Source organism: Micromonospora sp. NPDC005206 (genome assembly GCF_040608175.1).
Lineage (GTDB): Bacteria > Actinomycetota > Actinomycetes > Mycobacteriales > Micromonosporaceae > Micromonospora.
This window is the reverse complement of the sequence record NZ_JBEXHU010000019.1, coordinates 1-182730: the sequence shown is the minus strand read 5'-3', so window position 1 is coordinate 182730 and position 182730 is coordinate 1. Positions and strand designations below refer to the sequence as shown.

Annotated in this window: 177 protein-coding genes, 5 tRNA genes and 3 pseudogenes; 100 read left to right on the top strand and 85 right to left on the bottom strand. The window is 71.3% G+C overall.

Features of this window, described 5'->3' with window-relative positions; genetic code table 11:
• Both ABZU69_RS27595 and ABZU69_RS27590 read left to right on the top strand, forming a co-directional pair.
• Window positions 1-162, top strand: a pseudogene (locus ABZU69_RS27595) (IS701 family transposase); the annotation flags it as partial.
• Window positions 163-662: 500 nt separating this feature from the next.
• Window positions 663-1994, top strand: a complete 1332-nt coding sequence (locus tag ABZU69_RS27590) for an AAA family ATPase (RefSeq protein WP_354967215.1) — start codon at window positions 663-665, stop codon at window positions 1992-1994.
• A gap of 1302 nt (window positions 1995-3296) precedes the next feature.
• On the opposite strand, the gene ABZU69_RS27585 is transcribed toward ABZU69_RS27590, so the two are convergent.
• From ABZU69_RS27585 to ABZU69_RS27575, 3 genes are all read right to left on the bottom strand, one after another.
• Window positions 3297-4199, bottom strand: a complete 903-nt coding sequence (locus tag ABZU69_RS27585) for a tyrosine-type recombinase/integrase (protein WP_354967214.1) — start codon at window positions 4197-4199, stop codon at window positions 3297-3299.
• An 86-nt stretch (window positions 4200-4285) separates the two neighbouring features.
• Window positions 4286-4358: transfer RNA gene (locus ABZU69_RS27580), tRNA-Arg, on the bottom strand.
• 35 nt (window positions 4359-4393) lie between these two features.
• Window positions 4394-4484, bottom strand: a tRNA-Ser gene (locus ABZU69_RS27575).
• Window positions 4485-4736: 252 nt separating this feature from the next.
• On the opposite strand from ABZU69_RS27575, the gene ABZU69_RS27570 reads away from it, so the two are divergent.
• Entirely contained in the window at window positions 4737-6110 is a 1374-nt protein-coding gene (locus ABZU69_RS27570) for a hypothetical protein (RefSeq protein ID WP_354967213.1), read from the top strand.
• Here ABZU69_RS27570 and ABZU69_RS27565 read toward each other — a convergent pair.
• Window positions 6097-6867 (bottom strand): CPBP family intramembrane glutamic endopeptidase, encoded by a 771-nt coding sequence (locus ABZU69_RS27565; RefSeq protein WP_354967212.1) that lies wholly within the window; start codon window positions 6865-6867, stop codon window positions 6097-6099. The two genes, ABZU69_RS27570 and ABZU69_RS27565, sit on opposite strands and share 14 nt — an antisense overlap.
• Before the next feature lie 147 nt (window positions 6868-7014).
• Here ABZU69_RS27565 and ABZU69_RS27560 point away from each other — a divergent pair, with 147 nt between their 5' ends.
• Window positions 7015-8130, top strand: coding sequence for a globin domain-containing protein (locus tag ABZU69_RS27560; RefSeq protein WP_354967211.1), 1116 nt, complete (start codon window positions 7015-7017; stop codon window positions 8128-8130).
• 69 nt (window positions 8131-8199) lie between these two features.
• Here the strand turns inward: ABZU69_RS27560 and ABZU69_RS27555 are convergent, their stop codons facing one another.
• A complete protein-coding gene (locus ABZU69_RS27555) occupies window positions 8200-9729 on the bottom strand; it encodes a peptide deformylase (RefSeq protein ID WP_354967210.1) in 1530 nt (509 codons plus the stop codon).
• 327 nt (window positions 9730-10056) lie between these two features.
• Here ABZU69_RS27555 and ABZU69_RS27550 point away from each other — a divergent pair, with 327 nt between their 5' ends.
• Window positions 10057-10839: an IucA/IucC family C-terminal-domain containing protein gene (locus ABZU69_RS27550; protein WP_354967226.1), complete on the top strand. Its 783-nt coding sequence runs from the start codon at window positions 10057-10059 to the stop codon at window positions 10837-10839.
• Between the two features lie 7 nt (window positions 10840-10846).
• On the opposite strand, the gene ABZU69_RS27545 is transcribed toward ABZU69_RS27550, so the two are convergent.
• Window positions 10847-12676 (bottom strand): hypothetical protein, encoded by a 1830-nt coding sequence (locus ABZU69_RS27545; protein ID WP_354967209.1) that lies wholly within the window; start codon window positions 12674-12676, stop codon window positions 10847-10849.
• A 211-nt stretch (window positions 12677-12887) separates the two neighbouring features.
• On the opposite strand from ABZU69_RS27545, the gene ABZU69_RS27540 reads away from it, so the two are divergent.
• Window positions 12888-13598, top strand: a complete 711-nt coding sequence (locus ABZU69_RS27540; protein WP_074315357.1) for a class I SAM-dependent methyltransferase — start codon at window positions 12888-12890, stop codon at window positions 13596-13598.
• A gap of 149 nt (window positions 13599-13747) precedes the next feature.
• Here ABZU69_RS27540 and ABZU69_RS27535 read toward each other — a convergent pair whose 3' ends face one another.
• On the bottom strand, window positions 13748-14290 hold the full coding sequence (locus tag ABZU69_RS27535) for a YbhB/YbcL family Raf kinase inhibitor-like protein (RefSeq protein ID WP_354967208.1): 543 nt from the start codon (window positions 14288-14290) through the stop codon (window positions 13748-13750).
• Between the two features lie 139 nt (window positions 14291-14429).
• Between ABZU69_RS27535 and ABZU69_RS27530 the strand changes: the two genes are divergently transcribed.
• Both ABZU69_RS27530 and ABZU69_RS27525 read left to right on the top strand, forming a co-directional pair.
• Window positions 14430-14585, top strand: coding sequence for a hypothetical protein (locus ABZU69_RS27530; protein ID WP_354967207.1), 156 nt, complete (start codon window positions 14430-14432; stop codon window positions 14583-14585).
• Window positions 14586-14717: 132 nt separating this feature from the next.
• On the top strand, window positions 14718-15935 hold the full coding sequence (locus tag ABZU69_RS27525; protein ID WP_354967206.1) for a low temperature requirement protein A: 1218 nt from the start codon (window positions 14718-14720) through the stop codon (window positions 15933-15935).
• Here the strand turns inward: ABZU69_RS27525 and ABZU69_RS27520 are convergent.
• Entirely contained in the window at window positions 15922-16821 is a 900-nt protein-coding gene (locus ABZU69_RS27520; protein ID WP_354967205.1) for a 2-hydroxyacid dehydrogenase, read from the bottom strand. The two genes, ABZU69_RS27525 and ABZU69_RS27520, sit on opposite strands and share 14 nt — an antisense overlap.
• 108 nt (window positions 16822-16929) lie before the next feature.
• Window positions 16930-17016: transfer RNA gene (locus ABZU69_RS27515), tRNA-Ser, on the bottom strand.
• A 181-nt stretch (window positions 17017-17197) separates the two neighbouring features.
• Here ABZU69_RS27515 and ABZU69_RS27510 point away from each other — a divergent pair.
• Window positions 17198-18175: an NAD(P)H-quinone oxidoreductase gene (locus tag ABZU69_RS27510; RefSeq protein ID WP_354967204.1), complete on the top strand. Its 978-nt coding sequence runs from the start codon at window positions 17198-17200 to the stop codon at window positions 18173-18175.
• Window positions 18176-18205: 30 nt separating this feature from the next.
• Here the strand turns inward: ABZU69_RS27510 and soxR are convergent, their stop codons facing one another.
• Window positions 18206-18664, bottom strand: coding sequence for a redox-sensitive transcriptional activator SoxR (gene soxR / locus ABZU69_RS27505; protein ID WP_074315362.1), 459 nt, complete (start codon window positions 18662-18664; stop codon window positions 18206-18208).
• A gap of 47 nt (window positions 18665-18711) precedes the next feature.
• On the opposite strand from soxR, the gene ABZU69_RS27500 reads away from it, so the two are divergent.
• Both ABZU69_RS27500 and ABZU69_RS27495 read left to right on the top strand, forming a co-directional pair.
• Window positions 18712-19419, top strand: a complete 708-nt coding sequence (locus ABZU69_RS27500) for a transketolase (RefSeq protein ID WP_354967203.1) — start codon at window positions 18712-18714, stop codon at window positions 19417-19419.
• Window positions 19420-19421: 2 nt separating this feature from the next.
• Window positions 19422-20324 carry a transketolase gene (locus ABZU69_RS27495; RefSeq protein WP_354967202.1) on the top strand — a complete coding sequence of 301 codons (903 nt, stop codon included), beginning with the start codon at window positions 19422-19424 and terminating at the stop codon, window positions 20322-20324.
• 4 nt (window positions 20325-20328) lie between these two features.
• On the opposite strand, the gene ABZU69_RS27490 is transcribed toward ABZU69_RS27495, so the two are convergent.
• On the bottom strand, window positions 20329-21033 hold the full coding sequence (locus ABZU69_RS27490; protein ID WP_354967225.1) for a glycosyltransferase family 2 protein: 705 nt from the start codon (window positions 21031-21033) through the stop codon (window positions 20329-20331).
• Between the two features lie 124 nt (window positions 21034-21157).
• On the opposite strand from ABZU69_RS27490, the gene ABZU69_RS27485 reads away from it, so the two are divergent.
• Window positions 21158-23377 carry a glycosyltransferase family 39 protein gene (locus ABZU69_RS27485; RefSeq protein ID WP_354967201.1) on the top strand — a complete coding sequence of 740 codons (2220 nt, stop codon included), beginning with the start codon at window positions 21158-21160 and terminating at the stop codon, window positions 23375-23377.
• A gap of 189 nt (window positions 23378-23566) precedes the next feature.
• Window positions 23567-25168, top strand: a complete 1602-nt coding sequence (locus ABZU69_RS27480) for a ricin-type beta-trefoil lectin domain protein (RefSeq protein ID WP_354967200.1) — start codon at window positions 23567-23569, stop codon at window positions 25166-25168.
• Between the two features lie 68 nt (window positions 25169-25236).
• Here the strand turns inward: ABZU69_RS27480 and ABZU69_RS27475 are convergent, their stop codons facing one another.
• The 6 genes from ABZU69_RS27475 to ABZU69_RS27450 all read right to left on the bottom strand — a co-directional run bounded on the left by ABZU69_RS27475 (window position 25237) and on the right by ABZU69_RS27450 (window position 31061).
• Window positions 25237-25854 carry a hypothetical protein gene (locus ABZU69_RS27475; protein WP_354967199.1) on the bottom strand — a complete coding sequence of 206 codons (618 nt, stop codon included), beginning with the start codon at window positions 25852-25854 and terminating at the stop codon, window positions 25237-25239.
• A 56-nt stretch (window positions 25855-25910) separates the two neighbouring features.
• Window positions 25911-27341: a HAMP domain-containing sensor histidine kinase gene (locus tag ABZU69_RS27470; RefSeq protein ID WP_354967224.1), complete on the bottom strand. Its 1431-nt coding sequence runs from the start codon at window positions 27339-27341 to the stop codon at window positions 25911-25913.
• Window positions 27342-27387: 46 nt separating this feature from the next.
• Window positions 27388-28080: a response regulator transcription factor gene (locus ABZU69_RS27465; RefSeq protein ID WP_354967198.1), complete on the bottom strand. Its 693-nt coding sequence runs from the start codon at window positions 28078-28080 to the stop codon at window positions 27388-27390.
• Window positions 28081-28183: 103 nt separating this feature from the next.
• Window positions 28184-28696, bottom strand: a complete 513-nt coding sequence (locus tag ABZU69_RS27460; RefSeq protein WP_354967223.1) for a hypothetical protein — start codon at window positions 28694-28696, stop codon at window positions 28184-28186.
• A 123-nt stretch (window positions 28697-28819) separates the two neighbouring features.
• Window positions 28820-29821, bottom strand: a complete 1002-nt coding sequence (locus ABZU69_RS27455; protein ID WP_354967197.1) for an aminoglycoside phosphotransferase family protein — start codon at window positions 29819-29821, stop codon at window positions 28820-28822.
• Window positions 29822-29888: 67 nt separating this feature from the next.
• The gene (locus tag ABZU69_RS27450) at window positions 29889-31061 is read right to left on the bottom strand and encodes an acetyl-CoA C-acyltransferase (protein ID WP_354967196.1); all 1173 of its coding nucleotides are present in this window, start codon (window positions 31059-31061) and stop codon (window positions 29889-29891) included.
• A 129-nt stretch (window positions 31062-31190) separates the two neighbouring features.
• On the opposite strand from ABZU69_RS27450, the gene ABZU69_RS27445 reads away from it, so the two are divergent.
• Entirely contained in the window at window positions 31191-31619 is a 429-nt protein-coding gene (locus ABZU69_RS27445) for a PH domain-containing protein (protein WP_354967195.1), read from the top strand.
• Window positions 31620-31665: 46 nt separating this feature from the next.
• Here the strand turns inward: ABZU69_RS27445 and ABZU69_RS27440 are convergent, their stop codons facing one another.
• Entirely contained in the window at window positions 31666-32580 is a 915-nt protein-coding gene (locus tag ABZU69_RS27440; protein WP_354967194.1) for a rhomboid family intramembrane serine protease, read from the bottom strand.
• Between the two features lie 100 nt (window positions 32581-32680).
• The gene (locus ABZU69_RS27435) at window positions 32681-33211 is read right to left on the bottom strand and encodes a peptidylprolyl isomerase (protein WP_354967193.1); all 531 of its coding nucleotides are present in this window, start codon (window positions 33209-33211) and stop codon (window positions 32681-32683) included.
• A gap of 84 nt (window positions 33212-33295) precedes the next feature.
• Here ABZU69_RS27435 and ABZU69_RS27430 point away from each other — a divergent pair, with 84 nt between their 5' ends.
• On the top strand, window positions 33296-34063 hold the full coding sequence (locus ABZU69_RS27430) for a hypothetical protein (protein WP_354967192.1): 768 nt from the start codon (window positions 33296-33298) through the stop codon (window positions 34061-34063).
• A 69-nt stretch (window positions 34064-34132) separates the two neighbouring features.
• Here the strand turns inward: ABZU69_RS27430 and corA are convergent, their stop codons facing one another.
• The 3 genes from corA to ABZU69_RS27415 form a co-directional block, all read right to left on the bottom strand.
• The gene (gene corA / locus ABZU69_RS27425; protein WP_354967191.1) at window positions 34133-35281 is read right to left on the bottom strand and encodes a magnesium/cobalt transporter CorA; all 1149 of its coding nucleotides are present in this window, start codon (window positions 35279-35281) and stop codon (window positions 34133-34135) included.
• A 320-nt stretch (window positions 35282-35601) separates the two neighbouring features.
• The gene (locus tag ABZU69_RS27420; protein WP_354967190.1) at window positions 35602-36696 is read right to left on the bottom strand and encodes a PLP-dependent aminotransferase family protein; all 1095 of its coding nucleotides are present in this window, start codon (window positions 36694-36696) and stop codon (window positions 35602-35604) included.
• A 194-nt stretch (window positions 36697-36890) separates the two neighbouring features.
• Window positions 36891-37283 (bottom strand): CBS domain-containing protein, encoded by a 393-nt coding sequence (locus ABZU69_RS27415; protein WP_354967189.1) that lies wholly within the window; start codon window positions 37281-37283, stop codon window positions 36891-36893.
• A gap of 114 nt (window positions 37284-37397) precedes the next feature.
• Between ABZU69_RS27415 and ABZU69_RS27410 the strand changes: the two genes are divergently transcribed.
• From ABZU69_RS27410 to ABZU69_RS27390, 5 genes are all read left to right on the top strand, one after another.
• The gene (locus tag ABZU69_RS27410; RefSeq protein ID WP_354967188.1) at window positions 37398-37577 is read left to right on the top strand and encodes a hypothetical protein; all 180 of its coding nucleotides are present in this window, start codon (window positions 37398-37400) and stop codon (window positions 37575-37577) included.
• Window positions 37574-38341 carry a hypothetical protein gene (locus ABZU69_RS27405; protein WP_354967187.1) on the top strand — a complete coding sequence of 256 codons (768 nt, stop codon included), beginning with the start codon at window positions 37574-37576 and terminating at the stop codon, window positions 38339-38341. Before ABZU69_RS27410 ends, ABZU69_RS27405 begins: the two co-directional genes overlap by 4 nt.
• Before the next feature lie 79 nt (window positions 38342-38420).
• Window positions 38421-39152, top strand: a complete 732-nt coding sequence (locus tag ABZU69_RS27400) for a phosphocholine cytidylyltransferase family protein (protein ID WP_354967186.1) — start codon at window positions 38421-38423, stop codon at window positions 39150-39152.
• Window positions 39140-40207, top strand: a complete 1068-nt coding sequence (locus ABZU69_RS27395; RefSeq protein WP_354967185.1) for an iron-containing alcohol dehydrogenase family protein — start codon at window positions 39140-39142, stop codon at window positions 40205-40207. Before ABZU69_RS27400 ends, ABZU69_RS27395 begins: the two co-directional genes overlap by 13 nt.
• Window positions 40182-40904, top strand: coding sequence for a CDP-alcohol phosphatidyltransferase family protein (locus ABZU69_RS27390; protein ID WP_354967184.1), 723 nt, complete (start codon window positions 40182-40184; stop codon window positions 40902-40904). Before ABZU69_RS27395 ends, ABZU69_RS27390 begins: the two co-directional genes overlap by 26 nt.
• 106 nt (window positions 40905-41010) lie before the next feature.
• Here ABZU69_RS27390 and ABZU69_RS27385 read toward each other — a convergent pair whose 3' ends face one another.
• Window positions 41011-42279 carry a glycosyltransferase family 4 protein gene (locus ABZU69_RS27385; RefSeq protein ID WP_354967183.1) on the bottom strand — a complete coding sequence of 423 codons (1269 nt, stop codon included), beginning with the start codon at window positions 42277-42279 and terminating at the stop codon, window positions 41011-41013.
• A 24-nt stretch (window positions 42280-42303) separates the two neighbouring features.
• Between ABZU69_RS27385 and ABZU69_RS27380 the strand changes: the two genes are divergently transcribed.
• The 4 genes from ABZU69_RS27380 to ABZU69_RS27365 all read left to right on the top strand — a co-directional run bounded on the left by ABZU69_RS27380 (window position 42304) and on the right by ABZU69_RS27365 (window position 47023).
• Window positions 42304-43164: a DNA-formamidopyrimidine glycosylase family protein gene (locus tag ABZU69_RS27380; protein WP_354967182.1), complete on the top strand. Its 861-nt coding sequence runs from the start codon at window positions 42304-42306 to the stop codon at window positions 43162-43164.
• Window positions 43165-43428: 264 nt separating this feature from the next.
• On the top strand, window positions 43429-45000 hold the full coding sequence (locus ABZU69_RS27375; RefSeq protein ID WP_354967222.1) for a sugar transferase: 1572 nt from the start codon (window positions 43429-43431) through the stop codon (window positions 44998-45000).
• Between the two features lie 38 nt (window positions 45001-45038).
• Window positions 45039-46265 carry a histidine kinase gene (locus ABZU69_RS27370; protein WP_354967181.1) on the top strand — a complete coding sequence of 409 codons (1227 nt, stop codon included), beginning with the start codon at window positions 45039-45041 and terminating at the stop codon, window positions 46263-46265.
• Window positions 46262-47023, top strand: a complete 762-nt coding sequence (locus tag ABZU69_RS27365; RefSeq protein WP_089018492.1) for a LytTR family DNA-binding domain-containing protein — start codon at window positions 46262-46264, stop codon at window positions 47021-47023. The genes ABZU69_RS27370 and ABZU69_RS27365 overlap by 4 nt, the downstream gene beginning before the upstream one ends.
• A gap of 54 nt (window positions 47024-47077) precedes the next feature.
• On the opposite strand, the gene ABZU69_RS27360 is transcribed toward ABZU69_RS27365, so the two are convergent.
• Window positions 47078-47911 (bottom strand): hypothetical protein, encoded by an 834-nt coding sequence (locus ABZU69_RS27360; protein WP_354967180.1) that lies wholly within the window; start codon window positions 47909-47911, stop codon window positions 47078-47080.
• A gap of 14 nt (window positions 47912-47925) precedes the next feature.
• Window positions 47926-48417, bottom strand: a complete 492-nt coding sequence (locus ABZU69_RS27355; RefSeq protein WP_354967179.1) for a SigE family RNA polymerase sigma factor — start codon at window positions 48415-48417, stop codon at window positions 47926-47928.
• Between the two features lie 139 nt (window positions 48418-48556).
• Here ABZU69_RS27355 and ABZU69_RS27350 point away from each other — a divergent pair, with 139 nt between their 5' ends.
• The 17 genes and pseudogenes from ABZU69_RS27350 to ABZU69_RS27270 all read left to right on the top strand — a co-directional run bounded on the left by ABZU69_RS27350 (window position 48557) and on the right by ABZU69_RS27270 (window position 65938).
• Window positions 48557-49207, top strand: a complete 651-nt coding sequence (locus ABZU69_RS27350) for a DUF5701 family protein (protein WP_354967178.1) — start codon at window positions 48557-48559, stop codon at window positions 49205-49207.
• A 158-nt stretch (window positions 49208-49365) separates the two neighbouring features.
• Window positions 49366-49779, top strand: coding sequence for a hypothetical protein (locus ABZU69_RS27345; protein ID WP_354967177.1), 414 nt, complete (start codon window positions 49366-49368; stop codon window positions 49777-49779).
• Window position 49780: 1 nt separating this feature from the next.
• On the top strand, window positions 49781-51421 hold the full coding sequence (locus ABZU69_RS27340; protein WP_354967176.1) for a cation acetate symporter: 1641 nt from the start codon (window positions 49781-49783) through the stop codon (window positions 51419-51421).
• Between the two features lie 80 nt (window positions 51422-51501).
• Complete coding sequence (locus ABZU69_RS27335; RefSeq protein WP_354967175.1) at window positions 51502-52266, top strand: ABC transporter ATP-binding protein; 765 nt, start codon at window positions 51502-51504, stop codon at window positions 52264-52266.
• Window positions 52251-53951 carry an ABC transporter permease gene (locus tag ABZU69_RS27330; protein WP_354967174.1) on the top strand — a complete coding sequence of 567 codons (1701 nt, stop codon included), beginning with the start codon at window positions 52251-52253 and terminating at the stop codon, window positions 53949-53951. Before ABZU69_RS27335 ends, ABZU69_RS27330 begins: the two co-directional genes overlap by 16 nt.
• A gap of 68 nt (window positions 53952-54019) precedes the next feature.
• Window positions 54020-54553: pseudogene (locus ABZU69_RS27325) on the top strand (flavin reductase family protein); the annotation flags it as partial.
• Between the two features lie 185 nt (window positions 54554-54738).
• On the top strand, window positions 54739-55104 hold the full coding sequence (locus ABZU69_RS27320; RefSeq protein WP_354967173.1) for a DUF485 domain-containing protein: 366 nt from the start codon (window positions 54739-54741) through the stop codon (window positions 55102-55104).
• Window positions 55082-56773: a cation acetate symporter gene (locus ABZU69_RS27315; RefSeq protein ID WP_354967172.1), complete on the top strand. Its 1692-nt coding sequence runs from the start codon at window positions 55082-55084 to the stop codon at window positions 56771-56773. Before ABZU69_RS27320 ends, ABZU69_RS27315 begins: the two co-directional genes overlap by 23 nt.
• A gap of 92 nt (window positions 56774-56865) precedes the next feature.
• A complete protein-coding gene (locus tag ABZU69_RS27310) occupies window positions 56866-57843 on the top strand; it encodes an NAD-dependent epimerase/dehydratase family protein (RefSeq protein WP_354967171.1) in 978 nt (325 codons plus the stop codon).
• 76 nt (window positions 57844-57919) lie between these two features.
• A complete protein-coding gene (locus tag ABZU69_RS27305; RefSeq protein WP_354967170.1) occupies window positions 57920-59155 on the top strand; it encodes an LCP family protein in 1236 nt (411 codons plus the stop codon).
• A 283-nt stretch (window positions 59156-59438) separates the two neighbouring features.
• Window positions 59439-60650: an LCP family protein gene (locus tag ABZU69_RS27300; protein WP_354967169.1), complete on the top strand. Its 1212-nt coding sequence runs from the start codon at window positions 59439-59441 to the stop codon at window positions 60648-60650.
• Between the two features lie 226 nt (window positions 60651-60876).
• Window positions 60877-61812: an LCP family protein gene (locus ABZU69_RS27295; protein ID WP_354967221.1), complete on the top strand. Its 936-nt coding sequence runs from the start codon at window positions 60877-60879 to the stop codon at window positions 61810-61812.
• Between the two features lie 58 nt (window positions 61813-61870).
• A complete protein-coding gene (locus ABZU69_RS27290) occupies window positions 61871-62206 on the top strand; it encodes a rhodanese-like domain-containing protein (protein WP_089018477.1) in 336 nt (111 codons plus the stop codon).
• Window positions 62207-62217: 11 nt separating this feature from the next.
• Complete coding sequence (locus ABZU69_RS27285; RefSeq protein WP_354967168.1) at window positions 62218-63006, top strand: glycerophosphodiester phosphodiesterase family protein; 789 nt, start codon at window positions 62218-62220, stop codon at window positions 63004-63006.
• A 56-nt stretch (window positions 63007-63062) separates the two neighbouring features.
• On the top strand, window positions 63063-64517 hold the full coding sequence (locus tag ABZU69_RS27280; protein ID WP_354967167.1) for a PAS domain-containing sensor histidine kinase: 1455 nt from the start codon (window positions 63063-63065) through the stop codon (window positions 64515-64517).
• Window positions 64518-64572: 55 nt separating this feature from the next.
• The gene (locus ABZU69_RS27275; protein WP_354967220.1) at window positions 64573-64989 is read left to right on the top strand and encodes an ATP-binding protein; all 417 of its coding nucleotides are present in this window, start codon (window positions 64573-64575) and stop codon (window positions 64987-64989) included.
• A 61-nt stretch (window positions 64990-65050) separates the two neighbouring features.
• A complete protein-coding gene (locus ABZU69_RS27270; protein WP_354967166.1) occupies window positions 65051-65938 on the top strand; it encodes a DUF5926 family protein in 888 nt (295 codons plus the stop codon).
• 26 nt (window positions 65939-65964) lie between these two features.
• Here the strand turns inward: ABZU69_RS27270 and ABZU69_RS27265 are convergent, their stop codons facing one another.
• Window positions 65965-67194 carry an arginine deiminase gene (locus ABZU69_RS27265; protein WP_354967165.1) on the bottom strand — a complete coding sequence of 410 codons (1230 nt, stop codon included), beginning with the start codon at window positions 67192-67194 and terminating at the stop codon, window positions 65965-65967.
• Between the two features lie 163 nt (window positions 67195-67357).
• On the opposite strand from ABZU69_RS27265, the gene ABZU69_RS27260 reads away from it, so the two are divergent.
• The 5 genes from ABZU69_RS27260 (at window position 67358) to pheA (ending at window position 70857) form a co-directional block, all read left to right on the top strand.
• Window positions 67358-68098, top strand: a complete 741-nt coding sequence (locus ABZU69_RS27260) for a hypothetical protein (protein ID WP_354967164.1) — start codon at window positions 67358-67360, stop codon at window positions 68096-68098.
• A gap of 166 nt (window positions 68099-68264) precedes the next feature.
• On the top strand, window positions 68265-68723 hold the full coding sequence (locus ABZU69_RS27255; RefSeq protein WP_354967163.1) for a hypothetical protein: 459 nt from the start codon (window positions 68265-68267) through the stop codon (window positions 68721-68723).
• A gap of 75 nt (window positions 68724-68798) precedes the next feature.
• Window positions 68799-69188, top strand: coding sequence for an ACT domain-containing protein (locus tag ABZU69_RS27250; RefSeq protein ID WP_089018469.1), 390 nt, complete (start codon window positions 68799-68801; stop codon window positions 69186-69188).
• A 195-nt stretch (window positions 69189-69383) separates the two neighbouring features.
• Complete coding sequence (locus ABZU69_RS27245) at window positions 69384-69890, top strand: hypothetical protein (RefSeq protein ID WP_354967219.1); 507 nt, start codon at window positions 69384-69386, stop codon at window positions 69888-69890.
• Window positions 69891-69900: 10 nt separating this feature from the next.
• Window positions 69901-70857 carry a prephenate dehydratase gene (gene pheA / locus ABZU69_RS27240; RefSeq protein WP_354967162.1) on the top strand — a complete coding sequence of 319 codons (957 nt, stop codon included), beginning with the start codon at window positions 69901-69903 and terminating at the stop codon, window positions 70855-70857.
• Window positions 70858-70905: 48 nt separating this feature from the next.
• Here pheA and ABZU69_RS27235 read toward each other — a convergent pair whose 3' ends face one another.
• The 3 genes from ABZU69_RS27235 to ABZU69_RS27225 form a co-directional block, all read right to left on the bottom strand.
• Window positions 70906-71628 carry an AIM24 family protein gene (locus tag ABZU69_RS27235; RefSeq protein WP_354967161.1) on the bottom strand — a complete coding sequence of 241 codons (723 nt, stop codon included), beginning with the start codon at window positions 71626-71628 and terminating at the stop codon, window positions 70906-70908.
• A 114-nt stretch (window positions 71629-71742) separates the two neighbouring features.
• Window positions 71743-72090, bottom strand: coding sequence for a metallopeptidase family protein (locus tag ABZU69_RS27230; protein ID WP_172899025.1), 348 nt, complete (start codon window positions 72088-72090; stop codon window positions 71743-71745).
• Between the two features lie 151 nt (window positions 72091-72241).
• Window positions 72242-72673, bottom strand: coding sequence for an OsmC family protein (locus tag ABZU69_RS27225; protein WP_354967160.1), 432 nt, complete (start codon window positions 72671-72673; stop codon window positions 72242-72244).
• A 131-nt stretch (window positions 72674-72804) separates the two neighbouring features.
• On the opposite strand from ABZU69_RS27225, the gene ABZU69_RS27220 reads away from it, so the two are divergent.
• From ABZU69_RS27220 to ABZU69_RS27210, 3 genes are all read left to right on the top strand, one after another.
• Window positions 72805-73548, top strand: coding sequence for a hypothetical protein (locus ABZU69_RS27220; RefSeq protein ID WP_354967159.1), 744 nt, complete (start codon window positions 72805-72807; stop codon window positions 73546-73548).
• 211 nt (window positions 73549-73759) lie between these two features.
• Window positions 73760-74581, top strand: coding sequence for an HAD-IIB family hydrolase (locus ABZU69_RS27215; protein ID WP_354967158.1), 822 nt, complete (start codon window positions 73760-73762; stop codon window positions 74579-74581).
• A complete protein-coding gene (locus ABZU69_RS27210) occupies window positions 74581-75393 on the top strand; it encodes an HAD family hydrolase (RefSeq protein WP_354967157.1) in 813 nt (270 codons plus the stop codon). The genes ABZU69_RS27215 and ABZU69_RS27210 overlap by 1 nt, the downstream gene beginning before the upstream one ends.
• Window positions 75394-75403: 10 nt before the next feature.
• On the opposite strand, the gene ABZU69_RS27205 is transcribed toward ABZU69_RS27210, so the two are convergent.
• Window positions 75404-76006: a bacterial proteasome activator family protein gene (locus tag ABZU69_RS27205; RefSeq protein ID WP_354967156.1), complete on the bottom strand. Its 603-nt coding sequence runs from the start codon at window positions 76004-76006 to the stop codon at window positions 75404-75406.
• Window positions 76007-76090: 84 nt separating this feature from the next.
• Here ABZU69_RS27205 and ABZU69_RS27200 point away from each other — a divergent pair, with 84 nt between their 5' ends.
• Both ABZU69_RS27200 and ABZU69_RS27195 read left to right on the top strand, forming a co-directional pair.
• Window positions 76091-76888 (top strand): prolyl oligopeptidase family serine peptidase, encoded by a 798-nt coding sequence (locus ABZU69_RS27200; protein WP_354967155.1) that lies wholly within the window; start codon window positions 76091-76093, stop codon window positions 76886-76888.
• A gap of 80 nt (window positions 76889-76968) precedes the next feature.
• Window positions 76969-78156 carry an ABC transporter substrate-binding protein gene (locus tag ABZU69_RS27195; RefSeq protein WP_354967154.1) on the top strand — a complete coding sequence of 396 codons (1188 nt, stop codon included), beginning with the start codon at window positions 76969-76971 and terminating at the stop codon, window positions 78154-78156.
• A gap of 76 nt (window positions 78157-78232) precedes the next feature.
• Here ABZU69_RS27195 and ddaH read toward each other — a convergent pair whose 3' ends face one another.
• Window positions 78233-79066, bottom strand: coding sequence for a dimethylargininase (gene ddaH, locus ABZU69_RS27190; RefSeq protein ID WP_354967153.1), 834 nt, complete (start codon window positions 79064-79066; stop codon window positions 78233-78235).
• 59 nt (window positions 79067-79125) lie between these two features.
• On the opposite strand from ddaH, the gene ABZU69_RS27185 reads away from it, so the two are divergent.
• Complete coding sequence (locus tag ABZU69_RS27185; RefSeq protein ID WP_074315467.1) at window positions 79126-79584, top strand: Lrp/AsnC family transcriptional regulator; 459 nt, start codon at window positions 79126-79128, stop codon at window positions 79582-79584.
• Window positions 79585-79715: 131 nt separating this feature from the next.
• The gene (locus ABZU69_RS27180) at window positions 79716-80672 is read left to right on the top strand and encodes a zinc-binding dehydrogenase (protein ID WP_354967152.1); all 957 of its coding nucleotides are present in this window, start codon (window positions 79716-79718) and stop codon (window positions 80670-80672) included.
• Window positions 80673-80680: 8 nt separating this feature from the next.
• Here ABZU69_RS27180 and ABZU69_RS27175 read toward each other — a convergent pair whose 3' ends face one another.
• From ABZU69_RS27175 to ABZU69_RS27165, 3 genes are all read right to left on the bottom strand, one after another.
• Window positions 80681-81787 carry a hypothetical protein gene (locus ABZU69_RS27175; protein WP_354967151.1) on the bottom strand — a complete coding sequence of 369 codons (1107 nt, stop codon included), beginning with the start codon at window positions 81785-81787 and terminating at the stop codon, window positions 80681-80683.
• A 129-nt stretch (window positions 81788-81916) separates the two neighbouring features.
• Window positions 81917-82183, bottom strand: a complete 267-nt coding sequence (locus ABZU69_RS27170) for a DUF6457 domain-containing protein (protein WP_354967150.1) — start codon at window positions 82181-82183, stop codon at window positions 81917-81919.
• Entirely contained in the window at window positions 82180-82821 is a 642-nt protein-coding gene (locus ABZU69_RS27165; protein WP_354967149.1) for an NTP transferase domain-containing protein, read from the bottom strand. Before ABZU69_RS27165 ends, ABZU69_RS27170 begins: the two co-directional genes overlap by 4 nt.
• A 94-nt stretch (window positions 82822-82915) precedes the next feature.
• Here ABZU69_RS27165 and fdhD point away from each other — a divergent pair, with 94 nt between their 5' ends.
• On the top strand, window positions 82916-83770 hold the full coding sequence (gene fdhD, locus ABZU69_RS27160; protein WP_354967148.1) for a formate dehydrogenase accessory sulfurtransferase FdhD: 855 nt from the start codon (window positions 82916-82918) through the stop codon (window positions 83768-83770).
• A gap of 8 nt (window positions 83771-83778) precedes the next feature.
• Here the strand turns inward: fdhD and ABZU69_RS27155 are convergent, their stop codons facing one another.
• The 4 genes from ABZU69_RS27155 to ABZU69_RS27140 form a co-directional block, all read right to left on the bottom strand.
• Entirely contained in the window at window positions 83779-84474 is a 696-nt protein-coding gene (locus ABZU69_RS27155; protein ID WP_354967147.1) for a GAP family protein, read from the bottom strand.
• Between the two features lie 155 nt (window positions 84475-84629).
• Window positions 84630-85007 carry a hypothetical protein gene (locus ABZU69_RS27150; RefSeq protein ID WP_354967146.1) on the bottom strand — a complete coding sequence of 126 codons (378 nt, stop codon included), beginning with the start codon at window positions 85005-85007 and terminating at the stop codon, window positions 84630-84632.
• Between the two features lie 17 nt (window positions 85008-85024).
• On the bottom strand, window positions 85025-85276 hold the full coding sequence (locus ABZU69_RS27145; RefSeq protein WP_354967145.1) for a hypothetical protein: 252 nt from the start codon (window positions 85274-85276) through the stop codon (window positions 85025-85027).
• 61 nt (window positions 85277-85337) lie between these two features.
• Entirely contained in the window at window positions 85338-86384 is a 1047-nt protein-coding gene (locus tag ABZU69_RS27140) for a DUF4192 domain-containing protein (RefSeq protein ID WP_354967144.1), read from the bottom strand.
• Between the two features lie 194 nt (window positions 86385-86578).
• Here ABZU69_RS27140 and ABZU69_RS27135 point away from each other — a divergent pair, with 194 nt between their 5' ends.
• From ABZU69_RS27135 to ABZU69_RS27115, 5 genes are all read left to right on the top strand, one after another.
• Window positions 86579-87493 carry a fructosamine kinase family protein gene (locus tag ABZU69_RS27135; RefSeq protein ID WP_354967143.1) on the top strand — a complete coding sequence of 305 codons (915 nt, stop codon included), beginning with the start codon at window positions 86579-86581 and terminating at the stop codon, window positions 87491-87493.
• Window positions 87490-88503, top strand: a complete 1014-nt coding sequence (gene moaA / locus ABZU69_RS27130; protein WP_354967142.1) for a GTP 3',8-cyclase MoaA — start codon at window positions 87490-87492, stop codon at window positions 88501-88503. Before ABZU69_RS27135 ends, moaA begins: the two co-directional genes overlap by 4 nt.
• A 3-nt stretch (window positions 88504-88506) precedes the next feature.
• Window positions 88507-88761: a MoaD/ThiS family protein gene (locus ABZU69_RS27125; protein WP_354967141.1), complete on the top strand. Its 255-nt coding sequence runs from the start codon at window positions 88507-88509 to the stop codon at window positions 88759-88761.
• 14 nt (window positions 88762-88775) lie between these two features.
• Window positions 88776-90020 carry a metallophosphoesterase gene (locus tag ABZU69_RS27120; RefSeq protein WP_354967140.1) on the top strand — a complete coding sequence of 415 codons (1245 nt, stop codon included), beginning with the start codon at window positions 88776-88778 and terminating at the stop codon, window positions 90018-90020.
• Window positions 90021-90081: 61 nt separating this feature from the next.
• Window positions 90082-93273: a UvrD-helicase domain-containing protein gene (locus ABZU69_RS27115; RefSeq protein ID WP_354967139.1), complete on the top strand. Its 3192-nt coding sequence runs from the start codon at window positions 90082-90084 to the stop codon at window positions 93271-93273.
• 88 nt (window positions 93274-93361) lie between these two features.
• Here ABZU69_RS27115 and ABZU69_RS27110 read toward each other — a convergent pair whose 3' ends face one another.
• Both ABZU69_RS27110 and ABZU69_RS27105 read right to left on the bottom strand, forming a co-directional pair.
• Window positions 93362-94009 carry a prepilin peptidase gene (locus ABZU69_RS27110; protein ID WP_354967138.1) on the bottom strand — a complete coding sequence of 216 codons (648 nt, stop codon included), beginning with the start codon at window positions 94007-94009 and terminating at the stop codon, window positions 93362-93364.
• A gap of 10 nt (window positions 94010-94019) precedes the next feature.
• Window positions 94020-95024 (bottom strand): EamA family transporter, encoded by a 1005-nt coding sequence (locus ABZU69_RS27105; protein ID WP_354967137.1) that lies wholly within the window; start codon window positions 95022-95024, stop codon window positions 94020-94022.
• A 438-nt stretch (window positions 95025-95462) separates the two neighbouring features.
• On the opposite strand from ABZU69_RS27105, the pseudogene ABZU69_RS27100 reads away from it, so the two are divergent.
• From ABZU69_RS27100 to ABZU69_RS27090, 3 genes and pseudogenes are all read left to right on the top strand, one after another.
• A pseudogene (locus ABZU69_RS27100) lies at window positions 95463-95915 on the top strand (flagellar basal body protein FliL); the annotation flags it as partial.
• 358 nt (window positions 95916-96273) lie between these two features.
• Window positions 96274-96681 carry a hypothetical protein gene (locus ABZU69_RS27095; RefSeq protein WP_354967218.1) on the top strand — a complete coding sequence of 136 codons (408 nt, stop codon included), beginning with the start codon at window positions 96274-96276 and terminating at the stop codon, window positions 96679-96681.
• Window positions 96682-96815: 134 nt separating this feature from the next.
• A complete protein-coding gene (locus ABZU69_RS27090) occupies window positions 96816-98057 on the top strand; it encodes an ATP-binding protein (RefSeq protein WP_354967136.1) in 1242 nt (413 codons plus the stop codon).
• Window positions 98058-98083: 26 nt separating this feature from the next.
• On the opposite strand, the gene ABZU69_RS27085 is transcribed toward ABZU69_RS27090, so the two are convergent.
• Window positions 98084-98632: an N-acetyltransferase gene (locus ABZU69_RS27085; protein ID WP_354967135.1), complete on the bottom strand. Its 549-nt coding sequence runs from the start codon at window positions 98630-98632 to the stop codon at window positions 98084-98086.
• A gap of 134 nt (window positions 98633-98766) precedes the next feature.
• Between ABZU69_RS27085 and ABZU69_RS27080 the strand changes: the two genes are divergently transcribed.
• On the top strand, window positions 98767-99312 hold the full coding sequence (locus tag ABZU69_RS27080) for a DoxX family protein (protein ID WP_354967134.1): 546 nt from the start codon (window positions 98767-98769) through the stop codon (window positions 99310-99312).
• A gap of 214 nt (window positions 99313-99526) precedes the next feature.
• Window positions 99527-100972: a glycosyltransferase 87 family protein gene (locus ABZU69_RS27075; protein ID WP_354967133.1), complete on the top strand. Its 1446-nt coding sequence runs from the start codon at window positions 99527-99529 to the stop codon at window positions 100970-100972.
• Window positions 100973-100976: 4 nt separating this feature from the next.
• On the opposite strand, the gene ABZU69_RS27070 is transcribed toward ABZU69_RS27075, so the two are convergent.
• The 5 genes from ABZU69_RS27070 to ABZU69_RS27050 all read right to left on the bottom strand — a co-directional run bounded on the left by ABZU69_RS27070 (window position 100977) and on the right by ABZU69_RS27050 (window position 104188).
• Window positions 100977-101405: a molybdenum cofactor biosynthesis protein MoaE gene (locus ABZU69_RS27070; protein ID WP_089018440.1), complete on the bottom strand. Its 429-nt coding sequence runs from the start codon at window positions 101403-101405 to the stop codon at window positions 100977-100979.
• Entirely contained in the window at window positions 101402-102658 is a 1257-nt protein-coding gene (locus ABZU69_RS27065) for a molybdopterin molybdotransferase MoeA (RefSeq protein ID WP_354967132.1), read from the bottom strand. The genes ABZU69_RS27070 and ABZU69_RS27065 overlap by 4 nt, the downstream gene beginning before the upstream one ends.
• 53 nt (window positions 102659-102711) lie before the next feature.
• Entirely contained in the window at window positions 102712-103182 is a 471-nt protein-coding gene (locus ABZU69_RS27060) for a MogA/MoaB family molybdenum cofactor biosynthesis protein (protein ID WP_354967131.1), read from the bottom strand.
• Window positions 103179-103670 carry a cyclic pyranopterin monophosphate synthase MoaC gene (gene moaC, locus ABZU69_RS27055; protein WP_089018438.1) on the bottom strand — a complete coding sequence of 164 codons (492 nt, stop codon included), beginning with the start codon at window positions 103668-103670 and terminating at the stop codon, window positions 103179-103181. Before moaC ends, ABZU69_RS27060 begins: the two co-directional genes overlap by 4 nt.
• 113 nt (window positions 103671-103783) lie before the next feature.
• Window positions 103784-104188 carry a hypothetical protein gene (locus ABZU69_RS27050; RefSeq protein WP_354967130.1) on the bottom strand — a complete coding sequence of 135 codons (405 nt, stop codon included), beginning with the start codon at window positions 104186-104188 and terminating at the stop codon, window positions 103784-103786.
• Window positions 104189-104652: 464 nt separating this feature from the next.
• Here ABZU69_RS27050 and ABZU69_RS27045 point away from each other — a divergent pair, with 464 nt between their 5' ends.
• The 5 genes from ABZU69_RS27045 to ABZU69_RS27025 all read left to right on the top strand — a co-directional run bounded on the left by ABZU69_RS27045 (window position 104653) and on the right by ABZU69_RS27025 (window position 110421).
• The gene (locus tag ABZU69_RS27045; RefSeq protein ID WP_354967129.1) at window positions 104653-107184 is read left to right on the top strand and encodes a bifunctional diguanylate cyclase/phosphodiesterase; all 2532 of its coding nucleotides are present in this window, start codon (window positions 104653-104655) and stop codon (window positions 107182-107184) included.
• Between the two features lie 47 nt (window positions 107185-107231).
• Complete coding sequence (locus tag ABZU69_RS27040) at window positions 107232-108566, top strand: glycosyltransferase family 87 protein (RefSeq protein WP_354967128.1); 1335 nt, start codon at window positions 107232-107234, stop codon at window positions 108564-108566.
• Between the two features lie 41 nt (window positions 108567-108607).
• Window positions 108608-109240 (top strand): phosphoribosyltransferase family protein, encoded by a 633-nt coding sequence (locus ABZU69_RS27035; RefSeq protein WP_354967127.1) that lies wholly within the window; start codon window positions 108608-108610, stop codon window positions 109238-109240.
• Window positions 109241-109259: 19 nt separating this feature from the next.
• Complete coding sequence (locus tag ABZU69_RS27030) at window positions 109260-109631, top strand: zf-TFIIB domain-containing protein (protein ID WP_354967126.1); 372 nt, start codon at window positions 109260-109262, stop codon at window positions 109629-109631.
• Between the two features lie 112 nt (window positions 109632-109743).
• Window positions 109744-110421, top strand: coding sequence for a maleylpyruvate isomerase N-terminal domain-containing protein (locus ABZU69_RS27025; protein WP_354967125.1), 678 nt, complete (start codon window positions 109744-109746; stop codon window positions 110419-110421).
• A gap of 50 nt (window positions 110422-110471) precedes the next feature.
• On the opposite strand, the gene ABZU69_RS27020 is transcribed toward ABZU69_RS27025, so the two are convergent.
• On the bottom strand, window positions 110472-111227 hold the full coding sequence (locus tag ABZU69_RS27020; RefSeq protein WP_354967124.1) for a hypothetical protein: 756 nt from the start codon (window positions 111225-111227) through the stop codon (window positions 110472-110474).
• A gap of 164 nt (window positions 111228-111391) precedes the next feature.
• Window positions 111392-112792, bottom strand: a complete 1401-nt coding sequence (dnaB, locus tag ABZU69_RS27015; protein ID WP_354967123.1) for a replicative DNA helicase — start codon at window positions 112790-112792, stop codon at window positions 111392-111394.
• 397 nt (window positions 112793-113189) lie between these two features.
• Between dnaB and ABZU69_RS27010 the strand changes: the two genes are divergently transcribed.
• Window positions 113190-114746, top strand: coding sequence for a hypothetical protein (locus ABZU69_RS27010; protein ID WP_354967122.1), 1557 nt, complete (start codon window positions 113190-113192; stop codon window positions 114744-114746).
• An 81-nt stretch (window positions 114747-114827) separates the two neighbouring features.
• On the opposite strand, the gene rplI is transcribed toward ABZU69_RS27010, so the two are convergent.
• The 4 genes from rplI to rpsF form a co-directional block, all read right to left on the bottom strand.
• Window positions 114828-115274, bottom strand: coding sequence for a 50S ribosomal protein L9 (rplI, locus tag ABZU69_RS27005; protein WP_354967121.1), 447 nt, complete (start codon window positions 115272-115274; stop codon window positions 114828-114830).
• 14 nt (window positions 115275-115288) lie between these two features.
• On the bottom strand, window positions 115289-115528 hold the full coding sequence (rpsR, locus tag ABZU69_RS27000; protein ID WP_013289355.1) for a 30S ribosomal protein S18: 240 nt from the start codon (window positions 115526-115528) through the stop codon (window positions 115289-115291).
• A gap of 41 nt (window positions 115529-115569) precedes the next feature.
• Entirely contained in the window at window positions 115570-116109 is a 540-nt protein-coding gene (locus tag ABZU69_RS26995) for a single-stranded DNA-binding protein (protein WP_172899022.1), read from the bottom strand.
• A 78-nt stretch (window positions 116110-116187) separates the two neighbouring features.
• The gene (gene rpsF / locus ABZU69_RS26990; protein ID WP_074315517.1) at window positions 116188-116478 is read right to left on the bottom strand and encodes a 30S ribosomal protein S6; all 291 of its coding nucleotides are present in this window, start codon (window positions 116476-116478) and stop codon (window positions 116188-116190) included.
• A gap of 638 nt (window positions 116479-117116) precedes the next feature.
• Between rpsF and ABZU69_RS26985 the strand changes: the two genes are divergently transcribed.
• Complete coding sequence (locus ABZU69_RS26985) at window positions 117117-117908, top strand: deoxyribonuclease IV (RefSeq protein WP_354967120.1); 792 nt, start codon at window positions 117117-117119, stop codon at window positions 117906-117908.
• Window positions 117905-120214: a hypothetical protein gene (locus ABZU69_RS26980; RefSeq protein WP_354967119.1), complete on the top strand. Its 2310-nt coding sequence runs from the start codon at window positions 117905-117907 to the stop codon at window positions 120212-120214. Before ABZU69_RS26985 ends, ABZU69_RS26980 begins: the two co-directional genes overlap by 4 nt.
• A gap of 65 nt (window positions 120215-120279) precedes the next feature.
• Here ABZU69_RS26980 and ABZU69_RS26975 read toward each other — a convergent pair whose 3' ends face one another.
• From ABZU69_RS26975 to ABZU69_RS26965, 3 genes are all read right to left on the bottom strand, one after another.
• Window positions 120280-121785: a glycosyltransferase 87 family protein gene (locus ABZU69_RS26975; RefSeq protein ID WP_354967118.1), complete on the bottom strand. Its 1506-nt coding sequence runs from the start codon at window positions 121783-121785 to the stop codon at window positions 120280-120282.
• 125 nt (window positions 121786-121910) lie between these two features.
• Window positions 121911-124808 carry a transglycosylase domain-containing protein gene (locus ABZU69_RS26970; protein ID WP_354967117.1) on the bottom strand — a complete coding sequence of 966 codons (2898 nt, stop codon included), beginning with the start codon at window positions 124806-124808 and terminating at the stop codon, window positions 121911-121913.
• Window positions 124809-125005: 197 nt separating this feature from the next.
• Entirely contained in the window at window positions 125006-125455 is a 450-nt protein-coding gene (locus ABZU69_RS26965; RefSeq protein WP_354967116.1) for a DUF5318 domain-containing protein, read from the bottom strand.
• A 175-nt stretch (window positions 125456-125630) separates the two neighbouring features.
• On the opposite strand from ABZU69_RS26965, the gene ABZU69_RS26960 reads away from it, so the two are divergent.
• Window positions 125631-126269 (top strand): PadR family transcriptional regulator, encoded by a 639-nt coding sequence (locus tag ABZU69_RS26960; protein ID WP_354967115.1) that lies wholly within the window; start codon window positions 125631-125633, stop codon window positions 126267-126269.
• A 23-nt stretch (window positions 126270-126292) separates the two neighbouring features.
• Window positions 126293-127372, top strand: coding sequence for an inositol-3-phosphate synthase (locus ABZU69_RS26955; RefSeq protein ID WP_354967114.1), 1080 nt, complete (start codon window positions 126293-126295; stop codon window positions 127370-127372).
• Window positions 127373-127450: 78 nt separating this feature from the next.
• Here the strand turns inward: ABZU69_RS26955 and ABZU69_RS26950 are convergent, their stop codons facing one another.
• Both ABZU69_RS26950 and ABZU69_RS26945 read right to left on the bottom strand, forming a co-directional pair.
• Entirely contained in the window at window positions 127451-127930 is a 480-nt protein-coding gene (locus ABZU69_RS26950; protein ID WP_354967113.1) for a methylated-DNA--[protein]-cysteine S-methyltransferase, read from the bottom strand.
• A gap of 40 nt (window positions 127931-127970) precedes the next feature.
• Window positions 127971-128303, bottom strand: a complete 333-nt coding sequence (locus ABZU69_RS26945; RefSeq protein WP_354967112.1) for a hypothetical protein — start codon at window positions 128301-128303, stop codon at window positions 127971-127973.
• A 146-nt stretch (window positions 128304-128449) separates the two neighbouring features.
• On the opposite strand from ABZU69_RS26945, the gene ABZU69_RS26940 reads away from it, so the two are divergent.
• Both ABZU69_RS26940 and ABZU69_RS26935 read left to right on the top strand, forming a co-directional pair.
• Window positions 128450-128992, top strand: a complete 543-nt coding sequence (locus tag ABZU69_RS26940; RefSeq protein WP_354967111.1) for a hypothetical protein — start codon at window positions 128450-128452, stop codon at window positions 128990-128992.
• A gap of 26 nt (window positions 128993-129018) precedes the next feature.
• Window positions 129019-130554 (top strand): SPFH domain-containing protein, encoded by a 1536-nt coding sequence (locus ABZU69_RS26935; protein WP_354967110.1) that lies wholly within the window; start codon window positions 129019-129021, stop codon window positions 130552-130554.
• A gap of 67 nt (window positions 130555-130621) precedes the next feature.
• On the opposite strand, the gene ABZU69_RS26930 is transcribed toward ABZU69_RS26935, so the two are convergent.
• Entirely contained in the window at window positions 130622-132082 is a 1461-nt protein-coding gene (locus ABZU69_RS26930) for a CCA tRNA nucleotidyltransferase (protein ID WP_354967109.1), read from the bottom strand.
• 127 nt (window positions 132083-132209) lie between these two features.
• On the opposite strand from ABZU69_RS26930, the gene murJ reads away from it, so the two are divergent.
• From murJ to ABZU69_RS26895, 7 genes are all read left to right on the top strand, one after another.
• A complete protein-coding gene (gene murJ, locus ABZU69_RS26925; RefSeq protein ID WP_354967217.1) occupies window positions 132210-133961 on the top strand; it encodes a murein biosynthesis integral membrane protein MurJ in 1752 nt (583 codons plus the stop codon).
• Window positions 133962-134404: 443 nt separating this feature from the next.
• Entirely contained in the window at window positions 134405-136012 is a 1608-nt protein-coding gene (locus ABZU69_RS26920) for a protein kinase family protein (RefSeq protein ID WP_354967108.1), read from the top strand.
• A gap of 43 nt (window positions 136013-136055) precedes the next feature.
• On the top strand, window positions 136056-136775 hold the full coding sequence (gene sigM, locus ABZU69_RS26915; RefSeq protein ID WP_354967107.1) for an RNA polymerase sigma factor SigM: 720 nt from the start codon (window positions 136056-136058) through the stop codon (window positions 136773-136775).
• Window positions 136772-137761 (top strand): hypothetical protein, encoded by a 990-nt coding sequence (locus ABZU69_RS26910; RefSeq protein WP_354967106.1) that lies wholly within the window; start codon window positions 136772-136774, stop codon window positions 137759-137761. Before sigM ends, ABZU69_RS26910 begins: the two co-directional genes overlap by 4 nt.
• Window positions 137762-137942: 181 nt before the next feature.
• Window positions 137943-138893: a thioredoxin-disulfide reductase gene (gene trxB, locus ABZU69_RS26905; protein ID WP_354967105.1), complete on the top strand. Its 951-nt coding sequence runs from the start codon at window positions 137943-137945 to the stop codon at window positions 138891-138893.
• Window positions 138894-138923: 30 nt separating this feature from the next.
• Window positions 138924-139247, top strand: a complete 324-nt coding sequence (trxA, locus tag ABZU69_RS26900; RefSeq protein WP_089018414.1) for a thioredoxin — start codon at window positions 138924-138926, stop codon at window positions 139245-139247.
• Between the two features lie 170 nt (window positions 139248-139417).
• Complete coding sequence (locus ABZU69_RS26895; protein WP_354967104.1) at window positions 139418-140584, top strand: N-acetylmuramoyl-L-alanine amidase; 1167 nt, start codon at window positions 139418-139420, stop codon at window positions 140582-140584.
• Between the two features lie 39 nt (window positions 140585-140623).
• Here the strand turns inward: ABZU69_RS26895 and ABZU69_RS26890 are convergent, their stop codons facing one another.
• Complete coding sequence (locus ABZU69_RS26890; RefSeq protein WP_354967103.1) at window positions 140624-141280, bottom strand: GNAT family N-acetyltransferase; 657 nt, start codon at window positions 141278-141280, stop codon at window positions 140624-140626.
• Between the two features lie 293 nt (window positions 141281-141573).
• On the opposite strand from ABZU69_RS26890, the gene ABZU69_RS26885 reads away from it, so the two are divergent.
• Both ABZU69_RS26885 and ABZU69_RS26880 read left to right on the top strand, forming a co-directional pair.
• The gene (locus ABZU69_RS26885; RefSeq protein ID WP_354967102.1) at window positions 141574-142887 is read left to right on the top strand and encodes a PLP-dependent aminotransferase family protein; all 1314 of its coding nucleotides are present in this window, start codon (window positions 141574-141576) and stop codon (window positions 142885-142887) included.
• Window positions 142888-142894: 7 nt separating this feature from the next.
• On the top strand, window positions 142895-143899 hold the full coding sequence (locus tag ABZU69_RS26880) for a D-alanine--D-alanine ligase (protein WP_354967101.1): 1005 nt from the start codon (window positions 142895-142897) through the stop codon (window positions 143897-143899).
• A 125-nt stretch (window positions 143900-144024) separates the two neighbouring features.
• On the opposite strand, the gene ABZU69_RS26875 is transcribed toward ABZU69_RS26880, so the two are convergent.
• From ABZU69_RS26875 to rpmH, 9 genes are all read right to left on the bottom strand, one after another.
• Window positions 144025-144975, bottom strand: a complete 951-nt coding sequence (locus ABZU69_RS26875) for a hypothetical protein (RefSeq protein ID WP_354967100.1) — start codon at window positions 144973-144975, stop codon at window positions 144025-144027.
• Between the two features lie 1697 nt (window positions 144976-146672).
• Window positions 146673-147686, bottom strand: a complete 1014-nt coding sequence (locus tag ABZU69_RS26870) for a ParB/RepB/Spo0J family partition protein (RefSeq protein WP_354967099.1) — start codon at window positions 147684-147686, stop codon at window positions 146673-146675.
• Window positions 147687-147713: 27 nt separating this feature from the next.
• The gene (locus ABZU69_RS26865; protein WP_354967098.1) at window positions 147714-149003 is read right to left on the bottom strand and encodes a ParA family protein; all 1290 of its coding nucleotides are present in this window, start codon (window positions 149001-149003) and stop codon (window positions 147714-147716) included.
• A gap of 258 nt (window positions 149004-149261) precedes the next feature.
• Entirely contained in the window at window positions 149262-149972 is a 711-nt protein-coding gene (rsmG, locus tag ABZU69_RS26860) for a 16S rRNA (guanine(527)-N(7))-methyltransferase RsmG (protein ID WP_354967216.1), read from the bottom strand.
• A gap of 145 nt (window positions 149973-150117) precedes the next feature.
• The gene (locus ABZU69_RS26855) at window positions 150118-150747 is read right to left on the bottom strand and encodes a R3H domain-containing nucleic acid-binding protein (protein WP_354967097.1); all 630 of its coding nucleotides are present in this window, start codon (window positions 150745-150747) and stop codon (window positions 150118-150120) included.
• A gap of 209 nt (window positions 150748-150956) precedes the next feature.
• Window positions 150957-151946, bottom strand: coding sequence for a membrane protein insertase YidC (gene yidC, locus ABZU69_RS26850; RefSeq protein ID WP_354967096.1), 990 nt, complete (start codon window positions 151944-151946; stop codon window positions 150957-150959).
• Window positions 151943-152233, bottom strand: coding sequence for a membrane protein insertion efficiency factor YidD (gene yidD / locus ABZU69_RS26845; protein WP_354967095.1), 291 nt, complete (start codon window positions 152231-152233; stop codon window positions 151943-151945). The genes yidC and yidD overlap by 4 nt, the downstream gene beginning before the upstream one ends.
• A complete protein-coding gene (gene rnpA, locus ABZU69_RS26840; RefSeq protein WP_354967094.1) occupies window positions 152230-152646 on the bottom strand; it encodes a ribonuclease P protein component in 417 nt (138 codons plus the stop codon). The genes yidD and rnpA overlap by 4 nt, the downstream gene beginning before the upstream one ends.
• A 33-nt stretch (window positions 152647-152679) precedes the next feature.
• Complete coding sequence (gene rpmH / locus ABZU69_RS26835; protein WP_007453904.1) at window positions 152680-152817, bottom strand: 50S ribosomal protein L34; 138 nt, start codon at window positions 152815-152817, stop codon at window positions 152680-152682.
• A 631-nt stretch (window positions 152818-153448) separates the two neighbouring features.
• Here rpmH and dnaA point away from each other — a divergent pair.
• The 5 genes from dnaA (at window position 153449) to ABZU69_RS26810 (ending at window position 159893) form a co-directional block, all read left to right on the top strand.
• The gene (gene dnaA / locus ABZU69_RS26830; protein ID WP_354967093.1) at window positions 153449-155281 is read left to right on the top strand and encodes a chromosomal replication initiator protein DnaA; all 1833 of its coding nucleotides are present in this window, start codon (window positions 153449-153451) and stop codon (window positions 155279-155281) included.
• Window positions 155282-156065: 784 nt separating this feature from the next.
• Window positions 156066-157199, top strand: a complete 1134-nt coding sequence (dnaN, locus tag ABZU69_RS26825; RefSeq protein WP_354967092.1) for a DNA polymerase III subunit beta — start codon at window positions 156066-156068, stop codon at window positions 157197-157199.
• Between the two features lie 40 nt (window positions 157200-157239).
• A complete protein-coding gene (gene gnd / locus ABZU69_RS26820; protein WP_354967091.1) occupies window positions 157240-158112 on the top strand; it encodes a phosphogluconate dehydrogenase (NAD(+)-dependent, decarboxylating) in 873 nt (290 codons plus the stop codon).
• A 16-nt stretch (window positions 158113-158128) separates the two neighbouring features.
• Complete coding sequence (gene recF, locus ABZU69_RS26815) at window positions 158129-159262, top strand: DNA replication/repair protein RecF (protein ID WP_354967090.1); 1134 nt, start codon at window positions 158129-158131, stop codon at window positions 159260-159262.
• On the top strand, window positions 159252-159893 hold the full coding sequence (locus ABZU69_RS26810; RefSeq protein ID WP_354967089.1) for a DciA family protein: 642 nt from the start codon (window positions 159252-159254) through the stop codon (window positions 159891-159893). The genes recF and ABZU69_RS26810 overlap by 11 nt, the downstream gene beginning before the upstream one ends.
• A gap of 9 nt (window positions 159894-159902) precedes the next feature.
• On the opposite strand, the gene ABZU69_RS26805 is transcribed toward ABZU69_RS26810, so the two are convergent.
• Entirely contained in the window at window positions 159903-160130 is a 228-nt protein-coding gene (locus ABZU69_RS26805) for a hypothetical protein (protein ID WP_354967088.1), read from the bottom strand.
• A gap of 122 nt (window positions 160131-160252) precedes the next feature.
• On the opposite strand from ABZU69_RS26805, the gene ABZU69_RS26800 reads away from it, so the two are divergent.
• Window positions 160253-160756, top strand: coding sequence for a MarR family transcriptional regulator (locus ABZU69_RS26800; RefSeq protein ID WP_354967087.1), 504 nt, complete (start codon window positions 160253-160255; stop codon window positions 160754-160756).
• Here ABZU69_RS26800 and ABZU69_RS26795 read toward each other — a convergent pair.
• A complete protein-coding gene (locus tag ABZU69_RS26795) occupies window positions 160741-161295 on the bottom strand; it encodes a hypothetical protein (RefSeq protein ID WP_354967086.1) in 555 nt (184 codons plus the stop codon). The genes ABZU69_RS26800 and ABZU69_RS26795 overlap by 16 nt on opposite strands.
• Window positions 161296-161817: 522 nt before the next feature.
• On the opposite strand from ABZU69_RS26795, the gene gyrB reads away from it, so the two are divergent.
• The 6 genes from gyrB (at window position 161818) to ABZU69_RS26765 (ending at window position 167851) form a co-directional block, all read left to right on the top strand.
• Window positions 161818-163764: a DNA topoisomerase (ATP-hydrolyzing) subunit B gene (gene gyrB / locus ABZU69_RS26790; RefSeq protein WP_354967085.1), complete on the top strand. Its 1947-nt coding sequence runs from the start codon at window positions 161818-161820 to the stop codon at window positions 163762-163764.
• 130 nt (window positions 163765-163894) lie between these two features.
• A complete protein-coding gene (gene gyrA / locus ABZU69_RS26785; protein WP_354967084.1) occupies window positions 163895-166417 on the top strand; it encodes a DNA gyrase subunit A in 2523 nt (840 codons plus the stop codon).
• Between the two features lie 4 nt (window positions 166418-166421).
• On the top strand, window positions 166422-167333 hold the full coding sequence (locus ABZU69_RS26780; protein ID WP_354967083.1) for a DUF3566 domain-containing protein: 912 nt from the start codon (window positions 166422-166424) through the stop codon (window positions 167331-167333).
• A gap of 151 nt (window positions 167334-167484) precedes the next feature.
• Window positions 167485-167558, top strand: a tRNA-Ile gene (locus ABZU69_RS26775).
• A gap of 43 nt (window positions 167559-167601) precedes the next feature.
• A complete protein-coding gene (locus tag ABZU69_RS26770; protein WP_208869723.1) occupies window positions 167602-167730 on the top strand; it encodes a DLW-39 family protein in 129 nt (42 codons plus the stop codon).
• 45 nt (window positions 167731-167775) lie between these two features.
• A tRNA-Ala gene (locus ABZU69_RS26765) sits at window positions 167776-167851 on the top strand.
• Window positions 167852-167945: 94 nt separating this feature from the next.
• Here the strand turns inward: ABZU69_RS26765 and ABZU69_RS26760 are convergent.
• From ABZU69_RS26760 to ABZU69_RS26700, 13 genes are all read right to left on the bottom strand, one after another.
• On the bottom strand, window positions 167946-169154 hold the full coding sequence (locus tag ABZU69_RS26760; protein WP_354967082.1) for a site-specific integrase: 1209 nt from the start codon (window positions 169152-169154) through the stop codon (window positions 167946-167948).
• Window position 169155: 1 nt separating this feature from the next.
• A complete protein-coding gene (locus ABZU69_RS26755; RefSeq protein ID WP_354967081.1) occupies window positions 169156-169353 on the bottom strand; it encodes a helix-turn-helix domain-containing protein in 198 nt (65 codons plus the stop codon).
• A gap of 21 nt (window positions 169354-169374) precedes the next feature.
• Window positions 169375-171165 (bottom strand): replication initiator, encoded by a 1791-nt coding sequence (locus ABZU69_RS26750; RefSeq protein WP_354967080.1) that lies wholly within the window; start codon window positions 171163-171165, stop codon window positions 169375-169377.
• The gene (locus tag ABZU69_RS26745) at window positions 171165-171425 is read right to left on the bottom strand and encodes a hypothetical protein (RefSeq protein ID WP_354967079.1); all 261 of its coding nucleotides are present in this window, start codon (window positions 171423-171425) and stop codon (window positions 171165-171167) included. The genes ABZU69_RS26750 and ABZU69_RS26745 overlap by 1 nt, the downstream gene beginning before the upstream one ends.
• Window positions 171422-172258: a DUF2637 domain-containing protein gene (locus tag ABZU69_RS26740; protein WP_354967078.1), complete on the bottom strand. Its 837-nt coding sequence runs from the start codon at window positions 172256-172258 to the stop codon at window positions 171422-171424. Before ABZU69_RS26740 ends, ABZU69_RS26745 begins: the two co-directional genes overlap by 4 nt.
• A complete protein-coding gene (locus ABZU69_RS26735; RefSeq protein ID WP_354967077.1) occupies window positions 172245-172535 on the bottom strand; it encodes a hypothetical protein in 291 nt (96 codons plus the stop codon). Before ABZU69_RS26735 ends, ABZU69_RS26740 begins: the two co-directional genes overlap by 14 nt.
• Window positions 172532-172942: an RRQRL motif-containing zinc-binding protein gene (locus tag ABZU69_RS26730; protein ID WP_354967076.1), complete on the bottom strand. Its 411-nt coding sequence runs from the start codon at window positions 172940-172942 to the stop codon at window positions 172532-172534. Before ABZU69_RS26730 ends, ABZU69_RS26735 begins: the two co-directional genes overlap by 4 nt.
• Window positions 172939-173238 (bottom strand): hypothetical protein, encoded by a 300-nt coding sequence (locus ABZU69_RS26725; protein ID WP_354967075.1) that lies wholly within the window; start codon window positions 173236-173238, stop codon window positions 172939-172941. The genes ABZU69_RS26730 and ABZU69_RS26725 overlap by 4 nt, the downstream gene beginning before the upstream one ends.
• Window positions 173235-173633 (bottom strand): hypothetical protein, encoded by a 399-nt coding sequence (locus tag ABZU69_RS26720; RefSeq protein WP_354967074.1) that lies wholly within the window; start codon window positions 173631-173633, stop codon window positions 173235-173237. The genes ABZU69_RS26725 and ABZU69_RS26720 overlap by 4 nt, the downstream gene beginning before the upstream one ends.
• A 96-nt stretch (window positions 173634-173729) precedes the next feature.
• Window positions 173730-174173 (bottom strand): hypothetical protein, encoded by a 444-nt coding sequence (locus ABZU69_RS26715; protein WP_354967073.1) that lies wholly within the window; start codon window positions 174171-174173, stop codon window positions 173730-173732.
• On the bottom strand, window positions 174170-175042 hold the full coding sequence (locus ABZU69_RS26710; protein WP_354967072.1) for an FtsK/SpoIIIE domain-containing protein: 873 nt from the start codon (window positions 175040-175042) through the stop codon (window positions 174170-174172). Before ABZU69_RS26710 ends, ABZU69_RS26715 begins: the two co-directional genes overlap by 4 nt.
• 84 nt (window positions 175043-175126) lie before the next feature.
• Window positions 175127-176059, bottom strand: a complete 933-nt coding sequence (locus tag ABZU69_RS26705) for a hypothetical protein (RefSeq protein ID WP_354967071.1) — start codon at window positions 176057-176059, stop codon at window positions 175127-175129.
• 243 nt (window positions 176060-176302) lie between these two features.
• Window positions 176303-176623, bottom strand: a complete 321-nt coding sequence (locus tag ABZU69_RS26700) for a hypothetical protein (RefSeq protein ID WP_203123010.1) — start codon at window positions 176621-176623, stop codon at window positions 176303-176305.
• Window positions 176624-176767: 144 nt separating this feature from the next.
• Between ABZU69_RS26700 and ABZU69_RS26695 the strand changes: the two genes are divergently transcribed.
• The 3 genes from ABZU69_RS26695 (at window position 176768) to ABZU69_RS26685 (ending at window position 179678) form a co-directional block, all read left to right on the top strand.
• Window positions 176768-177634 (top strand): GntR family transcriptional regulator, encoded by an 867-nt coding sequence (locus ABZU69_RS26695; protein ID WP_354967070.1) that lies wholly within the window; start codon window positions 176768-176770, stop codon window positions 177632-177634.
• Window positions 177631-178344, top strand: a complete 714-nt coding sequence (locus tag ABZU69_RS26690; protein WP_354967069.1) for an HAD hydrolase-like protein — start codon at window positions 177631-177633, stop codon at window positions 178342-178344. The genes ABZU69_RS26695 and ABZU69_RS26690 overlap by 4 nt, the downstream gene beginning before the upstream one ends.
• Before the next feature lie 218 nt (window positions 178345-178562).
• A complete protein-coding gene (locus tag ABZU69_RS26685; protein ID WP_354967068.1) occupies window positions 178563-179678 on the top strand; it encodes a MerR family transcriptional regulator in 1116 nt (371 codons plus the stop codon).
• A gap of 1966 nt (window positions 179679-181644) precedes the next feature.
• On the opposite strand, the gene ABZU69_RS26680 is transcribed toward ABZU69_RS26685, so the two are convergent.
• Together ABZU69_RS26680 and ABZU69_RS26675 are read right to left on the bottom strand one after the other, a co-directional pair.
• A complete protein-coding gene (locus ABZU69_RS26680; protein WP_354967067.1) occupies window positions 181645-181800 on the bottom strand; it encodes a hypothetical protein in 156 nt (51 codons plus the stop codon).
• Window positions 181801-182357: 557 nt separating this feature from the next.
• The coding region (locus ABZU69_RS26675) for a transposase family protein (RefSeq protein WP_354967066.1) at window positions 182358-182730 on the bottom strand (373 nt) is incomplete at its 5' end.

Below are 182730 nucleotides of genomic sequence, written 5' to 3'. Positions count from 1 at the left end.
ATCCCGCTGACCGTCAACGAGCTACGCCACCTGTTCCACATCCTGATCATCGAACCCACCCGCCGCCGCACCGACCCGCTGCTCTGGTCCATCCGTCGACGCCGCCACCAAGCCCGCGCCAAGGCCAGCCACTACACCCGACAAGCCCTCATCGAGCCATGATCACGATCCCCGGCTGGAGTACTAGGCTCCACACCCCGCGCTGCTTCTACACCTACTGTCCGGGGGAGTCGTGCCGCGCTCGGGGCTGCCCTAACCGCTGCCGCCACCCGGAGTGCACGGGGCGCTACCCGCGTCGGGTTCTGAAGCCCTCTTTGCCGCCTAGCTTCTGGACCTCCCTTGTGGAGGGAAGCAAATGACCCCGGCCTGCCCAACCGGGGTCACCTACGTCATCTCGCAAGGGAGCCTCTAATGTACCGTCCGCCCCTCTTTGCCAGCTACGTACGGCTTTCTGCCGGCCTCTCGGCCGGGCTTCTCCCGGGTAGCTCCGCTCGGGTAGGGCAGCGCCCCTACGGCCACGAGGGGCGGCGGTAATGCCCGGCCCGGAGAAGGCGGCCCGTCGCGCTGCCCGAGCGGCTACCCCTACCCGTGCCCTCACCCAGGCTGAGGAGTCGGCCAACACCTTCTTTGGATTCGACATGTACTCCCCGGAGGACCCGCCAGTGAGTGACGACTTCAGTTCGGCCGAGGGCGTGCCGGAAGTGGAAGAGCCTGGCGCCTCTGGGGTTATCCCCGTCCGGGAGCGCAAGCCACGCAACCAACCCAAGAGCGGGAAGCCTCAGCCGTCAGTGGCCGGCGACGAGGACGACGAGACCAACGACAGTCGCGGCCGCGAGGCTATCGAGCTGATCATTAAGTACGGCCTGCTCAACCTGCCCGTTTCCGACATGAAGAAGGCGCTCGCCTTCAACCGGGCTAACGCCATTGCCCGGGAGGTCGTGCGGGGCGAGATGGCAGCGTCTACCTCCTGGGCTCCTCCGGAGGACGGCGCGACGCTGTCGGACTGGCTCGACCGGGAGCGGGAGCACCACCGCTACATGGCCGAGGGGCTTATGGGGATGGGGCATAACGTCGTCCTCGCCGGCCGCTACAAGACGGGCAAGACCACCCTCGTCCAGAACCTGGCCGCCGACCTCATCGCCGGTCGTCCGTTCCTCGGGCGGGAGACGTTCCTGCCTGAGGGCTCGATTGCCTGGCTGAATGGGGAGATGGACCCATTTGACTGGACCGACGAGATCCGCCCACTGATAGCGGGTCTGTCTCGCGATGACCAGTCCCGGATCGTGCCGCTACACCTCCGCGGCAAGGCGCTTTCAATCCTCGACGACACCTCCGCAGAGCGGCTGGTGGAATGGCTCCAGAAGCACGACGTACGGCTGATCGTGCTCGACTCCTGGCGGAAGCTGTGCGTGTGGTCCGGGGTCAACGAGAACGAGAACCAGGGTGCCGAACGGCTAACCGACCGCATCGACCAGATCAAGGCAGAGGCCGGGGTGTCGGGCTTCCTGACCCTCGCGCATATGGGCCGGGGCGAGGGCGAGCACGCCCGAGGCGCTACCGCTCTCGATGACTGGGTGGATGCCCGATGGACAATGACCTCGGATAAGGACGACATCCGGCATCTCAGGGTCGAGGGGCGTGGGGTACGCCTCGACAAAACGGCCCTGGCATTCAACCCCTCCCTCAACCGGGTTTCGGTCGGCGAAAGCAACGGGGGTAAGCCCGAGAAGAAGCGCATCGAGGACGATAAGGACAAGCTGAACGAGGCAGTCCTCATTGTGGGCATGGAGCCGGGCATCGTCACAGGCGAGGTCGCTAAGGCTCTCCGGCTCAACCCTAAGAAGTCCGACACTTCGGACCTGCTGCGGAAAGCGGAGCGGCAGGGCGACATCTACCACACCGACCAGAAGGTCAGGCAGGGTCGGAATTGGTATCCGGGGAAGCGTCCCGCCGAGACCGAGCCGTGCTCCTGTAAATGGGCCGACGAGGGCTAGCGGCCCATGCCCCCGGGGCAATGGGTAGGGCAATGGGGGCAATGGGCCTGACCTCGGGTTTTACGCCCATGCCCCCATTGCCCCAAGATCGTTTAGCGGGGCAAAGCCTCCGACCTCTATGCCCCATGCCCCGCCCGCCTTTATAGAAGGCGGGGCAAGGGGGCATGGTCGGGGCATGCCCGGGGCAGGGGGCATGCGGCTTGATAGAAAGCAGACTCGCGCTCCCCGCGTACGTATAGGGAGAGAGCCCGGAGCCTGTCAGGAAACAGCCCTAGGCTGGCCGGTACGGGGCGAGGAGGGCGAGAGGCTAGGGCGGTAGGGGTAGGGGCGGTGGCAGGTTTCTCGGAGACGTTCCCGACGATACGTATGCAGGCTACTGACAGAGTGGGTCCAAGAGGCGTGAAAACCGGGGTCGGGTCAGACCTGTCATGCGTGCCATTGCCACCCATCGACCATCCGCAATGCGCATTCCTAGCCATTGCGAGCCACGAGGCATTGAGCAGTAAACATTGTTTAGCGTGCCATTGTGCTGCCATTCCTGCACTCACTGCATTGTTTACAGTGCGGGCTGCGGACGGGCTGCCGTCGTAACAGGAGCTAACACGACTGTCAGTCGCTGTGCTGCGAAGCATTGTGAAGCGCCTATGCGTTCAGTTAATAAACCAAAGCGTCCCGTTGTGCGCAGGGGTGCGCAGTGAAAAAGGCCCACAATGAATTTGTTGTATGCCGAGTGCGGCACGCACATATATTTATCGAGAGAGATGCCTGGAAACCATCGATGCCCCTTTATCAGTGGCGGGCCCGAGTGCCGGACTGACCCCTCAAAAATGTGCAATTTTTCGGAGCACTAACCTGCTGTACAGTGCTAACCCCCCTTCGACCAGTCCACTATGCGGCGGATCTGGAAGGCGAGCTGTCGGGCCTGCTCGATCGGCAGCCAGAAGTACCGGACCTCTCCGCTCCCCTCCGTTACCTCAACGACAACCATCGGGGCTGCATCCGCCGGGCGGTGGCGCTGCTCTAGCCAGACGCGGATAGGGGCGGTTGCGTCGGGCGAGTTAGCCGGAGAGGGCCGGGAGTGGTGCATCCCGTCCTCGCGGCAGAGAAGCCCCTTGACGCACCACCGAGGGCACGGGGGAACCTCCGGCGGGCTCAGCCAGCGCGCGTGATCCATCGGGCTCATCGGGTCTCCCCTACGCCAGGCACCCCGCTCGGCCGAAGCCGGCGGGGTGCGATCTTGTGAACGTCCATTGTGGATACCTCCCGTGCGGGAGTCTTGTCCAATTTGTCGGGTTTGGCTAGCTACAGCCGGTCTGCCGGGGAGATCCGGCGGGCGGCGGTCTGGGCTCGCTCGACCTCTGCCGAGCGCCCATACCGGCGGGGCATCTCCGGGGAGACCCACCCGAACAGAACCATCGCGTCGCTCTCGCTCCCGCCCGCTACCCGCCAGTTGTGGGCGGACGTGTGGCGGAGCTGGTGCGGGTGGATGTGCCCGATACCGGCCTGCCGGGCTCGACGCTCCAACATCTGGTACAGGCCCGAGGCGGTGAGGGGCTTACCGCGCGCTCCGAGCCACAGCCGGTCCTCGTAGCCGCTCCCCTCAGCGGCGAGCGGATGGGCCTTCCGCGCCCGGAGGTAGCGGTAGAGGGCCTGCCCGGTCTTGGCGCCGTAGGGGATAACCCGAATCCGGGAACCCTTCCCGAGCAGCCGTACGAGGTCGAGCACCTGGTCTACGTCCCCCACCGTCATCCCGGAGACCTCCGAGACCCGAGGCGAACCCGGCTCGCACCACAGGCGGATGATCGCGGTATCCCTACGGCTCTCGAAGTCTGTGCCGGAGCACTCGGCTAGGAGGATCTTCAACGCCTCGTCCGGCACTACCGGGATGGGCTTCTCAACGACCTTCGGCGGGGTCATCTTCGCCATTGGCGAGGAGGGGATGAGGTCTTCCCGGACGGCCCAGTTGTAGAAGGCCCGGAGTGCCCGGTACCGGCCCGAGGCGGAAGCGGCCGAACGGGTCTCCAGGATGTGGAGGATGTAGCCCTCGACCGAGCCACGGCTCAGCTCCAGGAGGTCTGCCTCCTCTACGAAGGCCGAGAGCTGGAGCAGCGTCTCCCTGTAGTTCTGGGCGGTCCGAGGGCTGCGGTTACGGATCTTGAGGTCACGCTCGTAGGCGTTGATGTGGAGAAAGTTGATCTTGGTCATGCACCGAAAGTAAGGTTCTGTACGCGCCTACGCCTAGACAAGAAGAAGCCCCCTAGCGGCTGTTAGGCCTGCTAGGGGGCTGTCTGTGCGCCCGAAGGGACTCGAACCCCTAACCTTCTGATCCGTAGTCAGATGCTCTATCCATTGAGCTACGGGCGCAGGTGCTCAGCCAGTGTACACACCCGGCTTTCGCGCGGAGACTCCGGGATTCGAACCCGGGAGGGGCTTTAAGACCCCAACCGCATTAGCAGTGCGGCGCCATAGACCAGACTAGGCGAAGTCTCCCTGGTGGCCCGTAGACCACCGCGCCCGAGGATACAGGTCGCCACCCACCGGGAGCAAAGCGACTTCCGACGTACGCCCACCGAGGCCGCCGGCCCCGTGTTTCCACGCTGTGCGCCAGCGTGATCGGGACTACGCTCCATCGATATGCAGGAGCAGCCGCCCGCCGAGCCGACCCGCCGAGAGCCTGCTGACCGCGCGCGCCGACGCCCCCCACGGCCGACCTTCACTCCGCCGACGGCCGCCGAGCAGCCCGTGGAGAAGGCAGTGCCGGCGTCCGACCCGGCCGCGGCACCGGCCACCCCCGGCGCCCAGCGCCCTCGACGAGCCAAGCCCGCCCCGGCGGTGCTCTTCCAGCCACCGGAGCCGGACCGCCCCCTGCCCCGCCAGCCGGCCCCTGCCGCCAGCAGGAATGACGAGGAAGCCGAGGCGAGCGGCGGCACGACGGGCGTCGACGAGCCCGGTCCGGCGGCGGGCGCGGACCAGCCGAGCCGCTCGGGCAGTTCCGGGGAGGTCGACCAGCCAACCGACGCCGCGGCAACCGACCCGGGCAGCACAGCGGCTCCGGCGGATGAGCGAGCACCCGAGGGCGGCCCGCAGCAACCGGCCGGTACGCCGACCCGGACGCCGAAGGCCCGGGCCACCCCGGCCCGCAAGGCCGCCCCCCGGAAGGCAGCCGGCACCTCGACCGGGAAGGGGACCGCCACGACATCGCCGGGCGCCGACGTGACCCCGGCCACTCCGGCTGCCGGGCCGACCAGACGCGCCGCGCGCTCTACCGAGGCGGCGGCCACCCCGACCAAACGCACCACGACCCCGACCAAGCGGGCGGCAGGTCCCCGGAAGAACGCGGCCCCGAAGCAGGCCGCCCCCGCACCGCGACAACCAGCGGAGCAGACCCCGGCAGAGCAGCCGCCGTCCGCGGTCGTGGCCGGCGAGACCACCCCGACGGCCCAAGAGACCACCCCCGAATCGGAGCTGCGGGCGGTCACCGCGCACCTGCTCGACCATCCCGGCTTCGCGCCGGAGTTGCTGGCCCTGGCCGCGGTGCGGGCTCTCGGCCCCGGCGCGGCCGACTGGGCCGGGCGGCTGCGGGCCCGGTACCCGGACGCCCAAGCGGACGGCCTGGCCCGCCTGGCCACCCGGCGGTTCGTCCGCGCGGCGGGCGCGGGCGGGGCGGCCGCCGCGCTGGCCGGGCTCTTCGCGCCGCTGGCCGAGCTGGCCTCGGTGCTCTGGACCCACTCGAACCTGGTGCTGCACCTGGCGGCGGCGTACGGCCGGGATCCCGCGCACCCCGACCGGGCGGTCGAGCTGTTGGTGCTCACCCAGGTGCACCCGGATGCGGAGAGCGCGCGTGCCGCGTTGGCCGCGGTCGGGACGGCGGACGACCCGGTCGAGGGCACGTGGCCGCGGGCGGCGGAGGCCGCGTGGCGGCTGGCCGCGCCGCTCACGGCGCAGGCCGGTGGGTGGCTGGCGTTGCGGCTGGCGTCCCGACTGCTGCCGGGTGCGGCGGTGCTCGCCGCGGCGCTGGGCGACTCGGCGGCGGCCGATCGGCTCGCGGCCCGGGCGGTGGCCGCCTACCGGCCGTCGCCGGCCGATGCGGCGGGTCGACCGGTCAGAGCCAGTTGAACCAGTCCCGGGGCAGCAGCGCGTAGCCGACGAAGGCGACCACGTCGAGCAGGGTGTGCGCGATGACCAGCGGCATCACCCGCCGGGTACGCAGGTAGAAGTAGCTGAACACGACGCCCATCACCGCGTTGCCGACGAAGGCGCCGAAGCCCTGGTACAGGTGGTACGAGCCGCGCAGCAGCGCGCTGGCCGCGATGATCGCGCCGAGCTGCCACTGGAACTGACGCAGCCGGGTGACCAGGTAGCCGACCACGATCACCTCCTCCAGCACGGCGTTCTGCACAGCGGCGAGGATCAGCACCGGGACGGCCCACCAGACCTCCGGCAGCGAGGCCGGCACCAGCGTGGCGTTGATGCCGAGCTGCGCCGCCAGCCAGAACAGGGCCAGCCCGGGCAGACCGATCAGCGCCGCCAGGCCGGCGCCACGCGCCAGGTCGTGGCCGGGTCGCCGGGCGTCCAGGCCGAGGGTCCGCGCCGGGTCGCCGGGATCGCGGCTGAGCAGGTGTACGGCGAGCAGCACCGGCAGCAGCGCGAAGACGATGCCGAGCAGTTGGTACGTCAGGTCCAGCCAGGGTCTCGCTGACGCGGAGGTGTTCAGCGAGGCGGTCTGCTTGGAGAGCGGACCGTCGGCGGTCAGCTTCGCGATGATCGAGACCACCGCGTAGACCGCGGACTGGCCGAGGGAGAGACCGAGGACCAGCAGCGTCTCGGTCCCCAGCAGCCGGCGGGACACCGGGCGGGTCAGCTCAACGGTCACCGCACCACTCTGCCCGACGGGCGGCGCCGGTGGCACGGCCGACCGGCCGGCATGAACCGATCGCACATTCTGTGCGACCGGTGAGCACGCTCCGTGGAGATTCTATGGGCGCCCGATCCGCCGCCGTCTGGAGAAGGAGCGCCCCCCGTGGACAACGTCGCGCGGTTGCTGAAAGAGAGCTGGACTCTGGTCGAGGAGGACCGGGACCGGCTGAGCAGCCACTTCTACGCCCGGCTGTTCCTGCTCGACCCCGCCCTGCGGCAGCTCTTCCCGGTGCAGATGACCGGCCAGGGCGACCGCCTGCTGGAAGCGATCATCACGGCGATCCACACCGTCGACGACCCGGAGAGCTTCGACGAGTTCCTCCGGGCGCTGGGCCGCGACCACCGCAAGTACCACGTCGACGAGCAGCACTACAAGACGATGGGCGTCGCGCTGCTGGACGCGCTGCGCAGCACCGCCGGCGACGACTGGAACCTGGAGTACGACCAGGCGTGGACGGACGCGTACGCGGCCATCTCGGCGAAGATGCTCGCCGGGGCGGCGAACGACGAGAACCCGCCGTACTGGCACGCCGAGGTGCTGACCCACGAGCGGTACGGCCCGGACACCGCCGTACTGACCTGCCGGGCGTTGCAGCATCCGCTGCCGTGGCGGGCGGGCCAGTACGTGAGCCTGGAGGTGCCGCGCCACCACCCTCGGGTGTGGCGGACGTACTCGGTGGCGAACGCCCCGAACGACGACAACGTGCTCGAGTTCCACGTGCGGTCGTCCGGGGCCGGCTGGGTGTCCGGTGCGCTGGTCCGCCGGGTGCGGCCGGGTGACCTGCTCCGGTTGGCGGCGCCAATGGGGTCGATGACGCTGGACCGGTCCTCGGAGCGGGACATCCTCTGCGTGGCCGGCGGGGTGGGGCTGGCGCCGATCAAGGCGCTGGTGGAGGAGTTGGCCAGCTACAACCGCACCCGGTGGGTGCACGTCTTCCACGGCATCCGGCAGGCGGCGGACCTGTACGGCCTGGCCGGGTTGCAGGAGCTGGTCGCCGTACACCCGTGGTTGTCGGTCACCGCGGCGTGCAGCGAGGACCCGGACTTCGACGGCGAGCTGGGCGACATCCCGGACGTGGTGGCCCGGTACGGCCCGTGGACCACGCACGACTGCTACGTCTCCGGGTCGGCTCGGATGGTCCGGTCCACGCTGCGGGTGCTGGCCGCGGACGAGGTGCCGCCGCCGCACATCCGCTACGACACCTTCGGTGACCTCTAGGCGTTCCTCCCCCACACCGGGGCGCGTGCCCCTGCCCCCTGGGGCACGCGCCCCGGTCCCGCCCCTGTCTCAATAGCGCCAGGGATGCCCGGTCTCCCGGTACTCCTCCACCGGCACCAGCGGCACGCCGGGCGCCATCCGGTCCACGTAGAGCCGGCCCTCCAGGTGGTCGATCTCGTGCGCGACCAGCCGGGCCATGCCGAACTCGAACGAGGTGATGATCCGGCTGCCGTCCCACTGGGCGTGCTCCACGTCCAGTCGCAGCGGCCGGGGCACCAGGCCACGGTGGTCGAAGAAAGAGAGGCAGCCCTCGTACTGCTCGTCGGTGTCCGGGTCGGCGTCGACCACCCGGGGGTTGAGCAACACGACCGGCTCCGCCGAGCGGTCGGGGGGCCGCACCACGGCCGCCGCCCGACCGATGCCGAGCTGCGGGGCGGCGACGCCGACCCCCTTGCTGAACGGATGCAGCTCGTCGAGCCGGGCCAGGGCCGTGCTGAGCCGGTCGACCACCTCCCGGGCGGCCTGCTCCTCAGCGGGCAGGTCGAACGGGCGGCCGCGCTGGCGGAGCAGGTCGGCGCCGCGCTGGACGATGCCGAGCCCGCGCATCCGGTCGCTGGGCCGGACCCGGGCCCCGCCGGGGCCGACGTCCGGGTCGGTGTCCGGGCGCGCCCGGAATCGCCACTGCATGCGGTAGCGGGCGTTCAGCGGTGGGTCCTCGGTCTGCCAGTCGAAGATCGCCCGGCCGCCCTCATCGCGGCGCTGCGGCGCCGTGCGCAGCGGGCCCTCCTCCGCCGAGAGCGAGGTCTCCACGCCCCAGACCTGCGGGTCGAGCGCCGCCGGCAGGTCCAGGCGGACGGCGAGCTGTCGGGTGGGCAGCCGCACGGCCCGCTGGAACCAGGGACCCCACTTCTCCTGCCCGACGGAGTACGCGTACTCGATGGTGGCCCGGTCACCGGGATAGAGCGGGAAGCGCCGCTCGCTGTTCTCGAAGAGCAGCCAGATTTCCTTGAACGCGTCCCGGTCGTGTTTCGCCCGCCAGTGCATCGGCTCCGGGTCACCGCCGCCGTCGTCCCGACGGGCCTGTAGTTGCAGCTCGGCGAAGGTGAGCGGGTGCTCGCGGTGGTGCCGGTTGGAGCGACCGGGGTCGTTCGGGTAGCGGTCGACGGCGACCCGGACCAGGTAGCGGTTGATCGGCTCGGTGCCGGCGTTGTAGAGCTCGCGGTGGATGACGCACCGGTAGCTGTCGTCGGTGTGGGTGAGGGTGGCGAGTTCCCGCTCCACGACGAGGCCGGTGCCGGGTGGCAGCCACTGGCCGGGCAGGTGCGGCTCGCGGTGCTGTTGACCGGCGCGGGCGTGCCGTAGTTCGTCGTACTCCCGGAAGCGCTGCCAGATCGCACCGCTGGCCTCCAGGACGGCCTCGGCGCGGCGGGCAAAGTCCTCGGTCGGGCGGTGCCGGCGCCCCTCGACGTGGCTGACGTAGGACGGGTCGAACCCCATCAGGACGGCCAACTGCTTCTTGGACAGCCCCCGCCCGGTCCGCTGCCGGGCGAGCTCAGCCGCGAAGGAGTCGGCAGCCCGTTCGAGGGGGGAGGTCGTCATCGGCTTCCTCGTGGCCGGGAGTATCAGTTTCACGTTCCGTGCCCGTACGCACACGCATCTGCCACCTTGCCGACACTTCGCTTGACAATCCACCGACCGACATCGATCCTGCGCCGGTGTTTTCCGAGGCTGCGGCCGGGTAGTACGCCGGGGCGCGGAGCGCTGCTCCCGCTGGGAGGAGAGTGATCCTGACCTCCCGATACGACTCAGGTGAGGCTTCCCTTAAACCTGCCCGTGTGGTTAGGCTAGCCTTAGCTCAGGACGCAGGGTCGTCCGCCGAGGTGCTCCTCGGTCACGCGGACGGGGGATGACACGGTGACAGCGGTGATGCCGAGGCGGGACGTGACCGCCACGCCGCTCGCCCCCGTCACCGCGGCACTGCGTGCCATGTTCGGCACCGACGATCTTCCCGGGCTCGCACCGGGCCTACTGGTCGACGACGAGTTCGGCTGGGCGCCCGCGACCACCCTGATCGACGGGAGCCGGCTGCCCGATCTGCTCCGCGCCGCCACACTGCGCTGGGGCGGCACCCCGCACGCCTGCGCCGCGCTGGCCTGGAAGTCGTACAGCTACTGGACGGCGCTGCCGGTCGTGCTCGGCTGGGCCTCGGCCCGGCGGGTGCCGCTGCTCGACCCGTCCGACGTGCTGATCCACTTCGAGGACCACCGGCCGCTGCTCACCCTGGGTCTGCGCCGCAGCACCACCGTGGCGGTGCTGCCGAACGACCCGCTGGCACTGGCCGGCCACCCGGAGGTGCGGGTCGTCGCCGACGAAGCGGAGCTGCTGGCCGCGCTGCGCGCCTCGCTCCTCGACGCCCACCTGGCCCCGCTCATCGCGGCGATCCAGACGGAGGTTCGGGTCGGCACGCGGACGCTGCTCGGCTCGGTCGCCTCCGGCATCTCGCACGGCATCCTGCGGGCCGCGGACGGGCTGCCCGGCCCGACGGTGCAGACGATCGACACCCTGCTCGGCGCACTCGACCTGGCGGACCTGGTCGAGCTGGTGCCGGGGCCGACCGGTGAGCCGAGCGTGCAGCGACGCACCTGCTGCCTCGCCTTCACCCTGCCCAGCCCGAAGGTCTGCCAGGGCTGCTGCGTCCGCCAGGCCTGAGCGTCGCTCAGTCGGTCAACGGCCGCACGTCCCACACCCACACTCCGCCGGTGAAGACCGGCTGGATCCCGGTCAGCTCGGTCATCCCCCGGCGTAGTGCCGCCTCGTGCTCGTGCGGCCCGAGGACGACCACGCCGGCCCGCCAGTAGCGCAGGTCGTCGACTGCCTTCACCCGGCTCTGCGGCGTGATCGGCGGCACCGCTCCGGTGCGATGGATGGTGCCGAAGAAGTTGCTGGTGGGGCGGGGTGGGGCGGTGAACAGCGCGATCCGCGGCTTCTCGGCGTTCCGACGGGTGTCCGGGCCGAGGAAGTACCCGCGGGCCAATGGCATGTCCAGTCGGGTCGCCGCGGACCAGCGCAGCGGCTCGGCGTAGTTGGTGTCCGGCATCGGCAGGGTCACCACACTGCGCCCGCCGGCCACGTACGGCCGCCAGGCCCCACCGGTGACGAAGGCGGGAACCGGGTCGAGGCGGGCCACGGGCAGCGGGGTGGGCAGGATCGGCAGCAGGGCCATCGTGAGCACGGTGGCCGTGACGAAGCGGATCTGCCGGCCGGCGGCCGGCAGCGAACGGGCCAGCTCGCGCGCCCGCTCGGCGCCGTAGGCGAGCAGCAGCCCGATGATCGGGGTGATCGCCAACGCCCACCGGGTCGGCACCACCGAGTGCAGGATCGGCAGGTTCTCCAGCAGCGCCCAGGGCCCCGGCACGCCGGTGTCCCGGCCGGCGAACCGGATCACCCGGCCCAGTGAGAGCACCGCGAACAGCAGCCCGAGGGCGGCCAGCCCGAGCACGACGACCGAGCGGCGCAGCCACCAGACCAGGGCGATCACCAGCACCAGCAGCGGCCAGCCGAAGAAGCTGTTCTCCTCGGTCGGGTTCTTGGCCAGGCTCGCCGCCGTGCGCGGGCTGCCGGCAAGCGATTCCCGGGAGTACGCGACGAACGAGGCGAGGTCGCTGGAATAGCCGCGGATCAGGCGGGACAGCCCGGAGTACGCCCCCGGCCCGAAGAACTGGACGTAGAGCGGGTACGCCAGCAGCAGCCCCGCCAGCCCGGCGGCGACGGCCAGACCGGCAAGGAAGGGCCGCGCCCGCGACCGCAGGTCCCGGCGGCCGAGGGCGAGCGCACCGACGATCACGCCCAGCCCGATCGCGGTCATCAGCAGGATCTCCAGGTTGAGGAAGGCCTGCCAGACGATCACCAACGCGAGGAGCACGCCGTTGCGCAGCCAGCGGCCCGGCTCGCCCAGACGCAGCGTGCGCCAGATGATCAGTGGGACGACGAACTGCGACACGATGTTCGGGTGCGCATTGGCGTGCGACACCATGGCCGGCGCGAACGCGCAGAAGCCCGCGCCCAGCCACGCCGGCCCGCGGGCGCCGATCAGGACCCGGGAAAGCACGAAGTACCAGGCAGTGGCGGTGGCAATCATTCCGGCGGTGAGAAAGAGCAGGAATGCCGCGCGCGGCCCGAGGAGCACGGTGACCGGTGTCATTGGCAGCGAAATGGATAATACGGACGTATTCGCCATGAGATTGACGCCGTCCGGCACGTTCATCCGGTCCGAATGGAACGGATATGCGAAATGCGTGACGACCCGCGCACCGTGCGCCATCATCCATTCGAACTGCGACTGATCGGAGCGGTTGTCCCGTACGCCGCTGCCCGGCTCCAGCCAGAGCCGCCCGGTGACCCAGAAGCCGAGCACCACGAAGCTCAGTACGGCGGCCAGGTCGACCCACCTGCCGTTGCGTGGCGCGCGGGCGCGATCGCCGGCCCCTTCCACCGGCGACCCGGCGGTCGGGCCGTCTCCGGGCGCGTCCGATTCAGGAGTAGTCATGACAATTCATAGGGTAGTCAGCGTATGGCACTGCCGTGACATGTTTCGGGGTACTGCCGTACTATGTGCCGGGTTCGCCGACCGCCGATCACGTGCCCACCCCCGACCGCAATTCGGCCACCCCGCTGCCCCGATTCTTCTGCCATCCGAGCGGATGATTCACTCTGTCGGTCCAGGCACGGGTCGAGTTCATATCGTGAGGAATCGACGCATGGCAGAAATCACTGGGGATCAGCGCGTCCAGTCCGAGGTGCTGGAAGGCCTGGCGACCGCTGTCAACCACCGTCGCTGGTTCGTCGAACTGGCGGTTCCGTACCTCGGTGACGACCCGATCGAGATCGGCAGCGGTCTCGGTGACTACGCGCTGGAATGGTCGCGGCGGCTCCCCCGGTTCACCGCCACCGAGGCCGATCCGGACCGGCTGGTGCAGCTCAAGGAGCGCCTCGCCGACCAGCCGAGCATCGACGTCCGGCAGATGCTGCTGCCGCACAACGATCGCGGCGACTACAGCGCCGCGGTCTCGTACAACGTGCTGGAGCACATCGAGGATCACGTGGGCGCGCTGCGCAGCATGCGCGACCTGGTCCGACCCGGCGGCGCCGTGATCATCATCGTGCCGGCGTTCCAGTTCGCCATGAGCCCGGCAGACATCGCCACCGGGCACGTTCGCCGCTACACGAAGAGGACGCTCGGAGCGGCGATGACCGAGGCCGGCCTGACCGTGGAGAAGATCCACTACGCCAACGCGCTGGGCCTGCTCGGCTACTTCATGGCCACCAAGGTCTTCCGGCTGATGCCGAAGGAGGGCCCGATGGTGAAGGTGTACGACACGATCGTCCTCCCCGCCACCAAGGCCGCCGAACAGCGCATCCGCCCCCCGTTCGGCCAGTCCGTCTTCGCCGTGGCCCGCGTCCCCGCCTAACCCCCACCCCCGCCCCACCCCGCCCACCCACCCCACCCCGCGATCTTGCACTTTCGGTCGTCGACATGCCCCTCATGCCGGGTATGTCGGGGCAGGAAGTGCAAGATCGCGCGGGTCTGGGGGTGGGGGGAGCGGGGGGAGGGGAGCGGTTAGTCCTTGATTTGGTACGTCGGGCGGATCACCGCTCGGGCGAGGGTGTGGAACGTGAGGTTGAAGCCGACGTAGGCGGGGCTGGCGTCGGGGGTCAGGTCGAGGCGGTCGACGTCCAGGGCGTGCACCGCGAAGACGTAACGGTGCGGGCGGTCACCGGGGGGCGGAGCCACGCCGCCGTAGCCCTGCTCGCCGTAGTCGTTGCGGACCGAGAACGCTCCACCGAGATCCGCGCCCGCCGCGCCACCCGCGCCGCTGGGCAGCTGGGTGACGCCGAGCGGCACGTTCACCAGTACCCAGTGCCAGAAGCCGCTACCGGTCGGCGCGTCGGGGTCGTAGCAGGTCACGGTGAAGCTCTTCGTCTCGGCGGGGAAGTCCGACCAGGTCAGCTGCGGGGAGACGTTGTCACCCCCCGTGCTGCCGTGCGCGTGCCGGGCATCCATCGGCTCGCCGTTCTGCACGTCGTCACTGGTCAGCGTGAACGAGGGCACCGTCGGCAGCAGCTCGTACGGGTCCGGGGCGATCGGTCGTTCCAGGGTCATCGGGACGCGTCCTTCCGGTTTTCGCGGAGATTCCTGCCCCTTCTTACCCCTTCGCGGCCTCTCCGACGACCGGAAAGCGGTAGTGCCGGGTCAACGGCGCTACCGTTGAGTCTGGGCCAACGCTCCACAGGGGGACCTCGTGGCCGGGATCTGGCGGGACTTCGTAGCAGCCGTCTTCACCGCGCTGCGCCGCCGGGACGAGCGGGCCATCGCCGAGGAGCGCCGGCGCGCGATCGAGCGGCTGGCCGACGAGACGATCCGGGAGAGCCTGCGGGCCACGGACCCACCGGAGTGACGGCGGCGAGGGGTACGGAACCAACCGCTGGCGCGTCTCTCCGCGACGAAAAGCCAGCCACCGGACGCCGGCGCGCCGCTCGGGTTGCCTGAATGACGCCAGCGCGGCGTGGCGAGCGATGAAGATGAGGTGATGGGGCGGATCTTCCGGTCACGGCCGGTGGTGACCGCAGAGACGCACCGTACGACCCTTTTCGAGATCTTCTTCGATCTGGTGTTCGTCTTCGGGTTCATCCGGGTCACCGAGTTCATGAGCGCACGGCCCGCGCCGGTGACCCTGGTGCAGGGTTTCCTCGTCCTCCTGCTGTTGTGGAACTCCTGGCTGGTGTACTCCTGGTTGGGAAACCAGGCCCGAATCGATGTCGGGCTGATCCGTGCCGGCGTCACCGTCGGGATGGCAGCCGTCTTCCTCGCCGCTCTCGTCATCCCCGACGTGTGGGAATCCGGACCGTCAGCGTTGGGACCCCGGCTGATCCTGGTACTGGCCTACATCGTGGTGCGAGTGATCCATCTGGTCCTCTACCACTGGGCAGCGGTGGGCAATCCACGGCTGCTCCGGACCATTCGCGTGTACGCCCTCACCACCCCACTGTCCTGGGTCCCACTGGTCCTTGGTGCCGTGTTCGGCGGCACCGCGCAGATCCTGCTCTGGACGGCAGCGCTCGTGATCGACATGGGCGGCGGGGTGGTCGCCTCCGTGCTGAGCGGATGGCCCGTGCGCAGCCCGGGCCACTTCACGGAGCGGCACAGCCTCGTGGTGATCATCGCGCTCGGCGAGTCCCTGATCTCGGTGGGCGCCGGGGTCGGGGCGGAAATGATCCGTGGACCCGTCCTGGTGGCCGCGCTCCTCACGCTCGCCGCCACGGTCTGCCTGTACTGGCTCTACTCCCAGAGCGCGGCGGCCGCACGGAAGGCGCTGACCATGAATTTCGGCCTGCGACGGGATCAGGTGGCCGCCAACGCCTACACCCTTGCCCACTTCCCGCTGATCGCCGGCACCATCTACCTGGCGCTGGGGGTGGAGCAGGTGCTCGCCGGCCTGGCACATGACGAGTCCCACGGGACCGACGCCGTGAACTGGATCCCGGCCGTCGCCCTGTTCGGCGGGACGGCCCTCTACCTCGCGGGCAGGGCGACGTTCCTGAGTTTCAGCGTCCGGTCCGTGCGGCCGGGGCAATTTCTCGCCCCCGGCGTGGCACTGCTGTTACTTCCCGCCGGACGGTATCTGCCCGGCCTGACCGCTCTCGGCCTGCTCACCGCGTTCCTCGTCGTTCTTGTCAGCTACGAGGCGGTGGCCGGACGCGGGAGAGGGCCCGGTGCCCGTTCGGACCCGGAACTCACGGCCCGATAACGACGTTCGCGAGCGGCTCGCCCGCGGCGTACCGCCGGACCTGGTCGACCAGCAGCCGGCGGGCCCGGGGCGCCAACGCGGCGGTCAGGCCACCGACGTGCGGGCTGATCAGGACGTTCGGTGCGGACCACAGCGGGTGGTCGGCGGGCAGCGGCTCGGGTTCGGTGACGTCCAGGGCGGCGTGCAGCCGGCCCGTGCTGAGCTCTGCGAGCAGCGCCTCGGTGTCCACCACCCGCCCCCGTGCCACGTTCACCAGCAGGGCGCCGTCGGCCATGCTGGCGAGGAAATCCTTGTTCACCAGGCCCTCGGTCTCCGGGGTCAGCGGCGTGGCCAGGATGACGACATCCGCTTGCGGCACCATCTCCGGAAGATCGGAAACTGGCCGTACGCCGGGGCGGGGGCTCCGAGCCACCCGGCTGATCTCCACCTCGAACCCAGCGAGCCGGCGCTCGATCGCGGCGCCGATCGAGCCGTACCCGACGATCAGCACCCGGGCGTCAGCCAGCCCGGTCGACCAACTCGAGGCCCAGCGGCCCTCGCCCCCGGCCCGGACGAACTCCGGCAGCCGACGCCGGGCGGCAAGGGTGAGCGCCACGGCCAGCTCGGCGGTGGCCGCGTCGTGCACGCCCCGGCCGTTGGCCAGAGTCAGGCCGGGCCGCAGGTACGGCAGGACATGGTCGTAACCGGCGGTCACGGTCTGCACCACCTTAAGCCGGGGCATCCGGGCGATCGGCTCGCAGAAGCGCGGATCGATGATCCCGTACGGAACCGCGTAGAACTCGACGTCGTCCAGATTCTCGGGCACGGGTCGAGTGCCGTCGTACAGCGCGACGTCCAGATCGCCAAGCTCGGCCAACGCGTCGGGGTGAGAGATCAAGTAGCGCACGCCCACAATCATGCTGGATCGCCCCGAGCGGGACCGCTCGCCGTCCACAGACACGTCCCCTGGCCGGCGTTTGCGCTGGTCAGGGGGCATTTAAGCTGTTCCGGGGGGCGGAGGGTGTGGGATTCGAACCCACGAAGACATCGCTGCCTTACCGGTTTTCAAGACCAGCGCCATCGGCCACTAGGCGAACCCTCCCGGGCCGCCACCCGGGGGTGCGCGGCCGTGCTTAGTCTGCCATGGCACCGGGCGCGCGGCCCGGCGTCCCTCCCCGACGGGGCGGCGCAGCGCCGGAACCACGTCTGATCGTCCACACTGGTCACCGGGACGGGATCGGGTGCGCCTGCGGCCCGCAGTGTCATCGGGTAAGACTGAGCCCATGCGAGCCATCACCATTCCGCAGCCCGGTGGACCCGACGCGCTGATCTGGGCAGAGGTCCCCGATCCCGAGCCCGGCCCAGGCGAGGTGATCGTGGATGTGCGGGCCGCCGGAGTCAACCGCGCGGACCTGCTGCAACGGCAGGGGCAGTACCCTCCGCCGCCCGGCGCACCCGAATACCTGGGGCTGGAGTGCTCCGGGGTGATCAGCGCGATCGGTCCGGAGGTGACCGGGTGGGCGATCGGCCAGCAGGTCTGCGCCCTTCTGGCCGGCGGCGGGTACGCCGAGCGGGTCGCGGTCCCCGCCGGGCAGTTGCTGCCGGTGCCGGCCGGCGTCGACCTGGTCGACGCCGCGGCGCTGCCCGAGGTGGCCTGCACCGTCTGGTCGAACCTGGTCCCGGTGGGCCGCCTGAACTCGGGCGACACGCTGCTGGTGCACGGCGGCGGCAGCGGGATCGGCACCTTCGCGATCCAGTTCGGGGCGGCCCTGGGCGCCACGATCCTGGCGACCGCTCGCGCGACCAAGCATTCCAGGCTGCGCGAACTGGGCGCGGCGCACACGATCGACTACCGGGAGCAGGACTTCGTCGAGGAGGCCCAGCGAGCCACCGACGGCCACGGCGTCGACGTCATCCTCGACATCATGGGTGCGGCCTACCTGGGCCGCAACGTCGCCGCGTTGGCCACCGGTGGCCGGCTGGTGGTGATCGGGCTCCAGGGTGGCCGCAAGGCCGAACTGGATCTCGGCGCTCTGCTGACCAAGCGAGCCAGCGTTCTGGCGACGACCCTGCGCGCCCGGCCGCTCACCGAGAAGGCGGAGATCGTCCGGGGCGTACGGGACGAGGTGTGGCCGTTGATCGAGGCTGGCAGGATCCGGCCGGTGGTGGACCGGCGGCTGCCGATGACCGAGGCGGCCGAGGCGCACCGGCTGGTCGAGTCGAACGATCACGTTGGCAAGGTGCTGCTCACCGTCGGGTGACGCCGGGAACCGGGCGGGGCGGGGTGCGCGTCAGGCGGACGCGTCGGCCGCCGGGCGGGGCAGCATCAGGCGGGCGCCGGGCCCCTCGCCGCCGAGGGCGTCACCGGGGTTGTAGAGCGTGCAGCGCTGCAGGGACAGGCAGCCGCAGCCGATACAGCCGTCCAGGTCATCGCGGAGCTTGGTGAGCAGCCGGATCTTCTCGTCCAGCCGACCCCGCCAGCTGGCGGAGAGCCGCGCCCAGTCCTGCGGGCTGGGCGTACGCGCCTCGGGCAGCGAGTCCAGCGCCGCGCGGATCTCGTCGAGCGAGACGCCGACCTGCTGAGAGATCCGGATGAAGGCGACCCGGCGCAGCTCGGCGCGGGCGTACCGGCGCTGGTTGCCGCCGGTACGGTCGGCGCGGATCAGACCGAGGCGCTCGTAGTAGCGCAGCGCCGACGGCGCCACGCCCGAGCGGACGGACAGCTCCCCGATGGTCAGTGAGTCCTGCATCACCCGGTCCTTGAGTTGAAGTGCCCTTCAACTCACAGGCTATCCAGATGACGATGACGACTGCCAACGCGGCCCTGCCGCCGGTGCCGGGGCCGGTGGCCGGCCCGCTGGAGCGGCTACGCGCCGGCCGGGAGTTCGGCGCCAACGTGTACTCGACCATCGACGTGCTCTGGGTGCTCTACCACCGCGTCCTGCGAATCACCCCGGAGACCGTCGACGATCCCGAGCGGGACCGGTTCCTGCTCTCCAAGGGGCACGCCGTGGTTGGCTACTACGCGGTGCTCGCCGCCAAGGGCTTCCTCCCCGCCGGCTGGCTCGACGACCAGGGCGGTCCGGCGAGCCGCCTCGGCGACCACCCGGATCGGACCCTGGTGCCGGGGGTGGAGATCGGCTCCGGCTCGCTCGGGCACGGCCTCGGCCTTGGTGTGGGCACCGCGCTCGGGCTGCGAGCCCAGGGCCTGCTCACCCCCCGGGTGTACGTGCTGCTCGGCGACGCCGAGCTGGACGAGGGATCGAACCACGAGGCGATCGCGTACGCCGGCGCCACCGGCCTCGGAAGCCTGACCGCCGTGGTTGTCGACAACCACTCGGCCACCCACGGCTGGCCGGGTGGCGTGGCGGCCCGGTTCACGGTGAACGGCTGGACCGCCACCACCGTCGACGGACACGACCACGACGCGCTGCACACCGCCCTCACCAGCCAGCACCGGGACCGGCCGCACGTCGTCGTCGCGGTCGTCAAGACGAAGGAGTGACAATGCGCGACATCTTCACCGCCACCACCACCGAGTTGCTGGCCGAGGATCCGCACACCGCGCTGGTGCTCGCCGACATCTCCGCCGCCGCGTTCGCCCCGGCCGCCGCGCGGCATCCGGACCGGGTGCTCAACGTCGGCATCCGGGAGCAACTGATGGTCGGAGTGGCCGGCGGGCTCGCCCTCACCGGCCTGCGGCCGATCGTGCACAGCTACGCGCCGTTCCTGGTCGAGCGGGCATACGAGCAGCTCAAGTTGGACCTGGACCACCAGGACGCGTCCGCGGTGCTGGTCGGCGTCGGAGGCTCGTACGACCGCGCTGCATCCGGCCGGACGCATCTGTCCCCGGCGGACGTGTCACTGATCGACACCCTGCACGGCTGGACGGTGCACGTCCCCGGCCACCCGGGGGAGGTGCCCGCGCTGCTGCGGAACGCGGTGGCCGGCGACGGCTCGGCGTACCTGCGACTCTCGGTACTGCAGAACGACCGGCCACGCGGCGGCGACGGCTCGCTCGCGGTGGTGCGTGAGGCCGGGCCCGGGGCCCCGCTGCTGGTGGCGGTCGGACCGGTGCTGGACGCGGCGCTGGCCGCCGTCGCCGACCTGCCGGTCACCGTGGCCTACACCCACCGGCCGCGACCGTTCGACACCGCCGGGCTGCGGGCACTGGCGGGAACCGAGGTGATCCTGGTCGAGCCGTACCTGGCCGGCACGTCCAGCCGGGTGGTGTCGGCGGCACTGGTGGACCGGCCACATCGGCTACTGGCCCTAGGGGTGGGGAGGAAGGATCTGCGCCGCTACGGCTCGCCCGAGGACCACACCCGGTGGCACGCGCTCGACAGCGCCGGCCTGCGCCGTTCGGTCGACGCCTTCCTCGCCGGGGCGCTGCTGGCCGCCGGCCGCTGAGCGGTCAGCGAGCCGGCGTGGTGGGACGGCGGCGGGCGCGTTCCCGGCCGAGGATCCAGATCGCCTCGACGCCGTCCTTCCAGGTGATCTTCTTGCCCTCTTCCCGGCCACGCGCCCGGTAGCTGATCGGCACCTCGTACGGCCGGATCCGGCGGCGCAGCAGCTTGCCGGTCACCTCGGCCTCCATGCCGAAGCCGCGCGAGCGCACGTCGAGCGACCGGTAGAGCGCCACCGGCATCAGCTTGAAGCAGGTCTCCAGGTCACCGATGTACGAGTTGAACAGCACGTTCGCCGCCATCGTGACGCCCTTGTTGCCCATCACGTACCAGAAGCTGTAGGCGCTGTGGCTGCCGAAGGTGCGATTGCCGTAGACAACGGTGGCCCGCCCGTCGAGCACCGGGTCGAGGAGCTTGGGGATGTCCTGTGGGTCGTATTCCAGGTCGGCGTCGAGGATGACCATGTAGTCACCCTCGGCGCTGTCCACAGCCGTCTTGATGGCCGCGCCCTTGCCGGCGTTGCGCTGATGGGTGATGACCCGCAGGCGGGCGTCGTCGGCGCAACCCAGGATCTCGCCGGTGCCGTCCCGGCTGCCGTCGTCGACCACGACCAGCTCGATCTCACACGGATAGTCCACCGCCAGTGCCTGCTTGAGGGCATCCGCGATGCGTTCTTCCTCGTTGTAGACCGGCATGAGGATCGAGAGCTTCACGGAAATCTCCACGGTGGCGACAATACGTCGGGCATAGCCTAGCCTGGCTGGTCGGCCGAACGCCGGCCGTCACCACCGGGCAGTCAGCGTGGCGGATTCAGCCGGATGGTGTTTACTCTCCGCCATGTCGGCTGCCGGCTCCCTGCTCGCGGCGGTTCCTGCCGCCGCGGTGCTCCTGCTCACCGTCGCGACGAGACCGCGCGGGGTCGACGCGGTGGCACCGCTGCGGCTCGCGGTGGTGCGCGCCACCCTGCTCACCGGCGCGTACGCGGTGCTCGTCGTCGAGTTGCTCGGCGCGCTGCACGCGCTCACCCGACCGGCGTTCGTCGCCGCCTGGCTGCTCTTCCTGACTGCCGCCGCGACGGCCGCAGGGCTGCGGTGGCGCCAGGTGACCCGGCTCGCGCAGCCGGCCGCCGCGGCACCCCGGCCGGTCGCGGTCGGTGCCACCGTGGCCGCTGGCACCGACCCGGAAACGTCCGCCCCGCCCGCCGACGGCGGTGAAGCCGGGCGTGACCCCGCGCCGCGGCGGGTCGATCGGACTCTCGCCGGCCTGCTCGGCAGGGCGGTCGACACCTGGCATACGGCGGGTCGGGGCGAGCGCCTGCTCGCCGGCACGGTCGGCGGGCTGGTCCTGCTGGAGTTGCTGGTCGCGCTGCTGGCCGAGCCGAACAACTTCGACTCGCAGACGTACCACCTGCCCAAGGTCGAGCACTGGGTGGCCCAAGGCGACCTCGACTTCTGGGCCACGGCCATCCACCGGCAGGTGACCATTCCGCCCGGCGCCGAGTATCTGCTGCTGCACCTGCGCCTGCTCACCGGTGGGGACCAACTGCACAACCTGGTGCAGTGGGCGGCCGGGGTGGCCTGCCTGCTGGTGACCGCGCGGATCACCGCGCAACTCGGCGGCGGCCGGCGGGCCCAGTTGATCACCGCGTTCGTACTGGCCAGCACACCGATGGTGGTGCTGCAGGCGACGAGTACGCAGACCGACCTGGTCTGCGCGGCGTGGGTGGCCTGCGCGGCCACCCTGGTGCTGGACGGGCTGCGCCGCCGTACCGGCTGGGGCACCCTGCTCGCGCTCGGCGCCGCCACCGGCCTGACCGCGGTGACCAAGACCAGCGGCCTGATCGCTGTCGGCCCGCTGCTGGTGCTCTGGGGGTTGGCCCAGCTCCGGCTGGCCCTGACCGGCGACCGGGCACCGGCCGACGCGACGGCGGTCGGTGGGGTGCGTCGGCCGCGGCCGACCGGCGCGGTGGCGCGCACCGTCGGCGGTTCGGCGCTGATCCTCCTGGTCGCGGCCACGGTGGTCGGTCCGTTCCTGGCCCGGGTGACCGTCGAGTTCGGGCATCCGCTGGGGCCACCCCGGCTGCGCGAGTCGATCCCGATGGAACGACACGACCCGCCGTCGATCCTGGTCAACGCGCTACGGATCGGGCACACCGCGTTCGACACGCCGCTGGCGCCGCTGCGCCGGGTGGGCGCCGAGGCGATCATCGGCGGGGCGGACCTGATCGGCGTCGACCCGCAGGACCGGGCGATCACCTTCGGCCGGGAGGTCTTTCCGGAGCCCGCCTGGTACCCGGACGAGGACCGGGTGGCGTACCCGATCGCCGGAGCACTGGCGCTGATCGGCGTGGCGGTCGCGCTCGTCCGGCCGCGCCGGATCGACCCGGGGCAGGCCGGGCCGATGCGTGGGTACGCGGTGGTGGTGCTGGCCACCGTGCTGCTGCACACCGCGATGATCAAGTGGCAACCGTGGGGAAACCGGCTGCTGCTCTACGCCCTGGTGCTCGCCGTGCCGCTGGCCGGGCTGTGGCTGGACGCGCTCTTCCGCCGCCAGTTCGGCGCTGCGGCAGACAGGCCCGGGACCGACCGGGGGCGGCGGTCGGTGGCCACGGTGGCGGCGGTCAGCGTGCTGGCCACCTCGGCGCTGGCCGGGGTGCTCGCGCTGTCGTACGGGTTCCCACGCCGGCTCGTCGGCAGCGGATCGGTCTTCACCACGTCGGACTGGGACACCCGGTTCCTGCGTCGCCCACAGTGGGCCGACGAGTTCCGCTGGGCCGCGGCAGCGGTCCACGGCAGCGGTGCACGCCGGATCGGTCTGGTGGAGCAGAACGACAACTGGGAGTACCCGTGGTGGCTGCTGCTGCGGCAGCCGGACGGACGCTCGCCGGACCTGGTGGCGTTGCAGTCGGTGCTGCCGGAACGCCCGCCGGCCGACCCCACCTCGGTGGACGCGATCGTCTGCACCGGCAGCCAGCCGGCGTGCGCCAAGCTGGTCCCGAACGGCTGGCGACTGGAGTTCCGCGGCTACGTCGGTTACGCGCTGCCGCCCGGCCGCTGACCGCCGGACCGCATCGCCCGCAGCGAGCCCGGACCACCCACCCCGCACCCACGCCGCCCGGATCGTCCGATCCGGGCGGTTCTGCATCCCGCGCGCAAGGATCCGAAGCGTATTCACATCCGTTGATCAGCACGTTACCGTCTGGTAACTCAATCGACGTCCCGCGATTGAGCCGAAAGGAGTGCGTCGATGCCTGCTACCCCCGCCAGGCCCGAACGCGCGACCCGACGACGGGCTCTCACCGTCGCCGTCGCCGTCGCCGCTCTCGTCCTGCCGATGCTCGCCGGACCGGCCGCCCCCGCCACCGCCGCCGACCGGCCGAGCGTCCAACCACTCCCCGCCAACCTGGAGGCCATCCGGGCCGCCGAGGCGACCGCCCTCTACGGCACCCCGGCGATCCGCCCGATCGACCAACGCCGCACCGCGCTGATCACCATGGGTGACAGCGAGATCTCCGGTGAGGGGGTCGGCAACTACGTCCCCGGCACCCACGAACCCGGCAACTGGTGCGACCGCTCGTACGACCAGGCGCTGTTCCGCACCGGCATCCCCTCGGACGCGCAGTACAACCTGGCCTGCTCCGGCGCCACCCCGTGGAACCTGATCGCCGGCGGCCCGACCCAGCACAACGAGCTGAACCAGGGCGACTACCTGGGAATCAAGGCGCGTAACACGCACGTGAAGCTCATCTGGGTCGTCGTCGGCGCGAACGGCGACGGCACCATCCAGTTCGGCCCGGTCGCCACCGACTGCGCGATCAGCCGGGTCTTCTTCCAAGGCCCCTGCTACCCGCGCTACACCGACCAGTGGACGATCCGCACCGACGGCAGTCGGCAGGCCGTGGTCGACGCGCTCAACGACATCCGGCAGACCATGACCAACGCCGGCTACCTGCGCTCGGACTACGAGCTGGTGCTCATGTCGTACCCGAGCCCGGGCAGCCCGGACGTGGAGGACAACCCGAACTTCCCCGGCTGGTACTCCGGCGGCTGCCTGCTCTACCTGGCCGACGCGGCGTTCGCCCGGAACAAGGCCGTACCGATGTTCGAGTCGGCGCTGCGCGCCGCGGCCACCCAGACCGGCACCCGCTACCTGGATGCCAGCCGGCTCTTCCACGGCCACGAGGTGTGCACGGACAACACCTCGGTCCGCGGCCTCTACATCGAGTTGGGAATCTGGGACGAGAACGCCGCCCGACAGTCGTTCCACCCCAACGCCCGCGGACACGGCATGTTCGCCCAGTGCATCACCCAGTTCTGGAACTCGGGGCAGGATCGGGCCAGCTGCGTCGACCCGGCCAGCACCGGCGGCGGCGTGCTCTACCCGGGGTTGCTGGAGTTCAAGCAGCTGCGCAACCTGGCCACCCGCACCTGTGTCGACGGCAAGGGGTACGACTCCCGCAACGGCACCGTCCAGCAGCCGTACGCCTGCCACGGTGGGCGTAACCAGGGCTTCTGGTACGACCCGGGCCGACGGTCGTTGCACTCGGAGCTGTCCCACGACCGATGCCTCGACATCGCGAACGGGTCGCTGACCTCCGGCACCGCGGTCAACATCTACGACTGCAACGGCACCCCCGCCCAGCAGTTCGTCTTCGCCGGCAACCAGATCAAGCCGGCCGGTGCCAGCAACCTCTGCGTGGCGTTCGACAACCCGTGGCTGGGCAGTCCCCGGCTGCGGTTGGCCGGCTGCTCCACCAGCACCCGGCAGCAGTGGTCGTTCGAGCCCCGGACCGCCGCCAACCCGGTCGGCTACGGTCACGACGACTTCATCGGCTCCCGCGTCTACTGACGAAGTGAAAGGAAGGGCCCCTTATTAACGCCTGGCGTTAATAAGGGGCCCTTCCTTTCACTGGGCGCTTACTTGGCGCGGGGGATGAGGATGAGGCGGGCCACGCCCTTGTCGCCGTCCTTCGCGCCGGCGACGCCGAGCGTCGTACCGACCTTCACGTCGCTCGGCTGCACGGTGGCGCGCCGCTCGACGACCCGCAGGTCGTCACCGAAGGTCCACGTCATGGTGAAGCCGTCGGTGGACTTCACGGTCATCGAGTCGCCGTCGATCGCGGTCACCTCGCCGCGCTGCACGGCGACCGTCTTCGTACCGCCGTCCTTCGTCTGCACCACCGCCTCACCGTGCAGGGTGTTCCTGCGCAGCAGCACCCGGGCCTGGCGGCGCTTGCGCCACTCCTCGCCGCGCTTCTGCCGCGCCTTCTCCTGCGCGCTCGGGGAAGCGCCGGGCGTGGCCGACCCGCCGGGTGCCGGGGCGGCCGGCGCGGCGACGGTCTGCACGTCCAGGTCGTTGGCGTCGAAGCCCATGGCGGCCAGTGCCTGGCCCTCCACACCCATCGCCGCGGCGACCTCGACCGCAGCCTCCCGGGCGGGTTGGCTGGCCACCTCGGCCGCGCCGCAGCCGCTGACGCCGAGCGCGACAACCGCGAGCAGTGACGTGGTGACTGCCGCAGATCCCCAACGTGGCATGACTCTCCCTCTCGTCCGTGGAACCCTAAGCCTGCCCGTCGACGACGAGCGGAGCATCAGGCCGATGTTCGGGTCTGGTAAGGATCACCGGGCAGCCGGACCGTGAACGCGGCGCCGCCCTCCGGCGCGTGACCCGCGACGATCTCTCCGCCCAGCCGGCGGACCAGCCCGGCGGCCAGTGCCAGCCCCAGCCCGCTGCCCACCTTGCGCACCCCCCGGTAACGCTGGTGCAGCGCACCCCGCTCGAACGCCACCGCCAGATCGTCGTCGGTGAAGCCGGGCCCGCCGTCGCGGACCTCCAGCACGCCGCCAGCGGCCGGGTCCGCGCCGGCCGCCCGGACCGCGAGCACCACCGGCGCCCCCGGGGGTACGACCCGCAGCGCGTTCTCCAGCAGCCCGTCCACCACCTGCCGGATCCGCCCCGGATCGGTGTACACCGGCACCGGCCCGCCCGGCGTCTCCACCCGGAACGGCACTCCGACCGCCATACACCGGCCGGACCAGGTCGCTTCGGCGTCGACGGCCAGCCGGGCCAGGTCCACCGGCACCGGCTCCAGCGGGAAGTCGGCGGCCTCCAGCCGGGCCAGCGCCAGCAGGTCGCCGATCAACCGGTCCAGGTGCTGGGCCTCGGCCAGCACCGTCCGGCCGGTGCCGGCCGTGCCGTCCGCGTCGATCACCCCGTCGGCCAGCGCCTCGGCGTACCCCCGGATCGCGGTCAACGGGGTCCTCAGCTCGTGCGAGACGGAGAGCAGGAACTCCCGCTGCCGGCCCTCGCTGGTGGCCAGCGCGGCGGCCAACCCGTTCAGCGCCTCGGCCAGGTCTGCGACCTCGTCCGGCGGCTCGACCGGCACCCGTATGGTGCGGTCCCCGGCGCGCAGGCGAGTGGCGGCGGTGGCCGCGGCACGAATCGGCCCGGCCAGCCAGCGGGCCAGCAGCAGCCCGGCCACCACGCCGGCGGCGAGCCCGGCCAGCAGTGGCAACCAGAGGCTGAGCAGCACCTGCCGCCACAGCCCGGTCCCCGAGGCGCGGGAGAGGACCACCCCGTTGCCGCCGGGCAGCGCCCGGCCCTCGACCAGTGCGCGCCTGCCGTTGACCGGGCGACGGACCGACACGTTGCGACCCTGCTCGATCCGCTGCACCACCCGAGGCGGCAGGCCCGGCCGGTCGACCGCCCCCCGCCGGATCAGGTACGCGTCGATGTCCTGGGCGCGCAGTTGCTGGATGAGCCGCTCTTCGTCGGCGGTACGACCCCGGTCCAGCCGGGTCCGCAGCACCTCGGCGGCGAGTCGGGCCTGCGCGGCGAGCGCCTCCTGATCGCGTCGCTCCGCGCCCCGGATCGCCAGCGGGACCGCGACGATCGCGGTGACCAGCACCGACACCAGCGCCACGGCACAGGTGACCAGCACCGCCCGGGCGGTCAGCGTCCGACCGAATCGGCTGCGCCGGGACGCGGCCGGGGGTTGGGCGCCGACCACCGGCAGCGCCATCGTCGGCGACTCCGGTCGCGCCGCGGGCTGCTGCCAACCGGGACGGTCAGGCATCGGCCGCGTACCCCACGCCGCGGTGGGTCCGGATCACGCTGGCCGGGCCAAGCTTCGCCCGCACCTGTGCGACGTGCACGTCGACGGTGCGGGTGCCGGCGTGTGCGGCGTAGCCCCACACGCCGGCCAACAACTCCTCCCGGGTGAAGACCCGCCCGGGCCGGGCCATCAGGTGGGCCAGCAGGTCGAACTCGGTGGAGGTGAGCTGCACCGGCGCGCCGGCGGCTGTGACCGTCCGCCGGGCGGGGTCGAGCGTCACCGGACCGACGACACGGGCCCGGTCCGCACCCTCCGGGCCGCCGGCGGAGCGGCGCAGCACCGCGCGCACCCGGGCCACCAGCTCACGGGGGCTGAACGGCTTGGTGACGTAGTCGTCGGCGCCCAACTCCAGGCCGACGATCCGGTCCACCTCGTCGTCCCGGGCGGTGAGGAAGATGACCGGGGTCCAGTCGCCGCCCTCGCGCAGCCGGCGGCAGATCTCCGTGCCGGGCAGCCCGGGCAGGGCGATGTCCAGGACGCAGGCCACCGGGCGCAGCCGGCGGGCGGCGGTCAGGCCGGCCTCGCCGTCCCGTTCCAGATGGACCCCGAACCCGTCGCGGGTGAGATAGAGCCGGACCAGGTCGGCGATGGCCGGCTCGTCCTCGACCACGAGGACGAGCCCGCGGTGCGGCGGTTCGACGGTCACCGGCCCATGATTGCCGACCCGGTGCGCTCGGTGCGATCAGCGCGTGTTCGAGTTCGGTAAAGGCGGGGCGAAAGGCCGCCGCGAGCGGTGGAGCGGTGGGGCGTCAGCGCGCCACGACGGGTCGCAGCACGCTGGGCCTCGCAGCGACCGGCACCTCGCCGATGGTGGCGACGATCCGCTCCCGGGGGGTACGCAGACGAGTCCGGAAGGCGTGGTTGAGCAGCGCGTCGAGCTGCCACACCCGCTTCGGATGCGTGGTGTGGATCAGGAACCGCTCGCGGATCCCATCGATGGCGGTGGCGGCCAGCTCGACCGAGTGCAGCCGCGGGTCGGGGCTCCAGGTGACGTTGCTCAGCTCGCGCAGCTCGGTGTTGAGATGCAGGCGCAGCCGGTGCAGCAGCCGGGTCTGCTGGGTCACCACCAGCCGACGGTGGGTGAGCAGCAGCAGGTAGTCGCCGGTGACCGGACGGTCCGGACGGCTGCAGCGGGTGACCAGGATGGTGGCGTCACCGGAGCCGACACAGCGCCGGAAGACCGGCATGTGCCGGTTCAGGGTCTGCGCGGCCAGGCCAGCCTCGGCGGCGGCCGGAAGGAACGTACGGGAGAAGACGTCCATGACCTGCCCAACGACCTCCTCAGCGGAGGTGACGTGGGTCACGCCGATTTTTTGGAAGTTCCACGCGGCGCGTCGCACCGCCTGTCCGACTTCCCACCCGTACGGATCGTGGTCAGGAGTGGGTCAGAGCGGGCTGGGCTCGAACAGCTCGCCGAGCCAGCCGGGGACCGCGTCGGCGTACTCGGACCGGGCCGGATCGGCCGTGTCCAGAGCGCGCCGCCAGGAGAGCGACCGGCTGACCGCGCCCAGGTTCATCGCCAGGTCCGCGGCCTCAACCAGGGTCCGACGGTCGTACCGGTCGGTCCACGCCTCCAGGTAACCGTCACGCAGCCGGGCCAGCCGGGCGTCGTCGGCAGCCAGGTCGGTGGCGTACCGGATGGAGCGAAGGGTCACCAACAGCGTGCCGAACGGGTGCGCCACCGAGGCGTCGCCCCAGTCGAAGTAGCGGTACCCGGTCGGGCCGGCGAACACATTGCCGTCATGCAGGTCGTCGTGCTGCACAGTGGCCGGGATGCCGAAGTCGGCGAGCCGGCGGCACCGCTCGGCGTACGCCGGCAACTCGGCCCGCAGCCGCTCGTACGTCTCCGGGCTGAGCCCGCCCTCGTCGCCGATCCGCAGCGACTCGCGATCGTCGAGCAGTTGGGCGAGCAGCCCGGCGAGCACCTCGGGACGGTGGTCCGGCACGCCGAGGGCGATCAGTTCCTCGGCCCGTGACGCGGTGGCCAGTTGGAGCGCGGCGTAACCGGGCAGCGCCCGCTCCCAGTGCGCCAGGTCCGCGTCGCGGCCCAGCACGTCCCGCAGCGACTCTCCGCCGTCGGGCAGCAGCGACCAGCCCCGAGCAGGGTCCACCGCGATCGGTGCGAGCACCCGCTCGGGCGCCAGCCCGGCCAGCGCCGCAATCAGGACGGCCTCGTGCACGGTGCCCGGGTTGTTGGCCTTGAACCAGACCGGCCCACCGTCGGTGGGCACCCGCCACACCAGCGACCACGGCCGCACCCGCGGCTCCACGGGCCCGGTCACCCGCCGGCCGGCCCGGCTCAGCTGCGCATCCACCCAGGAACGGGCCCGCACCTGCCACTGCTCTCCGGACCAGTCGGGGGCGCGCTCACCGGCGATCGTCGTCACAGTGCGCACCCTAGGCGGCCGAGCCGGGCCGGGGCGAGGCCTTTTCCCGTAACGAGCCGGGTGGAGGTCAGAGAAGCTCGACGATGGTGGCGTTGGCCATGCCGCCACCCTCGCACATGGTCTGCAGGCCGTAGCGGATCCCGTTGTCCCGCATGTGCTGGAGCATCGTGGTCATGATCCGGGCACCGGAGCCGCCGAGCGGATGACCGAGGGCGATCGCCCCGCCGCGCGGGTTGAGCCGCTCCGGGTCCGCCTCGGTCTCCGCCAGCCAGGCCAGCGGCACCGGGGCGAACGCCTCGTTCACCTCGTACACACCGATCTCCTCGATGCCCAACCCCGCGCGGCGCAGCGCCTTCGCGGTGGCCGGGATGGGCGCGGTGAGCATGGTGACCGGGTCGTCGGCGGCGACCACGGCGGTGTGGATCCGGGCCAGCGGACGCAGCCCGTGCCGGCTGGCCCACTCGCCGGTGGTGACCGCGAGGGCCGCCGCGCCGTCGGAGATCTGGGACGCGGACCCGGCGGTCACCACCCCGTCGGCGCGGAACGGGGTGGCCAGCTCACCGAGCTTCTCCAGCGAGGTGTCCCGGCGGATGCCCTCGTCGGCGGCGAACTTGCCGCCGTCGGTGAGCGGCACCGACGCGAGCTCCGGGTCGAACGCGCCGGCGTCCTGCGCGGCGGCCGCCTTCTCGTGGCTGGCCAGCGCGAACTCGTCGAGCTGGGTACGCGAGAAGCGCCACCGCCGGGCGATCAGCTCGGCCCCGACCCCCTGGTTGAACGGCAGCGCCGCGTCGTCGGCGAAGCCCTCCACGCCCCGGTAGCGGTCCCGCAGCTGGTCGCTGAACGGCATGCCGCCGGCCACACTGGAGCCCATCGGCACCCGGGTCATCGACTCCACCCCGCCGGCGACCACCAGATCGGCCTGGCCGGAGAGGACCGTCGCGGCGGCGAAGTGCAGCGCCTGCTGGCTGGAGCCGCACTGCCGGTCCAGCGTGGTGCCGGGCACGGACTCGGGCCACCCGGCCGCGAGCACGCCGTTGCGGGCGATGTTCCAGGACTGCTCACCGACCTGGGACACGCAGCCCCAGAAGACGTCGTCGACCAGTGCGGCGTCGAGCCCGGTGCGCTCGGCGAGGGCGCGCAGCACGTGTGCCGAAAGGTCGACCGGGTGGACGCCGGCGAGGCTGCCCTTGCGCCGCCCGACCGGAGTGCGTACCGCGCCGACGATGACCGCGTCACTCATGTTTACTCCCGGGTAACTTGGGCTGTCCCGATCCTACGTCGTCCACGGACCGGTCGTCCGCCCCCGGTCTGGCCCGGCCGCGAACGGGTGCCGGCGCGGTCCCCCGGCGAACGCTGGCATGCTGGCCGGATGGATGCCGAAGCTTTCCCGGACCGGCAGTGGCGGGTACCGGCGGGCGTGCCGCTGGCGAAGCTGGCCGGCGCGGTCGTCCTGGTGGCGCTCGGCCTGCTCCTCGCCGAAGGCGACCCGGTGCAGCTGACGCTGATCGGGCTGGTCGTCGCCGGCCTGCTCGGCTGGGCGCTGCGCGACCTGCTGGCGCCGGTCCGACTCGCGGTCGACCCGGCCGGCGTGGTCGTCGCCCATGGTTACGCCGGCCGCCGGCTGCTGCCCTGGGCCACGGTCGAGCGGATCACCGTGGACCGTCGACCCCGGCTCGGCCTGACCACCGAACTGCTGGAGATCGACGCCGGGGAGTCGCTGCACCTGTTCGGCCGGTACGACCTGGGGGCCGCCCCGGACGAGGTGGCCGAGGCGCTGCGGGCCGCCCGCCCGGCGTGATCGCCCGCTGCCCGGCGTGACCCCCGCCGGACAGTGAGCCGGTCGGTCAGCCGGCGAGCAGCTGCGCGGTGCGGAACAGGACCAGCCCGAGCAGTATCAGCAGGATGATCGCGCCACCGGCGACCTGGACCAGCGTGCGCCGACCGCGCGGCGCGTACGCGAGCACCAGGGCCATCGCCCCGCCGACCACCAGGCCACCCAGGTGCCCCGGGATGGAGATGCCCGGCACGGTCAGCGTGAACACCAGGTTGATCACCAGGATCGGGATCACCTGGGAGATGTCCCGGCCCAACTTGCGTTCGATGATGATGAGCGCTGCGAAGAGGCCGAAGACGGCGGTCGACGCGCCGGCGGTGGCCGAGTTCTGGGCGCTGAACAGGTAGGCCGCGACGTTGCCGCCGAGACCCGCGATCAGATAGAGCGCGCCGAAGCGCAGCGGCCCGAGGTTGGCCTCCAGCGACCGGCCGAGCACCCACAGCGCCCACATGTTGAGCAGCAGGTGGATCACGCCGTAGTGCAGGAACATCGCGGTGACCAGCCGGTACCACTCGCCGTCGGCGATCCCACCGAGCGTGCCGTCGGGGAAGACCGCCAGCCCGAGCACCGAACCCCAGTTGGTCAGCGGCGTGCTTCCGCCCATCAGGCCGCCGAAGCCGGAGCCGCCCACCGCCGCGTCCCCACCACGGTCGGAGGCGATGGAGAGCAGCATGAGCAGCACGTTCAGCGCGATTATCGCCTTGGTGACGTAGCCGTGCCGGCCGGCGGTACCACCACCGAAGGCGGTACGCGCCGGCCGGACACTGCGGCGTCCCTCGTTGACGCACTCCGGGCACTGGTGCCCGACGGACGCCTCCCGCATGCAGTCCGGGCAGATCGGCCGGTCGCAGCGGGTGCACCGGACGTAGGTCTCCCGGCCGGGGTGCCGGTAGCAGACCGGGGTGGTCGGCGGAGACTCGCTCACCGGGCCGACCCTCCGTCCGCCACCGCGCGGTCCACCGACGCCAGCCGGTGCGGTGCTCCGGAGCGCTCAATCATGCGAGCAAAGGTACCTCGCCTGTCGATCAGGCAGCGGACCGCTCGATCTCGACCCGCTCGATGACGACGTCCTGCAGCGGACGGTCGCTCGGGCCGGTCGGGGTGCTCGCGATCGAGTCGACGATCTTCACCGACTGCTCGTCGGCCACCTGGCCGAAGATGGTGTGCCGGTTGTTGAGGTGCGGCGTCGGGGACACGGTGATGAAGAACTGCGAACCGTTGGTGCCCGGTCCGGCGTTCGCCATCGCCAGCAGGTAAGGCCGATCGAAGCGCAGCTCCGGGTGGAACTCGTCGGCGAACTTGTAGCCCGGCCCGCCCCGACCGGTGCCGGTCGGGTCGCCCATCTGGACCATGAAGCCGCTGATCACCCGGTGCGAGATGGTGCCGTCGTAGTACGGCCCGCTGCCCGGCTGACCGGTGCGCGGGTCGGTGTACTCCCGGTTGCCCTCGGCCAGGTCGATGAAGTTGCGAACCGTCTTCGGCGCGTGGTTGGGGAAGAGCTCCAGCCGGATCGGGCCAGCGTTGGTGTGCAAGGTGGCGTAGACAGCCTCGGCCACGGGTACTCCTCACTCGTTGGTCAGTTCCATGCGGATCCTCCCATGTGCCCGATCTGGCATCGCGGAGGCATCCGAAGGTGGAGGATGACGAAGGAACAACTCCCAGGAGGTGGGACCGTGTTTGGAATCGGGCGGCGTAAGTCCGAGGGGCAGCTGGCCAGGGCCGAGCTGAACCAGAGCATCAGCCACCTGATGCAGGCAGCCAGCCACGCCGCCAAGGGCGCGGGCGCGACGGTCGGTCCACGGGTGCAGATGGCCCGCGGCTACGTCGAGCCGGCCGCGGCGAAAGTGCGCGACAGCGCCTCGACCGGCTGGGGGACGACACTCACCACGCTGGCACCGCTGGCCGCGGCCGCCCGTGACGGCGCCGCGCAGGCGGGGCCGCTCACCAGGAAGGCCAGGTCGAACAACATGCGGATCACCGGCAAGAAGAAGCAGCCGCGCCGTCGCGGATCGAAGATGACCGGGCTGCTCGCAGCGGGCGCCATCGTCGGGTTGGCTGGCGCGGTCGCGCTGCGCCGCCGCCGCGAGCAGCAGGAGTGGGCCGAGTACGACCCAACCCGCAACCTGGAGCCGATGCGCGACGAGGTGGATTCGATCGAGGTACGGACCCCGTCCACCACCAAGGGGACCGACGGGTCCAGCATGGCCGGGATGACCGCCGCCGGTAGTTCGGCGGTGGCCGGTGGCGACAGTGCCAGCACCACCGGTGTCGCCAAGCCGGCCGGCGTCCGCCCGACCGACAAGGTCCCCTCGGTCGCCGAGGGCGCCAAGGACACCTCCGGGCGCCCGGCCGACGACCTCACCAAGGCGCTGGGCAAGGACACCACCCGCACCAACGGCCGCCGCTGACCCAGCGGCAGCGCATCGAGCGCCGGCGACGCGGGTTCCCCGCGCCCGCCGGCGCTTTCGCGCGCGGCGTCAGAGCCAGCCGTTGCGGCGGAACCATCGGTAGAGGGCCAGGGAGACGCCGAGCATCAGGGCGAGTACGACGGGATAGCCGTACGTCATGTTCAGCTCGGGCATGTTGTCGAAGTTCATCCCCTCGACGCCCGCGATGGAGGTCCAGACCGCGGCGATGGCCGCCCACGCGGCGATCTTGCGCATGTCGTTGTTCTGGTCGACGGTGACCTGGGCCAGCCGCGCCTGGAGGATCGAGTTCAGCAGGTCGTCGTAGGAGTTCACCTGCTCGACGGTGCGGCTGAGATGGTCCTGCACGTCCCGGAAGTAGCGCCGAATCTCCTTCGGAACCTCCCGGTTGACCTGCGAGGTCAACGTCATCAACGGCCGCTGCAGCGGCACCACGGCCCGCTTGAACTCCACCAGCTCCCGCTTCATCTGGTAGATCCGCTGAATCCGCCCATGGCCGTTGCGGTCGAAGACCTCGGCCTCCAGCACGTCGAGGTCGTCCTCGATCTGCTCGGCGACCTCCAGGTAGAGGTCGACCACCCGGTCGGTGATCGCGTACGCGACCGACCACGGGCCCTGGAGCAGCAGGTCCTGCTTGGTCTCCAGGTCGGCACGGACCGGGGAGAGCCGGCAGGCGTCGCCGTGCCGGACGCTGATCAGGAAGTTCGGGCCGATGAAGAGCATCACCTGGCCGGTCTCGACGACCTCGGAGTTCTCGTTCAGCTCGGCGTGCTCGCAGTACCGGGCGGTGCGCAGCACCAGGAAGCTGACGTCGCCGAACCGCTCCAACTTCGGACGCTGCTGGGCCTTCACCGCGTCCTCGACGGCCAGCTCGTGCAGCCCGTAGGTGTCCGCGATGGCGGTCATCTCGGCCAGTTCGGGCTCATGCAGCCCGAGCCAGACGAAGCCGTGCTCCTCGCGGCGGGCCGCGGCCAGCGCATCGGCGTACGTCCAGTCGCCGGGTTGCCGCTTGCCGTCGACGTAGAGCGCGCAGTCGACGACGCCGCTGCGCCCGGTGCCGGCCGGGGTCGGCACGGGCGGCGAGCCGTCGGCGTTGAGGATCCGGGTCATCGCCCGGACCGGTGACGGCCACGCCCGGGGTCGCAGCACCCGAGCGGCGTGCGACGGTGTGGTCCCGTCCTGACCTGCCCGATCCGTCATCGCGCCACCTCCCCGCTCGGCTGCGGCTTGAGGCTACGCCGATCCCGGCGGAGGGCACGTGTGACGGCGGTCGCGTGGGGCGACGCCGGGCGGGCCGTGCCGCATCGGGGGGTGTGGGGACGACACGGCCCACCCGGCGCCTGTGGGGGCGGGGGTTGTGCTGCACGCGTCACCGGGGCGGGGGTTGGCCCGGGAAAACCGGACGGCGATCTCCACTGCACCTGACGGGTGACGCTCGCAGCATTGTGAGCCGCCGGCCGCCCCGGCGGGAGTCCCGCGACGACCGGCATCGTCGTTCTGTCAGGAAATTGACAGAAAGCTCAGCTGCGGACGGCCTCGACGGCCGCCGCGAGCCGGCGGACACCCTCGTCGATCCGGTCGGCGGTGACCGCCGAGAAGGCCAGCCGCAGGGCGTGCTGCCCGCCGTCCAGCATGAAGTCGCTGCCCTTGACCACGGCGACCCCACGCTCGGCCGCCGCGGAGGCGAGCCGGTCGACCAGCACGTCGTCCGGGAACTCCACCCAGAGGAAGTAGCCGCCGTCCGGCTCCACGAACCGGGCCTGCGGCAGGTGCCGGCGCAGCGACTCGGCGAGCACCCCGGCCCGCTCGCCCAGCGCCGCCCGGACGGTCTCGATCGAGCGGTCGATGTCGCCGGAGACGCAGAACTGGTGCACGATCGCCTGGGACACCATGCCGGGCGAGATGTAGAGGCTGGTCGCGTTCTTGGCGATGTCGGCGATCAGATCCGCCGAGCCGACCAGGTATCCGACCCGCACGCCCGGGCAGACCGTCTTGGTGAAGCTCGACGCGTGCACCACCACGTTGCGGGTGTCCAGCGAGAGCATCGACGGCAGCGCCTCGCCGCGGAACCGGACGTCCGCGTACGGGTCGTCCTCGAAGATCGTGAACTCGTACTCCGCGGCCAGGTCGAGCAGCTCCCGGCGCTTCTCCAGGGAGAGCGTCACGCCGGCCGGGTTCTGGTAGTTCGGGATGACGTGCGCCAGCCGGGGCCGGACCCCGGACTCCAGCAACTTGCGCAGCTCGGCGGTGTCCAAGCCGTCCGGCTGGACCGAGACACCGTGCAGCTCGCTGCCCATCCGCTGGAGGTTGAGCAGCGTCCGGTCGTACGTCGGCCGTTCCACCACCACCGCGTCGCCGGGACGGACCAGGTGGTCGAAGAGGAACGCGTCGGCCTGCAGCGACCCGTTGGTGACCAGCACCTGATTGGCTTCGACCCCGTGCTTCTCGGCGATCCACTTTCGCAGCGGAACGTAGCCGACGGAGGTGCCGTAGGCCGTGACCCCGGCTGGATCGGCGTCGAAGGCGCGGACGGCGGCGGCCTTGAGCCCCTCGACATCGACGATGTCCAGCGAGGGAGCCCCACGGGCGAAGGAGATCAGCTGCTCGGCGGTCATGGATGTTGAGCGTACGGGCGGCGGCGGGGGACGCGCCGACGGCACGGCGATGTCCGCATCCTGAGCCACCGGGTCGGGTGACCCGGCTCCACCGGTCGGCGTCAGATCAGACCGGAAGGCCGAGCGAGTCGTGCTGCGTCGCCCGGGAAAGTCCCTCCAGCGTGCCCGGCATGGGCGCCGGCCAGGCGCAACGGTCAGGTCGCGGCGACCACCTCGCTCTCCGCCCAGACCCGCATGATGTCCCGGACGGAGATCACGCCGGCCACCTCACGGCCGTCCAGCACCACCAGGTGCCGGAATCCGCCCCGGGCCATCGCGGCGGCCGCCTCGGCCACCGTCCAGTCCGGGCCGGCGTAGACCACGTCCCAGGTCAGGTGAGCGCCGGTGCGTTCCACGTCGCAGTCCAGGCCGGCGCCGATGGCCTTCAACACGTCGCGTTCGGTCATGATCCCGATCCCCTCGGAGTCCGGGTCGATCACGACCGCCGACCCGACACCGCGGGCCGACATCATCCGGGCCGCCTGGCGGAGCGTGTGCTCCGGACCGACGACGAGGACCTGGCTGGACATCGCTTCCCGTACCTGCATCACGCATCACCCCTTTGGGACGGTGGCATCCGGTACCGACATGGTGGTCCGTGAATGTTTCTTCGACAAGACCGGGCATCGCCGTCGCGCCGGCACGCTCGCTACTGTCGGACGGTGTCCACCGAGCCCCTGCGCTGCGCCGGCGCGCTGATCGTCGACCACGACGGCCGCATCTTCTTCCAGCGCCGCTCGCCGCACCGACGCCTCTTTCCCAACTGCTGGGACAGCGTCGACGGGCTGGTCCGGCGGATCGCGGAGGAGGGCTTCGCCGTCCTGCGGTCGATCGGTCTGTGAACACCGTCGAGCTGGCGCCGCACCGGTTCGCCGGTCTGCTCGCCCCGGCCGTGGACCGGGCCTTCGTCGCCGGCATGCTGGCCGGTCGGAACGGTGGTGGCGCCGAGCTGAGCCAGCGGTACGGCGGGCCGGCCGCGACCGGCTTCCTGGTGGAGCTGCGCACCCGGCTGGCCGCACCCAGCGGCACGGTGGACGGGCCGGGGTTCGCGGCGATCACCCGGTACCGCGACCCGGTCGTCTGCCACCGGAGCGTGGACAAGCACGTGGCGCACGGCATGATCCACCGCCGCCCGGACGGCGGGCTCTCCGCCACCGACCTCGGTGCCGCGTTCCTCACCGAGCTGTACCAGGTGCACGCCGAGGTCACCGAGGAGCTGTGGGCCGGGCAGGACGAGCGGGTGCCGCGGCTGGTCGCGGCGCTCGGCCGGCTGCTGGCGTACGCCCTGGTGCTGGCCGACGAGGAGGGGGACCGGGACGCGTCGGCGTTCGCCGCGATGGCGCCCCCGTACGAGCCGGACGGCACCCCGCCGGGCGTGCTGCTGCTCAACCGGCTCGGCACGATGCGCTACCACCGGGCCGACGCGCACGCCGCCGCCTGGACCGCCGCCGGGCACACCGCGTCGAGCATCGCCGCCCTGCCGGCCGGCCCGGAGCGGCTCGCCATCGAGCTGGAGACCGACCGGCGGGCGGCCGGCGCGTACGCCGTGCTCAGCGCGGAGGAGCGGTTGACCATGCTCGCCGACCTGGCGGCGCTGCCCGGCTGACCTGGTTGACCGGAGCGGCTCGTCCACGCGGGGCTATCCTCCACCGGTGACGGGGAGCAGGACGAGGGAGGATGTCGGGATGATCGGGATGGTGCTCGCGGCCGGGGCAGGGCGCCGGCTGCGCCCGTACACCGACACGCTGCCCAAGGCGTTGGTGCCGGTGGACGGGGAGACCACGATCCTGGACATCGCGCTGGGCAACCTGGCCGAAGTCGGGCTCACCGACATCGTGATCGTGGTCGGCTACGCGGCGGACGCGGTCCGCGAGCGGCAGGCCGACCTGGAGAAGCGGTACGGGGTCACGCTCACCCTGGTGCAGAACGACAAGGCCGAGGAGTGGAACAACGCCTACTCGCTCTGGCTGGCCCGGGAGTACTTCGCGCGCGGGGTACTGCTGGTCAACGGGGACACCGTGCACCCGGTGAGCGTGGAGAAGACCCTGCTCGCGGAGCGTGGGCCAGGCATCCTGCTCGCCGTGGACACGCTCAAGCCGCTGGCCGAGGAGGAGATGAAGACCATCTTCGACGCCGCCGGCCAGCTCACCCGGATCACCAAGGTGATGGACCCGGGCGAGGCGTACGGGGAGTACATCGGCGCCACGCTGATCGAGCCGCAGGTCGCCGACGCCCTCGCCGACGCGCTGGAGGCCACCTGGCGGCGCGACCCGAACCTGTACTACGAGGACGGCTACCAGGAGTTCGCCGACCGGGGTGGCGAGGTGCGGGCGGCGCCGATCGGCGACGTGCCCTGGGTCGAGGTCGACAACCACGCCGACCTGGCCCGCGCGCGGGAGATCGCGTGCCGCTACTAGCCCGAAGCGTGCTGACCCCGCTCCACATCGACGTGCGGCGGGGCGCGGTGGCCGACCTCGGCGCGATCCTGGCGGACGGGCGAATCTCCGCCGGCGGCGACGTCGCGGTGGTGGTCGGTCCGGGCCAGGGTGCCCAGATCGCCGAGCTGATCCGACCGTCACTGCGGTCGGCCGACGTGTTCACCGTCGCCGGGGCGACTCTGGACGCCGCCGACGACCTGGGCGGCAAGCTGCGCGCCCGCTCGTACGACGCGGTGGTCGGCATCGGCGGCGGCAAGACCATAGACGTGGCGAAGTACGCGGCCACCCGGCGGGGCCTGCCGATGGTCTCGGTGGCCACCAGCCTGGCCAACGATGGCATCGCCTCCCCGGTGGCGAGCCTGATCACCGATGGGATCAAGGGTTCCTACGGGGTGCACATCCCGATCGCGGTGATCGTTGACCTGGACTTCGTGGAAAGCGGTCCTGACCGGCACAACCGAGCCGGCATCGGTGACGTCATCAGTAACATCAGCGCGTTGGCGGACTGGGAGCTCGCCCGCCAGGTACGCGGCGAGCCCGTCGACGGACTGGCCGCGTCACTGGCCCGGGCGGGCGCCGAAGCGGTGCTGAACCATCCGGGCGACATGACCGACGACGCGTTCGTCACCGTGCTGGCCGAGGCGTTGATCTCCAGCGGCCTCGCCATGGCGGTCTGCGGCACCAGTCGCCCGTCCAGCGGCGGCTGCCACGAGATCATGCACGCGGTGGACGCGCTCTTCCCCGGCACCGCCTCGCACGGCGAGCTGGCCGGGCTGGGCGCGCTCTTCTGCACCTGGCTGCGTGGGGATCTCCGCCGCTTCGGGGAGATGTCGGCCTGTCTGTCCCGGCACGCGCTGCCCCGGCTTCCCGCCGAGGTGGGGCTGACCGACGACCAGTTCGTCGAGGCGGTGCAGTTCGCACCGCGCACCCGACCGGACCGGTACACGATCCTCGAGCACCTGGCGTTGTCGCCTACCGAGACGCGGGAGCGGCTGACAGACTACGCCGGTGCAATCCGCGACCAGCTTGGCTGACCCCCGTCCCACCATCGCCGACTTCCACCGGGTGAACCGGGGCGGTGGTCTGTTCAGCGAGTCGATCAGCCAGTGGCTGGGCGCCGCCTTCGCGCTGGTCGCCCAGCGGCTGGGGCTGCGGCCGACCACGCTGACCATCACCAACCTGGTGCTCGGGTTGGCGACCTCGGTCACCGTGGTGGCGCTCGCCGGCCCGGTCGCGGCCGGTGACGTGCCGGCCTGGGTGGTCGGCGTGCTCGCCCTGGTGGGCTGGCAGGTGGCGTACTCCCTGGACTGTGCGGACGGGCAACTGGCCCGGGTGACCGGCCAGGGCAGCGCGGCCGGTGCCCGGGTCGACGTGCTGTGCGACGTGGCCGCGCAGATCGCCCTGGTGGCGGCGCTGGCCGCCACGGCGGTGGCGCAGGAGCCGTCGACCCCGACCTGGCTGGTGGCGACCTTCGCCGGCACCTGGATGGTCAACCTGGTCACCTCGGTGATGCAGGCCGGCCCGAACGCAGCCAGCATGGTCACCTCGACCTCGCTGCCGGTCCGCCTGGTGAAGCTGGTCCGTGACTACGGCGCGGTGATCTTCGTGGCCGCCCTGGTGCTGGCCGTGGCCCCCGCGCTGGTCCTCTGGGTGATCGTCGCGTTCACCATCGTCAACGGCGGCTTCCTGCTGGCGAGCATCGCCTTCTCCGCCCGCGCCTCCATGCGCTGACCCCCACCGGGTCCGCCGGTGCGCCGGCCGCCGGAAGGGGGGACGGCCACCCTGGGAAGCAGCGGGCGGTGGGCGTGGCGGGCGGTGGGCGGAAGCACGGCCGAGGTCAGCGGCGGTGCGCGGTACGGGCCATGCCGGCATAGATGTTGATGAGCTGCTTGGTGACCACGTCGGGGTGGAAGGTCCGCTCGTAGCGGGCGCGGGCGGCCGGGGCCAGCCCGGCGGCACCGGCCCGGGCCACCGGTAGCGCGGCGGCCAGCGCGGCCGGCTCCGGGGCGACCACCCAGCCGGCCTCACCCTGACCGATTCCGGCCGGCATCGGCGACCCGCCGCCCCCGGCGACGGCGGAGGCGACCTCGGCCGGCCCGGTGCCGGCGGGCTCGTGCGGGGCGTCCGCCCCAACCAGGTACGGGATGCCACCCAACGCGGTGCCGAGCACCGGCCGGCCACTGGCCATCGCCTCGATGATCACGGTCGGCAGCACGTCGTGCCACATGGCGGCGGCGATCACCACCGCGCTCGCCTCGACCGCCGCCCGCACTCCGGCCCGGTCGAGCTGACCGAGGTAGACCACGTCGGGTCGCTCGGCGGCGGCGGCCTCCACCAGCGGGCGCAACTCGCCGTCCCCGGCCACGCGCAGCGGGCCCAGTGCGCCCACCGGATGCCGGCGCCAGGCGTCCAGCAGCAGGTCGACGCCCTTCTCGGGGCTCAGCCGGGCCATGAAGAGAAAACCGTCACCGAGCGGCGCGGGCCGGCCCGGATCTGGCACGGCGTTCGGCTTCACCACGATCCGTTCGTCCGGAATGCCGTAGTCGCTCAGGTGGTCGGCGATCGCCGTGGTCAGCGCGATGTACCGGTCCACCGACCGCCAGGTTCCCCGGTGCACGGCCAGGGTGGTCGCCATCAGCGCACTCTGCGCCGCCGAGTCGCGGTAGCAGCGATGCTTGATCGCCGGCACCCCCAATGCCCGGCCCTTGCAGTCCTGACAGATCACGCCGTCGCGGAAGTAGATCCCCGAGGAGCAGACCTGTCGGTAGTTGTGCACCGTCTGCACCACCGGCACGCCGTGCCGGTGCGCGGTCCGCACCACCCAGGGCGAGAGCAGCGGGTACGGGTTGTGCAGGTGCAGCGCGTCCGGCCGATGCTCGGTGAGCAGCCGGCTCAGGTCGTGCTGGGCCCGGGGCGCCCAGATCGGCGAGATCGGCAGCAGCGCCTTCGCCACCTTCGACATCGACGGGATCTCGTCCGAGCTGCGAATGAACGGCAGCACCTCCACGCCGGCGGCGGCGAGCTGAGCGATCTCCGAGTCGACGATCGTGTTCTCGCCGGAGGGCTGGGCTTCCCGGTACCGGTTGTGTGCCACCACGATTCTCACGGGAAAGAAGGCTACCGTTGGCTGGTGCCCGAACTACCGGAGGTTGAGGCGCTCGCGGGTTACCTGCGACAGCGCGCGGTGGGGCGGCGTGTCGACCGGCTCGAGGTCGCCGCGATCAGCGCCCTGAAAACGTACGACCCGGCACCGACCGCGGTCGCCGGGCGGGCGGTGGTCGACGCCCGCCGGCACGGCAAGTTCCTCGACGTGCTCGTCGAGGGCGACCTGCACCTGGTGGTCCACCTGGCCCGGGCGGGTTGGCTGCACTACCGGGAGGCGTTCCCGGCCACCACCCCGCTGCGCCCCGGCAAGGGCCCGATCGCGCTGCGGGTCCGCCTCGACGACGGTTCCGGGTTCGACCTCACCGAGGCCGGCACGCAGAAGAAGCTGGCCGCGTACCTGGTCACGGACCCGTCGGCGGTGCCCGGCGTGGCCAAGCTGGGCCCGGACGCGCTCGCCGCGGACCTGCCCACCTTTGCCGAGCGGCTGCGCAGCCGGCGCGGGCAGGTCAAGGGGGTGCTGACCGATCAGGCGGTGCTGTCCGGGGTGGGCAACGCGTACTCCGACGAGATCCTGCACGCGGCGAAGCTGTCCCCGTTCGCGATCACCGACCGGCTCACCGACGACCAGCTCGCCACTCTGCACGCGGCTACCCGGCAGGTGCTCGGCGACGCGGTCCAGCGGTCCCTCGGGCAGCGTGCCGCGGAGCTGAAGGGCGAGAAGCGCTCCGGGTTGAAGGTGCACGCCCGCACCGGCCTTCCCTGCCCGGTCTGCGGTGACACCGTGCGGGAGGTGTCGTTCGCTGACTCGAGCCTTCAGTACTGCCCGACGTGCCAGACCGGCGGCAAGCCGCTCGCTGACCGACGGTTGTCCCGCCTCGTACGGTGAGTAATCCCACTCGGCGATTACGGAGCGGAATCGACCCGACTGGGCCGAAGCGCCGGTCCACGGTTCCCGCCACACGCGCATCCATCGGTATAGTGGCCCGGTCCCCGGCTTCTGAAATGGTGCGGAGCCGGCCAGATCCCGCCGGCACCATCGGTCGCCAATCCTTTCCGGGGCCGCGACCGGTCGGATCCCGCGTGGGAGACTGGGACGGTGGGCGACCCGGGCCCTCACGGCGAGTGAGCGGCACGTGTCATGCGGGAGGACATGGGTGAGGTGACGGCAAGCCTCCAGCGCCCGGTAACCAACGAAGGCCGGAGCAGACTCGTGCGGCACGTCGACAGCTTCGAAATCCAGCCGCCGACCCCGCCGTCGCACAACGGCGTCCCCCGGTCGGCATGGGCCAGGGCGCGACGCCGTGTCTCCCGCTGGCACCGCCCCTACACGGCGATCCTCCTCGTGCTCGATTTCGGGGCGGCGGCCTTCGCCAGCTGGATCGCGATCCAGCTCTTCGATCAGGCGGCCTCCGGTTTCTCCGGCACCAAGCAGGACCCGACCTGGTTCCACACCATCTCCTATCTCCTGCTCCCACTCGGTTGGGTGATCATCCTCTGGGGCAACCGGGCCTACGACCGGCGTTACCTGGGGCTCGGGCCGGACGAGTTCAAGCGCGTGATCCGGGGCGCGGTGACGGTCGCCGCGAGCGTCTCGTTCCTCGCCTTCGCCACTGTGACCCAGCTCTCCCGGTACACGGTGGGCACCGCGCTGGTGGGCGCCACCGTGCTGATCCTCTGGGGCCGTTTCGTGGCCCGCTGGGCGCTGCACTACATCCGCCGCCGGGCCGGCCAGGCCGCGCACCGGATGGTGCTGGTCGGCACCCTGCCGGAGTGCCTGGAGGTCTACGCGGCGGTCACCCGCAGCCCGAACGCCGGGCTGGTGCCGGTCGCCATCCACATCACCGACGGCTACGCCGCGGCCCGGGGGATGCCGACCCCGGTGCCGGTGCACGCCGGCCGGGACGTGCTGGCCCTGGTCCGGGAGGTCGGCGGGGACACCATCGCGATCTGCGGGTCGGCCAGCGCCGAGCCGGGTGAGCTGCGCCGGCTGGCCTGGCAGTTGGAGGGCTCCGGCGTCGATCTGGTGGTCGCGCCCCAGCTGACCGACATCGCCGGTCCCCGGGTGCACATCCGGCCGATCGAGGGTCTGCCGCTGCTGCACGTCGAGGAGCCGACCCTCTCCGGGCCGGCGCTGCTGGCCAAGAACCTGATGGATCGGGTCGCCGCCGGCCTCGGTCTGCTGCTGCTGGCTCCGCTCTTCCTCTCCATCGCCGTGGCGATCCGGATCTCCGACCCCGGGCCGGTCTACTTCCGCCAGCCGCGGGTGGGGCACGAGGGACGCACGTTCCGGGTGTGGAAGTTCCGGACCATGTACGTCGACGCCGAGGACCGGCTGGCGAGCCTGGTCGACCGGAACGAGACCGACGGCATGCTGTTCAAGATGAAGGAGGACCCGCGGGTCTTCCCCGTGGGCCGCTTCCTGCGGGCCACCTCGCTGGACGAGCTGCCGCAGCTGATCAACGTGCTCTGGGGTGAGATGTCGCTGGTCGGGCCCCGCCCGTTGCCGGCCGACGATGGCGACTTCCTGGGCGACGTGCGCCGCCGGCTGCTGGTCCGCCCCGGCATGACCGGCCTGTGGCAGGTCTCCGGCCGCTCGGACCTGTCCTGGGACGAGTCCGTCCGGCTCGACCTCTACTACGTCGACAACTGGTCGTTGGCGTACGACCTGAGCATCCTGTGGCGCACCGTGGGGGTCGTGCTCGCCCGCAAGGGCGCGTACTAGGGGTTGGCTCGCCGGCCCGGAGGGGCCAGGATCGCTGCGTGGGTGGCAACCTCTCCGCCGTCGTCGGCGTCGTCTCACTGGTCACCGCGCTGACCGCGGCCCTGTTGGCGGTGCTGCGCCTGCGTGCCCGCCGGGGCATCGCCACCGCCACCCAGCGGGCCACCTACGAGGTGCTGCACACCGCCGGGCTGGCCGCCGAACCGCTGCGGGCGGGGCTGAGCGCGGCGGGCGCGGCGAAGGCCGTACGCCATCTGCGGGCTCTGGTGGGGGCGGTCGGGCTGGCGCTCACCGACGCCGACGTGGTGCTCGCCCTCGATGGACGCGGCGCGCACCACGGCGAGCAACTGCTCGCGGCGGCCCGCCGGGCGATGGAGACCGGGCGCTCGACGGTGCTCGGTGAATCCGAGCTGCGCTGTGACCGGGTGGACTGCCCGATCCGGGGAGCGGTGGTCGCACCGCTGCAGGGCGCGGACGGCCGGGTGGTCGGCGCGCTGGTGGCGATCGCCGACAGCCCGCCGGCGCCCGGGCTGGTGCAGGCCACCCTGGAGACCGCGCACTGGGCCGGCAACCAGCTCGCCCTGGCTGAGCTGGACTCGTCGCGGGAGCGGCTCGCGCGGGCCGAGATCCGGGCGCTGCGGGCGCAGATCAGCCCGCACTTCATCTACAACGCGCTGACCGCGATCGGCTCGTTCGTGCGCACCGACCCGGAGCGGGCCCGCGAGCTGATCCTGGAGTTCGCGGAGTTCACCCGGTACTCGTTCCGGGCGCACGGGGAGTTCACCACGCTGGCCGAGGAGCTGCGGTCGATCGACCGCTACCTGACCATCGAGCGGGCCCGGTTCGGCGACCGGTTGCAGGTGCGGTTGCAGATCGCCCCGGAGGTGCTGCCGGTGACGCTGCCGTTTCTCTGCCTGCAGCCGCTCGTGGAGAACGCGGTCCGGCACGGGTTGTCCCGCAAGCCGGGCACAGGCATGGTGAGCATCGAGGCCCGGGACGCGGGCGCCGAATGCCACATCACCGTGGAGGACGACGGGGTGGGAATGGATCCGACCACGCTGACCGCCGGCATCGCCGAGCTGGCCCGCAGCACCGGCGACCCAGGCGACGAGACGGGCCAGCACGTCGGCCTCTCCAACGTCGACGAGCGCCTGCGGTCCGTCTTCGGGGACCGGTTCGGCCTGGTCGTCGAGACCGGACTCGGCTCGGGCACCAGGGTGAGCATGCGGGTGCCGAAGTTCCATCCCGGCGTGCGGGCCGGGTCGTGAGCGCATCCGGTTTCCTCCGGGTGCTGGCGGTGGACGACGAGCCGCCCGCGCTCGACGAGCTGGCGTACCACCTGCGGGCCGACCCCCGGGTGGCCCGTCTGCACACGGCGGGGGACGCCACCGAGGCGCTGCGGCTGCTCCGCGACGGTGACGTGGACGTGGTCTTCCTGGACATCCGGATGCCCGGCCTGGACGGCATGGAGCTGGCCCGGGTGCTGCGCCGGTTCGCCCGGCCACCGGCGATCGTCTTCGTCACCGCGTACGACGACGGCGCGGTGGACGCCTTCGACCTGGGGGCCACCGACTACGTACGCAAACCGGTGCGCGCCGAGCGGCTGGCCGAGTCGTTGCGCCGGGTGATCGGTTCGCGGGTGGTGCCGTCGCATCCGGCGGCGCTGGCCCGGGCCGAGGAGGACCCGACCATCCCGATCGAGTTGGCCGGCACCACCCGGATGCTGCCCCGCTCGGCGGTGCGCTGGGTGGAGGCCCAGGGGGACTACGCCCGACTGCACACGGCGGAGGGGTCACACCTGGTGCGGGTCTCGCTGGCCACGCTCGCCGAGCGGTGGGCCGACGCCGGTTTCGTCCGGGTGCACCGGTCGTACCTGGTCCAGTTGAAGTTGATCGCGGAGCTGCGGCTGGTCAACTCCGGCTACGTGGTGGTGATCGACGGGACGGAACTGCCGGTAAGTCGACGGCACACCCGGGAGCTGAAGGACAAGCTGGTGCGGGCGGCGAAGCAGGACTGGAACCGGTGACCCCGGCTCCCAGCCCCGCTCACCCTCGTCGGATCCTCTCCGCCTCGGCGGTCGTCAGGCCTTGACCTGGTCGGCGATCGCCAGGGCGATGGCCTTCAGCTGCTCCATGGACAGCGGAGCCTGCGCCTGCGCGGGAACGGCCGACTCGTCGACCCCGACCATGTTCAGCACGTCCGCCTGGAGCGCCCGGTTGCCGGGCAACTGGATCGCGACGAGGTACTGCACGCTCTTCTGCCGCTTACCGGTCAGCGTCTCGATCTTCATCTGGGCGCCGCTCGGGGTCGTGCCCGCCTCGCACACCCTGCGGTAACGGCTGTCCTCGTGGATGCCCGGCGGCGGCCGGCACGGCCAGTGATACCCGGCCGGTCCGTCGGACGCGTCCGGATACACGTCCGGGGTGACCGACACGCCCAGGGAACCCTTGCGCCCCTGGTAGGAGATGCCGGAGGAGGTACCGACGAAGTCCGGGGTGCCCCGGTGGGTGAACTCTGGCGGCTGCCCGTCCGGCTTGCGAGGCTCGCCGACGTAGTCCGGCATCCAGGTCCACTTCGCGCCGGGCGCCACCGTCCGCAGCGCCCGGTCCAGCTCCTGGCTGAGGCGCCTGGCGGTGGCGTCGGCCGTCTCGTCGGTGTCGAAGACCAGGCGGAACCGGGTGTCCGCAGCGGGCGAGGAGGCAGCGGCCCGCGGCGTGGCCGGTGCCGCACCGGGCTCCTGATGGCGTACGGCGGCGCTGACGCCGCCGGCCACCGCCAGAGCCAGCACGGCGGCCAACGAGCCGCCGAGCCGCCGGGCGGCCCTGGCCCGCCGCTCCCGCCGGACGATGCCCCTGACATCGACCTTGGGCGGCGGGGGGGTGCCGATCAACTCGTCGAACAGTTGGTGACTCATCTGGTGCCTCCCGCTCAGTACTGACCGTTGACGGCGGTGCGCAGGTTCGCCAGCCCGCGTGCGGACTGGCTCTTGACGGTGCCGGCGGAGATGCCGAGCATCCTGGCGGTCTCCTCGACCGAGTAGTCGAGGTAGAAGCGCAGGACGAGCACCGTCCGTTGCTTCGGGGCGAGCGAGCGCAGCAACGCGGCGAGCCCGTCGCGATCGGTCACCGTCTCCGGCACGGCGCCGGCCACGTCCGGCACCTCCGCCCACGACTGCTCCCGGTTGCTCCAGGGCCGGCGCCGCTCGTCGAGCCAGGAGCGGGTCAGGACCCGCTGCGCGTACGCGTCGCGGTTCTCCGCCCGACGCACCGTGCGCCAGCTCCGGTAGAGCTTCGCCACCGTGACCGAGACGACGTCGTCGGCGGCGTGCCAGTCCTGACAGAGCAGGAACGCGCTCCGTCGCCAGCGGTCCATCCGGTCCGCGACGAAGTCGTGGAAGTCGTCCTCGTCGGCCCGCCTCACCGCGGTCTTCCCTCTTTGCTGACCATCACGGTCGTACGACGGAGCGGTCGCCCACGAGGGTTGCATCATGCAGCGGGAATAACCCATGCTTGTCGTACGTCGTACGGTATCCCGAGCGAACGACGAATGGAGCCCGCCCGTGTTCGACGCCGCCACCGAATTCGACCGCCAGCTCGACCGCCTGGTGGAGCTGGGATACCCGGCGCTCGCCGACCTGACCGAGGACGCCTTCCGTGCCGTGGTCGCCCCACTCCGCGCGGCGGCGATCGCGGGCGCGGCCGGGCTGCCCGCACCGACCGAGGGCCGGGTGCCGTTCCTGCTGGTCATCACCCGCGACCTGGCAACGGTCGAGCAGCGGCTGGCACTCACCACGCTGGCCGGCAAGCGCAAGCCCGGCTTCCTCGACCGGCACTACGGCGAGGACGACCTGCCGAAGTTCGATCCGATCAAGGAACTGGAGGTGCCGCCGGGTCCCGCGTACCTGCTTTTCGATGTGGACCGCGGTGAGGAGACGCTGAACCTGGCCCCCGCGTCTGCGATGGAGGTGATCATCGGCCAGGACCGACTGCCGCTCACCATCGACGAGGGGCTCGCCTTCGTCACCCTGTACCCAGCGGCGCTGGCGAAGAACAAGTGCTTCTCGCTGGTCGGCTCGCGCTGCGGCGACAAGCGGGTGCCAGCGATCTGGATCAGCCAGGGCGCGCCAAAACTGGGCTGGTGCTGGCACGGCAACCCGCACACCTGGCTCGGCTCCGCCTCCGCCCGCCCGGAACGCGTCGGGCTGGAGTGAGGACGACGCCGGTGGGCTGCCAGGCGGGGCCCGCACGGCGATGCCCACCGGGTTATCCACAGGGGTGACCCGTTCTCCACAGGTTATTCACAATGCCACCCACTGCGCTGGTGAACGAGACTGCTTGACATTCCGGCAGGGCGGGTGAGACTGCCGGGGTGGCCGAGCGACTCCCAGACGTGGGGCCCGGCGGTACGGCACCGCCGCCCCGCCGGACCCGGATCGTGCTGGCCGACATCACCCGGCAGGACACCCGCGCCGAGCGGACCCGCGCCGAACTGGCGCAGCAGACGCAGGTCGGCGAGGCGCTGGTCCGCGGCCTGGTCCGGGCCCAGCTCGCGCTGGCGCTGCGGCTCTCGCTCGTGGTGGCCATCGGGCTCGGCGGGCTGCCCTGGCTGTTCGCCATCGCACCGTCGCTCGGCCGGACGACGGTCGCCGGCGTCAACCTGCCCTGGCTGCTGCTTGGGGTGGCGTCCTTCCCGTTCCTGATCGCGGTGGGCTGGGCGTACGTGCGGCTGGCCGAGCGCAACGAGCAGGACTTCACCGACCTGGTGCAGCGGCCGGAGCGCTGAGGTGGGCAACGACTACGTGGTCCCGGCTATCGTCGCGGTCACCCTGGTCACCGTCGGGATCGGCTTCTACGGGCTGCGGCTGGCCCGGACCACCTCCGATTTCCTGGTCGCCTCCCGGGTGATCAGTCCGACCTGGAACGCCGCCGCCATCGGCGGGGAGTACCTGTCGGCGGCTAGCTTCCTCGGCATCGCCGGCCTCGTCCTCAAGTACGGCGTGGACGTGCTCTGGTACCCGGTCGGATTCGCTGCCGGCTACCTCGCCCTGCTGCTCTTCGTGGCCGCACCGCTGCGCCGCTCGGGCGCGTTCACCCTGCCCGACTTCTGCGAGCTGAGGCTGGGATCGCGCCGGCTGCGCATCCTGGCCACCGCCTTCGTGATCTTCATCGGGTGGCTCTACCTGGTGCCACAGCTCCAGGGCGCGGGGCTCACCCTGGCCACGGTGACCGGCTCCCCGTACCCGCTCGGCGCCCTGCTGGTGGCAGCCGTCGTCACCGCGAACGTGGCGCTCGGCGGGATGCGGGCGATCACCTTCGTCCAGGCGTTCCAGTACTGGCTCAAGCTGACCGCGCTCGCCGTACCGGCGATCTTCCTGGCGTTGCAGTGGCAGGCCGATGCCCGGCCGGCGGTGACCCCTCCCGACGGGCCGACGTTCCGGACCGCGACCACCGTCGTGGTCGAGCACCGCGCGACCCTCACCCTGCCCGACGGCGACGTCCGGGAGGTGAGCCCCGGCGATGAGCTGACCTTCGCCGCGGGCGACCCGGTGCCGGAGGTGTCCGGAGTCGCCACCGACGCCGGCGACTGGCTGCTGCCCAGCACCGCCGGCGACGACGACCGGGGCCTGTTCGCCACGTACTCGCTGATTCTGGCCACCTTCCTGGGCACCATGGGTCTGCCGCACGTGCTGGTCCGCTTCTACACCAATCCCGACGGCGCGGCGGCCCGCCGGACCACGCTGGTCGTGCTGGCCCTGGTCGGCGCCTTCTACCTGCTCCCGACCCTGTACGGGGTGCTCGGTCGGATCTACACCCCGCAGTTGCTGGTCAGCGGGCAGACCGACGCGGTGGTGGTGCTGCTGCCCGGCGCGGCCCTCGGCGACGGGCTGGTCGGGCGGCTGCTCGCCGCGCTGGTCGCGGCGGGCGCGTTCGCGGCTTTCCTCTCCACCTCGTCCGGTCTGCTGACCAGCGTCGCCGGGGTGATCTCGACGGACGTGCTCGGCCGAGGCTCGGTGCGCGGCTTCCGGCTGGCCACGGTGATCGCCGGGGGCGTGCCGGCGGTGCTGGCGCTCAACCTCGCCGGGCTGGACGTGTCGCAGGTGGTCGGGCTCGCCTTCGCGGTCGCCGCGTCGAGTTTCTGCCCGCTGCTGGTGCTCGGCATCTGGTGGCGCGGACTGACCGACCTGGGCGCCGCCGCCGGTGTGCTGGTCGGCGGCGGCGCGGCGATCGGCGCGGTGCTGGTCACCGTGCTCGGCCCGCCGCTGTCCGGCTGGCCGGCCACGCTCACCGCGCAGCCGGCCGCCTGGACAGTGCCCCTGGCCTTCACCGTGATGGTCGCGGTGTCGGTGGCGACCCGTCGGCGGGCCCCCGCCGACGTCGCTGCCACCATGCTCCGCCTGCACACCCCCGAGGCCCTCCGCATGTAGGAGACGTCCGTCCTGGGGATGACGACGGGTCCGCCTGCCGCCGGAGCGCGCAAGTGGTAGCCGACGGATAACGTCGGCTCATGACTGGTGAGCATCCCGCGCTGGCGCTGCGTGGCCTGGCGAAGCGGTTCGACGGCACGATCGCAGTGGCTGGCGTCGACCTCGATGTCCCCGCCGGCTCCTTCTACGGCCTGCTCGGCCCGAATGGCGCCGGCAAGACCACCACGCTGTCGATGGCGGTCGGGCTGTTGCGGCCGGATGCCGGTTCGGCCTGGGTGCTCGGGCACGACGTGTGGCGGGACCCGGTCGCGGCCAAGCGGCTGCTCGGCGTGATGCCGGACGGGGTCCGGCTGTTCGACCGGCTGACCGGGGCGGAGCTGCTGGCGTACAACGGGTTGTTGCGCGGGATGGACCCGGCGGTGGTCGACCAGCGGGCCGCGGAGCTGCTGGACGTGCTGGCCCTCGGCGACGCCGGCCGGACGCTGGTGGTGGACTACTCGGCGGGCATGAAGAAGAAGATCGGCCTTGCCTGCGCGCTGCTGCACGGCCCCCGGGTGCTGGTGCTGGACGAGCCGTTCGAGGCGGTCGACCCGGTCTCCGCCGCCCTGATCCGGGACATCCTCACCCGGTACGCGGCCGGCGGCGGCACCGTGGTCTTCTCCAGCCACGTGATGGAGGTCGTCGAGCGGCTCTGCTCGCACGTGGCGATTCTCGCCGGGGGCGTCATCAAGCGGGTCGGCACGATCGGGGAGGTACGCGGCGACCGCTCGTTGGAGCAGGTCTTCGTCGAGGTGGTCGGCGGGCGTACCGCGACCGGTGAGGAGCTGTCGTGGCTCTCCCGGTGAGCACCGCCGGCGCGCCCGCCGGGCCGGTCCGCGCCGTCTCCGCCCGGCACTTCCTGCGGCTGAAACTGCGGGTGATGGGCAACAGCTTCCGCGGCCAGGGCTGGCGGATCGCGATGTTCATCGGCGGCGCGCTGGTCGGGCTCTGGTTCGCCGCCAGCGGCTTCTTCCTCTTCGCCGTGCCGGGCATGACGGGCAACGGCCGGTACGCGATGCTGGTCGCGGCGGGCGGTGGCGGGCTGCTGGTGCTCGGCTGGCTGCTGCTGCCGCTGGTCTTCTTCGGGGTCGACGAGACACTGGACCCGGCCCGGTTCGCGCTGCTGCCCCTGCCCCGCCGCACCCTGGTCGTCGGCCTGTTCTCCGCGGCCCTGGTCAGCGTGTCGGCGCTGGCGATGCTGATCGCGACGTTCGGGTTGGTGCTCACCGCCTGGACGCTGGGTGGTTGGTCCGCCGGAGTGGTGGCCGTCGTCGGTGTGGTCGCCGGGCTGCTGCTCTGTGTGGCCGCCAGCCGGGCGGTGACCAGCGCCTTCGCCAGCATGCTGCGGTCGCGCCGGGTGCGTGACCTGGCGGCTGTCCTGCTGGCGGTGACCGCCGCGCTGCTCGGCCCGCTGCAGATCTTCGGCCTGGCCGCGCTGCGCGAGACGGACTGGGACCGGCTGACCGGGGTGGCGACCGTGATCGGGTGGACGCCGTTCGGCGCACCGTGGACCGCCGGCATCGACATGGCCCAGGGGCGGGTCTGGGCCGCTCCGGTCAAGCTGCTGATCACCGTGGTCGCGCTCGGCGCCCTGCTGGCCTGGTGGTCACGGTCGCTGGAGTCGGCGATGGTGGGAGCGGTCAGCTCCGGCCGGGCCCCGGTCCGGCGAGGCGCCGCCGGTGGCGCGGTCGCCCAGCTGTTTCCCCGGATCACCGGCCGGATGCGTCGGGACCGGTTCGGCGCCCTGGTCGCCCGGGAGGCCCGCTACTGGTGGCGGGACGCCCGCCGCCGGGCCAACCTGATCACGATCGCGGTGGTCGGCATCTTCGTGCCGGTGATGACCAACCTCGGCGGTGCGGGCTTCGTCGAGGGCGAGCAGGGCATGACGATGAGTGCCGCCGACAGCTCACCGGTCCTGGTCACCATCTCCATGCTCTTCGTCGGTGTGCTCGCCTCGGTCACCCTGGCCAACCAGTTCGGCTTCGACGGCAGCTCGTACGCCGCGAACGTGGTGGCCGGGGTGCCTGGCCGGGTCGAGCTGCGTGCGCGGATGACGGCCTTCTCGTTGTACGTGCTGCCGATGCTGACGGTCGTCGCGGTGGCGCTGTCGCTGCTGCTCGGCCACCCGGGCTGGATCGGGCTGACCGCCGGCAGCATGGTCGCCACCTACGGTGCCGGGCTGGCGGTGAGCAGCTTCGTGTCGGTACTCGGGGCGTACTCGCTGCCGGAAACGAGCAACCCGTTCGCGATGAACACCGGTGCGGGCATGGTGAAGGGCCTGCTCACCCTGCTGGCCATGGTCGTCGCGGCGGTCGCCGGGGTGCCGATGGTGGTGGCCGCGGCGCTGCTCGATGACGCCTGGCTCTGGTTGGCGTTCCCGGTGGGCGGGGCGTACGGGCTGGGCGCGGCGCTGCTGGGTGCGTACCTGGCCGGCGACGTGCTGGACCGGCGGCAGCCGGAGCTGCTGGCCACGGTCACCCCGCGCCGCTGAGCACGACCCGCCGACCTCTGATCGGACCTTCGCCGGTCGGGTCCTCGGAGCGGGGCGGTGGGGTCACAATGTTTCACGTGAATCATGAGCCGGGCGCCGAGATCCACCACACCGACCCGTTCGCGGTGCCGGCCGGGCAACGGTCGCCGGTCCGCCGGCTGCGTGGTCGGCTCGCTGCGCCGGTGACCCTCTGGACCGCGCCGGGCCCGGCCGGGCTGACCGTCTCGTCCACCCTGGTCGCCGAGGGGGAGCCAGACCGGCTGCTCGGGTTGATCGACGCGGAGTCCGATCTCTGGGCGGCGATCGAGGAGGCGGGCCGGTTCGCGGTCGCGCCGCTCGGGCCGCCGCACCGGCAGCTCGCCGACCGGTTCGCCGGCCTCTTCCCCGCCCCGGGTGGGCTCTTCGCCAGCGGGGCATGGACCGACACCCCGTACGGGCCGGTCCCGACGGACGCCGGCGGATGGGTCGGCTGCCGACTGGACACCGCCCGGGAATACGGCTGGGCGCTGCTGGTGGAGGCCACGATCGAGGCGGTCGACCTGGCCGAGGAGGCCAGCCCGCTGCTGCACTACCGCGGTCGCTACCACGAGCTGCCCGGCTGAACGCAGGTCCTGACGGCCGTCGCGACGACCGACCGGTCACCGGAGTGACCTGGGTCACTCGGCGCAGCCAGTCAACCGCTCGGCGCACTCGCTGACCGGCGTCGATCTCGGCCTTCCCCGGCGGGGAGCGCGCTCTTTACCGTGCGCGAAACTCCTCCAACGCCTGTGAAGGTGGTGATCCACAGATGTCCACGGACACACCCGCGTCGACCGCTTCCCAGCCGGACAGATACCTGGCCGTACAACGGTCGGACGAGTTCGCCGGGCTGCGGCGCGCGCTGCGCGGCTTCGTCTTCCCGATGACCGTCGCGTTCTTCCTGTGGTATGCGCTCTACGTCATTCTCTCCGCGTACGCCCGGGACTTCATGGGCGCGAAGCTGTTCGGCAGCAACATCAACGTCGCGTTGGTCTTCGGCCTGCTCCAGTTCGTCTCCACGTTCGTGATCGCCTGGCTCTACTCCCGGTACGCGGACCGGAAGATCGACCCGGTCGCCGACCGGATCCGTGCCGAGATCGGGGAGGTGACCCATGAAGACGGTCCTCGCGGCTAACCCGCTCCTCGCGGCCGAGGCGGGCAGCAACACCGCCCGCAACCTGACCATCACGCTCTTCCTGGTCTTCGTGGCCGTGACCCTGGCCATCACCATCTGGGCCAGCCGGCAGACCAAGACCGCGACCGACTTCTACGCGGGCGGCCGGTCCTTCTCCGGCTTCCAGAACGGTATGGCGATCGGTGGCGACTACATGTCGGCCGCCTCGTTCCTCGGCATCGCCGGCATCATCGCGCTCTACGGCTACGACGGCTTCCTCTATTCCATCGGCTTCCTGGTCGCCTGGCTGGTCGCCCTCCTGCTGGTCGCGGAGCTGCTGCGCAACTCCGGCCGGTACACGATGGCCGACGTCCTGGCGTTCCGGATGCGCCAGCGTCCGGTGCGTACGGCGGCGGCGGTCTCGACCATCACGGTGTCGATCTTCTACCTGCTGGCCCAGATGGTGGGCGCCGGCGCGCTGGTGGCACTGCTGCTCGGCATCAAGCCGGGGACCACCTTCCTCGGCATGGACGCGGACGCCGCGAAGATCGCCACCATCATCATGGTCGGCGCCCTGATGATCATCTACGTCACCGTGGGTGGCATGAAGGGCACCACCTACGTGCAGATCGTCAAGGCGTTCCTGCTGATGAGCGGCGCGCTGGTGATGACCCTGCTGGTGCTGGCGAAGTACAAGTTCAACCTCTCCTCGCTGCTCGGCGACGCCGCGGACGCCTCCGGCAAGGGAGCCGCCTTCCTGGAACCCGGACTCCGCTACGGGGTGGAGACACCCGGCGACGCGCTGAAGACCTTCTACAGCAAGATGGACCTGCTCTCGCTCGGCATCGCCCTGGTGCTCGGCACCGCCGGCCTGCCGCACATCCTGATCCGCTTCTACACCGTGCCGACCGCGAAGGCGGCCCGTAAGAGCGTGCTCTGGGCGATCGGCATCATCGGCACGTTCTACCTGCTCACCCTGGCCCTGGGCTTCGGCGCCGCCGCGCTGGTAGGCAGCGAGGCGATCACCGCACAGGACAAGGCGGGCAACACGGCCGCGCCACAGCTGGCCGAGGCGCTCGGCATCGACTTCCTCGGCGGCGACGTGGGTGGGGCCGCTCTGCTAGCGATCATCGCGGCGGTCGCCTTCGCCACGATCCTGGCGGTGGTCGCCGGGTTGACTCTGGCCTCCTCGTCCAGCCTGGCGCACGACTTCTACGCAAACGTCATGCGGAGGGGCGAGGCGTCGGAGCGGCAGGAGGTACGGGTCGCCCGGATCTCCGCCCTGGTGATCGGCGCGGTCTCGATCGCCTTGTCGATCTTCGCGCAGAACCTGAACGTGGCATTCCTGGTGGCGCTGGCGTTCGCCGTGGCCGCCTCGGGCAACCTGCCGGCGATCCTCTACAGCCTGTTCTGGCGGCGGTTCAACACCTCCGGCGCGGTGTGGGCGATCTACGGCGGGCTGATCTCGGCCGTACTGCTGGTGTTCTTCTCGCCGGTGGTCTCCGGGGCGGCGACGTCGATGTTCCCGGAGCACGACTGGCAGTGGTTCCCGCTGTCCAACCCGGGCATCCTCTCCATCCCGTTCGGCTTCCTGTGCGGATGGATCGGCACCCTCGTTTCCAAGGAGCACGACGAGGACAAGTACGCGGAGCTGGAGGTCCGCGCCCTCACCGGCGCCGGCGCCCACTAACCGCGGCACCTTGTTAAGAAGGGCCCCCTGTACAACGCCAGGCGTTAACAGGGGGCCCTTCCTTAATTCCGGGGGTCGGTAGGCTGATCGGCATGAAGGTTGCTGAGCGCTTCGGTTCCGGTCACCGCATTCTCGTCACCGGCGGCGCCGGTTTCGTCCCGTCGCACCTGGTGGACGCCCTGATCGCCCGGGGTTGCACGGTGGTGGCGTTGGACAACTTCGTCACCGGGTCCAAGGAGAACGTCGCCCACCTGCTGGACCGGCCGACCTTCACCCTGGTCGAGGCGGACATCTCCGACGGTCTGCCGACGCACCACCCGGCGCTGGCCGAGCGGTTCGACGCGATCCTGCACATGGCGTCGCCGGCCAGCCCCACCGACTTCGCCCACCTGCCGGTGGAGATCCTGCGGGTCGGCTCGGTGGGCACCCTGCACCTGCTGGACCGCGCGGTCGCCGATGGCGCCCGGTTCCTGATGGCCTCCACCTCCGAGGCGTACGGGGACCCGAAGGAGCACCCGCAGCGCGAGACCTACTGGGGCAACGTCAACCCGATCGGCGTGCGCAGCGTCTACGACGAGGCGAAGCGCTTCTCCGAGGCGGCCACCATGGCGTACCACCGCCACCGCGGGCTCGACGCGGCGATCGTCCGGATCTTCAACACGTACGGCCCGCGGATGCGCCCGGACGACGGCCGGGCCATCCCGACCTTCATCTCCCAGGCGCTACGCGGCGAGCCGCTCACCGTGCACGGCACCGGCAACCAGACCCGGTCCATCTGTTTCGTCGAGGACCTGGTGCGAGGCATCCTGCTGCTGCTCGACTCGACCGAGACCGGTCCGATCAACTGCGGCACCGAGCACGAGCTCACCATGCGGCAACTGGCTGAGTTGATCGTGTCGCTCTCCGACAGCAACTCGGAAGTGACGTACATCACTCGGAGCTCGGATGACCCGGAGATGCGCCGCCCGGACCTGACCCTCGCCCGCGAACTGCTCGGATATGAGCCGACCGTGGCGCCCGAAGACGGCCTGCGACGCACGATCGAGCACTTCCGGGCGCGGCTAGGGTAACCGGCCGGCGACGCACGACAGCTGGCTGAGTGTCGCCTGAGGGCGGTAGTGGCTCGTCCTACGTACCCTGAGTTACATGTCAGCGACCTCGTCTGCCGGCGTTCCGCACCCGTACCTGCACCGCAGCGCCGGGCGTGCCTCCGTGCCCGGCCCCGACCGGGGCGCCTCCGGACGTGCCCGTCCGAGCGAGACGCGCTGGTACCCGTCACCCGATGAGGAGCTGCCCCGGCCGGGCGGCCCGGAGGGACCGCGGGGGCCCGGCGGACCGGGTGGGCCGGGTGGCGCCGCCGGGCCGGGCCGGCGCGGCCCACGGCCGCGCTGGGGTCGGATCGGCCTGGTCGCCGGGATCGCGGTGCTGGTGCTGGCGCTGCTCGGCGGCATCGGCGCCTGGCTGTACGCGCGCAACCTCGACGGCGACCTGGCCCGGACCGATCCGTTCGCGGAGATCACCGGTGGCCGGCCGGCCAAGACCGTCGACGGCGCGCTGAACATCCTGCTGGTCGGCAGCGACTCCCGGGACCCGGACGCGCCGGTCGACACGAAGAGCCAGTGGCGGGCCGACACGATCATCGTGATGCACATTCCGGCCGACCACCAGGAGGCGTACCTGGTCTCCATCCCTCGTGACCTCTACGTGCCGATCCCGCAGAGTGCCGGCGCGGACTGCGGCTCCGGCCAGCGCGCGAAGATCAATGCGGCGTTCGCGTTCGGCGGGCTGCCGCTCGCGGTCCGCACCGTGGAGTGCTTCACCGACGTCCGGATCGATCACGTGATGGCGATCGACTTCGCCGGCTTCAAGCAGGTCACCGACGCCCTCGGCGGAGTCGACCTGAAGGTGGAGCGGACCATCACCTCGATCCACAAGCCGTACCGGACGTTCACCAAGGGCACCAACCACATGGACGGCGCGGAGGCGCTGGACTGGATCCGCCAGCGCAAGCAGTTCCCGGACGGCGACTTCGCCCGGATGCGGCACCAGCAGGAGTTCCTCCGGGCGCTGCTGGACAAGGCGGCGAGCACGGGCACGCTGGCGAACCCGAAGAAGCTCAACGGCTTCCTCCAGTCGGTGACCGCGGCCGCCACCGTCGACGAGGGTTTCTCGGTGACGGACATGGCCCTGCAGTTCCGCAACCTGCGCGGCCAGAACCTCACCTTCGTGACCAGCCCGAACTCGGGCAGCCAGACGATCAACGGCGAGTCGGTGGTGGTCTCCGACCGGGAGAAGGCGCTGGCGATGTACCGGGCCATGTCGGCGGACACCATGGCGGACTGGGTCAAGGCCAACCAGCCCAAGGGCACCGAGGGCGGCTGACCCACGGGACGGCCGACGATGGGTACGACCCGTGGCGACCGGGCCGGCTGCCCGAAAGGCAGCCGCCCGTTCGGGTCATCAGGTGTCGACGATCGACCGACCTCAGCCAAATCGGCGTCCGGATTGACCCGGGATGAACTCGCCAAGTCGAATCGATGTACGTACAGTGGTGCCGCCCCCCTCCTGATCACGAGCTGGAGCACGCATGCCGGTTCAGGCCAGCCGTCGCCCTTCGTCTACCGGGTCCGCCGTCCCCAGCGGCCGGACCGCCTCGTCCATTCCGATGCAGCCGGGCCCCGCGGGCGGCGGCCCGGGTGGTCGCCCGCCCGGCGGCGGTGGCCGCTCCAGCGGCGGTGGCCGCTCCAGCGGCGGTGGCCGCTCGGGCGGCGGGCCGGCGAAGAAGCGCCCGAAGCGCAGGGACCCGCTCTGGGCCCGACTGACGGTGATCTTCGGTGCCGTGCTGATGCTCAGCAGCGGAGTGGGCATCGTCGGCAGCAAGGTGCTGATCAGCCAGGCGACCGGGGACATCGCCCAGCGGAACCTGCTCGGTGACGCCAGCAAGTCCGACGCCGAGGGCGGCGCGAGCCTGGACGGCCCGATCGACATGCTGCTGCTCGGCGTGGACGCGCGGGAGCGCTGGGCCGCGGACGACGTCCGGTCGGACAGCATCATCATCCTGCACATCCCGGCCTCACACGACCAGGCGTACCTGATCTCCATCCCCCGGGACACCGAGGCGCAGATCCCGGCGTTCCCGACGAGCGGGTTCGACGGTGGCACCGACAAGATCAACGCCGCTTTCCAGGCGGGCGCCCGCAACAGCGGCGGCTGGGAGGGTGGCGCCCAGCTGATGGCGCAGACGATCAAGCGGCTCACCGGAGTCAGCTTCGACGGTGCGGCGATCATCAACTTCGGTGGCTTCAAGAACGTCATCGACACCCTCGGCACCGTGAAGATCTGCGTGAGTCACGAGGTCAAGTCGAAGCACATGTCGTTCGTCGACGGCGAGCCGATGTGGAACGCCGACGCCAAGAAGACCGGCAAGCAGATGACCACGGTGGTGCACAAGAAGGGCTGCCAGCAGATGGAGGGCTGGGCCGCCCTGGACTACGCCCGGCAACGCTACGGGCTGCCCGGTGGCGACTACGACCGCCAGCAGAACCAGCAGCAGCTGATCAAGGCGATGGCCCGCAAGGCCACCGACGGCGGCATGCTGACCAACCCGGCGAAGCTCCAGCAGCTGACCAAGGCGGCCGGCAAGGCGTTGGTGCTGGACACCGGCGGTGTGCCGATCGAGAAGTTCATCTTCACCCTGCGCGGGATGGCCGCGAACGACCTGACCATGCTCAAGACCAACAACGGCACGTTCAACGGCAACGCCAACAAGCGCGAGGCGTTGAACGAGGAGACCATGGAGATGTTCCGGGCGATGAAGCAGGACAAGCTGGGCGAATTCGTCTTTGCCCACCCGGAGATGATCTCCAGCCGGAAGTGACGGGTCCTTCCGCAGGCGGCGGCCGACCGAAAGTCCCGGAAAGCCGGCGACCGTCCCGTCACCGCCCGTAGCCTGACGTGAGCAGGTTTCACGTATCGGCTGCGGGGAGGCGGTCACGTCTAGGTCGGGGCGGAACGAGGCGGACCGGGCCGACGAGGCCGGAGCCGCCCGTCGGCGCCGCGCCCGTGGGTCGCGGATCCTGCTCGGCATCGGCCTGGCCCTCGTCCTGCTGGCCGGGCTCGCCGTGGTCGGGCTCAAGACGCTCAGCCACCGGTACGACCGAGCGGTGGCCAAGGAGATCCTGCTCGACCTCGACGCCCGCACCGACCGGACCGATCTGCACGGGCCACTGAACTACCTGCTGGTCGGCTCCGACCGCCGGCCCGGCGGCAGCGGGCCGGACCAACGTTCGGACACCATCCTCATCGTGCACGTACCCGCCGGGCGCAGGGAGGCGTACCTGGTCTCCATCCCGCGTGACCTGCTGGTGGCCATCCCGCCGACGAACGGCTTCCCCGGCGGCCAGGACAAGATCAATGCGGCGTACGAGCACGGCGGAGGCGGGCAGGCCGGCACACGGTTGCTCTCCGCCACCCTGACCCGACTCACCGGGATCCGGTTCGACGGTGCCGCGCTGATCGACTTCTCCGGCTTCCGGAAGGTGATCGACCTGCTCGGTGGGGTACGGATGTGCGTGGACACCGAGGTCCGCTCGATCCACACCAACCGGGTCTTCCCCACCGGCTGTCAGCAGATGGACGGCGCGCAGGCGCTGGACTACGTACGGCAGCGCTACGACCTGCCCGGCGGCGACTACGACCGGCAGCACCACCAGCAGCAACTGCTCAAGGCGATGCTGGACCGGGCCGGCCAGGCGGACCTGCGCAGCAACCCGGTCAAGCTGGACCAGGTGCTCCGGGCGGTCGGCGGCTCGTTGACCGTCGACACCAACGGCGTACCCCTGGAGGACCTGCTCCTCGCGCTGCGCGCGCTGCCGGCCGACGGGTTGCGGGGTGTCCAGGTGCCCTCGTCTCCGCAGACCATCGGCGAGGTCTCGTACGTGATGCTGGACAACGGCGGCAGCGGGCTCTTCGAGGCCGTACGCGGCACCAGGGTGCCGGCCTGGACTCAGGCCAACCCACGGTGGGTGACCCGGTTGTGATGGTGCCGACGGCCGGGTCGATGCCGATCCGGCCGACGAGGATCTAGTGTTGGTACCTGTGTTCGGACCCCAGGTTCCCACCGTGCCCGTGACCGAGATCGCCGACGACACCTACCTGCTCGATGTGCGGGAAGACGACGAGTGGGCGGCCGGCCACGCTCCCGGCGCCCACCACCTGCCGATGATGGAGCTGCCGGCGCGGCTGGCCGAGGTGCCGACCGACCGGGACGTGGCGGTCATCTGCCGCTCCGGCGGGCGCTCCGCCCAGGTCGTCGCCTACCTGGTCAACAACGGCTGGGAGCAGGTGCGCAACGCCGACGGCGGGATGCGCCAGTGGGCCGCCGTCGGCCGCCCGGTGGTCGACGCCAACGGGCAGCCCGGCCAGGTCATCTGAAGGGGGCCGGGATGGGCGGGCCTCTGGTCTTCGCGCACCGCGGCGCCTCATACGACCTTCCGGAACACACCCTCGCCGCCTACCTGCGTGCCCTCGACGAGGGCGCCGACGGTCTGGAGTGCGACGTCCGGCTGACCCGGGACGGGCATCTGGTCTGCGTGCACGACCGCCGACTGGACCGCACCAGCAACGGTCGCGGCCTGGTCAGCGCGCGTACGCTCGCCGAGCTGGATGCGCTGGACTTCGGCTCGTGGCATCCCGGCGGCACGCCGAGCGGTGACGTGCCGCCCGACGAGTCGCACACCCGGCTGCTGACCCTGGCCCGGCTGCTGGACGCGGTGCTGGCCGCCGGCCGTCCGGTCCGGCTGCTGGTGGAGACGAAGCACCCGTCCCGTTACGGCTCGAACGTGGAGCGGCGGCTGGTCGCCCTGCTGCGCCGGTACGGGCTGACCGACCCGGCGCCGGACGACCCGGTCCAGGTCACCGTCATGTCGTTCTCCCCGCTGGCGGTCAGGCGGGTCCACGAGCTGGCACCGACGCTGCCCACGGTGCTGTTGCTGGAGGTGCTGCCGCGCTGGCTCCGCCTGGGGCGGCTGCCGTTCGGCACGCGCATCGCCGGGCCGGGTATCGGCCTGGTCCGGGCTCGCCCGCAACTGCTGCCCGCGCTGCGTGCGGCCGGCAACGAGGTGTACGTCTGGACGGTCAACGACCCGGCGGACCTGGAGCTGGTCCTGGCCGCCGGGGTGGACGGGATCATCACCGACCGGCCCGCGCACGCCCTGGCCCGGCTGGACCGCTGACCGGCGCCCACCCGGCAGGGGTGCCGAAATCCGGGTCGGCGGGGCACACTCGGCACATGCCGGAGCGTATCGACTTCCCCGCTCTCATCGCCGGCCACACCGTCGTGATCGAGATGATCAACTCTGGCGATGCCGGCCTGCCGGTCCTCACCCAGCTGCTACGGGTGGCCCAACCCGCGCTCGGCGCGGCCGGCATGGCGTTCGCCGAGTTCGGCCCGACCGGTGGTCGGGTGATCGCCGCGACGGGGGCGGCGGAGTGGATCCTCGGCCGCCCGCTGGCGGCCGACGACCCGGACACTGTCTGCCTGCTCTCCGGCCCCCGGGTCCGCCAGACCCGGGTCGCCCACCTCAGCGGCAAGCTCGCCGACGAGCTGGCCGGCTGCGGCCTGCGCCGGATGGTGGTGTCCCGGGCCGAGATCGGCGGTCACACCGTCGGCAGCCTGCACGCGCTCTACCCGGGCGACGAGGAGCCGAGCGCCGAGCAGCAGGGGGTCGTCGCCTACCTCGCCTCCTGCATCGCGCACATGTACGGCGACCAGACCGGGCTGCCCGTGCACGGCGACGGGCCGGTGGTGGCCGCGCTCGCCGACGGGCTGGCCGTGGTCGACCGGGACGGGCACGTCCGACTCTGGAACCCGGCCGCCGCCCAGGTCACCGGCCGGACGGCCGAGCAGGCTCTGAGCCGCCCGCTGCCGTTCCCGCTGCCGCCGTCCGGCCAGGTCCGCGACCACCGTCTGCCGGACGGGCGCTGGCTGCGGATCACCTCCGGCGAGCTGCCCGGCCCGGGCACGCTGCGGGTGGTCACCTTCCGCGACATCACCGACCAACAGCGTCGGGACCATGACCGCGAGCTGTTCGTCGCGGTGACCAGCCACGAGCTGCGCACCCCGGTCACCGTGATCAAGGGGTACGCGGACACCCTCACCGACCACTGGGATTCGCTGATCGAGTCGGACCGGCGGCAGGCCGCCCGGGTGATCGGGCAGCGCGCCAACGAGCTGGCCCGGCTGGTCGACCGGCTGCTCTCCTCGGCCGCCGAGGCGGGGCCGGGGGATGACCCGCCCACCCCGTTCGACCTCGGCGAGGCGCTGCGCTCCGCGGTCGTCGACCTGCCGGCGGAGCTGCGCCGCCGACTGGTGCTCCGCCTCCCGGCGGACCTGCCCAAGGCACTCGGCCACCGGCCCAGCCTGGTCACCGTGCTGACCGAGCTGACGACCAACGCCGGCAAGTATTCGGCGCCGCACGCGCCGATCGAGATCACCGCCGCGGTCGACGGTCAGCTGGTGGCCTTCCGGGTCAGCGACCGGGGCATCGGCATCCGCCCGGAGCACGTGGAGCGGGCGTTCGACCGGTTCTGGCAGGGCGAGTCCGGCGACCGGCGCGGCTACCCGGGCGCGGGGCTCGGCCTCTATCTCGTCCGCCGGATCGTTGAACAGCAGAATGGATGGGTATCCCTACGTCCGAGGGCCGGCGGCGGTACGGTCGCAGAGGTGCGGCTGCCGCGTGGTTGACCGGCGGTGGCGCGACGTGGAGGCGACGGTGGCAGCGAAGGAACGGGCATGGTGCGTGGTGGTCCCACACCATCCCACCGGAGCGCGGCTGGCCCGGCACCGGCTTGCCGACGACCTGGCGGAGGTCGTACCCCCGACGCTCCTCGCGGACCTGATCGCGGTGCTCGCCGAGCTGGTGGGCAACGCGGTGCGGCACGCCCGACCGCTGCCCGGCGGCGTGGTCCGGGTGGCCTGGCGGTTGCGGCCCTCGGTCGACGGGCCGCGGATCCAGCTGCGGGTGACCGATGGCGGCGCGGGCACCAGGCCACGGATCCGGACGGCCAACCCCGACGCGGCGGATGGCCGGGGCCTGCACATCGTGGCCGGTCTGGCCACCCGGTGGGGCGTCGAGCGGGACGGTCTGGGCCAGCGCGTCTGGGCGGAGTTCGATCCGGCCCCGGCACCCCGGCCCGACCTGGTGCCGGCGGGCTGACTGACCGCCGGTGGCGGGTCCCGCCCACGACGAGCCGGTCGGGCCTCTAGGCTGTGACGCCGTGAGCAAGCGTCGAAAGAGCCAGCGCGCCGCCGCGGACACCGCCCCCCGTCGGGACAAGGTGCGGGACATCTTCGTGCCCCGACCGTTCGAGGGGCTGGTCGACGAGCCCGAGTGGATCGCGCTGCGCGAGCTGGTGCCCGCCGCATCCGCGCCGCTGCGGCTGTCGCCCGCCCTTGTCGAAGAGTTCGGGGACCGGCCGGTCACGCTGGCCACGGTGCTGCCGATGGCCGCCCCGGCGATCACCAAGCCGGACGGCCGGGTGCTCATCGGTCTGCAACGTCACCAGCAGTCCGGTGACGTCTCCCGGGATCTGGCCGAGGCGCTGCTGTGCGCGTTGCGGACCGAGCCGGGCGGCCAGGTGGCCGTGCCGCCGCTGCCCGGGCCAGGCCCCCGACTGCAGGACGTCCTGGTGGACGGCCCACTGGAGATCACCATGCACGACGGGTTCGAGTTCTGGCTCGACCCGGGCGCCACGGACGACCCGACCGTGCAGGCGTCGCTGGAGCGGGCGAACGCGGCCATCTACCCGACGGTGCGGCTGACCGCGGCGAAGGCCGCGTACTGGTGCCAGGTCCCGGAGAAGGCGCACGTGCGCTGGGTGCTTCCGGACGAGGAGGACGCCGCCCTCGACGCGCTGGCCCGGCTCGGCGCGGCTGGCACGCTGCCGCTGCGCGAGCAGACCCGGTTCGCCGGCATGTTCCGCGCGCACGGTCGGCTGGTGCCGGTCTGGGACCTGCCGGAGGAGACTCCGGCGACCGACTGGGAGGACCCGGTGGCGCAGTTCGCCAAGCGGTACGCCGAGGCCCTCGCCTCCACCGACCCGCTGGATGCCCCCGGCCGCCGGGCCCGCCAGGGGCTGCTCGGTCGCCAGCTCACCCTCCGCTGACGTTAGGAAGGGCCCCTTGTTATGCACTAGGCGTTAACAAGGGGCCCTTCCTTCAACGGGTCGCGGGTGATTGGGCAGGACATGCAGCGCGGCCCACCCCGCCCGGAGCCCAGCTCCGAGCCGGCGATCGGGATCACCTCGATGCCGGCCCGCTCCAACTGGGCGTTGGTTTCGGTGTTGCGCTCGTAGCCGACGCAGAGCCGGGGTGCCAGGGCGAGCGTGTTGTTGCCGTCGTCCCACTGCTCGCGTTCCGCGGTGACCGGGTCGAGCCCGGTGTCGATGACCCGGAGCTGGTCGAGGTCCATCGCGTCGGCGGCGGCCCGCAGGAAGGGCGCGGGGCCGTCCACCCGTGGGTCCTCGCCGTCCGCGCCGGCGATCACGGTGTACGCGGAGAGCGTGCTGGCGACGTTGGGATACATCAGCACGGCGTCCACGTCGACCATCGTGCAGACGGTGTCCAGGTGCATGGTGGCGCGCTCCTGGGCGATCGGCACCACCAGGATGGTGTGGGCCAGCCCGGCGGCGAAGACCTGCCGGCCGAGCCGTTCGGCACCGGCCGGGGTCGTCCGCTCACCCACCCCGACCGCCAGCACCCCGGGTGCGAGCAGCAGCACGTCCCCGCCCTCCAGGTGCTCCAGGTGCGGGCGGTAGACGAACTCGGTGCCGGCGAAGCGCGGGTGGTGGCGGTAGATGGCGTCGGTGAGGGTGGTCTCCCGGCGGCGGGCCGGCATGGCCAGGCTGGTGACTCCGACCCGGTCGCCGATCCACAGCGACGAGTCCCGGGTGAAGAGCAGGTTGGGCAGCGGGTCGATGACGAAGTCGTGCCGGTCCATCAGGGTGTAGACCAGGCCGCCCGGCCGTTCCGAGCTGATCCGCAGTTCCTCGTGGGCCAGCCCGGCGGTGAGCACGTCGGCCAGCGCGACCGGGTCCAGGTAGGAGAGGTGGTCGGCGACCCGGGCGCGCAGGGTGTCGCCGAGCCGGCGCGAGCGGAGCACCTGCTCGGTGAGTTCGGCCCGGGCGTCCGCGACGGCCAACGTCTCGGCCAGCAGCGTGGCCAGGTAGAGCACCTCGACGCCGCGCTCGCGCAGCGCGGCGGCGAACGCGTCGTGCTCCTCCTGGGCCCGACCGACCCAGGGGATCGCGTCGAACAGGAGTGAGTCGTTGTTGCGGGGGGTGAGCCGGGCCAGTTCCGGGCCGGGCCGGTGCAGCAGTACGGTGCCGAGCCGGCCGACTTCGCTGTCGACGTAGTGGGTCACCCCCGCAGCGTAGGGCAGGGTTTGGCGGCATCCGAGAAAAGAACTGTGGATGAATATGGCATTCATCCACAGTCACTCCGGCGTTCCGGCTTGCCCAACACGGGGAGTGTCAACGTAGGGTAGTGGGGACATAACTTCGAGGGACCTTTTGCCGGAGGTCGCGATGACTGTCTTTCCCGCACGACGAGCCGTACCAACCGCCCGGGCACTGCCGCCCGTCGCGGTGCCCCATCCCCGCGTCGAGGCGCCGGGGGTTCTCGCACCGGTCCGTCCGACACCGCTCGAATGGGCCCGCCGTCGTCGGGCCGAGCGGGGCGCCCGGAGGCTGGAGGCGGCCGGAGCACGGGCCCTGGGCCAGCTCGACCATCTCGGGCCGGCCTGGCACGTCATCGAGTGGCCCCGCACCGATGTGGCCGACGTCCTGCTCGACCGTGGTCAGGACGAGCGCGCCGGGTTCCTCGCCATCGGGCCGAGCGGCCTGTTCGCGGTGACCATCGCCGACCACGGCCGGGCCCGTGTGCTCGTCGCGGGGGACGTCGTGCAGATCAACGGCAAGCGCCCGCCGTACGTGGCGGAGGCCCGCCGGGATGCCAAGCGGGCCAGCAAGGCCCTCTCCACCGCGGTGCGGCTGACCGTGCCGGTGACGCCGGTGCTGACCTTCGTCGGCTCCGGCGTGATCAGCGTCTACGGCCTGCCGAAAGACTGTCTGATGGCCACCCACCGGGAGCTTGACCGGCTCCTCGTGGCCGGCGGCAGCCGGATCAGCCCCGCCACGGCCGAGAAGCTGTCCCGGGTCGCGCAGCACCCGGGCACCTGGCTGAACGGCACGTACCGTCACACCGCCGACTACCGGTGGTATGACGAGGGCCGAACGGCCGCTGACAAGCCGGCCAACCGCCGGTAACGTCACCGGCGACGCCACGCGGCTCCGGTCCCCGTCCACCCCACCGGCTCTCGCGCCGTCACCGGCCGCCCCGGCTCAGGCAGTGCGGCCGGTGGCCCGGTGCGCTCGGTGGTTCCGTCGGCGACCCGCTAGCGTGGACAGTCCGTCGGTGTACATAGGAGGCTCGGTGGCCCACGTCGAACTCTCGCTCTCGGAAGTGTTCGTGCCGGCGGCGCGGGCCTCGACAGAGCCGGAGTCCGACAACTTCGGCCAGTGGTCCTCGACGGTCGGCCGGGCCGACGAGCCGTGCCTGCTGATCGACGCCGAAACCCGGGTGATCGCGATCTCCGCGGCCGGCTGCGAGCTGCTCTGCCTGGGCGAGCCGGACGGCCTGATCGGGCGGCCGCTGCTCGACGGCGGCTTGCGCCTACTGGACTTCACCGCCAACCGCGGCGAGCTGACCGAGGCCGAGATCGACAAGATTCCGCCCCTGCTGGCGCTCTCGTCCGGCCGGCTCGCCCGCGGTCTGCTCCGGGTGCAGGCGGCCTCGGCGAACAGCTCCGACGCGACAGTCGACGCGATCTCCACCCCGGTGCTCGCCCACGGTGCCGTGGCCGGCTCGCTCACCTTCTTCTCCGAGGTCTGACCTGCGACGGAGTGTGTCGTTCGCCGCACGCGGCGATGCTGGGGTGGGTCCGCACCGAGGCCGTAAGGTGCCCTCATGCTCGATATCGCTCTGCTGCCGGGGGAGTACGCCGTGTGCCGGTTGGCCGCCGGCTCCACCCTGCCGGACGCGTTGTCGAGCGGGCTGGGTCGCACCGACGTGGTCACCGTGAGCTGGACGGCCGACGGGATCTCGGTGATCTGCCCGACCGAGCGGGCCCCCGCACAGGCCGTGGTGGAGACCGTCTGGCGCTGCCTGCGTGTCGCCGGCCCGGTGGACGTGGCCGGCACCGACACCCTGGCCGCGCTTGTCGACCCGCTCGCCGAGGCCCGGGTCAGCGTGGTCACGTTCTCCACCTTCGATACCGACTACCTGCTGGTGCCGGCCGTGCGGTTGACGGAGGGCACGGCCGCCCTGGAGCGTGCCGGGCACCGCGTCCTCGGCTGAGCTTCACCCGTCCGGCCGCTCCCCCTACGATGGGCTCGGCCACCCCGGCCACGACGAATTCTCCGATGTCCCGAGGATCGGCCAGTGCCGTTCACCCCGTTTTGCCGCGTGTCCACCCCATCGCGGGCGACCACCCACGCCCCACCGGCGACCCACGATCCGGTGGCGACCCGCGCGCTACCCACGACCCGGGTCCTGCGGGCGGCGCTGGCGCTGATCGCCTTCGGAGTGCTGACAGGCTGCGGCGCCCCGCCCGAGCTGCGGGAGCCGCCCAGCACGCCGCCCGGCACCGGCGCCCCGACGGCACCCGGCCCGACCGGCGCCCCGAGCACCGCGCCCGCCACCCCGCCGGTCGGCACCGCGACCGCCACCCCGGACGCGGGACTGGTCGCGACGCTTTGCCAGAACGGGCCAACCGGGCAGCGGATCGTGCAGCTGCTGCGCGGCCGGGGCGGCGTGCTCCCGGACAACGTCCGGGTCCGGGTCCGCACCGGGCCGCTCTGCGCCGCCGACTGGCAGTACACCGTGCTGGAGGTGACCGGGCACGAGGAACTCCAGGTCGTCACCCGCGGTCGGGTCGCCGCGCCGGAGCTGGTCACCGCCGGCACCGACGTGTGCACCATCGAGGTACGCGCCACCGGTCCGGTGGGGATCCGGACGCTCGCCTGCGACGCCGGGCCGGTCCTCGGACCGGGTGCGTAGGCTGGTCCGCATGCCAGGAACACCGCCGACGCGCTTCGTCTACCTGGGCCCGGAGGGCACCTTCGCCGAACAGGCGCTGCGCACCGTCCCCGCCGCCGAACGCGGCAACCGTACGCCCGCCCGCAGCGTGGGTGAGGCGCTGGACAGCGTTCGGGCCGGGGACGCCGACGCCGCGCTGGTGCCGCTGGAGAACTCGATCGGCGGCGCGGTCGGTGTCACCCTCGACGAGATGGCCGAGGGCGAGCCACTGGTGATCACCCGGGAGGTGGTCCTGCCGGTGGAGTTCGTGCTCGGTGCCCGCCCGGGCACCTCGATGACCTCGGTCCGCACCGTGGCGGCCCACCCGCAGGCGTCCACCCAGTGCCGGGGCTGGCTGCGCGACCACCTGCCCGACGCGGTGGTGGTCGACGTGCTCTCCAACGGCGCCGCCGCCGGCGGCGCCGGGGCGGGCGAGTACGACGCCGCGATCTGCGCGCCGATCGGTGCGGCCCGGCACCGCCTCGCGGTGCTCGCCGACAAGATCGCCGACCATCCGGACGCGGTGACCCGGTTCGCGCTCGTCTCCCGCCCCGGGCCGCCCCCGCCGCCGACCGGCGACGACCTCACCTCGCTCGCGGTCTACATCGCCCACGACCGGGTCGGCGCACTGCTGTCGGTGCTGATGGAGCTGGCCGTCCGGGGGGTCAACATGATCCGGATCGAGTCCCGCCCGACCGGCGAGGCGCTGGGCCGGTACGTCTTCTTCCTGGACTGCACGGGGCACGTGGCCGACGCACGGCTGGGCGAGGCGTTGCAGGGCCTGCGCCGGGTCTGCGCCGACGTCCGCTTCCTGGGCTCGTACCCCCGTCACCGGTGGGCCGAGACGGCGGGCGAGCGGCCGGTGCCGGCGCCGGCCGGCCTCTCCGACGCCGACTACGCGGACGCGGCGGCCTGGCTGGCCCGGTTGCGCAGCGGCGAACTGAGCTGAACGCGGGTGCCGGCGCGCCCTGGACCGGGAGCGCCGGCACCGGCGTGATCAGCTCAGCAGACCGCCGAGCAGGCCGCCCTCCTGCTGCTGCGCGCCACTGCCCATGATCGGCGGCTCCTCGGAGGGCTGCACCACAACGAAGCCCTGGCCGGCGAAGCTCATCGTGAAGGACTCGCCGGTGCGTCGCCCGAGGAGCGTGCCGAGGCCGAGCTGCTCGGCCCGGTGGTAGCCGGTCTGGAGGTTGGCCGACCAGCAGACCGCGGCCTGCGGGTCGACGTACGTCGGGGCGTCCACGTTCAACACCACCGGAGTGCCCCTGGTCGTGATGGCGATCCGGCCGTACCCACTGAACACGCAGTTGAACAGGCCGGAAGAGGAGGCCATCCCGGCGCCGCCGACCATCTTGATGTCGTACTGGAGGGTGGAGTCGAAGGCGAGCACACTGGAGCCGTTGATGGAGAGCGCATCGCCCGGCTCAAGGTCGATGATGTGCACGTCCTTGGCCAGCTCGGCGAGGAAGACGTCACCCTGACCGGAGACCTTCATCAGCGGGACGCCCTCGCCGGTGAGCTTCTGCTTGAGGAACTTGCCGAGCCCGCCCGAGCCCAGCGCCTGGAACTGCACCTGCCCCTGGTAGGCGACCATCGACCCGACCCGGGCCATCGCCTCGCCGTTGAGCTCGATCTTCAACATCTTGGAGTTCTGCAGCCGCATGCCGGGCTGTGCGGACTCCTTCTCCAGATTCTCCGTGGAGAACAGCTCGCTGCGCATGAAAGGTGCCTCCTGAAAAGGTCGCGGTCGCTGCACCGACGGTAGGCGACCAGGGCAACCACGGGCCATCGGCCGAGCGGCGCGGCGGATCGGTCAGGCGGCGATCGGTCGCGCTCAGCCCCAGCCCAGCGCGTGCAGCCGCGCGTCGTCGATGCCGAAGTGGTGGGCGATCTCGTGCACCACGGTCACCGCCACCTCGTCGACGACGTCCTCGTCGTTGTCGCAGATCCGCAGGATCGGGCGGCGGTAGATGAAGATCCGGTCCGGCAGCACACCCGAGTAGTCCCAGCCCCGGTCGGTGAGCGCGTGCCCCTCGTAGAGGCCCAGCAGGTCGGGCTCGCCCGGGGGCGGGTCGTCCTCGACCAGGATCACCACGTTGCTCATCAGGCCGAGCAGTTCCTCGGGCACCTCGTCGAGGGCGTCGCCGACCAGCTCCTCGAAGCGTTCGCGAGTCATCTCCACCGGCACCCCACCCATTCTGCCCGACCTCGTGCCAACCGACGGGTCACGATCAGCGGCGCTGGGCCGGGATCCGCGCGTTCACGGAGAGAGCGGCCGCCCGACTGCGGGCGGAGACCCTGTCCGTGAACGTGCGGCGTACGGGTCGACCGGCTCAGGAGGCCAGGCGGGCGGTGAGGGTGATCTCGGCGCCCGGCGAGAGCAGGCGGGAGATCGGGCAGTTGGCCTTGGCGGTCTCGGCGAGCTTCTGGAACTCCGCGTCGTCGATGCCCGGCACCTGGCCGACGGTCTCCAGCTCGATCCGGGTCACGGTCATCCCGGCGTCGGTCTTGTCCAGGTGGACCTTGGCGGTGGTGTCGACCGAGGTGGGCGTCGAGCCGGCGTCGGCGAGGGCCTTCGAGAACGCCATCGAGAAGCAGCCGGAGTGCGCGGCGGCGATCAGCTCCTCGGGATTGGTGCCCTCGCCCTCCTCGAAGCGTGACTTGAAGGAGTAGGTGCCCGACAGGCCGCCCTTACCGGTGCGGACGGTGCCCGAACCCTCGGTGAGATTGCCCTGCCATTGTGCGGAAGCGGTACGGATAGGCATGACCAGAACGCTAGCGGATAGGCGACCACCGGGCGACCGACCGGCACGGACGCCGGCCCTGCGATTCCCGTCACCACCCGTCGGCTGTGCCATGATTCGACGCAGGCCCGTGACCGGCGGAAGGATGGCCGATGTCCGAGGAGCTGCCGATCCCCCGGCAAGGCGAGCGGTCCGACGGCCCCGCCGTGGTCGAGTGGGGTGCCGACGATCCGACGCGGCGGCGCGCGTTGGGCCGAACCCTGGCCGGTTTCGCCCGGGACCCCCGGCTGCCTCTGCTGCTCGCGGGGCTCGGCGCGGTGGCCGGGGTCGCCTCGCTGGTCGGGGAGTGGCTGGTGATGACCATGCCGAACGGCGGCCCGGAGGGGAACACCACGATCGAGGTGCCCGTCGGGGTTTCCGAGGTCGGCGGCCTGGGAGTCGGTTACCTGGTCGGGCTGCTCGGCCTGTTCTGCACCGTCGCGCTGGCGCTGCGGGGCACGGCGACTGTCCGGCCGAACGCCCGGTTGGCCGGGCTCACCCTCGCCGGCGCCCTGCTGGCGCTGCTGGCCGTCGCAACGGGCACGCTCGACGACCCCAGTGAGCGCAGCCTCTACTACTCACCGCAGGACGGTTTCGGGGTCGAGTACGGTCGCGGCCTGGTGATGGCGTTCATCGCGTGCGTGCTGCTCGGTCTCGCGCTGCGGCTGCCAGCGGCCACTGCGATCGGCGCACCGGCGGGGCCTGCGGAGGACGACCGGGCCGGGGACGGTGCGGCGGGACGAGGCTGGCGCCGCCGTCGGGACCGCGGCCCGATCGACGAGGACGGCCCGCCCCCGCCGGCCGACCTGACGGTCACCTCGGCCGCTCCGTTCGCCCGCCCCGAACCCCCGGCCTGAGCCGCGTCAGGGGCGCGGTCCGACGCTCTGCCCGCACCGTCTGACCTGCGATTCGTGGACACCGGCGGTGCGCCGTGCGTTGGCGCCCGATTCGCCTGGAAGCCATGGTTGCGACCTGTTCCGCGAGGTACGGTTGCTGCCCGCCGTAACGCCGGGTCTCGGCACCAGTACCGCACGGCAGGCTGCGACGGCGGCGGGCGAAGGAGGCACGATGACCCGCCCGGGACTGCCCAAGCTGATCGCGACCGACCTTGACGGGACGCTGGTTCGCAGCGACGACACCGTCTCCGCGTACACCCATGGGGTGCTCGACCGGGTGCGGGCCGCCGGCATTCCGGTGGTCGGCGCGACCGGGCGCGGACCGCGGCTGACCGAGCTGAGCCGCAACGACATCCGGGCCGCCGACTTTCTGGTGATGGCTGGCGGCGGGTGGGTGGTCGACCAGAGCGACCCGACCGGCCCGGTGGTGCTCCGCGAGGAGCGACTGGCCGGCGAGGTGCTGGCCCGGCTGCTCGCCGACCTGGAGGCCGAGGTCGGCCCGTTGACCGTCATGGTCGAGGCCTCCGACGAGCACGACGCCCCTCTCTGGGGCGACTATCACGCGAGCTGGCCCTACCAGGACAGGTTCGAGGCGCGTACCCGTGCGGAGTGCCTCTCCTGCGACGTGATCAAGGCCTTCGCCCGGACCGCCGACCACCACGTGGACGAGTTGCTGGCCGTGGCCCGCCGGATCGTCCCGCCGCAGGTCGCCACGCTCACCCAGGCCGGGCTCGGGTTCATCGAGATCTGCCCGCCCGGGGTGGACAAGGCGACGGGGCTGACCGTGGTCGCGCAGACGCTCGGGGTCGACCCCGCCGACGTGCTGGTCTTCGGTGACATGCCCAACGACCTGCCGATGTTCGAATGGGCCGGCTGGTCCCGGGTGGCGGTGGCCAACGCGCACCCCGCCGTCCGTGCCGCCGCCGACGAGGTGACCCTCCGCAACGACGACGACGGGGTGGCGGTGTATCTGGACCGGCTACTGTCCCGGTGATGGGAGAGACGCCCCGACTGATCGCCACCGACATCGACGGCACGCTGATCCGCGACGACCACACCGTCAGCCCGCACACCGCCGACGTGCTCGCCCGGATCTCCGCGCGGGGCACGCCGGTCGTGCTGGTCACCGGCCGTCCCGTCCGCTGGCTGAAGATGGTGTACGACCAGCTGGCCGAGCCGCTGCCTGCGGTCTGCGCCAACGGCGCCGTGGTCTACGACCCGTTCGAGGACGAGGTGCTGCGGGCGGACCCGCTCGCGCCGCAGCACCTGGCCGAGGTGGCCCGACGGCTGCGCGCCGAGGTGCCCGGGATCAGCTTCGCGGTGGAGATCCTCGACAGCCGGCAGATGCGGCACGAGGCGGACTACCCGCTGCGCTGGGACACCGACCCGGAAATGATCCGCCCGGTCGAAACGCCGGAGGAGCTGCTCTCGGCCCCGGCGGTGAAGCTGCTCGCCCGCGCCGGCGAGCAGGACCCGGACGCGTTCGTCGCGCTGGTCGCCGCGGCGGTGGCCGGGCTGGCCGAGGCGACGCACTCGTCGTCCTCGGGGCTGGTGGAGATCTCCGCGGCCGGGGTGACCAAGGCTGCGGGGCTGGACTGGTACTGCGACCGGCTCGGGGTGCGTGCGGCGGATGTGCTGGCCTTCGGCGACATGCCCAACGACGTGCCGATGCTGAGCTGGGCCGGGAGGGGCGTGGCGGTGGCCAACGCACACCGCGCCGTCCTGGCGGTCGCCGACGAGGTGACCGCGGCGAACTCCGAGGACGGCGTGGCGGCGTACCTGGAGAAGATCTTCGGGTTGGACTGAGCCGGCCGGGTCAGAGGTACTGGCCGGTGTTGTGCCCCTCGCCACCGCTCGGCTGGCCGATGCCCGGCATCCCCGGCACCATCCCGCCGGGACCGCTGGGCAGCGCCTGCCGGCCGGAGCGCATCTGCTCCAGCTGCACCCGGGCGGCCATCTGTTGAGCGACCAGGGCCGCCTGGATGCCGTGGAACAGACCCTCCAGCCAGCCGACGAGCTGGGCGTGCGCGATCCGCAGTTCGCTCTCGCTCGGGGCCTTGTCCTCGGTGAACGGCAGCGAGATCCGCTCCAACTCGTCGCGCAGCTCGGGGGCGAGGCCCTCCTTCAGCTCGACGATGGACCGCTCGTGGATCTCACGCATCCGGCTGCGGCTGGCGTCGTCGAGCGGGGCCGCCTTGACCTCCTCCAGCAACTGCTTGATCATGCTGCCGATCCGCATGACCTTGGCCGGCTGCTCGACCAGGCGGGTCGGGTCCTCGCCCTGCCCCTCCTCGGTCTGCACCGTGCCGATCGGCCGACCGTCCGGGCCGACCACCACCACGGTGCCGGAGTGGCCGGAATCGTCGCGGTCGGTCTCGTCGTCTTGTGCGTCGGAGTGCGCTTCGGTCATGGGGTCCATCTTTACCCAGCGGGCGCAACCCATGCCCCCCGGGACCGACTCCCGGGGCCGAACCACCCGGGCGGGGCGCGCTACCGTCGCGCCATGCCTGCCGACCCGCGCGCCGTGCTGACCCGGCCCGCTCCGGAGCCCGACCGGACCGTGGCGTACGGCGACCACCCCGACCAGGTGGCCGACCTGCGGCAACCGGCCGGCGCCGGCCCGGCACGACCACTGGTCGTCGTGGTGCACGGTGGCTTCTGGCGGGCCGAGTACGACCGGCGGCACACCGGGCCGCTGGCCGCCGCGCTCGCCTCGGCCGGCCACCCGGTGGCGCAACTGGAGTACCGGCGCACCGGGCAGCCGGGCGGCGGCTGGCCGGGGACCATGACCGACGTGCTGACCGGGGTCGCCGAACTGCCCGGGCTGGCCGCCGAGGCGCTGCCCGGCCAGGTGTCCCGGGCCGCCCCGATCCTGATCGGCCACTCCGCCGGTGGCCACCTGGCGCTGTACGTGGCGGCCACCGCGCCCGCGACGGTGGGCGGCGTGCTCGCCCTGGCCCCGGTGGCCGACCTGGTTGAGGCGTACCGGCAGGACCTGGACTCGGGCGCGGTGGCGGCGCTGCTCGGCGGCGGCCCGGCGCAGGTCCCGGACCGGTACGCGGCGACTGATCCACGGTCATTGGTGCCGACTCAGACACGCACAGTAGTCATGCATGGTTCGGCCGACCAGCAGGTGCCGGTGACGATGAGCCGGGAGTTCGTGGCGGCGGCGCGTGCCGCGGGATCCGACATCTCCCTTGTCGAACTGCCCGGATGCGAGCATTTCGGGCTGATCGACCCGGAGTCCCCGGCCTGGCCCCGGGTCCTGGTTATGTTGCGGTCCCTGCACGATGATCACTAGCCATTGACGCAGCGTCGCGGAGCAGGTAGAACGCCGGAGGGGCGGTGTTCTGCCCTGCAACGCTTCTGGGAAGGAACTCGGTGTCGCAGATGAATCGCAGGCGGGCGCTCCAGCTGTTGGCCGCGCTCGGTACCACCGGATTCGCCGCCGCGTGCGGCTCCGACACCGACGACCCGTCGACCGCCAGCCGGGGCCCGATCAAGATCGGTCTGATCACGCCGGAGGCCGGCGGTTTCAAGAGCATCGGTGAGGACATCACCAACGGCTTCCAGCTCTTCCTCGACCTGCACGACCAGCGGCTGGGCGGGCACCCGGTGGAGCTGCTGACCGCCGACGAGGGCGACACCGCCAAGACCGGCAAGGCCGCCGTCGAGGACCTGCTCAAGAAGGGCGTGCTGGCGCTCACCGGTGTGGTCAACTCGGCGGTGATGGTCGGCATCCGGGACACCGTCGAGCAGGCCCGGGTCCCGCTGATCGGCTCCAACGCCTCGCCGAGCAGCCTGCAGAGTGTCTTCTACATCTGGCGGACGTCCTACGTGCTGGACGAGGCCGGCCGGGCGCTCGGCCGCTACCTGCGCGACCAGCTGCCGTCGAACGGCCGCATCGCGATGATCATGCCGGAGAACGTCGGCAGCCCGGACGTGGTGCGGGGCTTCCGGCAGGAGTTCGGCGCCAGCGACCCGCGGATCGCCGACCCGGTGACCAACACCAACCCCACCCCGAACCCCGGGAAGAACACGTACGGCGCGGACATCCGCAAGGCGCTGACCAAGAAGCCGACCGCGGTCGTCTGCTTCTACGCCGGCGCGGCGGCGGTGGAGTTCATCAAGCAGCTGCGTGACCAGTTCTCCGGGCCGGTGTACGCACCCGGCTTCCTCACCGAGGGCAGCGTGCTGGAGAGCATGGACAGGGACGCGCTCGGCATCCAGACCGCCCTGAACTACTCGGCCGACCTGAACAACACGTCCAACCGGGTCTTCGCCTCGGCCTACCGCAAGAAGTACCAGGTCACGCCGACCACCTACGCGATGGCCTCGTACGACGCGGCGCAGGTGCTCGACCAGGCGATCCAGCTGACCGGCGGGTCACCCACCCCCCAGCAGGTCAACCTGGCGCTGGGCAAGATCGGCCAGATCGACAGCCCGCGCGGCATCTGGCAGTTCAACCAGCCGCGCACCCCGCAGCAGAAGTGGTACCTGCGGGAGGTGCAGCGCGACGGTCAGGTCATGTCGAACGTGCTGATCAACGAGCTGGCCACGCTGGGCTGACCGCCCACCACGAGCACGGTCCCGGGCCGGCCTCCCCAACGGGAGGCCGGCCCGGACGTACGCGGCGGTGTTCCGGTCAGTGCCGGAGTTCCCCGATGCAGCACTTCACGCTGCCGCCGCCCTTCTTCAGCTCGGCCAGATCGACCGGGACCGGGGTGTAGCCGGCGGCCTTGAGCTTGCCGGCCAGCCGGGTGGCCTCGCTGCTGAGCACCACGTTCGCGCCGTCGCTGACCAGGTTGATCCCGAAGGCCATCGCGTCCTCGTCGTCCGCGATCACGGCGTCCGGGAAGAGCTGGGTGAGCACCCGCTGGCTGGCCGCGGAGAACGCGCCGGGGAAGTAGACGATGTTCGAGTCGTCGATGGCGGCGAGCGCCACGTCCAGGTGGTAGAAGCGCGGGTCGATCAGACGCAGTGACACCACCGGCCGGCCCAGCGCCTCCTGCGCCTCGGCGTGCGCCGGGATCTCGGTGCGGAAGCCGTGCCCGGCCAGGATGAGCCCGCCGTGCGCCTCCGGCACGTACGCGAAGTCACCCTCGCCCTCGTTGGTCTCGCTCGGGGCGATGAACCGCCAGCCCTGCGACTCGTAGAAGGCATGGTGCAGGGCGGCCTCGGCGGCCCGCTGCTCGTGTTTGAACCGCGCGCCGTAGACACTGCCGTCCACCGCGAAGCCGCCGTTGGCGGCGTACACCATGTCGGGCAGGCCCCGCTCGGGCGTGAGCAGGTGTACCTCGTGGCCGAGACCGACCAGCGTCTCGCGCAGCCGGTCCCACTGCTTGACGGCCAGTTCCCGGTCGACGGGAGTGGTCACGTCCATCCACGGATTGATCGCGTATTCCACCGCGAAGTGCTCGGGCGAGCACATGAGATATGTCCGCTTTCGCGGGACTCGCTGCTGGTTCACGGTCACCAAGAGTAGGTACCGTTGAACTTTGGTAACAGCCACAACCATTGCTTCCCAGAGGCGGAACGTTGCAGATAGACGCGGTAGACCAGCGGATCATTGCGTTGCTCGTCGCCGACGCCCGCGCGTCGTACGCCGACATCGGCACCCGGGTGTCACTCTCCGCCCCGGCGGTCAAGCGCCGGGTCGACAGACTGCGCGCCACCGGCGTGATCAGGGGATTCACGGCCGTGGTTGATCCGGCGGCCGTCGGCTGGACCACCGAGGCGTTCGTCGAGCTGTTCTGTGCCGGCCGGACCACCCCGGCGCAGATCGGCGTGGCGGCCCGCCGGCACCCGGAGGTGGTCGGCGCGTACACCGTCTCCGGTGAGGCGGACGCGCTGGTGCACCTGCGCGCCGCCGACATCGCCCACCTGGAGGCGGCGTTGGAGCGGCTACGCGCCGAGTCCTTCGTGACCTCCACCCGCAGCACCATCGTGCTCTCCCGGCTGGTCGAATCCCCCGGCGTCGGCCCCTCCACCCGCTGACCGGATCCGCCCGCCGCACCGGCCGACCTCGGGGTTTCCGGGCCCCACCCGCCCTTGACCTCAAGCCCGGTTCAACAGATGAACTGGCGGCGGAGTGTGGGCAGAACTCCCACCACGGCCGAGGGGGTTCCGTGCGGGCGGTCTGGATACGTGCATTCGGTGGGCCCGAGGTGCTGGTGCCCGGCCCGGCACCCGACCCGGCACCCGGCCCAGGTCAGGTGCTGATCGACGTCGCGCACGCGAACATCACCTTCGTCGAGACGCAGCAGCGCTCCGGTCGCCCCGGGCCGTTCCGGGTCACCCCGCCGCTGATCCCCGGCAACGGCGTCGGCGGGGTGATCGCCGCCGTCGGGCCGGGCGTCGACCCCGGGCTGACCGGGCGGCGGGTGGTCAGCGCCACGGGCGGCTCCGGCGGATACGCCGAACGGGTGGCGGTGCACGCGTCCGCGCCGATCGAGGTCCCGGCCGGGCTGGCGCTGGACGCGGCGGTCGCGCTGCTGGCCGACGGACGTACCGCCACGATGCTGACCGAGGCGGTCGGCGTCCACCCGGGGGACCGGGTGCTGGTGGAGGCCGCGGCGGGCGGGGTGGGCAGTCTGCTGGTGCAGCTCGCGGCCCGGGCCGGTGCCCGGGTGATCGGCGTGGCCGGTGGGCAACGCAAGGTGGACCTGCTACCCGGACTGGGTGCCGAGCTGTCCGTTGACTACCGCGCGCCGGGCTGGGCCGCCCGGATCCGGGACGCGGTGGGCGGGGTCGACGTGGTGTTCGACGGTGTCGGCGGGCCGGTCGCCCAGACGGCCTTCGAGCTGCTGGCCCCGGGCGGCCGCATGGTCAGCTTCGGGCTGGCCAGCGGCGAGTGGTCACCGGTGTCCGTGGAGGCCGCCACCGCACGGCAGGTCACGTTGGTCCGGCCGGACGTGCCGCCCGCGCGCCTGCGGGCGTACACCGGTCGGGCGCTGGCGGAGGCGGCGGCCGGCCGGCTGCGGCCAGTGATCGGGCAGCGTTTCCCGCTGGAGCGCGCCGCCGACGCGCACGCCGCCATCGAGGCCCGCTCGACGGTCGGCAAGACCCTGCTCGACGTCTCCTGAAACCACGCTCAGAGATACATGCCGGTGCGGTGCTCGGACTCGTCACGCCGGACCGGCTTGTCGCCCTCGCCGAAGAACCGCTTGCCGCCGAACTCGCCGTGCAGCCGGTCGTCCAACTCGTCGGCGAGCCCGGTCATCACCTGCACCGCCAGCATCAGGTGGGTGGCCTGGAAGTTGCGGCCGAAGACCGGAATGGACGCCCAGACCGTGTCCTCCGCGCAGTAGAGGCGGCCGATCGGCATCCGGTTGGTCAACTCGGAGAGCTTGACGTAGAGCCGCTCGGTCGGCTCCACCTCGGTGAGCACCGGGGAGAAGACGTCCACCAGGGGCGGATTGTCCCGCACCCGGACGAAGACCATCGCCGAACCGGCGCGGATGTTGATGTCGCCGTCCGAGTCGACCTGCAACCGGTCGGTGTCGGACTTCAGCATGGTGGAGACAACGGTGCGGACCCGATCCGCCAGGTCGAGCACGTCGTCACGCTCGACCTGCGCGGCGGCCGCCTCGGCCAGTGCCTCCTCCAGGTCGGCCTCGACGTCGGCGTCCGGGCCGAACTCGCTACGCGCGGTGCCCAGCGGCTCCACGGTCAGCGGCTCACCCTCGGCGTCCTGCACCAGGTAGACGAGGAACGCCGGGTGCGGGGCGCCGTAGACGTCGCGCAGCGTCCGGGAGAGCAGCGCGGCGATCCGGGTCGCCTCCGCTGTCGTGCCGTCCAACCCGAAGAAACCACCGGAGCCGGCCACCACCCCCGGCGGGGACCAGCCGAGCGCGACCATGTCCGCCACCGCGGCGCGATCCAGGCGGTAGCCCGCCGGCAGGGTGGCGTTGCCGACCGCCCGGGCGGAGAACCGGCCGTCGCCGTCCACGTCGACGCTGATCGAGTAGACGGCGTCCCCGGTGCCGGAGGCGGTGGGGTCCAGGGTCAGTTCGAGGTGCGCGCCAGCGGGCAGCTCCCGCAGCCGGACGGCGAGCGCGCGGGCGAACTCCTGCCACGCCTCCGTCACCTTGGCCCGCAGATCCGTGGTGCTCGGCTCGTCGAGCAGGATCGACTCCGCCGGCTCGGCCGTACCGCCGGGCAGCTCATTGTTCGGCGCCGAGGGGTGGTCAGCCGTCATGATCGCCTCCGTCCGTCACGATCACCCTACCCACGCCGTCCGGGCGTCGAATCAGCCCCGACCGGGATCGGACACCGGCATGGCCCGCCACGGATCCGCGGCGGTTCTCATCGGCGCGGAAGCCGCCGGTCAGACCGCTGACGGACCGGCGGGATCGGAGCCCAACTCGACCGGCCAGGTGGCCGCGAGGGCGCTGAGCCGGGCGGCGGCGTCCGCCGGGTCGGCGCCCCGGCCCACCGCCAGCCCGAGCAGGTACGCCGTGACCGGCGCGCCCGGTCGCAACACCTGGTGGGCGACGTCGCGGGCCAGGTCCAGCACCACCGGCACGGGCACCTGGGCCGGGCCCAGGTCCAGCTCGGTACAGGCCGCCGTCACCCAGTCGTCCATCACCGTCATCGCGCCCACTCCTCCGCCCGGCGTACGTCCTCGTCAGTGTCGCAGTCGAACCAGGGCGGCGGGCCGTCACCGGACCACGGCACCTCGCGGACGACGAGGCCGGCCAGCAGCGCCCGGACCGGAGCCCCGGCGAGGCTGCCGCCCCGCTCGGCCGCCAGCCGGTCCATCCCGGCACGCAGCGCGGTGACCCGCCACACCCCGCAGAGCGACTGCCGCCGCCCATCCGCGTCGACGAAGCACGCCCCGCCGGGTAGCCGCTCCAGCCCGACGGTGCCGCCGCCCACCGGTCCGGTGTGCGACGGGGCCAGGTGGGTCAGCAGCTCGCCGATCGCGGCGCGGGTGAGCAGCGGCAGGTCGGCGGCGAGCAGCGCGACCAGGTTCGCTGCCGGGTCGAGCAGTGCCAGCCCGGCCGCCGCCGCGGCGACCGGTCCCCCGCCGGGCGGATCCTCCCGGGTCACCCGCACGCCGGGCGGAACCGCGCCCGCCGGACCGACCAGCACCCTCGGCGCGGCATCGGCGACGGCGGCCAGCACCCGGTCGCGCATCGACCGGCCGCCGACCGGGAGCGCGGGCTTGTCCACCCCGCCCATCCGTCGGGCCGCCCCACCGGCGAGCACCACCGCGGCGTACGTCCCCATCCGGCCACGGTAGCCGTGCCACCATCCGGCCGGCGGCCGGCGCCGATGCCCGGTGGCCGTGCGGGCGTACCGGCGCGGGGTGCAGGATGGCGGGATGGGACGGGCGACTGACCGACGGGGCGTACTCCGGATCGACCTGGACGCGGCGGCCGACGGGCGTGGACCCGTCCGCCGGCCGGACAGCCTGGCGGTGGAGGAGCCGCTGGAGATCCGGGTGGGCCCGGCCGGCCCCGGCCGGCGACGGCCGCTCGCGGTCACCATGCGCACCCCCGGGGACGACCTGGACCTGGCCATCGGCTTCCTGCTGACCGAGGGGCTGATCCGGTCGACCGACGACGTGCAGACCGCGCAGCTCTGCGCCGGCGCGGAGACGCCGAACACGTACAACGTGGTGGACGTGGTGCTCGCCCCCGGGGTGCCGGAACCGACCACCGACCCGACCCGGAACTTCTACACGACCAGCTCCTGCGGGGTCTGCGGCAAGGCCAGCATCGACGCCGTCCGCACCCGTTCGCTGTTCCCTGTGGCGGCGGACCCGCTCACCGTGCCGGCCGCCCTGCTCGCCGAGCTGCCCGACCGGCTGCGTGCCGGCCAACGCGGCTTCGACCGGACCGGCGGGCTCCACGCGGCGGGGCTTTTCTCGCCCGCCGGAGAGCTGGTGGTGCTCCGGGAGGACGTGGGTCGACACAATGCCGTGGACAAGGTGATCGGCTGGGCGGTGCGGGAACGACGGCTGCCGCTGGCCGGGCACCTGCTGCTGGTTTCCGGCCGTGCCAGCTTCGAGCTGACCCAGAAGGCGTGGATGGCCGGAGTGCCACTGCTGGCCGCGGTGTCCGCGCCGAGCACCCTCGCCGCCGAGCTGGCCGAGGAGGCGGGAATGACGCTGGTCGGCTTCCTGCGTGGCACCACGATGAACGTCTACACCCGTACCGAGCGGGTCACCATCTGATCGGCCAGCTAGTCGAACAGCCCCAGCCGGATGCCGGCGTCACGGGCCAGCAGGAAACCGGCGATGCCGAGGATCCAGCCGAGCATGCCGCCGGAGTGCCGCACGATCCAGGCGTTGAGCCGGACCAGCACCGGCTCGACCAGGCTCGGCCACGCCATCCGCGCCCCCAGCAGCACCACCGCCGGCAGCACCATGACCAGGCAGTAGCCGGCGAGCAGCCCCACGATCTCCGCCGCGCCGAGCCCGGAGGTGGTCAGCAGGCCGACCGCGCCGAGGTACGGCAGCATCGTCGCCACCTCCGCGAGCGCGGCGAGCAGCGCCAGCCCCACCAGCCATCGCGCCGAGGAGTCGCCGGCGGTGACCCGGTCCCGCCAGCGCAGCACACCGCCGCCGCGCGGGCGTCGTTTGCCGTCGTAGCGGAAGCTGAGCGCGAACAGCCCGACCCCGAGGACGAGCTGCGCCCAGAGCACCGGCCGGTTGTCCAGCGCCCCGCCGAGTACGTCGGCCAGCCGGCTGCCGCCCACGGCGAGCAGCAGCCCGACAGCGAAGTAGAAGACGGCGATCGTGCCGAGGTAGACGAGGATCCGCCGGGCGTTGACCGTCCCGGGCGCGAGCAGCAACCAGACCGGGATGAAGAGAGTCCCGATGCTGGTGCTGTCGACCAGGGCCAGGCCTGCGAGCGACAGCAGCAGTCCGACGCTCATCTGGGGCATTCGTTTGGCAGGGGCACCTGATGATTGTCCGGTGGCGTCTGCTCTGCCGAGTCGACCGCTGACAGGAGAAACGCGTACATCGTTCGGACCACACCGAACATGCCGATCGCCTGCCGGCCCTCCTGGCGCCGGAATGCAGCCGCTCGTCAGTCCAGGTCGAGGATGCTCCAGTTGGTCGGTAGCACCTTCGCCGCCAGCCTGGGCTGCGCGGTCGCGTAGTGCGCCTCGTGGGTGAGTGCCGCGCTGGCGGCATGGCCGAGTGAGATGTCTCCATCCGCGGCGCGGGCCAGCGTGCCGGCGTCTCGCACGGCGTCCGCATCGAGCGGCAGCAGGCGTATCACCGGGGCACTCATCATCAGGGCCAGCAGCGCGGCACCAACCTCGTCGCCCGCGCCCGCGAAGGCAACCGCCAGACAGGCGGCCGGGACGGCCACCTGACGTCCCTCATCGGCGACCTGGAGCATCAACTCCCCCACCGATACGTTGCCCTCGATGTAGGCCGTCAACGCCGACGCGTCGAACACGGCCGCGATCCGATCGCTCATCCGGCGTCGCCCAACATCCGGCGCCCCTCGGCCAGGGCGTCCGCCGGAATGGGTGCCGCCAGGCGCTCACGCCACCGCGCCTTGCCCGCCTCGGTCACCTCGATGCCGGCACGCCGCAGCACCTCGTCGAGGTGCGCGCGGGCCATCTGAGCCCGGACCGCCGCGGTGATCGCCGCCGAAACGTTGGGCTGCCGGTCGAGCCACTCTGCCACGTCGTCGGGGAGGCTCACTGAGCGCTTCGCGGTCATGCTCGCCAGCCTACCAAACCTGGTAGCACCCACGGTATTACCAGAGGCTGGAGGGGATCGGTCACCGGCGGCCACGTCGGCTCCGCCTGCGGGGGCGGACCACGCCGGGCAGACCGACCGACGGCCAGCCGTCCAGCTCGGACGGGGGCACGCCGCGCCGGAGCAGGTCGTCCAGGAGCAGGGCGAGCGAGTAGTCGGGGTGCAGGCTCAGCGTCCGCTCCAGCGCGACCGCCGCCAGTGCCCCCTGCCCCGCCCGCCAGGCCGCGAACGCCAGCAGCGCGCCCGGAGCGGCGGTCAGCTCCGACTCGGCCCGGCGCAGCACGTCGGTCCAGAGGGCGATGTCCCGGTCCCGACCGTCGGTGCGTTCCCAGGCGTGGTCGCGGATCGGCAGGTGCGTCAACAGGAGGCTCAGCCAGGCCACCTCGTCGTCGTCGAGCCGTTCGCCGCGCCGTTGCCGGCGTTGCGCCTCGCGGACCGCCGCCACCCCGGCGGAGCGCAGCTCCCGGCCGCCGAGCAGATCGCTCGCGGGCGCCTCCTCGACCAGGTCGGTCAGTCGCCGCTCGGCCCGGGCGGTGGCCTCGCGCAGCGCGTCCCGCGCCGGGCCGTCCACCGGTGCCACCTGCGCCACGAGGGCGGCCCGGTCGGGGAGCGCGACCTGGCCGGCGAAGACCGCCGAGGCGGTCACCTGGTTGGCCGCCGGGTCGTAGGGCCGGCCCTCGGGCGGGCAGCAGTCGACCTCGGCGCAGAGGTAGGACCACCACCGGCCGTCGGTCACCCGCAGCGCGTCCAGCACCTCCAGCCCGGCCCCGGTCAGGGCGGCGCGCGCGGCATCCACGCTCGGCGTCACCCGGTCGGGCGGTCCGTAGCCCACCACGGTCGCGGCCTCGGCGCCCTGGCGGTGGATCACCCCGGCCAGGTGCCGGGCCGGCTCGACCGGATCGGCCGACGGATCGGGCAGGTCGGCGCGGGCGGCGAAGATGATCCGCCGCCCGCGCAGCGCCACCGCGACCACGCTGTCGGCGGGGTGGAAGCCGAGCAGGTACGGCACGGCGGCGAGCAGGTCGGCGGGTGAGCGGACGGCGAGCCGGGGGCGTTCGGTCGAGGTCATGCCGGGAGCCTGCGACGGGCTGGCCCGGCTTCGCCGCCCCTGTGGACGACACGCGGCTTATCCACAGTCACTCTCCGTGTTGCCCCTGGTCAACGCGCATCCTCGGGTGCTGGGACGGAACGGGTGGCACCGGTGGCCGACCTGATGTGTTCGGGCGGTGCCGTTGTGTCGTGGGGAGCGGTTACCGTGCGCTGATGGACCTGGCGTATCTGCGCGCGCACCCGGCACACCTGCCGACGTTCCTGACCCACCAGCGGATCAGGGAGACGCCGGTCGCCGGTGGGGACATCTGCGCCGCCGCCCGACTCACCCTGGACGACGGCCACTCGGTCTTCGCCAAATCCTGGCCCGAGCGGGCAGGCCGGCCGGTGCCGGAGGGCTTCTTCGCCGCCGAGGCCGCCGGGTTGCGCTGGCTGCGGGAGGCCGGCGCGGTCGCCGTACCCGAGGTGATCGTGGCGCTGCCCGACATGCTGGCGCTCGACTGGGTGGAGCCCGGCGAGCCGACGTCGGAGGCGGCCGAGCGCTTCGGCCGGGAGTTGGCCGACCTGCACCGGGCCGGCGCACCGGCCTTCGGTGCGACCTGGCCCGGCTTCATCGGTGCGCTCGAGCAGGACAACAATCCCGACGACGGCTGCTGGTCGACGTGGTTCGCCCAGCGGCGGCTCGCTCCCTACCTGCGGCGATCGGTCGACGCCGGCGCGCTGAGCAGCGACGACGCCAGCCTGGTCGAGCAGGTGATCGGTCGGGTCGGCGAGTTCGGCGGGGAGGAGCCGCCGGCCCGCATCCACGGCGACCTGTGGCCGGGCAACGTGCTCTGGGGCGCCGACGACCGCGCCTGGCTGGTCGACCCGGCGGCGCACGGCGGGCACCGGGAGACGGATCTCGCCCAGCTGGCACTCTTCGGCGGCATCCCGCATCTGGCCCGGGCCCTGGCCGCCTATCGGGAGAGCTGGCCGCTTCCCGACGGCTGGCCCGACCGGGTGCCGCTGCACCAACTACACCTGCTGCTGGTGCACACCGCGCTGTTCGGCGGCGGTTACCGAGATGCCGTCGTCCAGACTGCCCGTGCCGCCCTGGGCCGGCCCGAGCGCGCTACGGTCGACAGGTGAGCGTCGCCCCGCGGACCGACGGCGTCCTCGTCGACCGGTTCGGCCGGGTCGCCCGGGACCTGCGCGTGTCCCTCACCGACAAGTGCAACCTTCGGTGCACCTACTGCATGCCGGCCGAGGGGCTGCCCTGGCTGGCCGGTCCCGAGCTGCTCACCGACGCGGAGATCGTCCGGCTGGTCCGGGTGGCCGTCGAGCGGCTCGGCGTGACCGAGGTGCGGTTCACCGGCGGCGAGCCACTGATCCGACCCGGGCTGGTCGGCATCGTGGCCGCGGTCGCCGCGCTGGAGCCCCGCCCGCGGATCTCGCTCACCACCAACGGCATCGGCCTCGACCGGCTCGCCCCGGCGCTGCACACGGCCGGCCTCGACCGGGTGAACGTCTCGCTGGACACCCTGGACCCGGGCCGGTTCGCCCAGCTCACCCGTCGCGCCCGGCTGGACGCGGTGCTCGCCGGGCTCGCCGGGGCCGCCGCCGCCGGGCTCAACCCCGTCAAGATCAATACTGTATTGATGCGGGGCGTCAACGAGGACGAGGCACCGGCCCTGCTGCGCTTCGCCGTCGACCACGACTACCAGCTGCGGATCATCGAGCAGATGCCACTGGACGCCCAGCACGGCTGGGACCGCAGCACGATGGTCACCGCCGAGGAAATCCTCACCTCCCTGCGTACCCGCTTCGACCTCAGCCCCGACCCGGCCGAACGCGGCGCGGCGCCGGCCGAGACCTGGCTGGTCGACGGCGGTCCGGCCCGGGTCGGCGTGATCGCCAGCGTCACCCGCCCCTTCTGCGGCGACTGCGACCGCACCCGGCTGACCGCCGACGGCCAGGTCCGCGCCTGCCTCTTCGCCACCGAGGAGTCCGACCTCCGCGCCGCCCTGCGCGCCGGCGCGGACGACGACGACCTGGCCCGACGCTGGCGCACCGCGATGTGGGGCAAGCGCGCCGGGCACGGCATCGACGACCCCACCTTCCTCCAGCCGACCCGGCCGATGTCCGCGATCGGAGGCTGAGACGTGGACCCGAGACCGCTGACCATCCGCTACTTCGCCGGCGCACGGGCCGCCGCCGGCCGACCCGAGGAGGCCGTCGCCGCCGGCCGGTCGCTCGACGACCTCACCGTCGAGCTGGCCCAGCGGCACGGTGACCGGCTGGCCGCCGTGCTGCGGGTGGCGAGTTTCCTCGTGGACGGCGTCACCTGTCATGATCGGCAGGCACCCCTGCCAGGCGGGGCCACGATCGATGTCCTGCCACCGTTCGCGGGCGGCTGAGGGAGGCACAGCAGATGTTGGCGGTTCTGGGGTTCGTGGCCGTCCTGGCGCTGGTCATCGGCCTCATCCACCTCTACCTGTGGAAGCGGCTGATCCGGGACACCACCGGGCCGGGCCGCTGGCGGCGCATCGGCGGTGTCGCGGGCCTGGTGCTGGCGCTGCTCGTGCCGGCCACCCTCGTCGGGACCCAGGCCGGGCTCTACTGGCTCGCCTGGCCGGGCTACCTCTGGCTCGCGTTGATGTTCTACCTGCTGGTCCTGCTCGTCGTGCTGGAAGTGCCGATGCTGGTCACCCGGCTGGTGCTGCGCCGCCGGGTCACCGCCGCCGATGCGACGACCGCCGCACCGGAGCCGGTGCTGGTCGGCGCCGCCGGGCCGACCGATCCACCGGCCGCCAGCGCGGTCCGTGCGCCCGACCACGACCCGGCACGCCGGCTGCTGCTGGCCCGCGGGGCAGCCATCTTCGCCGGCCTCACCGCCACCGGCATCACGGGGTACGGGGTACGCACCGCGCTCGGCCCGCCGCAGCTGGACCGGGTGCAGATCCCGCTCGGCAAGCTTCCGCGCAGCATGGACGGCCTGCGCATCGCCACCGTCTCCGACATCCACCTCGGGCCGCTGCGCGGCCGGGCGCACACCGAGCGCATCGTCGCCGCGATCAACCGCCTCGACGCGGACCTGGTCGCGGTCGTCGGTGACCTGGTCGACGGCTCGGTCGCCGAGCTTGGGTCGGCCGCCGCGCCGCTGCGCGACCTGCGCTCCCGCTACGGCAGCTTCTTCGTCACCGGCAACCACGAGTACTACTCGGGCGTGGAGGAGTGGGTCCAGGAGGTGGACCGGCTCGGCCTGCGGGTGCTGCAGAACCAGCGGCAGGAGATCCAGGCCCGGGGCGGCGTACTCGACCTGGCCGGCGTCAACGACCTTTCGGGCACGGGCACCGGCCTCGCCGCCGGGCCGGACTTCGCCGCCGCCCTTGGTGACCGCGACCCGAACCGCCCGGTGGTGCTGCTCGCGCACCAGCCGGTGGCGGCGAAGGAGGCGGCCCGGTACGGCGTCGACCTGCAACTGTCCGGGCACACCCACGGCGGGCAGGTGGTGCCGTTCAACCTGGCCGTCCGGCTCGAACAGCCGGTGGTCAGTGGGCTCGGCGAGGTCGACGGCACCAAGGTCTACGTGACCAACGGCGCCGGTTTCTGGGGTCCGCCGGTCCGGGTCGGGGCCGAACCGCAGATCACCCTGGTCGAGCTGCGCTCGGCATAGCGGACGTCACGTCCGCGCGTGGCGGCGGGCGGCCGGCGCGGCGGGCGTGACAGGATGCGGCGTGCCCCCGTTCAGCGCCGTACCCCCCGGTGGCCTCCCGCCATTCGTCGCGGACCTGCACATCCACTCGAAGTACTCGCGCGCGTGCAGCCGTGACCTCACCACGCCGAACCTCGCGTGGTGGGCCCGGCGTAAGGGCATCGCCCTGCTCGGCACCGGCGACTTCACCCACCCCGCCTGGTACGACCATCTCCGGGAGACGCTGCGTCCGGCCGAACCGGGGCTGTACCGGCTCGACCCGGAGGCGGAGCGGGACGTCGCCCGCCGGCTGCCGCCCCGACTCGCCGGCACGGCGGAGGCAGACCCGGTCCGGTTCATGCTGAGCGTGGAGATCTCCACGATCTACAAGCGGGACGACCGGACCCGCAAGGTGCACCACCTGATCTACCTGCCCGACCTGGACGCGGTGGCCCGGTTCAACGCCGCGCTCGGCCGGATCGGCAACCTCGGCTCCGACGGCCGGCCGATCCTCGGGCTGGACTCCCGCGACCTGCTGGAGATCACCCTGGAGGCGAGCCCGGACGGGTATCTGGTTCCGGCGCACATCTGGACGCCGTGGTTCTCGGCGCTGGGCTCGAAGTCCGGCTTCGACGCGATCGCCGACTGCTACGCCGACCTGGCCGAGCACATCTTCGCCGTGGAGACCGGCCTCTCCTCCGACCCGGCGATGAACTGGCGGGTCGGCAGCCTGGACGGCTACCAGTTGGTGTCCAACTCGGACGCGCACTCCCCGCCGGCGCTGGGCCGGGAGGCGACCGTGCTGACCGCCGAGCGGAACTACTTCGCCGTCCGGGAGGCGCTGCGGACCGGTGATGGCCTGGCCGGCACCGTCGAGTTCTTCCCCGAGGAGGGCAAGTACCACGCGGACGGGCACCGGCTGTGCGGGATCAACTGGACGCCGGAGCGCACCCGTGCCGCAGACGGGCGCTGCCCCGAGTGCGGCAAGCCGCTCACCGTGGGCGTGCTCAGCCGGATCGAGGAGCTGGCGGACCGCCCGGAGGGGCACCGGCCGGCGCACGCCCGGGAGGTCACCCACCTGGTGCCGCTGGCCGAGATCCTCGGCGAGATCAACAGGGTGGGTGCCCGGTCGAAGAAGGTCGAGGGGCGACTCAACGAGCTGCTCGCCGCGCTCGGCCCCGAGCTGGAGATCCTGACCACGACGCCGCTGACCGACATCGCCCGGGCGGGCGGTGAGCTGCTCGCCGAGGGTATCGGACGGCTGCGGCGCGGCGACGTACGCCGGGTGCCGGGCTACGACGGCGAGTATGGAGTGATCACCCTCTTCGACCCGGCGGAGCTGGGCGTCAGCACCGGCGCGGCGCAGGAGACGCTGTTCGACGTACCGGTGCCGGCGCAGCGGAAGCGCGCGGATCCGGCAGCTCAGGCGGCGGCCAAGCGCCCCGCGGCGGCGAAGGCGGAGCCGAAGCGCAAGACCGCTCCGCCGCCGGCCCCCCCGATCGCATCGCCGCCGTCGCCGCACGAGCCGTTCGAGCCGATGCTCGCGGGCATGGAGGAGGTCGGCACCGGCTTGCTGGACCGGCTGGACGCGATGCAACGGGTGGCCGCGTCCGCGCCCGGCGGCCCGCTGCTGATCGTGGCCGGCCCGGGCACCGGCAAGACCCGGACGCTGACGCACCGGATCGCGTACCTCTGCGCGGAGCTGAACGTCTTTCCCGAGCACTGTCTGGCCATCACCTTCACCCGCCGGGCCGCCGAGGAGCTGCGGCACCGCCTCGACGGGCTGCTCGGCCCGGTCGCCGAGGACGTCACCGTGGGCACCTTCCACGCGTTGGGGCTGACCATCCTGCGGGAGAACGCCGACGCGGCGGGCCTGCCGGTGGACTTCCGGATCGCCGACGACGCCGAGCGGGCGGCGGCCCGGTCGGAGGCCGGCGACGACCAGGCCGGCTACACCGCGCTGCTGCGCAAGCAGGATCTGGTCGACCTGGACGAGCTGGTGAGCCTGCCGGTGGAGCTGCTGCGGGCCGACCGGGAGCTGGTCGGACGCTACCGGGACCGCTGGCGGTGGATCTTCGTCGACGAGTACCAGGATGTCGACGCGGTGCAGTACGAGCTGCTGCGGTTGCTCAGCCCGGCCGACGGCAACCTCTGCGCGATCGGCGACCCGGACCAGGCGATCTACTCGTTCCGGGGTGCCGACGTCGGCTACTTCCTGCGCTTCTCCCAGGACTTCACCGACGCCCGGCTGGTCCGGCTCAACCGCAACTACCGCTCCTCGGCTCCTATCCTCGCCGCCGCCGTGCAGGCCATCGCGCCGTCCTCGCTGGTCCGGGGCCGACGGCTGGACCCGGCCCGGCTCGATCCGGAGGCACCGCTGGTCGGCCGCTACCCCGCGGCCTCCGTCGCCGAGGAGGCCGACTTCGTGGTCCGTACCGTGGACGAGCTGGTCGGCGGGCTGTCCCACCGGTCGCTCGACTCCGGTCGGATCGACGGGCGGTCCACCTCGCTGTCGTTCTCCGACATCGCCGTGCTGTACCGCACCGACGCGCAGGCCGCGCCGATCGTGGACGCCCTGACCCGGGCCAACATTCCGGTGCAGAAACGCTCACACGACCGGCTGCGGGACCGACCGGGGGTGGCGGCCATCGCCCGCGAGCTGCGACACGCCGACGGGTTGGCCGGCTCGCTGGCCGCCCGGGTGCGACTGGCCGGCCAGGTGGTCGCGGAGCGCTTCGCCGTGCCCACCCTGGACGGTGCCGGCGTGGGCCGTCCCGAGGACGTCCGCTCGGCGGTGGATCTGCTGACCCCGCTGGCCCGACGCTGCGGTGACGACCTGGAGACGTTCCTGTCGCAGCTGGCCACCGGAGCCGAGGTGGACGCGCTCGACCCGCGGGCGGAGGCGGTCACCCTGCTGACGCTGCACGCCGCGAAGGGCCTCGAGTTCCCGGTGGTCTTCCTGGTCGGCGCCGAGGACGGGCTGCTGCCGCTGCGGTGGCCGGGCTCGACACCCGATGAGGACGCGGTCGCCGAGGAGCGGCGACTCTTCTTCGTCGGCCTGACCCGCGCGCAGGACCGGCTGTACGTCACGCACGCCGCCCGCCGTACCCGTCACGGGGTCGAGCGCGACTGTGCGCCGTCGCCATTCCTCGGCTCGATCGACCCGGGGCTGTTCGAGCGGTTCGGCGAGGCCGAGCCGCGCCGGCCGAAGGACCGCCAGCTCCGCCTCATCTGAGACCCCCGCGGTGACGGCGATGCGCGGCAACGGACGTCCCGCGACGATGCGCCGGGCGCGTTGGTCCGGTGAGCGCTGTCGGGGCGGCTCAGGCGAGGACCACGGCGAGCCAGGTGCCCGCGAGCAGGGCCGGGCCGAGTGGCAGCAGGGCGTCCCGGCGCACCCGCCGCGCGGCGAGCAGGCCGAGCACCACGCCGCCGTGTAACAGGTGCGGCAGGAGCAACCCGGTCAGCAGGGCGTCCCGACCCAGCCAGCCGAGCGGCAGGCCGAGGACCGCGGCGAGCTTCACGTCCCCGAAACCCAGCCGCGAGCCGGGCAGCAGGGCCAGCAGCACGTGCGCCGTGCCGGCGACCGCCGCGCCGGCCAGCGCGCCGAGCAGCCGCATGGGGTCACCGGCGAGCAGTGCCGCACCGGACAGGCCACCCAGGGCGAGCAGCGCGGTGGCCAGGACCAGCGGGTCGGGCAGCCGCAGGCAGGCCAGGTCGACCGCGGCCAGCACCAGCCCCACCGACGCCACCGCGAGGAAGACCGGCAGCGCCGGGTCGTCACGCAGTGCCACGGCGAGCCCGCCGAACACCACGCCCGCCACCGCCGGGCTCAGCCACGCCCACCGGCAGGGCCGGGACGTCGACGGGGAGTGTGCCGGCGACGTGGTGAATCGTCGGGCTAGCGGAGGAACGGCGAGGCCGACCAGCACGCCGAGCGACGCCACCGGCACCAGCGCAGCGGCCCACATGCGCCGGAGGCTACCGCCGGTCGTCCTCGCCCGCGCTCCCCGATCGCGATTCCGTGCGGGGCCGGCGGGGACGTTCCGTGGTCACCACCAGGGCCACCCCGGCCACGATGACCGCTCCGCCGAGCAGCACCTGCGGGGTGACCGGCTCGGCCACCAGCAACGCGCCGAGCGCCACCGCGACCGCCGGGTTGACGTAGGCGTACGTCGAGACCAGCGAGATCGGCGCGTTGTGCAGCAGCCAGACGTACGCGGTGAAGGCCACCAGCGAGCCGGCCACCATGAGGTAGCCCAACGCCAGCCAGGACCGGGTGCTGACCTCGGCCGGGTGGAAGTCGCGCAGCTCGCCCCGCCCGGCGGCGACGACGGCCAGCACCAGCGCTCCGGCCATCATCTCGTACACCGTGGCGACGAACGGGTCGGCGGGCATCCGGATCCGCCCGGACAGGAACGATCCGACCGACCAGGAGGCGGCCCCCGCGACGATGGTCAACGCCCCGACCAGCGGCACGGCGTCCGCGCTGCCGGCGGGCAGCACCAGCAGGACCAGACCGACGAAGCCGAGGCTGACCCCGGCGAACGTCCAGACGGGAGGTCGGTCCCCGGTGGCGGAACGCAGCAGCACCACGAGCAACGGCACGGTCGCCACCAGCAGCGCGGCGATCCCGGACGGCACCGCCACTCCGGACGGCCCGGATTCGGCGAGCACCACCAGGCCGTTGCCGCCGGCGAGCAGGAGCACCCCGACCAGGGCGGCGCCGCCGAGCTGTCGGCGCTCCACCCGCAGCGCGCCCGGCCCTCGGCGCAGGCGCAGCACCACCGCCAGCACCGCGCCGGCGACGGCGAACCGCAGGGCGGCCGACGTCAGCGGGGGCAGCGTCTCCACGGCGATGCGGATGCCCAGATAGGTGGAGCCCCAGAGCAGGTAGACCACGATCAACGCGGTCCAGATCAAGGTCGGCGCGGTGCCGGCGCGGCGGGTGGCCAGGGCCGCGGCACTCGGTGGAGGTGAGCTCATCGGTGGACCACGCTACGGTGACCACGGAGTCGGCGTCGCGCATTGGTGGCCGGCCTCTCACCACTTGTGCAGGAGGGCGGCATGACGAACTACGGACCACCGGGTGGTGGCGTCCCGGGACCGTGGCGTGGGCAACGACCCGACGAGACGCCCGGACGGCCGCCCCAGCAGTCCTACCCGCCCTCGCACGAGCCCTACCCGCCGGTGGTGCAGTCGTACCCGCCGGCGCCCCAGGGGCGACCTGGGCCCTACGGCGACACACCCTACGGCGGCGGGGTCGCCGCGCCCTACGGTGGCGGACCCGAGACGCGCTACGGCGATTCGGAGGGCGCCTATCGTGGCGGGTCGTACAGCCCGGCCCCGGCGTACGGCGGCGGGGAGTCGTACCGGCCCGACGACGGTCCGTACGGCGGAGACCCCGCGCCGGCTCCGGGTGGGCGTGGTCGAGGTCCGCTGATCGCGGTGCTGGCCGTCGTGCTGCTGCTGGTGGTGGCCGGTGGCGGGGCGTTCTGGTTCCTCAGCCGTCCGAGCGATCCCGCCCCGGTGACCGCTCCGACCGGCTCGGCCGTCGCCGAGGATCCCAGCGCGGACGCCGTCGACCCGGCTGGGCCGGCACCGAGCGCCGCAGCGCCCGAGTCGTCGGCCGACCCGCGGTTCGTGAAGGTGGGCCAGTGCGTCCGCAACGACGGCGCGGCCGGCGGCAAGCCCAAGCTGCTGATCAGCGGCTGCGCCCCGAAGTCGTACGAGGTGCTGCGCCGGATCGACGGCGCGACCAGCGGTGAGCGGGACGCCGAAGCCAAGTGCGCCAAGGTCGAGGGCTACACCAACTGGTACTTCTTCGACAGCGAGCTGGACACCCTCGACTTCGTCCTCTGCCTGAAGCAGCGCTGAGGCCACCCACCCTGGGGATGACATGACAACCTACGGACCATCGGGTGCCGGGCAGCCGGACGACCCGTACCAGCGCCCGGCGGCCGGCGCCGACGGCCCGCCACCGGACGACCCGACCCGGCAGCAGTGGGGCCCACCGCCGGAGCCGCCCACCGCGCCCATGTGGGCTCCGCCGCCGACCTCGGGCCCGGGCTACCCGCCGCCCACCCCCGGGGCGGGCTACCCGCCTCCGCCCGGTCCGTTCCCGCCGGCCGGTCCACCGCCCGGGCAGCCTGGCGGGCCGTGGGGCCCGCCGGTGCCGGGCGGGTACGGGATGCCGCCCGCCCCACCGGTGAACAGGACCGGCCGGAAGGTCGCCCTGATCATCGCGCTGGTGGTGCTGCTCCTGCTCTGCCCGTGCCTCGGCCTGGCGGGTTGGGCGGTCTGGAGGGCCGTGGACGACGACAGCAACGCCGCGTCCGGGCCGTCGGTGAGCGCGCCGGTCGTGCCGCCCGTCCTGCCCAGCGACGCGCCGACCTCGGCCGCGCCCAGCCCGAGCGAGGACGAGTTCGCCAAGGGTGACTGCGTGGTCAACGACGGCACCGAGGACGACGCGGAGCTGCGCAAGGTGCCGTGCGGCCCCGACACCTACCAGGTGCTGCTGCGGATTCCGGCGACGAGCGACGGGGACCGGTGCGAGACGCTCGCGCCGCAGGCCACCGCGAACTACGTGCACGACAACTCGATCGACCTGTTCGACTACGTGCTCTGCCTGAAGAAGCGGTAGCCGGTAGCCAAAACTAGGGCTGTCTAGCGTGGATGCTAGACAGCCCTAGTTTGTTGTCGACGGCCCCGACACGCCGGTAGCCCCATCTATCCATGTCTAGCCCCTCAGCTAGAGGGCCCGATACTGTGCGATGCGTGGATCCGGTCCGCAACCCGTACGCACCGGGCGCCGGTCAGCGCCCGCCCGAACTCGCCGGGCGGGGGCGGGAGCTGGACGTCTTCGACATCGTGCTGGAGCGCATCGCCCGAGGTCGCCCCGAACGCAGCCTGATGCTCACCGGGCTGCGCGGTGTCGGCAAGACCGTCCTGCTCAACACCCTCCGATCGCAGGCGATCAACCGGCTCTGGGGCAGCGGCAAGATCGAGGCACGGCCGGATCAGTCCCTGCGCCGCCCGGTCGCCGCCGCGCTGCACATGGCGGTCCGGGAGCTCGCGCCCCGGCACCGCGCGCCCGACCGGATCGACGCCTTCCTCGGAGTCCTCAAGGCGTTCGCCCAACGGTCCGCCCCGACCGGCCGGGGTGGGGCCGCCCCGAAGCTGCGCGACCGGTGGCAGCCCGGAATCGACGTGCCGGCGGCGAGTGGTCGGGCCGACTCCGGTGACATCGAGATCGACCTGGTCGAGCTGCTCACTGACGCCGCCGCCGTGGCCAGCGACGTGGGCACCGGCATCGCTGTCTTCATCGACGAGATGCAGGACCTCGGCCCGGAGGACGTGTCAGCCCTCTGCGCCGCCTGCCACGAGCTGTCCCAGCTCGGCGCGCCGCTGATCGTCGTCGGCGCCGGCCTGCCGCACCTGCCGGCCGTGCTCAGCGCCGCGAAGTCGTACTCCGAGCGGCTGTTCCGTTACCAGCGCATCGACCGGCTCGACCGGATCGCCGCCGACCAGGCGCTGTGCGCGCCGGCCGAGCGCGAGGAGGTGGAGTACGAGCAGAAGGCGCTCGACCTTCTCTACGAGAAGTCCGGCGGCTACCCCTACTTCGTCCAGGCGTACGGGAAGGCGACCTGGGACCATGCTCCGCGCTCGCCGATCACCGCCGCCGACGTCCGGGTCGCCGCGCCCGAGGCGGAGGCCGAGCTGGCGGTCGGCTTCTTCGGCTCCCGGTTCGAGCGGGCGACGCCCGCCGAGCGCGAGTACATGCGGGCGATGGCCACGCTGTCCCTGGTGGAGGGCGAGTCCGGAGGTCCGGTCCGTGACGACATGGACGCCGCGGTGCCAACCGCGGAGATCGCCCGGGCCCTCGGCCGCAAGCCGGCCAGCCTCTCCCCGGCGCGCGACGCGCTCATCAAGAAGGGGCTGATCTACTCCGGTGAGCGGGGCACGGTGGCCTTCACCGTTCCGCACTTCGGCCGGTACCTGCGCACCCAGCCAGCCTGACGGGCACCCGCGTTGACCCGGCCGGGTCAGACCCGGGACCAGGGCACCGGAAACAGCACCTCGCCGGCGGGCGGCGGCCCTTCCTCGCTGGTGGACGGCGGCAGCACCAACGCCTGCCACGGCTCCCCGAGACCGGCCCACGGGCTGGTCAGGCCCAGCTCGCCGGCCGGGCCGAAGCCGAACCGGCGGTAGAAGGCGGGATCGCCCAGGACCACGACCAGCCGCTCGCCCAGCTCGGTGGCGGCGTCCAGAGCGGCCTGCACCACCGCCGTGCCGTGCCCCAGCCGCTGCCGGTGCGGAGCGACCGCCACCGGGCCGAACGCGAGGGCGGACGCGTCGCTGCCCTGCTCCGGTCGTACCCGCACCCGGGTGAGCAGCGCGTATCCGACCACCTCGCCGCCGTACTCGGCGACCATGGCCAGCTCCGGCAACCAGGCGTCGGTGCCGCGCAGCTCCTCGACCAGGCCCACCTCCGGCGGTGTCGCGACGTCGGGCCGGGCGAACGCGCCAGCCAGCACCCGACGCACCGGGCCGGTGTCGGCCGGGTCCTCGGGTCGTAGCCGCAGCGTGGTCACCCGCGCGACGTTACCCGTGACGGCCGTTCCATCAGCGATGGTCGCTCGAATCGGCGTGGCGGATGTGTACGGCCACCGATTCGGATCCGGCGGTTGCCGGGGTAGCAAACGCCGTGACGGGGTATGACTGATCCATGAAGCCCGTACGCTCCCTTGCCCGCGCCATGCTGAGCGGCATCTTCGTGGTCAGCGGGTACCGCAACTTCCGCAACCCGGACCGGCTGGCGGTGGCGGCCAAGCCGGTGACCGACAAGGTCACGCCGATGCTGAAGAAGGCACACCCGAACTTCCCCACCGACACCAAGACGCTGATCCGGCTCAACGCCGCGGCGCAGGTCGGCGCCGGGCTGATGCTGGCCACCGGTCGGTTCAGCCGACCCGCCGCGCTGGTCCTCGCCGGCACGCTGGTGCCGGTCACCATCGCCGGGCATCCCTTCTGGAACAACGACGACCCGGTGGCCCGGAACAACAACCAGGTTCACGCTCTGAAGAACCTGGGCCTCTTCGGCGGCCTGCTGCTCGCCGCGGCCGACACCGGGGGCAAGCCGGGTCTACGGTGGCGGACCGGTCATCGCATCGGCCACTCTCGACGTTCGATGCAGCGCGCGGTCCGCACCGCCCGACGGGAGGCCCGGATCGCCGTCCGGTCCGCCTCCACCGCGCGTCGGCTTCCGGGCTGACCTGCCTCGATCCGTTCCTTCATCACCCCCACCCCCGCTAAGGCGACGAATTACCTGAACCGCCCGGTAGGCGTTAACGCGGTGGAAATGTCAAAAACATGTGTGGGATCGGACACGGTCGCATAACGCGGGAGGCACTGACGTGAGGCGCCGTTCTAGGCTCCGTGCAGGACCTGGACGGGTAGGACGATCTTGGTACGGGGGTGGCCACGCCATGCCGACGACTGTCGGTAGACGGGCGGACCGCCTCGCCCAAATCCAACGCGTGGCGCGCGGGATCGATCGCGCGAAAGTCGTACGGGGTGCCGTCGTGGTCGCCGTCGCCTACGCCGCATGGCTGGCCATCGGTGCGTTCGGGCGGCCGTACAACTTCTTCGACATGAAGATCTACCACGGCGCGGTGGTGTGGTGGGCGAGCGGTCATGAGCTCTACGAGTTCATCGCGCCGGGCACAACTCTCGGCTTCACCTACCCGCCGTTCGCCGGGCTGGCCATGCTGCCGATGGCGCAGTTGCCGATCGGCGCCGCCGGGATGGTCAACGCTCTGGCCAGCATCGCCGCGCTGGCGCTGGTGCTGGCGGGGCTGCTCCGCCCCATCGTGGACCGGCTGGCCTGGCCGCTGTGGTTCACCGTGGCCGTGGCGGTGCCGCTCGCGGTGGCGATCGAGCCGGGCCGGGAGACCCTCGGCTACGGCCAGGTCAACATCCTGCTGTTCGCGCTGATCATGGCTGACCTGATCGGGCTGCGGTGGCGCTCCCGCCGGGGCACCCACTACGCGGCGACCGACGGCCCCCTGCTGCGCTTCGTCTACGGCGGCGCCTGGGCCGGCGCGGGCATCGGCCTGGCCACCGCGGTCAAGCTCACCCCTGCGCTGTTCATCGCCTACCTGCTGATCACCCGCCAGTGGCGGGTGGCGGCCACCGCGATCGGCACCACGATCGGCGTGACGGTGGGGTCCTTCGCGATCGTCGGCGACGAGTCGCGGGCCTACTTCGGCAGCGTCCTCTGGCAGACCGAGCGGGTCGGTGCGGCGGACATGACGCCCAACCAGTCGCTCGCCGGTCTGCTGGCCCGGCTGTACGACTCGATCGAGACCCCCGGTCTGCTCTGGTTCTCCTTCTCGGTGCTGATCCTGGCGCTGGGCCTGTCCCGGGCGGCCAGTTCCCGCGCCGACGGTGACGAGCTGACCGCGTTCACGCTGGTCGGTCTGACCGCCAACGTGATCAGTCCGATCTCCTGGACGCACCACCTGGTCTGGGTGATCCCGGCGATCATCGTGCTGGCCGACGCGGCGGTGCGCCGTCGGGAGGCGAGCCGGGGGTTGACCCAGCGCAGTGGTCAGGGCCTGGCGTTCGGCGGCCTGCCCGGGGTCAACGGGCTCCGCCCGCCGATCTGGTACCCGACGTTGACCGGGCTCCGGCACGGCGTCGCCGCGATCGGGCTCTACCTGCTCTTCCTGATCTCCCCGATCTGGCCGTACGAGCACCAGCTGCCCGAGATGTCGCACTATCAGGACGGTCTCTTCGGCGCCCTGATGGAGAACTCGCTCGCACTCGCGCTGATCGTGCTGGTCGCCGCGCTGCCCTGGCGCCCGGGCGCCGAGCCGGCGTTCTACGGCGATCGGCTGGCGCGTGCCGTGCTGGTCAACGGCCGACGCTGAGCGGTCAGGGGCAGTTGACCCATTCCTCGGTGCCGTCGCCGAAGACCTGCCGTTTCCAGATCGGCAGCCGCGCCTTGGCCTCGTCCACCAGACGGGCGCAGGCCTCGAATGCCGCCGCACGATGGGCGGTGCTCACGGCGGCGACCAGCGCCACGTCACCGATCGCCAGCGGACCGACCCGGTGCGAGACCGCCACCGCGTAGACGTCGGGCTCGGCCGCGATCTCGGCGGCCACCTCGCGTAGCACCTGCTCGGCACTCGGGTGCCCCTCGTACTCCAGGCTCACCACGGCGCGCCCGTGGTCGTGGTCGCGGACCACACCCTGGAAGGAGACCACCGCGCCGGCCCGCCGGTCGGCAACCGCCGCCTCGTGCGCGGCCAGATCCAGCGGCTGGTCGGTGACCTGGCCGAAGGTGAGCGCCGGCGCCGTCACGACGAACGCTCCCCGGTCAGCAGCGGAAGTGGCACGATCGGCACCCGGTCACCGGGATCGCCGTTGGTGCCCGGCCGAATGACGGCGAACCCGTCCGCACCGGCCAGCCCACGCAGCATCGCCGAGCCGACATGCCGCACCGGGAACGCGGTGCCGGCGGCCCGGTCCAGCCGGACCAGCGCCAGGTGGGTGTGGTCGCCACGACCGGGCACCGCCTCGGCCAAGGTGGCCTGCGGCAGAACCGGCATCGGACGACTCTGGAGGCCGGCGAGCAGCGGGGCGACCAGCGACACCAGCGCGACGATGGCGGACTGCGGGTTGCCCGGCAGCCCGGCGACGAACCGGACCCGCCCGTCGGCGCCGGCCACCCGGGCCAGCAGCATCGGGAAGCCGGGCCGGACCGCCACCGTGTTGACCACGTAGTCGGCGCCGAGCGCCTCGAGCGCCGGGTGCAGGTGGTCGACCGGGCCGTGCATCGTGCCGCCCGTCGTGCAGACCAGGTCGGCGTTGGCCAGCGCCGCGCGCAGGGCAGCCACGTGCGCGGGCAGCGTGTCGGCCACGGGGCCGACCACGTCGGATGGACGGATCTGGCAGCCGTACCGGCGCAGCCACGCGGGCACCGCCGGCCCCAGCGCGTCCCGGACCCGGCCGGCCGCGGGCGGACCCGCGGTGAGCAGTTCGTCGCCGAAGACCAGGAGCGCGGCGCGCGGCGCCCGCCGGACCCGCAGGGTGTCGTGCCCGCAGGACGCCGCCAGGCCGATCACCGCCGGGTCGACCGGCGTGCCGACCGGGAGCAGCTCCTCGTCGGCGTACGCCTCCTCGCCCGGTTGCCGCCACTCCGGCGTCTGGCGGGGCGTGCCGCTGACCAGGCCGTCGGTGGTGGTCGACTCCTCGACCCGCAGCACGGCGGTCGCGCCTTCGGGCACCATGGCGCCGGTCGCGATCTCGACGGTCGTGCCGTCCTCGCTGAGTGGCGCGGGGGTGTTGCCGGCCAGCACCCGGCCGACGACGCGCCACGGGCCGGCGCCGCGCACCGCCCAGCCGTCCACGCTGGAGGTGGGGAAGGCGGGAAGGTCGGTGCGGGCGGTCAACGGCTCGGCCAGGGTCAGCCCGTCAGTGTCGATCAGCGGCCGGGAGAGGGTGGGAAGCGCGGCGGCCAGGCCGACCGCGTAGACGCGGGAGCGCGCCTCCTCCCACCCGGCCGGCGGGGGCGCGGCGACCCGGTCCGCGGTTGGTGCGGTTTCCGTGCTCACCCGCCGAGCCTATCGGGGCGGACCGACACCCGCCGGGCCTGGGCGCGGACCGGTCAGTGGTCTCCGCCGCGCAGTTGGTCGACGGTGTGCGCGAGGATCGGCCCGAGCACGGCCAGCCCGTCCCGGGCGCCGCCGGTCGAGCCGGGCAGGTTGACCACCAGCATCCGACCGGTCACCCCGGCCAGGCCTCGGGACAGCACCGACGTGGGCACCCGGTCGCGACTGTGCGCGCGGATCGCCTCGGCGATGCCGGGGATCTCGTAATCCAGCAGACCCCGGGTCACGTCCGGCGTCCGGTCCGTCGGGGTGACCCCGGTGCCCCCGCTGGTCAACACCACGTCGATGCCGTCGGCGAGGGCGTCTCGCAGGGCCGCGCCGACCGGCTCGCCGTCGGGCACCACCACCGGATCGTCGACCTGGCAGCCCAGCTCGCGCAGGCCGGCGGCGAGCAGGGGACCGCTGGTGTCGGCGTAGACGCCGGCCGCGGCCCGGTTCGACGCGACGATCACCCGGGCCCGGATCACGGCCGGTCCTCCGGTCGGACCCACTCGCCGGTCTTGCCGCCCTCCTTGCGAAGCACCCGGACCGCCTCCACCGAGGCCGCCGGGTCAACGGCCTTGACCATGTCGACCAGGGCGAGACCGGCGACGGCGACCGCGGTGAGTGCCTCCATCTCGACCCCCGTCCGGTCCGCGGTGCGGGCGGTGGCGGTGATCTCGACGGTGTCGACCGTGAGCCGCAGGTCGACGGTGACGCCGTGCAGGGCGATCGGGTGGCAGAGCGGGATCAGCTCCGGGGTGCGCTTGGCGCCCATGATCCCGGCCAGCCGACCGACCGCCAGCGCGTCACCCTTGGGCAGGCCGTCGCGGTGCAGCAGGTCGACGACCTCGGGTGTGGTCCGAAGGCGGCCCGCGGCGACGGCCAGCCGGCCGGTCACCGGCTTGGCGGAGACGTCGACCATGCGGGCCGCACCGGCGCGGTCGACGTGGCTGAGCTGCGCGGGTTCGGTCACGGCGGTGAGCCTATCGGTGCGGTACGACCGGATGGCGCTCGGAAGGAGCGACGCCCCGAGGTGCCGGCCGGGCGCGGGTGCCGTCCGTTGGGATGGTGGCGGCCTGCTCACCGTCACACATCCGGGTGCGGAAGGCTACCCAGCGGGTCAATGCGTGGCGATGTATGAAATGGTCGCCGGTCGACCACCGGGAACAGGTGGAGTCGGCGGCCCTTCAGATCCTCGTCGCGTAGCCCGGACCTGCAAGGTGAGACCGAATCGAGTTGCAATGGGTAACCATTCGCTGCCGGTTCGGCACCTTCCCGGAATCCAGCTTCGAACATACGTCGGAGAATCGCTGTCGACTGCGGACGTTGGGCGCAGCGGAACTGGCGGGCCGCGCACACCGTCTGTTGCTTCGGCGTTTCGAACTGCAACTTGAGTTCGGCAAGCCGCACGGCAGGGCGGCCAGGATCGGGATCGATGGTGTTCGGACGCTCACTGCGCGAGAATTGGTGATGTCCGGAATTTGAACCCATGCCCCCTTCACCGCAAACTGTGGACCGGCGGCACTAAGGCATGGGGCGCAGATTCATCCGACCGGATCTACCCTGAGACCGAACTCCGGATGAGGCTGGGGAGTCTGCTCGTCAGACTGAGGAGGAACCGTCGGGGCAGGCCCCGCGCACATCCTCCGACGGTGGTTGGCAACATGCGAGCTGCCGGCCGAACAAGTCGACCGCGCTCCGCTCACAGGCCATGGACACAACGTCACAAAACCCTCCAGCTTGGCTAATGTTGCGCATACCGACATTTATTACTGCTAACTGCATCGACTTCGCTTTAGGCTCTCGTCACGAAGTTCCCCGGGGGATACCGAACCCGGGCCGGATGAGTGGAGGGAGCGTGCAATGCGCGGCAGCGACTGGCACTGACATCGGAGTGACACTCAGCGGTAAGCTCCCGTCGTCAACATGTAACTGTCGGCGACGACAGGAGCTTCATGAGTCGGGTCACCCCAGAGAACACCACCAGGACAGACCGACAACTGCTGTTGCTCGTCGGTCTCGTCGTCATACTGGCCATCGGCCCGACACTTCTTGCCGTCACGGACGTGCTGGCCCACCCGCCCGACACGGTGGGCCACGGCGCGACCTTCGTCGCGCTGACGTTCATGACAGCCCTCGGGACGATCGTCAAGTCGCCGATCCGTATCCGCTCGACCACGCACGCCATCACCTGGATCGAGACGGCAATCGTGATCGGGCTCGCGGTGGCCCCACCCGCCTGGGTGGTGCTGGCGACCGGCACCGGTGTCGGCATCGCATCGGCCGTCATGAAGCTCCCGCCGATCAAGACGGCGTTCGGCGTCAGCAAGAACATCCTGGTCGCCGGTGGAGCGAGCGCCGTCGCCCTGGCCGTCCACTGGCAGTGGCCACCGGTGGGCATGGCAGAGCTCGTCACTCTGCTGGGCGCGATCTACCTGGTCGCCGCTCTCCTGGACGACCTGCTGGCGATCCCGGTGATCGCGCTCGCGACCGGCACCCGGGTCTCCCGGCAATTCCTGAACAACCTTGACCTCCGGCTCGCCGGCTTCGGTGTGCGCTTCGTCGTAGCCCTCTGCACGCTGCTCATCCTCCAGGTCGACCCGCGATTGCTGCTCGCCGTCCCACCGCTCATGTTGAGCCTGCACCTGGCCTACTCCGCGCGTATCCGGGGTCGCACCGAGCAGCAGGCGTGGCAGCGGCTCGCCCGCACCACGGACGCGCTCAACGTGGTGGACCTGGACAACGTCCTCACCACCGCCGTCACCCAGGCCGCCGAGTTGTTCTCCGCCGACGAGGTCGAGATCGAGCTGCGCGACGGAGCCCGCACGGTGCGCGGCGGCACCAGCGGCATCACCTTCGACGGACTGGCCGGCACGCTCACCGACGTGGACGGCACGGTCGTCGCCACGCCGCTGGAGGGCCACGACCGGTCCGTCGATGTCGGCGCGCTGCGGCTGCGCTTCCGCGGCCCCGTGCAGCTCTCCGAACGGGAGCAGTACACCTTGCGTACCTTCGCCTCCGCGCTCTGCACGGCGGTACGCAACGCCCAGGCGTACGCCGAGCTGGCACGGGTGGCCGACGAGCACGCGTACGCCGCGGCGCACGACGCGCTGACCGGCCTGGCCAACCGTCGACACCTGCTCGACAAGGGCACCGAGCAGTTGAGCGGACGGCACGCGGACGGGGTGACCGCGCTGGTACTGATCGACCTCAATCACTTCAAGGAGGTCAACGACACGCTCGGGCACGCCGCCGGCGACCAGGTACTGGTGCAGGTGGCCGAACGTCTGCGGGGCGCCGCCCAGGCCAGTGACCTGGTGGCCCGCCTCGGCGGCGACGAGTTCGCCGTACTCCTGCGCGGGCTGCCGGCCCCGGCGGTCGCCGCGCACCGGGCGGAGACGCTGCTCGCCGCGTTGCACGAACCGTTCGAGCTGGACGGCATGCGGATCAGCGTCGAAGCCAGCGGCGGGATCTCCGTCGCCCCGGCCAGTGGCGGCATGGCGGAGCTGCTGCGCCGCGCCGACGTGGCGATGTACCAGGCGAAGCGGGCCGGTCAACGGATCTCCACGTACGCTTCGGCGCGGGACACCGCCGACCTCGGCCGGCTCACCCTCGGCGGTGACCTGCCACGGGCGGTCGCCGACCACGAGTTCGTCGTCAACTTCCAACCGATCGTCGACCTGGGCACCGGCGAGGTGACCAGCGCGGAGGCGCTGGCCCGCTGGCATCACCCCACCCACGGCATGATCGATCCGCTGCGTTTCCTGGAGGCGGTGGAGCGCTCCGGGCTGCTACCGGCGTTCGCCGAGGCGATCCTCGACCAGGCGTTGATCGCGGCGGCCGGCTGGCGCGACGCCGGCTTCGACGTGCCGGTCGCGGTCAACGTGTCCCCGCGCAGCCTGCTTGACGCGCGCTTCCCCGGCTCGGTGCTGGCCCGCCTGCGTGCCCACGACCTGCCGCCGGACCGGCTGGTGCTGGAGTTGACCGAGACGCTGACGCTCAGCCAGCTCGACGTGGTGGACCGGGTGCTGAGCCGGCTGCGCGACGAGGGCATCCGGCTGGCACTGGACGACTTCGGCACCGGCTACTCCTCGCTCTCACTGCTCTCCCGGATCCCCGTGCACGAGCTGAAGATCGATCGCAGCTTCGTGACGACGATGGAGAGTTCGGCGGAGGCCGCCGCCGTCATCCGTTCCACCCTCGACCTGGGCCGCAGCCTCGACCTTGACGTGGTGGCCGAGGGGGTGGAGAGCGAGCCGCAGCGACGGGCCCTCTGGGAGCTGGGTTGCACCGCCGGCCAGGGGCACCTGTTCGCCCGGCCGATGCCCGCCGGCACTCTCCTCGCGGCGTTGCAGCGCGGCTCGGGCGGCCGCCCGGGCGCCCTCGCAACGCCGCTGCACGACGCCGGCGCGGTGATCCGGCTGACCCAGAACCGCCGCCAGGGCGGGCGGTCCCGCCCGGACCGACTTCCCCACCTCCCCGCCTGAACGACGCGGAACATCGAGCTGGCCGGGGGTCTGCCAGACTGGCGCGCGTGACCGCCGACCACCCGACCGCCCTTCGCCGTCGCTGGCGGACGCTCGACACCGCCGCCGGGGGCCTCGCCCTCGACCTCGGTCTCTACGCCGTCTCGGCCGTCTTCGCCGCGATCACCGCGGTCACCTCGACGCTGCTGCCGCATCGGGCCTGGGGCGCGGTCGCCACCGTCGGCTACCTGATCGCCACACTGGCGGTGGTCGTCCAGCTCCTCCTTCGCCGACGCGGCTCGGCCTCCCGGCTGGTCGGCCTGCCAGCCCGGTGGGCGGTCACCGGATTCGTCTGGGCGAGCACCGCCCTGCTGCCCGTGCTCTGGCAGAGCGTCGAGCGGGCCACCGGACGCACCGACCGGGCCCAGGAGGAGGTGCTGGTCGTGGAGCAGGCCGGGGCGCGCCTGCTGGAGCATGGCACGCCGTACCTCGGACGCGACGCCATAGCCGCCCTGCCGCCCGCCGAGCAGCTGCTCGGCTACACGCCGTACCAGCCGGGCATGGCGATGTTTGGCCTGCCCAGAGCCCTGGTCGACGCCGCCTGGACCGATGCCCGGGTCTGGTTCGCGGTGGGCACCGCGCTGGCGCTCGCCCTGGCCGTGGCCGCCCTGCGCGCCGCCCACCGCGCACACCCCGCCGGCACGGACGACCGTCCGGGCGCCGCCCTGCTGCGGGGCGTGCAGGCGGCCACCGTACTGCCGATCTGCGCGCTCACCCTCGCCACCGGCGGCGACGACCTGCCCGTACTCGCGCTCTGCCTGCTCGCCCTCGCGCTCGCCGCCGCCGACCGGCCCGGCCGGGCCGGCCTCGCGGTCGGGCTCGCCAGCGCGCTGAAGTTGTTCGCCTGGCCGGTCGCCCTGGTCCTGATCGCGTGGGGGCTGACCCGGCGGGCCGGCACCCGGGTCGCCGCCGGCGCGATCGGGCTACCCGTGGCGGCCCTGCTCCCGGCCCTGCTGGTCGACCGCGACGCGCTGACCGAGAACGTGCTGCGCTTTCCGCTCGGCCACGGTCTGGTCACCAGCCCCGCGCAGTCCCCGTTCCCCGGCTATCTGATCGCCACCGCGCTGCCCGCCGGCCGGCTGATCGCCGCCGCGCTGCTGGTCGCGGCCGGCCTGGCCATCGCCGTCCGACTCGCCCGCCGCCCGCCGCGCACCGCCGTCGCCACCGCGCTGATCTGCGGGTACGGGCTGCTCGCCGCGATCGTCCTGATGCCCTCGACCCGCTTCGGCTACCTGCTGTACCCGCTGGCCCTGCTCACCTGGGCGCCCGCCCTGCACCGCACCACCGACTCGTCGACCGTCCTGGTGCCCGGCGAGCTGTCCGGTCGGACCACTTCGGCGTAACTGCCGGGCGGAGCGACGCGACAGGGCGTACACCTGAAGGCATGACCACGTACCGCGACCGGGCCGAGGCGGGCCGGGTGCTCGCCGATCGGCTCACCGCACTCATCGGCGAGCCGGACGTCGTCGTCCTCGGCCTGGTCCGCGGCGGCGTGCCGGTGGCCCGGGTCGTCGCCGAACGACTCGGCGCGCCACTGGACGTGCTGGTGGTCCGCAAACTCGGCATGCCGTGGGCCCGGGAGGTCGCCTTCGGCGCGCTCGGCCCGGGCGGCGTGCAGGTGCTCAACGAGGCGGTGGCCAGTCGGCTCAGCAGCGACGACATCGCCGAGGTCAACCACCGGGAGCAGACCGAGTTGGAGCGCCGGGAGCGGCTCTACCGGGGCGGCCGCCCTCCGCTGGACCTCGCCGGGCGGATCACGGTGATCGTCGACGACGGCCTGGCCACCGGCGCGACCGCGCGCGCCGCCGTCGAGGTCGTCCGCCGACTCGGCGCACGCCGGGTGGTGGTCGCGGTGCCGGTCGGCGCGCAGGAGGCGTACGAGCTACTGGCCGCCGAGGCCGACCAGGTCGTCTGCGCCCAGCGCCCGCAGGATTTCGGCGCGGTCAGCGTCTACTACGAGGACTTCCACGAGGTGCCCGACGAGGAGGTGATCGAGGCGCTTACGGCGACCGCGTGACTCGACCGGGTACCTTCGGATGATGAGTCTCACCTGTCCCAAGTGTCACGGAGAAATGCGTCAGTACGAGCGCAGCGGCGTCGTCATCGACCAGTGCGGGGAGTGCCGAGGCATTTTCCTCGACCGCGGCGAGCTTGAGAAGCTCTTCGAGGCGGAGGCCAACTGGAGCCGCCAGCAGGCCGGCACGCCGCCGCAGCCCGCTCAGCAGCCCGGGGGCTACCCACCGCCGCAGCACCAGCCCGGCTACGGTGCGGTCCCCCCGCCGCCACCGCCCCCGCCCGCCCACGGCTACCCGCCGGCGCCGGCTTACGGCGGCCAGCAGCACCACGGCTACCACGGCCACTACCGGCACAAGAAGCGCAAGGGCTTCCTCGACGAGATGTTCGGCTGAGCCGAGGTCAGCATCCCGCCCGGGCCGACCCGCGCGTCGGCCCGGGCGCTTCACCCACCGCAACTGTCGCCGATGGTTGGCGGGCGGGAAGGTCCGTGCGAGGCTGCATCGCATGAGCGCGATCCGGTCGGCCGAGGCGCTGGCCCAGGCGTACGACGCGATCACCGGCGTGGTCGACGGTCGGGACGACACGGACCTGCAACGACCCACCCGCTGCCGGGGCTGGCTCGTCGCGGACGTGCTCTTCCACGTGCTCGGCGACGCCCAGCGGGCCCTGGTCGCGCTGGCCAGTCCCGCCGACGGCCCCGCCGACGTGGACGACGTCAGCTACTGGCGCGGCTTTCCCTCCGGCGGCGGTGACGACGCCCGGCACGCCTGGTGGGTCCGCCGGTCGGCCGCCGCGTTCGACCGACCGTCCGGGATCGTCCGGCTCTGGCGAGACACCGCCCCGGCGGCGGTCCGGGCCGCCGCCGCAGCCGACCCGACGGGGTACGTGACCACGCAGGGGCACGTGCTGCGCGTACCGGACTTCCTCGCCACCCTGACCACCGAGGCCGTGGTGCATCACCTGGACCTGACGCTGGAACTGCCCGACGCGCCGCCGCCCGGTCCCCTCGCGGTACGGGTCGCGGTGGCGACCATGGACGGCCTGATGAGCGACGACACAGTTCGACCCACCGCATGGGACGACCACGACTTCCTGCTGAAGGCCACCGGGCGCGTCCCGCTGACCGACTGGGACCGGCTGGAGCTGGGTGAGTCGGCAGGCTGGTTTCCACTGCTCGGCTGACCCGCCGCCCTTCCTGCTCGAAAGGAAACAAGAGTCAGCCGGAGGAATATTCAGCCGTCGAGAATATTCTTCGCGATCTCTGCTTTCCGCGCCAACGCGACCTCCGCTTCCGCGTACAGCAAAGCCACTATCTTTTCCGCAGGCCCGCACGTTGTTCCGATCGTGTAGATCGTTTTGTGCGGGCGGACAGACAGACGGCCGATATCATTCCTTTGAAGGAACGCCGCGAACGAATCGAGTAGCCGCTTGCTGCCCACAAGCCTGAATTGGGAGAACGTCGATTGACTAGGACTCGGTCGCCGGTACTTACCGATTGAGCCATCGCCATCGACGACACCGCGCCAAAAGTCGCGTGATTCAGTCAGCCCGTCGCTGAGCGGGCCGCCATACCTCCCCAGAGCCATCAAGCGCTCCGCAAGGCGCTTCGAGCGCACCGAAAACTGACACGACCCGTGCGTGGGGCTTGGTGCGGAGATGCTACTGGTCGAACCCAGGAAGGTACGCAGCGAGACAAGGTGTTCGCGGTCCCGCTGGGCAAGCCCTACGGAGATCTGCGGGAGATGGCCCGCCCGGTACGTCACGCATCCGTCGGCGAAGAGAAACCCAAGCCAGTAGCATGCTTCCCGCGTCAGCAGGTCGAACGCGTCGTGTCGAAGCGTGTGAACAGTCTTCCGAAGGACGACGCCACGGCGGACCAACAGTCCGCGCATCCCCGGCTCGGTGAAACCGAAGTTCTTTGCCACCTCAGTGACAGACAAGCCTTCGGTGTATTGTCTTACCGCCTCTGAACGTTCCGATTCGGTCAACTTTGCCCTCGACCGAGCTGGCACGCCTCGCCTTCGCAGTAGACCACGTACAGCCTGCCTGCTGACGCCATACGAGTTCGCAATTCGAGTCAGACTCTCGCCCGTCTGCGCACGTTCAACAACCGCCGCGATTTGCGCCGTCGACAGACGAAAAGCGGTATCCCTCATCCGATAGCCATGTCGACGAATCTCGATAGATGCAATTGGGCCGCAACAGTCACAGTATCGGTGGGACCATTCCGATGCTTAGCAATTATAAAGTCCGCCTCCCCGGCCCGCGGCGACTCCTTGTCGTAGTAGTCGTCGCGGTGCAGCAGGATGACAACGTCAGCATCCTGCTCAATTGAGCCAGACTCACGCAAATCGGACAATTGGGGTCGCTTGTCGGTGCGCTGCTCGGGGCCACGGTTCAGCTGGCTGACCGCGATGACCGGGCACTCGACCTCCTTGGCCAGCAGTTTGAGGCCACGGGAGAGGTCGGCGACCTCCTGCTGCCGACTCTCGGTGCGCTTCGGCGAGGTCATCAGCTGGAGGTAGTCGACCACGATCATCTTGAGGTCGTGCCGCTGCTTGAGCCGGCGGGCCTTGGCCCGGATCTCCATGAGGTTCATGCTCGGCGTGTCGTCGACGAAGAGCGGCGCCTCGCTGATCTCGCCCATGCACCGGGCCAGCTTGGTCCAGTCATCGTCGGAGAGCTGCCCGCTGCGCAGCACGTGCAGCGGCACCCGCGCCTCGGCGGACAGCAGCCGCATAACGATCTCGACCTTGCTCATTTCCAGCGAGAAGATGGCGGCCGCCTGGTTGGCGCGGATAGCGGCATTCCGGGCAAAGTCCATACTTGCGGTCGATTTGCCCAAACCAGGCCTTCCGGCCACGATGATGAGCTGCCCGGCGTGCAGGCCGTTGAGCAGCCGGTCCAGGTCGGTGAAGCCGGTCGGGACGCCGGTCATCATCCCGCCCTGCGCGCCCACCGCCTCAATCTCGTCCAGCGTCGGCTGCAACATGTCCGCCAGGACCGCGAAGTCCTCGCTGACCCGACGTTCCGTGACGTCGTAGACGGCCTGCTGGGCGAGGTCCACGATGTCGTCGACGTCGCGGCTGCCGCCGTTGGCGGTGCCGTAACCCAACTGCACGATCTTGGTGCCGGCCTCGACCAGCCGGCGCAGCACCGCCCGCTCGCTGACGATCCGCGCGTAGTAGGCGGCGTTCGCGGCGGTGGGCACGCTGGCGATGAGAGTGTGCAGGTAGGGCGCGCCGCCGATGCGTACCAGATCGCCGGAGTCGGCGAGGGCCGCCGCCACGGTGATCGAGTCGGCCGGCTCACCCCGGCCGTAGATGTCCAGGATGATGTCGAAGATGGTGGCGTGCACCGGCCGGTAGAAGTCGTTGGTCTTCAGGATCTCGACGACGTCGGCGATGGCGTCCTTGGAGAGCAGCATGCCGCCAAGGACGCACTGCTCGGCTGCGACATCCTGGGGCGGGGTCTTGTCGAACTGGCCGTCGCGCTGCGCAGGCGGCTGGCCGCCGGAGCGTGGCTCCGCCCGCATGTCGTCGGTGACCGACACGGGTCCCCCCTCCACTGCGCCGGATCCGGTTCCAGCTCTATCGCCTCGGTACGACAATTCCGCCCGACCGGGCCGGTCGATCGGGGGCCATCGCGCCGGCGGTCGAGGGCCAACCATACGGACCGCGAGGTCAGCGACTCAACAGCGGCGGTGGACGAGCCTCGGGACAACCTGTGGATGTCGTGGACGAGCATGTGCGCAGCGTGTGCACAGCCTGTGGACAACGCTTGGGGAATTCCGGGTCATACCTCGTTGACCTGCGGATATGCGGTCCCCAGCCTGTGGAGGAGAATATTTCGGTCGGGCCTGTGACACGATCGTCCCGTACTATCTCCAGCGAACGGCTACACCTGGACAGCGGATTACGCTTTCGGTTCAGAAGGGTCACACTCCGGCCGTGAGTTACCGGGACTGGGGACGCGGGGAGGGCAGCCCGCGCGAGCGCCGGCCGACCGCCTCGTGGGGTGAGCGCGTGCCACCCCTTCCGGTCGACCCGTACGACGAGGACGGGCGCTATCGCACCTCCAGCCGTCGGCGTGCACTGGATCGGGGGCAGGACGAGCCGGTCGACGCCTACCTGCCCCGGTGGGCACTGGAGTCGGGGGTCCGGCACGCGGACGGCGGTGGCCGTCACGCCGCCCCGGATGACGACGAGGCCGAGCCCGAGCTGCCGAGTTCCGGAGCCGGCTGGCGGGCCAGCGAGACGACGAGCACCCGGCGGCTGGTCAGTGAGACGGGTTGGCGGGAGCGACCGGCGATCGGCGCGGCGCCCGACTCGGACCACACCCGGGAGTGGACGCTCGACCGTCCACAGGAGCAGGGGTACGCCGGCCGCCGGCGTGCCGACTCGACGGAGGAGGAGCCGGTCTCCGGCGCGGTCCCGGACCGCCGTCCCCGGCGTGCGCCCGCCGGCCGCCCGCAGGTGATCTGGTCCGGCGGTGACCTGGAGCCCGCCCCGGCCGAGCCGGTGCCCCGCTGGGAAACGGAGCGGCCCACCCGGCGCAGCCGTCGTGCGGAGGAGTCCTGGACCCGTCCGGCGGCCGACCCGTGGGAGCGCGGATCCGACCCTGCGCCTGAGCCCGACCCGTCGTACGCGCCGGCGGTGGACCCGTGGGACGCCTCGGGCGTGCACGCGTGGCCGCCGGTGGCCGAGGCGGATGGCACGGACCTGAGTGGGCAGTGGGCGCAGGCGGAGAGCATCGGTGGTTGGGAACGGTCCGACCGCACCGGCCAGTGGGAGCGGTCCGCGGTCGAGGACGACCAGTGGGACCGGACGCTGGCGCCGCGCTCCGACCGGTCTGTGGCGGCCGAGGGTTGGCCGCCGAGCGGGGACGACCGGTTCTGGTCCGGCACTCGGCTGGCCGGTGACGACCCACGCTGGATGGATCTGTCGACGTCGGCACCCCGGTCCCCGGTGGTGGGTTACACCGCCCCGCGCCCGCGGAGCGCTCCCGTATCCCGTGGTGCTCCCGTGCCCCGTGGTGGTGGGCCACGACGTCGGGTGGACCAACCGCCGGTGGGGGTGGCCTCGGTGCGCCGGCGGGTCGAGTCCGTGGCGACGGGCGGCTGGGCGCGGCGCCTGGAGGACGACCTGCTGGACCCGGATCCGGGTGGGTCCATCCGGCCGCTGCTGTACACCGCCGCCTGTTACCTGTTGCCGGCGGTGCTGGTCTTCGTCTGGTTGCTGACCCTGGGCAGCCAGGCACCGGCCGGGTGCGTCACCGACATCAGCGGAGGCGGGTGCGACTCGCCCCGGTCGCGTGCGTTGGAGTCGCTGCTCGCTGGCTCGCCCCGCTTCGGGCTGGCGCTGGTGAGCAGTCTGGTGGTGGCGGCGCTGCTGCGTCGGGTCGGTACGACGTGGCGCTCGGCCACCATCGCGCTCGCCGCCGCGGTGGTGGGCGGGGGCCTTTCCACGGTGTTGATTAGCGCGGTGACCGGTCAGGCGATCGGCTGACCGGGCGCGGGCCCGACGACGGTACGCACGAGGGCCCGCACCGATCGCTCGGCACGGGCCCTCGTGGTGGTGTCGCTGGTGTCAGCCCTGAACGACGTTCAGGTTGAACGACGCGGTCACCTCGGGGTGCAGCTTGATCTTCACCGGGTAGGTGCCGGTCGACTTGATGTGACCCGGCACCTCCAGCCGGCGCCGGTCGAGGACCGGGCCACCGGAGGCCTTGACGGCGTCGACGATCTCGGCCGAAGTGACCGAGCCGAAGAGCCGACCGCCGTCGCCGGCGCGGGCCTTCATGTTGACCTTGAGACCCTCGAGCTGACCCTTGACCTCGTTCGCGTGGTCGAGGTCGCGGATCTCGCGGGCCGAGCGGGCCCGCTTGATGACCGTGACCTGCTTTTCCGCGCCCTTGGTCCAGGCGATCGCGAAGCCCTGCGGCAGCAGGTAGTTACGGCCGAAGCCGTCCTTGACCTCGACGATGTCGCCCGGGGCACCGAGGCCGGACACTTCCTGAGTCAGGATGATCTTCATATCGGTGCCTCCTCTCAGCGGGTGGTAGCCGTGTACGGCAGGAGCGCCATCTCACGGGCGTTCTTGACCGCACGGGCGATCTGCCGCTGCTGCTGCGAGGTCACGCCGGTCACCCGTCGAGCGCGGATCTTGCCGCGGTCGGAGATGAACTTGCGCAGCAGCGCGGTGTCCTTGTAATCGATGTAGGTGATCCCGTCCTTGTCGAGCGGGTTCACCTTCTTCTTCGGCTTGCGAAGTGCCGCAGCCTTGGCCATTGCTCGTGCTCCTGGTTTGCGATCGCGGGCGCTCGGCGCCATTAGAACGGGGGCTCCTCGTCGAAGTTGCCGCCCGAACCGGCACGCGCGGGAGAGGGTGCGGCCGAAGCCCAGGGGTCGTCGAAGTTGCCTCCGCCGCCACCCTGACCACCACCGCCGCCGCTACCGCCACCGAAGCCGCCACCGCCACCGCCGGAGCGGGACATCTTCTGCACCTTCGCCGTGGCGTAGCGCAGCGACGGGCCGATCTCGTCGACCTCAAGCTCGATGACGGTGCGCTTCTCACCCTCGCGGGTCTCGTAGGACCGCTGCCGGAGCCGGCCCGACACGATCACCCGAGCGCCACGCTGCAGCGACTCGGCGACGTGCTCGGCGGCCTGCCGCCACACGGTGCAAGCGAGGAACAGCGGCTCGCCGTCCTTCCACTCGCCCGACGCCTTGTCCATGAAACGGGGCGTCGAGGCGACTCGGAACTTGGCGACCGCCGCCCCGGAGGGGGTGAACCGCAACTCGGGGTCATCGGTCAGATTGCCGATGACCGTGATGGTGGTGTCTCCTGCCATGACCATCTCCTCGCGCACTCAGCGTCTCGTCGTACAGGCTCCCAGAGCCGTATGACAGAGCCGCGGAGGCTGATCCGGGCGAACCGGGTTGAATGCTTAGCGCATCTCCGGCCGGATGACCTTGGTGCGCAGCACGGACTCGTTGAGCCGGAGCTGACGGTCCAGCTCGGCCACCGCGGCAGGCGTGGCCTGCAGGTCGACGACGGCGTAAATGCCCTCGGCCTTTTTGTTGATCTCGTACGCGAGGCGCCGGCGGCCCCACACGTCGGTCTTCTCAACCGAGCCACCCGCGGTCCGGATCACGTTCAGGTACGTGTCGAGCGACGGGGCGACGGTGCGTTCCTCGAGGCTGGGGTCGAGGATCACCATTACTTCGTAATGACGCAAGACGTGCTCACCTCCTGTGGGCTAAGCGGCCACGGTCCTTCCGTGGCAGGAGGTCGTGCGTCGCTGCCCGCACGTACCGGGGGAACCCGGCCGGACGCGGACAACCTGACCAGGATACCCGGTCCGAACGATCATGCCTGTGGTGGTGGGGCCAGCGCCCGGACGTGCCGACGGGGGCCCACCGTCCGACCGTCACCGGCCGGTGGTGGACCCCCGTCAACGAGGCCGCGGGGCGTCCCGTCCGCATTCCTTGGGTGGGACCTGGGGAGGAACGACCACACCGATGAGGTTGGACCGAAGACGCCCCGCGGAGCTTTATCGTGTTGTTATCTGACGATACAACGGCTCTCGTACCTTGTCGGGGGAAAAAGCACAAATTTCCGAGATTCTTCATCGGTCGGATCTGATGTGCCCGGGGGGTCACCCCCGCCACGCCGGGCCGCGCGGCGGGGGTGACCTCGTTGTCGGTCCGTCGACCACCGGTTGCCGTACGCGGCGGTCACGCCATCGACGGCACCGGCGCTGGCCGCCGACTCAATCCCATCAACGATCGTCGGTCCGTTCGGTGTCGCCGTCGACGGCGTCACCGCACCGGCCGGTCGCCCCACCCGTCGGGGTCGCGACGTAGGCTCGCTCGCATGCGTATCGGAGCCCACGTCGATTCGACCGACCCGCTGACGGAGGCGACCGCCCGGTCCGCCGACACCGTGCAGTTCTTCCTCTCCGACCCGCAGGGGTGGAAGGCGCCCAAGCCCCGGGAGGACGCCGAACGGCTGCGCGCCGCCGAGGTCGACCTGTACGTGCACGCGCCGTACGTCATCAACGTGGCCACCCTCAACAACCGCATCCGGATCCCCAGCCGCAAGCTGCTGCTCGGGCACGCGAACGCGGCCGCCGCGATCGGCGCGAAGGGCCTGATCGTCCACGGCGGGCACGTCAACGCCGGGGACGACCTGGCCGTGGGCTTCGACAACTGGCGCAAGACATTCGCGTACGCGGCCGACTCCGGCGGCTTCGGCGTCCCCGTCCTGATCGAGAACACCGCCGGCGGCGACAACGCGTGCGCCCGTCGACTGGACGCGCTGGCCCGCCTCTGGGACGCCATCGGCGACCACGAGGTCGGCTTCTGCCTGGACACCTGCCACGCGTACGCCGGCGGCGAGGAACTGCTCGGCCTGGTCGACCGGGTCAAGGCGATCACCGGGCGGATCGACCTGGTGCACGCCAACAACTCCAAGGGCGCCTTCAACTCCGGCCAGGACCGGCACGACAACCTGGACGGCGGGACGATCGACCCGGAGCTGGTGGTGGCGGTGATCCGCGCTGCCGGCGCGCCAGTGGTCGTCGAGACACCGGGCGGTGTCGCCGGCCAGGCCGCCGACATCGACTTCCTCCGCCAGCAGCTCGGGACGGAGAGTACGGCAGCATGACGACCGGCCAGCCCGGGACCGGAAGCGCCCGGCCCACCCCCACCGGGGACGCCCGGATCCGGCCCGCGATCCCGGCCGCCGCCGGCACCCCCACCCCGGCGGCGCGCACCGCCGCCACGGCCTCCGGCACCACGACCGCCGCCGCCGGCACGGACCACACGGTCAGCGGCGACGGTACGAGAGCCAGCATCGTCACCAACGACGGTACGAAAGCCGCCACCGCCAGGGACGACGACCCGAAGCCCGGCTCCACGAAGCACGACGGCCCCGAGCCCGGCTCGGTCGGGGACAGCGCGGCCGAGGACAGCGCGGCCGAGGACAGCGCGGCCACGGACAGTAAGGCCAAGCCCGGCGCGGCTACGGGCGGTGCGGAGAAGGATGGTGCCGTCAAGGAACGCGCGGGCAAGGACGGCGCGGAGAAGGACAGTGCCGCCGAAGGCGATCCGGCCGAGAGCGGCGACGTAGCCAAGGGCGGGAAGACCGGCGAACCAGACGGTCCGGTGAAGGCCGACGGTGAGGCGAAGTCGGCGGGATCCGAGCGCTGGGAGGCGTTCGCCTCCGCGCCGGAGCCGGTGCCCTCCCGGCTCAGCCGGTCGGCCCGCGCCGTCGGCCGGTACCTGATCCACGAGTGGACCCTGGCAAGCCTCGGCGCGCTGGCGCTGGCCGTGCTGATGACCTGGCCGACGCTGCGCTACCCGCGCTACACCCTCCCGCAGGACTACTGGGATCCGAGCCTGCAGGCGTGGCAGATGGCCTGGTCCGGGCACATCCTGCTGACCGAGCCCGCGCGCCTGTGGCAGTCCAACACGTTCTTCCCCGAGCTGTGGAGCTTCGCGTTCTCCGACACGCTGCTCGGCTACGCCCCGGCCGGCATGCTCGGCAGCGGCCCCGAGGACGCGGTGCTGCGCTACAACATCATGTTCGTGCTGGCGCACGCGCTCGCCACGCTGGGGGCGTACGCGCTGGCCCGGCAACTCGGCGCGGGCCGGATCGGCGCCGCGGTCGCCGGCGTCGCCTACACCTACGCGCCGTGGTTGCTGGCCCAGGCCGGGCACCTGCACGTGCTCTCCAACGGCGGGATCCCGCTGGCGTTGGCCATGCTGGCGCGTGGGCACGGCTGGTCGCTGCGGCACGGCTACCGGCCCGAGCGCCGGCACGACGGCTGGGTCTACGCCGGCTGGCTGGTGGCGGCCTGGCAACTCAGCCTCGGCTTCGGCATCGGTCTGCCGTTCGCGTACTTCCTGGCCTGCGCGGTGCTGGTCGCGGCCGTCCTGTTCTACGCGCGGCGACTCCGCACCGGCCAGGCCCTGCCGTTCGGCCGCCGGCTGCTCGTCGCCGACGGGGTCGGCGGGCTGCTCTTCGCCGGGGTGGGTCTGCTGATGGCGATCCCGTACTTCAAGGTGACCGAGCTGCACCCGTACGCCGAGCGCACCATCGGTGACATCAGCATCTTCTCGCCGCCGGCGTCCGGCTTCGTGACCGCGCCCGCGGAGTCGCGGATCTGGGGCGGGCTGCACGAGGGCGCCCGAGCGGCGCTGCCGTGGCATCCGGAGATGACCCTGCTGCCGGGCTTCGTGCTGTACGCGCTGGCCGCCGGCGGGCTGTTCTTCTCGGTCTGGCGGCTGCGGCACCGGCTGCTGCTCCTCGCCGGGGTTCTGCTGACGATGGCCTTCGCGATGGGCACCCGCTTCTTCGACGGCGCCTTCACCTACGTTCCGCTGTTCGAGCACGCACCCGGCTGGAACGCATTGCGTACCCCCGGCCGGTTGATGCTCTGGACCACGCTGCTGCTCGCCCTGCTCGCCGCGGGCGCGGTCACCGCCCTCACCGAACGGGTCCGCGACCTGGCCGCGCAGCGGATCCCGTCCTGGCCGGGGCCGTGGCTGCGCCTGGCCACCCTGCTGCCGCTGCTGCTGGTCACCGTCGAGGGCCTGAACACCACCCCGCATCCGGTGGTGCCGACCCAGCCGGCCGCGCTGCGCACGGTGGAGGGGCCGCTGCTGGTGCTACCCAGCAACCAGAGCCTGGACCAGCACGTGATGCTCTGGTCCACCAGCGGATTCCCGGACGTGGTGAACGGCGGCAGCGGCTTCACCCCACGCCAGCTCGACGACGTCCGCCGGGTGACTCAGTCGTTCCCCGACCAGACCAGCGTCGACTACCTGCGCACGCTCGGCGTCCGCACTGTGGTGCTGCTGCGCGGACAGGTCGCCGGGACGCCGTGGGAGATCACGATCGACGCCCCGGTCGACACGCTCGGCATCACCCGACAGGAGATCGACGGCGCGGTGGTCTACCGGCTCTGACGCAGCTGGCTTCTGGGGCGGGTTTGCGGGGAGCCAGCCCGGCACCGGGCCGTCGGGCTTGTGGATCAGGTGATGGTCGCGGGTTCGGGTGCGGGCTTGTTGATCGTGGTTCGGCGCCAGCGGTCCAGCCAGGGGGCATCCGGTGCGCCGTCGAGCACGCCGCCGTCCGGATCGTCGGCATAGGTGGCCCGCACCGCGTCGCGCTCGGGGTGCAGGATCTCCCGGACGACCAGCACGCACAACACCACCACAGTGGTCAGCCGCAACGTGGCGGCCAGCACGAACACGCCCTCCGGGAAGACCGGTCGGCTGGTCGCCGCGCCGAGGAGCTCGCCGTAGAAGGCGACGAAATAGCAGACCTCGGCGAACTGCCAGGCGAGGATGGCCCCCCACTTCGGGCGGGCCAGCACCACCAGTGGCAATAGCCAGAGCACGAACTGCTGGGACCAGACCTTGCTGAAGATGAGGAACGCGGCGACGACCAGGAAGGCGAGCTGGGCGAGCCGTGGTCGGCGGGGCGCCCGCAGCGCCAGGACCGCCACGCCGAGGCAGGCCAGCCCGAACAGGGCGTACGAGACGGTGTTGAGGGTCGGGATGTTGGCGTTCAGCCACTCGAACGGGCCGAGCCGGGCGGGGTCGCCACCGACCTTGCCGTCGAGGTAGCGCCCGATGTACCAGAGCGTGCCCCAGTCGATGGGCCGGGTGCTGTTCAGCTCGAAGAACCGGTCCCAGTTCTCCCGGTACGCCAGCGCCGGGTGCAGGTTCACCAGCACCAGGGCGGCGATCGCGCTGCCGACCGCGATGAGCGCGGCCCGTAGGCGGGCGGCCCGCAGCGCCAGCACCAGGATCGGGCCGAGGATGAACAGTGGCCAGAGCTTCGCCGCGCCGGCGAGGCCGAGCAGCACGCCGGCCACCGCGGGTCGTTTCCGGGCCCAGGCCAGCAGGCCGAACGCGGCCAGGCCGATGGCGAGCAGGTCCCAGTTGACGGTGGCGGTGAGCAGCAGCGCCGGGGCGAGCGCGAACAGCGCCGCGTCCCAGGGTCGTCGACGTCGCAGCGCCAGGATCACCGCCACGGTGGCCACCGCGAGCGCGCCCAGCACCAGCGCGTTGAGGTTGTAGAACCACTGGCCCTGGTTGATGCTCGGGTCGCCGTCGCCGAGGGCGTGCACCGGCAGGCCCAGCGCCCCCATGAAGTACCCGGTGAGTACGGGGTACTCGACGGGGTGGTCGCGGTAGGGCACCTTGCCCTCGTTGAGCCCCTCGGCGTAGTAGAGGGCGAGCACGTCGGTGTAGCAGAAGCGGGTGTACTGCTCGTTGTCCTGCCAGGCGCCGTCCTGGCACGGCGACTTCTGCACCCAGTGCAGAGCGAGCGTGAGGCAGACCAGTGCCAGCACGATCCGGACTGCGGTCCAGAACCGCCGCTCCCCACCGGCCGGCCGGTCCAGTGCCGTCGCGTGGTCGCCCAGGGGCCCACCGATCATGCCGGAGATGCCGCGGACGAACCCGTCGGAGCGGGACGGGTTGTCGGTGGTTCCGGCGTCGTCGATGCCGGGCGTCGACTGGGTGCTCATGAAGTGGCATCCTGCCGTACGACCGGGGTGCGCGTCCCGTCCCGGCGCGCGGATCCGGGTACGGAAACGCCGTCGCCGGCCGGACAGGTCGTCCGGCCGGCGACGGCGTCGTGTAACGGTGCGGGTCAGTCCCGGTTGGTCGGTGGCAGGCCGGGCAGCAGCCCGCCGCCGTTGCCGCCTGTTCCAGGCCGGCCTGGATCGTTCGGGTTGATGCCACCGTTGTTGCCGTCGGTGCGCGGGCAGAACGGGTTGGTCAGCGGGTCACAGGGTTGACCGGGCTGACCAGGCTGACCGGGCAAACCCGGCTGGCCAGGCAGACCCGGAATGGTCGGCGGAGGCGGCGCCTCGCCGTTGCCGGATTCCTTGTCGCCGATGTTCGCCGCCGGCGGGAAGTCCAGCTTCTCCTTGCCCTGCAGCGCCTCGTCCATGAACCGCTCCCAGATGTCACCGGGGAGGTTGCCACCGCTGACCTTGCGGCCGTCCTTGAGCTTGAGTGCCTTCCGGGCCTGCACGTTGCCCACCCATACGGCGGTGGCCAACTGCGGCGTGTAGCCGATCATCCAGGCGTCGCCGTTGTCCTCGCTGTCGCCCCTGAGTTCCCAGGTGCCAGTCTTGGAGGCGGCCTTGCGGCCGTCGTCGAGGCGGTGGTTGACGGCGGCCGGGTAGTCCTTCAGCACCGACGTCACGTCGGCCACCACGTCCTTGTCGATGCGCGGCTGGGAGTCGAGCTTCTCGCTGCCCTTGGCGACCTTTTCCCACTTGCCGGTGTTCGGGTTCTGCTTCTCCACCGAGTAGAGGAAGTGGGCCTTGTTGTAGACGCCCCCGTTGGCGAAGGTAGCCACACCGTTTGCGTGGTCCAGCACCGTGATCGGGTACTGGCCGTAGCCGACCACGTTGAAGAACGGCTCCGGGGTGATCTTCTTCGGGTCGGCCTTGGTCAGGTCGTACGCCTTAGCCGGGTTGGTGTCGGTGCGCCACATGGTGGTGACGCCGGCCTGCTTGGCCATGTCGACCACCTTGTCGGCGCCGATCTCCTCGGTGACGTAGTAGAACGGCACGTTCAGCGATTTGAGCGTGGACGTTCGCAGCGTGCAGGAATTGTGGCAGGACGGATCGTCCGTGCCGGCGTTGCTGACCTTGAACTCGGTGCCCTCCGGCGTGAAGGCCTTGCCCTTCCACCGGGACTCGAGCGCCTTGCCGGCCTTGAGCGCGGCCGCCAACGTGTAGATCTTGAAACTCGAGCCCGGCGAGTGGCCGCCGCTGATCGCCCCGGTGGAGTCGGTGTTCTTGCCGGCGTAGTCGGTGCCGGTGCCGTTGTCACCGCCGTAGTACGCGAGCACCCGACCGTTCTTCGGGTCGACAGCGACCACCGCGGCCATCAGGTTGCTCGGCTGACCCGCCAGCTCGGAGCCCTTGGTCTTGCGCTGGGCCGTCTCGACCGCGGCCTTCTGGATCTTGGTGTCGATGGTGGTGCGGATCCGGTAACCGCCGGCCATCAGCGCCTGGGAGCAGAGCGGCTTGGCTTCGGTCACCAGCGTCTCCTTGTCGACGCAGATACCCCTGTCCCGCATCTCTTCCCGGACGTAGTTGATCACGTTGCCGTACGGGGTGTTGACGCCGAAGTCGATCCCGATGCCGCCCTTCTTCTGGGCCTTGATGTTCTTCGGGTAGGCAACGGGCCGCTCCGGCTTGCCGGGCACGCCCAGCCAGCCCTCCTTGACCATGCCCTCGATCACGTAGTTCCAGCGGTCCTCCGCGGCGGGCCGGTTGATCGCCGGGTCGTACCCCTGGTGGGTGGCACTCGGCTCTGGCTGCTTGATCAGGGCCGCGAGCACCGCGCCCTCGTCGGGCTTGAGATCCTTCACCGACTTGCCGAAGTAGGTCTGCGCCGCCGCTTCGATGCCGTACGCGCCGCGGCCGAAGTAGATCACGTTGAGGTAGTGCTGCATGATCTGCGGCTTCGTGTACTCGTCGTTGAGCTTGGAGGCGAGGATCGCCTCCTTCACCTTCCGGGCGTAGGTGTCGTCCTTCAGGTTGTCGTAGGCGTTGCGCGCGTACTGCTGGGTGATGGTGGAGGCACCCTGCTTGTCGCCGCCGGAGAGGTTGTTCCAGCCGGCCCGGGCGATGCCCTTGTAGTCCACACCGGAGTGCCGGTAGAAGTTCCGGTCCTCGGCGGCGGCCACCGCGTTCTGCACCCACTCGGGAATCTGGTCGATGGTGACCAGGGTGCGGTTCTGATCGCCCACCTTGGCGATGGGGGTCTTGTTGTCGAACGCGTACAGGGTGGTCGCCTGCGGCGGGGTGATCTCGTCGGGCAGCACCACGTTGGTTGAGTAGTAGGTGAACCCAACCACGCCGATGCCGGCGAGCATGATGAAGACCGCGAACCCGGCGATCAGCAGGTTGATCCGCTTGCGCTTCTTCGCCCGCGCCGCCGCGCCGGGGTCACCCGGACCACGGCCGCCCCGGCCACCGCGACCCGGACCGTTCGGCCCGCCAGGCCCGCCGGGGCCACCCGGGCCGCCGGAGACCGGTGAGACGCTCGCCCGGGCGACCGCGGCCCGGCCACCCACGGATGCCGACCCGACACTGGCCCGGCCCGCCGAGGCGGCGCCGACGGACGCGGCGCCGACCGTGGCCCGACCGGCCGGCGCGCCCGGCGCCGGGGACACGGGCACCGAGGCCCGGCCCGCGCCGGCACGACCGGCGGCCACGCCGGGTGCCGGTGACACCGGCACCGACGCCCGCCCGGCCCGGCACGGCACGGCCGAACCCACCGAGGCGGATCCGGCGCGCGGTGGCACCGCCGCCGAGGCACCCACCGAGGCACGCCCACCGGCGGCCCGCGGTGTCACCGAGGCGCGACCGGGAGACGCTGCCGACTCCGGTGCGGACCATCCGCTCCCGCGGGAGTCGCCACCGGATCGGCGGTACGCGTCGTCCGCGCCCGGTCCGGGGTCGCCGTCCGGGCCCGGGTACTGGGCACGCCCGCGCGCAGAACTGGGATCGCCGTACGAGTTCATTCCTCACACCCTGCCGGTCGCGGTGGGGCGCCACTGCGCCGCCACCGGGTTGCCGTGAGTTGCTTCACTCGGGACGCCGGCACGGGGGTGCCGGTTCACCGGGGTCATTGCAGTATCAATCGGGCCAATCAGACCAACGAGCAGTCGACCGTCCCGGGTAACGTCTACGGCCCCGGGGCCGGTCGAACCAGCTGAGATCACCGTTGCGCCTCTCGCCTCCGCCGGCCGGCGCCACCGGCGCCCGCCGCGTCCTGCTCACTGGTGCCGTCGACCTCGCCGGTGAGACCGTCCCGACCGAGCAGGTACTGCTCGACGAGATGGTTCCAGTCACAGCCGAGGCACACCTCCACCACGAAGACCTGGAACTCACGCAGCGTCATCGCCAGCACGGGCAGCTCGGCCAGTGTCCGCGCCTGACCGGCGGACTGCTTGAGTTCGTCACCGTAAATGTAGTGGACGAGTGTCAGGTTCTCACTGCGGCAGATCGGGCAGCGCCGGTCGGTCGGTTCGCCGTGGAACCGAGCGGCGTTCTTCAGGTACGGCGACGCGTCGCAGACGTCGTACGTGCCGACCCGGCCGGCCAGGAACTCACGCAGCACCGCTCGCTTCTGGAGCGAGTAGTCGACGACCTGGCGCTGCGTACGCATGCGGAGAAGGGTACGCGGTCCGGCCCGACCAGGCGACCACGGTAACGATCCGTGACGACAGCATCCCGGAATGAGGGTTTGCCCTGGCATCCGTGACCCGCTAACGTGCGATGTATCGGTCCGATACATCGCGGCGGTTACCACTCCGTGCCGGGGGTAAAGAGAGGGTGGCGCAGTGCTCGAGTTCGCCATCCTCGGCCTCCTGCAGGAGTCTCCGATGCACGGCTATGAGCTGCGCAAGGAGCTGACCGCCAAACTCGGTGCGATCCGGGCGGCGATCAGCTACGGCTCGCTCTACCCGACCCTACGCAGGTTGCAGGCGGCGGGATGGATCACCGAAGCCGCCGAGACACCCGCCACCGCCGAGGAGGTTCCCGCGCTGACCAGCCGACGAGGTCGGGTGGTCTACAAAATCACCGCGGAAGGCAAGGAACGCTTCGCCCAGCTGATCGCGCAGGCCGGGCCCGAGACGTACGACGACACGGGCTTCGGAGTGCACTTCGCGTTCTTCGCCCGGACCGACCAGGCGACCCGACTCCGCATCCTGGAGGGTCGCCGCCGCAAGATCGAGGAACGTCGCGAAGGACTTCGTGACGTGCTGGGCCGGGCGGCCGAGCGCCTCGACGCTTACACCCTGGAACTGCAGCGCCACGGCCTTGACGCCTGTGAGCGTGAGGTCCGCTGGCTGGAGGAGCTCATCGCCAACGAGCGCTCCGGCCGAGCCCCGACGGTCCCGCACATCGGGACGGCCGGTGGCCGACGAGAAGACAACAGCCCGCCTCCGCCTGGAGAGACCAGGAAAGAGCGGCCGTGACAGAAAAGAAGGAGGCAGACGCTATGGGCTCCGTCCGCGTCGCCATCGTCGGTGTGGGTAACTGCGCCTCGTCCCTTGTTCAGGGCGTCGAGTACTACCGGAATGCCGACCCGAACGACCGCGTCCCGGGTCTCATGCACGTTGCCTTCGGCGACTACCACGTCTCCGCCGTGGAGTTCGTCGCGGCGTTCGACGTGGACGCCAAGAAGGTGGGCATGGACCTCGCGGAGGCGATCGTCGCCAGCGAGAACAACACCATCAAGCTCTGCGACGTGCCGCCGACCGGCATCAGCGTGCAGCGTGGTCCGACCTTCGACGGTCTGGGCCAGTACTACCGCGAGATCGTCGAGGAGTCCGACGCCACCCCGGTCGACGTGGCGCAGGCGCTGCGCGACGCGCAGGTCGACGTCGTCGTCTGCTATCTCCCGGTCGGCTCCGAGCAGGCCGCCAAGTACTACGCCCAGGCGGCGATCGACGCCGGCTGCGCGTTCGTCAACGCCCTGCCGGTCTTCATCGCCTCCGACCCGGAGTGGGCGAAGAAGTTCGAGGACGCTGGCCTGCCGATCGTCGGTGACGACATCAAGAGCCAGGTCGGTGCCACCATCGTGCACCGGGCGCTGGCGAAGCTCTTCGAGGACCGCGGCGTCGAGCTGCTGCGCACGTACCAGCTCAACTTCGGCGGCAACATGGACTTCATGAACATGCTGGAGCGCAAGCGGCTGGTCTCGAAGAAGATCTCGAAGACCCAGTCGGTCACCTCGCAGATCCCGCACGAGATGAGCAAGAGCGACGTGCACATCGGCCCGTCGGACCACGTGCCGTGGCTCGACGACCGCAAGTGGGCGTACATCCGCCTGGAGGGCCGCTCGTTCGGCGACACCCCGCTCAACGCCGAGCTCAAGCTCGAGGTGTGGGACTCTCCGAACTCGGCCGGCGTCATCATCGACGCGGTCCGCGCCGCGAAGATCGCACTGGACCGGAAGATCGGCGGCCCGATCCTGTCGGCCTCGTCGTACTTCATGAAGTCCCCGCCGGTGCAGTACGCCGACCACGACGCCCACCAGGCCGTCGAGGAGTTCATCGCCGGTGAGGTCGAGCGCTGACCCGCTGACCACCAGCACGCCGAGGGCCGGGTCCGTACGGACCCGGCCCTCGGCGCGTTCACCAACGGTCCGGGTCGGTCAGGACCAGGCGCGTTGCAGGGCCACCCGGGCCTCCAGCTCCAGCAGGTGCACCTTGCGCGGCAGGCCACCCCCGAACCCGACCAGCTTGCCGCCGGCGCCGACGATCCGGTGACACGGCACGATCACCGGGACCGGGTTGCGGTTGCAGGCCACACCAACCGCCCGTGCCGCCCCGGGGTCGCCGACCACGCGCGCCACCTCGCCGTACGTCGACGTCTCGCCGTACGGAATGCGGGTCATCTCCCGCCACACCGCCCGCTCGAACTCCGAGCCGCGCGGAACCGACACCGGGACGGTGAACGCAGTCAGCTCACCGGCGAAGTACGCCCGCAGCTCGGTGACGGCCTGCCAGGACAACGGGTCGGTGGGCTCGTCGACCGCGGCGTCCACCCGGCCGAAGTGCGTGCCCTGCACGCTCGTGCCGTCGGTGGCCACGGAGAACTCGCCGATCGGTGAGTCGAGCACGGTCCAGTGCATCCACCCATTGTCCCTGTCGCGGACTTCCTTGCCGGCCCGGCTACCAGCGTCGGGCCGAACGCCACTCCTCGGCTGCCCGGTTCGCCGCAGCAGCAGCGGCCCGCTCGGCGCGGGCGCGGTCGCGATCGTGGAAGCCCAGGTACAGCTTGCGGCCGGCGAAGAAGGGCAGCAGCAACGCCGCGTAGAAGATCGTGACGTGCCCCTCGCCGGTGCCCAGCAGGTAATAGGCGTAGTAGCCGGCGAGCACAGCGCCGATACCGGCCAGCACCCGGTCGACCCGCGAGGTGGTGGCGAAGGAGGTGACCGCGACGCCCAGCAGCACGACCGCGGTCAGCGCCAGGCCGATGATGTAGATGGTGATCACGACAGCCACGGCAGGCCCTCTCGTTGCGGACAGACCGGAGCGATCAACCGGCGGCGCAGAAGATAACGTGCCAAGGTCCGTCGGCGCTGCCCCTTTTCGATCAACACCAGCGGCCCGGATCGGCAGATCATCTTCGCGCCCCGCTGACCGCCGAAATGTTGCGTGATTTCGATACCGTGCAGGTCGTGGCCACGGGGACGCTCATCTTTCTGATCATCGGCGGGGCGGGTGTCGGAGTGCTGGCGCTCGCCCTGCTCGGCGGCGAGCTGCTGCACTTCGGGCACGCCGACGTGGACGGGCCGATCTCGACCGAGACGGTCGCCGGCTTCGCCGGGGCGTTCGGCTTCGGCGGGGCCATTGTGAACGAACTGCTCGGCGCGGGTACCCCCGGCATGATCGCGGGCGCCGCTGCCGGCGGCCTGGTCGCCGCCGTGCCCACCGCGTGGTTGGCGTCCCGGCTGAGCCGGGCGGCGCGGAACATGCGCACCGACCCCACCCCCACCCGGGACGACCTGGTCGGCGCGCTCGGCCTGGTGGTCACCCCGGTACCCGCCGACGGCTACGGCGAGGTCCGGGTACGCGTCGCCGGCCAGCCGGTCAAGCTCAACGCCCGCGCCGACCAGCCGATCCCGGTCGGCGCCCAGGTCTTCGTCGTGCAGGCACTCAGCGAGACCAGCGTGCACGTCGAGACCTACTGACTCCTTCTCGAAGACGGGACTCCTTCATGCCCCTGTTAATCGCCATCGGCGGCGCGGTCCTCCTCGTGCTCGTCCTGGTGTTCTTCGTGCTCTCCCGGATCAAGGTGGCCGGGCCGAACGAGGCGTTCATCGTCACCGGCCGCAAGGGCCGCACCACGCAGACCGCCGACGGCGGCCGGTCGACCGACATGTCCGGCCAGAAGGTGGTGCTGGGCGCCTCGGTCTTCGTGCTGCCGGTGGTGCAGAAGCTCCAGTCGCTCGACCTGTCCAGCCGGCGGATCGACGTCGGCATCCGGGGTGCGGTGAGCAAGCAGGGCATCCGCGCCGACCTGCACGGCGTCGCGATCGTGAAGGTCGGCGGCACCGAGGACGCGATCCGGGCCGCCGCCCAGCGGTTCCTGCACCAGCAGGACGAGATCGACAACTTCACGCGGGAGGTGCTGGCCGGTGCGCTGCGCTCGATCGTCGGCCGGCTCACCGTCGAGGAGGTCATCCGGGACCGGGCGGCGTTCGCCAGCGCGGTGGCGGAGGAGGCCGAGCACTCGATGACCAACCAGGGCCTGGTGCTGGACACGTTCCAACTCCAGGACATCCTGGCCGAGGGCTCGTACCTGCAGGACCTGGGTCGGCCCGAGGCCGCCCGGGTGCTCAAGGACGCGGCGATCGCCGAGGCGCGGGCCCGGCAGCAGGCCGAGCAGGAGCGGCTGCTCGCCGAGGAGGCCATCGCCGAGGCGAACCGGAACCTGTCCCTCAAGCAGGCCGGCATCCAGGCGGAGATCGACGCGGCGAAGGCGAAGTCGGCGGCGGCCGGGCCGCTCGCCCAAGCCGAGCGAGACCAGGCGATCCTCTCCGAGCAGCAGAAGGTGGCCGAGCGCAACGCCGAGCTCAAGCAGCGCCAGCTGGACACCGAGGTACGCAAGCCGGCCGACGCCGCCCGGTACAAGGTGGAGCAGGAGGCCGAGGCGGCCCGCAACGCGGCGGTGCTGCACGCGGACGCGCAGCGGCAGGCGGTCATCGCCGCCGCCCAGGCGTCCGCGGAGCAGGCCCGGCTCACCGGTGAGGGCGAGCGGGCCCGGCGGGCCGCGCTCGCCGAGGCGAACGCGATCGAGGGCGCCAAGGAGGGTGAGGCCGAGCAGCGCCGGCGCTCCGCGATCGCCGAGGCGGTGGAGCGGGAGGGTCAGGCCGAGGCGGCGGCCATCCTGGCGAAGGGACAGGCCGAGGCGGACGCGATGGCGCGCAAGGCGGAGGCGTTCGCCGCGTACGGGGAGGCGGCGGTGCTGGACCTGCTGGTCAAGGTGCTGCCGCAGGTTGTCGAGGCGGCCAGCGCACCGATCGGGGCGATCGACAAAATGACCGTCATCTCCACCGACGGCGCGTCGTCGCTGACGAAGTCGGTGGCCGGCAACGTGGCACAGGGGCTCCAACTGGGCAGCGACCTGACCGGGATCGACCTGGCCGGTCTGCTCGCCCGGCTCGGCTCGGCGTCCAGCGCGGTCGGCAACGGCACCTCGGCCGGCAAGGGCACCACTTCGGTGGACGGGACGGCCGTCGAGACCCGCTGACGCCGTACGCCGACAGGCGCCGCTCCCGGGTTCGGGGGCGGCGCCTGTCGTGGCGGGTCGGCTCCGGTCAGTCGATCAGGCCCTCGGCGCGGGCCCAGCGCAGCAGCTCCGCCTCGGCGGCGTCGCGGTCCAGCGGGCCGTGCTCGAGGCGCTGCTCCTTGAGGTGCTTCCACGCCCGTCCCACGACCGGCCCCGGCGGTACGCCCAGCAGCTCCATGATCGCGTTGCCGTCCAGGTCGGGGCGGACCCGGGCCAGGTCCTCCTCGGCCGCGATCCGGGCGATCCGGTCCTCCAACGCGTCGTAGTCCGCGCCGAGCTGGGCGGCCTTACGCCGGTTGCGGGTGGTGCAGTCCGAGCGGGTCAGCTTGTGCAGCCGGGACAGCAGGTCACCGGCGTCGGCGACGTAACGGCGTACCGCCGAGTCGGTCCACTCGCCCCGGCCGTACCCGTAGAAGCGCAGGTGCAGCGCGACCAGCGCGGTCACCTTCGCGGTGATGTCCTTCGGGTAGCGCATCGCCTTCATCCGGGCCTTGGTCAGCCGGGCGCCGACCACCTCGTGGTGGTGGAAGCTGACCCGGCCGTCGGGGCCGACCGCCTTGGTCGCCGGCTTGCCCACGTCGTGCATGAGGGCCGCCATCCGCAGGATGAAGTCGCAGCCCTCCTCCTCGAAGGAGACCGCGTTCTCGACGACCGTCAGCGTGTGCTCGTAGACGTCCTTGTGCTGGGCGTGCTCGTCGATCTCCAGCTTCAGCCCGGTCAGCTCCGGCAGGAACCGCTCGGCCAGACCAGTGTCGACCAGCAGCCGCAGCCCGGTGATCGGGTCGGCGCCGCAGAGCAGCTTGGTGAACTCGTCGCGGATCCGCTCGGCGGTGATCCGGTCCAGGTCGGCGGCCATCCGGCCCATCGCCGCGTGCACGTCCGGGTGCACGGCGAAGCGCAGCTGAGCGGCGAACCGGGCGGCCCGCAGCATTCGCAGCGGGTCGTCGCCGAACGACTCGCGGGGGTCGGCGGGGGTACGGATCACCTTGGCCGAGAGATCGTCCAGCCCGCCGTGCGGGTCGGTGAACCGGTGCTCCGGCAGGCTGACCGCCATGGCGTTGATGGTGAAGTCGCGCCGCCTCAGATCCTCGGTGAGGTTGGTGCCGTAGACCACCACGGGGTTACGGGTGACCTGGTCGTACGACTCGGCGCGGAAGGTGGTGATCTCCAGCCGGAGGCCGTCGCGCTGTGCGCCGATGGTGCCGAACTCCCGACCGGTCTCCCAGATCGACTCGGCCCAGCCCTTGATGATCCGCAGCGTCTCGTCGGGGTGCGCGTCGGTGCAGAAGTCCAGGTCGTCCCCGAGCCGGCCGAGCAGCGCGTCCCGCACCGAACCGCCCACCAGGTGCAGCTCGTGACCGGCACGGACGAACCGTCGGCCCAACTCGTCGGCGACCGGGGAGACCCGGAGCAGTTCGGCGACGGCGTTGCGCTGGGCGCCGGTGAGTTCGCGGCGGTCGGCGGCGTGTGGAGCGGAGGATTCGGACATGGGATCGCCAGACTATCGGGCCCGGTCCGCATCCCCTCCGCCGGGCGCGGGTAACAGGCACCGGTTGACTAAGGTCTGTGACGTGCGGGTCGGTGCCCGCCTCGACGTACCCACTGGGAGGCTGGAGATGAGCGGCGGGCTCTACCGCAGCGCGAACGCCGCGCACGACGGCGGGCCCGGCGCACGCCCGGGGGACGGCGCCACCTTCATCTCCGCCGAGCCGCTGAACCAGCCGGCCATGGAGTCGACCGCGCCACCCCAGGAGCAGGTGGCCGAAGCGAGCGCGGCGACCAACAGCGCGGTCATGGCGATCGGCAGCCTGGTCAGCCGGGGCACGGGCTTCCTGCGGACCCTGGTGCTGACCGCCGCGCTCGGTGGCGCGCTGGTGGGTGACGCGTACACCACCGCGCAGATCCTGCCCGGAATGGTCTACGAGTTCCTGCTCGGCGGAATCCTCACCAGCGTGCTGATCCCGGTGCTGGTCCGGCGTCGCCGGTCCGACGCCGACGCTGGCCAGGCGTACGCCCAGCGGTTGCTGACCCTCGCGGTGCTGACCCTGGCCGCGGCGGCGCTGTTGGCCGTCGTCTGCGCCCCGGTGCTGACCTCGCTGGCGGCCAGTGACAAGGCGGGCGAGGACTACCAGGACCTGGTGACCGCACTGTCCCGCCTGATGCTGCCGATGATCTTCTTCAGCGGCCTCAGCGCCCTGATCAGCGCGGTGCTCAACACCCGAGGGCACTTCGCCGCCCCGATGTGGGCGCCGATCCTGAACAACGTCGTGGTGATCGCCACCGCCGGGCTCTACATCGCGATCTTCGGCGCCGAGATCATCCGGCCGGAGGCGATGACCCCCGGGCGGGTCCTGCTGATCGGTGGCGGCACCCTGCTCGGTGTGGCGATCCAGGCGATCGGCCTGCTGCCGGCGCTGCGCAAGGTCGGCTTCCGCTGGCGGTTCCGGTTCGACTTCCGGTCCCTCGGGCTGCGCGAGCTGGGCCGGCTCGGCGGCTGGATGTTCTGCTACGTCGCGGTCAGCCAGGTCGGCCTGATCGTGCTGTTCAACCTGCTCAGCCGGGCGGGCAAGGAGAACGCCGCCGGCCCGCTGATCTACAACAACGTGTTCCTGCTGCTGATGATGGCGCACGGCATCATCGCCGTCTCGATCATCACTGCGCTGATGCCCCGGATGAGCGCGGCCGCCGCCGACGGGCGGTACGCCGACGTCGCCGCGGACCTGTCCCGCGGCACCCGCACCGTCTCGGCGGTGCTCGCACCCATCGCGGTCTGCTACGCGGTGTTGGCCACCCCGCTGGCCGTGGCCCTGTTCCGCTACGGGGCGTTCAGCGACGAGAACGCGGCGGACACGTCCCTGGTGCTGCTGCTGGCCGCGCTGGCGCTCGTGCCGTTCGCGATCAGTCAGCTCTTCACCTTCGCCTTCTACGCTCTGCCCGACACCCGGACCCCGGCGCTGATCAACATTCCGGTGGTGGCGTTGCGGATCGGTGTGCAGGTGGTGCTCTTCGTCGCCTTCGCCGCTCACTTCGCCGCGGCCGGCATGATGATCGGCAACGCGGTCTCCTATGTGGCTGCGGCGTTCGCCTCGGCGTGGCTGCTGCGCCCCAGGATCGGCCGGATCGGGATGGGCGCGATCCTGCGTACCCTCGGCCGGGTGGCGCTCGCCGCGTTGGGTTCCGCTCTGGTCGGCCTGCTGGTGGTGAATCTGCTGCCTGGCGGCGACACGCCGAGCCGGGCCCAGGCCGTTATCCAGCTCGTGATCGGCGGCGTGGTGATCGGCGGTACCTACCTGGGGCTGGCCACGCTGCTGCGGATCGGGGAGATCACCGAGGTGGTCGGCATGGTTCGCCGCCGGATCGGTCGCTGAGCGCGAACGTCCACCTACGAAAAGTCGTACCTGCACGGATCGTGACCGCGGATCACCAGGCTGGGGATGCACTTGTGGATAACTCCGCGATTCGCCGGTCAGCCACCGAATCACCTGTGGATAACTGGCCGTACGGCTGAGCGTGTCGATCCGATCGGCGGGAACACGCCCGCTGACGGGAGCACCAACCTGGGTCGGCCCCGGCGTCGGTCACTTGCGGTGAAGCCGTAGATTGGCTAGTACATGTGCCAGCAACGTGGCTGACAACGGTCGTAACCGGACGACTTCTCCGACTCCCGGCACCCCGCCGGGTACGGCGGGAAGTTGACATGTCGGAGAGACGGGCAACCCGGGTAAGGTCGCTCTCGACGGGTACGGCAGGCGCCGACGCTGCGCGTCGACACCGGTCGGCCGGTTCCTTCGACGGCAGAGCGGGAAGCCACATGCCCAGCAGTGCGGGTCCATCGATCGACACGATCACCGAGGGAGGACGGGTGACCCAGGTCGGCGAGGGTCAGGAGGCGGACGAGAGCGCTCCGCCGCTCATGACCTTCGGTGCTCCCACGGCCGGTGAAGTCCTCGCCGAGCGGTACGAGCTGGTCGAGCACATCAACAACGACAGCGCGGGTCGGCTGGTCTGGCGTGGGATCGACGTCATCCTGCGCCGTCCCGTCGCGGTGGTGCTGCGCTACCCGGGTGGCGACTCCGCCACCGAGATGCTTCAGGCCGCCGTCGCGGCCAGCCGGGTCATCCACCCCAACCTGGTCGGCGTCTACGACGCGATCGACGAGGCCGAGCGGGCGTACGTGGTGCGCGAGTGGGTGGACGGGCAGTCGCTGCGCGACCTGGCGACCGGGGGCCCGCTGGACCCGGCCCGGGCCACCGCGATCGGCAACGCCGTCGCCAGCGCGCTCGCCGCGGTGCACGCCACCGGGATGGTGCACGGCAACGTGCACCCCGGCACCGTGATGATCAGCGACGAGGGCCGGGTGGTCCTTGCCGACGCGCGCACCGACGGCGCCGACAGCCAGGAGAACGACATCCGGGCGGTCGGCGGGATCCTCTACTTCGCCCTGACCGGCTACTGGCCGCACGCCGAGGCTCCGCTGCACGGCGCCACCGCCGGGCACGGCCGTGCCGCGATCCCGGACGCGGTCCGGGACGCCAGCGGCGGCATCGCGGCCCCCCGCCAGGTTCGGGCCGGAGTGCCCGCGTACCTGGACGACCTGACCATGGATCTGCTCGACGCCGAGATCGCCCCGCCCTCGTCGGACGTGCTCGCCGCCGAGTTGGCCCGGCTGGACGTGCCGGCCGAGGAGGAGCACTACCTCGACAACAGCGGGCCGTTGCGGTTCACCGCCGACACCGAGGAGGAGCCGTCGCCGCTGGCCGCGGCCGGCGGTCGCAAGGTCGCCGTGGGCATCGCCGGTCTGCTGGCGGTCGCCCTGGTCGGTCTGCTGATCGGGATCAGCGCGCTGGGCGGCGATGACGAGGACCCGCAGGGCAGCGCGGGGGCCGCTCCCACCGCCAGCGCCCCGGCCGGCGAGGTCACCCCGGCCGCCGCCACGGTGCGGAAGCTGACCGTGACGGGCGTCCGGATCATCGACCCGGACAGCACGAAGCGCAACGAGCTCCGCGACGCCGACAAGATCATTGACGGTGACGAGGACAAGGGCTGGGAGACGGACACCTACGACCGCCGCCCCAACTTCGGCAACCTCAAGAAGGGCATGGGCGTCTGGCTCGATCTGGGCGAGCCGCACAGCGTCAAGTCGGTGCAGGCGGTGCTCTCCGCGACCGGCGCCTCCGCCCAACTCCTCGCCGGCACCGGCAACCCGCCGTCGACCTCCAACGGTGACAAGCAGGTGGTGGCGAACTACAAGACCGCCATCGGGCAGCCGTTCGAGGACCACGACGGCACCACCATGACGTTCAACGGCTTCGACGCGGACAAGAAATACCAGTACCTGCTGTTCTGGATCACCGAACTGCCTCCGGCCGAGGGCGGCTTCAAGCTGGGGGTGCAGGAGATCACGGTCCAGGGGTCGTGAGCTTGGCACCTCCACCAGGGCACCGCATCCGCTGGACGTGGTGATGGACGGGCGCGACGCCGCAACCGACCTGGAGCTGCTGCGCGCCCACGCCAGCGGAGACCGGGACGCCTTCGCCGAACTGTTCCACCGGCACCGCGACCGGCTCTGGGCGGTGGCCCTGCGGACGCTCGGCGACCGGGAAGAGGCCGCCGACGCCCTCCAGGACGCGCTGTTGTCCGCGCACCGGGCGGCCGCCCGGTTCCGCGGTGACTCCGCCGTCACCACCTGGCTGCACCGCATCGTGGTGAACGCCTGCCTGGACCGGATCCGACGCCGGCAGGCGCATCCCACCGTTCCGCTGCCCGACGGCAACCGCGCCGGCGACGGGTCGGGCACGCCAGGAGTGGAGCCGGCCGCACCGGCGCAGGACCACGACACCGCGCTGGTGGTCCGCGAGGCGCTCGCGGCGCTACCTGTCGAACAACGCGCCGCCCTCGTGCTGGTGGACCTGCACGGCTACCCGGTCGCCGAGGTGGCACGCATCCTCGGCGTCGCCGAGGGGACGGTGAAGAGCCGGTGCGCCCGGGGTCGGGCCCGGCTGGCGGTGCTGCTCGGGCACCTCCGCCCGTCAGCCGGCACGGCGACGCCCACGGCCCGCCCGGAGCCATCCGGACCGGTCGCGGGCGTGCCCGGCGTCACGCCGGGGAACCCACGCCCGGCGGAGGGCGTCGGATCAGGGTCGGGCCGGTACCGGCGGGACGCCAATCAGGAGGACACGTGACGACCGAGGGGTACAGGGAGGTCGACGACGACCTGCTCGCTGACTACCTCGGCGGGGCGTTGGACGGCACGCCGCAGCAGGCGGAGATCGCTCGGCTGGTCGACACGGACCCGGCCTGGGCCGAGGCGTACGCGCTGCTGGCCCCCGCGGTGGCCGAGGTCCGCGCCGACCTGGCCCGGTGGGCCGAGCCCTCCCCGGAGCTGCCGCCGGCGGTCGCCGACCGTCTCGCCGCCGCGTTGGCTGCGGCGGATCCGGTACCGAACGGCACCCCGGCCGACGCGGGCACCGGCGATGGGGAGCCGGAGGCCGGCGTCGCCGCACCGGTGGTCGTGCCGGCACAGGGCGGAAGCGGTCCCGGTCGCCGGGCCGTCAGCCCGTCCCCGGCCGAGCCGGGGCGCGGGACACGAACCGGTCCGGGTCGCCGCCGGCGCAGGTGGGCCCGACGTGCCGCTCCGGTGGCCGTCGCGGTGGTCGCCGTCGTCGCGGGCGGGCTGGGCCTCAACCAGCTCTCCATGGACGCCTCGGACACCGCCGGCACCAGCGCCCTGAACCAGCCGGCCAGCGCGCCCGACAGCGCGGTCCGCACCACCGGACCGTCCCTACGCAGCGGCACGGATTACAACCCGCAGAGCCTCGGCGACAGGACGGGCGGTCCTTCCCCCCTGCGGCAGGCCAGCACCTCCGCCGACGGGCAGCCCGAGGTGTCCGCCGAGGAGGGCCGGCGACCGGCGTCGGGCGGGCGGGACCAGTTGGCCCGGCTGACCGACGAGGCCGCGCTGAAAACCTGCCTGGCCGACGTGGCGGCCGAGCACGGATCCGCCCCGCTGGTCGTCGAAGTGATCGACTACGCCGAGTTCCGGGGCGAGCAGGCACTCATCATCCGGTTCACCGACGCTGCCGGCGCCCGCTGGGCCTGGGTGAGCGGCCCGGAGTGCGGCGTCCCCGGGTCCGGCTCGGACAGCCGGTATTCGGCGCGGGTAGGGTGAATCTGCGGTCACCGGCGAGCTGAGCGTCCGCGTGACCTGACCCACCGGAGGTCCGGCTCGGGAATCCCCGGTTCGTACGATGACGTTCTGGAAGTCACCTGCCGGCACCCTCCAGGCGTCGGCACTCGGATCAGCATCGGTGCGTGCGCCGACGCCGACACACACAACTCGGGAGACGGCAGTGGACGAGGTCCGCAACCTGATCATCATCGGCTCCGGGCCGGCCGGTTACACGGCAGCGGTCTACGCCGCACGCGCCAACCTGAAGCCGCTGATCATTGAGGGCGTGCAGTCGGGCGGCGCACTGATGACCACTACCGAGGTGGAAAACTTCCCCGGCTTCGCCGACGGCATCCTCGGCCCCGAGCTGATGGACAACATGCGCAAGCAGGCCGAGCGGTTCGGCGCCGAGTTCCTCACCGACGACGTGACCCGGGTCGAGCTGGTCGACACCGGCGATGCGGGCGCCGACGCGGTGAGCACCGCCTGGGTCGGCGAGACCGCCTACCGGGCCCGCTCCATCATCCTCTCCACCGGTTCGGCCTGGCGCCCGCTGGGCGTGCCCGGCGAGCAGGAGTACCTCGGCCACGGCGTCTCCTCGTGCGCCACCTGTGACGGATTCTTCTTCCGCAACCAGCACATCGTGGTCGTCGGCGGCGGCGACTCGGCGATGGAGGAGGCCAGCTTCCTCACCCGCTTCGCCGACTCGGTCACCATCATCCACCGACGCGACTCGTTCCGGGCCAGCAAGATCATGGCTGACCGGGCGCTGAACAACGAGAAGATCAAGGTCGAGTGGAACAGCACCGTCGAGGAGATCCTGGGCGCCGACGGCAAGGTCACCGGCGTACGGGTCCGCAACGTTCACAGCGGCGAGACCAAGGTGCTCGACGTGACCGGCGTCTTCGTGGCCATCGGTCACGACCCCCGCAGTGAACTCTTCCGCAACCAGGTCGAGCTGGACGACGAGGGCTACGTGAAGGTCCAGGCCCCCAGCACCCGGACCAGCGTGCCCGGCGTCTTCGCCGCCGGCGACGTGGTCGACCACACCTACCGTCAGGCGATCACCGCGGCCGGCACCGGCTGTGCCGCCGCGCTCGACGCCGAGCGGTTCATCGCGACGCTCAGCTGATAATCGAACACATCCCGGAGGAGGGGCATAGTGGGAACAACCAAGGCGGTCACCGACGCGAGCTTCGTGGCTGACGTGCTGCAGGCCGACAAGCCGGTTCTGGTGGACTTCTGGGCCGAGTGGTGCGGGCCCTGCCGGAAGGTGTCGCCGCTGCTCGAGGAGATCGCCGGCGAGATGGGTGACCAGGTCACCATCGTCAAGCTCAACATCGACGAGAACCCGGAGACCGCCCGGGCCTACCGGGTGATGTCGGTGCCGACGCTGACCGTCTTCAAAAACGGCCAGCCGGTGCAGTCGATCGCCGGCGCCAAGCCGAAGGGCGAGCTGGTCCGGCTCATCGAATCGGCACTCTGACCAGCAGGAACGTCACTGAACCCCGTACCCGGTCACCGGGTACGGGGTTCGGTGTCTTCCGGGCCCACGCCACTGCCGTTTTTTCCGCCCGAGCCACCTCGCAGCGCCGGAACGCATAGCCTCAAGCCGGGGCCGCCCGGCCAGCCAGCGTCGTGCAGAGGGGGTCGTGCGTGCGTCCGATCCGACCCGGTGACCGGGGACCCGCGGTCACGGAGATCCGTACCATCCTCACCGGCCTCGAGCTGCTCGCCTCCGCCGCGGGCCCGCACCCGGACGAGTTCGACCTCGACACCGAGCGAGCGGTCCGCGCGTTCCAGCAGTCCCGCGGGCTCAGCGTGGACGGCCGGGTCGGGAGGGAGACCTGGGGGGCCCTGGACGCCGCACGGTGGCGGCTCGGCGCCCGCACCCTCTACCACGCGGTGCCCGATCCGCTCACCGGCGAGGACGTCCGGTCGCTCCAGGAGCGACTCCTGGAGATGGGGTACGACGTGGGCCGGGCGGACGCCATCTACGGCATCCGGACCTCCCGGGCGGTGGCCCAGTTCCAGCGCGAGGTCGGGCTCACCCCCGACGGCTCCTGCGGACCGCACACGATGAACGCGCTGCGCCGGATCGGCCGCAAGGTGGTCGGTGGCCGCCCCCAGTGGCTACGCGAGTCCGACGCGATCCGGCAGTCCGGGCCGGCGCTGGTCGGCAAGACGGTGGTCATCGACCCCGGCCACGGTGGCACCGACCCGGGGGTGGTGGTGCCGGACGGGTCGCTGCGCTGGACGGAGGCGGACCTGATGCACGACCTCGCCAGCCGGCTGGAGGGGCGGCTCGCCGCGTCCGGGGTGCGGGTGCAGCTCACCCGGGGTCCGGCGCCCGACAGCTGCCTGCCGGACACCGACCGCGCCCTGCTGGCCAACTCACTCGGCGCCGACGTGTTCATCTCGCTGCACCTGGACGGGCACGCCAACCCGGACGCGGAGGGCGTGGCGACCTACCACTACGGCACCAACAACGGGGTGACGTCGGCGACGGGTGAGCGGCTGGCCGGGCTGGTGCAGCGGGAGATCGTCGCGCGCACCGGGCTGCGCGACTGCCGCACCCACGCCAAGGCATGGGACCTGCTGCGGCTGACCCGGATGCCGGCGGTCCGGGTGGAGGTCGGCTACCTCACCTCGCCGGCGGACCGCGCCCGGATCGTCGACCCCGCGTTCCGGGACCGGGTGGTGGAGGCGATCGTGGCCGCGGTGCAGCGGATGTACTTCCCGATCGAGCGGGACGTGCCGACCGGCTCGATCGACGTCAGCGAGCTGCGGGCGGTGGTGACCGCCGGGACGGTGATCGACTGAGCCGGCTCGTCGACCGCCCGGGGGCTCGGCGACGTCCGCTCAGCCGCGGGTGGCCGGGGCGGGACGGACCGGGCGGAGCAGGGTCTCCGGGCTCATCGAGCCGAGCAGCTTCTCCAGCGCATACTCGACGTCGGACTTCCAGCTCAGCGCGGTGCGCAGCTCCAGCCGCAGGCGGGGAAACCGCGGATGCGGACGGACCGTCTTGAACCCGACGGAGAGGAAGAAATCGGCCGGTGCGACGCAGCCACCCGCCGGGTCGTCGGCGTCGCCGAACTTGGCATCGCCGAACGCCTCGATCGCCTTGATCCCCCGCTTGGTCAGGTCCCGGGCGACACCCTGCACCAGCATCCGGCCCAACCCGCCACCGGCGAACGCGGCCACCACGTTGGCGGTCATCAACAGCGCCGCGTCGGCGGAGACCGGCGACGTGGGAAAAGCCATCGAGCGGGGGACGTAGGCGGGCGGGGCGTACATCACGAAGCCCGCCGGCATGCCGTCGACGTACGCGAGCTTGCCGCACGAGCCCCACTCCAGCAGCGTCTGGGAGACCCACGCCTCCTTCTCCAGGCCCGGATCGCCGGCGGCGCAGGCCCGGTCGGCGGAGACCGGATCCAACTCCCAGTAGACGCACTGTCGGCACGGGCGAGGAAGGTCTTCCAACGTGTCGAGGGTCAGGCTGACCAGACGTCGCGACATATGGCGCATCCCCACAATAGGCTCGGTGGTGAGACCGGCACGGAACGACAGCGCCGCCTTCCTGCCCCCGACGAGCGATCGTACGCCGCCGATCGACGGTACGGGAGGGGACGCGCAGATGCTCACCGCGCCGGGGGACACCGGGGACCGGTCCGGGATGTGGACGGTACGCCGCAGCAGGCCGGCGCCCCGGCCCTGGCGGACTAGGATCGACAATCGGTGTCCCCGCCGCCATGGTCGCCAGCGTCCGGGGTACCCCGGGGAGCCACCCGAGCAGCGATCGAGGTGAGGTCATGACCGGCACGACGCTCGACGACTACACCGACCGGTACGCCCGGCGGGTACGCGGGATGACCGCCTCCGAGATCCGAGCACTCTTCGCGGTGGCCAGCCGGCCGGAGGTCGTCTCGCTCGCCGGTGGGGCGCCGTACATCGCCGCCCTGCCGCTCGACGCGGTCGGCGAGATGCTCGGCCGGCTCGGCTCCGAGCACGGTGTGACCACCCTCCAGTACGGCATCGGCCAGGGCACCCTCGAGCTGCGCGAACGGATCTGCGAGGTGATGGCACTCTCCGGGATCGACGCCGGCTGCGGCGCCTCCCCGGAGGACGTGGTGGTCACCGTGGGCGGGCAGCAGGCGCTGGACCTGGTGGCCCGACTCTTCCTCGACCCGGGTGACGTGGTGCTCGCCGAGGGCCCGACGTACGTCGGCGCGCTCGGGGTGTTCCAGGCCGCCCAGGCGCAGGTGGCGCACGTGCCGATGGACGCCGACGGGCTGATCCCGGAGGCGTTGGAGACCGCCATCGACGACCTGGCCAGGGCAGGCCGGCGGGTGAAGTTCCTCTACACCATCCCCACCTACCAGAACCCGACCGGCGTGACGCTCAGCGAGGAGCGCAGGGAGCGGGTCCTCGACATCTGTGAGCGCGCCGGCCTGCTCGTGGTCGAGGACGACCCGTACGGCCAACTGGGGTTCGAGGGCGAGGCGCCGGCACCGTTGCGGGCCCGCCGTCGGGACGGGGTGTTCTACCTCAGCACCTTCTCCAAGACCTTCGCGCCCGGGCTGCGGGTCGGCTGGATCCTGGCGCCGCACGCGGTCCGCGACAAGCTCGTCATCGCCAGCGAGGCGCAAATCCTCTGCCCCAGCGGCTACGCCCAGGCCGCAGTCGCCACCTACCTGGGCACCATGCCCTGGCGGCAGCAACTCAAGGTCTACCGCGAGGTCTACCGGGAGCGCCGGGACGCCATGCTCGACGCCCTGGCCGACCTGATGCCCGAGGGCACCAGCTGGACCACCCCGGCCGGCGGCCTCTTCGTCTGGGCCACCCTGCCCGACGGGCTCGACTCGAAGGCCATGATGCCGCGCGCGGTCGCCGCCCGGGTCGCCTACGTGCCCGGCACCGGCTTCTACGCCGACGGCACGGGCACCGGCACCATGCGGCTGAACTTCAGCTTCCCGCCGCCCGAGCGGATCCGCGAGGGCGTCCGCCGGCTGGCCGGAGTGATGGAGCAGGAGATCTCGATGCGCCGGGTCTTCGGCGCCGTGGGTGGCGCAGCCGGACGACGCGGCCAGGCCGGCTCCGACGTGCCGGGACCCGACTTGGCATGATGCCGGCATGGGTACGACCGCTGCCGAGCGCCTCCACGTGACCAAATCCGCCGTCGCGGCCGACCTGCGCGTGCTGGTACTCGCCGGTGGGCTCTCCTACGAGCGGGACGTCTCGCTGCGCTCCGGCCGCCGGGTGCTCGACGCGCTGCGCGCTGTCGGCGTGGAGGCCGAGCTGCGGGACGCCGACGTGGCCCTGCTGCCGGCGCTCGCCGTCGACCCGCCGGACGCCGTGGTGATCGCACTGCACGGCGCCACCGGCGAGGACGGCTCGCTGCGCGGAGTGCTGGACCTGTGCGGCGTCCCGTACGTCGGCTGCGACGCCCGCGCCTCCCGGCTCGCCTGGGACAAGCCCTCAGCCAAAGCGGTGCTCCGCGAGGCCGGCATCCCGACTCCGGACTGGGTGGCCCTGCCACACGACCGCTTCTCCGAGCTGGGTGCGGTTGCCGTGCTCGACCGGATCGCCGACCGGCTGGGCCTGCCCCTGATGGTCAAGCCGGCGCAGGGCGGGTCGGGGCTGGGCGCCGCCGTGGTCCGCGACGCCGCGTCGCTGCCGGCCGCGATGGTCGGCTGCTTCGCGTACGACTCCACGGCGCTGGTGGAGCGGTACGTGCCGGGCATGGACGTGGCGGTCTCCGTGGTCGACCTCGGCGACGGACCGCAGGCGCTCCCGCCGGTGGAGATCGTGCCGCGTAACGGGGTCTACGACTACGCCGCCCGTTACACCGCCGGGCGTACCACCTGGCACGCCCCCGCCCGGCTGGAGCCGGAGGCAGCCGCCCGGGTCGCCGACGTGGCCCTCGCCGCGCACACCGCGCTCGGCCTGCGTGACCTCTCCCGGGTCGACGTGATCGTCGACGCCGACGGTCAGCCGCACGTGCTGGAGGTCAACGTCTCGCCCGGCATGACGGAGACGTCGCTACTCCCGCTCGCCGTGCAGGCTGCCGGCCTGGACTTCGGTCGGCTCCTCGGCTCCCTGGTCAGCCGCGCCGCCACGCGCCCCACCACGTCCTGAGCTCTCCGCTGCCGCGCCCAACTCCGCGCCCGGCTCCCGCGCGGTCCCTCCCGACCGATCGATCATGAGGTTGGCGGGTGCGCACGGCGCTGCGGTCGCCGTCAACCTCATGATCCAGTCGGGTGTCAGCGTGCGGTGGGGGCGTCCTCGGAGGTGCTGGGGTTGCTGGTGGGTTGGGTGCCGGCCGTGGCGGTGCGGCCGGCGGGGCCAGCCACGTCCGCCGGACCGGGTGCTGATGCGCCAGCTGGTTCGGTTGCCGGGTCGGTGGTCGCGGCGTTGGTTCCGGTTGCCGGATCGGCGGTAGTGGCCCTGGGCGCGGTTCCGGTGTCCGGGTCGGTGTCGCCGTCCGTCTTGGTGTCGCCGTCCGCGTCGGTGCTGTCGTCCGCGTCGGGCGCTGGCTCGGGGATCTCCTCCGCCGCTTCGATGACCGAGACCGCCGCCGCCGCGGCCGCAGCGGCATCCGCAGCGGCGGACTGCGCCAGCAGGCTGGACGGTGCCTGCCACTGGATGCGGGGCGGCTCGGCCAGCGGCCGGCCACCGAACTCGGCGAGCCAGGCGGCGACGAGCGCCAGGTTCTCCCGCCACTGCGCCTCGGAGATCGGCGGCAGGATCGAGTCCCACAGCGACAGGAAGGTGCCCCGCAGCTGAAGCCGCCCGTACGGCCGGGCGAGGAACCACATGTGCAGATGGGCGGAGCCATCACCCCACCTGTTGACGTGCACCCGTGCCACGCCGTCCAAGGATCGGATGGCCCGCTCCAGACGGACGGTCATCACGCCCAGTTCGGCGGCAAGCAGGTTCGGCAGGTCACCCAGGTCGAGATGGGTCCGCGATTCCAGGATGAGCACCATGGGCAGGCCGGTGGGCCGGTCCATGGCGCGTACCCGCCACCGCTCTCCCACCCAGATGTAGGCGTCGTCAGGAGCGTTGCAGGCGGTGCATTCCCGGAGGCCCTCGCCCTTGCGTGGCGGTTCGACCGGGACCGGATCGTCGAGCTGCTTCACACGGAGCTCGCCCTCGAAGGGGAACGAGGGCCACTGGGTGAAGTCCGGGACTGAGGGAGGGGTGTCGTGCACGACGCTGACCCTAACCGAGTCTGGCACCGCTGTCCCTACCAGTTTGATCCCTTCGGGGTCCACCCGATCAGCGCTCACCGTCGATCGATGTGTGGACCACCGAAGCACCGGTGAAGGGATATCCACAGGCTGCCGAGATCCTGAACGCGGGCCGTCATCCACAGGCTGGCACCCGGTTCCACGCGGTGTTTCACGTGAAACAGGGGGTGCCTGTGGACAACCGGTGTGGATAACTTTTTGGTCAGTCGTTCGTTGCCCGCGAGCCCGCTCGCACCCGTCGGCGATGACGGTGCCGACGTTCGAGCGTCAGGACGGTGCCCGGACTCGACGGGACCACCCTTTGCTCGGCCGGCCACGAGGCCGCGGCGGCGGATTGGGCGGGCCCTCGGCGGCCGGGTTCCGGTGCGAGTCGCATAAGCCTGGGCCCCTCAGACGCCGATGTGTGATCGTCGGTCAACGCCGGACGTTTGGCGTTTGGCGCCAGGGCACATCGTGCCGAGGTGGCTCCACGCGATGCCCGCGGCCCGCCGCCCGTAGCTCTCTGCCCGCCGGCCGTGCCTCGGCGCTCATCGGCCCCGCCCCGCTCCCGCCCACGGTCAAGGCAGCAGTTTCAGGGATGTTGTCGCCTCGCGAGCGCTGGAGGCAGCTACATCCCTGAAGTTGCTCGGATCCTGGCCTGACGCATTCGGCGATGGGGGCGAGCGGGGGCGGGGGACGGCGCGCGGCAAGGGCAAGGGGGTCTCGCAGGCGCCTGGGCGTGGGGATGAACCGGACCGGCTCGGATCGAGAGTCCAAGCCCCGGACACCGAGGCGGGGATCGCGGGCGCACGACGCTAGACGGAGCGAGGCGCGGGGCATGGGGCACGGGGACCCGACACAAGGCATGCGGCACGAGACATACGGCACGACGCAAACGGCGCGACGCACAGTGCAAGGCGCGTGGGCGTGAGGCGCGGTCGGCGCAGGGCCTGGGCGCTCGGACCCGGGCGCAACGCGAGCGCGGACCCGGCCACGGGCGCGGCGCGGGCACGGGCGCGGCGCGAGCGCGGACCCGGGCGCAACGCGAGCGCGGGGCACAGCTCGGGCGCCGAGCCGGCTCGGACCCCAGCATGCACGGCAAGAGGATCGGGACCACGCGTCTGCCGTGCGGGGCGGGCTTGCGGACCCACCGGTCCGACGTGCGGGGTGCGGAGAGCGGCACGGGGGCGAGCTCGGCCCCGAGGCAGATCGCCACACGCCGCCGCCCCAACCGCCGGTTCCGCGCAGCGGACCCACCGGCGCAGGCGAGCACAGACCACCTGCTGGGCCGTGCGGCACGACGGGTCCTCCCACCGGAGGCGACGAAATCAGGTTCGCAGCCGGCCCGAGGAGATCTCGATCAGCACGGACCACGACCAGGGCCAGAGAGCGGGCCACCCGACCAAGACCACCACGGGCGGCATGCGTGGCCGCAGCGGCCTGCTGAGCGGGCGCACGAGGCCTTTCCGTCGCCGCCCCGGCGGTCGAGCCGTCGATCACCCTCGTGGCCGCTCTGTTTCACGTGAAACGACGGCACGGCGAGAGACCCCATGGACCCGACGGGTGGCGGCGCACCGGGACGCGCCAGACCGCACCCGTTTCACGTGAAACCAACGCGGCCGGATGCAGAACGGCCGCGCATCCCGAGGGGAAGCGCGGCCGCAGGCGGGCGGGGGCGATCAGTCCCCGGAATCCGCCTGTTGCACTCCGATGATGCCTACGATCCGCTCCAGGTCGTCCACCGTCGCGAACTCGATAGTGATCTTGCCCTTGCTCCTGCCGATGTCGACCTTCACCCGGGTGTCGAACCGATCCGACAGCCGATCGGCGAGGTCGGTCAGGCCGGGCGCGTGCGGCTTCGGTCGCCGCTTCGCGGCCTGGCCCTTCGCCGGGCCGTCGTTCAGCGTCAGGGCCACGATCTCCTCGGTCGCTCGGACCGACAGCCCCTCGGCCACGATCCGCAGCGCCAACTGCTCCTGCGCCTCCGATTCGTCGAGGCTCAGCAGGGCACGGGCGTGACCGGCCGACAGGATCCCCGCAGCCACTCGGCGCTGCACCTGGGCCGGCAGGTTCAGCAGTCGGATGGTGTTGGAGATCTGCGGCCGGCTTCGACCGATCCGGCGGGCCAACTCCTCGTGGGTGGCGCCGAACTCCTCCAGCAGCTGCTGGTACGCGGCGGCCTCCTCCAGCGGGTTCAGGTTGGCCCGGTGGATGTTCTCCAGTAGCGCGTCCCGGAGCATGGCGTCGTCGCGGGTGTCCCGGACGATCGCCGGAATGCTCTCCCGGCCAACCGCCTGGGCGGCCCGCCACCGCCGCTCGCCCATCACCAGCTCGTACTTCTCGTCGTCGAGCTGCCGGACGACGATGGGCTGGAGGAAGCCGACCTCCTGGATGGAGGTCTTCAGCTCCTCCAGCGCCTCCTCGTCGAAGACCTGGCGGGGCTGCTTCGGGTTCGGCACGATCGCGTCGACCGGGATTTCGGCGAATCGGGCTCCCGGCACCGGGCTGAGCGTGGGCTCCGACTCGCGAGCAGGCGGCCCGGCTGGCGCCGCTGACGCCGCCGCGACCGACTCATCCTCCACGTGCCCGTTCTCCGGCTCGGCCGTCAGGGTGCCCGCTGCACCCGGCACCGGCCCGGTCGGGATGAGCGCCCCCAGGCCCCGACCCAGACCGCCCCGAGGACGGTTCTTCATGCCACGCCTCCCAGCGAATCGTCCGCACTACGCATTCCGGCCCACCGGCTCCTTGACGCCCCGCTCGGCGATCTCCTGGGCGGCCTCGAAGTAGCTCGTGGCGCCCCGCGAACCGGGATCGTAGGTCATCACCGACTGGCCGTAGCTGGGTGCCTCGGAGACCCGGACGTTGCGGGGGATGACCGCCTGGAGCACCTTGTCGCCGAAGTGGTTCCGGACGTCCTGCTCGACCGCGTCGGCCAGGCGGGTACGGCGGTCGTACATGGTCAGCAGGATCGTCGAGACGTCGAGCTTGGGGTTCAGGTGTTGCCGCACCAGGTTGATGTTGTTGATCAGCTGGTTGAGCCCCTCCAGCGCGTAGTACTCGCACTGGATCGGGATCAGCACCTCCTGCGCGGCGACCAGGGCGTTGACCGTGAGCAGGCCGAGCGAGGGCGGGCAGTCGATGAAGACGTAGTCGAACTGCCCCGGGTAGGCGGCGATGGCCCGGTCGAGGCGAGACTCCCGCGCCACCACCGACACCAGCTCGATCTCGGCTCCGGCCAGGTCGATCGTCGCGGGTACGCACCACAGGTTGGGGATGCCCTCGACCGCCTGTGCCACCTCGGCCAACGGCACGCTGTTGATCAGGCAGTCGTACACGTCGGGAATGCCGGTGTGGTGCGGCACGTTGAGGCCGGTCGAGGCGTTGCCCTGGGGGTCGAGGTCCACCACGAGCACCCGGTTGCCGTGCAGGGCGAGCGCCACCGCAAGGTTGACCGTGGTCGTGGTCTTACCCACGCCGCCCTTCTGGTTCGCGACGCACATGACCCGGGTCCGGTCCGGCCGAGGCATGGTCACCTCGCCACTGGGATTCAGGATCTGCACGGCGCGCATCGCCTCCATAGCCAACGGTGGGTCATCCTCTTCGCGCGTCGGGGTTTCACGTGAAACGTACGTGGGGTCGGCCGACACGGCGGCCGACGATTCGGCTGAAGCGACCGCCGGCGCCGCGGCGGTGGGTTGGTGCGGAACCGCCGGCTCGAAGCGGACCGCCGCGACGGTGTTACGCCGACCCGAGGTGGGCCGTACGTCGGCGGCGTTGGCCGGTCGGGTCACCGCATCCGGTGCCCGACGGGCAGCCGCCGGTTCCGTGGTGTCGGGTCCGGTCGGCTGGCTCGGGGGCTCGTCGCGCGACACCAGCGGATCGTCGTCCGCCGGCCGGGGCGAAGGCCCGGAAGCGCCGGGCGACCAGCTCGGGTAGTCGGTTTCACGTGAAACGGGGTCGCTGATTGACCCGGTCACGCGTGGATCGTCGTACCTGCCGTCGTCATGCACCTGTCATCCCTACCCGCTTCGGATGGTCGGTCCGCGCCCCGGTCAATTTGGCCGCACCCGCGCTCGCACCCCCGGAGCGTACGGCCCCTTGGGAGCGGTCGGAGGTCGCGACGTTCGTCGCCCGCTCCACACTATCGACGCGCGGTCAGCCTACGGCGGACAGGCGTGGCCGGTCCACGTCGGGCTCTCATCCCCTCGTTCCATCCGTACCGGTACAACGAGACAACCCACCGGCCGGACGCCCGATGGCGCGAAGCGTCAACGGCGGCGTGGCCGTCCGCCCCGGGCGCGCTTGCTGGCAGCCGGTCGGGCCGGACCGACCACCCGCTCGCGGACGATCTCCACGACGGTGGTGGGTGGATCGATCACATCGACGCCGCACAGATGCAGGGTCGGCTCTGCGCCGCCGAGACGCTTCACCACCTCGGCGTGCTCGTTGATCTCCTCGGCGGCGGACGCGCCCTTGAGCGCCAGCAGCCGCCCGCCGCGCACCGCCAGCGGCAGGCTCCACGTCGCCAGTCGGTCCAGTGGCGCGACGGCCCGGGCGGTCACCACGTCACCGCTGATGGGTTCGCGGCCGCTCGATCCGCTGGCCGCCTCGTCGGCCCGCCCCCGGAACACCCGCACCGATCTGGTCAGGCCGAGACGCTCGACGACCTCGATCAGGAACGACGTCCGTCGGGCGAGCGGCTCGATCAGGGTCACCGTCAGGTCGGGGCGCGCGATGGCCAGGACCAGACCGGGCAGACCGGCGCCGGACCCGACGTCGAGCACGGTCGCGTCAGCGGGGATCCGCTCAGCGACCGCAGCGCAGTTGAGGAGGTGCCGGTCCCAGATGCGGGGTGCCTCCCGGGGACCGATCAGACCGCGGACCACCCCGTCGGTGGCCAGCAGCTCGGCGTACGCGGCGGCCACGTCGAGCCGATCGCCGAAGAGGGTCAGGGCGGCCGGGGCCAACTCGGGCGGCAGTTCCGCGTCGGACGGCGAGGGCGGAGCGTCCTGAGCAGGATCGGTGTCGACGCCGGGGGTGTCGGGCCGGACAGCCGACGGCCCGGGCGGCGTGCCGCCCGGGCCGGACACGGCGTCAGCCGTGATGTCGTCGTGGGTCACCCGGTCAGTCCGCCGGCCGTACGACGATGCGCCGGCTCGGCTCGACGCCCTCGGACTCGCTCACCACGCCGGACATGGCGTTGACGACGTCGTGGACGCACTTGCGCTCGAACGCGGACATCGGCTCCAGTCGGACCGACTCGCCATACTCCTTGACCTTCTCCACCTCGTTCTTGGCGACCGCGGCGAGCTCCTTGCGGCGGTTCGCCCGGTAGCCGCCGACGTCCAGCAGCAGGCGGCTCGGCGTGCCGGTGGCCCGGAAGACGGCGAGGCGGGTCAGCTCCTGGAGCGCCTCCAGGGTGGCGCCGCGCTGACCGACCAGGTTCTGCAGCCGGGCACCGACCACCTCGACCACCGGCCGGCCGCCGGCGACCAGCTCGTCGATGTCGCCGTCGTAGTCGAGGATGTCGAGCAATCCTTCGACGTAGTCCGCCGCGATCTCGCTCTGCCGGAACAGTTCGCCCTCGCCCGCGGTCTTCTTCTCCCGGCCGCCGGCCGCGGCCTCGGTGTCGTCGCCGGCCTCGGTGTCGTCGGCCTCCGTCTCGTCGGCCTCGATGTCGTCGTCCACCGCGAGCGGCGCGGTCCCCTCCTCGTCCAGGGACTGCTCGGCGCGGGGGATGCTGGTCTCGGTCACGGTCTCATCTCCGTACTCGCTCGGCTGGACCGTCGGGTCCGCTGGTTTCCCGGGGCCGGCGGGAGGTCGCCGGTGCCCACGGGCACGTCTGTACGGGCAGTGTCGCCCGTGGCCGCGTCACGCGCGGTCGGTTCCGTCCGGCGCCGGCCGTACGGCGGCTGCGCGGTGCGGAACGGGCCGTCGCCGGTCGCCCGACGACGGCCCGGAAGTCAGCCCTGCCGCTTGGCGGGGCGGCTCTTCTTGGGGTTCACCGGCTTGGCGCCCGGCTTCGGCCCGGCCACCTTGGGCGCGGTCGCCTTGACCGGCGCCAGCGGGGCCGACTTGCCGCGCCCGAACAGGCCGCCCGCCTTGGCCGGCTGCACCGGGTTACGGGCGGCAGGGGTGGCGGCCTTCTTGGCGGTCACCGGCGGCGGGAACTTGCGCAACACCCACTGCTGCTGGCCGAGGGTGAAGAGGTTGTTGGTGACCCAGTAGATGATCACGCCGATGGGGAAGATCGCACCGGAGATCAGCAGCGAGGCGGGGATGCCGTAGAGCATCAGTCGCTGGATCATCCGCTGCTGCGGGTCCTCCGCCCAGCCGGTCTTCAGGATCATCTGACGGCTGGTCAGGTACGTGGTGCCGATCATGATCAGGACCAGGAGGCCGGCGATCACCTTGACCGTGGTGCCGTTGGCGCCGAGGCGGGCCAACTCGTCGGCGGTGGACCCGAACTTGCCGGACAGCGGCGCGGTGAAGAGCTTCGCGTGCGAGGCGCTGTTGAACTGGTCGACGGTCCAGCCGTAGATCGTCTTCTTGTCTTCCGTCTTGAACGGGTCGAGGCGGCGCAGCACGTGGAAGAGGCCGAGGAAGACGGGGATCTGGAGGAACATCGGAAGGCAGCCCATGAGCGGGTTGGCCTTTTCCTTCCGGTAGAGCTCCATCATCTCCTTCTGGAGCGTCTCCCGGTCACCCTTGTGCTTCTCCTGCAGCTCCTTGACCTTGGGCTGGAGCGCCTGCATCGCCCGCTGCGACTTGATCTGCTTGACAAAGACCGGGAACAGGATCACCCGGACCGTGACAACCAGGAAGACGATGGCCAGGATCCAGGCGAAGTTGGTGCCGATCACCGCGCCGACGGGCACCCCGATGGCGTCCCAGGCGGAGTGCCAGGTCAGCAGGATCCACGAAATCGCGAAGTAGATCCAGTCGAGACTCAATTCGGTGCTCCAGTCACATCGGCACGGCGGCGACCGCCCGGCTCCGGCACCGGGTCATGTCCACCAGGGTGGAAGGGGTGGCAGCGCAACAGCCGCCGGACCGCCAGTGCGGCTCCCCGGAGCGCGCCGTGCCGGGACACCGCCTCCTGGGCGTACGCACTGCACGACGGGTAGAACCGACAGCGAGCCGGCAGTGCCGGACTTATCCACCGACGGTACGCGATGATGGGCGCGATCAGCACCCTGGCACCGGTTGTGGGGCGCGGGGCGGCCGGCTCCGTACTCATCGGGACCTCCGCTCCCTGGGTGACCGGGCGGCTGCGATGGCGGCGTCGAGGTCGGCGGCGAGTCGGGGGTACGACGCCTCGGCCGTGGCCGGGAGCGCTCGGACGACCAGGGTGCTGCCGATCGGCAGCGCGGCAAGCCGCTCCCGGACCAGTGCTCGGAGCCGACGCCGGACCCGGTTGCGCACCACGGCGTTGCCGACGGCCTTGGACACGACGAAGCCGGCGCGGGTCGGAGCGGAGAGTTGCTCCGCACCGGTGTTCCGCGCCGGCTCCAGCGAGGTCGGTGTGCTGAGGTCGGCGGTCGCCGGCACGGTCAGGTGGACCACGACGGCACCTCGTCCGGCGCGTCGGCCACCGCGAACCGCTGCGGCGAAGTCAGTGCTACGCCGCAGTCGCTGTGCGGCGGCCAGCACGACTGCCCACGCCCCCCCGAACGACCCGTCGGCTCAGGCCGACAGGGTGGTGCGACCCTTGGCGCGACGGCTCGAGAGGATGGCACGGCCGGCACGGGTGCGCATGCGCAGCCGGAAGCCGTGGGTCTTCGCGCGCCGGCGGTTGTTCGGCTGGTAGGTGCGCTTGCTCACGTCAGGCTCTCCGTTTTCGTACGCGCCCCGGGCGACGGGATCGCCGGGGTCGTGGGGTGGTCCAGGCCACCTCGACGGTGGCCACCGATCGGTGCTGCCCGGCGGAGCGGGACCTCGGCGATGCGGGGATGCGACCGCGGACAGCAAGCACCCATCACCCTAGCAGAGGGCGAGAGAGCAGCCGCTCCAGCCTACGCAGGGGTGCAATGACCGTCAAACACCTCGCGGCGGCGGAGATCGGGACGCGCGCGAGGCCGAAGGGGCGGTTTTCGCTGATGCCGACAAGGAGCCCGTCGCGTCGCCGGTTGATGGCGCAGGGACAACGCTGTTACCGTGCCCGATTGCGGTGAGCGTCGGAAGCTCCGGTCGTCGCGCGCAGGCAAGACCGGACACGGTAGTGAATCGTTCGGCACGGTGAACCCGCTTCAGCGCCCGTTCAGGCAGGGGGCAGGTCCCACCCGCGTCCGGCGGGCGGCCACAATCGGTCGGTACACAGGCTGTGGATAACCTGTGGACGACCACTGGTCAACCGTCCGGGTGGGTGATGTTCCACCCGCGAACGCGGCGGGCCCGGGACGGCCGGCTGGCAGACAGCGGCGGCCGGGAGCAGAGGCGAGGGGGTGGCACGACGGTGGCCGGTACGACCGACCTTGCCGCGGTGTGGTTAGCGGCGACCGACGAGCTCGCCGACGAGATCATCTCCGCCCAGCAGCGCGCCTACCTCCGACTGACCCGGCTACGGGCGATCGTCGAGGACACCGCGCTGCTCTCCGTCCCGGACGCCTTCACCCGCGACGTGATCGAGTCACGGCTGCGCCCGGCGATCACCGAGGCGCTCACCCGGCGGCTCGGCCGGCCGATCCAGGTCGCGGTCACCGTGCGGGTGGCCGAGGACACCGCCGGCCGCCCGGCTGGCACCGTCTACCGCAGTGCACCGGAGCCGGGGGCGATCGACGCCGAGGGTCCGCCGCCCGCCGTACCGTCCGACTACGAGTATTCCGACCGGCCGGTGGCCGACGCGGTCATCCCGGAACAGCAGCACCCGGCGCGGGCGCCCGAGCCGGCCGCGCCACCGGTCCCGTCCGGTCCGCCGCTCGCGCCGACCTCCGACGGGCACCGGTCCGGGCTGATCCCGGCGAGCCGCGACGGGCAGGAGGCGTTGTTCAGCGCCGCGTTCGTGGAGCCGCTGCGGACGCCTCGGCCGGCGCCGGACCGGCGCGGCTACGACGACCAGGCCGCCCGCCTGGACGCGCCCGGCCCGGACACCCGGCCCTACGAGCCCCGCTACCGGGAGGACGCGGCGTCGCCGCGGGACCAGCACGTGATCCGCGCGCTGCCTCGGGACAGCGGGACGGACAGCGGTCCCGGTCGCAGCGGTGTGGATCACCGCACCGGCGGGCGCGACGACCGTCGGCTGCCCGGCACCGACACCGGCGGCAACCGGCTCAACCCGAAGTACATGTTCGAGACGTTCGTCATCGGCTCGTCCAACCGGTTCGCCCACGCGGCGAGCGTGGCGGTGGCCGAGTCACCGGCGAAGGCGTACAACCCGCTGTTCATCTACGGCAGCTCGGGGCTGGGCAAGACGCACCTGCTGCATGCCATCGGGCACTACGCCACGACGCTCGGCAACGCTCGCTCGGTGCGGTACGTCTCGACCGAGGAGTTCACCAACGACTTCATCAACTCGCTCCGGGACGACAAGACCAGCGCGTTCCAGCGGCGCTACCGCGACGTCGACATCCTGCTGATCGACGACATCCAGTTCCTGGAGAACCGCGAGCGCACCCAGGAGGAGTTCTTCCACACCTTCAACACGCTGCACAACGCCAACAAACAGATCGTGATCACGTCGGACCGGTCGCCGAAGCAGCTCGCCACGCTGGAGGACCGGCTGCGGACCCGGTTCGAGTGGGGTCTGCTCGCCGACATCCAGCCGCCGGACCTGGAAACCCGGATCGCGATCCTGCAGAAGAAGGCGGCGCAGGAGCGGCTCTACGCCCCGCCGGACGTGCTGGAGTTCATCGCCTCCCGGGTGTCGAACTCGATCCGGGAACTGGAGGGCGCGCTGATCCGGGTGACCGCGTTCGCCAGCCTGACCCGGTCGACCGTCGAGCTGTCGCTGGCCGAGGAGGTCCTGCGGGACTTCATCCCGGACGGCGCCGGCCCGGAGATCACCGCCGACCAGATCATGGTCTCCACGGCGGACTACTTCGGTGTGAGCCTGGAGGACCTGCGGGGTCAGTCCCGCTCCCGGGTGCTGGTCAACGCCCGCCAGGTGGCCATGTACCTGTGCCGGGAGTTGACCGAGTTGTCACTTCCCCGGATCGGGCAGGCCTTCGGGGGCCGGGACCACACCACGGTCATGCACGCCGACCGTAAGATCCGCCAGCAGATGGCCGAACGGCGCTCGCTCTACAACCAGATCGCCGAGCTGACCAACCGGATCAAACAGAACACCTGAGGCGTACGCCCGCCGCCGCGACGGCACGCAGCCCGGGACACGCCCGGCCGGAGAGAACCGGCCGGGCGTTTTTTCGTCTCTGGCGCCTCTCCGACTTGACCCTCGACATGGTGCAGACCACAGCATCTACGCCGTGACCGCTTCGATGCTGACTCGTTGTCCACAGCTCGTTGTCCACCGCCAGTGGATAACTACGGTCCGTCCTCCGCCGGTTACCCACAGGCTGTGGAGAAACCCTGTGTACGACGCTGTGGATGGCTGGGGACAACGTCGCGGTTGTCCACCGACGAGAGTCGCCCTGTGTACGACGTGTTGAAGGTTCTGGGGATGACGCCATTGGTGATCTTCATGGCGATCCACAGGCTTGGGGAGAAAGTCGGTGGATTACCGGTGGACAACCGGTGGACAACGGTGGACAACCGTCCGGCGCGGCCGGGCTGTGGACACGCAAGGCGGTTGTACCCCCGGTTCTCCACAGCCAAATCACCGGTGGATAACCTGTCTGAGCTGCGTGGACCCGAGTTCTCCACAGTTTGCACAGGTGCGATGAAGACGATGAGTTATCTCTTCTAAGAGAACAAAAACCAATCATCACCGTTGGACTTTCTGTGGATCGGGCCGAAGCTGCCGGACCAGCCGGTCAGCATCGACACGATCCACGGGGCCGGGCGCACAGCCGATGCCCCCGCGCCCTAAAGTGCGATGGGTACCCGCACGGTTGGGCGGGACGGTAGGCAGCGGTCGGCATGAGAGAGTTGTCGCTGACGTCGACGCGGAGGCATTGATGAAGTTCCGAGTAGAGCGCGACGCGCTCGCCGAGGCCGTGGCCTGGACCGCAAAGAGCCTGCCGAGCCGTCCGTCGGTGCCGGTGCTGGCCGGGGTGATGCTCCGAGTCACCGACGGCAACCTGCGGGTCTCCGGGTTCGACTACGAGGTCTCCAGCCAGGTCACCGTCGAGGTGCAGGGCGACGCCGACGGCGCCGCCCTGGTCTCCGGTCGCCTGCTCGCCGAGATCACCAAGGCGCTGCCAGCCAAGCCGGTGGACATCGCCGCCGTCGGCGCCCACCTCGAGCTGGTCTGCGGCAGCGCCCGGTTCACCCTGCCGACCATGCCGGTGGAGGACTACCCCGCGCTGCCCGAGATGCCGCAGAGCGCCGGCACGGTCGACGCCGCCACGTTCGCCACCGCAGTTTCCCAGGTGGCCATCGCCGCTGGCCGCGACGAGACGCTGCCGATGATGACCGGTGTCCGCGTCGAGCTCTCCGGCAGCACCCTGTCGATGCTCGCCACCGACCGCTACCGGCTGGCGCTGCGCGAGATCCAGTGGCGGCCGGACGACCCCGAGGTGAGCATCAACGCCCTCGTGCCGGCCCGCACCCTGAACGACACCGCCAAGGCGCTCGGCCCGCTGGGCGGCGAGGTCACCCTCGCCCTCGCCCAGGGCGCGGCGGGCGAGGGCATGGTCGGCCTCGCCGGTGGCACCCGGCGTACGACCAGCCGGCTGCTCGACGGGGCCAACTACCCGCCGGTGCGCTCGCTCTTCCCGGCCGCCCACAACGCCGAGGCCCGGGTGCCGGTCAGCACCCTGATCGAGGTGGTCAAGCGGGTCGCGCTTGTCGCCGAGCGCACCACGCCGGTGTTGCTCAGCTTCAGCGCCGACGGGCTGGTGGTCGAGGCCGGCGGCTCGGAGGAGGCGCGGGCCAGCGAGGCGATGGAGGCCACCTTCACCGGGGACGCGTTGACCATCGGGTTCAACCCGCAGTACCTCATCGACGGCCTGGCCAACCTGGGCTCCCAGACCGCCGTGCTCTCGTTCGTCGACGCCTTCAAGCCCGCGGTGATCTCACCCGCCGGCGAGGATGGCGAGGCCATTCCGGGGTACCGGTACCTCATCATGCCGATCCGCGTGTCCCGCTGATCGCGCGCACCGATACCCAGATCCACGGAGGTAGGAACACATGCAGCTCGGCCTGGTAGGACTCGGCCGGATGGGCGGCAACATGCGGGAGCGGTTGCGGGCAGCCGGCCACGAGGTGGTCGGCTTCGACCACAACGCCCAGTTGAGTGACGTCCCGACCCTCGCCGGGCTGGCTGAGAAGCTCGAGTCGCCCCGCGCGGTTTGGGTCATGGTGCCCGCGGGCGTCACCGACGCGACCATCGACGAGCTCGCCGCGGTGCTCGGCGAGGGCGACATCATCATCGACGGCGGCAACTCCCGGTTCAGCGACGACGCCCCCCGGGCCGAGCGGCTCAACGAGCGCGGCATCGGCTACCTGGACGTCGGTGTCTCCGGCGGCGTGTGGGGCCGGCAGAACGGCTACGCGCTGATGGTCGGCGGTGCCCAGGAGCACGTCGGCCGGCTGATGCCGATCTTCGAGGCGCTCAAGCCCGAGGGCGAGTTCGGCTTCGTGCACGCCGGGCCGGTCGGCGCCGGGCACTACTCCAAGATGGTGCACAACGGCATCGAGTACGGCCTGATGCACGCCTACGCCGAGGGCTACGAGCTGCTTGCCGCCTCCGAGCTGGTGACCAACGTGCCGGGGGTGTTCAAGTCCTGGCGGGAGGGCACCGTGGTCCGCTCCTGGCTGCTCGACCTGTTGGACCGGGCGCTCGACGAGGACCCGGAGCTGGCCGAGCTGAGCGGTTACACCGAGGACACCGGCGAGGGTCGGTGGACGGTCGACGAGGCGGTCCGGCTGGCCGTGCCGCTGAACGTCATCACCGCCTCGCTGTTCGCCCGGTTCGCCTCCCGGCAGGACGACTCGCCCGCCATGAAGGCCGTCGCCGCGCTGCGCCAGCAGTTCGGTGGCCACGCCGTCCGCAAGCGCTGAGCGGTATCCACACCCTGTGTATGTCCACCGGCTGGAACTGGTCGACTTCCGCTCGTACGAGCGGGTCGCCGTCGACCTCCAGCCGGGGGCGAACGTCCTGATCGGCGCCAACGGCGTTGGCAAGACGAACCTCGTCGAGGCGCTGGGCTACGTGGCGACCCTGGATTCGCACCGGGTCGCCACGGACGCGCCACTGGTCCGGATGGGCGCCTCCTCGGCGGTGATCCGCTGCGCGGTGGTGCACGACGGCCGTGAGCTCCTGGTCGAGCTGGAGATCGTGCCCGGCAAGGCCAACCGGGCCCGACTGGGCCGCTCCCCGGCGCGACGGGCCCGGGACGTGCTGGGCGCGCTGCGACTGGTGCTCTTCGCGCCGGAGGATCTGGAGCTGGTCCGGGGCGACCCGGCCGAGCGCCGCCGCTACCTGGACGACCTGCTGGTCAACCGGCAGCCCCGGTACGCCGGCGTGCGGGCCGACTACGAGCGGGTGGTCAAGCAGCGCAACGCTCTGCTGCGGACCGCGTACCTGGCCCGCAAGACCGGCGGGTCCCGGGGCGGCGACCTCGGCACCCTCGCCGTCTGGGACACCCACCTCGCGCAGCACGGCGCTGAGCTGTTGGCCGGCCGGCTGGAGCTGGTCGCCGCGCTCACGCCGCACGTTTCCAAGGCTTACGACGCGGTGGCCGCCGGGCGCGGTGCCGCGGGCATCGCCTACCGGCCCTCGATCGAGCTGGCCGAGCCGACCACCGATCGTGGCGTGTTGGCCGCCGCGCTGACCGCCGCGCTCGCCGCGTCCCGCTCCGCCGAGATCGAACGGGGCACCACCCTGGTCGGCCCGCACCGCGACGAGCTGGCGCTGAGCCTCGGTCCGCTGCCCGCCAAGGGGTACGCCAGCCATGGCGAGTCCTGGTCGTTCGCGCTCGCGCTGCGACTGGCCGGGTACGACCTGCTGCGCGCCGACGGCATCGAGCCGGTGCTGGTGCTCGACGACGTCTTCGCCGAGCTGGACACCGGTCGCCGGGAGCGGCTGGCGGAACTGGTCGGCGGCGCGAGCCAACTACTGGTCACCTGCGCGGTGGACGACGACGTGCCGGCCGCTCTGCGCGGCGTCCGCTACCAGGTCGGCGAGGGGACGGTACGCCGTGTCGGATGAGCCAGGGCCCGCCCGTCCCGACGCTGGCGGCGATGACCGGCGGGCCGGCGACGCCGCGTCGGCGCGTACCCCGGGGTCGAAGGCGACCGGGGGTGGCGACGGCGGTGGGCAGCCGGACGCCGCCACCGGGCCGGAGCTGGCCCGGGCGGTGCTCGACGCGGCGTTGTCCCGGCGGCAGGCGGCGGCCCGCGCCCGGCGTACCCCAGGGGGTGGCGGGGGTGGCGACGGCGGCTCCGGGCGGCGTCTGCGCGGCTACTCCGGCCCGGGCCCCGACCCGCGCGACCCGCAGCCGCTCAGCGTGGTGCTGAACCGGTTGGTGAAGGCGCGTGGCTGGCAGCAGCCGGCGGCCGAGGCCACGGTGTTCGGCGCCTGGGAGCGGGTGGTGGGCGCGGAGGTCGCCCAGCACAGCCGGCCGGTCAAGCTGGAGAACGGCGAGCTGACCGTGGAGGCCCGCTCGACCGCCTGGGCGACGCAGCTGCGGCTGCTCGCCGGTTCGCTGCTCAAGCAGATCGCCCGGGAGGTCGGCCACAACGTGGTGCGCAAGCTGCACATCCACGGCCCGGCCGCGCCGTCCTGGTCGAAGGGGCCGCGTCGGGTACGCGGCCGGGGGCCGCGGGACACCTACGGCTGAGCGAGCGCTTCAGTCGCGCCGGTGGGCCTCCTTGGCGGCCCGCTTCCGTTCGCGCTGTTCCCGGGTGTAGCGCTTGCGCTCCTCCAGGTCGCGCTTCCACATCTCGCGGGCCTCGGCGGAGCCGCCCTGCACCGCGCCCTGCACGCCCTCGGCGGGGCCGGTGAGGTTTCGGAAGGTCCAACGCATGAACCGGCCGCCCTCGCCCGCGGACCTGGTGGCCGCCTCGTCCTCGCTCATCTGCCGCCCTCTCCTGCGTGTGTGCCGTCGCTCCGCCCATCGCCCGGACGGATGATTGGCGCACCAATGGTTGGTGTACCAATCGCCTGTACGATAACCACCGTGCTTGGGGAGGGCAACCGATGAATGAACGACCGGACGGCGTCGACCCTCTGGCGCTGGAGCAACAGGTCTGCTTCGCCCTCTCGGTGGCGGCGCGCAGTGTCGTGGCCGTCTATCGGCCGCTACTGGAACCGATGGGCCTCACCCATCCGCAGTACCTGGTGATGCTGGCGCTCTGGCAGCACGCGCCGCTGTCCGGCCGTGACCTCAGCCGGCTGTTGCAGCTCGACCCGGGCACCCTGTCGCCGCTGCTCAAGCGGCTCGAAGCCGCCGGCTACCTACGCCGTGAACGGGACGCCGCCGACGAACGCAGCCTCGCCGTCACCCTGACCGACAGCGGCGCGGCGCTGCGCAGCCGGGCCGAGCTGATCCCGGCCGCGATCGTGCAGCGGCTCGGGCTGCCACTGGAGGACCTGCGACACCTGCACGTGGTGCTGACCCAGGTGATCGCCGCGGCCAACCGTCCCGGGGGCGACGACCAGATCGCCGCCGACCCCGGGCCGGCCGGTCAGGCGTCGGCGTAGACGGCGAAGCCGCGCTCGGCGCAGCGCCGGTAGAACGCTGCCAGCACACCCAGCTCGGCGCAGGTGAAGTTCCACTGCGGCGGGTCGCCGCTCTCGTCGCGCAGCGCGTCCAGCCGGCTCTCCAGCCAGCGCAGTTGTTGATCGGCCAGCCGTCCGTCGCCGAGCAGCGAGCGCAGCACCGTGCTCACCGACTCGAACGTGACGGCCTCGCCGTGCGCACGGTGGCCGGTGACGAATCGTTCGATGCCGCCGGCGATCCAGGCGCACCCGTCCGGGTCGATCACCGGGTCCTCGTCCTCGGCCGCGGCGTCTGTGGCGTACAACACACCTTCGAGGCCGAGCAGCAGATCCACCAGCTCGGTGTACGCGGTCGCCCGGACGGTGCCGGTCTTCGCGATCAGCTCGGCCAGCGCCGCCGTCGGAGCGGAGATTCGCGGCAGGTCGACGATCTCGCCGAAGTCGACGAACTCGGCCGGCGCGACCGGATCGTAGAAGCGGCCGGTCCGCGGCCAGTGCACCGCGACGTTGTCCAGCCCCATCTGTCACCTCTTAAAGAGCACGTGTCGGGTCGATCGGGTCGATCGTCCCGGTTCCGGCCGCTAAAGATCAAGCCCGCTTCCGGGGCGCCGCAAACGTACGGCACGGGCGGTCCGGCCGCGACCCCCGACCCGCCCGGCCGCGGGTCAACCCGTTCCGGGGCGGCGCGTCCGATCGGAGCATGGCGTGTGGGGGGAGTCGCGGGCAATGGGGTTCTGCCGGCTACGGACTTCTCAGCCGCCTCGGTGAGGGTGCCGAGTGGTGGTTCTGTCCTCCGCGCACAGTAGGATTGACGGTGAGACGAAGACCCGGTGCGGAGCGAGGGACGGGGCCGGTGGCCCCAGGATCATTCTCCACGTCGGGTCGAGCCGATCGCGATCCGCGGGCAACCGCGGCGACCGGCGCGTTCGACCCACTGTCCGGAAATATCCGGCACCGGTCCGCGCGCCGACGTCGCGTCCTGTCCGCCGAACCCGCGCCCGACGCGCCCTTCCGGCGCCGACGACGCGAGAAAGTGGCCGAGGGTGGCAGCGCAGGACAAGCAGGAGTATGGCGCAGAGTCGATCACCGTTCTCGAGGGGCTGGAGGCGGTTCGCAAGCGGCCCGGTATGTACATCGGGTCCACCGGCGAACGCGGTCTGCACCACCTCGTCTGGGAGGTCGTCGACAACGCGGTCGACGAGGCGCTGGCCGGATACTGCGACACCATCGACGTCGTGCTGCTCGCCGACGGCGGGGTCCAGGTCACTGACAACGGCCGTGGCTTCCCGGTCGACCTGCACCCGAAGCTCAAGAAGCCGGGCGTCGAGGTCGCACTGACCGTGCTGCACGCGGGCGGCAAGTTCGACGGCAAGGCGTACGCGGTCTCCGGTGGTCTGCACGGCGTCGGCGTGTCCGTCGTGAACGCGCTCTCCACCCGGATGGCCGTGGAGATCCACAAGTCCGGTTTCGTGTGGCGGCAGCAGTACAACAACTCCAAGCCCGGCCCACTGGACAAGGGTGAGACCACCGACCGCAGCGGCTCCACGGTCTCCTTCTGGCCCGACCCCGACGTCTTCGAGACCGTCGACTTCGACTTCCAGACCATCTACCGACGGCTCCAGGAGATGGCCTTCCTCAACCGTGCCCTCCGCATCCACCTGCTCGACGAGCGGGTGGCCGAGGAGGAGGACGGCCGCCAGCGTGAGGTGACCTTCCTATACGAGGGCGGCATCGCCGACTTCGTCCGGCACCTCAACGCCTCGAAGAACCCGATCCACAAGACCGTGGTCGAGTTCGGCGCCGAGGAGGAGGGCATGTCGCTCGAAATCGCCATGCAGTGGAACGAGTCGTACGGCGAGTCGGTCTACACCTTCGCCAACACGATCAACACGCACGAGGGCGGCACCCACGAGGAGGGCTTCCGGTCCGCGCTGACCAGCGTGGTCAACCGGTACGGCACCGACAAGAAGCTGCTCAAGGGTGACGAGAAGCTCTCCGGCGAGGACATTCGGGAGGGGCTCGCCGCGATCATCTCGGTCAAGCTGGCCAACCCGCAGTTCGAGGGCCAGACCAAGACCAAGCTCGGCAACACCCCGGTGAAGAGCTTCGTGCAGCGGGTCTGCAACGACCGGCTGGTCGACTGGTTCGACCGCAACCCGGCCGAGGCCAAGATGATCATTCAGAAGGCCTCCCAGGCTGCTCGTGCCCGGATCGCCGCGCAGCAGGCGCGCAAGCTGGCCCGCCGCAAGTCGCTGCTGGAGTCCGGCTCGATGCCGGGCAAGCTGGCCGACTGCCAGTCCACCGACCCGCGCGAGTCCGAGGTGTTCATCGTCGAGGGCGACTCGGCCGGTGGCTCGGCCAAGCAGGGCCGGGACCCGCGGACCCAGGCGATCCTGCCGATCCGCGGCAAGATCCTCAACGTGGAGAAGGCCCGGATCGACCGGGTGCTGAAGAACAACGAGGTCCAGGCGCTGATCACCGCGCTGGGCACCGGCATTCACGACGATTTCGACATGGAGAAGCTGCGCTACCACAAGGTGGTGCTGATGGCCGACGCGGACGTCGACGGCCAGCACATCCAGACGCTGCTGCTCACCCTGCTGTTCCGCTTCATGCGCCCGCTCGTCGAGATGGGCCACGTCTACCTGGCCGCCCCGCCGCTCTACAAGATCAAGTGGAACAAGAAGGGCGACGACGCGCAGTACGCCTACTCCGATCGTGAGCGGGACGGGCTGATCGCGCTGCGCCAGCAGAAGAAGCCGAACGCCAAGCCGGACGACATTCAGCGGTTCAAGGGCCTCGGCGAGATGAACTATCCCGAGCTGTGGGAAACCACGATGAACCCGGCAACGCGTACTCTGCGTCAGGTCACGCTCGACGACGCGGCGACCGCCGACGAGTTGTTCAGCGTGCTGATGGGTGAGGACGTCGAGGCGCGCCGGTCGTTCATCCAGCGCAACGCCAAGGACGTGCGGTTCCTGGACATCTGATGGAGCTCGGCAGGTCGGCCGGGGTGAACCCGACCGACCCGCCGATCCACAGAGTTATCCACAGCTTGGCCAGTATCCACAGCCGTTATCCACAGCACGAAAACGACTCTGAGTCTGATAAGGGTATACAGTGACCGATTCTCCCGAGTCCACACCGAACGAGCCTGAGGTCCCCGCCGAGGCCATCGCCGCCGTGGTCGCGCACGACCGGATCGAACCGGTCGGGCTCGAGGTGGAGATGCAGCGCTCCTACCTCGACTACGCGATGAGCGTCATCGTCGGTCGTGCGCTCCCGGACGTCCGGGACGGGCTCAAGCCGGTGCACCGCAAGATCCTCTACGCCATGTTCGACTCGGGCTACCGTCCGGACCGCGGCTACGTGAAGTGTTCCCGGGTCGTCGGCGACGTGATGGGCCAGTTCCACCCGCACGGCGACTCGGCGATCTACGACGCGCTGGTCCGGATGGCGCAGCCCTGGTCGCTGCGGTATCCGCTGGTCGACGGCAACGGCAACTTCGGCTCTCCGGGTAACGACCCGGCCGCCGCCATGCGATACACCGAGTGCAAGCTCGACCCGCTGGCCATGGAGATGCTGCGGGACATCGACGAGGACACGGTCGACCTGCAGGACAACTACGACGGCCGGGCCAAGGAGCCCACCATCCTGCCGTCGCGGATCCCCAACCTGCTGGTGAACGGCTCCGAGGGCATCGCGGTCGGCATGGCCACCAAGATCCCGCCGCACAACCTGCGGGAGATCGGCGCGGCGGTGCAGTGGTGCCTGGAGCACCCGGAGGAGGACGAGGAGACCACCCTCGAAGCCCTGCTCGGCATCGTCAAGGGTCCGGACTTCCCGACCCACGGCCTGATCGTCGGCACCACCGCGATCCAGGACGCGTACCGCACCGGTCGCGGCTCAATCCGGATGCGCGCGGTGGTGGAGGTCGAGGAAGACAAGCGGGGCCGGCCCTGCCTGGTCGTCAGCGAGCTGCCCTACCAGGTCAACCCGGACAATCTCGCCGAGCGGATCGCGGAGCTGATCAAGGAGGGCAAGCTCGCCGGGATCGCCGACATCCGCGACGAGTCCTCCGGTCGTACCGGCATGCGGATCGTGCTCGTGCTCAAGCGCGACGCGGTCGCCAAGGTCGTGCTGAACAACCTCTACAAGCACACCCAGCTCCAGGAGACCTTCGGCGCCAACATGCTGGCTCTGGTCGACGGGGTGCCGCGCACGCTCAACCTGGCCCAGTTCATCCGCTACTACGTCGAGCACCAGGTCGACGTGATCCGCCGGCGGACCGCGTTCCGGCTGCGCAAGGCCGAGGAGCGGGCGCACATCCTGCGTGGTCTGGGCAAGGCACTGGACGCGCTGGACGAGGTGATCGCCCTGATCCGGCGGTCGCCGACCGTGGACGACGCCCGGCAGGGCCTGATCCGGCTGCTGGAGATCGACGAGATCCAGGCGACCGCGATCCTGGACATGCAGCTGCGCCGGCTGGCCGCGCTGGAGCGGCAGCGGATCGTGGACGACCTGGCCAAGCTGGAAATCGAGATCGCCGAGTTCAAGGACATCCTCGCCAAGCCGGAGCGGCAGCGAAAGATCGTCTCGGAGGAGCTCGGCGAGATCGTCGCCAAGTGGGGCGACGACCGGCGTACGCAGATCATCCCGTTCGACGGCGAGGTCTCGATGGAGGACCTCATCGCCCGGGAGGACGTGGTCGTCACGATCACCCGGACCGGGTACGCCAAGCGGACCAAGGTCGATCTCTACCGCTCGCAGCGGCGGGGCGGCAAGGGCGTCAGCGGCGCCACGTTGCGGCAGGACGACATCGTCAGCCACTTTTTCGTATGCTCCACCCACGACTGGATCCTGTTCTTCACGAACAAGGGACGCGTCTACCGGGCGAAGGCGTACGAGTTGCCGGAGGCCAGTAGGGTAGCCAAGGGCCAGCACGTGGCCAACCTGCTCGCCTTCCTGCCGGACGAGCAGATCGCGCAGATCATCGAAATCCCGAACTACCAGGTAGCCCCCTATCTGGTACTGGCCACGAAGAACGGCCTGGTGAAGAAGACGCGGCTCGAGGAGTTCGACTCCAACCGTTCCGGCGGAATCATCGCGATCAACCTGCGCGATGAGGACGAGCTGGTCGGTGCTGCGCTGGTTGCGCCGGAGAACGACCTGCTGCTGGTCTCCAAGAAGGCGCAGGCGATCCGATTCAACGCCTCCGACGAGGCGCTGCGGCCGATGGGTCGCGCCACCTCCGGCGTGATCGGCATGCGCTTCACGGACGACGACGTCCTGCTCGCCATGGAGGTCGTTCGGGAGGGCCTGGACGTTCTGGTGGCCACGAACGGGGGATACGCGAAACGTACCCCGATCGAGGAATACCCGGTGCAGGGCCGGGGAGGTAAGGGCGTGTTGACTGCGAAGATCACCGAGCGGCGCGGTGGTCTGGTCGGCGCTGTGGTGATCGACCCGGACGACGAGCTGTTCGCGATCACCAGCAACGGTGGTGTCATCCGGACTCCGGTGAAGCCTGTACGCCGTACGCGTGACCGGAACACAATGGGGGTCAAGCTGATGGACCTCCCGGACGGCGTGACTATCGTGGCCATTGCTCGCAATGCCGACGAACCCGACGAACAGGACTAGTTGAATGACGGAGACACAGGCGAAGTCGGGGAACACGGGGACCTCGGCCAACCCGGTCGACGAGGAGGCCGCCAAGGGCGGCACACCAGCGACCGGCCGCGCGGCCGTGGGCCGGGCAACGGTCCCCGCCGACGCGCCTGCCCCGAAATTCACCCGGGCTCCCGGCATGACACCCCCGCCGGACCAGCCCGGTGAGGACGGTGGGTCGGGCGACAAGACCGAGGCGTCCGGCGTCGAGGCGCCGGCGTCCACCGACTCGCCTCCGGTGGCGGCGACCCCGGCCCGTCCCACGACCACCCAGCCGATCAGTGTCCGGCCCGGCGAGGCGGCATCCACCGGGGCTGCCGGGACCGCCGGCACCCAGCCCCGGATCACGCCCGGCATGACCCAGCCGCAGCCGGACGGGGGGCGTGCCACCGGCACCAGCCGCCCGGCCAGCGGCGGCGGTCTGCCGCCGGGAATCGGCAACGCCTCGGCGGTCGGGGCGGCCCGGGTCGGTGACGCGGTACGCGCAGCGCGTACCTCGGTCAGCTCGGCCGCGTCCCGCGGACCGCGCCGGGCCCGGCTGAACCTGAAGCGGATCGACCCCTGGTCCGTGATGAAGTTCGCGTTCGCCGTCTCGGTGGTGCTCTTCATCGTCGTGGTGGTCGCCACGTCGGTGCTCTACCTGGCGCTGGACGCGATGGGGGTGTTCCAGAGCGTCAACGACAGCCTGAGCGACCTGGTGAACGCCGGCGGGGGGCAGAGCACCAGCGGCTTCCAGATCACCGCCAAGGGCGTGATCCTCAGCTCGGCGCTGATCGGTCTGGTCAACGTGGTGCTCTTCACCGCGCTGGCCACGCTGGGAGCGTTCGTCTACAACGTCTGCGCCGACCTGGTTGGCGGGATCGAGTTGACCCTCGCCGAGCGGGACTGAGGCGATCGGGACGCCGGGGCACCGCGGAATGCGGTCGCTCCGGCGTCCCGTACCCAGGTAGGTTTTGCAGGTGTCAACGGCCCGGCTCGCGGGCCCGGACCCCGATTTGGGGCCGGCTGAGCGGATGGGTTAACCTTGCTCGTCGCAACACGGGGCTATAGCTCAGTCGGTTAGAGCGCAGAGCTGATAACTCTGAGGTCGCTGGTTCGATTCCAGCTAGCCCCACCGCACGTCGTCCGACGGTAGTCGAGCGCGAGGGGTGGCCCCAATGTTCAAGAAGCTGCTGATTCTGGCCGGCGTCGTCGGCGTGGCCGCCGTCGTGTTCAACAAGGTCAAGGCCTCGAACGACGAGCGCGCCCTGTGGCACGAGGCGACCACCGCGCCCGACCTGCGCTGACGTCCGGCGCAACGGCGAACGATCGGCGACGCCGCAGCCGCCCACGGGGCCCTAGCTCAACTGGCAGAGCACTGCCTTTGCAAGGCAGGGGTTAGGGGTTCGAGTCCCCTGGGCTCCACCACGCACAGCCTGTGAGCTGCGTCGGAGCTGAGTTCGAGATCATCGGGCACAGATCCGGCACAGACCAGGAATGATCTTTCACTCCGGTCGGGCATCTAGCGGCGGTTGGCCGCAGCCCGCAGGACATCGCCGATGACGCCGCGTCGCCGCTCTCGGCGAGGCCACCAATGGACGTAGGTTTCCAAGGTGATTCGTAGCGTCTGGTGACGGAGTAGCCGTTGCACGTCCTGTGGCTCGGCGTGATTGGTAATCAGCGTCGTGGCGAAGAAGTGCCGCAGCGCGTGAAATCCTCCCTGTTTCTTGGGCCATCCGGCTTTGTCCCGCCACTTGACCCACTCGTTCGACCAGGTCCGGTCTGTGAACGGATTCCCGCGCGTGGTCGTGAACAACAGCGGCACCGAGCGGCGGACCGGGTCGCCGGAGGTGATGTCCACCATTTCGACCTCGACTGGTGGGAAGTCGCGGACGTGAGTTTCGAGCGCTTCCCGCACCGCCTGGTCCAGGTCGAGGGTTCCCGACGAACCGGCTTTGGGCAGGCAGAGGTAGAAGCCGCCGTAGCCCTGCGGGGAGTAGCGGAGCTGCTGCGTGACGTGCAGCTCCTGGGCGCTCACGTCGATGCTCTTACCGTGCTCCATTCCCAGCATCTCGCCGAAGCGGCAACCTTGGCCAGCGCCGAGCCAGATCGCAGCCCGATACCGTGCGGGGACAGCGTCGAGTAGCGCCAGCACGTCGTGTTCTGTCGGTACCCACTTCGGCACGCGGGACAGGCCACGAAGGACCTTCACGAGCTTCACCCCGTCGCACGGGTTGTCGGGGATCACCTTGTCGGTGACAGCGGCAGCGAGGATCGCATCCAGCAGCTCGAAGTAGAGGCGCATCGACGATTTGGGGACGTCGTTGGCGAGCTGCGAGGTCAGCCACTCCAAGACGGTGGTCAGGGTGATCGAGCGAGGAGTCACCGGCCCGAACGCCGGGAACAGGTGACAACGCAAGTTCGACTCGACCCGTTTGCGGGTTTCCATTGCCCAGCCGATCTCACGCGACAGCCGCCAACGTTCGGCGTACTCCTCAAAGGTCACCAGACGCTGAGCGCGGTCCACCTTCGTGGCGTCGACGTCGCCGCTTCTTGCCTTGGCGTCGAAGTCCTTGGCATCGGTCTGCCGGTCGAACAGCCGCTCACGGGTTTCACCGGAGGCGTCCGAGTAGCGCACCCGCCAGCGTTTCCCACGGCCGTGCCGCTTCGATGGGAGGCGCTTGCGATCCGGCCCTACCGCCCTGAGGTACCACAGGTCATCGACAGCCATGTCAGGCCGCCTTCTGGTCGAGCCAGGTCCGCACGTCGGCGGGGTCGTAACGCAGATGACGGCCGACCCGGGAGGCACGCGGCCCAATCCGGCGGTAACGCCACTGGTAGAGAGTCGCCACCGGCACGCCCAGGTAGGTGGACACGTCCTCCACGGTCCACAGCGGGTCGATCAACCGGGGGGTTTTGGTTCCTTCCATGCTCACTGCTCTCCTGTCTGGTCAGGCGGCGACCGGCACGGTGCCGGCGGGGGTGGTGCCGAGTTCGTGGGCGAGTTCTTCGCGGCCGGTGGCGTGTCGTGCGCGGGCGAGTGCGGCGGCGGTGTTGGCGAGGAGTGCGTCTCCGGTGGTGTGCCAGCCGACGCCGGCGAAGGTGAGGGTGCCGACGATGAGGGTGGTGTCGTCGGGGTGGTCGGCGGCCCTGATGGGGTCGCGGTCGCCCTGGTCCTGGTCGTCGTGGCGTCGGTAGGTGACGCGGGTGTCGCGCAGGAGTTGGAAGGTGACCGAGTAGCGGCGGGCTTTGGTGAGGAAGTGGCCGCCGAAGCCGAGCATGTGTGCCCACCTGCGCAGCCGGGCGTAAGGGTTGTCCGTGGTCGGTTTCGTGGGTTCGGCGTCAAGGGCGGCTTGACGGTGGGCGACGCAGGTGGGGCAGGCGGCGTAGCGGGTGTGGGTGCCGCAGTCGGGGCATTCCCAGCGCTTCACGAAGCCGGGCCGGGGTCGGTGGTCCCGGGGCCGCTGCGAGAGCGGGACGGGTGTGGTGGTGGGTCGGCCGATGCGCCAGCAGGCGTCGATGAGGCGGGCGGTGTGGTCGCCGTCGGGGTCGGCGTAGTCGCCGATGCTGTCCAGGTCGAGACGGGTGGAGCGGTGCCCGGTTACCTCGGTGCTTTTGGTGGCGTACTTGGCAAGGTAGCCGGCGACCATGCCGTCGGTGACCTCACCGCTCCCGGTCAGGCTGATGGGACGGATGTCGAGCTGCGTCCCCCAGACGACCGGCCAGCCGGCGGGATAGTCGGGGTGGGCCGGGGTGGTGTAGTCGACCTGGTCGGCAGCGTGGCGGATCGCGTCGTCGAGGTCGGCGGCGGTGAACCCGACCGGCGGTGGGATCACGGCGGTCGGGTCGGTGGGGTCGACGCCATCCAGGCGCACCAGGGCGTGGAAGTGCACTGCTCCGCGTGCCTGGAACTCGGCGGCTTTGCCATGGGACAGCCGCACGGGGGCGACCGTGCGGACCTTGCCCGAGGCCGTGAGTACCCGGGTCGGGGGGATGCCGCGTCGGCGGGCGAGTTGGGCCAGGTGGCGTTCCGCGGCTTGCTTGGTGCGCCGCCACAGTTCCCCGGTGAACACGTTCCACACGACCTGGTGGTCATGGTCGTAGCAGTCCAGGCACAACGGCTGACCGAGGACAGCGTCTGCCGGTTCGTGGCGTGCCCAGCACACGGCCGGGCGACCGTGGGCGCAGAGGCCGGCGGTGGCGTCGGTGCTGCGGCGGGCGTGGCAGGGGTCGGGTCGGCAGTCGCAGCGTTTGCGGTTGGCGCAGGTGTGCCGTTTGACCGCGCGGACGTGCACGGGGCCGAAGGACGGTGCGGTGAACGTGGCGAACACCGCCGGGTGCCCGGACACCGTCGCGGGGACGCCTTTGCCGCCGACGAGGCCGGCGCGCAGGAGTTGGTAGGCGTCGCGTTGGTAGACGCCAGCGCAGGTGGGGCAGACGGTGGCGCGTCGGTTGCCGCACGCCTTGTAGATCGCGGCGTCAGGCATGGCGTCGGTGTGCCGGGCGTCCAGGAGTCGGCCGGTGGCGGGTTCGACGGTGAGGAGCTGCCCGGCGAGGCGGACGGGGCGGGTGCAGCCGGCGGCGGCGCGGACGTGCTCCAACCAGCCGAAGTAGTCGGGTTGCTGGGAACGGGTGAACGCGGAGCCGGCGGCGGTGTAGCCGACGTAGGGACTGGTGGTGTCGGCGTTCGAGCCCACACCCCGGGCCGTGGCGCGGGGTGTGAGGTCCAGCGTCGAAACCATCAGCCGACGACCTCGTGGTGTCGGGTGGTGATGGTGTGTTGGGTGACGATGATGCGGCAGGCGCCGCACTGGCGGTCGGCCGGTTCGTGTCGGTGACACGCGATGGTGGCGGTCGTCGCGCCGCAGCGGATGGTGACCGGGGTCCGGCAGGGTCCGCCGGGGATGACGTGGATGACGGTGCGTCGGGTGTCGTAGGGGTGCGCCTCGACGTAGGCGGGGCAGGTGTGGGTGACCTGCTCGATGTCGACGACGTGAATCATCGGGCACCACCAACGGGGGTGCCGTTCACGATGGCCGGGGTGTGGCCGGTGATGGTGTGCAGCAGTTCCCGGGCGATGTCCGGGGTGACTGAGAGCAGGCCGGCGAGTTCATCGGTGGTGATGGGTCGGCCGGTGCTCTGTTCGTGGCGTCCGATGACGAACCGGGCGGTGGGCATCAGGTGCGCCGGAACCTCAGGCCGGGCCACCGGGATCGGGGTGAAGGCGGGTGCCGTGATGGCGGCCGGGACTGGTGCCGGCGGGATGTCGACGACCGGAGCAGGTGCCGGCGTGGTGTCGACGGGCGGCGTGGTTGCCGGGGTGTCGGTCGGCTCGGCGGCCGGTGCCGGGGTGAGGTCGTTGACGGCGGCGAGGAGGGCGGCGGCTTCGGCTTGGATGGCGGCGAAGTCGGGGCGGATGCGTCCGGCGACGAGTTCGACGCCGATGACGAGGACGACGACCAGGGCGAAGACCAGGCGTAGGCCGAGGCTGCCGGGGGAGGCGAAGTTGATGGTGGCCGACAGCAGTGCGGCGGCGGCGAAGACGACCAGGGCACCGCGTTTGGCGTCTTTGGCGATGCCGGAGGTGCGGACGACGGTCAGCATCGACACCATGGCGGCGTCGAAGATCAGCGGCACGAGGTAGGCGAAGTAGCCGGCGTTCTGCGCCCACAGGTAGTGGGCCTGGTGCAGATAGCTGGTCAGCAGCGCACCCAGCAAGACGAACCGGTTGTAGCGCTTGATGGAGCCGATCGCCTTGAGCATCGTCGGCACCGCGTTGCGGGCGTACTCGGCGGCGAACTGCTCAGTGACGGTGACTGGGTCAGTGGTGGCCATGGGGAGTCACCTCCGTGGCGTGGTCGCGGTCGACGAGGTCGATGACGCCGGAGCAGCCGAGGCAGAACAGCGGGGACAGGCCGAGGACGGCCATGCTGTTGAGGAAGCAGGGCATGCAGGTGAAGTCGGCGGGGAACAGTCCCTCGCCCTCACAGATGCCGCAGACCGGCAGGCAGGCCGGGCAGGGCGTGAAGACGGGGCCAAGGATGTCGTGGATGCCGGCAGGGGTGTTCTGCTCGATGCACCACAGGCAGGGGTCAGACAGGTTGAAGCTCACGACGGGTTCCCTTCGTGGCAGTCGAGGCATTCGCCGTAGCGGCGGGGGATGTAGTAGGGCTTGACCTGGGCGCAGACGCGGCAGGTCCGGCGGGCGCGAAGCGCTTTGGCGATGGCCTCCCGCTGGGCGGGTGTGGCGGTGCGCTTCGGTGCGGCCATGTCGAGGCGGTAGAGGTAGGCGACCCGACGGTTCTTGCGGTGCCGCCAATAGATCTGCGCGATGGGGTCTTGGCCGTTGGGGCGAAGGCCGGCGGCACGGAGCTGCCGCACGGTGGCCAGGCCGTCCGGGGCGCAGTGGTAGGGGAAGGTGGGGAACCCGTAGCGGGTGCCGAGCGGGTCGTAGAACTCGACCCGGATGCCGGTGCGGTCGGCCAGGTTGTCAAGGTCGACGCTGCGAAGGTCGGTCATGGCTTGTCTCCCCAGCGCTGCTGGGCGGCCTGCTTGGAGATGCCGAGACGGGAGCCGATCTCCGCCCAGGAGTAGCCGAACGCACGAAGGCCGATCACGGCCTCACCGATGGCGTCGTCGATCACCGATGAGAGGGCGACCAGGTCGCGCAGTGCTTCAACGTCACCGGTGGCGACGCGGCGGCCGTGAGCGCGGATGATCCGGCGGCCGAACGCGGCGAACTCGTCGTTCTCGACCACATTGCGGCGCTTCTGTCGAGGCAGGTTCGGCGTCAAGGGCTTCTTGACGGCGCTCATCGGTTTCCGCCCCCCTGGGTGTGGAGGGAGTCCCACCGGTCAGCGGCGGCGTTGAGGGCGTGGATGACCTCGGCGATGGTGCGTCCGGGGCGGTCGTTCCATCCGAACAGCTCGGACGATGCGGTGAAGCCGAGGTAGTCGAGCAGCGCGTACGCGGCGGCGCGGTAGTCGCCGCACTCGGGCCGGGTGGTGAAGAACGGCAGTTCAGTGGCGACGCCGTAGGCGGCCATGCCGATAGCGCCGGAGATGCAGGCGCGGGGGGTGAGGGCGTCGAAGACGATCGTGTAGTAGTCGCCCTGGGTCCAGCCGTGCCGGAGCAGGTAGAGGGCAGACATCCGCAGCAGGTCAGCGGGGGTGACCTGTGCTGCGGTGGGTGGGTTGTGGGTAGCCTTCATGGCAGCCACGTCCTTTCGGGGCTGTTGGTGGGAGGTCGGCAGGACCAGCTCTGCTGCCAGGCGAAATCTGGTCCTGTCGGCCGTTCTTGTTGGTGGTCAGCAGCCGGGGCAGTGGCGTTTGCCGCTGCCGGTACAGCCGCGCAGGGCGGCGAGGATGAGCGCGGCGACGGCCAGGAGGCCGGCGATGATGGCCGCGTGGTCGGCCAGGAACGCCACCAGGTAGGCGACGGCGGCGATGACACCGGCCAACACGGTGCCGGCGGCGGTGGTGATGGCGATGACCCGCCGGGTACGACGGACGCGACGGGGCCGGGCGCGGTCGGTGATGTGGGTGCGCGGGGAGGTGACCCGCACCGGACGAGGGCCGGCGGTGGTGTCGACCAGGCGCAGGGCGACCCGGATACGCGGGTCGGTGGGCGACACGGGCCGGGGTGCGGTCATCGAGACCAGGGTTCCGGCGCTGTGGTGGTTGCGGATGACGTTGGCGACCTGTTCGGGCAGGCCGATCAGGGTGTGGTCGCGGTAGCCGATGGCGGTCATGCGGCGATCTCCCAATCCATGCGGGAGCCAGCCGGGACGCTGCTGCCGCCGGTGGGGCGGCGGGTCCAGGCGGCGTAGTCGGCGATGTTGTAGATGTCGGTGTCGGTGAGGTAAGCGGCCTTGATGCGGCGGGGAACGCCGCCTTCGGCCAGGAGGTAAGCCGCGCCCTGATTGGTGGGTGAGATGTCGGAGGCGGTGTAGCCCTGCTCGGCCCAGCCTTGGCCAAGGATGATGTTCGAGCTGTTCAGCGAGGTGCACCGGAATGCGGCCCGGTAGCCGAACAGGTCCCGCAGGCTGGCGGGGATGATGTCCCACGACGGCCGCTGAGTCGCGGCGACGACAGGCATGCCGCAGGCCCGGCCTAGGGAGACGAGCCCGCGTAGCAGGGTGGAGAACTCTTCCTGTTGCTGCTTGGTGCCGAGCACCGTGGAGTACATGGCGAGTTCGTCGATGATGGTGACGATGACGGACATGCCGTCGCCGTCGGCGAGCTTGCGGCGCCGGTTCGCCAGCAGCCAGGCGTAGCGGTTGGTGGCCACGACCAGGAGACGACGCAGCACGTCGATGCCCTGGTAGATGTCGGGGCCGATGAACGCGTCGGCGAGGTCACGCCAGGGGCCGAGTTCGACGAGTTTGGCGTCGAAGAGCACGAGGCGGGTGTTGTCGCACAGGGCGGCGTGGCCGCAGATGTTGTTGATCAGGCCGGACTTACCGCCTCCGGGTTCGCCTGCGGTGAGCAGGTTGCGGTAGATGACGTCCAGGTAGACGGGTTGGCCGAACTCGTCGATCCCGATGAAGATCGGGTCGAACATCGACAGGCCAGGACCCACCGGCACCGCATCCGCAGTGGTGGGAATCGTGGTGGTCATCAGGTGCCCTCCTTGGGCGTTGGTGGGCGCGAGAAGCCACACGAACGAGCCGCAATGGCCCCTCGCGTCCCGGGTGGGCGTAGGTCAGATCCAGTCGGAGGTGTCGTCGTCCGGCACGGACGACGAGGAAGCCGCGGGCTTGCTGCCGTTGGCGGTCGTGGCCGGCTTCTTCGCCGGCTTGCCCTGGGTCGGGAGGGTGACCGTCGGCATGTCGATGTCCGGCAGGTCCAGGGCGGTGGGGACCGTCAGCGGCGATGCCGAGACGGGGGCGGTCGGGTCGATCACGTCGACCAGCGGGGAACCGACGTGAGCGGTCAGCACCTCACGGCGTTTGATGTCGAACCGCAGGTAGGCGGCGTTGTTCTCCGAAGCGCGCTCGATGAGCACGGTGGAGGCGTGACAGGTGACCGCGATCTTGTCGAGGCGGCCTTCCAGGTCCTTGGCGGACAGGCCGGGACGCAGGTAGACCCAGACCCGCTCACCAACCGGCGTGGGGCGTGCCCACAGGATCAGCGGCAGCGAACCGGACTGGTTGGCGATGATGAACTGCGCGAAGCACACGCGCAGCCGATGGCGCACCACGAGGCACCATCCCCAGGCTTTGACCTGGCGGCGGACCGGGCGGATGACGGCGGGAACGCCGACGACCAGGGCGACCACGAGCAGGGTCACCACGGTCGGAGTGTGGTTCGCGAGCTGCACCCAGCAGGTGAGCAGCAGTACTACGAGGAACACTTCCAGGCTCCACCACCACAGCAGCCGGATCACCGGCCACACACGGACGAGCAGCCAGACGGCGGCACCGGTCGGCACGCCGATCAGGGCACCGACGAACAGGGACACGATGGGGTGCCAGTAAGAAGCGGCCACCACGGCCGCCAGAAGGCCGACGATGACCGCCGTCAGGATGAACGCCAGTTTGGCGTTACGCGCGGAGGAACGGTGAACCTTGGCCTCGATGACCGTCACCGTTCCGGTTGACCTGCCGCCGAAGCGGCGGGGGCTAGACTTGGACACGACGAGTCCTCCCTTGCACAAGGGGTGGATGAGTTGGAGGGCACGGGGTCGGCAGATGTAGGAATCGGTACCGACCCCGCGCCAGCTCTTGCGAGGTGCCACCACCGCAGGTGGTGACCGGACCAGGAACGTAGGAATCGGAATCGTTCCCGGGCCGTATGCAGTTTTGAGTTCAGCGGACCATCAGGCCGCTTCGATTGCCACGGACACCAGGTGGCTCACACAGCACGTCGTGCGAGGGACCTACTTGCCAGCCGGGGAACCAGTCTTCGGCTTCAGCGAGACCGCCCGGAACGCGACGCCGTTGCGCCCGTTGGTCGCCCACGGAATGGCCTCCAACTGCTCGACGGCCAGGAAGTCGCCCACCTTCACGCTCGGCTTCTCTCCCGCCGTGGTGATGGTGATGACCTCCCCGCCGTTCTCGTCGAGCACGAAGACCTGGGTGGACCACATGAGCCGGCCCGTGTTCTTCTCGGACTTCTGATTGCCGTTCTGGTCGTTCTTCGGCTCCGGGTCCTTCGACGCCGTCACCTGCTTGCTCGTGGTGTCCACGTACAGCTTCACAACAGACCTCCTGTGTCTGAGGCGCTTTCGCGCGGTTCCGGCTAGCTTGGCTAGCCATGTCAAACATAGACCGGCCTGGCTAGCCAAGCAACACCTTGGCGCGGGATTTTTCCGACCTGGCTAGTCAGGCTCTATCCTTGTGGCATGACGATGGAGCCTGACCAGCTGGCGGACCTGGACCCGGACGACTCTCGGCCTCAGTCCCAGCAGATTGCTGGGGTGCTGCGGGCCGCGATCCTCACCGGGAGGCTGGGCCCTGGCGACCAACTGCCTTCGCAGCCGGCCCTTGCGGCAAGGTACGGAGTAGCGCGGGAGACAGTGAAGAACGCGCTTGATGTACTACGCCGAGAGCGTCTGATCCTCTCGCGGCAGGGGAGCGGCTCATACGTGCGGGCGCAGACAGAGCGGCCGGTCGGGCTACGCCCTCACATAGAAGCCGCCTTCGCCAGCCCCAACGTGACCATCGACTTTGCGGGCTTCTCCGGCGAAACGCTGCACGGGGCCATGCAAGAGCCGCTCGACAAGATCCGCGCAGGCAGACTCGCGCCAGAGTCGGTGACCATCCGGATGCTGTTGGTTGACCTGAGTGTGCCTACGGGAGTGCCGTCACGAGCTGCCGACGGAATGGACGACCCCGCCGTACGTGCCCGAGCGGAACGGATTGTCCGTCGGCATGCCGAAGCGGTCGCTGAGTCTGTAGGCGAACTAGCTGCACTCGGTCTCATACGATCCGCGAGAGTCGAGATTCGGACTCAGGTCACCGCGCCTCAGTTCAAGCTATACGTCTTGAATGGGGTAGAAGCCTTTTTCGGCTTTTACCCCGTCGTGCAACACGCTGTCACCATCAAGGAGCAGCAGGTTTCGATCAATGACGTCATGGGAAAGGACGCCACCCTCTTCCACGTCTCCATTGATGATGAAGGCGGGGCGCTCGGCGCTGAGTACGTAAGCCAGGCGCAGACATGGTTCAACAGCGTATGGGACAACGTAGCGCGGACCTACGCGCTATGAGCGCCGTCGAGGCGCAAAGCCTTACCTTGGTGGCCAGCAGGGCCAGGATTTTGCTCCTTGACTTTGACGGCCCAGTCTGCGACATCTTTGCCGAATATCCTGCACCTCAAATCGCACAGGAACTTGTAGACCTGCTCGAAGAGTTGGGTCAACCTGTCGCCCCAGCACTGATCGGCGAGCGGGATCCTCTACAGGTTCTCCGAATCACTGGCCGCTTGTATTCGACCACGGTGCTCGGCAAGGTGGACGCGGCATTCCGTGCCGCTGAGTGCGCAGCCGCAAAGACAGCGATCCCCACGCCTGGCGTCGATGACGTGATCGAGTCCGCGCTAGCGACAGGGAGAACGCTGATTGTCGTAAGCAACAACTCGCGCGAAGCTGTCGTAGCTTACCTGAAGTCACACAGCTTGCTGGACTCCTTTGAGGCTGTCATCGGCCGGTACGAGGGGTTGAACCCGGAACTACTCAAGCCGGATAGGCATCTACTGGACCTTGCCTTGGAAGGGGATGAGGCCCAGCGAGCGACGTGTGTCCTCGTAGGCGACTCCACGACCGACATCCAAGCCGCGCAAGCAGCAGGCGTCGGCAGCATCGGCTACGCGAACAAGCCAGGGAAGAGCGAGGCGCTTACCCAAGTTGGCGCAGACGCGGTCATCCGCCAGATGACCGAGCTTTCGACCGCGCTTCGTGACGCACCTCGCGGCTGGTGACTTGGACAGCGCGGACAGGAAGCCGGCCGGACTGCCGGCGTGTGATCCGCCAACTGATCCGCTACGCACCTCCGCCAGGTGATGTGCGACAGGGGTCTAGGGCCTAGCGGCAGGTCGGCGGAGCGTGAACGCACGGTTCTGCCGATGAGCGGAAACTCGATCATGTCAGCAGCGAAGCGCTTGCTCCTCACGCGGCGTCATGCCACATAGTCGGTGACGTGGAGGAGCACCTGACCGTGGGGCGTGTGGCGGAGTTGGCCGGCGTCAGCGTCCGCACACTGCATCACTATGACGAGATCGGCCTCCTTGAGCCGTCCACGCGGACCGCGGCTGGGCACCGGGCCTACTCCCCGGGCGACGTGGAGCGACTCCGGGAGGTGCTCGCCTACCGGCGGCTCGGCTTCGGATTGCGGGAGATCGCGGATCTGGTTGACGATCCGGCCACCGACGCAGTCGCGCACCTGTGCCGGCTGCGCGGCCTGCTGATGGACCAGCGCGACCGCGCTGCCGCCATGGTGACGGCCATAGACAGGGAACTGGAGGCACGAGCAATGGGGATCAGGACGACGCCAGAGGAGCAACTGAAAGTGTTCGGCGCGCAGTTGTACGACGCCATCGGATCCGCGTACCCAGCGACGCGGCGCACCGAGCCACGGATCGCCGCGCGCATCTGGGATGCGCTGGGGGACGCACGAACGGTACTGAACGTCGGGGCCGGCACCGGCTCCTACGAACCCCCCGACCGCGACGTCACGGCGGTGGAACCGTCGGCGGTCATGCGGGCGCAGCGTCCCGCGGGCGCGGCGCCGTGCGTGGCCGCCGCTGCGGAGAGTCTGCCGTTCGAGGACCAGTCCTTTGACGCCGCGATGGCGGTCAGCACCGTTCATCACTGGCCGGACCCGGTCGCCGGGCTGCGTGAGATGCGGCGTGTGGCCCGCCGCGTGGTGGTGTTCACGTACGACGCCGATGACACCGGCTGGCGTCAGCGGTTCTGGCTCACCCGCGACTACTTACCTGAGTTCGCAGACCTCCTCGTCGGCTGGCCGTCCCTGGCCGACCTGACCCGCGCGATCGGAGGACGCGCGGAGCCGGTGCTCGTCCCGTGGGACTGCGCTGACGGCTTCTTCGAGGCACACTGGCGCCGGCCTGAGGCGTACTTGGACGAACATGTGCGCCGCGCGGTTTCGGTATGGACCAGAGTCGGACCGCAGGCTGAGCAACGGGCAGTCAGCACACTCCGCGAAGACCTTTCCTCAGGCCGGTGGGCCGAGCGCAACCGCGACCTCGTCGCCCTCGACACGGCAGAGCTCGGTCTCCGCCTGCTCGTAGCCTGAACCACCGTGCGCGAGAACGCCGCCAGAAAGCTGACCGCCGGGATCATTAGATACTGCCGCGGCGACGCTTGGCCTCCGCGGCGCGCTCAACCTGGACGTCCTTGCCGTACGGGTCGAGCTTGGACCTGTCGGCTCAGCTCATGAGCTGCATGAGAGAGCGACGCGCAGATCCGGTGCACGCTCATGCCGCGATCCGCGCGGACGTCGCAGATCAGTTGGCGGACGACTGTCGCACATCAGCCGACGGAGGACAGCCGGACTGCCGGCGATGTTGTGCAAAGTTTCTGTACGTCTTCAAGGCGGCCCGCAACGGGCCGCACGCGCCGCCGCCTGGGCGCGCGTCCGACGTTCCGCTATCGCTCCACGCCGACCACGCAGAACGCCCGTCAGCTGGCGCGGAAAGCGGGAAACCCGGGGCCGCCGGAGACGGTAGTGCGAGGTGTGGTTGAGGTTGGTGGGCCGGCAGCCGGCCGGGGCGCGGCGGCCGTCGCACCGCCGCGCCGTAGGGCGAGTCACCGCCGGCCGTGGTGGGGATGCGGCGCGGAGGATGCGGGGCCGCCCCTCCAGCCTCAAGGGTGCTACGCATCGCTGCGCGACGGCCCTACGGGCCGCCCTTGACCCTGGAGCCTCTGCGACCCCTCGGGCCGGCGTTGCCGGCAGGCGGGGGCCTGCCCGGGGTACACGCGCCGCATCCCCACCACGGCCTCATCGTCCAGCCGTCTCGCCTGCTTACGCTCTTGCCGCAGCTCGCTGTTTGGCTCTTTCCGCTACAAAGTGAGCGGTCGGATCCTCGGTGAGGATGCCTCTCGTGTCTCGGTGCCAAGCGACACCCGTCGCGTCTCGGAAGGTAGCTGAGATCTCGTAAGCATTCTCTCCCGCACCAAACGCTGGAGGCTCGCACACATCTCTTGGAGCTTTGACTCTGAAAGTCCCATTGGGAGGGATCACCGGAATGCTCACCCGATCAATGGCGGCCACGTCTGTGCGGGAGAAGAAGACGTATACATCAAAAACCGGGAGGTCCGAACCGTTCAAAAATACCGCGATAGGCTCCCATCTCCTAGCTTGAGCAGCTTGCCCACCCTCCAATGGGATCTGAACGAAGCTCTCCTCGCTCTCCGGATCCTCCTCCATCCAGACGCAGACCCGTTCGGGCTGAGCTCTCGCCGCTCGCAACTCCTGCTCATGCTGCCGCTGGCGCTCGATCTCATACAACTGGCGGGCGGTCCTCGAAGCGCGCCAAGCGTAGAAGAGAGCCGCAGTCGTTGAGATAGCCTGGGCCCATCCGGGCAGGTCACCGAGGTCGGGAGTCCACACATCGAGCCACTGTAGACGACCGGCGCCACTCTCGATCTCCGTCAAGGACGGCTTGACGGGAGTGCTCCGACCCTATCGAGACTACTTCTTCGCGTCTGGATTCTTCATCACATTCCGCAGCGCCGACCTTAGTTCTCCGATGCACTTCCGTGCCTCGATGACCACAGAGTTGCTTTCAGGTAGGTATGGATGGCCCATCGCGTTACCTTCCGCGTTCTCGTGGTACTCCCAGGAAAGATGATCCTCCGTCTTAATGAATGATCGCCACGCTTCCCGGATCTCTTGGGTGCCCAGCAAATCGACGCGGGCGGTTAGCTGTAGGGGGTGCACCAAATCTTTAGGCCCCAGTGAACCATGCGTTGGCTCGAACTCTGTTACGGCGTCTACTCGACGTGAGGACTCTTCCAGGTACTCGCCTACGTCGATATACAGCTGGATCCGTAGGTTCCGCAGGTGAGCCGCTCGGCTGTGACGGTGCGCAAATGAAGACGCCAACAAGGGAGCGGCCACAGTCGTCACGAGTCCAAGGCCGGCGAGGACAGCCGTTGCTTCCATAACTCAACAGACTCTCAGGTTCGCGCAAGTAGCAGCAGCGCGAGGGCTGGCGGGCCGATTGCAACCACCCGTAGCCACGGCTATCCAAGTTTCATCAGTGCATCAGCGCCGTTGTCAGGGTGGCGACCGCCGCCACGAGCCCGGCGAGGGCTGTCACCAAGGCGCTGAGGGCGGTGAGGTAGCCGACGTTGCGGGCGTGCGAGTCCTCGCGGCGGTTGGCCGGTTCTTCCCTGGTTGTTAGCCTGGGCACTCGATCTCCTCGTGGTGTCGTTAGCCAGCTGACTAGCACGGAGTTCGAACGCGGCACCCGTTCCGAGGCGGGTGCCGCTCCGTGCTTTCGGAGGCTTGCACAGGGACATGACAGTCCCGACGACGTGACGGACAGATGACCGACCGACGCCGAGTATCAGCCGTGTAAGTACTCCGGGCTGATCACATCACTGCGGCATGACACAGCACAACGAGGTCGGTGGACGAGCCTCAGGACAACCTGTGGACAACGGCAGACGATCAGTTGCCTGGCCTGTGGACGGCCTGTGTGGAGTGGCAACGGCGGATCTACCGGTTGTAGCCAGTTGTACGACAAACAGAACACACACCCTGTGGACAAAAAGTTTCACAAGCTGTGACGCAGGCTGAGGCTCCGTACCCGGGCTCATAGGGACAGTGCCAAGAGCGAGTGTCAGCAGGGGTGGACCTTGCCTACTCCGGACACGTCGGTAGGAGAGCTAGCGACGGGTGTGGGTCAACACTTACGACCTCGTGCGTGATTGGCCGGGGCACCTACCTGCGGCGAAGGAAGTCCTTTCATCGACTGTGAGGTGTGGCTCGTACGGCTTTGAGTGGCCTGGTCGTGTTCTCGGTGCGGTCGGTGTGCTGATGGTCGGAGAGCAGGCCGGCGATGGCGCGGATGGTGGCGTCGAGGTGTTCGCGTCGACCGTGGTAGCGGCCCAGGATCCGCCAGTTCTTGAGGTGTCCGATGACGTGCTCGACGCGGATGCGCTGTGAGGAGTGCCGTTTGCGGGCTGCCGCGTGCGCGGCGATGACGCTCGGCGGCAGCGAAGTCTGGCGTTTACGTGGCTTGTGCCTGGGGGTGATCACGGCGCCGGCGGTGTCGGCGCCGAGTCCTTGGTAGCCGGCGTCGGCGAGGACCTGAACGCTGACCGGTGCGTGCAGGAGG

What these genes read in the sequence shown, in the direction of transcription:
- ABZU69_RS27500 (WP_354967203.1), top strand. Translation starts at nt 18,712, where the DNA reads ATGACGATGACGACTGCCAACGCGGCCCTGCCGCCGGTGCCGGGGCCG.
- ABZU69_RS27210 (WP_354967157.1), top strand. Translation starts at nt 74,581, where the DNA reads ATGGGAGAGACGCCCCGACTGATCGCCACCGACATCGACGGCACGCTG.
- ABZU69_RS27535 (WP_354967208.1), bottom strand. Translation starts at nt 14,290, where the DNA reads ATGACCCTGGAACGACCGATCGCCCCGGACCCGTACGAGCTGCTGCCG.
- ABZU69_RS26965 (WP_354967116.1), bottom strand. Translation starts at nt 125,455, where the DNA reads ATGCGTACGCAGCGCCAGGTCGTCGACTACTCGCTCCAGAAGCGAGCG.
- ABZU69_RS27075 (WP_354967133.1), top strand. Translation starts at nt 99,527, where the DNA reads ATGCCGACGACTGTCGGTAGACGGGCGGACCGCCTCGCCCAAATCCAA.
- ABZU69_RS27105 (WP_354967137.1), bottom strand. Translation starts at nt 95,024, where the DNA reads ATGAGCTCACCTCCACCGAGTGCCGCGGCCCTGGCCACCCGCCGCGCC.
- ABZU69_RS26950 (WP_354967113.1), bottom strand. Translation starts at nt 127,930, where the DNA reads ATGCACTGGACCGTGCTCGACTCACCGATCGGCGAGTTCTCCGTGGCC.
- ABZU69_RS27225 (WP_354967160.1), bottom strand. Translation starts at nt 72,673, where the DNA reads ATGCCTATCCGTACCGCTTCCGCACAATGGCAGGGCAATCTCACCGAG.
- ABZU69_RS27480 (WP_354967200.1), top strand. Translation starts at nt 23,567, where the DNA reads ATGCCTGCTACCCCCGCCAGGCCCGAACGCGCGACCCGACGACGGGCT.
- ABZU69_RS27025 (WP_354967125.1), top strand. Translation starts at nt 109,744, where the DNA reads ATGAGCGCGATCCGGTCGGCCGAGGCGCTGGCCCAGGCGTACGACGCG.
- murJ (WP_354967217.1), top strand. Translation starts at nt 132,210, where the DNA reads ATGAGCGGCGGGCTCTACCGCAGCGCGAACGCCGCGCACGACGGCGGG.
- ABZU69_RS27260 (WP_354967164.1), top strand. Translation starts at nt 67,358, where the DNA reads ATGACTGTCTTTCCCGCACGACGAGCCGTACCAACCGCCCGGGCACTG.
- ABZU69_RS27120 (WP_354967140.1), top strand. Translation starts at nt 88,776, where the DNA reads ATGTTGGCGGTTCTGGGGTTCGTGGCCGTCCTGGCGCTGGTCATCGGC.
- sigM (WP_354967107.1), top strand. Translation starts at nt 136,056, where the DNA reads ATGGACGGGCGCGACGCCGCAACCGACCTGGAGCTGCTGCGCGCCCAC.
- ABZU69_RS27220 (WP_354967159.1), top strand. Translation starts at nt 72,805, where the DNA reads ATGTCCGAGGAGCTGCCGATCCCCCGGCAAGGCGAGCGGTCCGACGGC.
- ABZU69_RS27315 (WP_354967172.1), top strand. Translation starts at nt 55,082, where the DNA reads ATGAAGACGGTCCTCGCGGCTAACCCGCTCCTCGCGGCCGAGGCGGGC.
- ABZU69_RS26690 (WP_354967069.1), top strand. Translation starts at nt 177,631, where the DNA reads ATGAGCGCCGTCGAGGCGCAAAGCCTTACCTTGGTGGCCAGCAGGGCC.
- ABZU69_RS27215 (WP_354967158.1), top strand. Translation starts at nt 73,760, where the DNA reads ATGACCCGCCCGGGACTGCCCAAGCTGATCGCGACCGACCTTGACGGG.
- ABZU69_RS27045 (WP_354967129.1), top strand. Translation starts at nt 104,653, where the DNA reads ATGAGTCGGGTCACCCCAGAGAACACCACCAGGACAGACCGACAACTG.
- ABZU69_RS26800 (WP_354967087.1), top strand. Translation starts at nt 160,253, where the DNA reads ATGAATGAACGACCGGACGGCGTCGACCCTCTGGCGCTGGAGCAACAG.
- corA (WP_354967191.1), bottom strand. Translation starts at nt 35,281, where the DNA reads ATGACGGATCGGGCAGGTCAGGACGGGACCACACCGTCGCACGCCGCT.
- ABZU69_RS27540 (WP_074315357.1), top strand. Translation starts at nt 12,888, where the DNA reads ATGGCAGAAATCACTGGGGATCAGCGCGTCCAGTCCGAGGTGCTGGAA.
- ABZU69_RS26710 (WP_354967072.1), bottom strand. Translation starts at nt 175,042, where the DNA reads ATGACCACCACGATTCCCACCACTGCGGATGCGGTGCCGGTGGGTCCT.
- pheA (WP_354967162.1), top strand. Translation starts at nt 69,901, where the DNA reads ATGCCAGGAACACCGCCGACGCGCTTCGTCTACCTGGGCCCGGAGGGC.
- ABZU69_RS26730 (WP_354967076.1), bottom strand. Translation starts at nt 172,942, where the DNA reads ATGACCGACCTTCGCAGCGTCGACCTTGACAACCTGGCCGACCGCACC.
- ABZU69_RS26975 (WP_354967118.1), bottom strand. Translation starts at nt 121,785, where the DNA reads ATGAGCACCCAGTCGACGCCCGGCATCGACGACGCCGGAACCACCGAC.
- ABZU69_RS26870 (WP_354967099.1), bottom strand. Translation starts at nt 147,686, where the DNA reads ATGAAGAACCGTCCTCGGGGCGGTCTGGGTCGGGGCCTGGGGGCGCTC.
- ABZU69_RS26695 (WP_354967070.1), top strand. Translation starts at nt 176,768, where the DNA reads ATGACGATGGAGCCTGACCAGCTGGCGGACCTGGACCCGGACGACTCT.
- ABZU69_RS26720 (WP_354967074.1), bottom strand. Translation starts at nt 173,633, where the DNA reads ATGAAGGCTACCCACAACCCACCCACCGCAGCACAGGTCACCCCCGCT.
- ABZU69_RS27475 (WP_354967199.1), bottom strand. Translation starts at nt 25,854, where the DNA reads ATGCCACGTTGGGGATCTGCGGCAGTCACCACGTCACTGCTCGCGGTT.
- ABZU69_RS27235 (WP_354967161.1), bottom strand. Translation starts at nt 71,628, where the DNA reads ATGCGCAGCGAGCTGTTCTCCACGGAGAATCTGGAGAAGGAGTCCGCA.
- ABZU69_RS26920 (WP_354967108.1), top strand. Translation starts at nt 134,405, where the DNA reads ATGCCCAGCAGTGCGGGTCCATCGATCGACACGATCACCGAGGGAGGA.
- ABZU69_RS26885 (WP_354967102.1), top strand. Translation starts at nt 141,574, where the DNA reads ATGACCGGCACGACGCTCGACGACTACACCGACCGGTACGCCCGGCGG.
- ABZU69_RS26740 (WP_354967078.1), bottom strand. Translation starts at nt 172,258, where the DNA reads ATGGCCACCACTGACCCAGTCACCGTCACTGAGCAGTTCGCCGCCGAG.
- ABZU69_RS27485 (WP_354967201.1), top strand. Translation starts at nt 21,158, where the DNA reads ATGTCGGCTGCCGGCTCCCTGCTCGCGGCGGTTCCTGCCGCCGCGGTG.
- rpsR (WP_013289355.1), bottom strand. Translation starts at nt 115,528, where the DNA reads ATGGCCAAGGCTGCGGCACTTCGCAAGCCGAAGAAGAAGGTGAACCCG.
- ABZU69_RS26880 (WP_354967101.1), top strand. Translation starts at nt 142,895, where the DNA reads ATGGGTACGACCGCTGCCGAGCGCCTCCACGTGACCAAATCCGCCGTC.
- ABZU69_RS26770 (WP_208869723.1), top strand. Translation starts at nt 167,602, where the DNA reads ATGTTCAAGAAGCTGCTGATTCTGGCCGGCGTCGTCGGCGTGGCCGCC.
- dnaN (WP_354967092.1), top strand. Translation starts at nt 156,066, where the DNA reads ATGAAGTTCCGAGTAGAGCGCGACGCGCTCGCCGAGGCCGTGGCCTGG.
- ABZU69_RS27545 (WP_354967209.1), bottom strand. Translation starts at nt 12,676, where the DNA reads ATGACTACTCCTGAATCGGACGCGCCCGGAGACGGCCCGACCGCCGGG.
- yidD (WP_354967095.1), bottom strand. Translation starts at nt 152,233, where the DNA reads ATGAGTACGGAGCCGGCCGCCCCGCGCCCCACAACCGGTGCCAGGGTG.
- ABZU69_RS27205 (WP_354967156.1), bottom strand. Translation starts at nt 76,006, where the DNA reads ATGGACCCCATGACCGAAGCGCACTCCGACGCACAAGACGACGAGACC.
- ABZU69_RS26955 (WP_354967114.1), top strand. Translation starts at nt 126,293, where the DNA reads ATGGGCTCCGTCCGCGTCGCCATCGTCGGTGTGGGTAACTGCGCCTCG.
- ABZU69_RS27460 (WP_354967223.1), bottom strand. Translation starts at nt 28,696, where the DNA reads ATGGACGTCTTCTCCCGTACGTTCCTTCCGGCCGCCGCCGAGGCTGGC.
- ABZU69_RS26780 (WP_354967083.1), top strand. Translation starts at nt 166,422, where the DNA reads ATGACGGAGACACAGGCGAAGTCGGGGAACACGGGGACCTCGGCCAAC.
- gnd (WP_354967091.1), top strand. Translation starts at nt 157,240, where the DNA reads ATGCAGCTCGGCCTGGTAGGACTCGGCCGGATGGGCGGCAACATGCGG.
- ABZU69_RS26750 (WP_354967080.1), bottom strand. Translation starts at nt 171,165, where the DNA reads ATGGTTTCGACGCTGGACCTCACACCCCGCGCCACGGCCCGGGGTGTG.
- ABZU69_RS27030 (WP_354967126.1), top strand. Translation starts at nt 109,260, where the DNA reads ATGATGAGTCTCACCTGTCCCAAGTGTCACGGAGAAATGCGTCAGTAC.
- ABZU69_RS27145 (WP_354967145.1), bottom strand. Translation starts at nt 85,276, where the DNA reads ATGACCGCGAAGCGCTCAGTGAGCCTCCCCGACGACGTGGCAGAGTGG.
- ABZU69_RS27495 (WP_354967202.1), top strand. Translation starts at nt 19,422, where the DNA reads ATGCGCGACATCTTCACCGCCACCACCACCGAGTTGCTGGCCGAGGAT.
- ABZU69_RS27510 (WP_354967204.1), top strand. Translation starts at nt 17,198, where the DNA reads ATGCGAGCCATCACCATTCCGCAGCCCGGTGGACCCGACGCGCTGATC.
- ABZU69_RS27175 (WP_354967151.1), bottom strand. Translation starts at nt 81,787, where the DNA reads ATGACGGCTGACCACCCCTCGGCGCCGAACAATGAGCTGCCCGGCGGT.
- ABZU69_RS27155 (WP_354967147.1), bottom strand. Translation starts at nt 84,474, where the DNA reads ATGAGCGTCGGACTGCTGCTGTCGCTCGCAGGCCTGGCCCTGGTCGAC.
- ABZU69_RS27320 (WP_354967173.1), top strand. Translation starts at nt 54,739, where the DNA reads ATGTCCACGGACACACCCGCGTCGACCGCTTCCCAGCCGGACAGATAC.
- ABZU69_RS26745 (WP_354967079.1), bottom strand. Translation starts at nt 171,425, where the DNA reads ATGATTCACGTCGTCGACATCGAGCAGGTCACCCACACCTGCCCCGCC.
- ABZU69_RS27200 (WP_354967155.1), top strand. Translation starts at nt 76,091, where the DNA reads ATGCCTGCCGACCCGCGCGCCGTGCTGACCCGGCCCGCTCCGGAGCCC.
- ABZU69_RS27585 (WP_354967214.1), bottom strand. Translation starts at nt 4,199, where the DNA reads ATGACCAAGATCAACTTTCTCCACATCAACGCCTACGAGCGTGACCTC.
- ABZU69_RS27280 (WP_354967167.1), top strand. Translation starts at nt 63,063, where the DNA reads ATGCCGGAGCGTATCGACTTCCCCGCTCTCATCGCCGGCCACACCGTC.
- ABZU69_RS27420 (WP_354967190.1), bottom strand. Translation starts at nt 36,696, where the DNA reads ATGACCGCCGAGCAGCTGATCTCCTTCGCCCGTGGGGCTCCCTCGCTG.
- ABZU69_RS27035 (WP_354967127.1), top strand. Translation starts at nt 108,608, where the DNA reads ATGACCACGTACCGCGACCGGGCCGAGGCGGGCCGGGTGCTCGCCGAT.
- ABZU69_RS26890 (WP_354967103.1), bottom strand. Translation starts at nt 141,280, where the DNA reads ATGTCGCGACGTCTGGTCAGCCTGACCCTCGACACGTTGGAAGACCTT.
- ABZU69_RS27165 (WP_354967149.1), bottom strand. Translation starts at nt 82,821, where the DNA reads ATGGGGACGTACGCCGCGGTGGTGCTCGCCGGTGGGGCGGCCCGACGG.
- ABZU69_RS27080 (WP_354967134.1), top strand. Translation starts at nt 98,767, where the DNA reads ATGAAGCCCGTACGCTCCCTTGCCCGCGCCATGCTGAGCGGCATCTTC.
- ABZU69_RS27375 (WP_354967222.1), top strand. Translation starts at nt 43,429, where the DNA reads ATGGGTGAGGTGACGGCAAGCCTCCAGCGCCCGGTAACCAACGAAGGC.
- ABZU69_RS26795 (WP_354967086.1), bottom strand. Translation starts at nt 161,295, where the DNA reads ATGGGGCTGGACAACGTCGCGGTGCACTGGCCGCGGACCGGCCGCTTC.
- ABZU69_RS26985 (WP_354967120.1), top strand. Translation starts at nt 117,117, where the DNA reads ATGCGTATCGGAGCCCACGTCGATTCGACCGACCCGCTGACGGAGGCG.
- ABZU69_RS27450 (WP_354967196.1), bottom strand. Translation starts at nt 31,061, where the DNA reads ATGAGTGACGCGGTCATCGTCGGCGCGGTACGCACTCCGGTCGGGCGG.
- ABZU69_RS26980 (WP_354967119.1), top strand. Translation starts at nt 117,905, where the DNA reads ATGACGACCGGCCAGCCCGGGACCGGAAGCGCCCGGCCCACCCCCACC.
- rplI (WP_354967121.1), bottom strand. Translation starts at nt 115,274, where the DNA reads ATGAAGATCATCCTGACTCAGGAAGTGTCCGGCCTCGGTGCCCCGGGC.
- ABZU69_RS27430 (WP_354967192.1), top strand. Translation starts at nt 33,296, where the DNA reads ATGACGAAGGAACAACTCCCAGGAGGTGGGACCGTGTTTGGAATCGGG.
- soxR (WP_074315362.1), bottom strand. Translation starts at nt 18,664, where the DNA reads ATGCAGGACTCACTGACCATCGGGGAGCTGTCCGTCCGCTCGGGCGTG.
- ABZU69_RS27170 (WP_354967150.1), bottom strand. Translation starts at nt 82,183, where the DNA reads ATGACGGTGATGGACGACTGGGTGACGGCGGCCTGTACCGAGCTGGAC.
- ABZU69_RS27135 (WP_354967143.1), top strand. Translation starts at nt 86,579, where the DNA reads ATGGACCTGGCGTATCTGCGCGCGCACCCGGCACACCTGCCGACGTTC.
- ABZU69_RS27550 (WP_354967226.1), top strand. Translation starts at nt 10,057, where the DNA reads ATGCCGAGGCGGGACGTGACCGCCACGCCGCTCGCCCCCGTCACCGCG.
- ABZU69_RS27050 (WP_354967130.1), bottom strand. Translation starts at nt 104,188, where the DNA reads ATGGGTTCAAATTCCGGACATCACCAATTCTCGCGCAGTGAGCGTCCG.
- ABZU69_RS27250 (WP_089018469.1), top strand. Translation starts at nt 68,799, where the DNA reads ATGCTCGATATCGCTCTGCTGCCGGGGGAGTACGCCGTGTGCCGGTTG.
- fdhD (WP_354967148.1), top strand. Translation starts at nt 82,916, where the DNA reads ATGGGACGGGCGACTGACCGACGGGGCGTACTCCGGATCGACCTGGAC.
- ABZU69_RS26725 (WP_354967075.1), bottom strand. Translation starts at nt 173,238, where the DNA reads ATGAGCGCCGTCAAGAAGCCCTTGACGCCGAACCTGCCTCGACAGAAG.
- ABZU69_RS27310 (WP_354967171.1), top strand. Translation starts at nt 56,866, where the DNA reads ATGAAGGTTGCTGAGCGCTTCGGTTCCGGTCACCGCATTCTCGTCACC.
- ABZU69_RS27335 (WP_354967175.1), top strand. Translation starts at nt 51,502, where the DNA reads ATGACTGGTGAGCATCCCGCGCTGGCGCTGCGTGGCCTGGCGAAGCGG.
- ABZU69_RS27445 (WP_354967195.1), top strand. Translation starts at nt 31,191, where the DNA reads ATGGATGCCGAAGCTTTCCCGGACCGGCAGTGGCGGGTACCGGCGGGC.
- ABZU69_RS27470 (WP_354967224.1), bottom strand. Translation starts at nt 27,341, where the DNA reads ATGGCGCTGCCGGTGGTCGGCGCCCAACCCCCGGCCGCGTCCCGGCGC.
- ABZU69_RS27285 (WP_354967168.1), top strand. Translation starts at nt 62,218, where the DNA reads ATGGGCGGGCCTCTGGTCTTCGCGCACCGCGGCGCCTCATACGACCTT.
- ABZU69_RS26755 (WP_354967081.1), bottom strand. Translation starts at nt 169,353, where the DNA reads ATGGAAGGAACCAAAACCCCCCGGTTGATCGACCCGCTGTGGACCGTG.
- ABZU69_RS27525 (WP_354967206.1), top strand. Translation starts at nt 14,718, where the DNA reads ATGGGGCGGATCTTCCGGTCACGGCCGGTGGTGACCGCAGAGACGCAC.
- ABZU69_RS26805 (WP_354967088.1), bottom strand. Translation starts at nt 160,130, where the DNA reads ATGAGCGAGGACGAGGCGGCCACCAGGTCCGCGGGCGAGGGCGGCCGG.
- ABZU69_RS27555 (WP_354967210.1), bottom strand. Translation starts at nt 9,729, where the DNA reads ATGACGACCTCCCCCCTCGAACGGGCTGCCGACTCCTTCGCGGCTGAG.
- ABZU69_RS27140 (WP_354967144.1), bottom strand. Translation starts at nt 86,384, where the DNA reads ATGACCTCGACCGAACGCCCCCGGCTCGCCGTCCGCTCACCCGCCGAC.
- ABZU69_RS27300 (WP_354967169.1), top strand. Translation starts at nt 59,439, where the DNA reads ATGCAGCCGGGCCCCGCGGGCGGCGGCCCGGGTGGTCGCCCGCCCGGC.
- ABZU69_RS26930 (WP_354967109.1), bottom strand. Translation starts at nt 132,082, where the DNA reads ATGTCCGAATCCTCCGCTCCACACGCCGCCGACCGCCGCGAACTCACC.
- ABZU69_RS27415 (WP_354967189.1), bottom strand. Translation starts at nt 37,283, where the DNA reads ATGCAGGTACGGGAAGCGATGTCCAGCCAGGTCCTCGTCGTCGGTCCG.
- ABZU69_RS26935 (WP_354967110.1), top strand. Translation starts at nt 129,019, where the DNA reads ATGCCCCTGTTAATCGCCATCGGCGGCGCGGTCCTCCTCGTGCTCGTC.
- ABZU69_RS27110 (WP_354967138.1), bottom strand. Translation starts at nt 94,009, where the DNA reads ATGTGGGCCGCTGCGCTGGTGCCGGTGGCGTCGCTCGGCGTGCTGGTC.
- ABZU69_RS27305 (WP_354967170.1), top strand. Translation starts at nt 57,920, where the DNA reads ATGTCAGCGACCTCGTCTGCCGGCGTTCCGCACCCGTACCTGCACCGC.
- ABZU69_RS26715 (WP_354967073.1), bottom strand. Translation starts at nt 174,173, where the DNA reads ATGACCGCCATCGGCTACCGCGACCACACCCTGATCGGCCTGCCCGAA.
- ABZU69_RS26970 (WP_354967117.1), bottom strand. Translation starts at nt 124,808, where the DNA reads ATGAACTCGTACGGCGATCCCAGTTCTGCGCGCGGGCGTGCCCAGTAC.
- ABZU69_RS27360 (WP_354967180.1), bottom strand. Translation starts at nt 47,911, where the DNA reads ATGAGTCACCAACTGTTCGACGAGTTGATCGGCACCCCCCCGCCGCCC.
- ABZU69_RS26940 (WP_354967111.1), top strand. Translation starts at nt 128,450, where the DNA reads ATGTTGCGTGATTTCGATACCGTGCAGGTCGTGGCCACGGGGACGCTC.
- ABZU69_RS26760 (WP_354967082.1), bottom strand. Translation starts at nt 169,154, where the DNA reads ATGGCTGTCGATGACCTGTGGTACCTCAGGGCGGTAGGGCCGGATCGC.
- ABZU69_RS27400 (WP_354967186.1), top strand. Translation starts at nt 38,421, where the DNA reads ATGATCGGGATGGTGCTCGCGGCCGGGGCAGGGCGCCGGCTGCGCCCG.